At 56.0% G+C, this 161,768-nt stretch carries 153 protein-coding genes and 2 pseudogenes; 82 read left to right on the top strand and 73 right to left on the bottom strand.

All coding sequences use genetic code 11. From position 1 onward, the window contains the following. Window positions 1-100 precede the first annotated feature (100 nt). From Q6A51_RS20675 to Q6A51_RS20665, 3 genes are read left to right on the top strand one after another with little or no spacing between them, the layout of a single operon-like run. On the top strand, window positions 101-1,348 hold the full coding sequence (locus tag Q6A51_RS20675; protein ID WP_304575610.1) for a site-specific integrase: 1,248 nt from the start codon (window positions 101-103) through the stop codon (window positions 1,346-1,348). Then, on the top strand, window positions 1,341-3,410 hold the full coding sequence (locus Q6A51_RS20670) for an integrase (protein ID WP_304575609.1): 2,070 nt from the start codon (window positions 1,341-1,343) through the stop codon (window positions 3,408-3,410). Before Q6A51_RS20675 ends, Q6A51_RS20670 begins: the two co-directional genes overlap by 8 nt. Further along, a complete protein-coding gene (locus Q6A51_RS20665; RefSeq protein WP_221616946.1) occupies window positions 3,403-3,867 on the top strand; it encodes a hypothetical protein in 465 nt (154 codons plus the stop codon). Before Q6A51_RS20670 ends, Q6A51_RS20665 begins: the two co-directional genes overlap by 8 nt. Window position 3,868: 1 nt before the next feature. Here Q6A51_RS20665 and Q6A51_RS20660 read toward each other — a convergent pair whose 3' ends face one another. Next, on the bottom strand, window positions 3,869-4,144 hold the full coding sequence (locus Q6A51_RS20660; RefSeq protein ID WP_221616945.1) for a helix-turn-helix domain-containing protein: 276 nt from the start codon (window positions 4,142-4,144) through the stop codon (window positions 3,869-3,871). 86 nt (window positions 4,145-4,230) lie between these two features. Here Q6A51_RS20660 and Q6A51_RS20655 point away from each other — a divergent pair, with 86 nt between their 5' ends. The 4 genes from Q6A51_RS20655 (at window position 4,231) to Q6A51_RS20640 (ending at window position 8,459) form a co-directional block, all read left to right on the top strand. Further along, window positions 4,231-4,656, top strand: coding sequence for a hypothetical protein (locus Q6A51_RS20655; protein ID WP_304575608.1), 426 nt, complete (start codon window positions 4,231-4,233; stop codon window positions 4,654-4,656). An 882-nt stretch (window positions 4,657-5,538) separates the two neighbouring features. Beyond that, complete coding sequence (locus Q6A51_RS20650; RefSeq protein ID WP_122320565.1) at window positions 5,539-6,048, top strand: hypothetical protein; 510 nt, start codon at window positions 5,539-5,541, stop codon at window positions 6,046-6,048. Then, window positions 6,045-7,304, top strand: coding sequence for a DGQHR domain-containing protein (locus Q6A51_RS20645; RefSeq protein WP_183143745.1), 1,260 nt, complete (start codon window positions 6,045-6,047; stop codon window positions 7,302-7,304). Before Q6A51_RS20650 ends, Q6A51_RS20645 begins: the two co-directional genes overlap by 4 nt. Window positions 7,305-7,325: 21 nt before the next feature. Further along, window positions 7,326-8,459, top strand: a complete 1,134-nt coding sequence (locus tag Q6A51_RS20640) for a ParB N-terminal domain-containing protein (protein ID WP_122320563.1) — start codon at window positions 7,326-7,328, stop codon at window positions 8,457-8,459. Between the two features lie 10 nt (window positions 8,460-8,469). Here Q6A51_RS20640 and Q6A51_RS20635 read toward each other — a convergent pair whose 3' ends face one another. The 7 genes from Q6A51_RS20635 to dndB all read right to left on the bottom strand — a co-directional run bounded on the left by Q6A51_RS20635 (window position 8,470) and on the right by dndB (window position 16,540). Beyond that, a complete protein-coding gene (locus Q6A51_RS20635) occupies window positions 8,470-9,690 on the bottom strand; it encodes a DGQHR domain-containing protein (protein ID WP_183143744.1) in 1,221 nt (406 codons plus the stop codon). A 1-nt stretch (window position 9,691) separates the two neighbouring features. After that, the gene (locus Q6A51_RS20630) at window positions 9,692-10,213 is read right to left on the bottom strand and encodes a hypothetical protein (RefSeq protein WP_147471833.1); all 522 of its coding nucleotides are present in this window, start codon (window positions 10,211-10,213) and stop codon (window positions 9,692-9,694) included. A gap of 260 nt (window positions 10,214-10,473) precedes the next feature. Beyond that, window positions 10,474-11,640 carry a cysteine desulfurase family protein gene (locus Q6A51_RS20625; RefSeq protein ID WP_122320562.1) on the bottom strand — a complete coding sequence of 389 codons (1,167 nt, stop codon included), beginning with the start codon at window positions 11,638-11,640 and terminating at the stop codon, window positions 10,474-10,476. Continuing rightward, entirely contained in the window at window positions 11,633-12,010 is a 378-nt protein-coding gene (gene dndE, locus Q6A51_RS27595) for a DNA sulfur modification protein DndE (protein ID WP_122320561.1), read from the bottom strand. Before dndE ends, Q6A51_RS20625 begins: the two co-directional genes overlap by 8 nt. After that, window positions 12,000-13,988 (bottom strand): DNA sulfur modification protein DndD, encoded by a 1,989-nt coding sequence (gene dndD / locus Q6A51_RS20620; RefSeq protein WP_122320560.1) that lies wholly within the window; start codon window positions 13,986-13,988, stop codon window positions 12,000-12,002. Before dndD ends, dndE begins: the two co-directional genes overlap by 11 nt. Then, a complete protein-coding gene (gene dndC / locus Q6A51_RS20615) occupies window positions 13,989-15,434 on the bottom strand; it encodes a DNA phosphorothioation system sulfurtransferase DndC (RefSeq protein WP_122320559.1) in 1,446 nt (481 codons plus the stop codon). Continuing rightward, entirely contained in the window at window positions 15,434-16,540 is a 1,107-nt protein-coding gene (dndB, locus tag Q6A51_RS20610) for a DNA sulfur modification protein DndB (protein WP_122320558.1), read from the bottom strand. The genes dndC and dndB overlap by 1 nt, the downstream gene beginning before the upstream one ends. A 430-nt stretch (window positions 16,541-16,970) precedes the next feature. On the opposite strand from dndB, the gene Q6A51_RS20605 reads away from it, so the two are divergent. The 7 genes and pseudogenes from Q6A51_RS20605 to Q6A51_RS20575 all read left to right on the top strand — a co-directional run bounded on the left by Q6A51_RS20605 (window position 16,971) and on the right by Q6A51_RS20575 (window position 23,206). Then, a complete protein-coding gene (locus Q6A51_RS20605) occupies window positions 16,971-17,756 on the top strand; it encodes a hypothetical protein (protein ID WP_122320557.1) in 786 nt (261 codons plus the stop codon). A gap of 259 nt (window positions 17,757-18,015) precedes the next feature. Continuing rightward, window positions 18,016-18,480 carry an Abi family protein gene (locus Q6A51_RS20600; RefSeq protein WP_259645146.1) on the top strand — a complete coding sequence of 155 codons (465 nt, stop codon included), beginning with the start codon at window positions 18,016-18,018 and terminating at the stop codon, window positions 18,478-18,480. Between the two features lie 439 nt (window positions 18,481-18,919). Then, window positions 18,920-19,501: a PAAR domain-containing protein gene (locus tag Q6A51_RS20595; protein ID WP_304575607.1), complete on the top strand. Its 582-nt coding sequence runs from the start codon at window positions 18,920-18,922 to the stop codon at window positions 19,499-19,501. Continuing rightward, window positions 19,501-20,073, top strand: a complete 573-nt coding sequence (locus Q6A51_RS20590) for a type VI secretion system amidase effector protein Tae4 (protein ID WP_304575606.1) — start codon at window positions 19,501-19,503, stop codon at window positions 20,071-20,073. Before Q6A51_RS20595 ends, Q6A51_RS20590 begins: the two co-directional genes overlap by 1 nt. Then, entirely contained in the window at window positions 20,070-20,486 is a 417-nt protein-coding gene (locus tag Q6A51_RS20585; RefSeq protein WP_304575605.1) for a hypothetical protein, read from the top strand. Before Q6A51_RS20590 ends, Q6A51_RS20585 begins: the two co-directional genes overlap by 4 nt. 339 nt (window positions 20,487-20,825) lie before the next feature. Beyond that, the gene (locus Q6A51_RS20580; RefSeq protein ID WP_304575604.1) at window positions 20,826-21,878 is read left to right on the top strand and encodes a LacI family DNA-binding transcriptional regulator; all 1,053 of its coding nucleotides are present in this window, start codon (window positions 20,826-20,828) and stop codon (window positions 21,876-21,878) included. A 160-nt stretch (window positions 21,879-22,038) separates the two neighbouring features. After that, window positions 22,039-23,206, top strand: a pseudogene (locus tag Q6A51_RS20575) (L-talarate/galactarate dehydratase). 51 nt (window positions 23,207-23,257) lie between these two features. Here the strand turns inward: Q6A51_RS20575 and Q6A51_RS20570 are convergent. Both Q6A51_RS20570 and Q6A51_RS20565 read right to left on the bottom strand, forming a co-directional pair. Further along, window positions 23,258-25,045, bottom strand: a complete 1,788-nt coding sequence (locus Q6A51_RS20570) for an IlvD/Edd family dehydratase (protein WP_304575603.1) — start codon at window positions 25,043-25,045, stop codon at window positions 23,258-23,260. A 48-nt stretch (window positions 25,046-25,093) separates the two neighbouring features. After that, entirely contained in the window at window positions 25,094-26,275 is a 1,182-nt protein-coding gene (locus Q6A51_RS20565; protein ID WP_201018619.1) for a fumarylacetoacetate hydrolase family protein, read from the bottom strand. 115 nt (window positions 26,276-26,390) lie between these two features. On the opposite strand from Q6A51_RS20565, the gene Q6A51_RS20560 reads away from it, so the two are divergent. The 4 genes from Q6A51_RS20560 to Q6A51_RS20545 all read left to right on the top strand — a co-directional run bounded on the left by Q6A51_RS20560 (window position 26,391) and on the right by Q6A51_RS20545 (window position 30,538). Continuing rightward, window positions 26,391-27,341: a LysR family transcriptional regulator gene (locus Q6A51_RS20560; RefSeq protein WP_201007014.1), complete on the top strand. Its 951-nt coding sequence runs from the start codon at window positions 26,391-26,393 to the stop codon at window positions 27,339-27,341. A 184-nt stretch (window positions 27,342-27,525) separates the two neighbouring features. After that, complete coding sequence (locus tag Q6A51_RS20555) at window positions 27,526-28,917, top strand: MFS transporter (RefSeq protein ID WP_201007013.1); 1,392 nt, start codon at window positions 27,526-27,528, stop codon at window positions 28,915-28,917. Next, complete coding sequence (locus tag Q6A51_RS20550; RefSeq protein ID WP_201018801.1) at window positions 28,917-29,651, top strand: SDR family oxidoreductase; 735 nt, start codon at window positions 28,917-28,919, stop codon at window positions 29,649-29,651. The genes Q6A51_RS20555 and Q6A51_RS20550 overlap by 1 nt, the downstream gene beginning before the upstream one ends. A 38-nt stretch (window positions 29,652-29,689) precedes the next feature. Continuing rightward, window positions 29,690-30,538, top strand: coding sequence for an ureidoglycolate lyase (locus tag Q6A51_RS20545; protein WP_304575602.1), 849 nt, complete (start codon window positions 29,690-29,692; stop codon window positions 30,536-30,538). Between the two features lie 67 nt (window positions 30,539-30,605). On the opposite strand, the gene Q6A51_RS20540 is transcribed toward Q6A51_RS20545, so the two are convergent. Together Q6A51_RS20540 and Q6A51_RS20535 are read right to left on the bottom strand one after the other, a co-directional pair. After that, window positions 30,606-31,085, bottom strand: a complete 480-nt coding sequence (locus Q6A51_RS20540; protein WP_304575601.1) for a nuclear transport factor 2 family protein — start codon at window positions 31,083-31,085, stop codon at window positions 30,606-30,608. Between the two features lie 24 nt (window positions 31,086-31,109). After that, on the bottom strand, window positions 31,110-31,691 hold the full coding sequence (locus Q6A51_RS20535) for a TetR/AcrR family transcriptional regulator (protein ID WP_304575600.1): 582 nt from the start codon (window positions 31,689-31,691) through the stop codon (window positions 31,110-31,112). Between the two features lie 252 nt (window positions 31,692-31,943). Here Q6A51_RS20535 and Q6A51_RS20530 point away from each other — a divergent pair. The 4 genes and pseudogenes from Q6A51_RS20530 to Q6A51_RS20515 all read left to right on the top strand — a co-directional run. Further along, window positions 31,944-33,986 (top strand): annotated as a pseudogene (locus tag Q6A51_RS20530) (mechanosensitive ion channel domain-containing protein); the annotation flags it as partial. Window positions 33,987-34,146: 160 nt separating this feature from the next. Beyond that, window positions 34,147-35,031: a sugar nucleotide-binding protein gene (locus Q6A51_RS20525; protein WP_201006998.1), complete on the top strand. Its 885-nt coding sequence runs from the start codon at window positions 34,147-34,149 to the stop codon at window positions 35,029-35,031. Next, window positions 35,024-35,953 carry an NAD-dependent epimerase/dehydratase family protein gene (locus Q6A51_RS20520; protein ID WP_304575599.1) on the top strand — a complete coding sequence of 310 codons (930 nt, stop codon included), beginning with the start codon at window positions 35,024-35,026 and terminating at the stop codon, window positions 35,951-35,953. The genes Q6A51_RS20525 and Q6A51_RS20520 overlap by 8 nt, the downstream gene beginning before the upstream one ends. A gap of 210 nt (window positions 35,954-36,163) precedes the next feature. After that, on the top strand, window positions 36,164-36,640 hold the full coding sequence (locus tag Q6A51_RS20515; protein WP_304575598.1) for a hypothetical protein: 477 nt from the start codon (window positions 36,164-36,166) through the stop codon (window positions 36,638-36,640). Window positions 36,641-36,703: 63 nt separating this feature from the next. Here Q6A51_RS20515 and Q6A51_RS20510 read toward each other — a convergent pair whose 3' ends face one another. The 5 genes from Q6A51_RS20510 to Q6A51_RS20490 all read right to left on the bottom strand — a co-directional run bounded on the left by Q6A51_RS20510 (window position 36,704) and on the right by Q6A51_RS20490 (window position 40,663). Beyond that, complete coding sequence (locus Q6A51_RS20510) at window positions 36,704-37,390, bottom strand: OmpW/AlkL family protein (RefSeq protein ID WP_201006992.1); 687 nt, start codon at window positions 37,388-37,390, stop codon at window positions 36,704-36,706. Window positions 37,391-37,493: 103 nt separating this feature from the next. After that, window positions 37,494-38,015 carry a DUF3299 domain-containing protein gene (locus Q6A51_RS20505; protein ID WP_201006990.1) on the bottom strand — a complete coding sequence of 174 codons (522 nt, stop codon included), beginning with the start codon at window positions 38,013-38,015 and terminating at the stop codon, window positions 37,494-37,496. Window positions 38,016-38,026: 11 nt separating this feature from the next. After that, the gene (locus Q6A51_RS20500; RefSeq protein ID WP_304575597.1) at window positions 38,027-39,292 is read right to left on the bottom strand and encodes an ABC transporter permease; all 1,266 of its coding nucleotides are present in this window, start codon (window positions 39,290-39,292) and stop codon (window positions 38,027-38,029) included. Between the two features lies 1 nt (window position 39,293). Further along, entirely contained in the window at window positions 39,294-40,004 is a 711-nt protein-coding gene (locus Q6A51_RS20495) for an ABC transporter ATP-binding protein (RefSeq protein WP_304575596.1), read from the bottom strand. A gap of 80 nt (window positions 40,005-40,084) precedes the next feature. Beyond that, entirely contained in the window at window positions 40,085-40,663 is a 579-nt protein-coding gene (locus Q6A51_RS20490; protein ID WP_201018627.1) for a DUF2796 domain-containing protein, read from the bottom strand. A gap of 211 nt (window positions 40,664-40,874) precedes the next feature. On the opposite strand from Q6A51_RS20490, the gene Q6A51_RS20485 reads away from it, so the two are divergent. Genes Q6A51_RS20485 through Q6A51_RS20470 form a run of 4 tightly spaced genes read left to right on the top strand, consistent with a single transcriptional unit; the run spans window position 40,875 to window position 43,698 of the window. Further along, on the top strand, window positions 40,875-41,936 hold the full coding sequence (locus tag Q6A51_RS20485; protein ID WP_201018628.1) for a type III polyketide synthase: 1,062 nt from the start codon (window positions 40,875-40,877) through the stop codon (window positions 41,934-41,936). Next, entirely contained in the window at window positions 41,933-42,871 is a 939-nt protein-coding gene (locus tag Q6A51_RS20480; RefSeq protein ID WP_304575595.1) for an aldo/keto reductase, read from the top strand. The genes Q6A51_RS20485 and Q6A51_RS20480 overlap by 4 nt, the downstream gene beginning before the upstream one ends. Window positions 42,872-42,883: 12 nt before the next feature. After that, window positions 42,884-43,300, top strand: coding sequence for a nuclear transport factor 2 family protein (locus tag Q6A51_RS20475; protein ID WP_304575594.1), 417 nt, complete (start codon window positions 42,884-42,886; stop codon window positions 43,298-43,300). 41 nt (window positions 43,301-43,341) lie between these two features. Next, window positions 43,342-43,698 carry a hypothetical protein gene (locus Q6A51_RS20470; protein ID WP_201006984.1) on the top strand — a complete coding sequence of 119 codons (357 nt, stop codon included), beginning with the start codon at window positions 43,342-43,344 and terminating at the stop codon, window positions 43,696-43,698. Window positions 43,699-43,747: 49 nt separating this feature from the next. Here Q6A51_RS20470 and trxA read toward each other — a convergent pair whose 3' ends face one another. The 3 genes from trxA to Q6A51_RS20455 all read right to left on the bottom strand — a co-directional run bounded on the left by trxA (window position 43,748) and on the right by Q6A51_RS20455 (window position 45,814). Further along, window positions 43,748-44,620, bottom strand: coding sequence for a thioredoxin (trxA, locus tag Q6A51_RS20465; protein ID WP_304575593.1), 873 nt, complete (start codon window positions 44,618-44,620; stop codon window positions 43,748-43,750). A gap of 94 nt (window positions 44,621-44,714) precedes the next feature. Further along, a complete protein-coding gene (locus tag Q6A51_RS20460; RefSeq protein WP_304575592.1) occupies window positions 44,715-45,368 on the bottom strand; it encodes a class I SAM-dependent methyltransferase in 654 nt (217 codons plus the stop codon). Further along, on the bottom strand, window positions 45,365-45,814 hold the full coding sequence (locus Q6A51_RS20455) for a YbaY family lipoprotein (RefSeq protein WP_201018634.1): 450 nt from the start codon (window positions 45,812-45,814) through the stop codon (window positions 45,365-45,367). The genes Q6A51_RS20460 and Q6A51_RS20455 overlap by 4 nt, the downstream gene beginning before the upstream one ends. Before the next feature lie 204 nt (window positions 45,815-46,018). Between Q6A51_RS20455 and nrdR the strand changes: the two genes are divergently transcribed. The 10 genes from nrdR (at window position 46,019) to Q6A51_RS20405 (ending at window position 53,173) form a co-directional block, all read left to right on the top strand. Next, window positions 46,019-46,483 (top strand): transcriptional regulator NrdR, encoded by a 465-nt coding sequence (gene nrdR, locus Q6A51_RS20450; RefSeq protein ID WP_003317051.1) that lies wholly within the window; start codon window positions 46,019-46,021, stop codon window positions 46,481-46,483. Beyond that, on the top strand, window positions 46,480-47,625 hold the full coding sequence (ribD, locus tag Q6A51_RS20445; RefSeq protein WP_304575591.1) for a bifunctional diaminohydroxyphosphoribosylaminopyrimidine deaminase/5-amino-6-(5-phosphoribosylamino)uracil reductase RibD: 1,146 nt from the start codon (window positions 46,480-46,482) through the stop codon (window positions 47,623-47,625). The genes nrdR and ribD overlap by 4 nt, the downstream gene beginning before the upstream one ends. Window positions 47,626-47,672: 47 nt before the next feature. Next, on the top strand, window positions 47,673-48,335 hold the full coding sequence (locus tag Q6A51_RS20440) for a riboflavin synthase (protein WP_304575590.1): 663 nt from the start codon (window positions 47,673-47,675) through the stop codon (window positions 48,333-48,335). 17 nt (window positions 48,336-48,352) lie between these two features. Continuing rightward, on the top strand, window positions 48,353-49,444 hold the full coding sequence (gene ribBA, locus Q6A51_RS20435; RefSeq protein ID WP_201006977.1) for a bifunctional 3,4-dihydroxy-2-butanone-4-phosphate synthase/GTP cyclohydrolase II: 1,092 nt from the start codon (window positions 48,353-48,355) through the stop codon (window positions 49,442-49,444). Window positions 49,445-49,573: 129 nt separating this feature from the next. Further along, window positions 49,574-50,050, top strand: coding sequence for a 6,7-dimethyl-8-ribityllumazine synthase (gene ribH, locus Q6A51_RS20430; RefSeq protein WP_025262014.1), 477 nt, complete (start codon window positions 49,574-49,576; stop codon window positions 50,048-50,050). Then, the gene (gene nusB / locus Q6A51_RS20425; RefSeq protein WP_201006976.1) at window positions 50,047-50,544 is read left to right on the top strand and encodes a transcription antitermination factor NusB; all 498 of its coding nucleotides are present in this window, start codon (window positions 50,047-50,049) and stop codon (window positions 50,542-50,544) included. The genes ribH and nusB overlap by 4 nt, the downstream gene beginning before the upstream one ends. A gap of 18 nt (window positions 50,545-50,562) precedes the next feature. After that, on the top strand, window positions 50,563-51,528 hold the full coding sequence (gene thiL / locus Q6A51_RS20420) for a thiamine-phosphate kinase (RefSeq protein WP_304575589.1): 966 nt from the start codon (window positions 50,563-50,565) through the stop codon (window positions 51,526-51,528). After that, on the top strand, window positions 51,525-52,034 hold the full coding sequence (locus Q6A51_RS20415) for a phosphatidylglycerophosphatase A family protein (protein WP_201018637.1): 510 nt from the start codon (window positions 51,525-51,527) through the stop codon (window positions 52,032-52,034). Before thiL ends, Q6A51_RS20415 begins: the two co-directional genes overlap by 4 nt. Window positions 52,035-52,139: 105 nt before the next feature. Beyond that, on the top strand, window positions 52,140-52,757 hold the full coding sequence (ribA, locus tag Q6A51_RS20410) for a GTP cyclohydrolase II (RefSeq protein WP_201006973.1): 618 nt from the start codon (window positions 52,140-52,142) through the stop codon (window positions 52,755-52,757). After that, window positions 52,754-53,173: an MFS transporter gene (locus tag Q6A51_RS20405; protein WP_201006972.1), complete on the top strand. Its 420-nt coding sequence runs from the start codon at window positions 52,754-52,756 to the stop codon at window positions 53,171-53,173. The genes ribA and Q6A51_RS20405 overlap by 4 nt, the downstream gene beginning before the upstream one ends. Before the next feature lie 78 nt (window positions 53,174-53,251). On the opposite strand, the gene dxs is transcribed toward Q6A51_RS20405, so the two are convergent. The 4 genes from dxs to metC form a co-directional block, all read right to left on the bottom strand. After that, the gene (gene dxs, locus Q6A51_RS20400; RefSeq protein WP_201018639.1) at window positions 53,252-55,144 is read right to left on the bottom strand and encodes a 1-deoxy-D-xylulose-5-phosphate synthase; all 1,893 of its coding nucleotides are present in this window, start codon (window positions 55,142-55,144) and stop codon (window positions 53,252-53,254) included. 147 nt (window positions 55,145-55,291) lie between these two features. Then, a complete protein-coding gene (locus Q6A51_RS20395; RefSeq protein ID WP_304575588.1) occupies window positions 55,292-56,179 on the bottom strand; it encodes a polyprenyl synthetase family protein in 888 nt (295 codons plus the stop codon). Continuing rightward, on the bottom strand, window positions 56,176-56,418 hold the full coding sequence (locus Q6A51_RS20390) for an exodeoxyribonuclease VII small subunit (protein WP_201006967.1): 243 nt from the start codon (window positions 56,416-56,418) through the stop codon (window positions 56,176-56,178). The genes Q6A51_RS20395 and Q6A51_RS20390 overlap by 4 nt, the downstream gene beginning before the upstream one ends. 90 nt (window positions 56,419-56,508) lie before the next feature. Next, window positions 56,509-57,681, bottom strand: a complete 1,173-nt coding sequence (gene metC, locus Q6A51_RS20385) for a cystathionine beta-lyase (RefSeq protein WP_304575587.1) — start codon at window positions 57,679-57,681, stop codon at window positions 56,509-56,511. Window positions 57,682-57,824: 143 nt separating this feature from the next. Here metC and Q6A51_RS20380 point away from each other — a divergent pair, with 143 nt between their 5' ends. After that, window positions 57,825-58,871: a PDDEXK nuclease domain-containing protein gene (locus Q6A51_RS20380; RefSeq protein WP_304575586.1), complete on the top strand. Its 1,047-nt coding sequence runs from the start codon at window positions 57,825-57,827 to the stop codon at window positions 58,869-58,871. Window positions 58,872-58,992: 121 nt separating this feature from the next. On the opposite strand, the gene yghU is transcribed toward Q6A51_RS20380, so the two are convergent. Both yghU and Q6A51_RS20370 read right to left on the bottom strand, forming a co-directional pair. Next, window positions 58,993-59,826, bottom strand: a complete 834-nt coding sequence (gene yghU / locus Q6A51_RS20375) for a glutathione-dependent disulfide-bond oxidoreductase (protein WP_304575585.1) — start codon at window positions 59,824-59,826, stop codon at window positions 58,993-58,995. A gap of 70 nt (window positions 59,827-59,896) precedes the next feature. Beyond that, window positions 59,897-60,793, bottom strand: coding sequence for an EamA family transporter (locus Q6A51_RS20370; protein WP_304575584.1), 897 nt, complete (start codon window positions 60,791-60,793; stop codon window positions 59,897-59,899). 296 nt (window positions 60,794-61,089) lie between these two features. Here Q6A51_RS20370 and Q6A51_RS20365 point away from each other — a divergent pair, with 296 nt between their 5' ends. From Q6A51_RS20365 to Q6A51_RS20350, 4 genes are all read left to right on the top strand, one after another. Beyond that, complete coding sequence (locus Q6A51_RS20365) at window positions 61,090-61,467, top strand: hypothetical protein (protein WP_304575583.1); 378 nt, start codon at window positions 61,090-61,092, stop codon at window positions 61,465-61,467. Window positions 61,468-61,535: 68 nt separating this feature from the next. Next, on the top strand, window positions 61,536-62,036 hold the full coding sequence (locus Q6A51_RS20360) for a DUF5625 family protein (protein WP_304575582.1): 501 nt from the start codon (window positions 61,536-61,538) through the stop codon (window positions 62,034-62,036). A 90-nt stretch (window positions 62,037-62,126) separates the two neighbouring features. Then, window positions 62,127-62,621: a DUF5625 family protein gene (locus Q6A51_RS20355; RefSeq protein WP_200986276.1), complete on the top strand. Its 495-nt coding sequence runs from the start codon at window positions 62,127-62,129 to the stop codon at window positions 62,619-62,621. A gap of 625 nt (window positions 62,622-63,246) precedes the next feature. Next, a complete protein-coding gene (locus Q6A51_RS20350) occupies window positions 63,247-72,516 on the top strand; it encodes a calcium-binding protein (RefSeq protein ID WP_304575581.1) in 9,270 nt (3,089 codons plus the stop codon). Between the two features lie 228 nt (window positions 72,517-72,744). Here the strand turns inward: Q6A51_RS20350 and Q6A51_RS20345 are convergent, their stop codons facing one another. Further along, window positions 72,745-73,743, bottom strand: coding sequence for an Abi family protein (locus tag Q6A51_RS20345; protein WP_201006955.1), 999 nt, complete (start codon window positions 73,741-73,743; stop codon window positions 72,745-72,747). A gap of 869 nt (window positions 73,744-74,612) precedes the next feature. Between Q6A51_RS20345 and Q6A51_RS20335 the strand changes: the two genes are divergently transcribed. Further along, complete coding sequence (locus tag Q6A51_RS20335; RefSeq protein ID WP_236249418.1) at window positions 74,613-75,932, top strand: HipA domain-containing protein; 1,320 nt, start codon at window positions 74,613-74,615, stop codon at window positions 75,930-75,932. Continuing rightward, complete coding sequence (locus Q6A51_RS20330; RefSeq protein ID WP_236249419.1) at window positions 75,929-76,252, top strand: helix-turn-helix domain-containing protein; 324 nt, start codon at window positions 75,929-75,931, stop codon at window positions 76,250-76,252. The genes Q6A51_RS20335 and Q6A51_RS20330 overlap by 4 nt, the downstream gene beginning before the upstream one ends. Here the strand turns inward: Q6A51_RS20330 and Q6A51_RS20325 are convergent. Further along, window positions 76,209-76,493, bottom strand: a complete 285-nt coding sequence (locus tag Q6A51_RS20325) for a helix-turn-helix domain-containing protein (RefSeq protein ID WP_200986288.1) — start codon at window positions 76,491-76,493, stop codon at window positions 76,209-76,211. The two genes, Q6A51_RS20330 and Q6A51_RS20325, sit on opposite strands and share 44 nt — an antisense overlap. A gap of 123 nt (window positions 76,494-76,616) precedes the next feature. Between Q6A51_RS20325 and Q6A51_RS20320 the strand changes: the two genes are divergently transcribed. Then, window positions 76,617-76,919 (top strand): hypothetical protein, encoded by a 303-nt coding sequence (locus Q6A51_RS20320; protein WP_236249420.1) that lies wholly within the window; start codon window positions 76,617-76,619, stop codon window positions 76,917-76,919. A gap of 257 nt (window positions 76,920-77,176) precedes the next feature. Here the strand turns inward: Q6A51_RS20320 and Q6A51_RS20315 are convergent, their stop codons facing one another. The 8 genes from Q6A51_RS20315 to exaC all read right to left on the bottom strand — a co-directional run bounded on the left by Q6A51_RS20315 (window position 77,177) and on the right by exaC (window position 85,176). Next, complete coding sequence (locus tag Q6A51_RS20315; protein WP_200994476.1) at window positions 77,177-77,908, bottom strand: LexA family transcriptional regulator; 732 nt, start codon at window positions 77,906-77,908, stop codon at window positions 77,177-77,179. Window positions 77,909-78,252: 344 nt separating this feature from the next. Beyond that, complete coding sequence (gene ppa, locus Q6A51_RS20310) at window positions 78,253-78,780, bottom strand: inorganic diphosphatase (protein WP_201007062.1); 528 nt, start codon at window positions 78,778-78,780, stop codon at window positions 78,253-78,255. Window positions 78,781-78,884: 104 nt separating this feature from the next. After that, on the bottom strand, window positions 78,885-79,697 hold the full coding sequence (locus Q6A51_RS20305; RefSeq protein WP_304575580.1) for a M90 family metallopeptidase: 813 nt from the start codon (window positions 79,695-79,697) through the stop codon (window positions 78,885-78,887). 3 nt (window positions 79,698-79,700) lie between these two features. Then, window positions 79,701-80,348, bottom strand: a complete 648-nt coding sequence (locus Q6A51_RS20300; RefSeq protein ID WP_201018650.1) for a DedA family protein — start codon at window positions 80,346-80,348, stop codon at window positions 79,701-79,703. Window positions 80,349-80,613: 265 nt separating this feature from the next. Then, window positions 80,614-81,066 carry a GNAT family N-acetyltransferase gene (locus Q6A51_RS20295; protein ID WP_201007065.1) on the bottom strand — a complete coding sequence of 151 codons (453 nt, stop codon included), beginning with the start codon at window positions 81,064-81,066 and terminating at the stop codon, window positions 80,614-80,616. Window positions 81,067-81,150: 84 nt separating this feature from the next. Beyond that, on the bottom strand, window positions 81,151-81,990 hold the full coding sequence (eutC, locus tag Q6A51_RS20290; protein WP_304575579.1) for an ethanolamine ammonia-lyase subunit EutC: 840 nt from the start codon (window positions 81,988-81,990) through the stop codon (window positions 81,151-81,153). Continuing rightward, window positions 81,987-83,381 (bottom strand): ethanolamine ammonia-lyase subunit EutB, encoded by a 1,395-nt coding sequence (locus tag Q6A51_RS20285; protein WP_304575578.1) that lies wholly within the window; start codon window positions 83,379-83,381, stop codon window positions 81,987-81,989. Before Q6A51_RS20285 ends, eutC begins: the two co-directional genes overlap by 4 nt. Before the next feature lie 274 nt (window positions 83,382-83,655). Next, window positions 83,656-85,176, bottom strand: a complete 1,521-nt coding sequence (exaC, locus tag Q6A51_RS20280; protein WP_201007069.1) for an acetaldehyde dehydrogenase ExaC — start codon at window positions 85,174-85,176, stop codon at window positions 83,656-83,658. 192 nt (window positions 85,177-85,368) lie between these two features. On the opposite strand from exaC, the gene mpl reads away from it, so the two are divergent. Genes mpl through Q6A51_RS20265 form a run of 3 tightly spaced genes read left to right on the top strand, consistent with a single transcriptional unit; the run spans window position 85,369 to window position 87,621 of the window. Beyond that, window positions 85,369-86,718, top strand: a complete 1,350-nt coding sequence (gene mpl, locus Q6A51_RS20275; protein WP_201018653.1) for a UDP-N-acetylmuramate:L-alanyl-gamma-D-glutamyl-meso-diaminopimelate ligase — start codon at window positions 85,369-85,371, stop codon at window positions 86,716-86,718. Continuing rightward, window positions 86,715-87,344 (top strand): flavin prenyltransferase UbiX, encoded by a 630-nt coding sequence (gene ubiX, locus Q6A51_RS20270; protein ID WP_122369842.1) that lies wholly within the window; start codon window positions 86,715-86,717, stop codon window positions 87,342-87,344. Before mpl ends, ubiX begins: the two co-directional genes overlap by 4 nt. Further along, window positions 87,337-87,621, top strand: coding sequence for a YceK/YidQ family lipoprotein (locus Q6A51_RS20265; protein ID WP_304575577.1), 285 nt, complete (start codon window positions 87,337-87,339; stop codon window positions 87,619-87,621). The genes ubiX and Q6A51_RS20265 overlap by 8 nt, the downstream gene beginning before the upstream one ends. A 65-nt stretch (window positions 87,622-87,686) precedes the next feature. Here the strand turns inward: Q6A51_RS20265 and Q6A51_RS20260 are convergent, their stop codons facing one another. The 3 genes from Q6A51_RS20260 to Q6A51_RS20250 all read right to left on the bottom strand — a co-directional run bounded on the left by Q6A51_RS20260 (window position 87,687) and on the right by Q6A51_RS20250 (window position 90,664). Next, entirely contained in the window at window positions 87,687-88,328 is a 642-nt protein-coding gene (locus Q6A51_RS20260) for an oxidoreductase (protein ID WP_201007074.1), read from the bottom strand. 27 nt (window positions 88,329-88,355) lie between these two features. Beyond that, a complete protein-coding gene (locus Q6A51_RS20255; RefSeq protein ID WP_201018656.1) occupies window positions 88,356-90,080 on the bottom strand; it encodes a C13 family peptidase in 1,725 nt (574 codons plus the stop codon). Window positions 90,081-90,208: 128 nt separating this feature from the next. Further along, window positions 90,209-90,664 carry a MaoC family dehydratase gene (locus Q6A51_RS20250; RefSeq protein ID WP_201018657.1) on the bottom strand — a complete coding sequence of 152 codons (456 nt, stop codon included), beginning with the start codon at window positions 90,662-90,664 and terminating at the stop codon, window positions 90,209-90,211. A gap of 207 nt (window positions 90,665-90,871) precedes the next feature. Between Q6A51_RS20250 and Q6A51_RS20245 the strand changes: the two genes are divergently transcribed. Genes Q6A51_RS20245 through Q6A51_RS20235 form a run of 3 tightly spaced genes read left to right on the top strand, consistent with a single transcriptional unit; the run spans window position 90,872 to window position 92,550 of the window. Next, window positions 90,872-91,234, top strand: coding sequence for a CidA/LrgA family protein (locus Q6A51_RS20245; RefSeq protein WP_201018658.1), 363 nt, complete (start codon window positions 90,872-90,874; stop codon window positions 91,232-91,234). Window positions 91,235-91,236: 2 nt separating this feature from the next. Further along, window positions 91,237-91,947: an LrgB family protein gene (locus Q6A51_RS20240; protein WP_201018803.1), complete on the top strand. Its 711-nt coding sequence runs from the start codon at window positions 91,237-91,239 to the stop codon at window positions 91,945-91,947. Window positions 91,948-91,959: 12 nt separating this feature from the next. After that, window positions 91,960-92,550 carry an LON peptidase substrate-binding domain-containing protein gene (locus Q6A51_RS20235; protein WP_201018659.1) on the top strand — a complete coding sequence of 197 codons (591 nt, stop codon included), beginning with the start codon at window positions 91,960-91,962 and terminating at the stop codon, window positions 92,548-92,550. Between the two features lie 37 nt (window positions 92,551-92,587). Here Q6A51_RS20235 and Q6A51_RS20230 read toward each other — a convergent pair whose 3' ends face one another. Together Q6A51_RS20230 and Q6A51_RS20225 are read right to left on the bottom strand one after the other, a co-directional pair. Next, window positions 92,588-93,904: a bifunctional DedA family/phosphatase PAP2 family protein gene (locus tag Q6A51_RS20230; protein ID WP_201018660.1), complete on the bottom strand. Its 1,317-nt coding sequence runs from the start codon at window positions 93,902-93,904 to the stop codon at window positions 92,588-92,590. A 3-nt stretch (window positions 93,905-93,907) separates the two neighbouring features. Then, window positions 93,908-94,579, bottom strand: a complete 672-nt coding sequence (locus Q6A51_RS20225; protein ID WP_201018661.1) for a DNA-3-methyladenine glycosylase — start codon at window positions 94,577-94,579, stop codon at window positions 93,908-93,910. A 274-nt stretch (window positions 94,580-94,853) separates the two neighbouring features. Here Q6A51_RS20225 and Q6A51_RS20220 point away from each other — a divergent pair, with 274 nt between their 5' ends. The 12 genes from Q6A51_RS20220 to lipA all read left to right on the top strand — a co-directional run bounded on the left by Q6A51_RS20220 (window position 94,854) and on the right by lipA (window position 106,244). Continuing rightward, window positions 94,854-96,125, top strand: coding sequence for a glutamate-5-semialdehyde dehydrogenase (locus tag Q6A51_RS20220; RefSeq protein WP_201018662.1), 1,272 nt, complete (start codon window positions 94,854-94,856; stop codon window positions 96,123-96,125). A 22-nt stretch (window positions 96,126-96,147) separates the two neighbouring features. Continuing rightward, entirely contained in the window at window positions 96,148-96,807 is a 660-nt protein-coding gene (nadD, locus tag Q6A51_RS20215) for a nicotinate-nucleotide adenylyltransferase (RefSeq protein WP_201007140.1), read from the top strand. Between the two features lie 60 nt (window positions 96,808-96,867). Beyond that, window positions 96,868-97,254 (top strand): ribosome silencing factor, encoded by a 387-nt coding sequence (gene rsfS, locus Q6A51_RS20210; protein ID WP_201007093.1) that lies wholly within the window; start codon window positions 96,868-96,870, stop codon window positions 97,252-97,254. 9 nt (window positions 97,255-97,263) lie between these two features. Further along, a complete protein-coding gene (gene rlmH, locus Q6A51_RS20205; RefSeq protein WP_025261972.1) occupies window positions 97,264-97,731 on the top strand; it encodes a 23S rRNA (pseudouridine(1915)-N(3))-methyltransferase RlmH in 468 nt (155 codons plus the stop codon). A 28-nt stretch (window positions 97,732-97,759) separates the two neighbouring features. After that, entirely contained in the window at window positions 97,760-99,655 is a 1,896-nt protein-coding gene (mrdA, locus tag Q6A51_RS20200) for a penicillin-binding protein 2 (RefSeq protein WP_201007095.1), read from the top strand. 31 nt (window positions 99,656-99,686) lie between these two features. After that, the gene (rodA, locus tag Q6A51_RS20195) at window positions 99,687-100,790 is read left to right on the top strand and encodes a rod shape-determining protein RodA (protein ID WP_201018804.1); all 1,104 of its coding nucleotides are present in this window, start codon (window positions 99,687-99,689) and stop codon (window positions 100,788-100,790) included. A 5-nt stretch (window positions 100,791-100,795) separates the two neighbouring features. Beyond that, window positions 100,796-101,815 carry a lytic murein transglycosylase B gene (mltB, locus tag Q6A51_RS20190; RefSeq protein WP_374005052.1) on the top strand — a complete coding sequence of 340 codons (1,020 nt, stop codon included), beginning with the start codon at window positions 100,796-100,798 and terminating at the stop codon, window positions 101,813-101,815. Continuing rightward, on the top strand, window positions 101,815-102,828 hold the full coding sequence (locus Q6A51_RS20185; RefSeq protein ID WP_201007099.1) for a septal ring lytic transglycosylase RlpA family protein: 1,014 nt from the start codon (window positions 101,815-101,817) through the stop codon (window positions 102,826-102,828). Before mltB ends, Q6A51_RS20185 begins: the two co-directional genes overlap by 1 nt. Window positions 102,829-103,062: 234 nt before the next feature. Then, window positions 103,063-104,223, top strand: a complete 1,161-nt coding sequence (locus Q6A51_RS20180) for a D-alanyl-D-alanine carboxypeptidase family protein (protein ID WP_201007101.1) — start codon at window positions 103,063-103,065, stop codon at window positions 104,221-104,223. An 89-nt stretch (window positions 104,224-104,312) separates the two neighbouring features. Further along, window positions 104,313-104,588: a DUF493 domain-containing protein gene (locus Q6A51_RS20175; protein WP_025261966.1), complete on the top strand. Its 276-nt coding sequence runs from the start codon at window positions 104,313-104,315 to the stop codon at window positions 104,586-104,588. Further along, window positions 104,588-105,235: a lipoyl(octanoyl) transferase LipB gene (lipB, locus tag Q6A51_RS20170; protein ID WP_304575576.1), complete on the top strand. Its 648-nt coding sequence runs from the start codon at window positions 104,588-104,590 to the stop codon at window positions 105,233-105,235. The genes Q6A51_RS20175 and lipB overlap by 1 nt, the downstream gene beginning before the upstream one ends. Window position 105,236: 1 nt before the next feature. Further along, entirely contained in the window at window positions 105,237-106,244 is a 1,008-nt protein-coding gene (gene lipA, locus Q6A51_RS20165) for a lipoyl synthase (RefSeq protein ID WP_236124366.1), read from the top strand. A 69-nt stretch (window positions 106,245-106,313) separates the two neighbouring features. Here lipA and Q6A51_RS20160 read toward each other — a convergent pair whose 3' ends face one another. The 5 genes from Q6A51_RS20160 to leuS form a co-directional block, all read right to left on the bottom strand. Next, a complete protein-coding gene (locus Q6A51_RS20160; RefSeq protein WP_304575575.1) occupies window positions 106,314-107,633 on the bottom strand; it encodes a lytic murein transglycosylase in 1,320 nt (439 codons plus the stop codon). Between the two features lie 84 nt (window positions 107,634-107,717). Next, window positions 107,718-107,873 carry an alternative ribosome rescue factor ArfA gene (gene arfA / locus Q6A51_RS20155; RefSeq protein WP_198728013.1) on the bottom strand — a complete coding sequence of 52 codons (156 nt, stop codon included), beginning with the start codon at window positions 107,871-107,873 and terminating at the stop codon, window positions 107,718-107,720. 187 nt (window positions 107,874-108,060) lie between these two features. Next, window positions 108,061-109,098 (bottom strand): DNA polymerase III subunit delta, encoded by a 1,038-nt coding sequence (gene holA, locus Q6A51_RS20150; RefSeq protein WP_201018665.1) that lies wholly within the window; start codon window positions 109,096-109,098, stop codon window positions 108,061-108,063. Between the two features lie 41 nt (window positions 109,099-109,139). Then, complete coding sequence (locus Q6A51_RS20145; RefSeq protein WP_201007109.1) at window positions 109,140-109,745, bottom strand: LPS-assembly lipoprotein LptE; 606 nt, start codon at window positions 109,743-109,745, stop codon at window positions 109,140-109,142. Between the two features lie 89 nt (window positions 109,746-109,834). Next, entirely contained in the window at window positions 109,835-112,441 is a 2,607-nt protein-coding gene (gene leuS / locus Q6A51_RS20140; protein WP_304575574.1) for a leucine--tRNA ligase, read from the bottom strand. A gap of 314 nt (window positions 112,442-112,755) precedes the next feature. Here leuS and Q6A51_RS20135 point away from each other — a divergent pair, with 314 nt between their 5' ends. Both Q6A51_RS20135 and Q6A51_RS20130 read left to right on the top strand, forming a co-directional pair. Beyond that, window positions 112,756-113,127 carry a hypothetical protein gene (locus Q6A51_RS20135; RefSeq protein WP_201018667.1) on the top strand — a complete coding sequence of 124 codons (372 nt, stop codon included), beginning with the start codon at window positions 112,756-112,758 and terminating at the stop codon, window positions 113,125-113,127. Between the two features lie 84 nt (window positions 113,128-113,211). Beyond that, a complete protein-coding gene (locus tag Q6A51_RS20130) occupies window positions 113,212-113,970 on the top strand; it encodes a YdcF family protein (protein ID WP_304575573.1) in 759 nt (252 codons plus the stop codon). 101 nt (window positions 113,971-114,071) lie between these two features. On the opposite strand, the gene lnt is transcribed toward Q6A51_RS20130, so the two are convergent. The 5 genes from lnt to miaB form a co-directional block, all read right to left on the bottom strand. Then, on the bottom strand, window positions 114,072-115,592 hold the full coding sequence (gene lnt, locus Q6A51_RS20125; RefSeq protein WP_304575572.1) for an apolipoprotein N-acyltransferase: 1,521 nt from the start codon (window positions 115,590-115,592) through the stop codon (window positions 114,072-114,074). A 17-nt stretch (window positions 115,593-115,609) separates the two neighbouring features. Further along, on the bottom strand, window positions 115,610-116,452 hold the full coding sequence (locus Q6A51_RS20120) for an HlyC/CorC family transporter (protein WP_201007118.1): 843 nt from the start codon (window positions 116,450-116,452) through the stop codon (window positions 115,610-115,612). Window positions 116,453-116,457: 5 nt separating this feature from the next. Continuing rightward, complete coding sequence (ybeY, locus tag Q6A51_RS20115; protein ID WP_201018670.1) at window positions 116,458-116,958, bottom strand: rRNA maturation RNase YbeY; 501 nt, start codon at window positions 116,956-116,958, stop codon at window positions 116,458-116,460. Beyond that, entirely contained in the window at window positions 116,951-117,973 is a 1,023-nt protein-coding gene (locus Q6A51_RS20110; RefSeq protein WP_201007121.1) for a PhoH family protein, read from the bottom strand. Before Q6A51_RS20110 ends, ybeY begins: the two co-directional genes overlap by 8 nt. Before the next feature lie 141 nt (window positions 117,974-118,114). Continuing rightward, complete coding sequence (miaB, locus tag Q6A51_RS20105; protein WP_304575571.1) at window positions 118,115-119,446, bottom strand: tRNA (N6-isopentenyl adenosine(37)-C2)-methylthiotransferase MiaB; 1,332 nt, start codon at window positions 119,444-119,446, stop codon at window positions 118,115-118,117. Window positions 119,447-119,577: 131 nt separating this feature from the next. Here miaB and Q6A51_RS20100 point away from each other — a divergent pair, with 131 nt between their 5' ends. Next, window positions 119,578-119,904 carry a DUF1820 family protein gene (locus Q6A51_RS20100; protein ID WP_025261951.1) on the top strand — a complete coding sequence of 109 codons (327 nt, stop codon included), beginning with the start codon at window positions 119,578-119,580 and terminating at the stop codon, window positions 119,902-119,904. 32 nt (window positions 119,905-119,936) lie between these two features. Here Q6A51_RS20100 and Q6A51_RS20095 read toward each other — a convergent pair whose 3' ends face one another. Next, a complete protein-coding gene (locus tag Q6A51_RS20095) occupies window positions 119,937-120,485 on the bottom strand; it encodes a tetratricopeptide repeat protein (protein ID WP_201007132.1) in 549 nt (182 codons plus the stop codon). Between the two features lie 189 nt (window positions 120,486-120,674). Then, on the bottom strand, window positions 120,675-121,958 hold the full coding sequence (gene hemL / locus Q6A51_RS20090; RefSeq protein ID WP_201007134.1) for a glutamate-1-semialdehyde 2,1-aminomutase: 1,284 nt from the start codon (window positions 121,956-121,958) through the stop codon (window positions 120,675-120,677). A gap of 192 nt (window positions 121,959-122,150) precedes the next feature. Here hemL and Q6A51_RS20085 point away from each other — a divergent pair, with 192 nt between their 5' ends. After that, on the top strand, window positions 122,151-123,596 hold the full coding sequence (locus Q6A51_RS20085) for an AlkA N-terminal domain-containing protein (RefSeq protein ID WP_304575570.1): 1,446 nt from the start codon (window positions 122,151-122,153) through the stop codon (window positions 123,594-123,596). Further along, complete coding sequence (locus Q6A51_RS20080) at window positions 123,593-124,114, top strand: methylated-DNA--[protein]-cysteine S-methyltransferase (RefSeq protein ID WP_095067784.1); 522 nt, start codon at window positions 123,593-123,595, stop codon at window positions 124,112-124,114. The genes Q6A51_RS20085 and Q6A51_RS20080 overlap by 4 nt, the downstream gene beginning before the upstream one ends. Window positions 124,115-124,253: 139 nt before the next feature. On the opposite strand, the gene thiE is transcribed toward Q6A51_RS20080, so the two are convergent. Both thiE and Q6A51_RS20070 read right to left on the bottom strand, forming a co-directional pair. Further along, window positions 124,254-124,877 (bottom strand): thiamine phosphate synthase, encoded by a 624-nt coding sequence (thiE, locus tag Q6A51_RS20075; RefSeq protein ID WP_095067783.1) that lies wholly within the window; start codon window positions 124,875-124,877, stop codon window positions 124,254-124,256. A 22-nt stretch (window positions 124,878-124,899) separates the two neighbouring features. Next, window positions 124,900-125,697: a hydroxymethylpyrimidine/phosphomethylpyrimidine kinase gene (locus Q6A51_RS20070; RefSeq protein ID WP_095067782.1), complete on the bottom strand. Its 798-nt coding sequence runs from the start codon at window positions 125,695-125,697 to the stop codon at window positions 124,900-124,902. A gap of 366 nt (window positions 125,698-126,063) precedes the next feature. Here Q6A51_RS20070 and Q6A51_RS20065 point away from each other — a divergent pair, with 366 nt between their 5' ends. The 4 genes from Q6A51_RS20065 to Q6A51_RS20050 all read left to right on the top strand — a co-directional run bounded on the left by Q6A51_RS20065 (window position 126,064) and on the right by Q6A51_RS20050 (window position 132,039). Next, window positions 126,064-128,052, top strand: coding sequence for a sensor histidine kinase (locus Q6A51_RS20065; RefSeq protein WP_304575569.1), 1,989 nt, complete (start codon window positions 126,064-126,066; stop codon window positions 128,050-128,052). A 129-nt stretch (window positions 128,053-128,181) separates the two neighbouring features. Beyond that, the gene (locus Q6A51_RS20060) at window positions 128,182-129,831 is read left to right on the top strand and encodes an acyl-CoA dehydrogenase family protein (RefSeq protein ID WP_304575568.1); all 1,650 of its coding nucleotides are present in this window, start codon (window positions 128,182-128,184) and stop codon (window positions 129,829-129,831) included. Between the two features lie 52 nt (window positions 129,832-129,883). Next, complete coding sequence (amn, locus tag Q6A51_RS20055) at window positions 129,884-131,347, top strand: AMP nucleosidase (protein WP_201018676.1); 1,464 nt, start codon at window positions 129,884-129,886, stop codon at window positions 131,345-131,347. A gap of 65 nt (window positions 131,348-131,412) precedes the next feature. Then, window positions 131,413-132,039, top strand: a complete 627-nt coding sequence (locus Q6A51_RS20050) for an rRNA large subunit pseudouridine synthase E (RefSeq protein WP_236124325.1) — start codon at window positions 131,413-131,415, stop codon at window positions 132,037-132,039. Window positions 132,040-132,188: 149 nt separating this feature from the next. Here Q6A51_RS20050 and Q6A51_RS20045 read toward each other — a convergent pair whose 3' ends face one another. Both Q6A51_RS20045 and Q6A51_RS20040 read right to left on the bottom strand, forming a co-directional pair. Beyond that, a complete protein-coding gene (locus Q6A51_RS20045) occupies window positions 132,189-132,395 on the bottom strand; it encodes a DUF2788 domain-containing protein (RefSeq protein WP_095067777.1) in 207 nt (68 codons plus the stop codon). A gap of 12 nt (window positions 132,396-132,407) precedes the next feature. Then, entirely contained in the window at window positions 132,408-132,887 is a 480-nt protein-coding gene (locus Q6A51_RS20040) for an Lrp/AsnC family transcriptional regulator (RefSeq protein ID WP_122313638.1), read from the bottom strand. Window positions 132,888-133,609: 722 nt separating this feature from the next. Here Q6A51_RS20040 and Q6A51_RS20035 point away from each other — a divergent pair. Beyond that, entirely contained in the window at window positions 133,610-134,332 is a 723-nt protein-coding gene (locus Q6A51_RS20035) for a DUF6515 family protein (protein WP_177434646.1), read from the top strand. Here the strand turns inward: Q6A51_RS20035 and Q6A51_RS20030 are convergent. The 3 genes from Q6A51_RS20030 to Q6A51_RS20020 all read right to left on the bottom strand — a co-directional run bounded on the left by Q6A51_RS20030 (window position 134,329) and on the right by Q6A51_RS20020 (window position 135,968). Then, window positions 134,329-135,234, bottom strand: coding sequence for a cation diffusion facilitator family transporter (locus tag Q6A51_RS20030; RefSeq protein WP_304575566.1), 906 nt, complete (start codon window positions 135,232-135,234; stop codon window positions 134,329-134,331). The two genes, Q6A51_RS20035 and Q6A51_RS20030, sit on opposite strands and share 4 nt — an antisense overlap. A 37-nt stretch (window positions 135,235-135,271) precedes the next feature. Beyond that, entirely contained in the window at window positions 135,272-135,691 is a 420-nt protein-coding gene (locus Q6A51_RS20025) for a polyribonucleotide nucleotidyltransferase (protein ID WP_304575565.1), read from the bottom strand. Window positions 135,692-135,794: 103 nt separating this feature from the next. Then, window positions 135,795-135,968 (bottom strand): hypothetical protein, encoded by a 174-nt coding sequence (locus tag Q6A51_RS20020; protein WP_201018678.1) that lies wholly within the window; start codon window positions 135,966-135,968, stop codon window positions 135,795-135,797. Between Q6A51_RS20020 and Q6A51_RS20015 the strand changes: the two genes are divergently transcribed. Further along, window positions 135,952-136,410: a DEAD/DEAH box helicase gene (locus Q6A51_RS20015; RefSeq protein ID WP_405046166.1), complete on the top strand. Its 459-nt coding sequence runs from the start codon at window positions 135,952-135,954 to the stop codon at window positions 136,408-136,410. The genes Q6A51_RS20020 and Q6A51_RS20015 overlap by 17 nt on opposite strands. A 162-nt stretch (window positions 136,411-136,572) precedes the next feature. On the opposite strand, the gene Q6A51_RS20010 is transcribed toward Q6A51_RS20015, so the two are convergent. Beyond that, entirely contained in the window at window positions 136,573-136,827 is a 255-nt protein-coding gene (locus tag Q6A51_RS20010; protein ID WP_304575564.1) for a hypothetical protein, read from the bottom strand. Between the two features lie 101 nt (window positions 136,828-136,928). Between Q6A51_RS20010 and Q6A51_RS20005 the strand changes: the two genes are divergently transcribed. After that, a complete protein-coding gene (locus tag Q6A51_RS20005; RefSeq protein ID WP_304575563.1) occupies window positions 136,929-137,459 on the top strand; it encodes a hypothetical protein in 531 nt (176 codons plus the stop codon). A 1-nt stretch (window position 137,460) separates the two neighbouring features. Here Q6A51_RS20005 and Q6A51_RS20000 read toward each other — a convergent pair whose 3' ends face one another. Next, a complete protein-coding gene (locus tag Q6A51_RS20000) occupies window positions 137,461-138,357 on the bottom strand; it encodes a bacteriophage abortive infection AbiH family protein (RefSeq protein ID WP_304575562.1) in 897 nt (298 codons plus the stop codon). Window positions 138,358-138,706: 349 nt separating this feature from the next. On the opposite strand from Q6A51_RS20000, the gene Q6A51_RS19995 reads away from it, so the two are divergent. Beyond that, a complete protein-coding gene (locus Q6A51_RS19995) occupies window positions 138,707-139,753 on the top strand; it encodes a HamA C-terminal domain-containing protein (protein ID WP_304575561.1) in 1,047 nt (348 codons plus the stop codon). Continuing rightward, window positions 139,750-142,368, top strand: coding sequence for a DEAD/DEAH box helicase (locus Q6A51_RS19990; RefSeq protein WP_304575560.1), 2,619 nt, complete (start codon window positions 139,750-139,752; stop codon window positions 142,366-142,368). Before Q6A51_RS19995 ends, Q6A51_RS19990 begins: the two co-directional genes overlap by 4 nt. 285 nt (window positions 142,369-142,653) lie before the next feature. On the opposite strand, the gene Q6A51_RS19985 is transcribed toward Q6A51_RS19990, so the two are convergent. After that, a complete protein-coding gene (locus Q6A51_RS19985; protein WP_005734511.1) occupies window positions 142,654-142,875 on the bottom strand; it encodes a type II toxin-antitoxin system CcdA family antitoxin in 222 nt (73 codons plus the stop codon). A 222-nt stretch (window positions 142,876-143,097) separates the two neighbouring features. On the opposite strand from Q6A51_RS19985, the gene Q6A51_RS19980 reads away from it, so the two are divergent. Then, on the top strand, window positions 143,098-145,950 hold the full coding sequence (locus tag Q6A51_RS19980; RefSeq protein WP_304575559.1) for a UvrD-helicase domain-containing protein: 2,853 nt from the start codon (window positions 143,098-143,100) through the stop codon (window positions 145,948-145,950). A gap of 256 nt (window positions 145,951-146,206) precedes the next feature. Here the strand turns inward: Q6A51_RS19980 and Q6A51_RS19975 are convergent, their stop codons facing one another. Next, on the bottom strand, window positions 146,207-147,022 hold the full coding sequence (locus Q6A51_RS19975; protein WP_005734513.1) for a cytidine/deoxycytidylate deaminase family protein: 816 nt from the start codon (window positions 147,020-147,022) through the stop codon (window positions 146,207-146,209). 198 nt (window positions 147,023-147,220) lie between these two features. On the opposite strand from Q6A51_RS19975, the gene Q6A51_RS19970 reads away from it, so the two are divergent. Continuing rightward, window positions 147,221-147,601, top strand: a complete 381-nt coding sequence (locus Q6A51_RS19970) for a hypothetical protein (protein ID WP_304575558.1) — start codon at window positions 147,221-147,223, stop codon at window positions 147,599-147,601. A gap of 259 nt (window positions 147,602-147,860) precedes the next feature. Here the strand turns inward: Q6A51_RS19970 and Q6A51_RS19965 are convergent, their stop codons facing one another. Together Q6A51_RS19965 and Q6A51_RS19960 are read right to left on the bottom strand one after the other, a co-directional pair. Beyond that, complete coding sequence (locus Q6A51_RS19965; protein WP_304575557.1) at window positions 147,861-148,058, bottom strand: DUF7740 domain-containing protein; 198 nt, start codon at window positions 148,056-148,058, stop codon at window positions 147,861-147,863. Window positions 148,059-148,149: 91 nt separating this feature from the next. Continuing rightward, on the bottom strand, window positions 148,150-148,608 hold the full coding sequence (locus Q6A51_RS19960; protein ID WP_005734517.1) for a helix-turn-helix domain-containing protein: 459 nt from the start codon (window positions 148,606-148,608) through the stop codon (window positions 148,150-148,152). A gap of 618 nt (window positions 148,609-149,226) precedes the next feature. On the opposite strand from Q6A51_RS19960, the gene Q6A51_RS19955 reads away from it, so the two are divergent. From Q6A51_RS19955 to Q6A51_RS19945, 3 genes are all read left to right on the top strand, one after another. Further along, complete coding sequence (locus Q6A51_RS19955; RefSeq protein ID WP_005734520.1) at window positions 149,227-149,955, top strand: metallophosphoesterase; 729 nt, start codon at window positions 149,227-149,229, stop codon at window positions 149,953-149,955. A gap of 6 nt (window positions 149,956-149,961) precedes the next feature. After that, a complete protein-coding gene (locus tag Q6A51_RS19950; protein WP_304575611.1) occupies window positions 149,962-150,255 on the top strand; it encodes a hypothetical protein in 294 nt (97 codons plus the stop codon). A 64-nt stretch (window positions 150,256-150,319) separates the two neighbouring features. Beyond that, window positions 150,320-150,958 (top strand): HAD family hydrolase, encoded by a 639-nt coding sequence (locus Q6A51_RS19945; RefSeq protein ID WP_005734523.1) that lies wholly within the window; start codon window positions 150,320-150,322, stop codon window positions 150,956-150,958. A gap of 120 nt (window positions 150,959-151,078) precedes the next feature. Here the strand turns inward: Q6A51_RS19945 and Q6A51_RS19940 are convergent, their stop codons facing one another. Beyond that, a complete protein-coding gene (locus Q6A51_RS19940; protein WP_304575556.1) occupies window positions 151,079-151,480 on the bottom strand; it encodes a hypothetical protein in 402 nt (133 codons plus the stop codon). A gap of 476 nt (window positions 151,481-151,956) precedes the next feature. Beyond that, window positions 151,957-153,507 (bottom strand): TIGR04141 family sporadically distributed protein, encoded by a 1,551-nt coding sequence (locus Q6A51_RS19935; RefSeq protein ID WP_304575555.1) that lies wholly within the window; start codon window positions 153,505-153,507, stop codon window positions 151,957-151,959. A 390-nt stretch (window positions 153,508-153,897) separates the two neighbouring features. On the opposite strand from Q6A51_RS19935, the gene hrpB reads away from it, so the two are divergent. Continuing rightward, a complete protein-coding gene (gene hrpB, locus Q6A51_RS19930) occupies window positions 153,898-156,423 on the top strand; it encodes an ATP-dependent helicase HrpB (protein WP_304575553.1) in 2,526 nt (841 codons plus the stop codon). Between the two features lie 165 nt (window positions 156,424-156,588). Here the strand turns inward: hrpB and drt4 are convergent, their stop codons facing one another. The 5 genes from drt4 to Q6A51_RS19905 form a co-directional block, all read right to left on the bottom strand. Next, the gene (gene drt4, locus Q6A51_RS19925) at window positions 156,589-158,235 is read right to left on the bottom strand and encodes an antiviral reverse transcriptase Drt4 (RefSeq protein ID WP_304575552.1); all 1,647 of its coding nucleotides are present in this window, start codon (window positions 158,233-158,235) and stop codon (window positions 156,589-156,591) included. 633 nt (window positions 158,236-158,868) lie between these two features. After that, the gene (locus tag Q6A51_RS19920; protein ID WP_304575551.1) at window positions 158,869-160,314 is read right to left on the bottom strand and encodes a site-specific integrase; all 1,446 of its coding nucleotides are present in this window, start codon (window positions 160,312-160,314) and stop codon (window positions 158,869-158,871) included. Then, window positions 160,311-160,910: a hypothetical protein gene (locus tag Q6A51_RS19915; RefSeq protein WP_304575550.1), complete on the bottom strand. Its 600-nt coding sequence runs from the start codon at window positions 160,908-160,910 to the stop codon at window positions 160,311-160,313. Before Q6A51_RS19915 ends, Q6A51_RS19920 begins: the two co-directional genes overlap by 4 nt. Continuing rightward, the gene (locus Q6A51_RS19910; protein WP_304575549.1) at window positions 160,897-161,535 is read right to left on the bottom strand and encodes a hypothetical protein; all 639 of its coding nucleotides are present in this window, start codon (window positions 161,533-161,535) and stop codon (window positions 160,897-160,899) included. The genes Q6A51_RS19915 and Q6A51_RS19910 overlap by 14 nt, the downstream gene beginning before the upstream one ends. Beyond that, a partial coding sequence (locus Q6A51_RS19905; protein ID WP_304575548.1) for a hypothetical protein occupies window positions 161,522-161,768 on the bottom strand: 247 nt, incomplete at its 5' end. The genes Q6A51_RS19910 and Q6A51_RS19905, both read right to left, overlap by 14 nt.

The following is a 161,768-nucleotide window of genomic DNA, read 5'->3' as shown; positions in this document are numbered from 1 at the left end:
TCTTTTCGGTCACTTGATTGACCGCTTGGATTTTGAATTCTTCGGGATAACGTGGGTTGCTCATGGCACCTCCTGATTGGCCTCAGTTTAAGGCAAAGAGGTGTCTACGAAACCCAGGGCGATTCAAGCTTCCCTGACATCGGATACCGAGTGGAGGCTGGGGGCCTTAAGCGCCTTTATTAAAAAGTGGAATAGTTTGGGCGTGCCAGGCGTAACGAGCGCTGCCGTGCGCTTTCTCAAAAGTATTCGCCTCAAAGGGAACCTCAAGGGCGCAGCAGTCCTGACTATGGATCCGCTCAAGGGGCCGCTTACGGATATTGAACGCTCGGCTACGCAAGCGGCACTGAACGATGCTTTTGCCGCCAAGAAGATCGCTCTGGATGACTATCTTTTGACGTGGCTTTGTTTGCTCTTGGGGCAGAGAAACATCCAGTTTGCGATGTTGAAAGTGTGTGATGTCGAAGAAATTGTGAAGGCTGATGGTAACCACGAGTATGTGCTTCGAGTGCCCAGGGTAAAGCAAGGCGGGGGCGAGGCGCGACGGGAGCAATTTAAGGCGCGATTGATAACCCCCAGCATCGGAAAATTGCTTATAGGCTACGCGAGCAGTGTTCGCGAACGATTCGGGCTTGACGAAAAATTCTCCATTGCGCCGTCGCAAGCGCCTTTGTTTCCTCAAAGGAAGGCGACGAAAAGGATTCGTCCAGGATTTCACCATCACACATCGCCTGATGAGATTGGCAGCAGAATCAGTTCGGTATTTGAAGCTCTACAGGTTTATTCAGAGAGGACCGGCGAGCCCATCAAGGTTACCTCTAAAAGGCTGCGACATACGATGGCTACGTCCGCGGCCAGAGAGGGACACGGCGAGCTGATCATCGCTGAATTGCTAGATCACAGCGACACTCAAAATGTCGGAATCTATGTGAAGGCCACACCGGAAATCATTGAGCGGATCGATCGTGCTGTGGCGCTTCGAATGGCGCCGCTTGCTCATGCGTTTGCTGGTGTCGTCATTAGTGAGGAGTCGGCGGCGACCCGTGGCGGTGACCCAACGAGTCGGATTGTCGATCCTCGCTTTGACGAAACGATGAAGCCGATGGGGAACTGTGGTCGCGGCGGACCTTGTGGTTTTATGGCGCCTATCGCGTGCTACACCTGTAAAAACTTCCAAGCCTGGGTCGATGGTCCTCATGAAGCGGTGCTGGAATATCTGATGGTCGAGCGTGAACGTCTGATCGCAGTGGCAGATGCCCGCATCGCAGCAGTGAATGACCGAACGATTCTGGCCGTTGCCGAGGTGGTTGAGCTCATTCGTGAGAAGCGTGGGGAGACGAAGGATGCCTGACAGCCTCGTAGTGTTCACCCCCAGGGCAGAGCGGGATGCTGCAGAGAACTTGGGCGAGTTTATCGCGATGAGCCGGTCTCAACTGACCATTTTCGGTGCTGGTCTTAGTTTTAGCGATATGACATGGGATGTCACCGACACCACGCAGCTGAAGGCGCATGGTAAGAACCGGGTCCGCATCTGCTTCTCTACTCAAGAAACGGTAGACGCCATACTGCCAACTCAGATTGCTGAGCCGTTTGTGTCTTTTGCAAAAGCTTACGTCCGCTACATGCAGGGTATGCGGCCAACGAAGAATCCTGCTTTTCGAGTCACTGCGCTGCGCGCCCTTGATGCGGCTTTTAGGACGAGCGGTCATTTGATCCCGGTGATGATGGATGGCGACACGTTTAATCGAGCTGCGCGAATTATCGCTGAGCGCCTCTCAGGATCTACGGCCTATCGCGTAGGTTCTCAGCTCGAGTTGATTGCCTGGTTTATGTCAGAGCACCGTCTCACAGTGATTCCGCTATCGTGGCGTAGTCCTATCAATCGACCGCTCGATACGGTTCGTGTGGGGCAGGAGTTTGACAAGCGCCGGAACGAAAAGATGCCATCTCAAGCCGCATTGGAAGCGCTTCCCAAGACGTTCTACATGGCGTCCCAACCTAATGACGTTATGTTCTCGTCGATTGCCGCGATTCTCTGCTCTGCGCCTGATCGCATCAATGAGGTGTTACTGCTTACCGAGAGCTGTGAGGTTTATGACAAAACGTCAGGTGGTAAAGATGTCTACGGCCTGCGATGGCAGCCGGCAAAGGGGGCTGATCCAATGGTTAAATGGATCATTCCCTCAATGGCTCTCGTTGTCGCTGAGGCCGTTGCCAAAATCAGGCATTTGACGGAAGGCGCTCGACGTATTGCTCAATGGTACGAGTTGAACCCAGAAAAGCTTTATCTACCTCAGCATTTGGAGTACCTGAGAAGCCAAGAGCTTTTGACAATGGGTGAAGTTCAGCAAGTGATTTTGCTGGATGAGGGCGCGGCTTCATTTGCTCGACTTTGGTGCGCCGCAAATGATGTGTTGTTGATAAAAAACGGCCGCAGAGTTTGTGCGCGATTTGCTGATGTCGAAAGAGCCGCGATAGCTCTACTTCCAGCGGGATTCCCACTGCTAAACGCGGAGATGGGCCTTAAGTTTTCAGAGGCGCTCATAGTAGTGCGGCGTAATGAACTGCATTCTGCCAAAGGTACATTTGGCTGTGTCGTTGAACCGGTCACCATCAATCAGGTGAACACAGCACTCGGCACCAGAAGTGAACATGGCTTTGAGTCGATGTTTGGGCGCCTTGGTTTCACTGAGCCAGACGGCAGCCATATCCGAGTATCTACCCATCAGTTCCGTCACTACTTGAATACCTTGGCCCAGGCGGGGGGGATGAGTCAGTTAGACATTGCGAAGTGGTCGGGGCGCGTGGATATTCGGCAGAATGAGGTTTATGACCATGTAAGCGCAGATCAAATGGTGGCGAAGATTCGCGCGTCCATTGGCGACGAATCTCAAATGTTCGGTCCGCTGGCAAATCTGCCGAAGAATATCCCTATTTCACTTGATGATTTTGCACGACTTAAAATTCCTACAGCCCATACGACTGACTTTGGTTTTTGCGTCCATGACTACACGATGATGCCCTGTGACCGGCATGCCGACTGCATCAACTGCGGCGAGCACTTATGCGTGAAAGGCGATGAAGGCAAGACTATGAGGGTGAGGCGTCGGCTGGAAGATGCGAAGCAACTGCTCACACGTGCTGAGGAGGCAACGACACAGGGTTATTACGGCGCCGACCGCTGGATGGAACACCACAAGAAGACGGTTCTGCGACTAACCCAACTTACAGAGATTTTCGATCATCCCTCAGTCGCGATTGGCTCTGTTATTCAGCTAGCGGATGTTCCGATCATTTCTTCGACGGGAGTGGAGCAAGCGCTGGAGGATCGAGCCGCATTGGATGGTTATTCGACGCTGAAGCGCTTGGCGCCGACTAACGCTAGCCGAATGAAGCGGAGCAAGCATGGCTAAAAGGCGAGCAAGAAACCTCGATGATCAGGCCATCGAACGCATTGTCGGGGTGTTGGATGGGTGGTCAGGCAAGCTTTATTGGGATCTGCTCATTGAGGCGATTGAGAAGCGCCTGGGTGTTCGTTACACGCGTCAGGCACTCGACAAGCACGCCCGGATTAAATCGGCATACCAGGCTACTAAGACGCGTCTTAGCAAGGTGCCTGGTTCGGAGCCCCTTCAAAAATTATCTACTGTAGAGGTTGGAGCGCTTACAGAACGTCTTAAGCGATTGGAGGCCGAGAACGCTCGCCTAAAAGTGGAGAACGAAAGTCTGCTCGAGCAATTCGTCACGTGGGCCTATAACGCATATTTGAAAGGGATGACGAAAGAGTATCTGAGCACGCCCCTTCCTCGAGTGGATAGAGAACTGACTAAACTTGCCCGCACAAAGAGGTTCGCAGGCGATGAGGGTTAAGTCACATGCTTCCAAGCTCTTCCTGGACACGCTCGAACAGTTGTTCGATGGTCATTGATCTGTCGCGGAGTAAGTAACTGTGGACAAGGATCGACACGGGGTGAACCTCCATGACAGATGCAATTTCGTCGAGTTTGTCGATCGTTGGGCTCTTGAGGCCCCTTTCTAGCGTGCTGAGATAGGTTCGACTGCTTACGTTTGAAAAATCCTCCTGAGTCAATCCTTTGTGGGTTCTCATCTGCTTTAGAGCTTGGCCGAAGGCCTTTTTCAGTTCCATTTCGCCAATCTCGCAAAAGGAACGATAAGGCCTTGATGAGCTCTTTAGAGCTACAATCTATAGTGTTCATTGGCCGGAGCTAAGGCATGTTCAGAACACATTTACAGGCTGAGGTGAAGGGAGCCCTTGCGTTCGGTGATGGCCTGCAGGTCTGGCGCTATGTGGAGCAGGCTATCCAATGTCCTTGGCTTTATGTGTGCTGTGCAGAGGCGTATGGGGAGGAAACCCTTCATAGCATGCTGCTGATCGCAGACATCTCGTTGTTCGAAGGACTGCTGGCCCAGCAGACCGAGGGGCTGCGCGTAGAGCGCGTGCTGCTCGTTAGCCCAAGGCATCTAAATCGGAGCTCTGATTGGCTGATGGAGGGACTCATAGAACTATGTGAGGCAATTGGTTCCTCGGGCGAGCACGTGGCCTATGTTTATAAGTTGGAGAGCGGGAGCACCTATTGGGACGGATATGTTCAGAATCAGCACCATACAGCTCTTCGAGTAATTTATGCTCGGAGGTGATTTTGCGAGATGGCTATGAGTTTAAACCAGCAGAATGAGGCGTCGATCCTTCGGCTAATTGATGCCATTTGTTCGCAGTGCCCACGACAGATTTCTGAAAAGACGCTAGCAGACTTCGCAAAGCAGGTCTGGTATGGAGAGCTGGATCTGGCTCCTCTGTTTAGGAAGCGCCTGGTGCAGGCAGGCGTCGCAGATGAGTCAAGGCGCCGCCTACTCTACGTTGTAGATCGACTGACCTGCTACCCCTGCATGCTGCGTTCGAAGGCTGCTCAACTCAGGGAAGTTTTGACGGAATGGGCTAACCTGAAGCCTGCTCAACCAACTTCCTACGCTGTCGGGTTAGCTTCCCGGCACATGCTGGATAAGAAGGCTTTTGAATGGGGTCTAGAAGAGGACATAACATCGCAGATGAAATTTGTGCTGAAGTATCAGACTCGTCACTATGCGGCCTCCCTGGGGAGGTTAACTGGATATTCTGAGTCCTAATCTCTTCTAACGTTTTCCGATCGCCCGATAAGATGTTCTGATCTTGAAAGCCTTTGTGTGTGGTGCCTAATGAGTCTGTTCAGCTTGGCATCTGGATTCGATCGTCCCAGCTCATCGATGGGTGCCCCAGCTCAGCCCGATAAAAATTGAATGTCGTTTCCGGGATTAGCTGACTACCACACGGCGGTAATTAGGCAAAAAGCCTAGCTGAAATCAATGGCGCAGGTCGAGGTTGTCATTGGTCAGCAGCAACACCCGATAGTTTCCGGTGGTTGGCGTCAGACGGTGAGATGCGCGGGAAAATCACAGGTTTCCTGCCTTGACATCCTGCTAGACAGCGGCCAAATTGCCATCATGCAAAAACGGTGGGATCCGGAAAAACGGTAGGGTAGCCTCTTGGCAAAATATACTTTCGAAGATCTAATCAAAAACGTTGATCAGCACAAAGCTAATTTACATGAATTTTACCTGGATCTAAAAAGTTGGCGAAAATTCGAATCAAAGTTTAAGTTGAATTGGCAGCAAATAAAGTTTGATTCACAGAATCAAATAAATGTTCCTAAAGAACGAGGGATTTATACATTCACTGCTGCTCTTTCAAGTAGTGAGCTCCCCATACATGGTTATATAATGTATATGGGGATTGCCGGTGAAGAGTCTGGGGGCACGCTTAATTCGCGTTTTCAGAACTACTTAGGCGATCTTCGAAGGAAATCGGGGCGCCCCAAGGTTTATTACATGCTGGAAAAGTGGAAGGGGGATCTTTTTTTTAGTTTTGTTCCTGTTCCCGATCGCAGGGTAAGCCTGCGAAAGTTGGAAACTGAGTTTCTATCTGCTATACGGCCGCCAATAAATGTGCGGGATTTCGAAGCAAGTATTACACATGCAAGGAGCGCCGCATTTTGAATGCTAAAAGTAAGCTTCTACTTCCTGCTCTTAGAGGTCATATCGGAGATTGGATTTATTATACGTGCCTAATACCCGTTTCGGAGTTGGCGGCTCGCGTTAACTATGCCGAGGAAATTCACCAAGATAAAGCTCTGTCTAAATTAATTCAGCGCAGCCTAGAGGGAGAACGGGCAGTCCATATTAGCAATTATCTTCAGAAAACTAAGCAACGATTTTTTAACTCACTTGTTCTGGCGACTTATGATGGCAATCCAGAGTGGTTAGAAGTGGGGAATTTTGAAGCAACTTCACATCTGGCGGACATAGGAGATGTTGATCAGCAGGCCCTAGAGACTTTAGGTTTCCTCAGCCTGTCCGGAGCAGAAAAAATATTTGCTGTAGATGGACAGCACAGGCTCGCAGGGATTAAGCGTGCAGTTTCTGAAAAGATGGACTTCAACGGCGAGCGAATACCAGTAATATTCGTTTCCCATAAAGAAGCCGCCCGGGAGCGCACGCGGAGACTTTTCACAACACTTAACAAGACAGCTAAAGCTGTAAAAAAGCGAGACATCATTGCACTCGACGAAGACGATACGATGGCAATTATTGCCAGACGCTTAGTCGAAACAAATACGTGGTTTAAAGATCCAAAGATATCGGTAGTTTCAAGCGAAAGTCTGCCAGCTTCGAATAGAGTTAGCTTGATCACAATTGCTGGACTATATGATCTGTTGAAACAGATATTCAAGCATAAAATGAGTTTAAGGTCAGATACACAGCTTAGATTTTATCGTCCGACAGACAGAGAGCTCGATAATTATTATAGATATGCTGTCGAGTATTTTGAGGCTATTGCGGAGGCCTTTCCTCCAGTTGGGCAGATGTTTAACTCTGACGAGCCAGTCCATATCACCCAGCAGCAGCGAGGAGCGCATGGCGGGCACGTCTTATTTCGTCCTGTTGGCTTGAGCATATTCACGACGCTTGCAATTGAATATGCGAATTACAACGGTTTGTCTTTGTTGGAAGCGGTTGATCGCCTAAAGACTATTCCAACAGACCTTGCAGGGAAACCTTATAGAGATGTTATTTGGGATCCTGTTCGAGAAAAAATGATACTTCCAGGTAAAACGCTGGCTAAGGATGTCTTGCGGTATATGGCAGGATTGGAAGTGGATACGGACATTCTCCGTGCGTCTTATGCTAAGGCTCGAGGTATAGATGGTCGCGCTAATCTGCCTGGGCGCCTAAAAATAGCCGTATCAAACTAAAAAATTGAATGGAAGAATGTTATGTATATGGATCAACTAGCCGTCGAATATTTAGCTGTAGATGATATTTTTCTTGATCCTAACAACCCTAGGTTTTGGACTGAAACAACTCGCCCTATTGTCCAGGACGAAAAAATAGTCGACGCAATTCATCAAAATAAATCCAGAATTGAAATAGAGAAACATGGAGTAGATGAGTTATATAGCAGTATGCTCAGAAACGGGTTTCTTTTACTTGATCGAATTGTGGTCCGCCCGCTTAAAGGATTGAGCGGTAAGTATGTCGTTGTTGAGGGTAATCGTCGATTCCGCTCATTGACACGGCTGAGAGCGGATATTTTGGAGGACAATATTGCAGAAAGTGATGTTCCCCAAAGTGACCTTCAGCGTTTTTTGAAAGAAACGTCAAAAATTGAAGTTCTCGTTTATAGCGGAGATAATGGAGAGGATATTTCTTGGCTGCTTCAAGGGATTCGGCACATTGGAGGAATTAGGCAATGGGACCCTGCGCAACGAGCAAAACTAGTTTCAGATCAAATTGATCGTGAAGGAATGACCTATACAGCGGCGGGCCAACAGTTCGGACTAACCAGCGTTGCTGTAGGAAGGCTATATCGCACTTATAGGGCGCTCGCTCAAATGAGGTCAGATGAGGAATATAGTACGAAAGCCCGAAATGACTATTTTTCGATTTTTGAGGCTGCTTATAGTAATCATGCGATGAGAAGTTGGCTTGAGTGGAGTGAAAGTGACTGCAAGTTTACTAATATTGACAACCTCAAGCGGCTTTATTCTTGGATCTCCCCTGACGAAGAAAATAGCAAAAAACGAAGGATCCATGATCCAAAACAGATCAAAGAAGTAGCATATTTGATTGAAAATGGGCATAGCACATTGTTGGGGCAATTTGAAGATTTTGAGCTCAGTGTATCTGAAGCTCGAGCTCAGGCAACAGCGAATGACCCAAAGCCCAAAGACTGGAGGAAGTCTATAGCTATGGCGGTATCGTTACTTGGGGATCTGCCACAGTCCATCATATCTGATGACCCGGATGAGTTTCTTGAGGTTTTGAATACTCTCGCTAGCATTATTGCGGAGCGCCGGCAAATGGTTGAGGCAGTATTGGCTAGTCAAGCCGACCAAACATCGGCTTGACTAGTCAGGCTTAGGTTAGACCGGTAGTTTGTCTTAGCTGTCGAGCGATAAACGATCGGCCGGATCCCGACGCATTCCTGAATTCAGTCGCTGAGAAATCAATCGCTTTAGCAGGGTCTAATATAGCCAAGAATTTCTCTAAAGTTACATCCTTGTCTCGGTAAACAATAGCGGCAATGGGGCGTAAAACATCGAATAAAGCTTGGATTCCGACTGTTTTTAATATAAAAGAGCCCGTTGCCGCTTGCCTCCAGAAAACCACCTCGCAAGCTCGTAGGTAATTAGATACTATTTTATAGATGAGTGCGTCGTTACCTTGAAGATATAGTTCTCTAAGTGGGGACTTATCTCTCCGTAAATCCCTTATTTCAGCTCGCGTTTTACGACTGCCTGCTAACATATTGTTAGCATCTCGCTTGGGGTTAGACGAGAAGAGTTTCATGATTCCTTCGACAATTACAGCTGTTGAAACACTCCAGCTGCCGGTGGATGAAAGCTCTTCTAGGTAGGCGTCTTTCTTCGGGGAGATAAGGATTTTTCCCTTTAGGGGGGAGTCAGGTTCAGTGCTCAGTTTTCTTGTTAAAAACACGGCTAATTTATCAGGAGTCCAATGTTCCGGTTTTTCATCGCTGATGTTATAGCCAAACTGCTCATAAGTGAGGCTTTTGTCCACAGGTTTTTGCGTCGAGTTAATTGTTGCGAATAGCTGGGCTTGGAATGGCACAGGTAGATCAATAAAAACTGCACAAACTAAATCCATTTTCAAACGATCTGGATCTGCGTCTGCAAACCCAAAAAGTCGATGCTGGCCATCAATAATGGACGCTGTTTTAGCTGGTGACGGGATTGTTAGCTCGTATTGCCCGTTCTGTGTTTTAGTAACTGACCAATCAGTTGAATCATCACTTTGCCCATCAGATAGGGCTTCGTCGAAGTCTGGGGAGTCTTCATGATTCAAGCTATTCGCTGCGAGGATAATCGCATTTGGGAAGGAGGCGTCCGAACGGTTTATGTACTCCGTAATAGATTCCAGACGTTTCTCCTGACGTTGGCGTTGTGTCCCTTCAAGTCGATAAGTATTCGTTTCTGGCGAATAGATTGCTTTAAGGCGCTGGCTGTCTGCAACCTGTAGCACTAAACCAGCCGGCAATGATACAACGTAAAATATGCCCAGTGGTTGGGATACTCTTAGCGCAGGAACAGTGAGGGGGAATTTAATAGGGTTATTCATTTTAGTCGACCTTAAATCCATTTAAATCGCCTGGTAAAGGTGTATTTGTATCCACAGGCCCATATGCAGTTGCGTCATCGGCATCCAAATAATCAGGATTCTCTGCATTAGCGATCCACCAAGCCCAAAGTGCGAGGGCAGAAAGGGCAATTTCAACACACAGACCGATGGGAGTGTAGAGTTGTCTTAGCCCTATTAAGAGACATGCACCAATAAAGATAAAGCACAATAAACAACCAAATGCCTTAAGTGCCTTTGGGTAATTGCCAACTATAAACTGTAGCATGGAGGCGCAGCCCAGAGAGGGATAGAAAACATTTATCGCGAAGCACACACTTGTGAAGGTTGCTTCCTTCGACAAAAACACATTCAGTCGAAGTATTTCTACCCAAATGCCAATACCCCCAAACACTACAATCCCAAGAGCAAAAAACATTACAAACGTAGGATGCTTTGCGGGCTTGACAGTGCGCGAAAGGAGTGAGGCACGAAATTGATACCAGTGACTGACTTTACCGTCCATTGTTTGACTCTTCTAAAATGCCTTTGTTGGGCCAAATTTCCCACTGCTATCCAAGCAGCTCTAAGAGAAGAGATCAAGAGTTATAATGGGTTGAATACAGACTGTCCTCCTGAGGTTGCTCGAGAGTGCGTGATAGCCGTCAACTGGGACACGATACACCTTTTTGCGGGCGATCCGAGTGCATCTGCAACCAGGATTTGGCGTGAGCAGCGAGTAATCTGCTCGCTGCGACGCATGGGCGTTTGACTACAGCCTTCGTCTCAGTGCGAAAAGGTCCGCAATTGAGCGCATCCATTAATTATAGATTTCGAGGCGTGTAGGATCTCAGCCTCAGATGTGGTCTTGCTCGGTGATAATCGAAAGGCACGTCGTGCTCTAGGCGTGTCTCCAAACATCGCCATCAGGACATGAGACGTTTTTACTGTCTGTGTGGAGCATGCGCTTGATGCTGAAAATGCCACATCATTTCGAAGAAGGCGAATGAGTGCGAGTGGTTCAATTCCGGTCATAGACACTGAAAGATTCCCTGGAAGACGTTCAACGCTATGCCCATTGAACGAGACTTCGGTAAGCGAGCTCGATAACTCGGTCTTTAGCAGCTCTCTTCGCTGAGTAACTATAGAATTTGATTGTTCATACTCACTTGCCGCAATTTCCATCGCCACACCCATACCTACAATCAAAGGCACATTCAATGTTCCGTTGCGAAGGCCTCGCTCATGCCCTCCACCCCAGCTTAGTGGTAATAGTTTGATGCGGGGCCGCTGTCGCCTAACAAAAAGTATACCGACTCCCTTAGGTCCATTTATTTTGTGGCCAGAGAAGCTGGCAAGGTCGAGTCCAAGAGTATTAACACTAATTTTAAAATATGAGGGCATTTGTGCTAGGTCTGAGTGGAACAACGCTCCGTTATTTCTACACAGTATCGATATCTCGGACAGCGGCTGCAATGTACCTACTTCATTGTTGGCACCCATGATGGATACCAAAAAAACTCGCTCCCTTTTTAGCGTCGCTTCCAGTTCTTCTAGTCGAATTTTCCCACAGTCATCTACAGGCAGATATGTTACGCGATGACCTTCGCTTTCTAATTGACGAAAAGACTCTAGAACAGCGGGATGTTCAATCTTAGAGGTGATGATATGTTGTGGAGAGCCTGTAGCACGAACAGTTCCTATAATGGCGAGATTATCGGACTCAGTACACGATCCGGTAAAGAATATTTCTTCTGGAGCTGCACCTATTGCCAGCGCTACCTTGCAGCGAGCCTCTTCAACTGCGCTCGATGCAGTTACGCCGAAAATATGTTCAGCACTAGAGGGGTTTCCGAATTTATTTATGAAGTAAGGGATCATCGCTTCAAATACGCGGCGATCCATTTCGGTGGTTGCATTATTATCTAAATAAATAGGGTGGTCGTTATTCATTATTCGGCTCTCGCAATTCTAGCAGATCCGATGGGCCTTTCACGCGCACAGAAAGGTAACCGGTACCACGCTGGATATGGCACCTAAGGAGCTCTAGTGCTCGACTATCAGATATGACTAGGTCACCAACCGGATCCTCAACATGCAGGATGGCGGCAAAAAAAAGCTCATTTTGGTCTCCCGTCAGTGTGTAGGCATTAAACTCTTGACCGTCCTCATCAGGTAGTGGGGAGTTTCCGATGGCGCCCTCCTCAAGAGAAGATATGAGCGCATACCGGCAAAGTAGGTTTGGTGTAATGCCTGTCCGCTGCCTCAAAGTTCGAAGTTTGCTCGTCGCATCGGTTGATATGCGCAGTTTGCTAAAGTGCATTTGTTGATTCCTGCTGATCCGATTTTTTAAAATAACCATTCACCACTGCAGTGCGCCGCTCTCCAGGAATGTACTCAAGCGTCAGCTTTCGAGCGATGAATGGGCTCAGATCTTGCGCTGCGACATCATCGATTTCAGTGTCAGTTGAAAGCACAACGACTTGATGGCTTACCTCGGTAAAATAGCGCTGCAGTATTGCTGAGCGATGTTCGCTGTCCAGACGCGCAAGCGGCGTGTCGATAATAATAGGTAAAGATCGTCCGCTCGATTTCGCTAATGCCCACAGCATCGCAATTGCAAAAACCTGTTTCTCTCCTGCAGAAAGAATTGATCTCGGAATTACTTCTTTATTCTGATCAAGTAGAGTTGCCTGGAAGGTTTCTGCATCGATGCTAACTGACCGCACAAGGTCAGATTTTCGAGCTAGCCTGCTGAAACACTCAACAAAAGCCAATTCCAACGCGTTTATTTTTTGCGAAATTAGCGCCTTTTCATACGAGGCCATAACGGAGGAAACTTGGGAAGCCAAGGCTAGCTTTCGATCTTGCTTCTCTTCTTTAGTTTGCTCTTCTAAAAAACGCTCCCGCTCTCGTTCGAGAAGAGAAATTTTGTAATCGATATTTTTAATATCTTCCAACGTCGTCTTTAGCTGACCGTTCGTTTCTCCATATGTTTGTTGAGCGGATAGCAATTCGTCCAAATAGTAACTGGTTGTACCCTCATCTATTCGATTAAGCTCTTTGTCGATGTGTATCAACCGAAGTTCTACCATGCGAGCCTTCTCTGAAAAAACACGGGCCGGAGCCCGTTGTTCTCCTACACGGCGGATAAGATCGGCAGCATTAGCTTGTACAAATGCGGCGGCACGAGTTTTTGTAGCGCCGACTTGGAGCGTAGACTGCACTAACTCTTTCAACTCGAATTGATGGGAGGGGGACCACCGTTCTTTTACTGCGCTATCGCTTTTTTCGAGCCAGCTTTCAAACTCTTTTAGCAGTTTTTGACCGGCGTTCCCATGTCCAGTTTCTTTATCGTGAATCGCTGATTCCATGGTGCTTAATAACTTCGGCGCCAATAACCATGGCCATACCCGAGCGGATCCGTCTCGAAACTCAGAAATTAAGGTGTTCAGTTCGGATTTTAGCCGAGTTCGCTCGGTTTCCAGCTCCGTTCTATTCAGCGCAACTTCGCCGCCGACAGACGTGAATCGTTGTTGTGCACTATTAACAACTCGCTGTTGGCTTGCCAAAGTTGTAAGTAAGTCTGCCTGTCGCTCAATGTATTCTTTTCTTTGGTCACGCAAGGTATTTGCATCTTGCACGAGTTTGTCCAGTACGCCAGCGCGACCGTTCTCTGCTTTCGCGTTTCGCGCTATATAGAGCCCCAAATCGGTTCGCAGTCGACCAATAAGGTCGATGCCAAGCAATGAGCGAACTGCCGTGCTGAGGTGCTGCCCATTGGACGTGTCTTCAGCGATCTCAGTAATTTTTTCTCCGTCGAAAAAAAATAGCTGTGAAACACCAATCGGGAGCAAATCATACAAAAAGCTTTGCCATTCATCTCTAGGGATGTCGAGATCCGACCCACCATCTTTGCTTATATCTAAGGTCTCAGATACGGATTCGGAAGACGTTACCCATGAGCGAGAAACTTTATAAGTACTTATAGTACCGCTCTCTGCATATTCGAATACTAACTCTACGGACGCTTCTGTAGCCTGTAGCTGTGAAGGGCCAGTATGCACCCGTGAACGCAGGTAAGCTTCGTATGAAGATTGAGAAGAGCGCTCTCCGAGTGCAAGCTTTCCATATAGCGCAAGCCGTATCGCTTCTAGGAAGCTTGTTTTGCCTGCGCCATTTTTTCCACCGATGAGCACAATGGATTTCGTTTTTTGTTTTTTTGATACGGTGCTTACATCTATTGTTTGCCGGCCAGCATACAATCCAAAATTGTTTAGCATTAAACTGTTGATGTGCATTTAGTCTTCAATCTCGATGAGTTTTAATTCTGAATGAGCCTCACCGAAACTATTGAGTTCCGATCGTCGGTCTTTAAGTATTTCCTCTAGATTTCGCCAGTCTTCAGCCAAAATTTTCTCGAGCCTAGTATGTATCGCGTGACGCCGCTTCATGCCACGCGTTGAGCGCTCTACATCAAGCAGTCTGATTACAAGATCAATCGGGGTATTGGTCTCATCACATATTGATTTGAGAAGCAGGCCATCCTCATGCGTGTATGTGGCAGCGTCATCTGCTATCCAATCTAGATCGATACCCATTACAGACTTGACGATCTGTGGTACGGAGTCTTGCCAATCTCCTCGTTCTTGCCTCCAGATCTGTCTTATAGCATGTAGTTCGACTTCGTGAATTAGCTGAGTTGCCTCACCTGGTGGAGCCTCGTGCTGCACCTCTTTCTGTGCTTTGAGCAAGTTTTCTAGCAGGGTTTTACAAAAGTCTAGAGTATAAGGCCCAGGAATTATTTCATCCGAATCGGTCTTGAAGGAGATTTGGCCTGTGCGGCGTCTGAAATCCCGAACTTCACGTTTTTTCTCAGGAATTTGCGTGTCAGCAAGCATGTCTCGATATTCTAAAAGAGGTGTCATCCAGTCTTGACCTGAGTCAATCATAGCCTCCATTGCTTTATCTTTTGTCACGACGGTACAAACCCAGCAACCAAATCTTGAGTTGCCGCAGCTTGGTGTCGTTGTATCAACTACCAACGGACATTCTCCTGCTTGAGCATTTCTGTACATCGCGACCAAATCGCGATTGTCATTCCCCCAAGGGGAGTCGTTCTGCAGCAAGTATGACCAAACCTCATCCGTGGTAAATGATTCTATGGGCGAGTACACAAATGCATTAGTTAAAGTGGAATGACGAGATAGGCGTGAACCTTTAATTCGATGCAGTGACATAACTTGTGCGCGAGTAGCACTTTCAGCGGACCTAACTCCGAGCACAACAATAACTTCGCCAAATTCCGCTACGCGATCAAGAATAAATTCGTTTGCGGGCTCAATCTTCAAGCGTTCGGTGCACCACCTAAATCGCCTGGAAGGAGCGGGATAACCTCGGCCAATTAAATTAACCCAGAAGCTACGATCAATGCGGGGGCTAACTTTGTGTGTGCGGAATGGTAAGTTTTTTTCAATTGACACGTCATTAATTCGAGCAAGGGTTTCATCGATATAGTTTACTATTACTGGTGTTTCTACTAACGTGTCTGAGCTTATGACGTATACTGTTTTTTTGCGCTTTTCTGGAGGCAACGCAGCTATTGCAACCCACACAGCCTGAAGCGTGCAGGTGGAGTCCTTGCCTCCACTAAATCCTAGTACCCAAGGGCGTTCGTCCGCTAAGTAAAGTTCTCTAATTTCGTCATACAGCTCGACAATAGTGCCTGCGGCACGTGACTTTTCCATTACACGGCCTTCTCTTCTGCGGAGCTAAGTGAGTTATAATTACGCTGAGTTTCTTTCTTGTCGTCAGACGATTCTGTTAGTTTTTGGTACACGGTCTCTGCCACCAAATTTACACTCTGCGCAGACTTGTTTATTTTTCCGCCGATCAGGGCGCGACCTTCCCACAATGAAAGATTTGATCTTGACCAGTTTATGGTGCGTAGCGACGGAATTTTTTGCTTCCAAGTGTCGGCATATTCCTTTTGTAGCCGCGCTCCGGCTAAGGCAATTGCCTGCACTGCTATTCCGTGAGCATGAACGTAGTCTCGACGTAGCTCGTGAGCCAATACAGCTTTTGAAGCAACGTTTTGCCAGTCAGGCATGTTGTCAATAACCACGGACCAAAACTCAATTGATGAATCCAGTTCTCCGGAGTTAATTGGTGTGTTTTTAGATTTTGCCAAAAGAAGCATTGTTGCTTGGTGCAGAGAACTCAATGTAAATAACTTGAATGATCTATTGGATATACTTGTCTTTTCCAGGTCTGTGAACTCACGAAATAGCGGGACAGCCTGAATCACGTCTCTTACTAGTTTTGCGATTTCATCTCGATGGTCGTAGAGCAATCTAATAGATTTAGTGGGTCTGATGGCGTGTACATTCAGGTCCGCAAACATTTGTTGAGACCGTAGTAGTCCGCCATCGGCAAACAGCACAATGGAGATAGACTCATCACCGAGCTCTGGGCGTTCGACCAGCGCCTCTTCAATTGCCGCGCGCCGGTGTTGTCCGTCGTTGATCAGGATGGTAGCGCTCATACCAATTCGTAATGTGCCAACCGACCGCATGGGGCCTACGCGCTCAATGGGCTCAAACTCAAGCTCTCCGTCCACGGAAGCGCATAAAGATGAGAGGATGTACTCGTCTAGGTGTTCACAGATGTACCGTGCGATTTGTGGTATACGCGTCCGGTTAAGAACGCGCTGAGCCCTGAGTTCCGGCGGCAGCGCTTCATCATCAAATCGGAAAAGCTTTGGTACCAGCTTTAGGGGGCACATGAGCACGTAATATGCTCTTCCGGCCTGAATGCCGCGCATCGCGGTAAAATGATAGCTGTTAGGTTCCAATTTAATTTCCCGCTTGGAAGTCTGCTAATTTGTTTAGGAAGTCTGTAATTTGCATTATATGCGTTTCTACCTTTGGGCGCACGATGGTTTGCTGTCCTCTGTCGGCACATTTGCCAACAGCTTCGTTATGTTTATGGTTGAGAGCAGGGCTCTGGTCGTCGACCTCCCTACACTCAACCTTCGGGAGTGGAGGACGGTATCTGTAAAATCTACCCTTGACGGCGAGTCTTCCCGTCTGTAGATTTTTGCCGGTGCGGTCAATTTGCGCGCACGACGGGTGAAGAGATCGCCATTTTCAGCAGATTTTCTGCGTTGAGTTTGGTCATTTTCTGATGCGGCATCCGGGCCAAGGGCCAAAGGGCTATGTCCTCCATTTATAGATTTCACTTCTTTTTTCGAGAGGTGATTATTCGTATTTTTGGAGTTTTATATGTCCTTCTGTATCGATTACGACGAGCTTCAATCAGTTCGTATGCTGTTTCGCGCCTTCAAGATTTTCCCACAAGAAGTCGCGGATTCTCTAAGGTTTAAGTTTCCTCAGCTCAGTGTCTGGCGTCCGCTAACGCCTGCAGATTTCCTCGCTTCAGCGTACTTTGGGATAAATATCCTTCCTGGCAGTTACGATGGCTTCAAGCGGATAGTTGACAAGGCCTATAAGAATGCGATTGCAAGTGGGGAGGCCGCTAAAGCCTCTCAAAGCGAAATTTATCGGATTGCTGCCGAAGAGTATGGATTTACCAGCCTAAATGATTTCAAGGCAATTTACTCTGAGCTGGATCGGACCGCGGCGACTATGGGGGTGCCGGCCTATAAAAAGCTATCCGAGACAGCTGCTTACATCGACCTTCTTATTCGCACTGAGCCAGGACACGGATCTTCTCTGAAAGGTGCGAGGCAGGCGTATGTATCAACATTTTCGCGTTACGCTCCCTACCTCTGGGACATTTTTGTCTCTGTGAGAGGGGGCGCGTTTCCCTCGATCTGGCTGGACCATCTGAAAGGCGAGGTGGTGTATTTGCAGCGCATCAGCGACTGCGTTGAAGCGTACATTATCGGATGCCCAGGGTATCAGCGAGGTATCGAAAATGTTCTCTCGCCTCGGCGTGGTCTGTCCACTACTGACGATTTGGAGGTTGTCAGGCAAATGTCTTTGGATCGCTTCGGACCTCTTCCGGTTAAGTTCAGAGACATGGTTATGGTGGGGGGCGCTGTATGATCCCTTTTGCTCACATGCCGCGTCGTCAAGGGATGAAACCATGCAGCATCTGTCACGGTGGCACCTCAGAAATATCATGTCCCGATTGCGATGGTCTCGGTTATGGCTTAGATGTCGAAGGTAATTACGAGGACTGCGACCGTTGCTTTGGTCAGGGCGATTTGCCGCCTGATGAGTGCGATGAGTGTCTTGATGGTTTTACGGTAGATGATTTTTGAAATGACGGAGTACTGACGCTGTATTATAAGCGGGGTTCTGGATATCGAGGAGGGCCCCGCCGGCGTGGATCGTGCTCGAAGCAATGACCATTGGCCAGCTGTCCTGCTGGTTCAGTGATCTGCACCTCGATCATCGTAAAACCGTCGTGGCTAAATTTGGCTTCGATGAATCCGTGCTGATCACTTGGCTAAAAACTCTGACCCTCCTTCGCAATGTCTGTGCCCATCATGGCCGGTTGTGGCACGCTTCGATTACCGCTGATGCGCCGAAGTATGCCAATGCTATTAAGTCCGAGTTTCCCTCCCAAAATGACTGCGGTCGGATCTTTGCCCGGGCGGTGGTTGTCCGGGCTCTGCTCACAAAGATCGATCTTACTTCCGATTGGAAATCGCGTTTCAAGCACCTATTTACGACTCTACCTACGGCGGTGCTGGCCAAGGATGGCTTATCCACGGCAGAGCTGGGTCTGGTCCCGGGCTGGCAAGCCCGCCCTTTCTGGTCCTGACTCAGGCTGAAGTGCGCGCCGGGTTTCAGCACGGAAGAAAAGTGTAAACAACAGTGCATCAAATCCTGGTGATGTTTACAGTTTTTGGAAAGTTGCTACGTGCCTGATTTCCAACTTTTTGACTCAAAAGGAAAATCTGATTTGTTGACGGTCGTTTGGTGAATAGAACCGTTCTAACCTACATAAGACTTTCGTAAAGTTTAAGCTTGAGACCCCCGCACTGCGGGGGTTTCGCGTTTTAGGTCTATCAAAAATATCTTGGAGGTTTTAGATAGCCTCAAGTTGTTTCGTATAGATAAAAAAGCATGAGGGTAGTGAGTACGGCTTGAGGCGAGAATGTTACGAGTTGATACATTTTTAGCCATGCGCGCCGCACGGCTTCATGCATGAGATGCGTAAGATCGAGATCGTAATTATTTGACTCAGGAAGGACGTTTGCATGGGACGCAAAATGATTGGAGTTGGAGCTCCTACATCTACGGGTGGCGCTGTACTGGAAGGCAACGTGGGTATTAATATCGATAGTGCAGTCAATACATCATCGGTCGGGCATATGGCTAGTTGCCCCGTATGCAGTCCAGGCAAGGGGCCTATAGTTGCCGTAGGGCCAAGAACCATTATTTTGCCGGCAGGTCCGGTTGCGTTGGAGGGTGATTACGTCGCCTGTGGTTGTCCACCTGAATCCAATACTGTGATTTTTGGCCAGTCTACTGTCTTTGGTGGCGCTGAGCACACTAATGCCAGTTTTGTGTCTATTGCTGCTGTGGGGAAAGTAAAATCAATAAAAGAAATTTATTTTTCATATGGCAGTAGTCATGAGCCACTTGCCGATGTTTCTCGATTCTATGTGGATTTGAATGTGCATGTGAAAACATCGGGTTATGAGGTTGGCGAGGTTATTGATATTAAAGTTGGAGGTGGTATAGAGCGTGCTTTTTCGGCCACTGTAGGTGCCGGTGGGGTTGCTGTAGTTTCTGGTGTGCTTATGGATGATCGTATCGACATGGAAGGTGAAGTGTAATGACTAATCTGACGGTAAGTGCTGGTGGTGTTTCTACGGCAGTCAAGGTCAACAGACCTCGTTATAGTGATTTGTGGGAGGCCTATGCCGAAGTAGGCTCCATGGAATCTGCAGCCGTTTATGATTTGGTGGGTGGAGAGGCGGCCGAGTTACGGAGGCAAATTCCCGATAATTATGCGAACTCTTGTGCGCTAAGAATGAGCAGAGCTTTCAACTATGGTGGCTACAAGGTTCCACGGGGCACAATTATCAAGAATAAAAGTATTTACAGGGTGCGTGGCAGTGATGGACTCGCCTATATTTTGAGGGTCAATGATATGATTGACTTTCTGAAGTATAACTGGGGGAAACCTGATTTGGTTATGGCCCCAGGGGACGATGCCTTGATGGCTGGAAAGAAAGGTGTGATCGTCATTGAAGCTGACGGTTGGGAGGATGCAAGAGGGCATGTGGTTCTTTGGAATGGAGAAGTAACCAGCGACGGTTCTGACTATCATCGCCAGGACGGCGAAGATTGGATAGGCTCTACAGGGGTACTTGTGAAGATTAGCTACTGGGAGTTGAAAGGATGAAACAGTTTTTACTGGCTTTTCTTTTTCTTGCTACGTGCTTTGGAAGCGCTGCCTATGGCAGTGTTGATGTCGTAGCAGCCAGGCAGTCTTTAAAAGATTACGGCCTTTCTTATTGTATTGTTAATCAGTTTTCCGATGAGTCTGATATAAAAACGGATATCAAACTTGCCATAGGTGCTTATGGCTTTATGGGGAAAGGTATGCATGCTGTACTCCAAAATGAAGACACCTTGGAAACCTTGCATAACCCTTACAAAGCAACGATGGACTATATTTTTTCGGCCTATGACAAGGTTTCCGCAGGAAGCAAGTATAGTAAGAAAAAAATGGTGTTCTATGCATGCCTTAAAGTTTATAACTCTAAAGAATTTGATGCGTTTATCAAGTCTCAGGATGAGTACATTCAAAAATAGTCGCTATTGGCTTGGGTACGAGGCTGAATGAATTCGATATTTTTGATGTTGAGCCTGTTAGCCTCCCATGGCGCCCCAGGCTCACACTTCACGCTGAATCATCGCCGCCGACCCCAGCACCTGCTGTTGTGCGGAATCGGATGAGACTGTCGCAGGAGTGAGCAGAACAGTTGACGTCAGGATGAACTCTGGGCATTGAACATCTCCATGGAGCCTGACAATTGAGCCGAGCAAGAGTCCCTTCAGCGTAGGATTCTTTTTGAATTCTGCCGCTATAACCCCTCAGCTTTGATAAATTCCCACCCCACAAACCCTACCGCTCCAGACCCCGGAACCATCATGGCGAAAAAAGCAGGCAAGTCGTCCGAGGCAGCGGATTCATCGCTGTTCAAAAAGGCATCGAGCCTCACGCTGATTGACGTGGCGAAGGTGGCGGGTGTTTCGCCCATCACGGTTTCCCGGGCCTTGCATCGTCCTGATGTGGTCAGCAAGGAGGCGCGGGAGAAGGTGCTTGAGGCGGTGCGCAAGACGGGTTATGTGCCGAATATGCTGGCCGGTGGGCTCGCCAGTAACAAGAGCCGGCTGGTGGCGATTTTCCTGCCGACCATCGCCAACTCCATTTTTGCCGATACCGTCCAGGCGCTGATGGACCGTTTGGCCGAAGCCGGTTATCAGACGCTTCTGGGGCTCACCGGTTATTCGGCCGAGCAGGAAGAGAAACTGCTTGAGGCCGTATTGGGCCGGCGTCCTGATGGCATCGTGTTGACGGGGACTTTGCACACCGAGTCCAGTCGCCTGCGGCTGGCGCAGGCGGGGATTCCTGTCGTCGAGGCCTGGGACTTGAGTGATGACCCGCTCGATATGCTGGTGGGGTTTTCCCATGAGGGCGTCGGCCAGGCCACTGCCCGGCATCTGCTTGCCAAGGGTTACAAGCGTTTTGCTGTGGTGACCATCAGCGACCCTCGCGGCCTGCGTCGCAGTGACAGCCTGGTCGCCGAACTGAACCGGCACGGGATGAATAATGTGCCCATGCAGGTGTTGACGCCGCCCGCGACGCTGGAAACCGGGCGGGAAGGGCTGCGGCAGTTACTGGAAAGCTCTGAAACGCCGGATGTGGTGGTGTGCAGTTCCGATACCGTGGCTCAAGGTGTTCTGGCCGAAGCTGCCAGTCGAGGGCTGCGAGTGCCGGAGGACCTGGCGGTCATGGGCTTCGGGGATCTGACCAGTGCCGCTCAGGTTTATCCGGCGCTTTCGACGGTGCGGGTCGATGGCAAGCACATTGGCGATCAGGTCGCGCAGGCGTTGCTGGATCGTTTCAACTACCCGGCTTCAAGCGCTGATCCAGTGCGGATAGATACGGGATTCACCTTGGTCGATCGCCAAAGTACCTGAGTTCCTTTTCTCGTCAGTCACTGTACGAGTCGTTGAATGATTGCGCAATCAGTGTAGTATCGGCTTCACGGTCACCGGCTCAGTCCCGCGGTGGCTTTTTTTTGAGTGCGAATGATTGCGCAATCATTTTGCCGTCTGGACAGCCAAGGAGAAGAGCCTGATGCATGCACAACAACAAAACCTCAAGTCTTCCGATGATGACCGGATTGCCTATGTCAAGGTGTCCTCGGTATTCCTGCCGCTGGCCAACCCGATCAGCGATGCCAAGGTGCTGACCGGTCGGCAAAAGCCGATGACCGAAATCGCCATTCTGTTCGCCGAAATCGAAACGGTAGACGGCCATCGTGGCCTGGGCTTCAGCTATTCCAAGCGCGCCGGTGGGCCGGGGCAGTTTGCCCATGCGAAGGAAATTGCCCCGGCTTTGATTGGCGAAAATCCCAGTGACATTGCCAGGCTGTGGACAAAACTCTGCTGGGCTGGTGCTTCGGTCGGGCGCAGCGGCATATCGACCCAGGCCATCGGTGCTTTCGACGTCGCGCTCTGGGATCTCAAGGCCAAGCGCGCGAACTTGTCTCTGGCACGGCTGCTCGGCGCTCGGCGCTCAGCGTGATTCGGTGCGTTGCTACAACACCTCGGGCGGCTTTCTGCATACCCCGCTGGAGCAGTTGATGAAGAACACCGACTTGTCCCGCGAGAAAGGCATCGGCGGTATCAAGTTGAAAGTCGGACAGCCGGATTGCGCCCTCGATATTCATCGCGTCAGCACCGTGCGCAAGCACCTTGGGGATAACTTCCCGTTGATGGTCGATGCCAACCAGCAGTGGGATCGTCCGACCGCTCAACGCATGTGCCGTCGTTTCGATGAGTTCAACCTGATCTGGATCGAAGAGCCGCTGGATTGCTACGACGCCGAAGGCCATGCCGCGCTGGCGCAGCAGTTCGACACGCCGATTGCGACCGGGGAGATGCTCACCAGCGTTGCCGAGCACGCCGAGTTCATCAAGTTGCGCGGTGCTGATTTCCTTATGCCGGATGCGCCGCGAGTGGGTGGTATTACGCCTTACCTGAAAGTTGCAGCCATGGCCGAGCAGGCAGGTGTGATGCTGGCACCGCACTTCGCCATGGAGCTTCACGTCCATCTGGCCGCGACCTATCCGACAGAACCTTGGGTCGAGCACTTCGAGTGGCTGGAGCCGCTGTTCAACGAGCGTCTGGAAACCCGGGATGGTCGTATGCTGGTGCCAACCCGCCCAGGCCTTGGCCTGTCGTTGAGCGAGCAGGTCAAGCCGTGGACTGCGCAGGTCGCAGAAGTCGGCGCCCGCCCATAAACCTGTTTTGACTGCCCGGCATGCGGCGAATGCCAGGCGGTCTTTTTATCCTCAGTGTGAATGCCGCGGAGCGCCGCCGCTGCGTGCAATCACTTTCATATGCAGGGTGGCCGGTTCCAGACAGCCACCTGTGGATAACTGCCCGACCAGTTGCCGGTAAAGTTCCTGCCATGGCGTCTGTGACGGCGGGATGCTGGGTGTCCAGGCCTGTCGGCGCTGGGCGAGTTCTGTTTCATCCACCAGCAGATTGACCGAGCGAGCATTGAGGTCAACGCGCAGCAAGTCGTTGGTGCGCAGCAGCGCCAGGCCGCCACCTATAGCCGCTTCCGGCGACATATTGAGAATCGACGGGCTGGCCGAGGTCCCGCTCTGGCGACCGTCGCCCAGGCAGGGCAGTGACTCGATACCGCGTTTGATCAATTCGGCAGGCGGGTCCATGTTGACCACTTCGGCACTGCCGGGATAACCGACAGTGCCAGCGCCTCGAATTACCAGAATGCAGCGTTCATCGATGTCGAGCGCCGGGTCATTGATACGGGCGTGGTAATCCTCCGGTCCTTCAAAAACGATGGCCCGGGCTTCAAAACTGTTCTCGGCACCGGGTTCGGACAGATAGCTTTTGCGGAAGGCCTCGCCCACGACAGACATCTTCATGATGGCGCTGTCGAAAAAGTTGCCGCTGAGCACAATGAAGCCTGCCTTGTGTTTGAGGGGCGCTTCGTAGGGCAGGATCACATCGGTATTACTGGTGAGCGAGTGGCGGACAATTTCACCCACCGTCTTGCCGCTGACGGTGGCGCAGTCTTCATGCAGGCGTCCGGCTTTTTGTAGCTCGTGCATTACGGCCGGAACGCCACCGGCGCGGTGGAAGCCTTCGCCCAGGTATTTCCCGGCGGGCATGCAGTTGACCAGTAATGGCACATCGACGCCGATGCGCTGCCAGTCGTCCAGGCTCAAGTCGACGCCGATATGGCGAGCGATGGCGATCAGATGGGGCGGGCAATTGCTGGAGGCCCCCAGCGCCGAAGCCACGGCAATCGCATTCTCGAAAGCTTCGCGGGTCATGATCTGCGAGGGGCGCACGTCTTGCAGTACCAGTTCGCAGATACGTTTGCCGGTGGCATAAGCCATTTGCCCGCGCTCGCGATAAGGGGCCGGGATGCTGGCGCAGCCGGGCAGCGACATGCCCAGCGCTTCGGCCAGTGCATTCATGGAAAGCGCAGTGCCCATGGTGTTGCAGTGCCCGACAGAAGGCGACGCTGCCGTGGTCATTTCCATGAAGCCTTCGTAGTCGATCTCTTCGGCGGCCAGCAGTTTGCGGGCGTGCCAGAGCACGGTACCGGAACCGATCAACTCGCCTTTGTGGTGACCATCGAGCATGGGCCCGCCGGACAGGACGATGGCGGGCAAGTCGGTGGTGGCGGCAGCCATCAGACAGGCCGGGGTGGTCTTGTCACAGCCAGTGGTCAGCACCACGCCATCAAGGGGATAACCGTGCAGAATTTCCACCAGCCCCAGATAGGCCAGGTTGCGGTCCAGGGCCGCAGTTGGTCGACGACTCTGCTCGGCAATCGGGTGAACGGGAAACTCCATGGGAATGCCGCCTGCATCCCGAATGCCAGCCTTGACCCGCTGAGCGAGTTCAATGTGATGACGGTTACAGGGTGTCAGGTCGCTGCCGGTCTGGGCGATGCCGATGATCGGGCGGCCGGATTGCAGTTCATCCCGTGTCAGGCCGTAGTTCATGTAGCGTTCGACATAGAGAGCGGTCATGTCGGCGTGATCGGGGTCGTCGAACCATTGCTGGCTGCGTAGAGGGCGTTTCGGGGGCAGGCTCATATTCATTTGTTCTCTTGTTGTCGATTGAGTCTTGAGGGGCTGTCTGTTTCAGCGGGCCAGTAATCCTCGTGCCGAAAGGTTGCGTAGCAGGGCGCCGATACCGAAGGTCCAGGGCGAGGCGATGTCGCTATGAGTGACTTGATTGTGCAGGGCTCCGAGTAACGGGCTGCTGATGCGCACCAGGTCGCCCGTTTTGTGGGTGAACCCCGCACCTGGGTGATCGCGGTCTTCTGTCGGTGCGAACAGCGTCCCGAGGAACAGCATGAAACCATCCGGGTATTGATGGTGAGCGTTGAGTGTTTGCCCGACCAGCTCCAGCGGGTCACGGCTGATCTGATTCATGGAGCTGGAGCCGTGCAGTAAATAACCTTCCTCACCGCGTACTTGCAGGTCGATGACACAGTTGCGGATATCGTCGAGGCTGAATTGCTCATCGAAGAGCCGGATGAACGGGCCGATGGCGCAGGACGCATTGTTGTCCTTGGCCTTGCCCAGCAACAGCGCGCTGCGACCTTCCACATCCCGCAGGTTGACGTCGTTGCCCAGTGTCGCGCCGTGAACCTGACCATGGCTGTTCACCGCCAGCACCACCTCAGGTTCCGGGTTGTTCCATTGCGAACCGGGATGGATGCCGATCTGGCTGGCGCTACCCACGGCAGCCAGCACCGGGGCCTTGGTGAAAATCTCGGCATCCGGGCCGATACCGACCTCCAGATATTGCGACCACATGCCTTTTTCAATCAGCAGCGCTTTCAGGCGCATGGCCTGCTCGGAGCCGGGTTTGACCGCGCGCAGGTTGTCACCGATCACCTCCCGTACGGTGGCGCGAACCCCTTCGGCCAGGGCCGCGTCACCGCCTGCTTTTTCCTCGATGACTCGTTCGATCATGCTGGCAGCAAAGGTGACGCCCGCTGCCTTGATGACTTGCAGGTCCACCGGTGCCAGCAGGAAAGGCTTTGAGGTGTCGGCGTGAGCGCCTGTGTTTGCCAGCAGTTCTTCAACGCTGGCGATGAAGTCGCCTGGGGCGTGGGCAAGCGCTTGCAGGGGCGCGTCCTGCTCAAGCAGGTCACTGAGCGTCGCGAAATGACGGGACAGGTCAAAGACACCGTCAGCCCGCAGAACGATGGGTGAAGGCCCGGCCAAGGCGCCGGGAATCCAGGCGCGACCGATCAGGGTCGCGGACGGGCTGTCCAGTGGCAGGGTGTTTTCAGGCGTGAGGTTGATCGACATGGCGCAAGCTTCCTGGTCCATAAAAACTGCACGCTAGGTTGGCCTGTGGATAAACTCCAATGGCAAATTCTCACTTATCGATAACCTGGCGTTATTGCCTTGCAGAGGGAAACCCATGTCGGACCTGTCATTCTCCAACTTCTGCAGTTGGCTCAAATTCAGGCACCTTACGCTTATCGATACCTTGGGGCGCACGCAGAACATGCACCTGGCGGCCCAGCAGATGAATCTCAGCCAACCGGCCCTGAGCAAGATGCTCAAGGAACTCGAAAGCCTGTTCGGCTTTGCGATTTTCGAGCGCTTGCCACGCAGCATGGTGCCCACCGCCCTTGGCGTGCAGGTGGTTCGTTATGCTCAACTCGCACTGAACGACGCCAGAACCTTTGTCGAGCAGATCAACAACCTGAGCGCCGGTGGCCATGGTCATCTCAAGGTGGGCGGTATCTTTGCCGCAACGGCAGTGGTGTTGCCCGAAGCCATTGTGCAGATCAAGGAGCGCTGGCCGTTGCTGGCCATTGAGGTGGTCGAGCAGACCAGCGATCACTTGATGGAGATGCTGGAGGAGCGAACGCTGGATCTGGCCATCGGACGCTTTACCGATCAAGGGCAGCAACAGCGCTACGACTTTCAGGCGCTGGCGCCCGAGCCGTTCAGCATTGTGGTCAACAGCAGACACCCGTTGTGCGATGCCGGTCCCATGACCTTGCAGCAACTGGTGGATTGGCCGTGGATGCTTTATCCCAAGGGCACGCCGATTCGCGGTCGCATGGAAGAGGCGTTCGCCACTGCCGGGGTGCAGGTGCCGCGCAACACCATCGAAACCATCTCCATGCAGACCTTTCTGAAGGTGCTGCAGAGCGGCCCGATGATCGGCATGCTGCCTGATGCCATGGTTGCGCCGCATCTGGAAAGCGGGTTGCTCAAGACCCTTGAAACGCAAATGCACCTGACGCCGCAGTACTACGGCATCCTGACCCGCAAGGGCGATCAATTGACGGGGCCGGCTCTGGAGTTCGCCGGCATTCTGCTGGAAAACGCTCGTCTGGCTCAGGAAAAACAGACCTGAATCCTCTGCCATTCCGATAACCAACTGTTATCGCTTAATCCAAAAATGCCATTGGGACTGAATCGATCCCTGGCATAGATTACCCATCAGCTTCTGCACGTGATCGGGTAATCGCCTTCTCCTCCCGACAACGATCCCTTCAATAAAAACAATCAGGCATGTAAACGTGCCAAGGGTGACTCCCATGCAAACCCACGCTGATAGTCAGAGTGCCAGTGCGCACGTTCATGACTCCGCTTTCGAGGACCGGACCTATCGCAAGGTCATCCTGAGGATTCTGCCGGTCCTGCTGCTGTGTTACATGGCGGCCTATCTGGACCGGGTCAATATCGGCTTTGCCAAGCTGGATATGCTCAACGATCTACAGTTCAGCAACACTGTCTATGCCTTGGGCGCCAGCGTGTTCTTCTGGGGCTATTTCCTTTTTGAAGTCCCCAGCAACCTGTTGCTGCACCGGTTTGGCGCCCGTTTCTGGATTGCCCGGATCATGTTCAGTTGGGCCGTGGTTTCCATTGCCGTTGCCTTTACGGTGCCTTTGGCGCGAGTGTTCAGTATCGAGCCGAGCACCATGTTCTACGTGCTGCGCTTTCTGCTGGGTGTCTGCGAGGCCGGTTTCTTTCCCGGCGTCATCCTGTACCTCAATTACTGGTTCCCGACCCATCGGCAAAGCCGGGTCATGTCGGGGTTTCTGATGGCCTTGCCAGTCAGCCTGACATTGGGTGGCATGTTGTCGGGCTGGTTGATGAGCAGCATGAACGGCGTGCAGGGCATGGCCGGCTGGCAGTGGATGCTGATCATCGAAGGCATTCCCTCGATCGTCATGGCTTGTGTGGTGATTGCCTGTCTGTGCGACAACATCGATTCGGCCAAATGGCTCTCGGCGGCAGAAAAAACCTTGCTCAAGGCCAATCTGCAAAAGGACAGCCATGGCAAGGCCACGCGCATGAGTGAAGTCTTCTTCAACCCGCGAGTGTGGCTGCTGGTGCTGATCTTGCTGACCTTCAATACCGGCTTTTACGGCCTGGCGTTCTGGATGCCTTCGATCATCAAGAGCGCCGGTATCTCCAACACGCTGCATATCGGCTTGCTGACTGCCATTCCCTATGGTGTGGCGACCGTCGCAATGCTGCTCAATGCCCGGCACTCCAATCGCACGGGCGAACGCCGGATGCATGCGGCGATTCCGGCCTTCATTGGGGGTGTTGGCTTGATCCTCAGTGCCTACTTTTCTCAGGACCTGGTGCTTTCCGTGCTGTTTCTCACGGTGGCCGCTTCGGGGATTCTGAGCCTGATGCCGATCTTCTGGACCTTGCCGGGCACACTGCTGTCCGGTGTCGCCGCCGCAGCCGGGATTGGCATGATCAACGCCATCGGCAATCTGTCCGGTTTCACCGGTTCAATGATCACGGCAGTCGCCGAAACACTCACCGGCAACATCAATAACGGGACCTACGTACTGGCGCTCTGCTTGCTGGTCAGTGGCGGGCTGATTCTGGCGATTCCCGGCAGCATGCTTGGCAAGGCGACGGTCGCCAGGTCTGCGCTTCCCAATCATCTGGGCATGGAGAAAGCATGATGAAGAACAAGCGCGTTCTGATTACGGCAGGTGGCCAGGGGATTGGCCTGGCCAGCGCCATGGCTTTTGCCGAGGCAGGAGCTGAAGTGATTGCGACCGATATCGACATTCGCGGGTTGCAGGCGATTGAAGGCCTGCAAGCACTGACACTGGATGTCACTTCGGCCCGGGACATTCTGGCCATCCGCGAACAGGTCGGCCCGGTGGACGTATTGTTCAACTGCGCGGGCTACGTGCATGCGGGCAATATTTTCGAGTGCGATGAGGCCGCCTGGAGCCGCTCCATGGACCTTAATGTCACGGCCATGTACCGCATGATCCGGGCTTTCCTGCCCGGCATGCTTGAGCGCGGAGCAGGCTCGATCATCAACATGGCGTCGGTGGCTTCCAGCGTCAAAGGCGTGCCCAATCGTTTTGCCTACACCGCTAGCAAGGCAGCCGTGGTGGGGCTGACCAAGTCGGTCGCGGCAGACTTCATTGGGCAGGGCATTCGCTGCAATGCCATTTGTCCAGGCACCGTGGACTCGCCTTCGCTACGCGCACGCATTGCTGAACAGGCGTTGCAGCAAGGCCTTTCCGAAGAGCAGGTGTACCGGCAGTTTGTCGAGCGCCAGCCCATGGGGCGGCTCGGCACTGCGCAGGAAATCGCTCGACTGGCTCTTTATCTGGGCTCTGATGCCTCGTCCTACACTACAGGCACTTTGCATGTGATCGATGGCGGCATGAGTATCTGAATCCCGGTTTGTATCTTCGACAGAAACAGGAGAACCCAATGAAATTGCTACGTTACGGCGAAAAAGGTTCGGAAAGACCCGGCCTGCTGGATGCCGACAACCAGATCCGCGATCTTGGCGCTCATGTGGCGGATATTGCCGGTGATGCCTTGAGCCCGGCCGGCCTGGCGGCGTTGGCCGCAATTGATCCCGCCAGCCTGCCATTGGTGCCGGGCAAGCCGCGTATCGGTGCCTGTGTCGGGCGAGTAGGGAAGTTCATCTGCATCGGGCTGAACTACGCCGACCATGCTGCCGAATCCAATATGGAAGTGCCCAAGGAACCCATCATCTTCAACAAGTGGACCAGCGCCATCTGCGGGCCGAACGATGCGGTGGAAATTCCTCGCGGCTCGGTCAAGACCGACTGGGAAGTAGAGCTGGGAGTGGTGATCGGCAAAGGCGGGCGCTACATCGACGAAGCCAACGCCATGGAGCATGTGGCCGGGTACTGCGTGATCAACGATGTGTCCGAGCGTGAATGGCAACTGGAGCGCGGAGGCACCTGGGACAAGGGCAAGGGCTTCGATACCTTTGGCCCTATCGGGCCCTGGCTGGTGACCCGTGACGAAATTGCCGATCCGCATTCACTCGACCTGTGGCTGGAGGTCGATGGGCACCGCTACCAGCAGGGCAATACACGCACGTTGATATTCAATATCCCGCAACTGATTGCCTATCTGAGCCGCTGCATGAGCCTTCAGCCGGGGGATGTCATCTCCACCGGCACGCCGCCGGGTGTCGGCCTGGGCGTCAAGCCCGCGCCGGTCTTCCTGCGTCCGGGTCAGACCATGCGCCTTGGCATTGCGGGGCTTGGAGAACAGCAGCAGGTGACGGTTCAGGCTGATTGATGGCTTCGCGAATGAATTCGCCCCTACATCAACCCAGTAGGAGCGAATTCATTCGCGAACAACGGTATTACAACCCCAATTCCGAAAGCCCCGGATGGTCATCCGGTCTGCGCCCCAGCGGCCAGTGGAACTTGCGCTCCGACTCCTTGATCGGCAGGTCGTTGATGCAGGCAAAACGTCTGGCCATCAGCCCGTTTTCTTCAAACTCCCAGTTTTCGTTGCCATAGGAACGAAACCAATTGCCCGAATCGTCATGCCATTCGTAGGCATAGCGCACGGCGATGCGATTGTCGGTGAAGGCCCACAGTTCCTTGATCAGGCGATAGTCCAGCTCCTTGGCCCATTTGCGGGCAAGGAAATCCCTGGCTTGTTCACGATTGGTGACAAATTCGGCACGGTTCCGCCACTGGGTATCTTCGGTGTAGGCCAGAGAGACTTTTTCCGGGTCCCGACTGTTCCAGCCATCTTCAGCCAGGCGGACCTTTTGAATGGCGGTTTCGCGGTTGAAAGGTGGTAACGGCGGGCGTGGCTGAGCGGTTGTAGGCATGGCGGAACCTCGGGGCGGTGAGTGTCAGGGCGTTGAACGGCTGGCGGCCTTGAGCAGAAGTCGGGCCACCTCGCGGGCATCGTTGGCAGCAGCGTGATCGCCCATCACCAGAGCCTGGGTAATGGCCCCATCGATCAGGATCAGCAGTTGCCTGGCCAGCGCTTCAGGCGCTGACGCGGGAAGTTGTTCACACAGTTCGAGCACGTAATCGAGCAGCTTCTGTTTATGGTCCTTTGCGATCAGGCGCACAGGATCTTCAGGGTCGCCGATTTCGCCTGCGGTATTGATAAAGGCGCAGCCCCGAAAGCCTTCGGACTCGAACCAGCCGGTGAGCACTGTAAACATGCCGAGGATGCGCTCCTCGGGTGTTTCGGCCTTGTCGGCTTCGGTCCTGAACCACTGCATCCAGCGGATATCACGGGCACTCAATGCCTGTGCGGCAATCTCGTCCTTGGTCGCGAAGTAGCGATAGATACTCTTGCGGGCCACGCCTGAGGTCCGCACCAGCAAGTCCATGCCCATGGCGTGAATGCCGACGCGATAGATCAGCGTTTCGGCGGTTTGCAGAATCTTGTCTTGCACGTTGGATGGTGTTTGGGTCGTCATGGGTAAAGGGTAGAACGATCGTTCTCCATCGGTCAAGCACCCGTGCAGGCTGATTTTAAAATGCCATGCATTTGCGGGCATGATCGAACTTGCGAGCCGAACCGGAATCAGTTGCATGGAGTTTTGGCTCTGTCGGTCATTTCAAAGAGGAGAAACTGTCCGGTGTCTCAGTTAAGAACCTTGATCCTGTTGGGGCTCCTGTTTTGTGCAGGCAGTTTTCATGTTCAGGCCGCTGACGTGCCTGCTCTTCCTATGGCGGCAGCGGCTCCGGTCGACGACAAGGCCACTGAGAAAAAGGCAGACAAACCCGACGAGAAAGCTGCCGAAAAGCCCGCCGAAAAAACCGATGAAAAACCAGCAGAGGCCGAACCCGCTGCTGCGGAGATTCTGGTGCAAGGTGGTCTGCTCGGTGCGATCAGCACCAGCATCGATGACATCCAAAGGACACTCAACCTGGACGAAAGCCTGTGGGATGCCTGGCGCTTGCGGGCCGACCGTGCCGCTGACGAGATCGGTGATCTGGTCAATAAACGCACGGCACGCTCTCCGTGGAGCGTAGTGGGCGATTTCCTGATTCTGTCGGTGGTGTGGATCGGTGCGTTTGCGGTGCTGACGACATTGGGGCGTTTTCTGGCAATTCGACTGAATCGACGGTCGTTTCTCCAGGTGCGCGAGCGCAGTCAGGCCCTGCTGAAATATGTGCTGCCTTTTACATTGCCCGCCGTGATCTGCCTGCCGTTGACCCTGTATGTCAGCCATTTCATGCCGACTTCCGTCGGGCGTGCGCTGGCGCTGTGTTTTGCCTACGCGACCAGCAGCGGCATTGTTTCCACGTCGGTGCTGCTATGCGTCATCGTCATGTTCAACTCGGGGCACAAGCGCGCGGCCGTGCGCATGATTCGTCGCTACAGCCCGAGGCCGTTGTTCATCATCGGCTTCCTGGCGGCGCTGAGCGATGCGCTGACCAGCCCACAGATTGCCCGGCAACTGGGCAGCAACTTCACTACCAGCGTGTCGGTGTTCACCGGGCTTTTCGCTTCGGTCGTGTTCTGCATGCTGGTGATCAAGGTGCGTCGCCCGATCGCCCACCTGATCCGTAACCGCTCGCTGAACAGCCGCCTGCAGAGGCCCGCATTGCAGCGCTCCCTGAAAATCTTCTCCAACCTGTGGCACTTGCCTATTCTGCTGATGATCCTGGTTTCAGCCATCAACCTGATCGGGGCCGGCGAGGACAGTCAGGAAGCATTGCGGTGTGCGCTGTTCACCACCTTGTTGCTGATTAGCACGGTATTCCTGAGCACGGTATTCGAGCATCTGTTCAAGCCCGCTGAAGAAGTCGGACGTGGTGGGCATGTGTACAAGGCGCGCCTGCTCCGTCTGGTATATGCGCTGTTGCGGATTCTGCTGGCGGTAGCGTTCATCGAAATCCTGGGGCGGATCTGGGGGTTCTCGATGTTCGAGTTCGCCCAGCGCAATACACTCGGACGAGTCATCAGCGACTCGCTGAGCAGCATCGGCCTGATCTTTCTGGTCACCTGGCTGTTGTGGGTGGTGCTCGACACGGCCATTCAGGAAGCCCTCAAGCCTCCCGTCAACCATCGCAATGCACGTCAGCCCAGCACGCGGATCAAGACCATCCTGCCGTTGCTGCGTAATGCGGTGAAAATCATTCTGGTGGTGATTTGTGCAATCACCACCATGGCCAATCTGGGGATCAATGTTGCTCCATTGCTGGCTGGTGCCGGGGTCGTTGGTCTGGCCATTGGTTTCGGTTCGCAACAACTGGTACAGGATGTGATCACCGGCCTGTTCATCATCATCGAAGACACCTTTTCCGTCGGCGATTGGGTGGTGCTCAGTACCGGCCATTCCGGCTCGGTCGAAAGCCTGACGATTCGTACCGTGCGCCTGCGTGACGGCAAGGGGTTCGTTCATTCGGTGCCGTTCGGGCAGATCAAGGCGGTGACCAACCAGTCCCGGCAATTTGCCTATGCATTCTTCTCGGTGCAGTTCACCTATGACTCCGATATCGACGAAGCCATGGCGCTGATCCGCGAAACAGGGCAATCGATCACCGAAGACATTCTGCTCAAGAACAATCTGCAAGGGCCGCTGGAAGTTTTCGGTGTGGACCGCATGGATCTCAATGGCGTGGTCCTGACCGCACAGTTCCGTACCTCGTCGGGTGGGCAATACAGTGTGGGCCGGGCTTTCAACGAGCGTCTTAAACGGCTTGTGGATAAGCATCCGGACGTTCGTTTTGCCCAGACTTATCCACAGGTGGTGATGAATCCCGCTCCGGCACCTGCCGCTGAGTAAGCCGTACAAGCGAATTCATTCACGAATGAATTCGCTCCTTGGCTGCAACTGTTGGGGGTTAGCGGCCAACGTGATATGTTTGCAGGCGTTTTTCACCTGATTATTTGATGATTCTGATACCGAGCCTGCTGACTCTATGCGAATGCGCCTTATGCTATTGGGCGGCGGGAATGCCCTCGGGCAGGCGCTGATTCGTCTGGGTGCCGAGGAAGACATTGGTTTCCTCGCGCCGCGTCCACCGCAAGACGGTTGGGATGCGGCGAGCCTGACGCAACTGCTCGATGACACCCGTCCCGATGCCTTGATCAACCTTGCTTACTACTTCGACTGGTTTCAGGCGGAGACAGTGAGCGAAGCGCGTCTGACCCACCAGGAGCGCTCTGTCGAGCGCCTGTCCGAACTGTGTCAGCACCACAACATTGTGCTTCTTCAGCCGTCCAGCTATCGAGTGTTCGATGGCTCGCGTGCAACTGCCTATAGCGAAAAAGACGATCCCGTGCCTCTGGGGCTGCGGGGTCAGGCTTTGTGGCGTATCGAGCAGAGCGTGCGTGCGGCTTGCCCGCAACATGTGCTCTTGCGCTTTGGCTGGTTGCTGGATGACAGCGCCGATGGTGTGCTGGGCCGTTTCCTGACTCGGGCCGAGCAGCCGGAAGAATTGCTGCTGGCCGATGATCGCCGTGGAAATCCGACCCCTATCGACGATGCTGCCCGCGTGATCATCTCGGTACTCAAGCAACTCGATTGCGCAGCACCGCTGTGGGGGACTTACCACTACGCCGGTCATGAGGCCACGACGCCTCTGGCGCTGGGGCAGGCGGTTCTCAATGAGGCGCGCCTGCTGCATCCCCTGGCAATCGAGTCGCCTACTGCGCAGGCCCACGCCGCACGGCCCGATGCAGCACAAGAGCCGCAACATGGCGTGCTGGCCTGCAAGAAAATTCTCCATACTTTCGGCATCAAGCCGCGCGCCTGGCGTGCTGGCTTGCCAAGCCTGCTGGATCGGTACTATCGACATGTCTGACGCTCCAGTTCTGATCACCGGCGGTGCTGGCTTCATTGGCTCACATCTGGCTGATGCCCTGTTGGCTCAAGGGTACGCGGTGCGCATCCTCGATGACCTTTCAACCGGCAAGCGCAGCAACCTGCCGCTGGATAACCCTCGTATCGAGCTGATCGAAGGCGATGTCGCCGACAGTGCTCTGGTGACCCGCGCAGCCCGGGGATGTCAGGCAGTGGTGCATCTGGCGGCGGTTGCTTCGGTGCAGGCATCGGTAGAAGACCCGGTCAAAACCCATCAAAGCAACTTCATCGGCACGTTGAACGTCTGTGAAGCCATGCGCGAAGCGGGTATCAAGCGCGTCCTGTTCGCGTCCAGTGCTGCGGTGTACGGCAACAATGGTGAAGGTGAGTCGATCACCGAAGACACGACCAAAGCGCCGTTGACGCCTTATGCCTCGGACAAGCTGGCCAGCGAGCAGTATCTGGACTTCTATCGTCGTCAACACGGGCTGGAGCCGGTGGTGTTCCGCTTTTTCAACATCTTCGGGCCTCGCCAGGACCCGTCATCGCCTTATTCCGGTGTGATCAGTATTTTTGCCGAGCGTGTCGAGAAAGGGCTGCCGATCACGGTGTTTGGTGATGGCGAACAGACGCGGGACTTCTTCTACATCGGCGATCTGGCCAGGCTGCTGATCCAGGCTCTTGAGCAAAAGAACCCGGCCGAAGGCGCGATCAATGTCGGATTGAACAAGGCCACTTCGCTTAATCAGCTGTTGGCAGCGTTATCGGACGTCGTCGGGAGCTTGCCGCCAGTCAGCTATCAGGCGCCACGTTCTGGCGACATTCGCCACTCAAGGGCGGACAACCAGCGTCTGCTGGAGCGTTTCACGCTCGAAGAAACGACACCGCTGAGTGTAGGACTGGCACGTTTGCTTGAGCGTTGAATACCCGGGTTGCCCTGTTTGCAGGTGAGTTGTAAGTCTTGTGAACAGGGTATTCGGGTAGTAACTATTGCTGGTTGTTACTTATAAATGTGGCCGTTTTCCTAGATGGCTGTAGGGCATTTCTGTATCGTTTGTAGTTTGCCTTTTTGAAATTTTAAAACGTTTAAATAGCCTTTAGCATCCAACGCCCTTTTACACGGAGCGTATGGAATGAAGAGCGAAAACGAAGTCAGCCCCATTAAAAAAGTTGTAGTGGACACGTTGCCGTGTGAGCTGGTCGTGGCCGGTTTTGCCGAGGAATATGCACAGTATCTGGAGCACTATAAAAATACTGGGCAAAACCCGCTCTCCCTGCCTTTTCTGTTACTTGGCATCTCTGCCTGGCTGATGATTCTGGTTGGTTTCTTCACGATTGTGTTTGGTCCCGAAGTCATCAGTTATGACAGTCAGACCGGGCCGACCTTTGGGCAGATCATTCAGATCTATCCCGGCCCTATCGTTTCTGTCGGGGTTCTTCTACTCACCATCGGCAAGTTTTTTGACAGCGACAGCAGCGGTGCCCTATTAACGCCAGAGCTGTTTCTGCTGGCTTTCTATGAGTTGCAACTACCTGAAGGGCCGGAAAATCTGGCAGAGGTTTCTATCGCGCATGTCGACGGTGCCTTGTTTCAGATAAACCGTGCTTAGCCCAAAACGACAAAAGCACCCATCAGGGTGCCTTTGTGCGTTTATCGGGGTGTGTCATGGATATCAGAACTTGTAACCCACGCCCACCATGTAGACCCATGGGTCGATGTCTACATTGACTTTGGTCTTGCCGACGCTCAGGGCTGATGGGCCATCCACGGTGGCTTCGGTGTCGATATCGACATACCAGACCGAGGCGTTGAGCAGGACGTTGTCGGTGATCAGGTAATCAACGCCCAACTGGCCAGCCAGGCCAACCGAATCCTTGAGCTTGAGGTTGCTGAAGCCCTGATCCTTGCGGTTGCCGGTCAGGTCGGTGTCAAAGAAAGTGGTGTAGTTGATACCGATGCCTGCATAAGGCTGGAACTTCGACGAAGGTTCCATCGGGTAGTACTGCAGGGACAGGGTCGGTGGCAGGTGTTTGACATCGGCCAGTTTGCCGTCAAGCCCAGGGCCAAGGCCGCTGACTGAAACCGTGTGGCTGAAAGGGGTTGCTGCCAGCAGTTCGATACCGACATGAGAAGTCAGCATGTAGGCGAAGGTCAGGCCGAGTTGCGTATTGCCATCAAGGCTTGCCTTGGTGCCAGAGACTCTGGAGCCGTCGAGCTTCACCTCGCCGCTGTCTTCGTTAGGTTGGACATGCGCGGCGCCGGCACGGACGATGAAATCACCCGCCTCATAGGCCTGTGCGGCAGTAGGGGCGGCGATGGCGAGCGCTATGAGTGAAGCGCGAAGCAAGGACTTTTTCATGAGTGGCTCCAAGGGGTCAGTAAGTTTTATGGGCTAATGTTAAAGCGCTGTTTTTAGGCGACTTTGATACAGCTCAATGAAACTGTTGAGAGCCCCGGAAACTTCACGAATCCGGCAATTCGTAGACAAATATCTTGTCTGCCTGCATTTGATAACCCGCCTCGGCCAACTCGCTGGTCGATGATTTTGCCTGCATCGGTCCTTCAATCCAGTACGGTTGATACAGTTCATCGACCTTCACGCCCAGCTCACTGGTGACGTGCACGATCTGGTTGGCGGGCGGGGGCGGAACATGAATGCAGGCACCGAAATACGGCACCAGCAAAAACTCCGTCACCCGACCTTCCTCGCTGACCTCAAGTGGCACGATGTACCCCGGCAGACGTACCAGCTTGCCATCCAGTGCCTTGACGACAGGTGCATGGGGCGCCAGTTGTCTTGCTGCCGGTGCCGACTCCATGGCCAGTGCATCGGACAGCTTCGACATGTCATGCAGTGGCGCTGTAATCGGCGCCACGACAGGTGCATCGGGTGGAATCATGTCATTCCAGGTCAGCTCGCGCGGCTCGACGGCCCACACCGAAGTGCTGGCCGAGAGCAGCAGGGTTATCAGCAAGCGCCGCATTGTTGAGTTCCTCATAAGCGAATCGATAGCCCATCGGCCAGCGATTGCCTGTAGGCTCGCCATGCTGGCACGGTACCCATCAACAGCGCAGCAGCAAGGATGCCACCGAGCAATTTCCATTCATATTGGCCAGGTGGCATAGAGGACAGGTACAAACCGTAAGTGTCCTGCACGTAATCCTGCGCCAGAAAAATCCCGAGATAGAGCAGTACAAGGCCACTGACGACGCCCGCCAACGCCAGTGCGAAGGCTTCAAGAATCAGCAGGCTTGCGATGTGCCAGGGACGTGCGCCGACCGATCTGAGGATCGCCATTTCACGACGACGCTCGTTCAGGCTGGTCAAGATAGCCGTCAGCATACCAATAAGCCCCGTGAGCACCACGAACAATGAAATCACGAACAGGGCTTTTTCGGCGGTCCCCATCAGGCTCCACAACTCTTGCAAGGCCACACCGGGCAGAATCGCCAGCAGCGGTTCGCCGCGGAACTCATTGATCTCGCGTTGCAGGCTGAACGTCGCAATCTTGCTGTTCAGGCCCAGCATGACCGCAGTGATTGCCGTGGGCGTCAGGTCCATGTTGCGTGCCTGATCGGCAGAGATACGCTCATTGCCCCGTGCAGGCGCGCCGTTGTGCCAGTCAATGTGAATGGCCTCCATACCGCCCAGGCTGATATGCAGCGTGCGGTCGACCGGTGTGCCAGTCGGTTTCAGTATTCCCACCACCGTGAACGGCTTGTCGTCATGCTTGACCAGGCTGATTGCGGCCACGCCATGAGCCAGGACCAGCTTGTCGCCCAGCTTGTAGTGCAGGGCCCTGGCGACCTCCGAACCCAGGACCACTTCAAACGGATCGGTCTGGAAGGCACGACCATCAGCCAGTGTCAGATGTTGCTGGCGGCCGTACTGGTAGTTCTCGAAATAGGATTCGTTGGTGCCCATCACCCGATAGCCGCGATGGGAGTCGCCTAGGGAAATCGGGATCGCCCATTTCACCTGTTTGTGATTGGCCAGGTGCTCGAAACTGTCCCAGCGAATGTTGTTGGTGGCATTACCGATGCGAAAGACCGAGTAGAGCAGCAGGTTGATCGAGCCGGAACGTGCGCCGACGATCAGGTCCGTACCGCTGATGGTGCTGGCGAAGCTGGCGCGAGCCTCGGTACGTACTCGCTCGACGGCCAGTAACAGGCAGACCGACAGGGCAATGGCGAAAACGGTAAGGAATGCGGTGAAGCGGCGGTTGGCCAGACTGGCCATTGCCAGACGAAACAGATACATCTCAAATCTCCACGTCGACGGCAGCGCGATTGAGTTCGGACAACGAGAGGTTGCGGTCGAACAGGGGCGCCAGGCTCTGGTCATGGCTGACAAACAACAGGCTGGAACCGGCTTCACGGCATTCTGCAAACAACAGGCGAATGAAGGACTCCCGGGTATCGGCATCCAGTGCCGAGGTGGGTTCGTCGGCGATCACCAGCTCTGGCTGGCCGATCAAGGCACGAGCCGCCGCAACCCGTTGTTGCTGGCCGATGGACAGGGAACCGGCGCGTCGGGTCAGCAATGCCGGGTCTTTCAAGCCCAGGTGTGCGAGCAGGGTGCTGGTGGCTTGCTCGACACTGCCATGACGCTGTTTTGCCCGTTCGGCCCGGACTTTGGAGAAGTGGCAGGGCAGTTCGACGTTCTCCCGTACCGAGAGAAACGGCAGCAGGTTGAACTGCTGGAAGATGTAACCTGTGTGGTCAACCCGAAAGCGATCCCGCGCACCTGCCGACAATTGCGACAAGTCCTGGCCCAGCAGACGAATGCTGCCGCTCCCCGGTTTCTGTACGCCACCCAGCAGGCCCAGCAAGGTGGTCTTGCCACTGCCGCTCGGGCCTTTGAGGAACAGTGTTTCTCCCGGCTCCAGGCGAAAGGCCGGGATGTCCAGCAATTGCGGATGCCCGGGCCAGTTGAAGCTCAGGTCCGACAGCTCGATAAGTGCTTGGGTCATAGCCTGACTCGCGGTGTGTTGAGGTGTACATGAAAAGTAAAAGACCGGGCCAGGCCCGGTCGTTCTACAGCACGCGGTAATCAGAACTTGATCGACGGGTTCGCCGCAATCACTTCTGCGCCGGACTGGCCGCTTGGCGAGATCAACTGTACCTGGAGCTTCTTGGTATCGGGGAAGGTCAGGAAAATCTGGGTCAGATCCAGCTTTTTCAGAATGGCCGGAGCGTCGCAGACGAACTTGTAATGGCCTTTGATCTCACTGTGTTCGTGATGTTCGTCGCCGTCTTTGGCATGGTCATCATGATCGTCATCCTTGTCGCCGAACAGTGGGCTTTCAAGCTTCACCGAGGTAGCCGAACAGTTGGCGGCATCCGAGATGCTGAACAGGGCATTGGGCTTGAGCAGTTGCTCGCGAGCCTTGGCCAGTTTTGCCTTGTCCTCGGCAGACGTCGCTGCATGCTCGAAGCCCACAATGTTCATGGCCGGGCTCTCGAATTCCAGCTCCAGAGTCTTGCCCGACAGCACCACATCCAGACGACCCACGCCATGTTCATGCGCGCCCAGGCTGCCATGCTCGTGTTCGTGATCGTGTGGTTCGGCAGCATTGGCAACGGCCAGTGGCAGCAAGGCGAAGGGTAGAGCAAGAAGCAGACGACGCATGACGGACTCCGGACATGATTTGAAAAAATCTGTTATGTGATCTTATAACAATTGGCGGCGCGGGTGACCTGTTTTTTATGTGCGCCTTCGATTTGGCATACAACGCACTCAAGTTATGACGAAGCAATCTCATAGCGCCTGAAATTCCTCCTACCGTCAAATGAAGAAGGCATTCGATCGGTTCAGGACCGAGTCTCAGGGAGAGAGAAACATGCCAACGCTTTGTTGCCCGGCCGTTGCCGTGCCGGAGTTCACGATCAGTCTTGAGGAAACGCTGGCGCTCGTTTCCAGCCTGTATCCGCATCATCCTCAGTTGCCGCTTGTGCGGCGTCTGATCCGCAATACCAAGGTAAGCAAACGCCATTTGGTGCAATCGATAGAGCAGACTCTGGAACATCCGGGCTTCGAGATGCGTAACCGGACCTATGAGCGTGAAGCCAAGGCCCGCATTCCCGATGTCGTGAGCCGGGCGTTGAGTAATGCCCAACTGCTTCCCCGGCAGATTGACGCAATCATCTATGTGTCCTGCACCGGTTTCATGATGCCTTCGCTGACGGCCTGGATGATCAATGAGCTGGAGTTTCGCAGCGATACACGACAGATACCCATTGCCCAACTGGGGTGTGCGGCTGGCGGCTCGGCCATCAATCGCGCCCACGATTTCTGCCTGGCCTATCAGGAGGCCAACGTGCTGATTGTGGCCTGCGAGTTCTGTTCGCTGTGTTACCAGCCAACGGACATGACGGTCGGCAATCTGCTGTCCAATGGCCTGTTCGGCGATGCGCTGGCTGCTGCGGTGGTGCGAGGTCAGGGCGGTGAGGGCATCCAACTGGTGGGCAATGGCTCGCGTCTGGTGCTGGGCACCGAAGACTGGATCAGCTATGCCGTCAAAGCCACCGGTTTTCACTTCTGTCTTGACCGACGGGTACCGGGAACCATGGCGCAACTGGCGCCTGAGCTGCGCTCGGTGGCTGCGGATCATGGCTGGCAGGCCGACGATCTGGATTTCTACATCATCCACGCCGGTGGTCCGCGGATTCTCGATGACCTGTCGCATTACCTGGGCGTGGATTGCGCTCTGTTTGTCCACAGCCGTGCCACTTTGACCGAGTACGGCAACATCGCATCGGCGGTTGTGCTGGATGCATTGCGTCGGTTTTTCGAGACTGGCGGCGCTCATCGGGGGGCGCGGGGAATCATTGCCGGGTTCGGTCCCGGCATCACCGCTGAAATAACCTTGGGTACATGGAACAACAGGGAGGTTTCACCATGACTGTCACAGCATCTTCAGCGCCCGATACTTTTTTGCTGGGAGGTGACATGCCCGTCAAGCGCATGGGCTATGGCGCCATGCACCTGACCGGATATGGCATGTGGGGGCCTGCGGAAAATCCTGAGCAGGCCAAGGCCGTGCTGCGTCATGCCGTTCATGAGTTGGGCGTCACGTTCATCGACACGGCAGACTCTTACGGGCCGGGTGATAACGAAGCCATCATTCGCAGTGCGCTTCATCCATACCCTGAGGATCTGGTCATTTCCACCAAGGGCGGAATGCTGCGGTCTGGCCCCAATGACTGGATACATGGCGCGCCGGGTGCTCCGTATATCGAGCCCTTGGGGCGGCCCGAGTATTTGCGTCAGCAGGTGGAAATCAGCTTGCGTCGCCTTCAGGTCGAGCGCATCGACTTGTATCAATTGCACAGCATCGATCCTCAAGTACCGCTGGCTGATTCCCTGGGCGAGCTTGTCCGTTTGCGCGAGCAGGGCAAGATCCGCCATATCGGATTATCCAACCAGCCTGGCGTGACGCTTGAGCAGTTGGAGCAGGCCCATCGTGTGGCGAACATTGCTGCCGTCGAGAACCTTTACAACATTGCCGACCGCACTGATGAGCCCGTATTGCAGCGGGCGCAGGCACTGAATATCGCGTTCATTCCATGGTTCCCGCTCGGCCATGGCGCGCTTGTCGGGTCTGACAGTGCGTTGCAGCCGCTTGCCAGCCAATATGGCCTGACACCTTCGCAACTGGCTCTGGCGTGGTTGTTCAATCATGCCCCTGGCACAGTGCTGATTCCCGGAACCACGTCCATCGCCCATCTGGAGGAAAACGCCAAGGCCGTGAGCGTGCAACTGGATGAGGATCAACTGTCAGCCATTGCTCGGGAAGTCGATGGTCTTTCGCTGCCGACCTGGCGTCCCGAGCGCTGAGGAGGAAATGCCATGAGCACCTGCCAGCGGAATATCGTGACCCTGCGGGATATCTATGAGGATCTGACCCGTATTGCCGAGTTCGCGGACGATGACATCGTGTTGCACAAGGCCGATCAGAATGCCTGCCCGCCCACCGCCATTGGCAAGGAGGCGGTGCGCTGTCATGAAGTCGATCTCATCGCTCTGACGCACTATTCGCTGTACATGGATGTGCAGGAAATCATCGCCAATGAGTATTTCGGTACGGTTCTCGGAAACCTGCGGGCAACGTCCGCCGACAAGAGCATTTGCATGCCGTTCTGCGGGCTGTGGCGCTTTCGTGAAGGAAAGGTCATCGAGCACTGGGAAAACGCCTACGACGCAGGAGCCTTTGGCGGCTTTCTGATGGGGGATGATGCGCGGGCGGCTCGCTGGCTCTGTTTCTGAAGCTGTGGGAGCATGGGGCCTGCCAAGCGAGGAGACAGAGCATGTTGCGTATTCGTGGAACCATCGGCCAGTGGCCTGTGGATTTGACGTTGGAACTGGACGACGGTGACTGGGCGCAACTGGGTGCCCAGCTCAAGGCTGCCGCCCCCGAGGCGAGCAGTGTTGTGGAAAGCCGGCCTGTCAATCAGGACGACAGGATCTGGCAGACCGCCAAGGACCTGCTGCAAGAGGCCGGGCAACTCAGCGGGCCGGATCTGCTGGGGAAACTGGAAGGGCTGACCGGCAGCACCGCCGCAGGCAAGCGCCTGCTGGTGCGTCTGCGCCATAGCGCCAATGTGAAAGTCGAAAGCGGCGCTGATGCACCGCTGTATAGCTGGGTCGAAATCAGCTCACCGTAGGAGCGAATTCATTCGCGAAGAGCCCAGGTAAATCGCCAGGAAGGGCCGCTCAATACAACGCTGCAAACAACTTGCGACGGTAGGTGGTCACCAGCGGATGGTCATTGCCCAGCAGATCGAACACTTGCAGCAGGGTCTTGTGCGGCAGACCCTCGGCGTAATTGCGGTTGCGGATGAACAGCTTGAGCAGGCCTTCCAGCGCTGCTTCGTATTGCTGGCGGGACAATTGCTGGACGGCCAGTTGATGTGAAGCTTCGTCGTCCTGCGGATTTTGCGCCAGACGTGTTTTCAGCTCTGCGGTATCCGGCAGTGTGGCCGCCTCGGCCAGGAAGGTCAGTTGCGCCCTGGCACCTGCCAGCTCTGCCTTGTGGGCGTCGCTCTTGACCGCATCCAGCACGGTGCGGGCTTCGCCCAACTCGCCGCGCTCAGCCAGGCAGCGTGCATACAGGATCAGCGCCGCTGCATTGGTATTGTCTTCGCCCAGCAGAACCTTGAGCACCGCCTCGGCATCGGAGAAACGGCTTTCGGCAAACAGCGCTTGGGCCTGTTGCAGTGGATCAGCTGCTGGAGGAGGCGGCATGACCACATGCTGTTCGAGAATCTTGCGGATTTCCGACTCGGGCTGCGCCCCGGCAAAACCATCCACCGGCTGGCCGTCCTTGAACAGCACCACCGTCGGCAGGCTGCGGATGCCAAAGCGGGCGACGATTTCCTGTTCGATATCGCAATTGACCTTGGCCAGCAGCAATTCACCCTGATAGCTCGCGGTGATCTGCTCCAGCAACGGCATCAGCACTTTGCAAGGCGCACACCACTCGGCCCAGAAATCCACCAGCACGGGCTGATCGAATGACTTTTCGATCACCAACTGGTCGAAATTCGCTGCGGTTGTCTCGAAGATGTAAGAAGTGTCCTGGCTCATTGCGTGTCTCGCAAAATCTGAATGCCGCCAACTATAAAGGCCCCAAGGCATTGCTGAAAGCGGCGAGTATCAGGGCAAGACCTGCGGTGCGGCTTCAGCGTTGGGCGTGATACAGGCTGACGTCGCGAAACTCATGGGGCTCTGCCAGATCGGGAAGGGTGTGAGCATGCAACATCGCCAGGCGTTGATAGGCTGCATGTTTGAAGTCGCGGACCCGTGAATCTGCAACCAGTGCCTGGCGGCCCCGGCTGAGGAACTGATCCAGCAAAGGCAGGTTGGCACGGTCATACAAAACATCTGCGACCAGGATCAGGTCGAAACGATCGGCCTCGGCAAAGAAATCTGCCGAGTAATTCAGTTGCACGTCATTGAGTTCAGCATTGGCCTGACAGGCCGCCAGCGCCAGCGGGTCCAGGTCGCACGCGACCACTTCGGCGGCACCGGCCCTGACAGCGGCAATGCCTGCAACACCGGAGCCTGCCCCGAAATCCAGTACACGCTTGCCTGCGACCCAGTGCGGGTGCTCGGCCAGAAAGCGTGCCAACGCCAGGCCGCTGGCCCAGCAGAAACTCCAGTAAGGCGGCTCTTCCAGAATGCGGCGTGTCTCGTCAGGGCTGAAGGCACGATCCATGTTGTCGGCGTCGATCAGCCACAGTTTCAGCTCAGTGCCCGGTAGCGCAGTGGCGACCAGGCGGGCGTCGCCAAGCAACTGGCTCAGCGACTGCTGAAGTGCTGGCGGCGCAGTCATGGCGCGCTGACGAACTGCAACTGTCCCAATGCTTGAGTGGTGGGTTGCTCGATACGCAACGACGGCAGATGCAGGATCAGTTGCCCTGATTTACTGGCGCGCCCGCGCAACTCGACCCGCTGGCCAACCGGGAAGGCTTCCGGGTTAAAGCGCAACTGGAAGGGCAGCGACTGGCCGTTGCCTTGCAGCTTGGTGCTGGTCAGCAGTTTCTGCGGGCGGCCACGCTCGTCGATCACCAGCACTGCCAGTTCGACTTCTGCATTGGCAGGTACACCCAAGAGTTGCCCGCTCAGTTCCCGTTGATGAGGCAACAACGGGCCTGGGCCTGCTGGAACCTTGGGCGCTGTCACTGCGGGTTTGGCGGGAGCCGGTTGTGGGGCTTCAGTGCTGCTGCAAGCGCTCAGCAGGCCGATGAGCCCGAGCAAGGCAATGGGGCGTAACGTCATGAACGGCTCCAACAAAAACAAAATACAGAGGGCTGATAAAAAGGCCGTGATGCAGTATTACCGAATGCAGGCAGTTTCACATCGCCTTGATGCACTTTTATAAAGCATTAACGATGTGCAGCCCGTGTTCGTATGCTGCCGAAGTCTTGTCTTGCCAGCGAGATGCGCTACCATGGCGCTCCCCATTTTTTGTTGCCTGCCACCATGCACTGTCCCTTCTGCGGTGCCAATGACACCAAAGTCATCGACTCACGCCTTGTTGCCGAAGGCGAACAGGTTCGTCGCCGTCGCGAGTGCCTCGCTTGCGGTGAGCGTTTCACTACCTTTGAAACGGCCGAACTGGTCCTGCCTCGCCTGATCAAGCAGGACGGCAGTCGACAGCCTTTCGACGAAGAAAAACTGCGTGCCGGCATGCAGCGGGCTCTTGAAAAGCGGCCCGTGAGCGTCGAGCGCCTTGAGGCGGCCCTTGTGCATATCAAGCACAAGCTGCGCGCAACGGGTGAGCGGGAAGTCAAATCTCTGGTGGTGGGCGAACTGGTCATGACCGAGCTGCAAAAGCTCGATGAAGTGGCTTATATCCGTTTTGCTTCGGTCTACCGACGTTTTCAGGATCTCAACGAGTTTCGCGAGGAAATCGATCGTCTCGCTCGTGAGCCGGGTAAAGAATGAGTACAGCGTTGGTTGAGCAGGACGCTCTGGACGTCCATTACATGGCCCGCGCACTGGAACTGGCGCGCAAGGGCATCTATTCCGCACACCCCAACCCCCGCGTTGGCTGCGTGATCGTGCGCGACGGCAAGATTGTGGGCGAGGGCTGGCATGCGCGGGCAGGTGAGCCCCATGCCGAAGTGCACGCCTTGCGTCAGGCGGGCGACAAGGCCCGTGGCGCAACGGCCTATGTCACGTTGGAACCGTGCAGCCACCATGGCCGCACGCCGCCTTGTGCCGATGCGCTGATCAATATAGGTGTCGCCCGTGTCGTCGCAGCCATGCAGGACCCCAATCCTGAAGTTGCCGGGCGCGGGTTGTTGCGTTTGATGAACGCGGGCATCGCGGTCCAGTGCGGCGTACTTGAGCCTGAGGCCCGTGCGCTGAACAAGGGTTTCCTCAAGCGAATGGAAAAAGGCCTGCCCTATGTGCGGGTCAAACTGGCCATGAGTCTGGATGGCCGCACGGCCATGGCCAGCGGTGAAAGCCAGTGGATCACCGGCCCCGAGGCACGTTCTGCGGTACAGCGGCTGCGAGCGCAGTCGAGTGTTGTCCTGACCGGTGCCGATACGGTGCTGGCCGACAAGGCTCGCCTGACCGTGCGCCCCGATGAACTCGGCCTGAATGCGGAGCTGAGCGCCCTGGCCGCCACGCGCCCGCCCTTGCGGGTATTGATCGACAGCCGTTTGCGAGTGCCGCTGGATGCACCGTTCTTCAAGGCGGGCAGCGCGCTTGTCGCGACCCGTGCAGCGGCGTCGGCTCGTAGTCGTTATCACGATGAAGGCCACGAAATGCTGGCCTTGGCCAACAACGATGGTCATGTGGACTTGCGCAAGTTGCTGGTCGAACTGGCGGCGCGTGGCGTCAATGACGTGCTGGTCGAGGCGGGGCCACGTCTGGCCGGCGCTTTCACCCGCCTCGGGCTGGTTGACGAATATCAGATTTTCATCGCTGGCAAGTTCCTGGGCTCCACGGCCCGGCCGCTGCTTGACCTGCCTCTGGCACAAATGAGCGAAGCCCTGGAACTGAACATCGTAGAAATGCGCGCAGTCGGTAATGACTGGCGAGTCATTGCTCTCCCTGTTCCGGCTCACGGCGTATAATTCCCGGCTTTCGCTTAGCGCGCAGCCCTTGTTCTCCCGGAGGACCCATGTTTACCGGCATTATCGAATCCATCGGCAGCATCCGCGCCCTGACTCCAAAAGGCGGCGATGTCCGCGTTTACGTGGAAACCGGCAAGCTTGATCTGACTGACGTCAAACTGGGCGACAGCATCGCGGTCAATGGCGTCTGCCTGACTGCCGTCGAATTGCCCGGCGACGGTTTCTGGGCCGATGTCAGTCGTGAAACCCTGACCGTGACCGCTTTTGTCGACCTCAAGGTTGGCAGCCGGGTCAACCTGGAAAAGGCACTGACGCCGACCTCGCGTCTGGGCGGCCATCTGGTCAGCGGCCATGTCGATGGTGTGGGTGAAATTGTTTCCCGTGAAGATAACGCCCGTGCGATCCAGTTTCGCGTGCGCGCTCCCCGCGAACTGGCCAAGTACATCGCGCACAAAGGCTCGATCACAGTCGATGGCACCAGCCTGACCGTCAACTCGGTCAATGGCGCCGAGCTCGAGCTGACCATCGTGCCGCACACCCTGTCCGAAACCATCATGGCCGACTACCGTCCGGGCCGTAAGGTCAATCTGGAAGTGGATCTGCTGGCGCGCTACCTGGAGCGCCTGCTGCTGGGTGACAAGGCTGCCGAGCCAGGCCAGGGCGGGATCACCGAAAGCTTTCTGGCCGAGAACGGCTACCTCAAATCCTGAATTGAAGGGGGTGCCGAGTGGCGCTCAACACGATCGAAGAACTGGTTGAAGACATCCGCCAGGGCAAGATGGTCATCCTGATGGATGATGAAGACCGCGAGAACGAAGGCGACCTGATCATGGCCGCCGAATGCGTCAAAGCCGAACACATCAACTTCATGGCCAAGTACGCCCGTGGCCTGATCTGCATGCCCATGACCCGCGAGCGTTGCGAAACCCTCAAGCTGCCGCTGATGGCGCCACGCAACGGTTCCGGTTTCGGCACCAAGTTCACAGTCTCCATCGAAGCTGCCGAAGGCGTGACCACCGGTATTTCTGCCGCTGACCGTGCGCGCACCGTGCAGGCCGCTGCTGCAAAAGATGCAAAGGCTGAAGATATCGTCAGCCCCGGCCATATTTTCCCGTTGATGGCCCAGGCGGGCGGAACCCTGTCCCGCGCCGGTCATACCGAAGCGGCATGCGACCTGGCGCGCATGGCTGGTTTCGAGCCGAGCGGCGTGATCTGCGAAGTGATGAACGACGATGGCACCATGTCCCGTCGTGCCGAACTCGAAGCCTTTGCCCTCGAACACGACATCAAGATCGGCACCATTGCCGACCTGATTCACTATCGGATGATCCACGAACGTACCGTTCAGCGGATTGCCGAGCAGCCAATGGACAGCGAACTGGGTCATTTCAACCTGGTGACCTATCGCGATTCCGTCGAAGGTGATGTCCACCTGGCGCTGACCCTGGGCAATATCTGTGCAGAAGAACCTACCCTGGTTCGTGTGCATAACATGGACCCGCTGCGCGATCTATTGATGGTCAGGCAACCGGGTCGCTGGAGCCTGCGTGCCGCAATGTCCGCGGTTTCCGAGGCTGGCAGCGGTGTGGTTCTGTTGCTCGGTCACCCGCTGGATGGCGATGTTCTGCTGGCCCATATCCGGGAAACCGCCGGGCAGCAGGTCATCAAGACGCCGACGACTTACAGCACTGTAGGTGCCGGTTCGCAGATCCTGCGTGACCTTGGTGTGCGCAAGATGCGCCTGATGAGTTCACCAATGAAGTTCAATGCGATATCCGGTTTCGATCTGGAAGTTGTAGAATACGTGCCCTCCGAATAAATACCGGCAGGTCGGTCCGTGCTGACGCTCGCGTTTTGCATGTTCCGGCCTGGCAGTCCCGATTCGTGGCCTACAATCCCTGACAGTCCGCCCCAGGCGGGCTTGCTCTTTAATACGAGACTCACCCGAATGACCTTGAAGACCATCGAAGGTACCTTCATCGCCCCACAAGGCCGCTACGCCTTGGTGGTTGGCCGTTTCAACAGCTTCGTCGTGGAAAGTCTGGTGAGCGGCGCTGTCGATGCGCTGGTTCGCCATGGCGTGAGCGAAAGCGACATCACCATCATCCGTGCGCCGGGTGCTTTCGAGATCCCTCTGGTTGTGCAGAAAGTTGCCCAACGTAAAGAGTTCTCGGCCATCGTCGCCCTGGGCGCGGTGATCCGTGGTGGTACGCCTCACTTCGAATACGTGGCTGGCGAGTGCGTCAAAGGCCTGGCTCAGGTTTCCATGGACGCAGGCATTCCAGTCGCTTTCGGCGTACTGACTGTCGATTCCATCGAGCAAGCCATCGAGCGTTCCGGCACCAAGGCCGGTAACAAAGGTGCTGAAGCTGCACTGTCTGCCATTGAAATGGTCAGTCTGCTGTCGCAGTTGGAGGCCAAGTGATTTCCGACGATAGCGATCAGTTCAACCCGCGCGACGCCAAGTCTCCCGAGGCTGCCAAAGGCAAGAGCGCCAAACGTCGCGAAGCACGTCAGCTCGCGACCCAGGCGCTGTACCAGTGGCACATGGCAGGCCATTCGTTGAACGAAATCGAGGCGCAGTTTCGCGTCGATAACGATTTCAGCAACGTCGATGGCGCTTACTTCCGCGAGTTGCTGCATGGTGTCGCCACCAACAAGACCGAAATCGATGTTGCGCTCAAGCCTTGCCTTGACCTGACCATCGAAGAGCTGGACCCGGTCGAGCTTGCTGTTCTGCGCCTGTCCACCTTTGAACTGCTCAAGCGCATCGACGTGCCTTACCGCGTTGTGATCAACGAAGGCATCGAGCTGGCTAAAGTCTACGGCTCCACTGACGGCCACAAGTTCGTCAACGGTGTACTGGACAAGCTGGCACCTCGTCTGCGTGATGCTGAAGTGAAGGCTCACAAGCGCTGACCGGCGCCTGTAATTCTCATGGGTGAATTCGAGCTGATCCGCAATTACTTCGCTGTCGCGCCTTGTGCGCAGGGCGGCGAAGGGGTCGCGTTGGGGATCGGCGACGACTGCGCGCTGCTGGCGTTACCGCCCGGCGAGCAGTTGGCGATTTCCACCGATACGCTGGTTGCCGGGGTGCATTTCCCCGACATCTGCGACCCTTTTCTGCTGGGCCAGCGCGCTCTGGCGGTTTCTGCCAGCGATCTGGCTGCCATGGGCGCTCGCCCTGTTGCATTCACGCTTGCCCTGACGTTGCCTCAGGTCGAAGCCGCCTGGCTTCAGGCCTTTGCCGAAGGTATGAACCTGATGGCGCAGGGGTGTTCGTTGCGTCTGGTGGGTGGCGATACCACGCGCGGGCCATTGAGCCTGACGCTGACCGTATTCGGTGCTGTGCCTGCCGGTCAGGCTCTTACCCGCAGTGGTGCCCGCGAAGGCGATCTGCTGTGTGTCGGCGGAGCCTTGGGTGATGCCGCCGCGGCCTTGCCTCTGGTGTTGAATCAGCGCAGTGCGCAGCCTTCGATTGCCGAGCCCTTGCTGGCGCGTTACTGGTCACCACAGCCGCAGTTGGCGCTGGGGCAGGCGTTGCGAGGCAAGGCTACGGCTGCGCTGGACATTTCCGATGGCTTGCTCGCGGACTGTGGGCACATTGCCCGGTCGTCGGCCGTGCGCTTGCTGATCGAGCGCGACAAGCTGCCGATGTCTGAGCCCTTGCTACAGTTGTTTGATCTGCCCGCTGCGCAACAGGCTGCGCTCAGTGGTGGCGATGATTATTTGCTGGCTTTCACGCTACCGCCCGAACAACTGACCGGCTTGCTCGATACAGGTTGGCCGGTGCATGTGATCGGGCGGGTTGTTGAAGGGCAGGGCGTTGCGTTGCTCGATGCCAATGGGCAAGACGTCACGCCTGTCGCGCTGGGCTATCAGCATTTTCGGAGTGAAGCGTGAAAAACAACCCCGAACAGGTTCCAGCCGAGTTTGTACCTCCCTCGGTCTGGACCAACCCTTGGCATTTCCTGGCATTCGGTTTTGGTTCGGGTACGCTGCCCAAGGCTCCCGGAACCTGGGGATCGATAGTTGCCGTGCCGTTCATTCCCTTGTGGCAGATGTTGCCGGGCTGGGGCTACTGGCTCATGCTGGGCGTCACCATGCTGTTTGGCTTCTGGCTGTGCGGCAAGGTCGCGGACGATCTGGGCGTACACGATCACGAAGGGATCGTCTGGGACGAAATGGTCGGGATGTGGATAACCCTCTGGCTGGTACCTGAAGGCTGGGTGTGGTTGCTGGCGGGTTTTCTGGTGTTCCGCTTTTTCGACATCCTCAAGCCATGGCCCATCCGCTGGCTGGACCGACATGTCCATGGTGGCTTCGGGATCATGATCGACGATGTGCTGGCTGGTGTATTTGCCTGGTTTTCCATGCAGGGACTGGTCTGGGCCTGGGGATTGATCTAGCTTTTTGATATTAATGGGTAAGAATTCAGCCTAAGCGTCTCCAGGAACGTGCTGTTACAATCGGACCTTGCGAATTTCCAGTCTTCTACTACCTAGGAGCACACGGTGCCCGTCGTATTTGTCGCTGCTTCCAAGCTGCCTACCCCTTTTGCACAATTCACCATGAATGGTTTTCTTGAACAGGAAACCGGGCGCGAGCACGTCGTCCTGAGCCTGGGTGATATTGCCGATGGCGCTCCTGTTCTGGGCCGGGTGCATTCCGAATGCCTGACCGGCGATGCCTTGTTCAGCCAGCGTTGCGATTGCGGCTCCCAACTTGAAGCTGCCTTGCGCGCCATTGCCATCGAAGGCCGTGGTGTGCTGCTGTATCTGCGTCAGGAAGGTCGCGGTATTGGCCTGATGAACAAGATCCGCGCCTACGAATTGCAGGACGGCGGTGCCGATACGGTCGAGGCCAACGAGCGTCTGGGCTTTGCGGCCGACCAGCGTGATTACGCGATCTGCCTGCCGATGCTGCAACACCTGAAAGTCGACTCCCTGCGCCTGATGACCAATAACCCGCGCAAGGTCAAAGCCCTGACCGACATGGGCATCAAGGTTGCCGAACGTGTGCCGCTGCACACTGGCCACAACCCGCACAACAAACTGTACCTGGCGACCAAGGCCGGCAAGCTGGGCCACATGATGGGCAATGAGCACCAGAGTGAGGTCGACCCGGCGTGAATCGCAACAATGTGCGCAGACGGATGGCGCTGGCCTGGTGGCAGCAGCTAGGCCTGAGTCTTGCGCCATTGTTGGTGGTCTGTATTTTTCTGGATGCTGGTGAGGTCCTGATTCACGTGTTGGCGATGCCGTTGTTCATCGCCGGTGTCGCCTCGATGTTCCTCAGCCTCAAGCCTTTCGGTGCTTTCAAGCGTGCATTGATTGCCACCCAGGCGGCACTCGACACACCCGACGAAACTGCAGCCTGGCTCAAGCTGGCTGCGACTCGCCGTATTGCCTTTCTGTTCGCCGGGATTCCGGCATGGGTGGCGGCTGGGGCCTTGTTCATCGGGCTTGAGCCGGTGCCTGTGTTTCTGCTTGCTCTCTCTACTGTGGCGCTGTTTTACCTGTACCGCATTCCGCCGCAACTGGGATAACTCTCAGACACGTAGCACATGGGCCAGCTTCACTGGCCTTGTCGCCAGCAAGCTGCCTCCCACCGTTTCGTTTGTGCTTCAGCCAATCAACGCCAACCGTGCCTTGATCGCCGCTTCGATACCGTCTGCATCCAGACCACACTCGGCCAGCATCTGTGCTGGCTTGGCGTGTTCGACATAGATATCGGGCAAGCCGAGATGCAACACGGACTTGAGGATATTCTCCCGCGCCAGGAACTCGCTGACCGCCGCGCCCGCGCCACCCATGATGGCGTTTTCTTCGATGGTAACCAGCAAATCATGACTGGCTGCCGTTTCACGGATCAGGGCTTCGTCGAGTGGCTTGACGAAGCGCATGTCTATAACCGTGGCATCCAGTTTTTCTGCAACTTCCAGCGCATCGGCCAGTTGCACGCCGAACACCAGCATGGCAACACGCTTGCCTTGACGACGAACCACGCCCTTGCCGATTTCGACGGGTTGCAGGCCGTTGTCGATAACCGCATTCGGGCCGGTGCCACGCGGGTAGCGCACGGCGGCCGGGCCAACATACAGGTAACCGGTGTTGAGCATCTGACGCAGCTCGTTCTCATCACTCGGCGTCATTACCAGCATGCCGGGAATGCAGCGCAGGTACGACAGATCGAAGCTGCCGGCGTGAGTCGGGCCGTCTTCGCCTACCAGACCTGCACGGTCGATGGCGAACAGCACGTCGAGATTCTGCACCGCCACGTCATGCACCAGTTGGTCATAGCCGCGCTGCAGGAAGGTGGAGTAGATCGCCACCACCGGTTTGCTGCCTTCGCATGCCATACCGGCGGCAAGTGTCACCGCATGTTGCTCGGCAATGGCCACGTCGAAGTAGCGATTCGGGAAGCGTTCGCTGAACTCAACCAGATCGGAGCCTTCTTTCATGGCTGGGGTAATGCCTACCAACCGCGAATCGGCCTTGGCCATATCGCAGATCCACTGACCGAACACGCCGGAATACTTCGGCCCGCTGGCTTTTTTCGGTGCGGCAGGCGCATTCAGCGGTTCAAGCTTGGTGATGGCGTGATAGCCGATAGGATCGACTTCGGCCGGAGCGAAGCCTTTGCCTTTCTTGGTCACCACATGCAGGAACTGCGGCCCCTTGAGGTCTCGCATGTTACGCAGTGTGGCAATCAGGGTCGGCAGATCGTGGCCATCGATAGGGCCGATGTAGTTCCAGCCCAGTTCTTCAAACAGGGTGCCGGGCACCAGCATGCCCTTGGCGTACTCTTCAGTGCGACGAGCGATTTCCCAGGCGCCAGGCAGACGTGAAAGCACTTTTTTACTGCCTTCGCGCATGCTGGTGTAAGTGCGGCTGGAAAGAATCTTGGCCAGATAGTTCGACAGCCCGCCGACGTTGCGCGAGATCGACATGTCGTTGTCGTTGAGGATCACCAGCATGTCAGCAGCGACTTCCGGCGCGTGGTTCAGCGCCTCGAAAGCCATGCCGGCGGTCAGTGCGCCGTCGCCGATCACCGCGATGGACTTGCGGTCGCTGCCTTGCAGGCGGGCGGCAATCGCCATGCCCAGCGCGGCACTGATGGACGTGCTGGAATGCCCGACGCCAAAGGTGTCGTACTCGCTCTCGCTGCGACGCGGGAACGCGGCAATGCCGTCCTTCTGGCGCAGAGTGGTCATGCGCTGGCGGCGGCCGGTAAGGATCTTGTGCGGATAGGCCTGATGACCGACATCCCAGACCAGACGGTCATCCGGGGTATCGAACACATAATGCAGGGCGATGGTCAGTTCGATGACGCCAAGGCCTGCACCGAAATGCCCGCCGGTCTGACCAACGGAATAGAGCAACTCCTGGCGCAGTTCATCTGCCAGGGTTTCCAGCTCGGCTTCACCCAGGCGGCGCAGGCCGTCCGGTGTATCTGCACGGTCGAGCAGCGGCGTAACCGGGCGCTCGCGGGGAATCTCTTTGAACGTCGTGGGCATCAGGCGAATCGTTATAAGTAAAAGAGGCGGCAGTTTACCTTATGCATCGCAAGCTGCCCATGAAGTGCATCTGCAGATACGCAGGAGTAATGAATCAGACCTGATCGAGCGTCGTTGATTCATCAGGTCTGACGTTCGGCTGCTATGTCAGTTGCGGCGTTCGACGATGTAACGCGCCAGCTCCCGCAACGGCTCTGCGGCTGCGTCAAATGGTCGCAGCGCGTTCAACGCCTGATCGCGAAGTTCCAGCGCATAGGCCTTGGCCGGTTCCAGGCCAAGCAACGCGGGATAAGTCGGTTTGTCACGGGCAATATCGGCACCCTGGCGCTTGCCCAGAGTAGCGGTATCGCTTTCAACGTCGAGAATGTCGTCCTGTACCTGAAAGGCTAGACCAATAGCGCGAGCATAGACCTGCAGTGCGTCGAGTCGGGCTTGATCGGCATGACCGCTGGCCAGCGCGCCGAGCCTGACGCTGGCTTCGATCAGCGCACCGGTCTTGTGCCGATGCATGAACGCCAGTGCGGCTTGATCGAGCTTCAAGCCTACCGACCCCAGGTCAATGGCTTGCCCGCCCACCATGCCGGCCGGGCCAGCGGCCTGGGCCAGGGTGCTGACCATCAGCAAGCGGGTTTCGGCATCCTGTGACGTCAGGCGCGGGTCGAGCAGGGCGGTAAACGCCAGGCTTTGCAGCCCGTCGCCCGCCAGGATCGCACAGGCTTCATCAAAGGCTTTGTGGGTTGTAGGCTGGCCGCGACGCAGATCGTCGTCGTCCATGGCGGGCAAATCGTCATGCACCAGCGAATAGGCATGGATCAACTCGACCGCACAGGCCGCGCCATTGGCGTCTTCAGCGATACCGCCCAACGCTTCACAGGCCGCGTATGCCAGCAGCGGGCGTACCCGTTTGCCGCCGTTCATCACGCTATAGCGCATGGCAGCATAAAGACGGGTCAGCTCCGGGCCAGGTGCTTCAAACAGACCCTCGAGTGCCGCGTTGACGCGAGCCTGGCTTTGCGCCTGATAGCTCGCGATCATTCGGGTTGTTCCGCATCGAAAGGCTCTTCGGCCAGTTCGCCGTCGCGCTCCAGCAACACTTGCACCTTCTGCTCGGCCTGGGCCAGGGCATTCTGGCAGTCACGTGTCAGGCGCACGCCTTGCTCGAAAGCGGTCAATGAGTCTTCCAACGACAGCTCACCATTCTCCAGACGCTCAACCAGCGTTTGCAGATCGGTAAGGGATTGTTCGAAATCCAGTGCAGCTTTCTTGCGGGCCATGGCGGCATTCCCGGTGGAGATTAAACCGGCGCGACACTAGCAGAGCCGCAGCCGTGGGGCAAACGCTTGAGCGACCTGAGTCGCGGGTTGTCAGTTCAGAGCGGCTGCAAATCCGGCTTTCAGGTCCTCGATCAGATCATCGGGGTTTTCCAGGCCGATTTGCAGGCGCAGCATCGGCAGAGCTTGCTCGCGCGCGCCATAGTGATCCACCTCGGAGACGAGGCTTTCAAAACCGCCCCATGAATAACCGACACCAAACAGCTTCAAGGCACCGGTAAACCGGTCCAGAACCTGACGGTCGGCGGTCTTGAACTCAAAACTCAGCAAGCCGTTACAGCCATGGAAGTCCCGCTTCCAGATGGCATGCCCCGGATCTTCCGGCAACGCCAGGTGCAGGACGCGAGCGACTTGTTCATGGCCTTGCAGCCACTGCGCGACTTGAAGTGCATTGTGCTCGTGCATCTTCATGCGTGCCGCCAGGCTCCGGGCACCGCGCAAAACGAGGTAGGCATCGTCGGGGCTCACGGTATTGCCCACGGCAGTGTTCATGGTCTTGAGGGTTTTCCAGTGCTCTTCGGTGGTGCTGACGCTGCCCATCATGACGTCCGAGTGCCCGGCAATATATTTGGTCAACGCCATCAACGAGATGTCCGCTCCCAGCTCCAGCGGCTTGAAAAGCACCCCCGAACCCCAGGAGTTATCCACCGCCAGCAGCAGATTGCGTGCCTTGCACAGCCGCGACAAGGCGGGCAGGTCACAGATATCGAAAGTCAGCGAGCCAGGGACTTCGGCGTAGATCATGCGTGTATTGGGCTTGATCAGCGACTCCACATTGCTGCCGTCGGCGGTGTAGTAATCGAATTCGATATCGAAGGCCGTCAGCAACGTCCTGACCAATCGCCGAACCGGGCCGTATACCGCCTCGGTAATCAGCACATGCTGGCCGGGCCGCAGAAATGCCTGAAACATCTGCGCCGCCGCCGCGAGGCCGGTTGAGTACAGGCAAGTGCCATGCGCGCCTTCAAGCTTCGAGACCAGATCCTGCAACGCAAATGCCGTCGGGTTGCCGTTGGCCGCATAGGTCAGCGAACGATCCGGGCCCGCAGTCCGCGCTTCTGCTTCACGCAGGCTTTGCAGGCTGTCGAACAACACCGTGCTCATGCGTACCACCGGCGGGTTCACCGCAATGCCCGGCCCGCTGCTGGCACTACGGCCATCTTGGGACAACGCAGTCTGGGCGAGAGGGTCTTTGTCTTGGGGCATTGCAGGCTCCGAACTACTGGGTAAAAGAATTTCAGCTTGCTACGCAGGAGACACGAGATTCAGAAGCATCCTGCATACAGCCTGACGTCACGGGTGATTATCATGCGCTGCCTCTTGTATTTGAGCGATAGAAGAGGTGATTTGTGGGTAATAGTACGACGTCTGTTCAGCCTGAGGGCTATAGCGATTGGTTGAAGTCGCTCAAGGGTGACATCACGCGGGCGCGACAGCGTGCGGCTCTGGCGGTTAATAGTGAGCTGGTGATGCTTTATCATCGGATTGGTCTGGATATCAGGCAACGGCAAACGCAGCGTGGCTGGGGCGCGAAGATCATAGAGCGACTTGCATCTGACCTTTCAGATGCGTTTCCTGATGTTCGCGGCTTTTCAAACCGTAACCTCAAGTACATGGCGTTCTTCGCGCTTCATTGCCCTGATTGTCAATTTGGGCAGCAGCCTGCTGCCCAATTACCCTGGTTCCACATCGTCACCCTGCTGACCAAGCTGAATAACACCGCAGATCGAGAGTGGTACGCGGCACAAGCCGTCCAGCATGGCTGGTCACGCAGCACTCTGGAAGCCAATATCAAGAGCCGCTTGCACTTGCGTCAGGGTGGGGCCGTCTCCAACTTCGACATGCACCTGTCATCCGATGATTCCGCTCTTGCCCGGCAGGTGTTAAAGGATCCGTATCTGTTCGATTTTCTTGGCTTGGGCAATGACGCCCGGGAGCGAGAGATCGAGAATGGTCTGATTCAACACATCACCCGTTTCCTGATGGAATTGGGAGCCGGTTTTGCATTTGTAGGACGTCAGTTCCGGCTGGAGGTGGCGGGTGACGAGTTCTTCATCGACTTGCTGTTCTATCACACGCGACTCAAATGCTATGTGGTGGTAGAACTCAAGGCCACTTCATTCAAGCCTGAACACGCCGGGCAACTGAGCTTTTATCTGGCGGCTGTCGATGCGCAGATCAAGGCTGACGATGATAAGCCCACCATAGGGCTGTTGCTGTGTAGACAGCACAACCGCCTGGTAGCGGATTACGCTTTATCCGGCTTCGGCAAACCAATGGGCGTCGCGGAATATCAGTTACTGCGAGACTTGCCAGAGACATTGACACAAAGCCTGCCGAGTATTGCTCAGATCGAAGCGGCCTTGTCTGATGAGCTGGATACTCTGGAGTCATGATGCCGATCAGTTGATGCATAAACAAAACTGATCGGCATTGAAAATGTAGGAGCGGATTCATCCGCGATACGCCCAAAGAAAATCTATCGCTTCCACGGGCCTCTCGCGAATAAATTCACTCCTACAAATCAGACGCCTGATGCCGTTCTGGAACCTGATCCGCTTCATCACCCCATGTGCGATTGACCTTCTTGCCGCGTATAACGGCAGGGCGTGCGGCGATCTCTTCTGTCCAGCGAAGCAGGTTCGGATATTCATGCACGGACAAGAACTCCGCTGCGGAATAAACACTGTTCTGTACCAGCGCGCCATACCACGGCCAGACCGCTATGTCGGCGATGGTGTAAGTGTCACCGGCCAGATAACGGCTCTCGCCCAAGCGACGATCCAGCACATCAAGCTGACGCTTGGCCTCCATTGCGAAACGGTTGATGGCGTACTCGTTCTTCTCGGGAGCGTAGGCATAGAAATGCCCGAACCCGCCGCCCAGATACGGCGCAGCACCCATCTGCCAGAACAGCCAGTTCAGGGTTTCAGTGCGGCCTGCGTGATCGGAGGGCAGGAAGCTGGAAAATTTCTCCGCCAGATAAAGCAGGATCGACCCGGACTCGAACACCCGCACCGGCGTCTCCTGGCTGCGATCCAGCAGCGCTGGAATCTTGGAGTTGGGATTGACCTCGACAAAGCCGCTGGAGAACTGATCACCTTCCGAAATCTTGATCAGCCAGGCGTCATATTCGGCACCGCTGTGCCCAAGCGCCAGTAACTCCTCAAGCAGAATGGTGACTTTCACACCATTGGGCGTAGCCAGCGAATAAAGCTGCAACGGATGCTTGCCTACCGGCAGTTCCTTGTCATGGGTCGGGCCGGCAGTGGGGCGGTTGATATTGGCGAAGGCACCGCCGGATGAAGCAGGCTGCCATACCTTTGGCGGCGTGTAAGGGGTATTGCTCATGCGGGAACCTCGTAATGGTTGAGCGTGATTATTTCGACTGGTGGCGTTGCCTGTTGTTCATGGCCATCAATCAAGCCAGCGGACGATTGGAGCGAGCGAACAAGGCGTTACTGATACGTTGACCATACAGACCAACAGCCAGACCCGACACGATAAGCATCACGGCAAGGAGTTTTATAAGCGACAGGCTTTCATCAAAAATCACCACCGAGCCCAGAATCCCGAATATAGGCACCAGAAGCGACAGCGGGGCAACCGTGGAAACCGGGTATTGATTGAGCAATGAATTCCAGACCCAGTAACCGAACAAGGTGTTGGGATAAACCTGAAACAGAATCGACAGTACGGCGCGGTGGTCGAGTTGGTTGACCAGCGTGACATAGCCGCTGGTGCCATTGACGATGTAGTCCAGAAGGAACAGTGGAATCGGCGAAAAGGCGCTGGACCAGACCAGAAAGGCAAATACCTGCTTGGTCCCGGCCTTTTTATTGATGATGTTTGCAACACTCCAGGCCACCGCACCCAACAGCACCAGAATCAGCCCGGTCGCCGTGACCGAGCCATCCACGATAAAAATAATGCTCAACAGCCCGCACAGCGCGACGCCAATCCCGGCCAGTTGATAACGGGTGACCGTCTCCTTGAACACCCAGGCACCCAACAGAATCGTGAAAAACGCACTGAACTGCAAAACCAGCGAAGCGATCCCCGCCGACAGCCCGGACTTGATCCCCAGATTGACGAGACCCCACAGCCCAATCCCGAATATCAGCCCGTAACCGATGATGTAACGCCACGGTACATCAGGCTTTGGAATGAAAAAGATCGCCGGCAGCGCACAGAGCGCAAAACGCAGTCCTGCCAGAATGAACGGGTCTACCGAGGTCAGGCCCAGCTTGATGACCGAGAAGTTGAGGCCCCAGATTGCGGTGATCAGGATGGCGAGGAGGAGGTGGTGGAGTTTCATTCGGGGGACTTCCTGGTCGTGTGAGTCATCTACAGCGGCAGGTTAATGCACTCTGACCTGCCGGTCTTGTGGCAGTCAGAAAGATTTATGCCTGAAAAATGGTCTATTTGCCTGTTTTGTGAGCAAAAACTTGACTTGAAGTAATGTATCGGAATCTATACATTTGCTGGCTTAGTGCTTCTATAGTGGCAGTCAGCAAAGTAACGACCCTTTTCGACGATTACGGAGGAAGGCGCTAGTTGCTTTTTAGCGGCAACTAAAGGTCAGTGGCTGCACACCCAGGGAGCGGGATACCAATGGATGGGCTCAAGATTTTTCTCGCAGGCCTGGATGGATATATTTATCTGGGATTGCTGCTTTCAACGTTTATCGCCATAAAATTTAAGCCCGAACATGCGGCCTCTCTGTTTATCTGGGGCTGCAGTGTTCCGCTTTCTGCTTTTTGCTATCTGGTCTGGGTTCATGCAGTCGGTGGTGGCTGGAACTTTGTGATGTTTCTTGTAGAGGTCTTTGCGTTTTCGCAGGCCGGTTGGCTGGGAGGTGCTTTGGCTCTTGTCGGACGGTTGAGAAATATAAAATCTATCAAAAAGACCGGTCTGTGGGTATCTGTAGTTTCGGTTGTTTTTCATGGGCTGTTTCTGATGTTGATTCTTGTTTCTGGAGCAGGTTCTTAATGGGCGAGTTGCCGTCTCTTTTGAACTTTATTCTTAATAGTTAGTTTTTATAGGAAAAGGAGTTGGGTGTGTCGTTTTTAAAAGGTTTTCTGGTGATCTTGTTGTGCGGTTTTTTAACGGGGTGTTCAGAGAAGGTTTGGATAATAAAGCCTTTCGACGTTTCTTTGCCTAATCAATATTCTGCCGCGAAGTTTAGGGTTTCAGAGAGTGGTGGATACAGGGTTGCTCTGTTGTTCGTATGGGGTGAAAGTGAACTGGACGTGGTTAGGCAAAGAAAGTTGTGGGGGAGGGCTGGTCTTGAGGAAGAGGGGACTCTAGTTCCGGTTCGTTTGCGAGTTACAAAGGATAATGAATTGTTTTTTGATGAGATTTTATTAACGGGAGGTGTTGACTCTGGTCATGCTTTTGAATATGGCGGGGTTTATAAGTCTGCGCTTGCTAGAGAGGTGAAGAGCTTTGCTCTTTCTCCTGGGGAATATTCTTTTGAGATTTTTACTATGGATGGGGTTGAGGCGTTTCGTGGTGATGAGAGTTATGTGATTTTTTCTTATTATGGGCCCAAGGTTTAAAGGTTTTCTAAAGTTTGGGGTAAAGGGTTTGAGAATGGATGAGAGTTATGGTGTTGCCAGTAAAGTCACTGCAAAAGAGGAGATGTGTTTATGTCATATTTTAAGGTTTTTTTTGCTCTGATCTTATGTGTTTTTTTAACGGGTTGTTCAGAGAAAGTTTGGATAGTAAAGCCTATCGACGTTTCTTTGTCAAATCAATCTGCTGTCGCGAAGTTTAGGGTTTCAGAGAATGGTGGATATAGAGTTGCTCTTTTTTTTGTGTGGGGTAAAAGTAAAGCTGAAATGGATAGGCAAAAAATATTATGGGGCAGAGGTGATAAAAGAGGAACGCCTATTCCAATTCGCTTGCGAATTCTAAAGGACGGTAAACCATTTTTTGATGAGGTTTTGGTGACCAGTGGGATTAGTGCAGGTCAAGATTTTGAATACGAAGGCGTTTATAAGTCTACTCAGGTTAGAGATGTAAAAAGCTTTGCCCTCGCCCCAGGTGATTATGATTTTGAAGTTTTGACTGTAGAGGGGGTTAAGGTGTTTGAAGGTACTGAAGGGTATGTGGGATTTTCTTATTATGACCCCAAGGTTTAAGTGCTTTTTAAATTGAGAGAGAAAGGACTCGGAAATGGAAAAGACTTACAGTGTTACGTACAAGGTCGCTGAGATAGGGGCGGATTATGTTTATCAGCATGATAAGGGGGATCATAAGGCGGGGGACAAGGTCGATTCTGTCGGCGGGCATATGTGGTATAGCGTTAGTGATGGTGAAAATAGCGAGAGTTTCGGTTTTGCCTCGGCTCTTGGGCAGTTAAAGGGTGATGGTAACGTAGTCTATGATGATAATCAGGCATACCGGGAAACTGTTTATGAAGTAACTGTAAAGCTGACTGAGCAGCAGTATGAGTCATTAATGGCCTTTTCGGATAACCCCGCATCCGGTGGGTTTGATCCAAAAAATTATAATGTATTGACTAATAGTTGTGTGGATTTTGTATATGCCTCATTGAAGGCTATCGGATACAATCCAAAGGGGGAGCAAGGTGATCTTGTTCCGCAATTTAATGATGATAATATTAATGCGCTTCTTGGTGGGTTTGGGACTCAAATAATTATTGGAGATATGCATAAAAATGGATTTGTTTACGATGGTAGTGAAACCAGCTTGTGGCTAGATGCCAATGACCTAGCTGGTGGTATGGTAAACAATGATTTCTCATTGAGTACCGATCTTGCTTCTGGAATCAAATACAAAGAATCCGTGGATCACGATGCGGCAGCCGCTGAAGTTGCCCAGGGTTTGGTCGCCAGTGGTGGCGGTTGGAACCTGACTTACTATGCAGATAAACTCAATGCAAACCAGTATCAGGGCAATTGGATAAATAACACCTTTACCAATGCGGCCACGCAGATTCTGGCTGATGGTTATCGTCCGGGTAACGTCAACACCGTCAAGGATGTATTTGATTTCAGCCTGCGTAACTCGACCCAGGGCATGACGTATGGCAGCACACTGGCTGCACTTTTGAATTCGGGCGATGCACGTGCCCGTGTGACGTTGCCTACCGATCCGCTGGTATTGGACCTTAATGGTGATGGCGTAAGACTGACGGATTATCTTGGAGCACCGGTACTGTTCGATGCCGATAACGATGGCGGCAGTCTTGAGGAAACGGGCTGGGTCAGCCCGCAAGACGGCATCGTTGTGGTGGACTCCAATGCCAATGGCAAGATCGACAACATCAGCGAGACACTTTCCGAATATTTCGGTGGTGTGGCGGGCACAGGCGGTAATGCCGGAGAAAAACGCTTCTCGAACGGATTCACTGCCTTGGCGAGTCTGGACAGTAATGCTGACGGTGTTTTCGATAACCGCGACGATGCCTGGTCGAGTGTCAAAGTCTGGGTCGATGCCAACCACGACGGAAAGAGCTGGGATGATGCCAATGGTAATGGCTCGGTGGACGCCAATGAAAAGAGCGAACTGAAGTCATTGGCAGAGCTGGGCATTACCCGGATCAACTTGAACAGCGTGGCTCAAAGCGGCGAAGTGCGTGACGGTAACGAAGTGCTGGCACGAGGGACATTTGTTCAGAATGGCGTCAGTAAAGAAGCCATCGCCGCCAACTTCCTGGCCAACCCCAACGGTCACGTTTTTACGGCAAGTGGCACCGGTACTGTCATCTCAACGCAGGGGGGAGGAGAGGTTTCCCCTGTAAGCGGTTATGCCTCTTCATCCTCCACGGGTGAACATATCGATGTGGCATCGAAAGGCGTAAACAATGCGACTGGCGGCTCTGGCAATGATGTGTTGCAAGGCGACGCCCAGACCAACTGGCTGGCCGGTGGCCAGGGTAGCGATACGTTCTACGGTGGTGCCGGAGACGATGTTCTACTGATCGATGGCGACGACCTGTCCGAGAATATCCATGGAGGGGACGGTACCGATATCGTTCAGGTCCTGGGCGATAAAGGTGTTTATCTCAACCTGGCAGATGCCGGTGTGGAGATTGCCCAAGGCGGTCGTGGCAATGACACCTTCATCGGGGGCGGGTCCAGCACGGTTTATATGCGCGGCGGCGACGGCGATGATGTACTCATCGGTGGGTACGCCAATGATGCGTTGTCGGGTGAAGATGGTAACGACGTCATTCTGGGCGGAGCCGGCAACGATGTATTGCGCGGGCATCGTGGCAATGACCGGATTCAGGGTGGCTTGGGCAACGACCTCATCGATGGTGGTCAGGATGACGACAACCTCAACGGCGGTGCCGGTGACGATGTACTGATCGGTGGTGCGGGCGATGATGTGATTGATGGCGGTGACGGCCTGGACGTCATCGAACTGTCCGGCGACTTTGCCGACTATCGTCTGACACGAACGGCAGAAGGTGTCTGGATCAGCGACACCGTTGCAGGGCGCGACGGCACAGATTTCCTGCAGAACATCGAAAAGATCAACTTCAAGAACCTCAAGCTGGTCGAGATCCCGAGCGCGACCAGCGAAGGCATCGAGAACCCTCTGCTGGTCAAGGATGTCCTGAGCAACGACAAGGCCGGTGCGGCTTTCGAGCGTACCAGTGCGCATCTGATCGGCAAGGAACAACTGCTGCAGAACGACATCGACTGGCAGCATGATGCGCTGCACATCACCGGACTGTTCGATGTCGTGGGTGGTACGGCCAGCGTGACTCAGGCTGGCGATGTGCTGTTTACGCCGGATGCAACCTTTACCGGCATCATGGGCTTCAAGTACACCGTTGCCGACGCCAAGGGCAATGAGGCCGGTACGGTTATCAGCATGGGAACCGGTGAAAGCGCGACGATGCGCGCTGCGGTGTACCTCAAGACCTCGGATCTGCCTGACGATCCACTGGTGACCGATCAATGGTATCTGTCCCAGGCCAATATTCTCCCTGTCTGGAAGGATTACACCGGCAAGGGCGTCAGGATTGCCCAGATCGAAACCACCAGCCCTTTCGGCACGACCAAGGAAGTGCTCGACTACCGTCATGCCGACCTGAAAGACAACATCGACAAGAACTGGCTGGCCAATGCCACGCCGGGACAGATGGCGGGCGAAGGCAGCGGCGGCGTCTTCAGCGATCACGCCACTCTGGTGGCTGGAGTGATGGTCGCCTCCCGCAATGGCGAAGGCAGTGTGGGGGTGGCTTATGACGCCACGATTGCTGGTTACTGGGTCAACAAAGACGACTTCAGCACCATGTCCCACATGCATGAATATGACGTGGTGAACAACAGTTGGGGGAGTAGCATTCCCTTCGACCTGAAGTTTTCCCCGGCCGAACTGGGACTGCTGCCGACGCCACATCGTCAGGCCCTGCAAGAGGGGCGTGACGGGCTGGGGACCGTGATTGTCACAGGAGGCGGTAACGATCGGCAGAAAGGCGGGAACACCAACTACTCGAACGTCTCCAACAGCCGCAGCAGTATCATTGTCGGCGCGATCAATGCCACCACCGACCTGGGAGCTCTCCAGTTTGGCGGCAAGCCGTTTTCCAGCCCGGGCGCCAGCATTCTGGTCAGTGCGCCGGGCTCGAACGTGACCTCCACTTCGCGTCTGGTGCAGAACGACAATGGCTCCACGTTCGGTGCCGACACCAGCGTTTCGCAAGGCACCAGTTTTGCCGCGCCGATCGTCTCCGGCATCGTGGCACTGATGCTCGAAGCCAACCCTGAGCTGGGGTATCGCGACGTCCAGCAGATCCTGGCGCTTTCGGCTCGCAAGGTAGCTGACCCTGATACCTCGTGGCAGGAAAACGGAAGCGAGAACTGGAACGGCGGCGGCATGCACGTCAGCCACGACTATGGTTATGGCGAAGTCGATGCCCGCGCGGCGGTTCGTCTGGCCGAAACCTGGAATACCCAGCAGACCTTCGCTAATGAATTCAGCCTGAACCAGCCTCTGGACTCCGGCACCCTCAACCGTGCAATCACTGATGGACAGGGCGCAGGCATCAGCCATTCCCTGACCCTGGGTAACGCCGGTATTTCTGTCGAGCATGTTGAAGTCAAAGTCAGCCTGACGCATTCCCGACCCGGTGACCTGATCCTCAAGCTGATCTCGCCGTCCGGTACTGAATCCATTCTGATGAACCGTCCGGGCAAGGCGCCTGGCGGCGCGGCGAGCGAGCGTGGTGACGCCGACTTCGCTGGCAGTTCCACCCTGAATTACGTTTTCGACACGGCGCTTCTGCGGGGTGAAATGGCGCAGGGCAACTGGACGCTGCAAGTCATCGATACGGTCACCGGCGACACCGGCACACTCAATAGCTGGAGCATGAACGTTTATGGCAAGGGCGGTACGTCCGATGACCAGTATGTGTATACCAATGAATATGCACAGCTGGCCGCTGCGGGTGGGCGCAATGTGCTCAACGATACCGATGGTGGCGTAGACACGATCAATGCCGCGGCGATAGCCAGTGCCAGCGTCATCGATCTTTCCAAAGGCCAGGCGACCCTCGCCGGTGCCCAGTTGACGATTACCAATCCAGGCCAGATCGAAAACCTGATCGGCGGTGAGTTTGGCGACTCGCTGACCGGCAACGCTGCGGATAACCATCTTTCGGGTGGCCGTGGCGACGATCTGCTGTCGGGCGGCGCTGGCATCGACACGCTGATCGCAGGGCAGGGCAATGACACCCTGACCGGTGGTGCCGACACCGACTATTTTGTGATCGACAAGAATGCGGGTGACGTCGATACCCTGACCGACTTCGTCATCGGCACCGACCGAATCGTTCTGTCCGGTTTCGGCCCGGACGTGTATTCGACGATGGGCATCAGCCAGCAAGGTGCGGACACGCGGCTGACGCTGGATGACGGGCAAGTCCTGGTACTTAAAAATGTGCAGTCCCAGGGCCTGACGCTGAGCAGCTTCGTGCATGTACCGGAAGGTGTGAGCCTGAGCCGTCTGGAGCGTTACTCCGGCTTTGGTTTCGGGCTTGATGGCAGCGTGACCGAGCGGATTCTGCCGGACACGACCAATGGGGTTCTGTACTGGGCCAACGATGGCGGCGAGCGCGTATTCGGTGGCACGGGAGCCGATGTGATAACCGGTGGTCTGGGTGACGATGTCCTGGTCGGTGAAAGCTCCACGTCATCAAGTGTCGGCGGCAACGATACCCTGAACGGCGGCGAAGGCAATGATGTGGTGCGTGGCGGGGCAGGTGATGACGTGCTCTACGGCGGTGCCGGGCTGGATTATCTCGGAGGCGATGCCGGTAACGATGTCCTCTATCTTGAGGGCGATCAAGGTATCGCTGATTACGCAACCACCACGTTGCTGGCTCCGAACATTAACCTCGGTGGTGCGGCTACACACACCGGAGCCTCGGTGGCTGGCGGTGCCGGGAATGATCGTTTTGTCGTGGTCGAAGACCTCAAAGCGAGTGCTTCCCAAGGCATCATGGCCAACCTGATCGACGATTTCGAGGTGGCCAATCCAGCCGAAAAAATCGACCTGTCACAGATCCGTGCGGTACACAGCTTTGCCGAGCTGAACTTCAGTTCGGTGACAGTGGATGGCGAGCAATACCTGAGAGTCTGGCTGGGAGCGATGGCCAGTGGCACTCAGTACCTGACCCTCAAAGGCGTCACCGTCAATCAACTGTCCGCTGCCAACTTCATTTTTGGCCAGGCAGTTGCAGAGCCCAAAGTGCTGCTTAGCGGTACTGATGCCAACGATCTGCTGATCGGCGACGCCGGCGGCAATACCCTCGATGGCGGTGCCGGTGCGGACGTTCTCGAAGGACGGACAGGCGACGACACCTATATCGTCGACAACGTCGGTGACGTGATCAAGGAAGTGGTGGGCGGTGGCTATGACCTGGTCAAGTCCAGTGTCAGTCATACCTTGGCCAGTGAAGTCGAATCCCTGCAACTGTTGGGCAATGCGGCTATCAATGGCACCGGCAATGAACTGGCCAACCGCATTGTGGGCAACAGCGCCAACAACGTGCTGGACGGTGCCGGAGGTTCCGATGTGCTGATCGGCGGTCTGGGTGACGACACCTATGTGGTCGATGACGGTTCTGACCGGGTCGTCGAGTCGCAAGGTCAGGGCACGGACACGGTCAATGCCTCGGTTTCCTTCACGCTGGCCAGCAACCTGGAAAACCTGAACCTGACCGGCAGCGCCAGCATCAACGCCACGGGCAACAGCGTCGACAACATCCTGCGCGGCAATATCGGCGATAACCGTCTCGACGGCGCCCAGGGCGCAGACCTGATGATCGGTGGCCTGGGCAATGACACTTACTTTGTCGATCACATCGGCGATGTGGTCATGGAGGATGCCGACGCTGGTAATGACAAGGTCATTTCCACGGTCGACTACAGCCTGGCGGCGAATGTCGAGATCCTGACCTTGTCCGGTTCCGCCCTGAATGCCACGGGTAACGCGCAGGCCAACGAACTGTTCGGCAACGAGCACGACAACCGCCTGTACGGCGGTGCGGGCGATGACTTCCTGCAGGGTGGCAAGGGCAATGACCGCTACGTGTTCGGTGTCGGTCATGGCCAGGACTTGATCAATGAAGACCTGGATGCCAGTGGTGGCGTTGACACCATTGCGTTTGAAGCGGGCATCAACGCAAGCGACGTCGCTGTCGATCACACCGCGCAAGGTATGGTGCTGCGCCTGAACGATGGTCAGCAGATCATTTCCGGCTGGACCGCTGCCCGTGGTCACAGCATCGAGCGCATCGAGTTCGCCAATGGCACGGTCTGGAACACCGCCACGCTGGCGACCCAGGCCAACCGTTCACCGACCATCGCACAGGCGATTGCCGATCAGAACGTGGCAGAAGACAGCGGCTTTGTCCTGACACTGGCGAACAACGCCTTTGTCGATGCAGACAGCGGTGACGCCCTGAAGCTGAGTGCAACCCTGGCGGATGGCAAACCTCTGCCAGCCTGGCTGAGTTTCGATGCTGCCACCCGTACCTTCCGTGGCACGCCGGACAACAGCGCCGTGGGTAACCTGTCGATTCGCGTCACCGCGACCGACAAGGCCGGCCTGTCCGTCAGCGACAGCTTTGACGTGCGGATCAGCAATACCAACGATGCACCGGTCCTGGCCAAGGCCATTGTCGACCAGGCTGCAACCGCAGGCACACTCCTGAACTTTGCGCTACCGGCAGCGACGTTCACCGACGTGGATGCCGGGGACACATTGAGCATCACCGCGCAGTCTGCCGACGGTAAGTCGCTGCCTGCCTGGCTGACGTTCGATGCGGCTACTCGCACCTTCAGCGGCACGCCTGCAAGCCTGGGTACCGTCTCGGTCAAGGTTTCGGCCGTGGACCGTGCAGGTGCAGTGGTCAGTGATGTGTTCGACATCGTGGTCGGCGAGCAGACCGGCTTGATCACCGGCACCCAGAGCGGCGACTACCTCAATGGCGATGCGCTGGCCAACACGATCAACGGGCTGGGCGGCGACGATACCCTTTATGGCAACGCTGGCAATGACGTACTGAACGGCGGCGATGGTGCCGACTGGCTCTACGGCGGCGACGGTAACGACATTCTGGATGGCGGTGCCGGTAACGACAGGCTGTCGGGCGATTTCGGCAATGACACCTATCGTTTCTACCGCGGCATGGGGCAGGACACCATTACTGATTTCGACTGGACTGTGGGTAATGTCGACACCATCAAGGTCGCGGCCGATATCGCTCCGGCCGATGTGATTCTGAATCGTGACGGCAACTACCTGCATCTCTCGATCAAGGGAACGACAGATAAAATGTCGATCACCTTCTTCAACAGCATCAACTACCAGGTAGAGCGTGTCGAATTTGCCGATGGCACGGTCTGGGATATCGATGCCCTCAAAGCCATGACCCGGGGAGTGGCCAGTGATTCGGCCGATACCTTGTATGGCGACGTTGGAGCCGATGTACTGGATGGGCTCAATGGCGATGACAGGCTCTACGGTGATGCTGGCAACGACCAACTCAATGGTGGTGCCGGTAGAGACACGCTGTACGGCGAAAGCGGCAACGACACCCTCAATGGTGGAGCCGACAACGACTACCTCGATGGCGGCGACGGTAATGACACTCTCGATGGCGGTGCCGGCAACGACTCCCTGAGCGGATCTCGCGGCAATGACACTTACCTTTTCTATCGCGGCATGGGCCAGGACACGATCAACGAGTTCGACTCCACCACGGGCAATGTCGACACCATCAAAGTCGCGGCAGGCATCACCCCTGACGATATCATCGTCAAGCGTGACAGGTCGGATATCGTGCTCTCCATCAAGGGCACGACTGACTGGATGAAAATCTACGAATACACCGGCTCCAACTATCAGGTGGAGCGCGTCGAGTTCGCTGACGGGACCGTCTGGTCTGTCGCGGACCTCAAGCGCCTGTCGGTGGTCGTGGCCAGCGAAGCGGCCGATACGATCTACGGCGACGAGACGGGTGAGCAGATCGACGGGCTTGGCGGCAATGATCAGTTGTACGGCCAGGCCGGTAACGATGTGCTCATTGGCGGTGCTGGCGATGACATGCTCGATGGCGGATCGGGTGTCGATACGCTGGATGGCGGAGCAGGCAACGACTCGCTGTATGGCAGCTCGGGTAACGACATCTATCTGTTCCAGCGTGGCGGTGGCCAGGACCAGATCTCGGACCGTGACTGGACCTCCGGCAATATCGATGTGATCAAGCTGGCACAAGGCATCAGCCCGGGCGATATCAAGGCTTCGCGTGTGGGCGACAACCTCGAACTGGCAATTATCGGCACGTCGGACAAGATCACCGTTCGTGACTGGTTCTACTCCACCGACTCGCAGATCGAGCAAGTCCAGTTCGTGGACGGCACCGTCTGGGATGCGACTGCCCTTAAAGCCATGGTCAAAGGTGTGGCGAGCGAAGGCAACGATACCCTGCAAGGCGAAGAGTCCGTTGCCGATGTTCTCAACGGGCTGGGCGGGGACGACACCCTTTACGGCTTGTCAGGCAACGACACCCTCAACGGTGGCGCTGGCAAGGACAAGCTCTATGGTGGCGCCGGAGCGGACATCCTCGATGGCGGTGCCGGTGATGACAGCCTCTATGGCGATGCAGGCAACGACACCTACCTGTTCTATCGCGGTGCCGGGCAGGACTGGATAAGCGACTACGACAACACGGCCGGCAACCTGGACGTGATCAAGCTTGCGGAAGGCCTCAAACCTGCCGATATCCAGCTCACCCGTAGCCTGAACGACCTGTATGTCGGTATTGCCGGAACAACCGACAGGCTGACGGTTTCCGGATGGTTCTCCAATACCGCGAACCTGATCGAACAGATCCAGTTCGCCGACGGCACCACCTGGAATGCCAGCACCATCAAGACGATGAGCAACGGCACGTCCACCCAGGGCAATGACGCGCTTTATGGCGATGATGCTGTGGCCGATTCGCTCAGTGGCCTTGCAGGCAACGACAAGCTCTATGGTCTGGGCGGCAACGACGTACTGTCGGGCGGTGCCGGGGATGATGAACTGAACGGAGGCGCAGGCGCTGACACCCTGATCGGTGGCACGGGCAATGACCGACTGTATGGCGACCGTGGCAACGACCTCTACCAGTTCGAGCGCGGCGGCGGCCAGGACGTCATCGACGACTTTGACCCGGATGCCAACACTGACGTGCTGCAGTTTGGGAGCGGTATTGCTGCCGACCAACTGTGGTTCAGCAAGAATGGCTGGGATCTGGAAGTCGGCGTCATCGGCACGAGCGACAAGGTGACGGTATCCAAATGGTCGTTCTGGGGCGAAGGCACTTGGGAGGATGCCCAGCAGATCGAACAATTCCGCACGGCGGATGGCAAGGTCCTGATGGCCAGTCAGGTTGACCAACTGGTAGAAGCCATGGCGGCTTTCGCACCTCCTGCACCGGGAGAAGTGAAGCTGTCGGAAAACTACCAGGCCTCGTTGAATGCCGTGATTGCGGCTAACTGGCAGTAAGGCTGAAAGCAGCCGCGCCTTTGGGCGCGGTTGCTCTTGGTTACAGCGGCCCTGTCTGCGAAGCAGGATCGGCTTCAAATCTTCGACACATAATCACATCGAGTCTGTGTTTGGCATTCCGTATTTCACCTTCGCTGCCTTTCTGCAGTCGTGCTCGCAATGATTACCAAGTGCATCGCAGCGGGTGCAATACGCCGCAAAGGCCATAGGCTTTCTGGGCTATTAGGGTTAATCGAGCATTTGCCAAAACGGATCGTTCTGCCAGTCGGGTGGGAAGCCCATGGCTGATAGATTGATGTCGGCGAATTCATTCAATTGCTCATGCAAGCGTCTATCCCAACTGGTGTGTGGGCTGACTTGGCGCATCAGCAGGTTGAGAATGCATAGCACTGTGAACATTCGTGCATGTTGCCCTGGTTGTTGTAAATACGTTGGCCAAGGGAAATTGACTGTTTTGGGAAGCTCTGGACGGATGCCCAATTCTCGGTTCCATAGACGAGCATGATGTGCGCATATATTGCGAATGGTCGTCAGGGTATGCAGCCATGACTGCAGAAGTGGTCCTGGCAAGGCCATGCGTCGGGCGATGGCTTTTTTGTCGGCATCGCGTGCGAGACCTTTGAACAAGTATGAGAGCTCACCAAGGGTTATCTCTTCCATGGCGGCCCAGGCGGGCATCAGGTCTGGAGCGTTGTAAGTCAGTGTGTAATGTCGCGCATAACTTTCCTTGGTGCGCAGGCTTTTGAGTAGCGTTTTGCGAGCATCAGATGCTTGGGAGGCATCGATGCGCTGACATTCGCGCGAATGGTCCTGATGCGCTTTTTCCTGTTTACTACGAATGCTGTCGAGCAGTGCCTGATGGCGATAGGTGCGCTGGAAAAAATGAACCTCCAGATACCAGTGAGCCCCATATTTAGGTCCCATGTGGTTGCTGATGGCGGCCCGTGCTGCAACTTCAATGCGTTCAATCGCATCGATTACCAACAGTCGCAGGCGTCGGTCAAAATCGTATAGACGAGTAAGTTCTTTCAACTGCGTACCGGGCCTGAAACCATGCTCGGCATCTTCGGACACTTGAAACGGGCGCATGTAAGGCGTGAGGCGAAAGAAACTGACGGCCTCAAAAAAACAATGCGCCTTGCCTTCGTCCTGGATAGTAAGCCCACGCTTTTTGAGCAAATCCAACTGGGCAGGAATATCAATGGCTGGCTTGCTAAAGGGCTTCATGCCGAAAAACAGTCGGGCATAAAAAACCCGCTCAATTTGTGCGTAACTGCCGAAGCAGCCCTAGGCATGGCGGGTATGTTGCGGGAGAGGTTAGGCACAGCTACGTTGTTTTGCAAGGTCTTTGTCACTGCATTGATGAACGGGTAGACCGTCTTTTATGTTGGTTTGGCGTCAGCAAGCATAGTGTGTTGCAACCGTACGGCGAATGCTCTGGTGTAAGAGCATATGTCTTCTGTATCCAGATCCGCTCGGTCTCTCAAGGATAGGCGGCCTTTGCTTTCAGGTTACGAAGCAGCACATACGGATCCGCCCCTATTCCCCTGCACATGCCCATGAATTCAATGACGTCGAGATCTGTGATCTGCATTCTCGAAGGATTGTGGGCGATCGATTCTGGTGACCAGTCCCTCCTAGGCTTCAAGTTGCGAGGTCATCAACCGAAGGAAAAACCACCGAACGCATGCTGCAGAACAAGCGTGCGCTTGGGTTTGATTCTGTCGTGGGCTGCGAAGGGGAGGAGGACGCGCTTAATCACTTGGCGCGACTTTTTATGGAATATGCGGAGATTTCGTTTCGGCGGGCGTTGGTTGCGCGGCGCAGACGGCTTGGGGTGGATGACTTTTAGCCGACAAATAAAAGCTGGTTTGTGGTTAATGCCGGCTAGTACATATGCGGTGTCTGTTCATCAGTCGTCGCCAGCAAGCTGCCTCCCACAAGTGGCATGTGTCCCTTAACCTTATGGTGATCACTACCTCCGAATCTGCAATATAGTGCACTTTAGCGGTTGTGGTGGGCTGCATTTCTGCAATAAATTGCACATAAACGGCCCGTGCCCTATGATCATCTGCACTATATTGCAGGTGCGCGTTATGCAGCTCACAATCCAGATCCACGATGAGGGCCAGTGGCGTAATGCTTTTCATCTCACCTTTCGAGAGCCAGCGGAAGGTTTCCTTGGGCCGTGTTCTTATGCATATGACCGTGACTATATCGTTCGCCACATCAACGACGTCCTGGCACAGGATGAGTCGGCGGTCAGCTACAACTTCCCGGTAGGTTTTGACGACAACACACTCAAGATCGCGCCAGCATTTCTTCACGATATCTCGCCGGCGGGTGCAGCAAAGAGTTCTCTGATGCGGCGGATAGGTGGGGAAAAGCCTGAGGGCTTGGCCACGGACCTCTTCCTGCTAGGTCGCTGTACGCCAGCACCAATCGGAAACATGCGAATCAAAGAGTCAGCAGACCTGATTGACCAGTCCGCTCGCCTTGGATTTCCTCGTGAAGAGGTGATTGCTCTGAGCACTGAGTTCATCGACTACGCATACGATCAAGGGGCAGCCATTGGAGGTGCCAGTGGGGCAGGTGGTGCTGCGCCAAAGATTCTGATGACTGAAGACAAAACGGGTCTGCTTTACCCGGATGCATCGCTTCCGGATTCAGAGGCGGCTGAGCACTGGTTTATCAAATTTCCAAGAGGGCAGGCACTGAGCGAAGACGTCGCCATCCTGCGCGCGGAGTACCTGTACTACAAAGCGATTCACCAACTCGGGTTGAATACGGTTTCGCAGGATGGGCTAGCACTTAACGAAGGCCGCAAGCCCAGTCTCTGGATGAAGCGCTTTGATCGTGAAATATCACCTGAAGGCGTTAAACGTTTTGCGGTGGAGTCCATTTATTCATTGGCCGGTGTTTCAGAACCTTGGTTGCAGATGAGTCATCTTCAGGTCATCGATATGCTCGTAAGCATCTGGAGGTGCGCGGGCCAGGAAGATGAGATCCATGATCTGATTTCTGAATATCTGCGCCGCGACTTGCTCAACCGGGTATTAGGGAACACCGACAATCACGGTCGGAACACTTCAATAATCCGTGAGAAGGGGCGATTCAAACTGGCGCCTATTTATGACCTGGCTCCGATGTCCGTAGATCGCGAAGGGATTATCAGAACGACACGATGGCCAAAAGAGATCGAGCTGGCCAACAATATCAATTGGGAGGCCGCCTGTATGAGCCTGGGGACCTATGTACATCCCGCTCGCTTGTATGAGCGCTTGAGGGAGGACGCCAAACTGTTTCTTCACCTTCCTGAAATCCTTCAGCCAGATCTTCCGGTCGTAATCTGGAACCACCCCAGTATCCCGCTGGCCAACCTCAAAGACCGGATGCAAGCCTGGGGTGTTCTATGAATTCAAATGCCGCTATGAGTGACCAGAACTTCAGCGCAATGACAAGGGAAGAGCTCATTCGCTCCATTGAGAGCATGCTGGGGCATGGCGAAATTTCAATGGGCAAGGCTGTGGAGATGCTCCGGACAATGGTGGCAAGGCTGGATCAGCGCACCTTTGCAAAAATGTGCAAAATCTCGATTCGTACCTTGGCGCACATTGAGCATGAAGAAGGTAATCAGACCATCAAGTCGATGAACGCTGTATTCAAGCCGTTTGGTCTTGAGCTTTGTCCGGTTAGGGTGAAGCGGGGTCAGTATTTGGGGGGAGTGGGGCGTTAAGAGTGCTGATCGTAGTCTCCAACCCCCGAAGCACCTCATATGGATCCACCCCAATCCCCTTGCACACTTCCAAAAACTCAATCACATCCAGCCTGCGCTCGGCATTCTCGGTTTTCGAAACGAAGGATTGCGGGCGGTCGAGTCGGGTTGCCAGTTCTTTTTGAGTCAGACCGGCTGCTTCGCGTGCCTCTAACAAAAGCATGAGCAAGGCTTGATAGCGGGTGTTGTGGATGGTTTTCACGTAGGCGTGCCGTTTGATGGTCCGGCCACCTGAATAAACCTGATTTGGGATTATCCCAAAATGGGTTTTTGGTTTAAGCTTCTGCTTCCAGGGATATGCACGTATGGGTGCAAGGGAGTCAGTATGAAAAACAAGAAACCACAACTGTTGTCTCGCAAGCCTCGCAGGCTCAGATCCTCAACCCTTTCGGCGCGTCAGGTCATGACCAGGCAGCAAGTCGTCAGTGCCATGTATGCCTACCTGATGAACAGTTGGGAAGAGTTGCCTGAGCAGAACAAGCGTGCGCTGGGTTTTGATTTTGTCGTGGGTGGTGAAGGGGAAGAGGAAGCGCTGAATCACTTGGCGCGGTTGTTCATGGAGTATGCGGAGATTTCGTTTCGCCGAGCTTTGTCCGCCCGACGCAGGCGCCTGGGAATCATTGACTGACTTTTCACAAGCAAATAAAAAGCCGGCTTGTGGCCGGCTTCTCGGGGACGGTCTTGGTTTATTTTTGGTAAACCGCAATCGCCTTCAACAGGTGCATCCGCAAGGGATGCTAAAGAGGTAACAAGCCGAACGTGTCGTTCGCCTTGTGTGGCAAGGGCCGCGCTGGGCAGCCTGTGCCGAATGGTGGCCACAGGATACTGATGTTTTGCGCCAATGCCCAGTCTTGAAACACATTCTCACTGTGTAAATACGGATACTCAGCGCAGCAGCATGGCGTTTCGGCGGCTGTTGAGGGTGGACCACCAGAATATCCAGCCCAGGATGCGGATGTTTTCCCGCTCGATTTCTTCGGCGCTGAAGAGTTCGTCCGGGTATTCGCTGTTGTTGTGGCTGCGCAGGCGCAGGCCGCCGTTGGGCAGGCGGTAGAGGTATCTGACGCGCAGGATGCCGCCGTGTTCGAGGGCGTACATTTCGCCGTCGATGACCTGGGTCAGGTCGCGGTTGACGCCCAGCAGTGAGCCGTCCTGGATCTTGTCGGCCATGCTGTTGCCGATCATGGCGACGCACATGGTGTTCTTGGGGTCGATGTTCATGGTTTGCAGCACGTGCATGGGCAAACGTATTTTTTGTCCGGGCGCTTCGGCCAGTACGGTCTTGCCGATGCTGTTGGTGGATTCGATTTCCTTGTAGATCTGAATTTCCACATCGCCGCGCAGCAGGCTTCGTCCTTGGTGAAGCGTAATCGGGGTGTCGCCGCCATTGTTCTCGTTGGCGGAGTCTGTCGGGTGTTTGGGGCCTTCGCCGGTGCGCAGCCAGCGGGGGTTGACGGTCAGTAGTTCAGCCACCTCTTCCAGCCGCGCCATGGGTACGCCGCGTTTGAACCAGTTGTTCACGTGCTGGGGCGTGACTTTGCGGTTGGCTGCAAAGTCCGTCGCAGAAAGATGGCACTCCCGCAGGAGGATGCGTAGTCGATCACCTGATGTATTCATGAAGCCGAGTTTACGGCGCTCGCGAATCCGTTTAAATGAACGGGGTGTTCAAATACTGCTGTTCCCTTATTACTTACGGTTAGCGACCTACAGGTGCAACAGTTGTTATGTAGGCATGTTCCGCAATACGGTTATTTAAAATAAACACCGTGTTTTGCTCTAAACCGACTGTGCAGGGTTCACACTTTGTTTATGGCACTTTAAATGAGGGATGTATTTTTATACGTTTGTTTATTGTTGATGTTCTGGAGAGTGCGAGGCAGGAGGGGCGAGGAGGGCGAAGCGTTTTGCAGAAAGGTGTTCGGAACACCCGGTCAGGTGTTCCGAAACAGCGAACCGGGTGATCAGCCTTTGTAGGCTGCAACCGATTTCAGAATCTCGGCGCGGGCTGCGTCAGCATTGCCCCAACCTTCGATTTTCACCCATTTGCCTTTTTCGAGATCCTTGTAGTTCTCGAAGAAGTGCTTGATCTGTTCCAGCAGCAGGGCTGGCAGGTCGGTGTACTCTTTCACGTCGACGTACAGCTGGGACAGCTTGTCGTGTGGTACTGCGATAACCTTGGCATCGCCGCCGCCGTCGTCGGTCATGTTCAGGATACCGACCGGGCGAGCGCGGATGACCGAGCCTGGAGCGACCGGGTAAGGAGTCACGACCAGCACGTCGAGGGGGTCACCGTCGTCAGCCAGGGTGTTAGGGATGAAACCGTAGTTGGCCGGGTAGAACATCGGGGTGGCCATGAAACGGTCAACGAACAGGCAATCGGATTCTTTGTCGATTTCGTATTTGATCGGCGCGTGGTTGGCCGGGATTTCGATAGCGACGTAGATGTCGTTCGGCAGGTCTTTACCAGCCGGAATCTTGCTGTAGCTCATTGGGTTTTGCCCCCGTAGTTGACCAGACAGATATTGGCATTAACGCCAAAAAGTGGGCCGGATTATAGGCATATTCTGTTGATGTTGACACGCACCGCGTTGGATCAGTGCTGGCTTTGACTGGCCGTGTCGCCCTTTTGCAGGGCTTGCAGCCGGGCCAGGGTGTCCTGGCGGTAAAAGGCCTTCAGTTGCTCATAGACCTCGGGGTAGGTGCCGTGCAGCAGGTCGGGCGCGCTGAAAAAGTACTCGCTGGTCACCGCGAAGAATTCGGCAGGGTCTTCGGCGGCGTAAGGGTCGATGACCGTTTCGATGTCTGGATCGTTGTCCAGTTGCCGGTTGAGATCGTCGTAGGCGTTTTGCATGACTCTGGCCCACTCGCTGATGCGCATGTCTGCGTGCAGCGGCGGCAGGCCGTTGGCATCGCCATTGAGCATGTCGAGTTTGTGCGCCAGTTCGTGGATGACCAGGTTATAGGCATCCCAGTCGCCACTGGACAGCACGCCCGGCCAGGCCAGAATCACCGGGCCCTGTTGCCAGGCTTCTCCGCTGTGCTCGCCATCCCATTCATGTTCGATACCGCTGGCATCGCGGTGCCGTTGCGGGCTGATGAAGTCGCCGGGGTACAGGACGATTTCGTGAAAACCCTGATACCAGTTCAGATCCCCGAGGTTGAGCAGCGGCAACTGTGCCTGGGCCGCGAGGAACAACCGTTGCTCATCATCCAGTTCGACACCCGGCAACGCCGTCAGGTGCTTGGCTTGCAGGAACAGCACGCAGGCGTCGCGCAGGGCCTGGTGCTGCGCTTCACTTAGCCCGTCCAGAATCGGCAGCCGCTGGCATACCTGTTGCCACACTTCGAGGGCGACAGGGTTTTTAGCCAGCGTGCGCTGTCTGCGCCAGTTGCTGAACGACCACATGGCTCAGCGGGCGTCTGCCGAGCGGCCCATGCGGCTGCGTATCAGGCCGATGACCATGGGCAGCAGGGACATCAGAATGATCACCAGCACCAGCAATGTCAGGTTCTTTTTGATAAAGGGCACATTGCCGAAATAGACCCCAAGCGTTACCAGGCTGCCTACCCACAGGATCGAGCCCAGCACGCTGAAACTCAGGAAGCGCAGGTAGTTCATCCGGCCGACGCCCGCGACGAAAGGCGCGAACGTACGAATGATCGGCAGGAAGCGCGCCAGTGTGACTGTCTTGCCGCCATGGCGTGCATAGAATTCCTGGGTGCGGATCAGATAGTCGCGGCGGAAGATTTTCGAGTCTGGATTGCTGAACAGCTTCTCTCCGGCGGTTCGCCCGATGATGTAGTTGGTGCTGTCGCCCAATATGGCTGCCAGCATCAACAGCCCTCCCAACAGAACCGGGTCCATGCCGCCACCGGCAGCCACTGCGCCTGCGATGAACAGCAGCGAGTCGCCTGGCAGGAAGGGCATGATGACCAGCCCCGTCTCACAGAAAATCACCAGGAACAGGATGGCGTAGATCCAGGTGCCGTAGTTGGCTACCAGCAGGTCGAGATACACATCGAGGTGCAGGATGAGGTCGAGGGGGTTGAAATCCATTGGAATACCTGAGGCCAGACCCTTGGAACAGGGCACGTGCGGAAGAAACTACTGTGCAGTACGCGCGGCATTATAGAGGGATAAACATGGCAACAGGTTTTTCGCGACTGAAGTCGCTCCTACGGATTAATGCTAATCACTCAAGCCACAAACAAGACTTGTGGGAGGCAGCTTGCTGGCGACAAAGGCCTGAAAACCGGCAGATATTCTGCGTCTGTACGCTGAAGTCGCCAGCAAGCTGCCTCCCACAAAGTGATTTATGACCTTAGTTGATCGGTAATACGTAGTTCTTGAACTGGGTATCTTCCTTGAAACCAATGGACTCATAGACCTTGTGTGCCACTTCGTTGTCGCTGCTGGTGGACACGCGCATGCGTACGGCCTGGGTTTCCTTGGCCATCTGTTTGGCATGCTTCATCAGATGGTCCGCGACCAGCTGGCGACGGGAGTCTTCGGCCACATAGATGTCGTTGAGAATCCACACACGCTTGAGCGACAGCGACGAGAAGCTTGGGTAGAGCTGGCAGAAGCCCAGCACTTTGTTGTCGTCATCCTTGGCCAGTGCCAGGTAGATCACGGATTCATCGCGGCGCAAACGCTTTTCCAGAAAATCGCGGGATGAGTCCGGGAACGGCAACTCGCCATAAAACTCGCGATATTTGATGAACAGCGGGCAGAGCAGGTCCAGGTGTTCAAGAGTTGCTTTTATGATCCGCATGATTGGGCCTCAACTTCACTATGGGCGAATGCAGTGTGCTCGGGCGACGGTTCGATGCTGCCGACTGGCTTTAGAAAGCGCAATCTAAAGCGGCTCAACCGGGCCTGCGAGCAGGAAGTTACCCTTGTTATCGGCTGCGTTATCCGATTCCACAGTCTTCAATTCGGCTTCATCCTTGAGGTTCACCCCCGAAACCTGTCGCCGGCAGGCTTCACGCATCAGATAAAGCAAGCGATGAGCCGCCATTGCGTAACTCAGGCCTTCCAGTCTCACATTGGAGATGCAGTTGCGATGGGCGTCGTTCAGGCCAACCTTGGGCGCATAGGTGAAATATAGACCCAGACTGTCCGGGGAGCTGAGGCCCGGGCGTTCGCCGATCAGGATCACCACCATCTTTGCGCCAAGCAGTTCACCGATTTCGTCGGCGATGGCGACACGGCCTTGCTCCACCAGAACCACTGGAGACAGCGTCCAGCCTTCGGCGCAGGCCTGTTCTTCCATGCGCGCCAGAAACGGTACGGTATGGCGATGAACGGCCAGCGACGACAGACCATCGGCAACCACCACGGCCAGATCGACCCCACCGGGATGAGCAGCAGCGTAATCCTTTAATTGCAGAGCCGAGTCTTCGTTCAGGCGTCGTCCCAGGTCCGGGCGTTGCAAGTAACTGTGGCGGTCTGCGGCGGCGCTGTGTACCAGCAGCGTTTCACGGCCTTTTTCCGCCAGTTGTGCGCTTAGCCCTGCATGATCGAAGGGCAAATGCACGGCATCCCGTGCCTGAGCGTGGGCGAACTGAAAGTCCAGTTGTGCGTTGGTCGGCAGGCTGGTGCCGGTACGACCCAGTGCAATGCGCGCCGGGGTCAGGCGGCGCAATTCCAGCCATGGGTTGGGAAGTGTGTCGTCGGTCATGGAGAGCTCACTCATGCCAGGTGCGCCAGAGCCTGGCGAAAGGCCGGTGGCAGGCTGTCGCCAAAGCGCACATGGCCATCGGCCTGGGTGAAGATGCCCATTTTTTCCAGCCAGGCCTCGTATTCGGGGGCCGGGCGCAAGCCCAGGCTCTGCCGCGCATAGAGCGCGTCATGGAAAGAAGTGGTCTGGTAATTGAGCATGATGTCGTCCGAGCCGGGGATGCCCATGATGAAGTTGATCCCCGCCACGCCCAGCAGCGTCAGCAAGGTGTCCATGTCGTCCTGATCGGCTTCGGCGTGGTTGGTGTAGCAGATATCACAGCCCATGGGCACGCCCAGCAGCTTGCCGCAAAAGTGGTCTTCGAGCCCGGCGCGGATGATCTGTTTGCCGTTGTACAGGTATTCCGGGCCAATGAAGCCGACCACTGTGTTGACCAGAAACGGGTTGAAATGCCGGGCCACTGCGTAGGCGCGGGTTTCGCAGGTCTGTTGGTCCACGCCATGGTGAGCGTTGGCCGACAGCGCGCTGCCTTGTCCTGTCTCGAAATACATCAGGTTCTGCCCGAGTGTTCCGCGATTGAGGCTCAGGCCCGCTTCGTAGCCTTCCTGCAACAGTTTCAGGTTGATCCCGAAGCTGGCGTTGGCGGCCTCGGTGCCGGTGATGGATTGAAAAACCAGATCGACCGGTACGCCGCGGTTGATCACTTCAATGGAGGTGGTGACATGGGTCAGCACGCAGGACTGGGTCGGGATTTCATAACGCTGGATGATCGCATCCAGCATTTCCAGCAGCGCGACGATGGACGAGGTGCTGTCGGTGGCCGGATTGATGCCGATCATGGCATCGCCGTTGCCGTACAGCAGGCCGTCCAGCACGCTGGCCGCAATGCCCGATGGCTCGTCGGTCGGGTGGTTGGGCTGCAGCCGCGTCGACAGGCGTCCGCGCAGGCCTACGGTGTTGCGAAAGCGTGTCACGACGCGAATCTTTTGCGCGACCAGCACCAGATCCTGTACACGCATGATTTTCGAGACCGCTGCGGCCATCTCCGGCGTCAGGCCGGGAGCCAGAGCGCGCAGGCTGGTTTCGTCGGCCTTGTCGCTGAGCAGCCAGTCACGAAATCCACCCACGGTCAGGTGGCTGACCGGGGCAAAGGCCACCGTGTCATGGGTGTCGATGATAAGGCGGGTAACTTCGTCTTTTTCGTAAGGGATCAGCGCTTCTTCAAGGAAGTGCTTGAGAGGAATATTGGCCAGCGCCATTTGTGCGGCGACTCGCTCTCCATCGTTTTGCGCTGCAACCCCGGCCAGAAAATCGCCGGAGCGGGCAGGACTGGCTTTTGCCATGACGTCCTTGAGGCTGTCGAAACGGTACGTCAGCGCACCGATAGCCTGGGAAAAGCTTGCCATACAGATTCTCCATGACGTCCCGCCGTTGGCGTCGGACGTAGTCTTTCGGTCAAACCGGTGACGTTCCGGTTCAAGCGACTGTGGGAAGCGATGTAAGCAATTAATACTCCATAGTGAATGGAAGTGCGAATTTGCGGGGTGTGGCTGGAGGATTTTGCGGGTGTTGCTTCAAGGTGGAGCGCCGGGATTCGGGAGAATGCCCGGCGTTGGTGCGCTGTTCGCGGATGAGCCCCACACGGTCTGCGCAGGAGCGAATTCATTCGCGAACAACCAATCAGAAGAAGCCCAGCGGATTGGTGTCGTAGCTCACCAGCAGGTTCTTGGTCTGCTGATAATGCTCAAGCGCCACTTTATGGGTCTCGCGGCCTACGCCTGACTTCTTGTAACCACCGAATGCCGCATGCGCCGGATACAGGTGGTAGCAGTTGGTCCAGACGCGACCGGCCTTGATGGCGCGACCGACGCGGTAAGCGCGGTTGATGTCGCGGGTCCATACGCCGGCACCCAGGCCGAACTCGGTGTCGTTGGCAATGGCCAGGGCTTCGGCTTCGTCCTTGAAGGTCGTGACGCTGACCACCGGGCCGAAGATTTCTTCCTGGAAGACGCGCATCTTGTTGTTGCCTTTAAGCAGTGTCGGCTGGATGTAGTAACCGGTCGCCAGGTCGCCCTCCAGTTTTTCCACCTTGCCGCCGGTCAGCAGCTCCGCGCCTTCGGATTGAGCAATCTCCAGGTACGAGAGAATCTTGTCGAATTGCTGCTGCGAAGCCTGCGCGCCGACCATGGTGTCGGTATCCAGCGGGTCGCCGCGTTTGATCTTCAGGACTTTCTTCAACACCGCTTCCATGAACTGCGGGTAGATGGATTCCTGAACCAGCGCGCGGGAAGGGCAGGTGCAGACTTCGCCCTGGTTGAAGAACGCCAGCACTACGCCTTCTGCGGCCTTCTCGATGAACTCAGGCTCGGCGCTCATGATGTCTTCGAAGAAGATGTTCGGTGACTTGCCGCCCAGCTCCACGGTGGACGGAATGATGTTGTCCGCCGCCAGTTTCATGATGTGCGAGCCCACGGGGGTGGAACCGGTAAAGGCGATCTTGGCGATGCGCTTGCTGCTGGCCAGCGCTTCACCGGCTTCGCGGCCATAACCCTGGACGATGTTCAGCACGCCGGGTGGCAGCAGGTCGCCAATCAGTTCGACCAGTACGCTGATGCCCAGCGGCGTCTGTTCGGCGGGCTTGAGTACGACGCAGTTGCCGGCGGCCAGGGCTGGCGCGAGTTTCCAGGCAGCCATCAGGATCGGGAAGTTCCACGGAATGATCTGGCCGACTACGCCCAGCGGCTCGTGGATGTGATACGCAACGGTATTGCCGTCGATTTCTGCTGCGCTGCCTTCTTGCGCGCGCAGGACGCCCGCGAAGTAGCGGAAGTGGTCGACGGCCAGCGGGATGTCGGCGTTCAGGGTTTCACGAACTGCCTTGCCGTTGTCCCAGGTTTCGGTGATGGCCAGCTTTTCGAGGTTGGCTTCGATGCGATCTGCGATTTTCAGCAGAGTCAGCGAACGTTCCTGTACGGAGGTCGTGCCCCAGCCCGGCGCGGCAGCGTGGGCGGCGTCCAGCGCCTTGTCGATATCCTCGGCGGTGGAGCGGGGGAATTCAGCAATGGGTTTGCCGGTGATGGGCGAGGTGTTGGTGAAGTATTGGCCTTTGACCGGTGCGACAAATTCGCCGCCGATGTAGTTACCGTAGCGCTCCTTGAAGTTGATGAGCGCGCCTTCGGTACCTGGATGTGCGTAACGCATGGTGAAGTCTCCTGATTCTTGTTGTGGGGAGTTCAGCGTGGTCAAACCTGTGGCAGAGAGTAGCCAAGAGTAGGCCATTTAGCTCCGGTTCGGGAATGAACTTTAGCCGTAGGCTTTCGCTGTACCGGACAAAGACCGGGTGCCATTTGAGCGGTCCTGAGCTAACCTGCGCGGATGTTATAAGAGGTCATCATGCATATTCATATCCTTGGTATCTGCGGCACGTTCATGGGCTCGCTGGCGGTACTCGCCAAAGAGTTGGGGCATCGCGTAACAGGCTCCGACGCCAACGTCTACCCGCCGATGAGTACCCAGCTGGAAGCTCAGGGCATTGAGTTGACTCAGGGCTATGACCCGGCACAACTCGATCCGGCACCGGACCTGGTGGTGATCGGCAATGCGCTGTCGCGTGGTAACCCAGCGGTCGAGTATGTGCTGAATAAAGGTTTGCCTTATGTTTCCGGCCCTCAGTGGCTGGCGGATCACGTATTGCAAGGTCGCTGGGTGCTGGCAGTTGCCGGCACTCACGGCAAGACGACCACCAGCAGCATGCTGGCCTGGGTGCTGGAACACGCGGGCATGAGCCCCGGTTTCCTGATCGGCGGCATTCCGCAGAACTTCGCGGTGTCGGCGCGTCTGGGCGGTACGCCGTTCTTCGTGGTCGAAGCTGACGAATACGACAGCGCCTTCTTCGACAAGCGCTCCAAGTTCGTCCATTACCGCCCGCGTACCGCGATCCTCAATAACCTTGAGTTCGATCACGCCGATATCTTCCCGGATCTTCCGGCCATCGAGCGGCAGTTCCACCATCTGGTGCGCACCATCCCGAGCGAAGGTCTGGTGATTCACCCAACGACCGAGCCAGCCTTGCAGCGGGTCATTGAAATGGGCTGCTGGACGCCGGTGCAAACCACCGGGCAGGACGGCCAATGGCAGGCGCGTCTGTTGAGTGAAGACGGTTCGCGCTTTGAAGTGCTGTTCGATGGCCAGCCTCAAGGCGTGGTCGAGTGGGGAATGACCGGGCAGCACAACGTTGCCAATGCCTTGGCGACTCTGGCAGCGGCCCGGCATGTCGGTGTAGTGCCTGCGCAGGGTGTCGAGGCGTTGAGTGCATTCAAGAGCGTCAAGCGCCGCATGGAGAAAGTCGCGGAGGTACGCGGCATCACTATCTATGACGACTTCGCACATCATCCGACGGCTATCGCCACCACCCTTGATGGCCTGCGCAAGAAAGTCGGTGATGCTCCGGTTATCGCGATTATCGAACCTCGCTCCAACTCCATGAAGCTCGGCGCGCACCGCGATGGTTTGCCGGAAAGCGTACAGCAGGCCGATCAGGTGGTCTGGTATGCACCGGCCAATCTGGGCTGGGATCTGGCCGCGACCGCTGCACAATGTTCGGTGCCTTCGATCGTCAGCGATTCCCTCGAGGGGATCATCGAGCGAGTCAAAAGCCAGGCTCAGCCCGGCACTCATGTGGTCATCATGAGCAACGGCGGCTTTGGCGGCCTGCATGGCAAACTGGCCGAGGCCCTGAAATGAGCGGCCCCGAACGCATTACTCTGGCCATGACCGGAGCTTCGGGTGCCCAGTACGGTTTGCGCCTGCTGGATTGTCTGGTTCGTGAAGACCGGGAAGTCCACTTCCTGATCTCCAAGGCCGCGCAATTGGTGATGGCGACTGAAACCGACGTCAGGTTGCCGCCCAAGCCTGCGATGATGCAGGCCTTTCTGACCGAGTACACCGGCGCGACTGCCGGGCAGATTCGTGTCTATGGCCGCGATGACTGGATGTCGCCCGTGGCCTCGGGCTCGGGCTCGCCTAGCGCCATGGTGGTGGTGCCGTGTTCGACTGGCTCTCTGTCGGCCATTGCCAGCGGAGCCTGCAACAACCTGATCGAACGTGCGGCGGATGTCACCTTGAAGGAGCGCCGCCAGTTGATTCTGGTGCCGCGTGAGGCGCCATTTTCCAGCATTCATCTGGAGAACATGCTCAAACTGTCGAACATGGGCGCGGTGATTCTTCCAGCGTCTCCCGGTTTCTATCATCAGCCGCAGACCATCGACGATCTGGTGGATTTCGTGGTCGCACGAATTCTCAATCTGTTGAATATCCCGCAGGACATGCTGCCGCGCTGGGGTGAGCATCATGTGGGGAGCGATGAGTAAGATCCTGCTGATTGCACTGGCGCTGCTCATGACCGGCTGTGCCACGGTCAGGACTCTGGATGCGGCCCAGCCGGGCGCGCCTGTCGTGTATGCCGGTACGCGACTTGATCTGTATGCGATGCAGGGTGGTTGCTGCGAGAAGGACCGCTTCGGCGACGAAGCGCCCGAGTACCCGGCCCTGGATTTACCCGCCAGTGCGTTGCTCGACACCTTGTTGCTGCCGTTGTCGGTGCTGACAGCACTGGGAGTGGGTTATCAGGCTCATGGCGGGTTGTGATTTTTCGCGAATGAATTTGCTCCTTCACACCCCTTAGGAGCGAATTCATTCGCGAACACCTCAGTTTATTTCCCCAATTTACGCAACTCATCCGACTCCACAATCCGAACGCCATCCTGTTCTTCCAGCGCCAGCCGCCACATGGCGCGGGCCAGATTGCAGGCTTCGATAGCGCCGTATTTGCCGGGGAGTAATTTGGCAATCGGTGCCGCGAGCTGTTCGGCCCAGCGGGTTTCCGTACGATTGCCCACCAGCAGGGCCGGGCGTGCGATGGTCAGTTGTGGCCAGTCTTGCGCCCTCAGGGCTTCTTCCATTTCACCCTTGGTGCGGTTGTAGAACACACTGGACCGGGCATCGGCACCGATGGCGCTGATCACCAGAAAATGCCGCGCCCCCAGTTCGCGAGCGCGTTCGGCCACGGTCAGTACCAGATTCAGGTCGATGGCGCGGAAGGCCTCCTGCGAACCTGCCTGTTTGATGGTGGTGCCCAGGCAGCAGAAGGCAATGTCCACTTTGCCGCCGAGGGTGGGTAGAAGGCTGTCCAGTTCGCCCACCGGGTTTTCCAGGTGTGGGTGGGTGGCCAATGGGCGGCGTGTCGGGGCCAGCACACGGCTGACGGTGGGTTCATTGAGCAGGCGATCCAGCAAATGTTCGCCTGTGAGTCCGGTTGCCCCTGCAAGCAGGATGTGTTGCGGCGTCAAGTACATAGTGTTTCTCCCTTGATACTGAATAGCCTAGCGGCTAGTGGAGGTCTTCGCTTCCTTGCGGTTCAAGGTCGTATTCAGCGCTCGCTCTGCCTGATTCTTGCGTAACAGTTGCCAGCGGGCAATGACCCCCTTGGGTGCCCATATCTGTGGTTCCGAAGCCTCGAAATCATCTTCGATTTCACGTTGCGCGACATACGCTTTTGCATCGTTGAAAGCTTGTTGCAGGTCATCGGTTTCGACCAGTGCCCTGGCAAATAGTGCATCACCGAAATAGGTGAAGTCGGCTTCCTCCGAGCAACCGAACGATACGCGGTCAGCTCGTGAGGCAGTCATGACCAGCGTTCGTTCGTCCTTGAGGTCCGGGATGAATCCGCCCGAATAGCAGGCGGAAATCACGATGACCTTGTCCCGATTTTTCAGCGGTACCAGTGCGGCAGCCAATGCATCGGCTGGCAGATCGGCCAGCGACAGGCGCGGTTGGTCGAGCACCAGTTCGTGATCCTGAGTGCCATGGCTGGTCAGATAAATGAACACCAGGTCTTCCGGGCCACTGCGTTGTGCCAGTGTCTGGGCGGCACGGCTGATGGATTCCCGGGTTGCGAGGGGGCGGTCGTTCATGTGGTCGCGGTGATTGACCAGGCTGATTTGCCCGGATGCACCAAACCTTGAGGCCAGCAGGTTGCTGACGTAATCGGCCTCACGCATGAACACGCTTTGCTTGCCGTCACCGGCCACCACCAGGCTGTACAGTTCCAGGCTGGGCGTCGAGGCGGGCACGGCGGCCAGTGCTTTATCCAGTAACGGGCCTTGGGCGAGCAGACCGGCCTCCAGCGGATCGGGCAGCAACGTGCCTTGGGCGTCGCGTATCCGCTGGCCGTTGGCCCAGACACCGCGCAGCTTGACACCGTCGGCGGAGGTCAGCACACCCGGGCCTTGATAGGTGTCATTGGCGAAGTGGCCGACATAGCTGCTGCCATCGGCCAGTTGCAGATGACCTTCGCCGGAGAATTGCCAATTGTTGAACTGGCCTTGATAGCGGCTGCCGTCCGAGCCGATCAGTTCGCCTTTGCCGCTCAGCGCTCCTTCCTTGAACTGGCCGTTCCAGATATCGCCGTCACTGTTCTCGTAGCGACCCATGCCGTCCAGCTGGTTGTTGCGAAAGCCGCCGATATAGTGATCGCCATCGGTGCTTGTGAAGCTGCCGTTACCCTGAAGCTGGCCGTTGACGAATTTGCCGCTGAACTGGTTGCCGCTGGCGTCGGTGCGCACGCCTTCGCCATTGGGTTTGCCCTGAGCGAACTGGCCCTGGAACTGGCTGCCGTCTTCAAGCTCAAGGCGTCCGGGGCCGTCGTATTGACCTGCCTTGAAGTGGCCTCTGTAGAGCAGGCCTTTTTCCTGCCAGGTTCCTTCGCCATCCCGGCGCCCAAGTTTGAAGCCGCCGACGTAATTTCCTCCAGCGGTGATCAGCTTGCCCTGGCCATGGAACAGTCCGTGCTCGAACAGGCCTTTATAGACGTCGCCATTACTGGCATGCCATTCGCCTCGACCATGGCGCTGGCCATTCTCGAACTGGCCAGCGTACCAACTGCCATTGGGGTAATCGATGCGGCCCTCGCCCTGAAGCCGGCCATTGACCAGATCGCCACGATAGCGCCCGCCGTCGGGCAGCAGGCCATCGGGAGGCAACAGGGATTCGCTATCGCCGCAGCCAGCGATCAGGAGAGTCAGAGCCAGAGGAGCAAGCGCGCGCATTTAAGATCCCAAGAGAGTTATTCCGTGACTCTGCTTGAGCAGATGTTCTTGTCACACCGGTGGGAGTATGCCGCAGCGAGTAAGAGGGGTGAAACAGTCTGTTACGACTGTTTCATGTTTCATGGGTGCTACACAAAACACAGGGACAAAGGTTCAGCGATAAAGGCCGGTTTTTCCTGACCTTCGATTTCCAGGGTGGTCGTGGCCTTGAGCAGCCATTGCCCCGGTTTTTTCTCCGTGACTTCCGTCAGCTCGACTTTCAGTCGAACCCGTGAATCGACCTTCACCGGTTGAATGAAACGCACGCTGTCCAGGCCATAGTTGACCACCATTTTCAGGCCTTCGGGCATGACCAGCAGGTCGCCCATCAGTTTGGGAATCAACGAGAGCGAGAGCAGCCCGTGTGCGATGGTGCTGCCGAAAGGAGTCTGTGCTGCCTTGACGGGATCGACGTGGATGAACTGGAAATCGCCGGTGGCTTCCGCGAACAGGTTGATGCGTTCCTGGTCGATGGTCAGCCATTCGGAACGTCCCAGTTCCTTGCCGATGTAGTTCTTGAGCTCTGTAGCAGGTACAAAAGGCATATCACTCTCCTTGATCTTCGGTTTTGCTTGCAGCTTGCAGTCCATACCCGTGCGGGACATTGTCTGCGGGCGCGTGACAAGATCAGCAGAGGGTTGCCGGTTGGTCAAGTGACTCCTTGTGTGCGAATACCTGTCCATAGCCTTGAACGCAGCGTGTTTATAATGGCGCCGTGAGTTCACCGGGTTCATTTATCTTCTGGAGTTCCCATGCTGTTACGGGGTCTGACATGGCTGGTGCTGTTCCAATTGCTGGGGACGGCGCTCAATCATCTGTTCTTGTCGATACTGCCGGGGCCGATCATTGGTCTGGTTTTCATGATCGCGTACCTGATCTGGCGCGGTGAAGTAAGTGAGCCGATCAGTGTGGCTGCCAGCAGTCTGCTGCGTTATCTGCCTCTGCTGCTGGTGCCGCCCGCCGTTGGCGTGATGGTTTATGCCTCGGCCATTGCCGAGGACTTCTGGGCCATCTTTGGCACCCTGTCCGTGTCGCTGATCATTTCGCTGACCTTTGTCGGCTGGTTGATGCAGAAGCTTATCGAGCGTCAGGCACGCCGCCAGGAGCGCTCATGAGTCTGGATTGGCATGGGGCCTGGATGTCGGTGATTCATCACCCTCTGTTTGGCATCGCTATCACGTTGGGTGCTTATCAACTGGCGATGGCTGCTTATGAGAAAACCCGCTGGTTGTTCCTGCAACCTGTGCTTGTCTCGATGGTTGTAGTGATCGGCATCCTGTTCAGCTGTGGTCTGGATTACGCCGAATACCGTAAAAGCACAGAGATTCTGGGCATTCTTCTGGGGCCGGCCACGGTCGCCCTGGCGGTGCCGCTTTATCTGAATCTACGGCGGATTCGTCAGTTGTTATGGCCAACCTTAACTACGCTGGTGATTGGTGGTGTTTTTGCCACCGGCTTGTGCTTGTCGTTGGGCTGGTTGCTGGGTGCCGATCACATGATCCTGATGACCATGGCGCCCAAGTCGGTTACTTCTCCGATTGCCATGCTGGTGGCTGAGCAGATCGGTGGTGTCGCAGCGCTGGCGGCGGTGTTTGTCTTGATCACTGGCGTGTTCGGCGCCATTTTCGGTCCTGGCCTGTTGTCACTGGCTGGCGTTGATAATCACGCAGCACGTGGCATGGCGTTGGGGCTTACCGCTCATGCGGTGGGAACCTCACTGGCTCTGCAGGAAGGCGAGGAGGCAGGCGCCTTTGCTGCATTGGCAATGAGCCTGATGGGTGTTGCAACAGCATTGTTTCTGCCATTGGCCGTGTCTTTGGCTGTTTAAGGGTACTTATTTATGACGTTGCCGCTGTTTCCGCTTAATGCTGTGCTGTTTCCGGGATGCGTGCTCGATCTGCAATTGTTCGAGGCGCGTTATCTGGACATGGTTAGCCGTTGCATGAAGCAAGGCGAAGGGTTCGGTGTGGTGTGCATCACTCATGGCAGCGAGATCGGTGTGGCGCCCGAGGGCTATTCGTTGATCGGCTGTGAAGCGCAGGTCACGGACTTTCAGCAGCAGGACAACGGCCTGCTGGGGATTCGTGTCGTCGGCGGTCGGCGTTTCAGAGTCATCAATGCCACTGTGCAGCGGGACCAATTGTTGATAGCCGATGTCCAGTGGCTGGACGAGCAGCAGGAGCGGCCATTGCAGGAGGAAGATGCCGATCTGGTGGCCTTGCTCGAAGCGCTGGGCGAGCACCCGATGGTCGCGTCCCTTAACATGGGGCTTGAGGCCAGTGGTCAGCAATCGTTGGCCAATCAGCTGGCTTACCTGCTGCCCTTCACTGAGCAGGACAAGATCGAACTGCTGGAAATCGACGACCCCGAAGAGCGCCTGGATGCGATCCAGGAGCTGCTCGACGAGATGCAAGGCGATTTACAGGCCTGATGTTGTAGAAGCGAATTCATTCGCGAAAGCCACTACCTCAATACTGATATCGCAATGTCGCATGGGCCAATGCATTGACTGCAAACAGGCCCAGCAGGCCGGTTATGGCCGGTACGATCAGCCACCATACTTTTGCCGACATGGCTGGCAACGGCGTCTGATGCTGGATGAGGGTCAGGCTTGCGGCACAGATACAGAACGCCAGCATCATCCCGGCCAGGATATCCGTCGGCCAATGTACCCCCAGATAAACCCGTGACAAGGCAATGGCCAGCGCTGGAACCCCGCCCAGCAGCAGCCAGGTCAGGCGCAGCCTGATCGGTTGTCCACGTCCGGCCAGTACCGCCAGTGTCATGAACAGCGCAAACGCAGCCGAGCTATGTCCGCTGGGCATGCTGTAGGTGGTCAGAGGGTCGAGCAGTACGTCCGGACGGGCGCGGCCAAAAAACGTTTTGAGCGTGCCGTTCGCCACGGCTGTGCCCAGTGTTGTGGCGAGTGCGAAGGCGGCGTGGCGCCATTGCCGGGCTATCAGCAGAACAATGATCAGCAGTGCTGCAGCGAGCAGTTGGGCTTTGAAGTCGCCAATGCTGGTGACCAGCAGGACGATATTCTGGGCCGTCGCGCTGCGATGCTCCTGGACAAGCGTCATCAGGCCCTGGTCAAAATGGTTCAGGTACGGCCAGCCGATCAGCAGTCCGGCCAGCATCAGCACGCTCAACAAGGCAATCACCTTGGTCGCATGGCGCTGCTTGCGGATGCTGCTTTGAATGCTCAGCCCGAACAGAATGGCCAGGCCCGCGCCAATGAATGCGGCTTCGCTCCAGAAACCCTCAGGCAATGGCAGGCGAATGGCCGCGCCTGCTGCCCAGCCCGGCATCAGGTAAACGATCGACCAACCAGCGGCTGCGATGATGCTGACGATGGCAAAGCGCGGGAAGGGCATGTCGAACATGCCCGCAATCATGGGCAGCATCGGGCGCAACGGACCGATGAAGCGACCCACCAGCAGGCTGGCGATGCCGTAGCGATGGAAGTAGGTTTCTGCGCCCGTCAGCCATTCCGGGTGCTGACGCAGGCCGGGTAACTGGCGGATATTCTGATGGAAGTGCTTGCCGATGAAGTACGACACTGCATCGCCCAGCAGGCCCCCGAGAAAACCCAGCAGCAGCACTTCGCTCAACGACAGAATGCCGCTGCCCGCCAGTGCTGCGATGGCGAACATCAGAACAGTGCCTGGCACGACGATCCCGGCAATCGCGACACACTCGATGAATGCCACCACGAATATCGCTATCGCTACCCACGACGGGTTCGCGGTCAACCAGCCAGTAATGCCATCGAGCAGTTCGCCCATGGATCAGTTTCCTTGAGGGATTAGAAAATAGTCGCGGCCTTCGACCTGACCGCGACGTAGTGGGTTCCGCGTGCAGAAGCGGGCGTATTCGGCATCGACGAAGCGGTACATCAGGTGCTCGTCGCGGCCATGGGGAATTCCCAGGCGAGTGGTTTGAACGATGAGCTTCGGCGTCTGGCCAATGTCTTCGACAAGCAGCTTTTGCGGATCGAAGCGCCTGGCGTCCCAGACCGGCACTTTCAGGCCCATGGCCTTGCACAGCAGCGTCTGGCCTGCGCACAACCGCTCCGGTGCGCGAAAGGCGCCGCTGGCATCCGGGTTGTTCAATTGCATCTGTGCCAGGGCATTGGCATCACTGAGTTCATCGACCCAGGCAAAGCCAGACTTGATCAACACGGCATTGCCCGGCCCTTCGGCGCTGAAGTTCAGCGAGTCTCCGCCACGGGCGTAATACATGTAGATGTGCCCGCCATCCAGAAACAGCGCCTTGCGTTTTTCGGTGTAGCCCAGCGAGGCATGGCTGCCTTTTTCGGCACAGTAATAGGCTTCGGTTTCAATGATGCGCGCTGCCAGCCACAGCTCACCGACCTTGTGCCGGATGACCTTGCCCAGAAGATCGCGGGCCAGGACCTGGGCATCTCGATGGAAAAAGCTGTCGGCAAGAGCAACGGGCATAGGCGGACACATGAAGTGAGAGGGCGCAGATCATAACAAGCGCTGTCTTAAATGCAGCTGAATGTACCTTGAAGGCCAACTTTGTTGTTTCTGGAAATGACAAAAGTGCAGGTTTACTCGCAATCTTTCATCGTGAAGGGCCGTATGAGGGTGAAATAAGCCCGACATGGTCATTTTTTGCACTGTTATCGACCATCCGCCTGTCTGCGCTGTCGTTCGTGCGGCGTGACAGCTATAATCGGCCGCTTTCTTATCTGCCAAGACCTCTGAGACCATGAGTGAGTCCGTTCTTGACTACATGACCCGCCTGGGTCGCGCCGCCCGCGAAGCTTCGCGAGTGATCGGTCGTGCCAGCACTGCGCAGAAGAACCGCGCTCTGCAGGCCATTGCCGCCGCTCTGGACGAAGCCCGCGCCGAGTTGTCCGCCGCCAACGAGCTTGACCTGAACGCAGGTCGCGCCAATGGCCTGGCTCCCGCCATGCTCGAACGCCTGGCCCTGACCCCCGCACGTATCGACAGCATGATCGTCGGGTTGCGTCAGGTTGCCAGTCTGCCGGACCCGGTTGGTGCAATTCGCGACATGAGTTATCGGCCTTCGGGGATTCAGGTCGGCAAGATGCGTGTGCCGCTGGGCGTTGTCGGAATCATCTATGAGTCGCGCCCGAACGTGACCATCGATGCCGCGAGCCTGTGCCTCAAGTCCGGGAACGCGACCATCCTGCGCGGTGGCTCCGAGGCCATTCACTCCAACCGTGCGGTGGCTGCCTGCATCCAGCGCGGTCTGGCCGAGTCCGGTCTGCCTTCGGGTGTGGTGCAAGTTGTCGAAACGACAGACCGCGATGCCGTGGGCGCGCTGATCACCATGCCCGAGTATGTGGACGTCATCGTGCCTCGTGGCGGCAAGGGGCTGGTGGAGCGTGTCAGCCGTGACGCCCGTGTGCCGGTCATCAAGCATCTGGACGGCATCTGCCATGTGTATGTCAGTGCCTATGCTGATTTGCCAAAGGCTCAGAACATCGCCTTCAATGCCAAGACCTATCGTTATGGCATCTGCGGCTCGATGGAAACCCTGCTGGTGGATCAGGCCGTGGCTGCCGAGTTCCTGCCTGCAATGGCTGCCCGCTTCCATGAAAAGGGCGTCGAGTTGCGTGGCTGTGAGCGCACCCGCGAACTGATCGATGCGATTCCTGCGACCGAAGAAGACTGGCACACCGAATATCTGGCGGCGATTCTGTCGATTCGTGTGGTAACCGGTCTGGACGAAGCCATCGAGCATATCAACCACTATGGTTCGCATCACAGCGATGCCATCGTTTCCGAGCAGCAGGGCCAGATTCGCCGTTTCATGGCGGAAGTCGACTCCAGCTCGGTGATGATCAATGCCCCGACCTGTTTCGCGGATGGCTTCGAGTACGGTCTGGGTGCAGAGATCGGCATTTCTACTGATAAGCTGCATGCCCGTGGCCCTGTCGGCCTGGAAGGCCTGACCTGCGAGAAATACATCGTGATCGGTGACGGTCAATTGCGTGGCCAGGAGCCTGCCTGACTTGAGCGAGCCCGTAGCAGCCTTGCCCAGACGTATCGGCATGCTGGGGGGAACGTTCGACCCGGTACATATAGGTCATTTGCGCGGCGCACTGGAAGTGGCCGAGCTGCTTGAACTCGATGAGTTGCGCCTGACGCCCAGCGCCAGGCCGCCACATCGCGACATGCCGAGTGTGACTGCACAGGATCGTCTTGCGATGGTCCGGTGTGCGGTGGCCGGTGTGTCACCCTTGACGGTGGATGACCGTGAGCTGAAACGGGATAAACCGTCGTACACCATCGACACTCTGGAATCGATGCGGGCCGAACTGGCCGCAGAGGACCAGCTGTTTCTGTTGTTGGGCTGGGATGCCTTTTGCGGGCTGCCCACCTGGTATCGGTGGGAAGAACTGCTGGAGCACTGCCATATCGTGGTGCTGCAACGCCCGGACGCGGACAGCGAGTCGCCTGATGCCATGCGCAACCTGCTGGCGGCACGCGCAGTCAGCGATCCGAAGGCCCTGAAAGGGCCGGGTGGACACATTACATTCGTCTGGCAGACGCCGTTGTCGGTGTCTGCCACCCAGATCCGTCAACTGCTGGCCAGCGGTAAGTCGGTACGTTTTCTGGTGCCAGACGCGGTACTGGCCTATATCGATGTGCACAGGCTTTACTGTGCGCCGAACACTGATGGGACGCTCTGAAACTGCTTTTATAGATAAGCGTTTGGGCGTTTCCACACATATGAGCTGAATGAGTTTTTTATGACAAAGCAAAAACTGAGTAGTGAAGAAGTCGTAGCACTGGCAACGGCTGCACTGGAAGACGTCAAAGGGTCGGACATTCTGGCACTCGACGTGCGCGACAAGACCAGCATCGCTGATTACATGCTGATCTGCACCGGTACTTCCAACCGCCAGCTCAACGCGCTGGTTGATAACGTGCGCGAGAAGGTCAAGGCTGCCGGCCTGATGCCGCTGAGCGAAGAAGGCAAGGGCGACAGCGACTGGGTTCTGCTGGATCTGGGTGATGTCGTCGTTCACGTGATGACCGCTGCTGCACGCCAGTTCTATGACCTGGAGCGTCTGTGGCAAGGTGCCGAGCAGAGCCGTGCAGCCAGCGCTGCGCACCACACTCCGGGCCACGAATAAGGCATCGCTGTGCGTCTGCGCCTGATCGCTGTTGGTTCGCGTATGCCCAAGTGGGTGGAAGAGGGTTGGCATGAGTACGCCAAGCGTCTTCCTTCCGAACTTGCGCTTGAACTCGTGGAAATTCCGCTCAATACCCGTGGCAAGAACGCCGACGTGGCACGCCTGATCCGTCAGGAAGGTGAAGCCATGCTGGCCAAGGTGCAACCGGGTGAGAGGATCGTCACGCTTGAAGTGCAGGGCAAACCCTGGAGCACCGAACAGCTGGCGAGCGAGCTTGACCGCTGGCGTCTGGATTCGCGCACGGTAAACCTCATGGTCGGAGGGCCGGAAGGTCTTGCTCCAGAGGTTTGCGCACGCAGCGAGCAGCGTTGGTCGCTGTCACCACTGACCTTGCCGCACCCGCTGGTGCGTATCCTGATCGGTGAGCAGATATATCGCGCCTGGACAGTTCTGTCCGGGCACCCTTATCACAAGTAGCATTGCCTTTACTGTGAACGCGCCCTAGATGCCTCAGCCGATCCGCCTAAAAGACCATGAAAAAGACGCACGTCTGGTGCGCAGCAGGGTCGTGTTCGGGGCAGTGGCCATCATGTTGCTGGTGTGCGTCCTGATTGCACGCCTGTATTTCCTTCAGGTCATTCAGTACGACTACCACTCGACACTTTCGGAAAACAACCGCGTTCACGTCCAGCCGATTCCTCCGAGTCGCGGCCTGATCTTCGACCGCAACGGGGTTGTGGTTGCCGATAACCGGCCAAGTTTCAGTCTGAGCATGACCCGCGAGCGTGCCGGCGAGTGGTCCAAGGTGCTCGACACCATTGTCGAAGTGCTGCAACTCACGCCCGATGACCGCATCATCTTTGAAAAGCGCATGAAGCAGGGGCGTCGGCCATTCGAGCCTGTGCCCATCCTGTTCGAGCTGACCGAAGAGCAGATTGCCCTTATTGCCGTGAACCAGTTCCGCCTGCCCGGCGTCGAGGTGGTGGCGCAACTGGTCCGGCACTATCCCCAAGGGCCGCACTTTGCGCATTCGGTCGGTTACATGGGCCGGATCAACGAGAAAGAACTCAAGGGCCTCGATCCCGTCAACTACAGTGGCACGCACCATATAGGCAAGACCGGTATCGAACGTTTCTACGAAGACGAACTGCATGGTCAGGTCGGTTACGAAGAGGTCGAGACCAACGCCCGTGGTCGTGTCTTGCGTGTTCTCAAGCGCACCGATCCGATTCCCGGCAAGGACATTGTCCTGAGCCTGGATATCAATCTGCAGGAAGCGGCCGAAGCTGCGCTGGGTGGTCGTCGTGGTGCCGTGGTGGCGCTGGACCCCAATACCGGCGAGGTTCTGGCGATGGTCAGCGCCCCGAGTTTCGATCCGAACCTGTTCGTCACCGGCATCAGCTTCAAGGCTTACGCCGAGCTGCGCGACTCCATCGACCGACCGCTGTTCAACCGTATCCTGCGTGGTCTTTATCCACCGGGCTCGACCATCAAGCCTGCGGTCGCGATTGCCGGGCTGGATGCTGGTGTCGTGACGCCGGGCTCTCGTGTATTCGACCCCGGTTATTACCAATTGCCGAACTATGACCACAAATACCGCAACTGGAACCGCACCGGTGATGGCTGGGTTGATCTGGATGTGGCGATCATGCGTTCGAATGACACCTACTTCTATGATCTTGCGCACAAACTCGGCATTGACCGGCTGTCCAGCTACATGAACAAGTTCGGGCTCGGGCAGAAAGTGTCCCTGGACATGTTCGAGGAGTCTCCAGGCTTGATGCCGTCCCGGGACTGGAAGCGGGCGACCCGGCGTCAGGCGTGGTTCCCTGGCGAGACGCTGATTCTCGGGATCGGGCAGGGCTACATGCAGGCCACCCCGCTGCAACTGGCCCAGGCGACTGCGCTGGTTGCCAACAAGGGCAAGTGGAACCGGCCGCATCTGGCCAAGAGCATCGAAGGCAAGGCGCCGGTGGATGATAACCCTATGCCGGACATCATCCTGCGCGATCCGGCCAACTGGGCCAGGGTCAACCACGGCATGCAGGAAGTGATGCACGGTGCGCGGGGTACGGCGCGCAAGGCTTCCATTGGTGCGCAATACCGGATCGCCGGTAAAAGCGGTACCGCTCAGGTTGTCGCGATCAAGCAGGGTGAAAAGTATGACCGCACCAAGGTTCAGGAGCGTCATCGCGACCACGCCTTGTTCGTGGGCTTCGCGCCAGCCGACAACCCCAAGATCGTCGTGGCTGTGATGGTGGAGAACGGTGAGTCCGGCTCTGGCGTCGCGGCTCCTGTGGTCCGTCAGGTGATGGATGCCTGGCTGCTCGACCAGAATGGCGCACTCAAGCCTGAGTACGCCGGCTCCCTGAATCCGGAGGCTGCGGCCCGTGAAGAGTAATTTCGACCGCATCCTTTCCAGCGAAGATGTGATGCGTCGCCGTGCGACCTTTCTGCAGCGTATTCATATCGATGGCCCGTTGCTGGTCATCCTGCTGACTCTGGCGGCGGGCAGCCTGTTCGTCCTGTATTCGGCCAGTGGCAAGAACTGGGACCTGCTGATCAAACAGGCCAGTTCATTCGGTATCGGGTTGACCGCAATGCTGGTCATCGCCCAGTTCGAGCCGCGTTTCATGGCGCGCTGGGTGCCCGTTCTGTATGTCATGGGCGTGCTGTTGCTGGTGGTGGTGGATGTGATGGGGCACAACGCCATGGGCGCTACCCGCTGGATCAACATTCCAGGGGTGATCCGTTTCCAGCCATCGGAGTTCCTGAAAATCATCATGCCGGCGACCATCGCCTGGTATCTGTCCAAGCGGACCTTGCCGCCGCAGCTCAAGCATGTCGCGGTAAGCCTGGGGCTGATCGGGGTTCCTTTTGTGCTGATCGTGCGCCAGCCTGACCTGGGCACCTCCTTGCTGATCCTGGCTTCCGGTGCTTTTGTGCTGTTCATGGCCGGGCTGCGCTGGCGCTGGATCATCAGCGTGCTGGCCGCTGCCGTGCCAGCGGCTGTCGCCATGTGGTTCTTCTTCATGCACGACTACCAGAAGCAGCGGGTACTGACCTTTCTCGACCCGGAAAGCGACCCGCTGGGCACGGGCTGGAACATCATCCAGTCCAAGGCGGCCATTGGCTCCGGCGGTGTATTCGGCAAGGGCTGGCTGCTGGGCACCCAGTCGCACCTGGACTTCCTGCCTGAAAGCCACACGGACTTCATCATTGCGGTGCTGGGCGAAGAATTCGGGCTGGTGGGAATCTGTGCGCTGCTGGTCATCTACCTGCTGTTGATCGGGCGTGGTCTGGTCATCACTGCGCAAGCCCAGACCCTGTTCGGCAAGTTGCTGGCCGGGGCGCTGACAATGACATTTTTTGTTTATGTATTCGTCAACATCGGTATGGTCAGTGGCCTGCTGCCGGTTGTAGGTGTACCGCTGCCTTTCATTAGCTATGGCGGAACTTCGCTCGTGACGCTGCTGTCAGCGTTTGGGGTTTTGATGTCGATCCATACACATCGTAAATGGATCGCTCAGGTTTGATTAAGGTGAAGAATTCAATGCAGGTAGTTCGCAACTGGGCTCGATATGCTCCGGTGGTCGGTCTGGTGAGCGTTCTTGGAACCGTACAAGAGGCTATCGCTGGCGACTACGAGGGTTCTCCTCAGGTAGCCGAATTTGTCGGTGAGATGACTCGCGAGTACGGTTTTGCCGGCGAACAGTTGATGAGCGTGTTTCGCGAGGTCGAGCGCAAACAGCCTATTCTCGATGCCATTTCCCGCCCGGCCGAACGGGTCAAGCAATGGAAAGAATATCGTCCGATGTTCATTACCGATGCCCGTATCGCGCGTGGCGTCGATTTCTGGCGTCAGCATGAGGCTGCTCTGGCCCGTGCCGAGCAGGAATATGGTGTGCCTGCGCAGATCATCGTGTCGATCATTGGCGTCGAGACCTTCTTTGGCCGCAACACCGGCAACTATCGGGTAATCGATGCACTGTCCACGCTGGGCTTCGACTATCCGCCCCGCGCCCCGTTTTTCCGCAAGGAACTGCGCGAGTTCCTGCTGCTGGCGCGTGAACAGCAGGTCGATCCTCTGACCCTCAAGGGTTCCTACGCCGGTGCGATGGGGCTGCCGCAGTTCATGCCGAGCAGCTTTCGTGCTTATGCCGTGGATTTCGACGGTGACGGGCATATCAATATCTGGACCGATCCGGACGATGCCATCGGCAGCGTTGCCAGCTACTTCAAGCGCCATGGCTGGGTGGCCGGGCAGCGTGTCGTCAGTCGTGCTTCGGCACGTGGCAGTCGGGTCGATGAGGGGCTGAGCCCTGGCCTGGACCCGATCATGTCGGTCGGGGAGTTGCGAGGTCTGGGCTGGGCGAGTCATGATGCGCTGCGCGATGACCTGCCTGTCACGGCATTTCGCCTTGAAGGCGAGCAAGGCCCCGAATACTGGATGGGGCTGAACAATTTTTATGTAATCACCCGTTATAACCGCAGTGTGATGTACGCCATGGCCGTGTATCAGCTGTCTGAATCGTTGGTTCAAGCTCGAGGCGTGAAGTAATGCGGCCATTGCCGATTCGTACACCTTTGAAATTGCTGGCTTATGCGGGGCTGGCATTGCTTATGGCAAGTTGCTCGTCCACTTCGCGTTCGCCACAGCAGAGCGGCACAGCCGTGCGTTCTGCACCAGGGCTGGATATCAACCGCGCGCACAAGGACGGGGCTCCCTGGTGGGATGTCGATGTCTCGCGTATCCCCGATGCCACGCCAACTGTCCACACCGGTGCCTACAAGGCCAACCCTTACACGGTACTGGGCAAGACCTATTTCCCGATGAGCGAATCCAAACGCTATGTCGCCTCGGGTACGGCTTCCTGGTATGGCACCAAGTTTCATGGCCAGAACACCGCCAATGGCGAGGTCTATGACCTGTATGGCATGAGCGCCGCTCACAAGACCCTGCCGCTGCCCAGTTATGTCCGGGTGACCAACCTGGACAACAACCGCACGGTGATTCTGCGTGTCAACGACCGTGGGCCGTTCTACTCCGACCGGATCATCGACCTGTCCTACGCGGCCGCCAAGAAGCTCGGTTATGCCGAAAGCGGTACTGCGCGGGTCAAGGTCGAAGGTATCGATCCACAGGAATGGTGGGCGCAACGTGGTCGTCCGGCGCCCCTGGCGCTTGATCAGCCACAAGTCGTGGCTCAGGCCGCTACGCCAGCGTTTACAGCCTCTACCGGGACTGTCGAGCAATACACACCGCCGCCCCAGCAACACGCTGCGCCAGCCGTGCCTTTGCAGGCTGACGCAAAAAAAAACGCTTCCGGACAAGCCTCTGGGCTATTTCTCCAGGTGGGAGCCTTCGCGAATCCAGACGCTGCCGAGCTCCTGAGGTCGAAACTGAGCGGGATGGTTCGGGCACCGGTTTTCGTGAGTTCGATAGCCCGCAATCAACAGACGCTTTATCGGGTCCGGATGGGGCCGATAGGCACGCAGGGTGAAGCCCAGCAATTGCAGGATAGTGTCAGATCGGCCAACCTTGGTCAGCCGAGCCTTGTAACACTGGATTGAATGAACAGTCGTTCTTGGCGGTATGAAGAGCGATTTGCAGTGGCCCGCAATGCGGACTTGCCGTCAGAGCAAGTGTTGCAGGCACTGCCCGCAGGATCGTGTGTCGAACAGGCGATCTTGTCAGCCAGGGCTTTAGCCTGGCGCCACGGGCCGCAGTGAAGTGCATGCGCTTCGCCGGCCTGTTCCGCTTTGCCCGTGAGGGCATGTTTGCCCATTAGCAATTTCGAGAGACGGATGAACATCACCACCTTTGCAAAACGTTTGTGCCTGCTTGTGCCACTGATTATCGCCCCGGCTGCCTGGGCCGCAGAACAGATGACGCCTGCTGCGCCGCAACTGGCCGCCAAGTCCTACGTGCTGATGGATGCCTCCAGCGGCAACGTTCTGGTTGAAAACAATGGTGATCAGCGCCTGGCTCCTGCGAGCCTGACCAAGCTGATGACTGCCTATATCGCGACCCTGGAAATCCGTCGCGGCCAGATCGGCGAGAACGATCCGGTGACCGTCAGTGAAAACGCCTGGCGTACAGGCGGTTCCCGGATGTTCATCAAGGTTGGTAGCCAGGTGACGGTCAGCGACCTGCTGCACGGCATTATCATCCAGTCGGGTAACGACGCCAGCGTTGCAGTTGCCGAGCACATTGCCGGCAGCGAAGACGCTTTCGCCGACATGATGAACAAGACTGCTGGCGATCTGGGCATGACCAACAGCCACTTCATGAATCCGACCGGCCTGCCGAACCCTGAGCACTATTCGTCTGCTCATGACATGGCAACGCTGGCGCGCGCCATCATCCACGAAGACCCGGCTCACTACGCGATCTACTCGCAGAAAGAGTTCTTCTGGAACGGCATCAAGCAGCCTAACCGCAACCTGCTGCTGTGGCGCGACAAGACCGTCGACGGCCTGAAAACCGGTCACACCGAAGAAGCCGGCTACTGCATGGTGTCCTCGGCAGTGCGTGACGGCATGCGTCTGATCGCCGTGGTGTTCGGCACCAACAGCGAGCAGGCTCGTGCGGCTGAAACCCAGAAGCTGCTGACCTACGGTTTCCGTTTCTTCGAAACCCAGAACTTCTACCAGAAGGGCACCGAGCTGGCCCAGGCGTCCGTCTGGAAAGGCACCACCCGTCAGGTCAAGGCCGGTCTGGCAGAAGACCTGAGCATGACCATGCCCAAAGGCGACATGAAGAAACTCAGCGCCAGCATGACCATGAACCCGCAACTGGTTGCGCCAATTGCCAAGGGTGACGTGATCGGCAAGGTTGAAGTGAAGAAGGAAGACAAGGTTGTGCATACTGCCAACCTCATCGCACTGGAAGCTGTCGAGGAAGGTGGTATTTTCCGCCGCGTGTGGGATAGCATTCGCCTGTTCTTCTACGGCTTGTTCAACTGACCTTCTAGTAATCAATGCCGACCTTCTCGCGACCTGCTTTCTGAGCGGGTCGCGTGTCCGTCGTCACGGCTTGTGAGACCTTTACTGCCATGACCGATACCGACGTCAAGTCGCACAAAATCGAATTCCCCTGCGATGACTACCCGATCAAGGTGATCGGCGACACCAGCGTGGGTTTTACTGCTGCGGTGATCGAGATTCTCGGCAAGCACGCGAAGATCGACGTCTCCACGCTCGCCGAGCGTCAGAGCAGCAACGGCAAGTACACCACCGTACAACTGCATATCGTCGCCACCGGCGAAGACCAGTTGCGCGATATCAATAGTGCTCTTCGCGCTACGGGTGTCGTGCATATGGTGCTCTGATGGGCGAAATCCTGGGCTTTCGTGATCTTGGGCTGATCGATTACGAAAGCGCCTGGCATGCCATGCAGCGCTTCACCGATGGGCGTGACCGGAACACCGCCGATGAAATCTGGCTGGTGCAGCATTCACCGGTCTTTACCCAGGGACAGTCCGGCAAGGCGGAGCATTTGCTGTTGCCGGGTAATATTCCTGTCGTACAGGTCGATCGTGGCGGCCAAGTGACCTATCATGGCCCCGGCCAGCTGGTTGCCTATCTGTTACTCGATGTCAGGCGCCTTGGATTTGGGGTTCGTGATCTGGTCACCCGGATCGAAAACACCCTTATCGCCTTGCTGGACAGTTATGGGGTGACGGCGGCGGCCAAGGCCGATGCCCCAGGCGTATATGTCGACGGCGCGAAAATCGCGTCTCTCGGCCTGCGTATTCGTAACGGTTGCTCATTTCATGGACTGGCGTTGAACGTCGACATGGACCTGGAGCCGTTCCGCCGCATCAACCCCTGTGGATATGCCGGGCTGGCAATGACCCAGTTGCGCGATCACGCAGGGAAGATGGAATTTTCCGAGGTAAGTGCCCGGCTGCGTGCGCAGCTCGTCAAACACCTCGACTATGCTGAGCAGGCGACCCTTACGGGCGGAATAGAATGATATGACTGACACCGTGCAAACCCTGATCCCGACGCTGGATGTTTCCGAGCGCGCCCCCCGTCCGAAAGTCGAAGCGGGCGTGAAGCTGCGCGGTGCTGAAAAAGTCGCACGCATCCCGGTCAAGATCATCCCGACAGTTGAACTGCCCAAGAAGCCTGACTGGATTCGCGTCCGGATCCCGGTTTCCCCGGAGGTCGACCGTATCAAGCAATTGCTGCGCAAACACAAGCTGCACAGCGTTTGCGAAGAGGCATCCTGCCCGAACCTGGGCGAGTGCTTCTCTGGCGGCACCGCGACCTTCATGATCATGGGTGACATCTGCACCCGTCGCTGCCCGTTCTGCGACGTCGGCCATGGCCGTCCGAAGCCTCTGGACACCGACGAGCCGAAGAACCTGGCGGTGGCGATTGCCGATCTGCGCCTCAAGTACGTGGTTATCACCTCGGTGGACCGCGACGACCTGCGCGACGGCGGTGCGCAGCACTTTGCTGACTGTATCCGTGAAATCCGTGCCCTGTCGCCGAATGTCCAGCTCGAAACCCTGGTCCCGGACTACCGTGGCCGCATGGACGTAGCGCTGGAAATCACCGCCGCCGAGCCGCCGGATGTGTTCAACCACAACCTGGAAACCGTGCCGCGCCTGTACAAGGCTGCGCGTCCGGGTTCGGATTACCAGTGGTCATTGACCCTGCTGCAACGTTTCAAGCAGATGGTGCCGCACGTGCCGACCAAATCCGGGCTGATGCTGGGTCTGGGTGAAACCGACGACGAAGTCATCGAAGTCATGCAGCGCATGCGTGAACACGATATCGACATGCTGACCCTTGGTCAGTACTTGCAGCCTTCGCGCAGCCACTTGCCGGTCCAGCGTTTCGTGCATCCGGACACCTTCGCCTGGTTCGCCGAGGAAGGTTACAAGATGGGCTTCAAGAACGTGGCTTCCGGGCCGCTGGTGCGTTCGTCGTATCATGCAGACGAACAGGCCAAGATTGCCAAGACACTGCTCTGACGGGCATTTGACAGGCAATGAAAAACGGGCCGGATAGTGATATCCGGCCCGTTTTTTTATGGTGGCACGTCAGGGTTTGCGCAGGTTGTTCAGCAACTCGTGAGTCGGATAACCATCGGCAGGCCAGCCAAAGGATTGCTGGGCGCTGCGAATCGCCTTGCGGGTATTGGCGCCGATAATCCCGTCTGGAGCGCCTGCGTCGTATTTGCGGGCCGACAGCAGGGTTTGCAGCTCGATGCGCTCAGAACGGCTCAGCGGCAGGTCTGTGCGAGGCCAATTGCCTACAACGTAACCGCCACCCTTGAAACGGTCGGACAACAGGCTGATCGCCATGGCGTATGACGTCGAATTGTTGTATCTGAGAATGGCGCGGAAGTTGTCCAGCACCAGAAAGGCCGGGCCCCGATAGCCGGCAGGCAGCAGCAGTGCCGCTTGTTGCTGGCTGGCAGCGAGAGGCAACGCCGAGCCATCGGGAAGCTTCAGGCCGAGTTTTTGCCATTCCGGCAGGCTCTTGCGGGTCGATGCGTCAGCCAAGGCATAGTCGAAGTCCGAACTCAGCACCACTTCAAAGCCCCACGGCTGGCCACGCTGCCAGCCGGAGCTTTGCAGGTAGTGAGCGGTGGAGGCCAGGGCATCGGCAGGCGTGTTCCAGATATCGCGGCGGCCATCACCGTCGAAGTCCACTGCATGAGTGTTGTAGGTGGTCGGTATGAACTGCGTTTGCCCCATGGCGCCAGCCCAGGAGCCGATCATCTTGTCTGGTGTGATATCGCCGTGCTGGAGGATTTCCAGTGCCGCCAGCAACTGGCTTTGGGCGAAGTCTGGGCGGCGGCCTTCGTAGGCCAGCGTGGCCAGTGAGCGGATCACCGATTGCGAACCCTGGAATTGCCCGAAGTTACTCTCCATGCCCCATACCGCGACCAATGCCTGACGATCAACGCCATAGCGCTGTTCGATGTTTTGCAGGTCGGTGCTGTACTGGGAAAGCAGGGCCTGGCCCTTGCGTACCCGTGCAGCAGAAATTGCGCCGTCCAGATATTCCCACACCGGGCGGCTGAACTCCGGCTGGCTACGGTCTGCCTTGACCACGCTCATGTCCGGTGTCACGCCGCTGAATGCGCGGTCGAATATGTCTGCGCGGATGCCTGCTCTGAGTGCCTGATTACGAAAGCCTGCCTGCCATTCCGAGAAACTGATGACGGGTTGGATCGTGAGGTTCTCATCGACAACCAGCGTCGGTGTTGGCACCGCAACCGCCTGGGGCTTGCTGGCTTGAAGCGGAGTGGCATCGGCAGCAGTGGGTTTTTCTGCGCAAGCTACCAGAGCGATAAGGCTGGAGGCGGCGATGAGTTGGCGCAACTGCCAGGGATGGGTAAAACAAGAAGGCATGCTTGGGTCCAAAGGGATTACCGACAGATGCAGACCTTAACACGGCTGGGCGGTTGAAAGCGCCTGGAGGGTTGTTGCTCTTTATCACGCAGCCAGAAAGCAAGAAGCCTCCCAGCTTTTAGACTGGAAGGCTTCGCGGCGGTAGCTGCCTTTGCCCTTGGCTGGTCGTTCCTGACGACTGCGGAACAATGGCTGGGCAATGATGGACTTGGCCTTGTTCGGCCGCTTCGGTTTGCTCATGGCGGGGTACTCTCGGGTGGGGGTGAACGGTGCGCATGATCAGGCAGGGCGGGGCGTCTGTCTAATAGTTGTGTGCTATGGATTCGCAGTCTGCTGCTCCGGGCTTGCTCCCAACGTCGCGCGTAGGAGCGAATTCATTCGCGAGACGGCATTTCGCGAATGAATTCGCTCCTGCGCAGTCTGTTCGCTATTCGGCGGGCAGAGGGAGACGTTGACCTGCCATCAACAGGGCCAACCGACTCAGGCTGCTCCAGGGCGAACCGGCGGCCTGGCCTTTGATTTGTGCGTCGATACGTTGTGCATCCATCAGCAACTGTCCCCAGCGCTTGGCCGAGTAGCGTTGCAAGGCTTTGCTCATCAGGGGTTTGCGCTTGTCCCAGATCGGCGGTCGGGCCGAGCTGAAGACTTTATCCAGCGGTATGCCCTGGCTGTATTGCAATGACATGTTGGCCAGTACCCGAAGCTCGCGGGTCAGTGCCCAGAGAATCACTGGCGTCTCGACACCCTCGCCGCGCAGACCTTCAAGAATGCGCAAGGCATGGGCTGCTTCGCCATTGAGTACCGCATCGGTCAGGCCGAAAACATCGAAGCGAGCGCTGTCAGCCACCGCTGCTTGCACGGTGTCGACGGTGATCTGTCCTTCTTCGGCCATCAGTTTGAGCTTTTCGACTTCCTGCGCTGCGGCCAGCAGGTTGCCTTCGACACGCGCAGCAATCAGCTCGACGGCATCCTGAGTGGCGGACAACCCGGCCTGGGAAAGGCGCTGGCGAATCCACTGCGGTAACTGGCCGATATCAACCGGCCAGATCTGCAGGAATTGGGTCTGTGCGCCTTCGATCAGCGCCTTGCCCCACTTGGTCTTCTGAGCGCTGCCGTCCAGCTTGGGCAGGCTGATCAGCAGCAGCGTGTCTTCGGCAGGGTTGGCGCAGTATTCCATCAGCGCGGCAGCGCCTTTGTCGCCGGGTTTCCCCGAAGGCAGGCGCAGCTCCAGCAGGCGGCGTTCAGCAAACAGCGACATGCTGGCGCCCGCCTGCAGCAGCGTGCCCCAGTCAAAGCTGGCGTCGGCGCTGAATACTTGGCGTTCGTCAAAACCTTGCTGGCGTGCTGCCGTGCGGATGGCGTCGGCGGCTTCCTGGCAGAGTAGCGGGTCATCGCCGCTGATCACGTACACAGGCGCAAGTGCGCCTTGCAGGTGCTTGTTGAGTTGGGCGGGAGCGAGTTTCATGATTCAGATAATGTCAGGGCCAGCAAGCTGGCCCCGGACACTTACTTGCCTGGAATTTCGAGAGGCGACTGTTGAGGCGTCTCGTCACGCACTCGTTGAGCGGCTTCCAGAGCATCGGCCTGAGCCTTGGCGATGTCGTTGGCCTTTTGCTGCAATTGCGCCAGACGTTCCGGCGTCAGTTGTTGCAGGCGAGCCATCATCTTTTGAACCAGTTCGCTACGCATTTCATTGCGCACCTGTTGGGCTTCGTTATCGGAGCCGGTCAGGTTGTTGCCATCGTGGGAATAGATCTTGTCCACGCTGACTTTATCGCCCAGCAGGACGAGGTCTTTCTCGCCACGCATTTCATAGTTGAGCGTAGAGGTCAGCTGGATCTCGGCCGAGCGACCGGAGCCCGAGTAGCTGGCGGTGCGCTGGGTTTCGGCCTCGTTGGTCAGGATCAGCTTGTATGGCGCGCCGGTGTAGATCTTGACGCCCGAGTTGGTCAGCGTGCGATTGAGCTGGGTGACCGTCTCGCCGTACTGGTTGCGTGCGCTGAGATCCAGTTCCTTGATCGCCAGCTCGTTGGTGCCGGTACCACGCAGCTGGAAGCCACAGGCACTCAACAACACTGCGAGGCCCATTACCAGCAAATTGCGTTTGATCATCTTGATGCTCCCCTTGAATCCGTTTGGGCCGACCTTGCAGCCCCTGGAAATATGTCTGGTGCCCGACCTCTGCCAGGCGCCCGATCCAATCAGCTTGCGACGATATTGACCAGCTTGCCAGGCACTACGATCACTTTGCGGATCGTCAGGCCATCGATGAAGCGCAGTACGTTTTCATTGACCCGTGCAGCCGCTTCGATTTCTTCGCGGCTGGCGCTGGCTGGCATTTCGATCTGGCCACGCAGTTTGCCGTTGACCTGAATCACCAGTTGCAGGCTGTCCTGTACCAGTGCGCTTTCATCCAGCTTCGGCCAGCCCGCATCGATGACTGCATTCTCATGCCCCAGCTGTTTCCACAGCTCATGGCTGATGTGCGGCGTGATCGGAGCCAGCAGCAGCGCAACGGTTTCCAGACCTTCCTGAAGCAATGCACGATCCTGGGCAGTGGCCTGAGGGGCTTTTTCCAGCACGTTCATCAAGGTCATCACCTGGGCGACGGCCGTGTTGAATTTCTGGTTCTGACCAATATCCTGGCTCGCCTGCCTGATTGCCTGATGGATGGAGCGGCGAATGGCTTTCTGGTCGTCGCTCAGGATCGTCAGATCAAGGCTGCCCGGCAGGCCCTGGCCAACATGGGCCTGAGCCAGACGCCATACGCGGCGCAGGAAGCGGTGCGAACCTTCGACGCCGGAGTCGGACCATTCCAGGCTCATGTCAGGTGGTGAGGCGAACATCATGAACAGGCGGCAGGTATCTGCACCGTACTGATCGATCATGGTTTGCGGGTCGATGCCGTTTTTCTTCGACTTCGACATCTTTTCGGTGCCGCCGATTTCCACCGGCAGGCCGTCGCTGGTCAATACCGCGCTGATGACCTTGGCCTTGGCGTCGCGCTCCAGGGTTACGTCGGCAGGATTGATCCAGGTCTTCTTGCCGTTGGCTTCCATGCGGAAGTAGGTTTCGGCGTTGACCATGCCCTGGGTCAGCAGGTTCTTGAACGGCTCGTTGGACGTTACCAGGCCTTCGTCGCGCATCAGCTTGTGGAAGAAGCGCGCATACAGCAGGTGCAGGATCGCGTGTTCGATACCGCCGATGTACTGATCCACCGGCAGCCAGTGGTTGGCTGCGTTCGGCTCGACCAGACCGCCCTCGTAGTGCGGCGAAGCGTAGCGTGCGTAGTACCAGGAGGACTCGACGAAGGTGTCCATGGTGTCGGTTTCACGCTTGGCCGGTGCGCCGCATTTCGGGCAGCTGCACTCGTAGAACTCGGGCATGCGCGCCAGTGGCGAGCCAGCACCGTCGGGTACGACGTCTTCAGGCAGTACGACCGGCAGTTGATCTTGTGGCACGGGCACGTCGCCGCAGGTGTTGCAATGCACGATCGGGATCGGGCAGCCCCAGTAGCGCTGACGGCTGATGCCCCAGTCGCGCAGGCGGAACTGGGTACGCGACTGGCCCAGGTTCTTCTTGAGCAGTGCGGCTTCGATGGCGTCGAAAGCGTCCTGGAAGTTCAGGCCGTTGAATTCGCCGGAATTGATCAGCTCGCCATGCTCTCCGTAAGCTTCCTGCCATGGAGCCGGGGTTTCGTCGCCCGCGCTGGTACGGACCACGGCCTTGATCGGCAGGTTGTACTTGGTGGCGAACTCGAAATCGCGCTCGTCGTGAGCCGGTACGGCCATGACCGCGCCGTCGCCGTAGTGCATCAGCACGTAGTTGGCGACCCACACCGGCAGTTTTTCACCGGTCAGTGGATGTTCGACGAACAGAGAGGTCGGCAGACCTTTCTTTTCCTGAGTGGCGACGTCGGCTTCGGCGACGCTGCCGCTCTTGCATTCATCGATGAAGGCTTGCAGTTCGGCATTGCCTTGCGCCGCCAGGGTCGCCAGCGGGTGCTCGGCGGCCACGGCCACGTAGGTGGCGCCCATCAGGGTGTCGGGGCGGGTGGTGAATACTTTCAGCGCGCCGGCTTCGCCAATCGAGGCTTGATGGTAAGGGAACTGGACTTCCATGCCACGGGACTTGCCGATCCAGTTGCGCTGCATGGTCTTGACCTGTTCAGGCCAGCCCGGCAACTCGTCGAGGCTTTGCAGCAGCTCATCGGCGTAGGCCGTGATCTTGAAGTAGTACATCGGGATTTCGCGCTTCTCGATCAGCGCGCCCGAACGCCAGCCACGGCCGTCGATGACCTGCTCGTTGGCCAGTACGGTCTGGTCGATAGGGTCCCAGTTGACGGTGCCGTTCTTGCGGTAGATCACACCTTTCTCGAACAGGCGAGTGAACAGCCATTGTTCCCAGCGGTAGTAATCGGGCTTGCAGGTGGTCACTTCACGGGACCAGTCGATGGCCAGCCCCAGGCTCTTGAGCTGGGCCTTCATGTAAGCGATGTTTTCGTAAGTCCACTTGGCCGGCGCGACGTTGTTGTCGATCGCGGCGTTTTCCGCAGGCATGCCGAACGCATCCCAGCCCAGTGGCTGAAGGACATTCTTGCCTTGCATGCGCTGGTAGCGAGAGATCACGTCGCCAATGGTGTAGTTGCGCACATGACCCATGTGCAGCTTGCCGCTCGGGTAAGGAAACATCGACAGGCAGTAGTAGGTTTCCTTGCCTGGCTGCTCACTGACTTCAAAAGACTTTTGCTCTTCCCAAAAGGCTTGGGCGGCGGCTTCGATTTCGCGGGGCTGATAGAGTTCGTGCATGGCTACTTTTTACTAAAGATTGGTGACCCTTGACCTCTTCATTGCTTCGCCGAGTCAGCTTGGCACCCTTTGCCGGACAATCGTGACTGTCTTTGCGGTGCGTACAGGCTCATGGAGAGCGGAAGTGGAATTACAGGAAGCGCCGTAGCATACATGAGCGCTGTCTACCGAGGGAAACGCTGATTGTTGCACCGCTCCTCCAAAAACCGTTCAGACGGCTCTATCTGGCCGTTGGTCGCAGTATCACGCCTGTTTTTACAGCAGCGCTAAGCTCAATAGCGAGGGTATGTTCTTATCTTCAAAGAGGTGAGCGGATGACAGAGTTGCAGCACACAGTAAGCACTCCTGAGCTGTATGAACGTTTGATCCATCGTCTGGGGCTTGCTCTGGAAACGGCCAACACTGCGGTTCGACTCCGTAACGAGTCGCCCGTCGAGCTTGAACTTGAAGGTTTAAGCAATGCCGAGCTGGAGTTTATCGAGGCCTACCTTGAGAAAGGGACGATGGAGGCGAGCGGGGCTGTTAAGGGTAAGTCAGAGGGCAGTTTTATTGTTTCGCCGGAGCAGGCTCAGTCGATAGCGTCGCCCAAAGAGTCCGCCAGAATCATCTGGCTGAAGGACAAGAGGCGGGCAAGGGCGTCGACGGGGTCAGGCCGTTACACTTCAAATACCACGTTCAAGCTTTAACCATCGCGGGCTGCGGGTCCGCTTTATAAGCATTGCTGCTTAGTTATAAAAAACATAGGCTTCGGGCATCTCTGGAGATGCTCGATGCCTATACGCTACATACTCAAATCCCTTCTTTTACCACCGGGTATTTTCTTTCTGTTGCTGGCCAGTGCCTGGTGGTTGCGCCGCTCCCGCCCGCGTATCGCGGCTGTCTGTTTCACGCTTGGCCTGGGCGGCCTCTGGGTGATGACTCTTCCTGTGGCGGTTGAGTGGGCTGCGCGAGGTCTGGAAAACGAGCAGCCCTTGTCGCGCCAGCAGTGGGCGACGCTGGCGCAGCAGGCTGATGCCATTGTGGTTCTGGGCGCCGGGCGCGAGCGCAATGATCCGGCCTGGGGGGCCGATACGCCCACGGGTGTCGGGCTGGAGCGGTTGCGTTTTGCTGCGCAGTTGTCGAAGGCATCCGGTTTACCGATTCTGACCACGGGCGGCTTGCATTTCGGTGAGCCTCCGAGCGAAGCAGCGATCATGGCGCAATCGCTTCAAGATGACTTTGGTGTTGCGGTGCGCTGGCAGGAAGGGCTTAGCCGCACCACCTGGGAAAACGCGACGATGACAGCCGACATATTGCAGCCGTTGGGTATCAAGCGGGTCGTGGTAGTGACTCAGGCCTGGCACATGGCGCGCTCACGGTGGAGCTTCGAGGAGGCGGGCTTCACCGTTGTGGCCGCTCCCGTCGGATTCCTGAGCGGCGCCAATGACCAGCCACTGGGCGGCTGGATGCCGGAAGCCAAGGCGTTCATGCAGAGCTTGTGGTTGATCAATGAAGCGCTGGGGCAATTGTTTTATAGAGCAATGTATTGAGCCGCAAGCTTTAAGCTTCAAGCTTCAAGTCAAAAGCTTGTAGCTTGTAGCTTGTAGCTTGTAGCTTGTAGCTTGTAGCTTGTAGCTTGTAGCTCCCTTCCCTATACCGTCTTTGCAATACGCGCCGCCAGCAAGGCCCAGCCAAACAGCAGCCCGCAGACGATGATCAGCGGCCATGAACGCCAGTGCAGGTAGGGTGTCAGTTCCTGCATCGGGACTACTTCGCCATACAGCACGCCGCGCTCGAATTGCGGTATCTGTGCCGTGATCTTGCCGAACGGGTCGATCAGGCCGGTGACGCCGTTGTTGGTGGAGCGGATCATCCAGCGACCGGCTTCCAGGGCGCGCATCTGCGCCATCTGCAGGTGTTGCAGCGGCCCAATGGAGGTGCCGAACCAGGTGTCGTTGCTGATGGTCAGCAGCACGTCGCTTTGTGCCGCAAGGCCAGCCGCGAATTCCGGGTAGACCACTTCATAGCAAATGAACGGCGCAATCTGATAACCCTTGGCCTGCAGCATGCTCTGGTCGCTCGGGCCGCGGGCGAAGTCTGACATCGGCAGGTCGAAGAAGGCGATCAGCCCGCGCAGAATGTCCTGTAGCGGCACGTATTCGCCAAACGGAACGAGCTTCTGCTTCAGGTAGGTACCATCTCCTTCGCCGGTTACCGTGATGCCGTTGTAATAACGGGACTCGCCGCGCTCGGTCACTTCACGCACCGGCACGCCGGTAATGAGGGCCGAGCCACGTTGCGCGGCAAACTTGCCCATCATCGTCAGATAACCTTCCGCCGACTCCTTGAGCACCGGTACGGCTGTTTCCGGCCAGACAATCAGGTCGGCCTGCTGCGAGTTGAACGTCATGTCGCGGTAAAGCGCCAGTTGAGCGTTCAACTGCTTGGGGTCCCACTTCATGCTTTGTTCGATGTTGCCTTGTATCGCGGCGACTTTCAGCGGTGCGCCCGCAGGCGAGGTCCAGGCATGGCCTTTGAGTGCGATGCCGGTAATCCAGGGGGCCAGCAATAGCACCACGCCTGCTGCGAGGAAGGACTTGCGTGCCCGTAAACGATGCAGATTGCTCAGCAAGGCAACGGTAAGAGCCAGGACGAAGGAGATGAGCCAGATACCGCCGACAGGTGCCAGACCGGCCAGCGGGCCATGAAGCTGGCTGTAACCCGAATACAGCCACGGGAATCCGGTCAGGAACCAGCCGCGAAAGGCTTCCTGTGCTGTCCACAGTGCCGCGAAGGCCAGAGCGTCGGCCAGTGGTGCTTCGTTGCGGCGAATCCAGCGCGCCCAAAGCCAGGCCGGCAGGGCAAAGAACAGGGCGATCAGGCTGATGAACAACAGCATCAACAAGCCGGCCAGTAGTGGCGAGGCACCACCGTAGGTGTTGATGCTGACGTAGATCCAGCTGGTTCCTGCGCCGAACAGGCCGAAGCCGTAGCTCCAGCCCCGGACGAATGCCTGGCGCGGGCTCAGCTCGCGCAGGCCCAGATAGAAGAACGCCACCGCCACCAGAGCCAGAGGCCAGATGTCGAAGGGCGCCAGGGCCAGGGTCGTAAGTCCGCCAGCCGCCACGGCCAGCAGGTTACCGGGCCAGCCGGGGCGGGTTATCCAGCGCATGTCTATTCCTTGAAACGTTACGGGCGAGAGATAGGGCTCAGGCGTAGTAAGTGAATGCGACGGCTGTCAGCGCTCAGGATGCGGAAACGATAGGCACCGATTTCGGTGATTTCGTTGCGCTTGGGCAAATGACCGAAGGCATTCATGACCAGCCCGCCGACCGTATCGAATTCGTCATCGGAAAACTCGCTGTCGAAGAACTCGTTGAAGCTCTCGATAGGCGTCAGGGCCTTGACCAGGAAGTCGCCGCTGGGCAGCGGTTTGATGTAGCTGTCCTCTTCGACGTCATGCTCGTCTTCGATGTCGCCGACGATCTGCTCCAGCACGTCCTCGATGGTTACCAACCCTGCCACACCGCCGTATTCGTCAATGACGATGGCCATGTGGTTGTGGTTGGCGCGGAACTCGCGCAGCAGCACATTGAGGCGTTTTGACTCGGGGACGAATGTCGCCGGGCGCAGCAGGCTTTTGATGTCGTCGCTGTCGCCGTTGGGCTTGAGAATCAGCGGCAGCAGATCCTTGGCCAGCAACACGCCGAGTACATCGTCGTGGCTCTCGCCGATCACCGGGTAGCGCGAGTGCGCGGCATCGATGACGGCAGGCAAAAACTCGCGGGGTGTCTGGGTCGCCTTGATGCTGATCATCTGCGAGCGCGGCACCATGATGTCGCGTACTTGCAGGTCAGCCACTTGAATGGCGCCTTCGACAATGGCCAGCGCTTCGCTGTCCAGCAGCTTGTTCTGTTGGGCTTCGCGCAGCAGCTCAAGCAGCTCCTGGCGGTTTTTCGGCTCGTGGACAAAAGCCTGGGTCAGTTTCCCCAGCCATGACTTTTGTCCGTTGCTCGATCGATCTTCGCTCATAGCCCTTACTCGTGATCCTTGCTTGTTGTTTCTGAATGTTGATGTTCGGCGCTTTCGTCGTCTGCATAAGGATCCGGATAGCCCAGCTCCTCAAGCAACGTTCGTTCCAGTGCTTCCATTTCCTCGGCTTCTTCATCGTCGATATGGTCGTAACCAAGCAGATGAAGGCAGCCGTGAATGACCATGTGCGCCCAATGCGCATCAACGGTCTTGCCTTGTTCCCGGGCTTCGCGATTGACCACTGCAACGCAGATGACCAGATCGCCCAGCAGCGGAATGTCCAACAGGTCGTCAGGCACGTCCGCAGGAAAGGAAAGCACGTTGGTGGCGTAATCCTTGTGTCGCCAGGTGTGATTCAGTTCGCGCCCTTCGGGTTCATCGACCAGACGGATGGTCAGTTCCGAATCGGCGCTGCGCTGACGCAAGCCCATCTCGCACCAAAGGCGGAACTGGGCTTCGCTGGGGGCTTTTTCTTCACTTGCCAGTTGCAGATCCAGCTCAAGCATCGCGGCGGCTATCCCGTGAGGAATTGAAGCTGCTGGTCTGCGTGTCGCTGAAGCGGTCATCGAAGCGCTCATAGGCTTCGACGATGCGCTGCACCAGCGGATGGCGAACCACGTCCTTGGGTTTGAAGTGGGTGAAGCTGATGCCTGGCACGTCCTTCAGGACATCGATGACATGTGTCAGGCCCGACTTCGTGCCTTTGGGCAGGTCGACCTGGGTAATGTCGCCGGTTATGACGGCGGTAGAGCCGAAGCCAATACGGGTCAGGAACATTTTCATCTGCTCGACGGTGGTGTTCTGACTCTCGTCGAGAATGATGAAGCTGTTATTAAGGGTGCGCCCGCGCATGTAAGCCAGCGGTGCAACTTCAATGACCTGCTTCTCGATCAGCTTGGCGACATACTCGAAGCCCAGCATTTCATAGAGTGCGTCGTAGAGCGGGCGCAGGTAAGGGTCGATCTTCTGTGCCAGATCACCGGGCAGGAAACCGAGCTTTTCACCGGCTTCAACGGCCGGACGCACCAACAGGATGCGGCGGATCTGCTCGCGCTCCAGTGCATCCACCGCGCAGGCGACGGCCAGATAGGTCTTGCCGGTACCCGCAGGGCCGATACCGAAGTTGATATCGTTGCCGAGGATTTCCTTGACGTAGCGCTGCTGATTCAAGCCGCGAGGGCGAATCATGCCTTTTTTGGTGCGCAGTGCCACGCCGACTTCGGCGGCCGGATGGTTGTCCAGCCCTTCGACGCCTGATTCCTGCAGGAACAGGTGAACCATGTCCGGCGTCAGGTCTGTACCTTTGGTTTCACGGTACAGGCGGCGCAGGAGGTTTTCAGCCGAAGTGGTTTGTCGGGATTCGCCAATGAGCTCGAATTGATTTCCGCGATTGCGGATCTCGATGTTCAGGCGCTGTTCGATCAAGCGCAGATGCTCGTCGAGTTGCCCGCACAAGTTGGCGAAACGATGGGCCTCGAAAGGTTCGAGGATAAAGCGATGAGGTTCTGTGGGAGCGTTCAAGGTCGTTTTTAGCCGCCCGACGGCAATTGAGATGAATTGAAGAATACCCCTAGAGAACCTTGGGCGAAAGGTCTGAAGTCGTTCGCGAATGAATTCGCACCCACCGGGCCATCCGTAGGAGCGAATTCATTCGCGAAGAAATCATTGCTGCAACAGCGAACCCCGCAGCGAATGCGGCTGTGCGTCATCAATGTACACATCGGCAAACTGCCCGATCAGCTTGGGGTTATCGCAGCGAAAGTTGACGATCCGGTTGTTCTCGGTGCGCCCTTGCAGCTCGCCGGGATCCTTTTTCGAGTAATCGGTCACCAGGATGCGCTGGATGCTACCGACCATTTGTCGGCTGATCTCGAAACCTTGCTGGTTCAGGCGATGTTGCAGGGCCGCCAGACGCTCTTTCTTGAGTGCTTCCGGGGTGTCGTCTTTCAGATCGGCGGCTGGCGTACCAGGGCGCGGGCTGTAGATGAACGAGAACGAGAAGTCGAAACCCACGTCCTGAATCAGCTTCATGGTGTTCTCGAAGTCTTTCTCGGTTTCGCCCGGGAAGCCGACGATGAAGTCCGAACTGATGCTGATACCCGGCACGGCAGCCTTGAGCTTGCGCAGCTTGTACTTGTATTCCAGCGTGGTGTGGTTGCGCTTCATGGCCGCCAGGACACGGTCGGAGCCTGATTGCACCGGCAGATGCAGGTGTTTGACCAGCTCCGGCACTTCGGCGTGGGCCAGGATCAGGCTGTCGGAAAACTCCAGAGGGTGCGACGTGGTGTAGCGGATGCGGTCGATGCCGTCGACTGCCGCCACCACGCGGATCAGGTCCGCCAGATCGGCGACACGGCCATCATGGGTGGTGCCGCGATAGCCGTTGACGTTCTGGCCCAGCAGCGTGATTTCGCGTACGCCGTTTTCAGCCAGGTGAATCACTTCAGCCAATACGTCATCGAACGGACGGCTGACTTCTTCGCCGCGGGTATAAGGCACGACGCAGAATGTGCAGTACTTGCTGCAACCTTCCATCACCGACACGTAGGCACTCGGGCCATCAATGCGCGGCTCGGGCAGGTGGTCGAACTTTTCGATTTCCGGGAACGACACATCGACCTGAGGCAGGCGGGTGATGCGTGCGGTATCGATCATTTCCGGCAGGCGGTGCAGGGTCTGCGGGCCGAAGACCACGTCCACGTAAGGGGCGCGATCGCGGATTGCCGCGCCTTCCTGGCTGGCGACGCAACCGCCGACCGCGATGACCATCTCGGGATTGGCCAGTTTCAGTTCGCGCCAGCGACCCAGCTGGGAATAGACCCGATCCTGGGCGCGCTCGCGAATCGAGCAGGTATTGAGCAGGATCACGTCGGCATCTTCCGCGCGAGCGGTGACTTCCAGGGCCTGATGTTCGCCCAGCAGATCGACCATGCGCGAGCTGTCGTACTCGTTCATCTGGCAACCGTGGGTTTCGATATAAAGCTTCTTGGCCATGCGTGATCATCAGCGGATTCAAAGAACCGCGCATTATAGGGACGATGCTCACGGGTTCCTAGCGTTGGCTGTCTGATGGGCATGCTATAATTCGTGCCCTTTTTTCCATCCCCGATTGTTATCCGGCTTTTATGACCAAACGCGAAGCTCCAATCTACAAGGTGATTTTCCTCAACCAGGGCCAGGTGTTCGAGATGTACGCCAAGCAGATCTATCAAAGCGATCTGTGGGGCTTTCTGGAAGTGGAGGAGTTCGTCTTCGGCGAGCGTACGACTGTCGTGGTTGACCCCAGCGAAGAAAAGCTGAAGGCACAGTTCGAGGGCGTGGTGCGCAGTTTTGTGCCGATGCATTCGATCGTGCGGATCGATGAGGTCGAGCGCATGGGCACGCCAAAGATCAGCGAGGCACGTGGCGGTGGCAATGTGATGCCGTTTCCTATGCCGATGCCTGAAAAGTAGAAGTGAAGAAAGCCTGCCCTGACGCTATTCGATCAGGGCAGTGGAGAGAATGGAGAGCGTCCTTCGGCGGTTTGCAGCTCCATCAGGTACTTGCGGAAAATCTGGCCCAGCACCTGGGTCGCGACTTCCAGTTCATCGCGCTTCATCTTTGCCGACACTTCGTCAGCAGCATCCAGCGCTTCTTCCGAACCGTTGACCGCAGCCATCTTCAGCACGATATACGCCTGAATGTTATTGGCCTGCACGCCTTCGCCGCGAGCAAACATCAAACCCAGTTGATACTGCGCCTGCGCATGGCCCAGCAACGACGCCTGCTCGAAATAGTTGAGTGCCTGAGGCAGGTCGCGAGGGGTGTTCTGGCCCTCGTAATAGAACTCGCCCAGTTCGTATTGTGCTTGCGCATCCCCGGATTGTGCAGCTTGCTGGCATGCCGAAAGCGCAGCCGGAAGATTCTCGGGCTGAGTATTGAGGGTGCAACGACCCACCGCTGGGATTAACAACGAGTTGCCGCCTGCATTGGTCAGCAGGGGATAGACAAGCAACAGGCAGCCCAATGCAAGGGTGCGGCCGGTGCGGTTCATGGGAGTCGACTTACCTCTGAAAAAGGTGCGGGCGTACCCGTCCAGCGAAACGTGCTGGCTGGCCATTATGAAATAAGCAGGGCCAACCTTACAAAGTCTTTACGGATTTTCTGCTGCACGGCCCCGATTTATCTGGTTTAAACCCGTGGGAGCGAATTCATTCGCGAATGAATTCGCTCCTACATTAGCTTATTTCAGGGCGGCGAACGCTTTTTCGGCAGCATCGAGGGTCAGTTTCAGCTCCGCTTCGCCATGGGCGATGGAAGTGAAGCCTGCTTCAAATGCACTTGGCGCAAGGTACACGCCGCCCTCCAGCATCAGGTGGAAGAAGCGTTTGAAGCGGTCGGCATCGCTGGTCATGACGTCCTGGAAGGTCACGATTTCCTTGGCGTCACTGAAATACAGGCCAAACATGCCGCCCGCCTGAGTGGTCACGAACGGGATGCCCGCTGCATCGGCACGCTGTTGCAGGCCTTCGAGCAGGCGGCGAGTGTAGTCGCTCAGCTCATCGTGGAAGCCTTCGCGGCTGATCAGGCGCAACGTGGTCAGACCTGCGGCCATGGCCAGCGGGTTGCCCGACAGCGTGCCAGCCTGATAGACCGGCCCCAGCGGGGCGATGTGCGACATGATTTCGCGTTTGCCGCCAAAGCAGCCCACGGGCATGCCGCCGCCAATGATCTTGCCGAAGGTGCTCAGGTCTGGTGTAACGCCGTAGTAAGCCTGGGCGCCGCCGAGTGCCACGCGAAAGCCGGTCATTACTTCGTCGAAGATCAGCACCACGCCATGCTCGTCGCACAGGTCACGCAGGCCTTGCAGGTAGCCCGGTGCAGGCGGAACGCAGTTCATGTTGCCTGCGACCGGCTCGACGATGATGCATGCCACTTCCTGACCGACATCGGCCAGCAGTTGGCGGACCGCTTCCAGATCATTGAACGGCACGGTCAGGGTGTGCCTGGCGAACGCTGCCGGAACGCCTGGCGAGCTTGGCACGCCCAGCGTCAGTGCGCCGGAGCCAGCTTTTACCAGCAGGCTGTCGGAGTGACCGTGGTAGCAGCCCTCGAACTTGATGATGCTGTCGCGACCGGTGTAGCCACGGGCCAGACGAATCGCGCTCATGGTCGCTTCGGTGCCGGAGCTGACCATGCGCACCATTTCCATGGACGGCACGAGTGAGCAGACCAGATCGGCCATTTCGGTTTCCATGGCGGTCGGTGCGCCATAGGACAGGCCGTGTTCCAGTTGGCTGCGCACGGCGTCGAGCACTTGCGGATGGCTGTGACCCAGAATCATCGGTCCCCAGGAACCGACATAATCGACATAACGCTTGTCGTCTTCGTCAGTCACGTAAGCACCGGCAGCATGCTTGAAGAACAGTGGCGTGCCGCCAACGCTCTTGAAAGCGCGAACGGGCGAGTTGACACCGCCGGGAATGTGTTTCTGGGCGTTGGCGAAGAGTGTTTCGGAACGGGACATGATCGGGTCTCTGCTTTTGAACCGGGAAGTCGTTTCTACGCTGAGTGTGCAGCTCTGTGCATGGCTGCTTCGGTGACGTCACGAGGCCTGGAGGCGTAGGGAGTCGCACTATAGCAAATGCCACATGGCTGCCGGATGCACATGTCCGAATTCAGCCAGACTTTTTCCCGGCGCTGGAGTAGGGTCAGCCACATGAAAACTCTTGATCCTGATGTGTGTTATGCGGCCTTTATCGCCCGGGACCGCCGTTTCGACGGCTGGTTTTTCATGGGCGTAGCGACGACCGGGATTTATTGTCGGCCGATGTGTCCTGTGCGTGCGCCACTGGCGAAGAATTGCAGCTTCTATGCAACGGCGGCGGCTGCCGAGCAAGCGGGGTTTCGTCCTTGCTTGCGCTGCCGCCCGGAACTGGCGCCGGGTCACGGGCTGTTGGATGTCTCGGGTCGGTTGGCCCAGGCCGCCGCGCGACTGATTGAAGAAGGCTTCTTGAGCGGCAGAAGCCTCGATGCACTGGCTGAACGGGTGGGCGTGACCTCACGGCATCTGCGGCGGATCTTTGAGGCCGAGTTTGGTGTGTCAATGATCGACTTTGCCCAGACCCAGCGCCTGCTGATCGCCAAGCGTTTATTAACCGATACGGGGATGTCCATGGCCGAAGTGGCGCTGGCTTCCGGGTTCGGCAGCGTCAGGCGTTTCAATGATGTGTTTCAGGCGCGCTATGGTCTTAACCCGCTGCGCTTGAGAAAGGCCACGCACCGCTCCGGTGAGGCCAGCATGCGTTTCGAGTTGTCGTACCGACCGCCTTTTTCATGGGATGGTGTGCTGGAGTTTCTGGCCCATCGCTGTATTGCAGGGGTTGAGCATGTCGCTGAAGACGCCTACACCCGGGTGCTCACCATCGAGCATGCGGGGCGTCGTCTGGCCGGTTGGGTGACCGTGAGCCATGCGCCGTTGCGTCATGCCTTGGTGGTGAGTGTATCGGCGTCTCTTCAGTCGGGTATTGCCCAGGTGTTGGGACGAGTGCGGCGGGTTTTCGACACCGGCTGCCGGCCCGATCTGGTGGATGCGCACCTTGGAGCACTGGTTGCCGAGTTGCCGGGCATGCGTGTACCGGGTGCGTTTGACGGTTTCGAGATTGCGGTCCGGGCGGTGGTCGGCCAGCAGATATCGGTGACTCAGGCCCGGTTGATTCTTGGCCGTATTGCCGAGCGTTTCGGTACGGCGGTGGATGAGGCACCTTTCGGGCTGCATCATGCGTTCCCGACGGCCGAAGTGATGGCTTGCCTGAGTCCGGAAGAGCTTATTGCAACGGGTATTATCCGTATTCGCGCCGAGGCCATCATCGCGGTAGCCCAGGAGGTGGCAGCAGGACGCATCATGCTTGAGCCCTTGGTGCCACTGGATGAAACCCTGTCGGCCTTGCGGCATATTCGGGGGATCGGTGAGTGGACCGTGCAATATATCGCCATGCGCGCCTTGGGCTGGCCCAATGCATTTCCGGAGGGCGATGCGGTACTTAAAAAACATCTAGGCTGTGCAACGGTCGCCCAGCTCAATGAATACGCAAGCCAGTGGGCACCCTGGCGCGCTTATGCGACGGTGCATGTCTGGCGTCAACGTGAGGAGGCCAAAAAATGATTCATGGCTATCTGCTTTCCAGCCCGCTGGGCGATGTTGCCTTGCGAGCCGAGGACGATGCGCTGACGGGCGTGTACTTCGTCGGCCAGAAATACTTTCCGCAACTGATATTGCTGCCCAACGATCATGCTGTCCCCAAGGTGATTCGCCAGGCTCAGGAGCAACTGACCGAGTTCTTCAATGGCCAGCGCCGGGTATTCGAGGTGCCGCTACGTTTTCGTGGCACTTCCTTTCAGGAGCAGGTCTGGCGCGAACTGGCGCGCATTCCCTATGGCGAGGTGCTGTCCTACGGTGCCATGGCCCGGAAAATGGGCCTCAGCCCAGGGCATTCCCGAGCGGTCGGCACGGCCAATGGCAAGAACCCGATTTCGATCATTGTGCCTTGCCATCGGGTCATCGGTTCAGGCGGGGATTTGACAGGCTATGCCGGTGGCGTTGATCGCAAGCGAGCGTTACTGGCGCTGGAGAATGCCAACGGGATGCCTGATTTCGAGCTGAAGGTTATTGGAGTCGTGTAGCGGCTTTCGCGAATGAATTCACTCTCATCAAACATAAACACAACATCATGAATTAAAACGTTTTTCTGTAGGAGCGCGCTTGCCCTGGGCGGCGGGTGATCTCCTACAGTGGGAGCGAATTCATTCGCGAAAAGGTATTTCACTCACGAAAAAGATCATTGAACGCCTTCGCCCGTCGCGTCACTTCCTGCGGATTCTCTGCCCCGAACAACCCGTGTACCACTGCCAGCAGATCAGCTCCGCGGGCCAGTAGTTGCGGTGCGTTTTCCAGAGTGATGCCGCCAATCACGGCAATCGGCAAAGACACTTTGGCGCGTACCTGATCCAGCAGATCGAAAGGCACGGCAGGCGCATCGGGTTTGGTCTGGGAGTTGAAGAACCGCCCGAACGCCACGTAGGTGGCACCGTCGGCACGCGCTTTTTCCGCCAGCTCAAGCTTGCCGTGGCAAGTCGCACCGACAATCGCCTTATGACCCAGCAGTGCCCTGGCATCCGGCAGCGAGCCATCGGTTTGTCCCAGGTGAACACCGACGCCCAGACGGGCTGCCAGTTCGGCGTCGTCGTTGATGATCAGCCGGGTCTTGTATTGCTCGCACAGCTTGAGCAGTTCAGTGGCTTCGCGCAGGCGGCGCGATTCGTCGTTGGTCTTGTCCCGGTATTGCAGCAAGGTCACGCCGCCATCGAGTGCGGCCTTGACGTAGGGCAGGAATTTACCGGCCAACAGTGCGCTGTCGGTAATGGCATACAGGCCACGTAGTTTCATCGAATGGGCCTCATGTCAGGCGTTACGAACAAAAGTCCAGGGGGAGACGGCGAGGAACGAATTGTCCCTTGCCCAACTGCTCAGCGTCCCGCAACGTTCGCCAAGTGTAGTCGAGCGCTGTCTGCACAGCGCTGATCAGTGCTTCTCCCTGAGCCAGTCGTCCGGCGAGGGCGCTGGCCAGTGTGCAGCCCGAACCGTGATAACTGCCAGGCAGGCGCTGGCAGATAAAGGTATGGGACTGGCCGCCACGGATGTACAGGCGGTTATGGACTTCCTGTTCATCGCCATGACCGCCGGTGATCAGCAGGTTTTCACAGAACGGCAGCAGCTTTTGCGCACATTCGTCTGCCGTGCCTTCAGGCAATTCGGCCAGAATACGGGCTTCCGGCAGATTGGGGGTGGCAATGGTCGACAGTGGCAACAGCCGTTCACGCATCGCGTAGCCGACCTCATCCTTGCCCAGCCGGCCACCGCCGCCAGCGCGCAGAACCGGGTCGCAGACCACTGGCAGGCCGGGATGCGCCATCAGCAATTGCGCTACGGTATCGACCATTTCCAATGAACCCAACATACCCAGCTTGACTGCTGCTACGCTCGAATCATTGAAGACAGCATTGGCTTGAGCCAGGACCCATTCACGGTCCAGCACGCGAAAGTCGCTGACATTGACGGTGTCCTGCACGGTCAGGGCCGTTACGGCCGGTGCGGCATGACAGCCTTGGGCAAGCAGGGCTTCGATATCAGCCTGCAGACCGGCACCACCGCTGGGGTCGTGGCCGCTGAGGCAGAGGACTACGGGACGGGAGCTATAAATATTCATGGTGCGCGAGCTTATCACTAAACCTTTCCCGAGCCGCCGGTCGTTCCGGGTTTTTCTGGGGGGCGCTGAAAAATCAACGACCCTTGCAAGGGTAAAAAATTTTCAGTTTGCCCGGTGATGGCCGAGATAGAGCCATTGCTTAAATTTTAAAGTGGTAGTGACTAAAAGCCATTAACCGCTATGCTTGGTTATTCCTGAAGCCTTTTTACCGCTGGTGATTTTTATTGCCACGAGTCAGGCATATCAGCGTAAGCAAGGTCCACACTGACATATCTGTTTTTGAACTATTGCCTGTTTCAAGGAAAGAAATTGCGGGGCGTCGTCATCAACGGATGAAATGACAGCGACGTTCTACCTTGGGGCTTTATGCGCTATTTGCTGATAATGCTGGTTGTCTGGGTTCCATTGCTGGCCCATGCCGTCGAGTTTGATGAAACCACTCGCAGCTTGCCGCTGGGGCGCGAGCTTCAGGTTTTTGAAGACGTGAGTGGCAAGGCGAACATCGAGAGCATCTCATCCGAGGCAACGGCTTTTCGTGTGCCCGATAGTGAAACATTCAATGCAGGTTATTCTCATTCGGCGTTCTGGCTGAAGGTCGATCTGTTGTACAAGCCCAACCCTCGGGCAAAGCATTCCGACTGGCTGCTGGAGTTGGCCTATCCGCCGATGGACCATGTCGATGTCTATTTGCCGGACGGAAACGGACGCTATCAACTGGCCTGGAAAACCGGCGACATGCTGCCGTTTTCAAGCCGTGATGTTAAGCAGGGCAACTTTGTGTTCGGCCTGGATTTGCAGCCGGGCAAACCCATCACGGTCTATCTGCGTGTTTCCAGCAAGGGGCCGATCCAGGCGCCGATCAATCTCTGGTCCAGCCATGCCTACATGGAAGAGCAGCCCGCAAAGGTCTACATCCTGGGGCTGATCTATGGCGTGTTGACGGGCATGCTGGTCTACAACCTGTTCATCTATATCAGCGTGCGTGACCCCAGCTATCTGTATTACATCCTGTACATTGCCTCGTTCGGCTTGTATCAGTTGTCGATCAATGGCGTTGCCGTCGAATACCTCTGGCCGGACAGCCCCACTTGGGCCAATACCGCGACGCCTTTCCTGATGGCGATATCCGTATTGTTCGTCAGCCAGTTTTCACGCAGTTTTCTGCAGACCAGAGCCCTGGCGCGCTGGCTGGATGGTCTGTTGATCACAGTGATGGCGGGTGCCGTCGTAGCAATGCTGCTTGCCTTGTTTGCCAATTACGGGGTGGCGCTGCGAACGGTGACGATGCTGGTGCTGACGTGTTTCCTGGTGATGCTGGCAACGGGTATCACGGCCGTACTCAAAGGCGTACGAATCGCTCGCTACTTCCTGGTCGCATGGGTTGTGTTTTTGATGGGCGGGCTGGTCAATGCCGTGATGCTGTTCGGTTATATCCCCAATACCTTCCTTAACTTGTATGCCAGCCAGATCAGCTCGGTGCTGGAGATGGCGCTGCTGTCTCTGGCACTGGCTGACCGTGTCAACCATATCCGCGAGCAACAGGCTCAGACATTGCTGGAAGCCGGCAAGGATATGGAACGCCTCAATCGGCAACTGGCCACGAGCAACCGGCTCAAGGACGAGTTTCTGGCCACGCTCACCCACGAACTGCGGACTCCGATGAATGGCGTCATCGGTTCGCTGGAACTGATGCAGACGGTGAAGATGGACGGCGAGCTGGAGATGTATCAGCAGACGGCCGCCGCCTCGGCTCAGGACATGATGAGCATGATCAACGGCATCCTGACCCTGACCGAGCTTCAGGCCGGTGTGCTGTATGCCGAAAGCGATGCCTTTGACACGTGCGGCCTGTTTGAGCAGTTGCGTGATCGCTTTCGCAGTGCAGCACAGGCCAAGGGTCTGGAGTTGAGGTTCGAGCTGGACGGGCAGTTGCCGGAAAGTGTCCGTGGCGATGTCCACAAGCTGTACCAGTGCCTTGAATGCCTGCTGGACAATGCGATCAAGTTCACCAAGCGAGGCGCGGTCAAGGTTCGGGCCATGGCGCAACAGCATGACAACGACGTCTTGCTGCTGCGAGTCGAGGTGATGGACACCGGTATCGGTTTCAGCCAGCTCGATGAGGCGACGCTGTATCAGCGGTTCTTCCAGGTCGATGGCTCCATGACGCGCGAATATGGCGGGCTGGGTATTGGCCTGGCGATTTGTCGGCAATTGGTCGAGTTGCAGGGTGGTAGCCTGAGTCATCGTTCCGAGCCGGGCAGGGGCAGTTGCTTCACCCTGAGCCTGCCTTTGCTGATGGCCATACCGGGCGCTGTGCGCAAGGCTCCGGCAGCCAAGGCCCAGTGGGGGATCTGAAGGCAGGAAAAAAGCCCCGCTCATTCGTCATGAACGGCACTGTTTAAAGCTGTGTCTGCATGGTTCACTGCTGCGCATCAGGCTGTGTTAAATGGCTCGCATGCGCGCCCGCAGACAAGGAGGCTACTCATGAACCTGCATCCACTCGCTGAAACCCACGAAGTGACCAATCAGCCGCCTTCACTGGATGGCGCCAATCTCTACCGTATCGATCTGCCGCTGCAAGCGTGGGTAAAGCGCTTTGATGCAGGCTGGGCCGAGCCCCGGATCGATGCTTATGGCGCTTTGGCGGGCGGACCTCTCATGGAGGCCGGTTTCCTCGCCAATCAGAACAAGCCGACCTTTGCCAGCCATGACCGATACGGCCACCGCATCGATCTGATCGAGTTTCACCCGGCTTATCACCAGTTGATGAGTGCTGCCATCGAGCATGGCATTCCTTCCTTGCCCTGGACCGATCCGCAACCCGGCGCCCATGTGGCGCGGGCCGCGATGAGCTATCTGCATACCCAGGCCGAGCCTGGCAGTGGTTGCCCGCTGACCATGACCTTTGCCAGCGTACCGGCGCTCAGGTTGCAGCCTGAACTGGCGCAGATATGGTTGCCGAAAATCCTCTCCACTCGCTACGACCCGCGCAATATCGGCATCGCCCATAAAACCGGTGCAACCATCGGCATGGCAATGACCGAGAAGCAAGGTGGCACCGACGTGCGCGCCAACACCACACGGGCTTATCCGGTGGGCGCGAGCGGGCCGGGGCAGGCTTATGAACTGGTCGGCCACAAATGGTTCTGCTCTGCTCCCATGTGTGATGCATTCCTGACTCTGGCACAGACCGACAAGGGCCTGAGCTGCTTCCTGTTACCGCGCCATCGACCGGATGACACCCGTAACGAGTTCTATATCCAGCGTCTGAAAAACAAGCTGGGCAACTGGTCCAACGCTTCCAGCGAGATCGAACTGCGCGGCGCGCTGGCCTGGATGATCGGTGAAGAAGGGCGTGGTGTGCCGACCATCATTGAAATGGTCGCAATGACCCGTTTCGACTGCATGATCGGCTCCAGCGCCCTGATGCGTCAGGCCGTGACCCAGGCGACGCACCACTGCGCCCATCGCAAGGTCAGCGGGCGATTGCTCAGCGAACAACCGTTGATGCAGAACGTGCTGGCCGACCTGGCGCTGGAAAGCGAAGCCGCACTGGCGCTGACCCTGCGCATGGGGCGCGCGCTTGACCATCTCGATGACGATCATGAGGCGCGCTTTGTGCGGCTGGTCACGGCGGTGGGCAAGTACTGGATCTGCAAGCGTGCGCCGGCCATGATCAACGAAGCCGCCGAATGCATGGGCGGCGCCGGTTATGTCGAAGACAGCATTCTGCCGCGTCTGTATCGCGAAGCGCCGGTCAACTCGATCTGGGAAGGTTCCGGCAATGTGCAGTGCCTGGACGTGTTGCGAGCGCTGTCCAAGGAGCCCGGCGTGCTTGATGCCCTGTTCCATGAACTGGGCGACGGGCATGGTGATCGGCATCTGAAAGCGCATATCGAAAAACTGAAAGCCGCATTCAAGGACACCCGCGATATCCAGTATCGTGCCCGGCAGTTGACTGAAGATATCGCGGTCGGCTTGCAGGCCAGGCTGTTGCTCGAAGGGGGCAATGCTGCCGTCAGCGACGGTTTCATTGCTGGCCGATTGTTGTCGTCTGGGCGCGTTTATGGCGCTTTGCCGGTAGGTGTCGATGCAGAAACTTTACTGGCTCGCTCTTCGCCGCAGGTGGCATAAGCACGGGAACCCGTTAGGATGCAGGTCTGCAAGATCAGACAGGACCTAAACCGTGACGCAAGCCTTTGTTGTTGTAGAAAACGCCGAGCAAGCTGTGGAGCGGCTCGCAGAACTGCATGAACGTGCAACCAGCGCGCTGAGCCAGGCGCTCAAGCGCTACCTGAAAGACCGTGTCGAGCCCGACGCCGAGCAACGAGCGCTGTTCCGCTACCCGGAGTTGCGCCTGACCTACGCCTACCAGGGCGATGTGCCGCTGACGACTCGTGCCTACGCCAAGGTGCAGTTGCCCGGCACCTATAGTGTCACCGTGACCCACCCCAAGGCATTCCGCAAATACCTGCTTGAGCAATTGCGGCCGTTGATGAGCGACTTCACTGTCACGATCGAAGTGGGCGTCAGCGAGCAGAACATTCCTTATCCGTACGTGGTCGAGCAGGGCGATGAACTGGCCGGTTCCGGTGTGACAGCCGCCGCGCTGGCACGGGTTTTCCCAAGTACCGACCTGTCTGCTGCGACCGACGGCATTGCTGACGGCCTGTATGACTGGGCCAATACCGATCCGCTGCCTCTGGCACTGTTCGACGCGGCACGGGTGGATTTCTCGCTGCGACGGCTGGTGCATTACACCGGCAGCGACTGGCGGCATGTACAGCCGTGGATTCTGCTGACCAACTATCACCGTTATGTTGACCAGTTCATCCTGCATGGTCTGGAAAAACTGCGCGACGACCCGCGTTTCGTACGCATGGTGTTGCCGGGCAACGTTGTGGTCGACAAGAGCATGGGAACCGAAGAGGCACAGGCCATCGTTGCCAGCGTGGTCTGGCACCGTTACCAGATGCCGGCCTATCACCTGATCGCCGAAGATGGCCACGGTGTCACGCTGGTCAACATCGGTGTCGGCCCGTCCAATGCCAAGAACATCACCGATCACCTGGCTGTGCTGCGTCCTCATTGCTGGCTGATGATCGGCCACTGCGGCGGCCTGCGTCAGTCCCAGACCATTGGCGATTATGTGCTGGCTCACGCTTACATGCGCCGTGACGGCATTCTGGATCGCGTGCTGCCTCCGCATATCCCGATCCCGGCCCTGGCCGAAGTGCAACTGGCGTTGCAGGAATCGGCGGCGCAGATCACCGGCGAGCGTGGCGAAGGGCTTAAAAAGCGACTGCGCACCGGCACCGTCCTGACCTACGATGACCGGAACTGGGAGCTGCGCTGGGCACAGGAGCGACCGCTCATCAATCTGTCTCGTGCGGTGGCCGTGGATATGGAAAGCGGCACCATTGCGGCTCAAGGCTATCGTCTGCGCGTGCCTTACGGCACCTTGCTCTGCGTATCGGACAAGCCTCTGCACAGTGAAATCAAATTGCCGGGTTCGGCCAACGCTTTCTACGAGCGTGCCGTCAGCCAGCATTTGAAGATCGGCATTGCGGCCCTGGACTTGCTGCGTACCGAACTCAATTCGCTGCATTCGCGCAAACTGCGCAGCTTCGATGAGCCGCCTTTCCGTTAAGTGATTGGTATTTATGTAAAGGGCCACTAAAGTGGCCCTTTCTGTTTTCAAGTCTCTAAGCTCCCATGTCCCGCACTCAACGTCCTGTGTCTCGTCGTCCAGCCCCCAAGAATGCCAGCGCTGCCCGGCGTGTCGCCAAAGCGCCTCCGGCCGAGCCAAAGCTCATTCTGTTCAACAAACCTTTTGATGTGCTGACGCAATTCAGCGATGGCGAAGGTCGGGCAACGCTCAAGGACTTTATCGACATCCCCGGCGTCTATCCGGCCGGGCGTCTGGACCGCGACAGTGAAGGTTTACTGCTACTGACCAACGACGGCCAGCTTCAGGCCCGTATTGCCGACCCCAGGCACAAACTGCCCAAGACGTATTGGGTGCAGGTCGAAGGTGAGCCGACCGAAGAGCAACTGCAGCAGTTGCGTAACGGGGTGGAACTCAACGACGGCCCGACCTTGCCCGCCGAGGCTCGCCAACTGGAAGAGCCGCAACTCTGGCCACGCAATCCCCCGGTGCGTTTTCGCAAAAGCGTACCGACCAGTTGGCTGGAACTGATTATCAAGGAAGGCCGTAATCGGCAGGTGCGACGCATGACTGCCGCTGTGGGCCTGCCAACCCTGCGGCTGGTGCGGGTCAGGATCGGCGACTGGACACTGGAGGGGCTGGATCAGGGGCAGTATCGAGAGATCAAGCCCTGACCGAATCCGTTAAGGTCATAAATCACTTTGTGGGAGGCAGCTTGCTGGCGACTTCTCGTGCAGACTCAGAATATCTGCCGGTTTTGAGGCCTTTTTCGCCAGCAAGATGCCTCCTGCAGTTTGTGTGTGCCTTAATTGATCGGGGTGGCTCATGAGCCATTCTCGATATAGGCAATCACCAGGCTTTTGATCACGAATGCCATGATGCCCAGGCCCAGCACGAAGAACAGGATGAAGGTGCCGAATTTGCCCGCTTTGGATTTCTTCGCCAGATCCCAGACGATAAAGCCCATGAAACAGATCAGGATGGTGACCAGAATGGTCATCATCCACTCTTCAAAAAGCACGGGGTCCATCGTTTACTCCGTCTAGCTACGCAGATGAGTCAAGGGCAACTCAGTGCTGGCAAGCACCTGATTGAGCACGAAGCTCGACTTGACGCTGGTGACGCCTTCGATGCGGGTAAGATGGCCCAGCAGCAGTTTCTGGTAGTGATCCATGTCAGGAACCACCACCTTCAGTTGATAATCGGCGTCCATGCCGGTCACCAGGCTGCATTCCAGCACTTGAGGCAAGTTACGGATCTGTTGCTCGAAATGCTCGAATCGCTCCGGCGTATGTCGATCCATCCCGATCAGTACATAGGCGGTCAGGTTCAGACTGAGCTTCTTGCGATCCAGCAAGGCAACCTGGCGCACGATATAGCCGTCGTCTTCCAGTTGTTTGACGCGGCGCGAGCAGGGCGATGGCGATAGCCCGATACGCTCTGCCAGTTCCTGGTTGGAAATGCGTGCGTCGCGTTGCAGTTCAGCCAAAATGCTCAGGTCATATCTGTCGAGCTTGCTCACGATGTTCCCCTTTGTGAGTTTAATTGCGCTGAATTATTGATATGAAGTAAAAAATTGCGCAAGTAATGTTTTTGTAAGTGATCTTCGCAATCTTTTGTCGGTCCGGCAGGCCTATTCTTTTCAACAGAATCACTGCCCGGACATAGCGTCCAGCGCGGCTCGCCCAATCAGGCCGCCGCGGCCTCCCACCCGACAGGGTCGGCCAGGCCCCCGGGCTACATACAGTCCAGAAGACGTATGAGGTGAGCCGACGTCATAAGCGTCGCGCCAGGACGAAGTATCCCAAGGGGGCCAGACAGGTCCCCTTTTCTTTGCGTCCTGATAAAGTGCGCAGAACGGCGCGCCACTATTACAGTCTTAACTACGTCTATCCGCGCCCTAGTGAGGAAAGCATGAAATCTGGCATCTGGAAGCTGACAGGGTTAAGTCTGCTGTGTTTGAGCATCAGCGCCCATGCATTGGCTGAGGATGACTCCTTCAAGGATCAGTATCGCGGCAGTTCCGGCGACAATGGACAGCAGCAGCGCAGAATCCAGCAACAGCAGCAGAACCAGCAGTTTCAGGGCGAACGTCAGCAACAGCAGCAGATTCAGCAACAACAGAATCAGCAGCGTCAGGTCGAGCGCCATCAGCAACAGCAGATATACCAGCAACAGCAGATATACCAGCAACAACAGAATCAGCAGCGCCAGATCCAGGACCAGCAAAATCAGCAACGGCAGATCGAACGTCAGCAGTTCCAGCAGCACCAGAACAATCTGCCGATCCAGACCGCACCTCGGGAATCCTGGCAAACCCAGCAGCCGCGTCAGGGTTATTACCAGGACAACCCGCGTGGCAATCGCAACTGGTCGGCCGGTAATGGCCGTCCCAATGATCGCTGGGAAGGTCGACCCGACGGGCGTGGCAATGGCTGGGGACCAGGCCCGCAGTATCGACCCGGTTATACGATAGACCGAGTCCCCGGTGGCTACGCGCGTGTTCCGTATCGCGGACAGGATTACTTCTATTCACAAGGCTATTGGTATCGCCCGCAAGGCCCGCGCTATGTGGTGGTGACGCCGCCTTATGGCTTGCGCGTGCGCAGCCTGCCGTCTTACTCGCAGGAAATCTGGATCGGCAGTTCGTTGCTGTTCCTGGCCGCCGGTACTTACTACGCCTATCAGGCCGACAGTCAGGAGTATGTGGTGGTCAACCCGCCACAGAATCAGCCGACCTACAGCCAGGTGCCAGCGCAGAATGCTTATGACCCGGTTTCCTACCCACTCAATGGCCAAAGCCCTGAGCAGGTCGAGCTGGATCGTTACCAATGCTACCGCTGGGCCGTAGAGCAAAGCGGCTTTGATCCGGCGAACATTACTTCCCAGCCGCAGGCCGAGGTGGTGGATCTTTATCGTCGCTCGATGGGCGCCTGCCTTGCGGGGCGAGGCTACAGCGTCAACTAGGTTGTTGATGTTGCCTGAGCCTGTTTCACCACTTCCTGTGGATCGGCATGCACCAGCACTTCCGCTTTTGGATACTGCTGGTATATGGCGTTTTCCACCTGATCGCACAGCCCGTGGGCGACGCTGAGCGTCAGACTCCCCGGTAACTCCAGATGCAACTGCACGAACCAGCGATTGCCGGAAATCCTCGTACGCAGGTCATGTGCGCCCAGAACCCCCGGCACGCCGCACGCGAGCTCCAGCATGTGCTGGCTGAGATCGGCTGGTAACTCTTCGTCCATCAGCACCGATACCGTCTCGCGAGCAATTTGAAACGCACTCCAAAGAATGTAGACGGCAATTCCCAGTCCGAAGTAGGCATCCAGCTGTTGCCAGCCGAATAACGTCAGCGTCAGAGCCAGCAGAATGCTGAAATTGAGCAGTAGATCGGAGCGATAGTGCAGCGAGTCGGCGCGGATGGCCGCCGAGCCGGTTTCCTTGATGACCCTGTGTTGCAGCCAGAGCAGGGCCATGGTCAGGATCAGTGACAGCACCATCACCGCGATCCCGAGTCCCGCCGCGCCCAAGGGCTCGGGATACTGGATACGTTTGATGGCCTGAAAGGCGATCAGCCCGGCACTGACGGCAATGAACAGCGCCTGAGCCATGCCCGACAGCGCTTCAGCCTTGCCGTGGCCATAACGATGATCCTCATCTGCCGGGCGCAGCGCGTAATGCACCGCCAGCAGATTGAGGAACGAGGCCGCGCCATCCAGCAGCGAATCGGTCAGCCCGGCCAGCAGGCTCACCGAACCGCTGAACCACCATGCCACGCCCTTGGCGATGATCAGGGTGCTGGCAACCAGCAACGATGCCCGCGTTGCAAGCCGCAGCAGGCGGGCATGTTCGGTGCTGGTGTTCATGGCGCTTCCTTTCTGTGGGCATCAAGCTCTATGGGCATCAAGCCGCCGGGTGACGGCCCAGTGTTGCCAGTTGCTCGACGCTGCCCTTGTACTGGATCAGGCGAGGGTCGTTGAGCGGCAGGGATTGGCCCAGCTCGCTTTCCAGAATGGCTTGCAGCTTGCTGTTGTCGACACTGCCGTCAGCATTGATCGCCGGTTGCAGCTTCTGCGGATCGACCTGCGCATGCCCGGTCGGCGTGTAGTAGATCGCGCCCGTGGTGAAATCCACAGCCAGGGCAATGACGCCCGGAATCACATAAAACAACAGGCCAACGGCATCCAGAGCAAGAATGGCCGGGTCGATCTTGCCTTCGATCTGTCCGCGACGATCAGGATAGAAAATGCTGCCGCACGCAGAAATCTGAGTCAAAAGCGTGGCGACCAGAACGCCGCCGATAAAACGGGATGGAATGCGCATGGAGAACTCCTGAAGTGAGGTGGCAACTATACAAGGCAAAGGCTACGTCGCTAAGACTATTGCGTGTTCTGCAGGTTCTTCGAGTAAACATATATTCATCACGTTAGCTTGCGCCGCGAAAATGGGGCGATTGCTGTGTGGGAGCGGATTCATCCGCGAAGAAGCCGGAACAAACAACGCTTCCCTGGATAAATCCGCTGCTGCTGACCTTCTGCAAACGCCTGTGCAGCTTATAATCGGTCGCCTGTTCTGGAGCCGCCATGATTTCCTTGCCCATCGATGCTGTCCTGCCGGCCTTGCGCCAGGCACTGACCTCCCGCCACGAAGCCATCCTCGAAGCACCGCCGGGGGCGGGCAAGACCACACGAGTGCCGTTGGCGATGCTCGATGAGCCGTGGCTGGCCGGGCAGACGATCCTCATGCTGGAGCCTCGCCGTCTGGCCGCCAGGGCCGCGGCCGAGCGGCTGGCCAGTGAGCTGGGGGAGAAGGTCGGGGAAACCGTTGGCTACCGGATCCGGCTGGACAGCAAGGTCGGCCCGAACACCCGTATCGAAGTGGTCACCGAAGGGATTCTGACTCGTCGCTTGCAGGATGATCCGGCGCTGGAAGGCGTGGGGTTGCTGATTTTCGATGAATTTCATGTTTTCCCACAATCCCTGAATCCACATATTTCTTGTCAAACTACGTGGCTTCAGTCAACGCCTTTGCCTTGGCTTTGAAGTCAAAGCCCACAAGGCTTTGATGCTCCTGCTCCTGCTCCTGCTCCTGCTCTTGCTCCTGCCAGGAAGAGCCTCAGCCGTGAATCTGATGGGGAGTGGAGGGAGACAGGTCTATCTGAAACCACGCGACTGATGACCTTCCCCTTGTACCTATCCAGCGTGCTAATCGACAAACCGAGGTGACAGATATTGCTTACCAACAAGGATGTAATTACAGCTCTGATTGGGGACTTCAAGTCGATGCATCATTACGATCTCCAGCCTGATGTGGTTTGCGATTTCGACGGTGATTCCGCCCTGCTTGCCCGAGTCGTAACTATCGGCGGCAGGCCAACCTTGCAGTTCTCCTATCGCTTCACCGACAGCGATGTGAACGATCACAGTGACTTGTTTTACTGCCTGATCATTGCTGGCCATGAGCTCGCTCACTGGGCGAACGCCCATACCAAGCATGTGGATAAAGACGATCTCGACAGCAAAGCCATGAGATGTGGGCCGACTTTTTCGGGACTAGGCTCGTGTTCACTGCTGTGGCACGCTGCACCAATCTTAAGGGAATGATTGCTGGTCGGCTGCGTACTCCCGCTTTTGACGCAGCCGGGCCGGATGCTCTGCTGCCCCAGTACGGAAAGGCACTACGTCGTGTATATGACACTGTATTCGCGCCTGCAGGTATATCGCCCAAATATCCGTCGCCGAGGGAGCGAGCTCAGATTTGTGCTGCCGGCGTTGCATCCCTCTTCTACAGACACTTGGGTCAGATGCACCAGGGCAGAACCATTGTTGCGTTGAGGAGCGTTCTTCTGGAGCCGTTCAAGGATGTCTTAGACTTGTTCCAGCATGACGTCACCACGGACGATAGTGACGAGCTTGCCTATCGGAGTATCGATATCCATTTGGGACTTAAGCAGGGTCGGCAGTTGATCACTCCTGGCGTTCTCCCTGAGTTCAACCAATTGGTTGGCACCCATTACCTTGGACATGATGAGAATAATGCCCACCGCAAGCAGCTACGAGATACGGTTCGAGCTTGGGGCGTTGATGTCTAGTTTAGGGCAGGTAGCTTCCTGTTCTCTCATAGCCTTCGAGATGTTCGTAGGACGGGGCTTCGTGGAGCTCGCTCCACGGCCTGTAGCGGACGTGCCCTGAGGGGACGCCGATAGCATTCAAGAGAGCCGTTTTTTCTCGGAGGTCGTCATTCTCCAGCGTGGCGACCGTCCAGTACACCAGTCTGTGCTTCAACGCATGAACTACGGCTGAAAGATAAGGAGCATCCATTGGACTGAGTGAGTGCCCCAGCACCACCACCTGATCGACCTCTGCCAGACCTGCAAAAAAATCAGCATTGCGCTCGATGATTTCATTGGAAGGCTTGAAGGTGTTCGAGAAATAGTCGTCCAAGGACTGCATGGCTTCGATGAGGCGATGATCAGAGTCCTCATGGTTGACGGCGTCGAACAGCGATGTCCGTTGCAGAATATTTTCAGAGGGCACCTGGTACACACGGGTGAGCGTGCTGGTGTAATTGAAGGTTAAATAGGTGGCGTTGGTGTCCAACTCGGCAAGACGATTTTGAGCGTTCTGGGCGTCAGGAATCTGAATAGTGTTTACCCACGCAGCGAACAGCCTGTTAAGCGTTCCTCCCAGTCCGCCGGCTACTCGGTCGACCTCATACTGAAAATAATGATGGCCAGATTCGCTCCAGTCATCGTCAGCGTAAGATCCCATCAGGTATTCAAGACTGCTGACGATGTGGTCGGTGTCGAGTTCTGTGAAGGCCATCTCCAGATCCGCCCAGCTTTCGCCCGCAGGCAGATACTCGTCCACCCAGTCGTATACCTCGCGATCGTGGTCTCTGACGTAGGCCTTGAAGTGCCCGTAGCCGGTTGGCAATCCGTGGTTCAAATCAAAGCCGTTACCGATGATGTAGAGGATGTTGGTTAGCATCGGTATGACTGCTGTAGTGCCAAGTTTTAGTTTCACTCTAGCGCTGCAGTCTGACCAGTGCAGTAGGTTGTGAGCGTCCGATGCGGACATTCAGGTCTTCGTGCTTCAGCATATGCATCCCATCCCGATCTGATAGAGGAGAGTGCTTTCACTCGATCCTCGTCCGCCGTGCACCTGGGTAATGCCCACTCCTCGTATCTGAAGCCATGTACCCTGTCAGGTCAGTACGGCACGGATCACTCAGGTGATGGCCATTTGGCCTTTTTCGCGTCATGATCTGATCGTGTGTGCGTAGAAGCGCACTGAACAGTGCCAGCCTATGCCGTAGGCCAAACCAGGGATCGGATCAGTGTCATCATCTGCAGGTAGTCCACCGTCGCTTAGTAGTGTTATCCAGAAGCTACTGGATAAATCACCTCTGGATCGTTTTGTTAAGTGCTCGGTGGACTTGGCAACCGTGCCGCCCCATAAGGCTCCCCGGATCGCGCTTTTGCATGTCCGCTTCAAGGAAGATCTCCCCAGTGTCCAGGCGTTCGCCAATTTCCTTGGCAACCAGGCGGCGAACTATGCGTTGAGCCGTCGACGACGAGATGAGTATCAGGCCCGGATAGCTTCAGCGGAAAACGGGGATGTGTCAGCTGCACAAGAGCTCAGTCGTGCGGTTAGGAATGCATTCATTGAGTTCCGCAAAGCCCACCCATCAAGGGCTAGTGAAGTGGGGGAGGTGCTGGCCTACTGCGTGGCCGTTCACCATCTACAGGCCGCACAACTGATCGCCAAGATGGCCTTGAAAACCAGCACGAATATGCCGGTCTACGGGCTCGACGGTATTCATGCTTCGGTGACCGACGGTGAGTTGAATGTGTTTTTCCTCGAATCCAAACTTGCAGGTAACGCAGCCAGTGGAACAGCCGACTACGCCGATTCTGTTTCGGGCTTTCTCAAAAACGAGGGGCAATATGAGCAGGAGTACGGACTAGTTACGAGCCTGGGAAACCTCGACGCGCTCGATCCTGCCGATAAAGCCCTGATGATGGACTATCTGGATGTGTTCGGAAATCCAAATGCGCCCAAGCGTGAGCGATCAGTAGGGGTAGTGTGCTATTCGGAGGTCAAACACTTCGCGAACAAGCTTGAGGTCGATGATGGCCCACTATCAAAACATGAGGATCATTTCGGTGAGCTTTATAGGGGGGATCTCAACAGGCACCATACCAACCTAACTAATCAGCTAGACGTAAAGAAGGTCGATGCGAATAAATGCATGGTTTATTTGGTTGCCGTGCCTAATGTCGATGAGTTAAGAGAGCTATTTTATGATTCTATAGGTCTGGCGGGGTTAGAATCTGACGTTCCTCTCACGCCCCCTTCGGTAATTGAGGAGGGCGCCCCGTGAGCACTTTCGCAACTGAGCTTGCCTCAAGGTTTGTCCAGAATCAGGAATTCAGAGATGCGCTAGGTCACCTCCAGGCATGCGGCGCTGCCAGCGCACTCCCAGGCTCGGTCAAACAGCCGCTCGGAACTCCCGATCACAATGCGATCGGGAAGATGCTGTATTGCGCATCAGTATTCGCGCAGTCAGGGGTAGAATCGCATGTAAGTCTGGCTCAGACCATTGCATTCAATGCCATGCTGATCTCGCAAGAGTCGACCGTACTGGAGCGGTGCGCAACGATATTGACAGAGATCGGAAATTTTCCGAGTTTAAGTTATGCCGAGAAACGCAACTCTACAAAGCCTTCAACGTTGCTCGGAATGATTCAAAGAAATATTGTTGAGCAGTTAAATACTGTCGAGGTGGCTGGTTCTGCTATTACTTTGACGGACTATCAGCGGAAGGTATGGGACTCCCTCCAAGAGGGGCGCTCCTTGGCCATCTCCGCTCCAACTTCTGCCGGTAAGTCGTTCTTGGTGATCGAACACCTTTGTAGGGATGCGTTGGCGCTTCCTCAATTTGTTTTCGTTTACATCGCTCCAACGCGAGCCCTGCTGTCTGAAGTTCATTTGAAAATCAAGGAGCGCCTTGCAAGTGATGTGAATATCCGAGTCACCGATATTCCAACTTTTGAGAACGTGCCTCGGCAAATTTTTGTGCTCACTCAGGAGCGTTTTAAAGTTCTTCTTTCGATAACCTCATCCCCGGTAAATTTTTTGGTCGTCGACGAGGCTCAGAACCTATCAGATGGCGCACGAGGAATGATCCTGCAGGATTGCATCGAGCAGTGCTATGTCCGTGACCGTAAAACCCATGTCGTTTTGCTCGCGCCGGGCGCTCAAGGGTTTACGGATGCACTCGAAAGCCTAGGCATACCTGGAATTCCTGAAGTCAGTACCACTGTCTCTCCTGTCCTGCAGAACCGGATCGTGGTATCGAAGACTCCGTCTCTCAATCAACTGGACTTCAAGCTGCTCAGCGCTCATGGGTACTCGCACATAGGCACTATGTCATGTAAAACTGGCCTTAACTTGGTTGAAAGCAAGCTAGCAGCTGTTGCGTTGGAATTGGGCAGTGGCGGTGGATCTCTGGTTTATGCCAAAACACCTACCGAGGCGGCAAGCATCGCCGGATCAATTGCTTTAGGTTTGGATGATGTAGAAGATGCTGGCGCCAGTGACCTGGCAGAGTTTATTAAAGATCATATACACCGTGACTATCACTTGATTGGAATGGTGAAGAAGGGCGTCGCCTTTCACTATGGGCAAATGCCTGCTTTGCTTCGTGAGGCCATTGAATCCGCGTTTCGGGCTGGTACTATCAAGTTTTTGGTATGTACAACAACCTTATTCCAAGGTATCAATCTGCCTGCCCGAAACGTATTTATAAATACGCCGGCCAGGGGGCGCGGCGAAAAGGTAATGTTGGATCCTGCCCTGCTGTGGAATTTTGCAGGTCGAGCGGGGCGCATGGCAAAAGACATCGTTGGGAACGTGTTTCTCATCGACTACGATGACTGGAATAGCCAGCCAATGGACACTTTTTATAAGTTTACCATTCGATCTGCGCTTTCTGAATTTGTTACTGATAACGCTCCGGACGTTCTAGCGGTGCTAAAGGAGGGAAAACTCGATTCCAAGCTAGGTGATGAGCGCACCCGCAACGCCACTGCCTCAGCTGGCATGCTTGTAAGTAAGGCTCGCCAGGGCGCGGTTGGAGATTACCTGATTCGGGTTGCTCCATCGTTGGATTACCTTCATATTTTAGATCTTAAAAAGGCAGCAGAGAAAGCTTCCGAAGAGCTTCTCCTTCCTCAAAAAATAATCGAAGGGAACTGGACGCTAGATTTGTTTGCTCTAGACAGATTGATGGCGTATCTTGTCGAGCGAATAAATGATGGCACATTGGATGGCGTGGTGCCCAAGAGTCCAGCAGATCTTGGTAAGGCGGCTTTTGGTCATTACAAAGATATTTTCAATATATTGTTCAAATACATAAAGGGTTTTGATAAAAACTTTGGGAGCTATGTTTCTCGTATTGCAGTTAGGTGGATGGAGGGTAAGCCCTATCCATTCATTTTAAACCACGAAATCGCATCTGAAAAACGCCTTGTCACTAAAAAGCAAAATTTGGAAAAACTCAATCTGAGCGCTGATAGCAGTTACAAGGTTAAAAAAATTGCTGACGCTAACCCTAGTAAGGTTATAAAAAAGGCTTTTGATACCATCGAAGATGTCGTTCGTTTTCAGTTGGTGCAGATGGGTAAGGCTTATAATGATATATTGATTCATGTGTTTAATGATAATGGTCTCGCTCACCGGGTCTCCGAGATTTTTGACTTTGCGCTGGCCTTGGAGCTTGGTGTAAGCACAAATACCGGACGTGCTTTTTTGGAGTTGGGTCTTTCTCGGATTGCTGCTTCCGAACTTCAAAAGGTATTTCCTAATAGTGATCTTAATATTTCTAGCGCAAGGGAGAAACTATTAGAGTTTGATCCGTCGCCGCACAAGCTGAGTCCAGTCATTTTGACGGAGATAGACAAAGTAAAAGCTGCTATTGCAACTATTGAGGCCTGAGTTTGGGGCGCGCCATGCGCACGTAGCTGCTGGCAGCCATGGCTGACAGTTTCCGTCTGGAAGTTTGCCTAAGCAATGCCTACTCCACAGAGGTATTCGGTGTATTCAACCAGCGATTGCTCTTTCACTTCGTGATTAAGGTAGTCGACGAGGAAAAGCACTGGAAAGGCCTTGTGAGGTTTAGGTACATCCACGGCCAAGGGCATGCCGAACGAGATAGCTACCGCTAGGCAACAGTTGAGAAACCTTTGTTCGCACCTATGACCGTATCAGAGGGCGATCAGGCTAGAAGCAACGCACACCATCGCTGAATGCCCCATGCTCCTGTACACGCTCGTTGTACCGCTTCATGGCCTGGCGGTTTTCCTGCCGCCACTGCTCGGGTGTCTGCCCCGCACCATCAAGCTCTTGCGGATCAACCTTCAAGGGCAGGGCGTCCGGACAGTCCTTGGCATGGCTGGAGCCCCGATCGTCATCATCCCCTCCAACCCGCCTCGACACAGCCATCATCCCGTTCCTTTGAAGTCAAAAGCTCAGTCTACCTGCCAGTTCGCAACCTGCGTCGTGGAAGGCGACGACTTCATATTTCTCAATGGGCACCTGGCTCAGTTAGATCGGGAGCGCTTTCTTGGCCGTTGGGATTGTTCTCTGTTTAGGGTATGAATACCTACCTTGGAAGGTAGTGGGCAGCTTTTAGTCCACGCGTCGTCATCGTCGGGGAGGTCGTTTTTGGCAAAGGAATATGTATGGAGGCCATCGTTTTTTGGTCGCCTGTTCACCGGATCGCCGCCGTGGTCGTTGCGTTTGATAAACGGGCGTTTCGAATTGCACGTGAACGATCAGAGGGTTGAGATCGATCTCGATCGAGGTGACCGCATCAGTGTACGCCGGGGTGTTCTCTGGGGCCGCCTGTTTTTCCTGGACGGTATTTTGAGGGGCCTGCCTAATACGTCTGTGGCGAGCCTCAACGAAGAAATCACGTGCGTGATGGATTATCACCAGCGTCTTGTAGCAGAGCGGCTGGCGGAGGCCGAGCGGCTCAGGCTCGCGCGAGTCGAGCGCTTCAGGGCTGCTTATGCGCTCGTCACGACGTGGTTGGCCAAGGTAGATCGCCTGCTGACTGATTCCAGAGCCCAGAGACGTTGGGTCACCCATGAACAGCAAATGGCACTGCAGGCCGTCAGGCCTGAGCTCCCGATGCCTGAGAAGGAGCTAGACACCCTGCTGGAAGACGAATACCTGAGAAAGTCTTTGGATCTACAGCACGTGGATGTAAAGAGTTCATTGGATGCCTTTCGAAAGGACTGGACAGCTCACTGGGTAACGGAGAACAAAGCGCATACCGAGAGAGAGCGGGTCGCCTCCAGCAAGTTGCTCTCGAACGTGGAAAAGCGCGCGTTGAACGACGAGCAGGCCGAGGCGGTTATTTGCTTCGATAACCGTGTTCAGGTGGCGGCTTCCGCAGGGTCTGGCAAGACTTCCACCATGGTTGCGAAGGCTGCTTACGCCATTGACCGTGGCTTTTTTCAACCCAAAGAAATCGTGATGTTGGCGTTCAACAAGGACGCAGCAAAAGAGCTGGCCGAGCGAGCGGAGCAATCGTTCGAGCGCCTCGGAATGGACGGAGTCAAGGTTCGTGCGAAGACCTTCCATAGGCTGGGCCTTGCCATCATTGGCTACGCGACCGGAAAGAAACCACGTGTTCCCGATTGGGTGGTCAAGGAAAAGCTGGCATTTGAGAAGCTGAGAGAGCTTGTTGATGGATTGAAGGACAGCTCTATTGCATTCCGCAGTCAGTGGGATCTGTTTCGGCTCGTGTTCGGTCGGGATCTTCCAACCTTCAAGGCGATGAAAGTGCCCCCAAAGACCGGCGCCAAGTCTGGCCGCCTCGTCCCTCTGCTGGGCGACCCGGTCAAAAGCCTGGAAGAGTGCATGATTGCCAACTGGCTGCACTACAACGGAGTTGAGTATGTCTACGAACGCCCGTACGAACATGAGACCGCCACCGCAACCCACAGCCAGTACCACCCGGACTTCTATTACCCAGCAATTGGGTTGTACCACGAACATTTTGCCTTGGATGGCAATGGTAAGCCCCCAGAGCACTTTGAGGGGTATCTGGAAGATGCGGTTTGGAAGCGAAAACTGCATCGTCAACATGGCACGCGCCTGATTGAGACCACCTCCCACCAGATCCGTGAGAACACGTGGATTGAGCACCTGACACGTGAGCTTACGAGCCGAGGGATCAAGCTCGATCCAAACCCTGATCGCCCGATACCTCCAGACCGTCAGCCGCCGCTGTCGGAGACGAAGTTGATTGGGCTGATCCGTACCTTCATCGCTCACGTGAAAAGCAATTGCCTGACCCAGGAAGATTTGCGGGCGCGTGTTGGCGGCCTGTCGTCAGGGCTCTTCACGCATCGCTACAACATGTTCCTGGATATCCTCTGGCCCGTGATGGACGCCTGGAACGTAGCCCTGAAAGGCGCTGGTGGACTGGACTTCGAGGACATGCTCGTGCAGGCCGCTGAGCACGTTGAGCAGGGGCGCTGCAAGCCTAAGTTCCGGCTGGTCATGGCTGATGAGTTCCAGGACGCATCCAGGGCGCGAGCGCGGCTGTGTAGAGCATTGGTAGGTGAGCCAGGACGCCATTTCTTTGCAGTTGGCGATGATTGGCAATCGATCAACAGGTTCGCGGGGTCTGATGTCTCGATGATGACGGACTTCAAGAGGTTTTTTGGTTCCGGGCAGTTGCTGAAGCTGCAGCAGACCTTCAGATGCCCTCAAGACCTGTGCGACGTCTCCAGCCGGTTTGTCAGCAAAAATCCTGTGCAGCTCACCAAAACTGTTGTCTCTGCAACACCTGCGGTGGGCCCGGTACTTCGGGCCGTGATGGTGCAGGCTAAAAAAGAGATCGGGCCTGCCATCGTCACATTCCTTGATAGTCTGCTTGCAGGCCTGAAGGATGGTTCGATCCCGAAAGCGAGCGATCGCTTGATTAAGGTATGCATCCTCGGGCGTTACAACGACGAGATGGGCTACGTTCCTGAGAACTGGCAGGCGAAATGCCGAGGCCTTGTTGAACTCTCGTTCTTGAGCGTTCATCGATCCAAGGGTACCGAAGCCGACTACGTGATTTTACCCGCCATGGTGAGTATGAAGCGTGGTCGGAGCTTCCCAAGCACGATGACAGATGACCCTGTCCTGAGCCTGGTGATGCCGGCGGGAGATTCATACCTGTTCGCAGAAGAGCGGCGTCTCTTCTATGTCGCCCTTACGCGTGCGAGGCGGACGGTGGTGATGTACACAGTGGACAAGCAGGTGTCGGTGTTCTTGAAGGAGCTGGTGCAGGAAGGCGCTCTTGAGGTCGAGGATATCCACGGGGCTGCTGTCAAACTCTATCCCTGCCCCAGCTGTAAAGTGGGTGACCTCGTCATCAAGGACGGAAAGCATGGGAAATTCGTTACCTGCAACAACTTCCCAGAGTGCGATTTCAAGCCACCGAAGCCTACGAAGAAACCAGCCAAAAAGGCCTATTTCTCGGGCCGTCGATTCTCTAAACGCAGGTATAGCGTGTAGGCTAGACAAATTGTGTGTGCTGATTACATACGCCTTGAATAATCGTCACCACTGTGGAGCTTTCTGGCCAAGACCGTTCGATATAGTGCTCTCTGTGCAAAGAGCGCAGGTTGAGTGTGACAAGGGGATGAAAAACTCCAGTTTTTGATTTGGGTTTGAATCGCTGTCTGGGGTAGTGTGCTATTGGCCCGGTTTATATGTTTGGTTGAACTCGGTATCGGCTTGTAAGTCTAGTTGGTTGTGCAATTTTAAGCGCCTAGGGGTGTTTGGGAGGATTCCTTGTCTGCCATTGAAAAGTAATGTCAAATTCTGTTACTTCTAAAAGTTTTATTAAGGTGATGAACCGGACATTTGGATGGTATAGCACGGCTATATCACCCGGTTTCATTCGTGCATAATGAGCTGGTTCTCTGAAGACAAGAGGGTCTGATATGTCCTCGAATTTTTCAGCGCCTATTGCGCATGTGACTGAGTCGTTTTGTGAAATTAGGTCAACAATTCCATGTGTGTACTGAAGCGTGCTCCACCGAAAAGATACGGAGTCTAGGCTTTTTTCTGAGGCGTGAATTTTAAATTTTTTTCCGCTGCCAACCACTGCAACTCGTCTTTTTCCAGTTGGGCCATATCCAATATTGCAGTCGAACTTAAATGTGCTCGATTCAACTTGGTTTCTGAGCTCTGGAGTGAAGAATGTTACCTTCACACCTGCCTTTATAAGTTCCTCATAGCCTTGGCAATAAATCCTACCATTGGGGTCAAGAACACCTATTACCACGTGTTCTACGTTTAAGTCCTTGAGTAGCCCTGCGCAAGATTTATGAGGCTGAAGCCCATGCATCTCGACGCAAGGCTCAAGCGTTGTGTATATGGTCGATCCAGTAAGGTCAGGGTTGGGGAGCTTCTCTATTGCAACTCGCTCCGCGTGTTTCCCACTTACCTCTCCCCTATAGCCTGTGGATATCACTTCTCCGTTTTTAACTATAACCGCTCCTACCTTGGGGTAGGATGTGCATTTTTTTAGCTGTTCTATAGCGGCGTTCATCGCCTGTCCGCCAAAAGCACCTTCATACATTCGGAGAGCCTTTTTTAGGTGTGCAGGATTATTTTGTGCTATGATTTGAAGGCATAAGTTACCGGGCAGGATTTGTTTTGTCCAGCCTGTCAATGGTTGCGGATTGGTTTATTTTGATTTTATTTTTACGGCTGCGTATAATTATTTCAAGCAATAAGGTTGGGATGGGGTTTTCAGTTATTTTTCTAGGGGGTGTTCATGAGCTCTAATAGCGATCGCGCAGCACAAGCAGCCGTGGATCAAGTTGTTACTGCGATGCAAAACGATGTGCGCTCCATAATGAAGTCCCGAAGTGAGCTAAGGCTATTTTCAAAGAAATATCCCAAGGTTGAAATCTATTATGAGAGGGGGGCGGTTTACGTTGAGTTTGATGATATGAGTAATGTAGGTGATGACTACCCGAAGCTAATTCTCGCACGTATTGGTCTTAATTTGGAGCTTAAGCTGTTTGTCGGGGATTTTCAAAATATACCCGCTCTTAGGCTCGTGGGTGAGTTCGGGCTCTATTCGGAACAAGCCGTAAAGCGAGCTGTGGAAAAATATGTTCTGGATGTTTGCAATATTATCGAAGTGCTTTAGTTTCTAGGCTTGGGGGTGGGCTAGGCGCATATTAGTGCTTCAGATTTCGTATGTGTCGCTATTTTGAGGATGGATCCGTGGCTTAACTTTATGCTCAACTTGTTATTTTTTTAGATAGGAAGTCTAATCAGTGCATGTGCTCTCTGTCGTGCCATTTTCTTAATTCTTAAGATTTTACGAATCACCCTTGAATACGCCTATCGCTAAGACCAGCGCATATTGCTATGTGAGCGGAAGCATCAGAGTGGCGTACTTGTGCTCAGTAATCATTGAGGTTCGCCGCGATGTGCTGAATCAGCTGGCGCGGGCTTTTCGTATCCACAATCTGGAAAATGATGTCGCGCTTGCTCTTTGGGAGCTTTTTGATCACGTTCTTGGCCGCACGCCGAATGGCCGCATCAGACCCATGGATGCGGTCGGCTAAAAGCAATACCAGGATGGCGTCAGAAAGGGTCATGATCAGCTTGATCGCAAACTTGAGTTGAGTCGTTTGGTGCCGGGCAAACGCGAGAGCAGGCCAGTGCCATTCGCCCCTCTGCCAAGTATTTTCACTGATTCCAAAAATCAGCCACCGTCGATTTAGGCAGCTGCAATTTCTCAGCAGTCTGACGCTGAGTCATGCCGGCAGCCTTGCATTCCTGGACACTGGCGCGTCGAGACTCGCGCTGCTCCACACGTACTTGAGCCGGCCCCAGATTGACCTGATCAGCGAGGCTTTCCAGCCCGCCAGCGTGACGAAATGCAGCGAGTTCTTCTTCGATCCGCAGTATCACCGATGACAGGGGCTGATCTCTATCAACAGACGCGCTGAGTACCAGCAGCGTTAGTGGATCAATGTCTAGAACCTTCCCAATCGACTCCAACTTCCCGAGCGTGACATCAGATCGTCCCTGTTCGAGAAGCTGAACGTACGACCGTCCAGCAGCACCGCCCAGGTCGGTTTGAGTCAAGGCATGAGTTGACCTGATTGCTCTGAGAGCCACCCCCAGGCCATCGCGCAGAGCCATGTCGTTTCCCCAAAACTGAGGATAAAGCCACGTTGTTATGCCCGGATCGACAGTATATATTGTTCCTGCTCGGGCATTTGGTTTTGTCGGCTGCAGCCTTTGAGCGCATGACTGCCTGCTCAAGTGCTGCAGCGTCACTGGCAAGCGAGCCGTTTTGGCTGGATTTCAATATAGGCCTAATTCGTGTTTCGGGTGCTCCCCAGGGTCGCCAGATCCTCGCGCCTCAGTTGCTCGCGGTGTCGACGTCAGCCCTGCTGACTGGCATGAGATCTACAGGCGAGAGCACAAAGCAGCGCTAAACGGCTGGAAAATTTAATCGGAAAGGTGAGGGGTTATGAGGGAGCCGCGACAGGTCTTGGCAGCTCAGGCGCTGGACTTCGGTATCACGATTACAGGCTATCTGTGTGCTGCTCGTTTCTATCCGCCAGTGCTAGTGGGGACTGTTTTTGGAGATGCAAAGGCGCGATTCAGAGACGGCGCGATGATCCGGACGTCAGCGATATTGATGGCCTGTGAGTCACGAGGTTTTCTGTTGTGTCGGACGTTCACTGGCAGCGTGTACGTCGTATGTGATTGGGCCAGCAGCGATCAGGTATTCAACGTAGATAGGGTCGTCCATTGAAGATCCGTGTCCTGTCAGACCTCCATCTTGAGTTTGAACCATACGCCCCCGTCGACGTTGAAGCTGACTTGGTAGTGCTCGCTGGAGACATCCACACGAAAAATCGCGGTGTCGAGTGGGCAAACCAAATGTTCAACTGTCCTGTCATTCACATCCTCGGAAATCACGAGCTCTACGCGGGGCACCTCGATCGTACCCTTGAGAAAATGAGGCTCCAGGCGGCGCCCCATGTGCACATTCTTGAATGTGAAACCTTCATCGCCAATGGCGTCCGTTTTCTCTGCGCAACAGCTTGGACTGATTTCACTTCGACTGGAAATCTTGCGGTGGCTTCATCCGTAGCCAAGCACGAGATGAACGACTTCCGAATGATCCGCTGTGGACAGGGGTATAGACGCATCAGGCCAGACGACTTGATCGCCAAGAATCGCGCGACACGAGCTTGGCTTGATGATGAGCTCAACAGGCCGTTCGGTGGGAAAACGATCGTTGTTACCCACCATGCCCCTATACCTCAGGTCATCGGTTACAAACACGACGGGCATTTGAACGCAGCCTATGCAAATGCTTGGCATGAATTGGTGCCTCTGGCGGATGCGTGGATCTTCGGACACACGCATCTAGCAGTCGATGTCGTGATGGGCGGCTGCCGCCTGGTATCAAACCCAAAAGGCTACCCTCAAGAAGACACTGGATTTGACCCTTGGAAGCTGATTGAGATTTGAGTGAATATGCTGCGAGAAAATGTAATACGTGCCAATTCAGAAGGTGAGTTGCCTTGGGTCGTGATCAAAGCCCGTGAACTCGACTGGGGCGTGTTAATCGACGCGTTTCTAGTCAACGCTGCCAAGGTCGGTGACAGATATGCGGCGCAGGTATTTGATGATCGATCTGGGCGGGCTGAGAACGGCTCCACTGTGGTTACACCACCCCTGAAGCTGGCCTGCTCGCAGGGCATGTTCAAGATGTTCAGAAGCATCTGTGGCAATGACCACTACGTAGTCGCGTCGGAGTATCGAGACTGAGGTGCTACCTGGGGGGCCAAGCGCACTGCCCGTGTGTCGATGAATCCATCATGTGGGGCCTACCATGCTTCCGTCTGCGGTGATTTTTGACGCGTTCGGCACGCTGCTCGACATCAAGCATCGAACGCATCCCTATCGAATGCTTTTACGTGATGGTGCCCACCAAGGGCGTGCTCCTCGCGCTGAAGACCTTCGCTCCCTGATGACCTGGAACTGCTCGATCGGTGAGGCTGCTGACCAGTTGGGTATATGTATCTCAGCTGAGCGTATGAAGGTGATCCAGGCGGCACTCGTCGATGAGCTTGAATCACTGGTGCCCTTCGCTGACGGACTCGAAGCCGTTGAGATGCTCCGTGATGCCGGTGTTCGTGTCGGCATCTGCTCGAACCTTTCGGCGGCCTACGGCGCAGGTGCGAAACAGCTTCTCTCTGCTGCGGACGCTTTCGCGTTGAGCTATGAGGTCGGCGCCATCAAGCCTGAACCGTTGATCTACCAAGCCATGTGCGACTCGTTGGGTGTTCAGGCCCATCGGTACGTACTGCCAGGGCCACCATCGATACTGATGATTGGTGACTCGCCCCGCTGCGATAGGGATGGGCCGCGCACGCTTGGCATTTCCGGACATCTCCTGGCTAGGGGAAGGGGAGCGATCGAGAACCTTGTTCAGTTCGCAGAGCTGGTTCTGCAGCCCACCGGCCACTGAGCGATATCGGTCAGTATCGTTCCACTGCACGACCCTCGAACTGCACAGGGTGCTAGCGAAAAGCCCCAGACTCCGAACATGGTCATCACGTTTTGTGGGACTATCTCCACTCGCGGAAGGTCAGAACGAAAAGTCAGGTTTCTTCTGCACTGAGAACTGCTCTGGTGCCTTTCCTCGCTCAAAGGCGATCAGGTAGGTAATCTGAGCTTTCATGGGTTCCAACCCTGGCTGTTCGCCTCGTGTTCTCAAGTAAACTTCACGAGTGGCGTAAAGCACAGCTACCTGGTGCTCGTGCAAGTCGTCGACCATTTCCTGCAGTTCGTCGTAGATCGCGAGCTTGTCGCGTGCTGAATAGTCGCTCGCACAGTCGCGGTACTCGTGGAAATAGTCCGTGAGCGCGGCGAAGATTTCATGAGCATCTCGGCTAATTTCGAAGCCAGGCTGGATTACGTCCAGTGTGGAGGCCTCGGCCAATTGGGCAAGCTTATACCCCGTTGTAATGGGATGGGCAGGTACAGTCACGTAGTCGCGCTCAATACGTTCCTTCTCGGCCTGGATCTCTTCAGCGGTCGGGATGGCAAATGGCTTATTGAAGGCGTCGATGTCCTCGAACTCGAAAGCACGGGCGAGCGCGCGGCGAGTATCAAAGCTCGCCGATTTGGCATTTTCGACGCGCTGTATCGTTCGCGGATGAATGCCGGCCAGCTCAGCTACCGGCCCTGCGCGAGCGGTGAAGAACGTTTAAAAGCAGGGCCGAGGGGGTCAGATTTCAGTTGGTGAATAATGCAGTAAAGGGGTCAGTTTTGGGTTGGCGTTGACATCTATAGCCGTTTCTCACCACCAAGATGTGAACAATTCGCACGGTTTTAGTGCTGCCACGAAGGCATTGAATGCGACCCTTGAGAGCTTTGTTGGCGCCGAGAGATCATGGTGATAACGCCCGCTTAAACAGCATTGGTGTCCTGATGTCCAGCGGGCGGGGCGACCTTCGCAGGTTCTCAGTTCGCGATCTTGCATACCTCTACCTGGTAGCCCATCGCACCTAGCCTCTGGGCAAATTGCCTGAAATTGACCTTGGAGAAGAACGGCATGTGCAGCACGTCGTTTGGCTGCATGATGGCAAAGACTATCTTGTTCCGTGGCTGGGTAGCAGGGTCGAAGACGAACTGGAAATCGCCGAGATCCGCAAGGTAAGCATTCACCTGAGCGGTGACATCAGGGGTGTTAATCAGCGCCTCAGCGGACACGTACGCTTGCGAAAAGAGATGGCTGAGCGTGCTTGATGAGGAGTATTTTTTTACATGGATGATGTGATGCTCTGGCGTTAACAGATCACAAAATTCAAATTTGTTGGAGGCGTTGTTCAGCCTCACCAGCTTCTGGTCGAGAAGGTAAAAATTCTCATTGTCAGCAATGCGCCTCAGGTAATGCCCTTCATTGTCGGCGTTGTACGGAGGGAATTGGAGGTCGCAGCGAGTCGCAGCCTCAAAGAAACGGTTGACCTGTTCGGTGTAGTCTCGGTCAATCTGATACCAATCACCCTCGCTCAGCAGGTAGATCTTTTCTTCATGTTCAATCTCGGCTTCCAGGCAGTTGTAAAGCGACCACATGGCTATGCGCTGCTCTTCGGCGCCGTAGAGATAAATGCGCTCTGATAGGAGCAAGGGGTGGGTGACCGTGCCTAGGATGTGTTTGGCCAGCAGGGCTTGGCGCAGATCAAGGTCAAACGCCAGTGCTGGGCCATGGCGCGATCGAGCACCGTGCTTCACATAGCCAAAGCCGCTGATGTCATTGCCGAGTAGCTCAGGAGATGCCGTACGGACTCGGTCATACTGCTCGGCGTTGATGGCCTCAACAAGGAGTCCGTCCAACTCTCCGATGAGCGCTGAGTCGCGTACCGGCACGATGTAATCCATCCACGGATACTTCTCCTTGCAGCGCTCATCCTCGTAGGCCGTCAACAGTCGTAGCGCGATCTCCGGGAATTCCTCCAACCGCACATCCGAATGCAAAGCCAACGAATCCGATCCGCTGACGTACTCACTATCGTCCTGGTCGTTTTCGACGATCCCGGTCAGCGATTTCAGAATCTCCGAGTCGAACTTGAAATCAAACTCCGCAATCGACAGATACTTGGATGACTGGGACTTTGAGCGAAGGGGAATGCGGTCGATGTTTGACTTCTCGACAGACTTGATCAGCAGGGGATCTGTCAGGCTGAGGGCAGTACGCAGGCCGAAATAGCGCTCTATCGCCAGCGAGTCAATCAGGTGCCGGGCATGGCCAAAGGTGAAGCAGAACACACGGCCCTTTACAGCCATGACGAGTAGCGCCTTGAGCGATCTGCCAGTCAGATCGAGAGCGACGACTTCCTCAACATCTCTGAAGAGCTGAGTCCATTTGGGGTGGGACGGGTTCGTCTGATGATAGAACAGGCAGTCGACGCCATTGAGCTCAAACGCGATCGGCTGCAGATTGACCTCGTCAGAGAGAGCGTCCTGGACTGCCCGGCCTTCCTTGAGCAAGAACACGTTGATAGTGATCTTCACGCGTCACTCCTTGACGATCGATTTGATGTTAAATTGACATCCTCCATCAAGCCCGTCAAGGCGCCGACTGCTCGAAAGTATATGCGGGGGGGGGCGTGGGGGGGCGGTATTGCATTGATTAAGGTGGCGCAGCCGTTCCCTTGACCACTCTTCCGGAAAACGAAGCATGGAGAGGGCCTAGTCATTTTGCGAATTTTTTAGAGCCGGGATCTGAGGTCAGGTATTCCAACGCCATTTCAGTCAAGCCCGTCCAAGTTTAGGGGGCATTGCCGATTACACGAAAATCATCACTTTCTTGTCAAAAATCCCATCCTTCCCGTTATGGCCTTTGAACGGAATCACCTCTCCGCAGAGCCCGTCGTATACTGCCTCCCTGATTTGGGAGCCTCAATGATTTCTCTACCTATTGACCTCGTATTACCAGACTTACGAGAGGCGTTGGCCAATCGCAACGAAGTGATCCTTGAAGCGCCACCAGGTGCGGGTAAGACCACTCGGGTGCCGTCGGCGCTGCTGAATGAGCCCTGGCTTGGTGACCAAAAGATTTTGATGCTTGAACCTAGACGGCTGGCTGCTCGGGCGGCTGCTGAGCGTTTGGCGAGTGAGCTGGGTGAGAAAGTTGGTGAGACAGTCGGCTACCGCATTCGCCTTGAAAGCAAAGTAGGCCCGCGAACCCAGATCGAAGTGGTCACCGAAGGTATCCTGGCTCGCCGGCTCCAAGATGATCCTGCGCTCGATGGCGTGGGTGTGGTTATCTTCGATGAATACCACCTTCGAAATCTCGACTCTGACCTTGCACTGGCACTGTGCCTGAGTGGCCGTGAACTACTGCGTGATGAGCCTCCCCTGAAGCTGCTCCTGATGTCCGCAACGCTGGAAGGTGCTCGCCTTTCAAAGGTGCTGAATGATGCGCCAGTGATCACCAGTGAAGGGCGGATGTATCCGGTCTCGACGGTTTGGGGTAGCCCCTATCAGCCGGGTGAGCGAATCGATGCGCGAGTCACAGACACCTGCTTGACCGCCATCAACGAACAGTCGGGAAGCGTTCTGGTTTTCCTTCCTGGGCAGGCGGAGATTCGGCGGGTGGCAGAAGACCTCAAGGAGCAACTTAGCAGCCGGCTAGATGTGATCGTATGCCCGCTGTACGGTGACCTCGACCTGAACGCACAGCGTGCTGCGATAGACCCGGCACCTAAGGGCTCCCGGAAGATCGTTCTGGCCACTAACATCGCCGAGACCAGCTTGACCATCGAAGGCGTCAGGGTGGTAGTGGACAGCGGTCTCGAACGAGTGCCGAAGTTTGATCCTCGCAGTGGCATGACCCGACTCGACACGCAGCGAATCTCGAAGGCCAGCGCTACCCAGCGTGCGGGGCGAGCAGGGCGCTTGGAGCCAGGCGTCTGCTATCGCCTGTGGTCGGAGTCGCAGCACGGGCAAATGGCCAGCTACAGCACTCCAGAGATCCTGCAGGCAGATCTCGCAGCTCTGGCACTCCAGTTGGCCCGGTGGGGAATGAAGCCGGAAGAGATGACGTGGCTCGACCAACCTCCATTAGCTCCTTTTGGCCAAGCCAGAGACCTGCTGAAGCGTCTGGGCGCACTCGACGATGCTGGACAGCTCACACCGCACGGATCTTCCATGAGCGAGCTTCCAGCGCATCCAAGGATCGCTCACATGCTCATCAAAGGCAACGTGATGGGACTGGATGACCTGGCGTGCAACATTGCGGCGCTCTTGGGTGAGAAGGACATCCTACGTGGAGCAGGTGCCGACCTTCACGCCAGGCTGAGTGCCTTGTCAGGCGAGCAACATTCACGTCGTAGTGGTGGTGGTTCCTTCCAGCGGGTGAAGCAGTCTGCTCGGCAGTACCGATCCCTGCTGCGTGGGAAGGCCTCGTGCACTGTCAGCGAGCCTGATCACCAACGGTGGGTAGGATGCCTGCTGGCGTTCGCCTACCCTGACCGAATTGGCCTTCAGAGGCGTGCAAGTGCCTCTGAGTACCGTCTCTCCAACGGTAGGGCTGCCGTGTTCTCAGAGCCTGATGCTCTCACCAAGCACGAGTGGCTGGTGATAGCCGACCTTGGTAGTCGGCTAGGACAGCGTGAGGAGCGGATCTACCTGGCGAGTGACCTCAATCCGGCACTGTTCGATGATGAGTTGGCTGACCTAGTGAGGTCTGTCGACGAGGTCGAATGGGACGAAAGGGAGGGAGTGCTTAAGGCTGAACGGCAGCTCAAGGTAGGGCAGCTCATACTGTCTACTGCCGCCCTGCCGAGTCTTGATGAGCAAGCCCGTTCGCTGGCCTTGGTCAATTTGGTGAGGCGCAAGGGCATCGAACTCCTGCCCTGGAACCCTGAGCTGCGGCAGTGGCAGGCGCGGGTTGACCTATTGCGTCAGCTGGATATCCAGAATGGCCAGGCTGAAAGCAAGTGGCCTGATCTCAGCGATGCCAACCTCCTCGACACGCTGGAAGAGTGGCTCACGCCGTACTTGGGTAAAGTCACGAGGCTCAGCCACTTCAGCCAGTTGGATTTGTCGTCGATAGTCAGAAACCTGCTGCCTTGGCCGCTTCCGCAAGAATTAGAGACCCAGGCGCCTCAGTCGATCCAGGTGCCGTCCGGATCGAATATCCGTATCGACTACTCGCAGCATCCGCCAATTCTCGCTGTGCGGCTGCAGGAGCTGTTTGGGTTGGCAGAAACCCCTAGTATAGCCCAGGGCAAGCAGCCGCTGGTTCTGCATCTCTTGTCGCCGGCCCGTAGGCCAGTACAGGTCACCCAGGATCTCGCAAATTTCTGGCGTAGCACCTACTTGGAAGTGAAGAAGGATCTTAAGGGCCGGTACCCAAAACACCATTGGCCTGAAGATCCATTGGTTGCTGAAGCGACTGCGAGAGCGAAGCCTAGAAAGTCTTGAGGATAGGGCGTGCCTGCCGGACGGCTGTCGTGAACCAAGCCGTCCTCGCGTCTTTGCCCTGTCGGACTTCCATCCTCACGCTCACATCAGGCAGGATTTTAGGGTAATGGGCTCTTCAGGCCAGAAGGGGCACCACAGGTGTACCCCGCCTGGGCAAGCGGCTGGTCAATACTTCCCGTCTAGGTAATCCTGGAACCCTACCGGCGATTCATTTTCTTCTCTAAATGGGTTCGAATAGTAGAAGCAGTAGTCTTCAGCCTTGGAGGCTTTCTTAGGTGGGTTGATGAACTGAACGTCATGCTTTTTCAGGATTTCGAATGTAGGATCGTCCACGTAAGGGTTCTCAATCTTTTCCTGTAAGAAAAGCTGATAGAGAAGAATCCAATTTTGATCAAGCTCGTACATGGTGCAGTTTTCAATCACCTGGCGGGCATGCGCAACAACAGCATCTGTAGCGCGGTTGAAGATGCTAAGCAGAGCAATCGATGTTGCATCACTCGTCTGAATAACCAATTCAACGTTTTCATCGGTTGGGTAAGAGCTTAGCTGATTCAGGTAATATAGCGCCCAGCACATACCGTCCGAACGGCGGTGGATAGCATTGGTCTTAAGGATTTCATTGAGTTTTGCAATGATGGCCTCTTTTTCGTAGTAATCCGAAGTGGCGTCAATCTTTTCAAGAAGAGGCAGGAGTATTGGATAGTGCCAGCTTAGGCTGAGAATGTATTGAAATACTGTGGCGGCTGTATCGCCCTGAGCTCTGTGACAAATTAAGCCTGCCGCTAGCTTCAATACGCTGCCATCAGGCACCTCCCTGTTCAAATATACGGCATAGTCAAGGAAGTTGATTGCCTCATGAGTGAAGAGGATCAAGGCGCCACTGGAGTCTGTTCTCCACGGGATGGCGTTAGCTAATTTGGTAACCCAAGAGTCCGCCAGTGGTTCCGGTAGCTCGGTTATTTTTGTTTTGCTGAGATTTAGTGTTAAACGATATCGAGATAGGGCGATACTCAAAGCACGAATGAATTCTTGAGCCTGAATGTGCGTCTCGCAATAGGCCGTATAATCGTCTATGTAACGCACAAAGCGAAATTTTCCTGCAAGCTCCCTGTCTACCGCAGCCAGAACTATTTCCACCGCAATGCTTGAGGAGCTAGGGCCTACAGGTAGGCCGGAAGTCTCGTTGCGCTTAGCGTTGCGCAGCGTTATGTCGAGGGACGAACTCCAGTGCTTTTCTCCACGTTCTTGCAGCCGCTCTTTGGCTTTTTCATAACCTTGAACAGCCCATTCTAGAGAATGCGTGTAGATGGAGCCAAAGCAATTGGCCACGTCAGCATGAGCTCGAAAGCTCGCACCAAAACTAATTTCCAAGGCGTTTTTGGTTTTGGTTTCATAGTCTTCATAATTCATGATGAACATGCGACCATCATTGTGCTGTTCGGCAGTGATGATGCTGTTATCATCTTTCATAGATTTGAGTATTTCTACTCTATTTTTTTTCAGGTTTGAATATACTCTGGCGTACGCGAGGGGGTGTACTAGGCTGAGCACCCGAGGAACATTGTTGAATCGCGTGGCCTTGTATTCCACAAGGTCGAACCAATATTTTTTGCGTTCTTGACTTAGGTTTATGGTTGCTAGTTCATCAGCGATTTCTGGCGTGTATCTACTTGTTGAGAAACATGGGGGTAATTCGGTTGCGGAGTCCTTTTGGTTTGGAAAGTAATTCCAGCGCGTCAGGGCTTCTAGGAAATGTCTTTCCTCATCGTGAAATACGGCAATGTTTGATACCGGATTAGTGAATTCTTTCAAGGAATTATGACTCCTAGGATGCATGCTCGGCAAGTAGTGCGAAGGGTGCGCCAAGACTTAGTAATTGGCAGAAAATTAAAAAACAACCGTGCGCAGCGTTGAGATGGTCGCTCAAGCTTGCCGAGTTGTCGACCTGTACTCCGATAGGGTGTTGCTGAGGAAGTCCATCGCAGAGGTGCCATCGCAGGCGATTGATCCGTTTGATGAAGCGGTCATACGGTTGGTGTCAGGCAGCCACACAGTGGCTCACGAGTTTCAACACTTTTCGTCCCAGTTAAGCCTCTATGCTGTTAGACAGGACACCGAGGCGGACGCTGCCCATGCTAGGGCGCTCCTGATCCACGGCGCGCAGCAGCAGGCAGCCATCATGCAAGGGCGATTCGACCGGGTGGTCGAGGCTAATGTAGCCATTCGGGCAAAGTGGCCGAACGCTAAGATAGGCGCGCGTTTTTGACGTGCTGAAAACCATGCTGATATGACCACGCTCCGAGGCGCTTACCATGCCATTCAGGTCGCCGCAGAAGGTTCTGTTCAGGCAGCTTCTGACCTTAGGAAGGCCCTCTTAAGAAAGGCCCCCATATGCTTTTAGGCTGGGTGAGGGCGTGAGTTCAATGGGGATGGTGGGGCACGCTACTACTCTGGGAATAGCGTGCCGGAGGTGCCATCTCTGAACCGGATCTCCAGTTGTTCGGCGCCCTCGTAGTCGGAGTCGCGTGCGGATCTGAGCTTAGCCAATGCGCTGTAGAAATTTTCTTTCGACATTCGACCATCGGTGTAGTCTGAGAGCAGGCGATCAAAATAATCATCGAATTGTTGATGGATTCTCAACAGATCAGCAGCAGATACGGATGCGGTGTAGTTATTGACACGTGCGAAGGCTATATTAATATAGGTATCTAATGCCGCGAGAGTCTTTTGCCCCGTCAATTGAAGGATTTGATGTTTGAAGAACGTGTCGCTGATGAATTGGTTCTTGAAACTACCCTCATCTTTGAAACGGTGCCTCTCGATCATTAGCACAAATAGATTTGTAATGAAGGCGTGTCTGAACAGGTGAGCAGTGGCCGGCTCGCTTATATTGGCCTTTTTCCTAAGTAAACGAATTTCATTGGTGATGCTATCCGGGCTGTAGGGCTGTCCAGTGGTCTCGGCAACCAGAAGAAAGCCGTGATCTTTCCCCTTTAGACACCTGTCAATGATCTCTATCCTATACAGCTCAATATAGTTATATACTTCATTCAAGAGCATGCGAGTGACGGGCACTGTTCTGACATGCGGCTTTCCTCGCTTGAGTGTGATCATTTTCAAGCTGGGAAATTTCATTGCCATGGCTTCTAGAACGCTTTCTACTAATACTTCCGCTAATTCAGTTCTACGGCACCCTAGGTTCTCAAGCATCGACAGTATAAGTTGCGTTCGCGCGGCAATATGGTCGGATGTTGGAAGTTTGTTTGCTGTTTCACGTAAATCTTTTACTGTGCGCTGATCTATAGGTTTACGTTTCTCACCTGCCTCGCCAGAACTGAAAGAATGATGTCTCCAGACAAATGTGTCGTACCCTGCGGGATTTTTCACTTTTTCTTGGTAGGCTTTGATAATCCCATTTTTTGCGACGAATCTGTCATTTTCAAATAGGGAGCCTATAAATTCAAGAAAATAGAGGCACGCGCTGCCTATGTCGTGAAGAGTGTTTTCGTTTCTGGCGAGTTCAGAGGTATATCTTTTGCTTTTTTCCAATCTAAGATCTTCTATGAAGTCGCTAAACAGACCGTCATTCAAATCAGTCAGATCAATTCCCAGATCAAAAGCAAATTTCAGTAATCTATTTATTTTGTGTGCATATCCACCTATCGTGCCGCCTCCTTTACCTCGCCGTGCCAGTCCACTTCTGCGGCCCATGCTGACGCGATTTCGTAGCGAAATCATGTATAGATTAGCGAGATGACAGGGCCTACCGTTGGGCCAGTAGAGAAATGTGAGATTATCAGCTTCCTTGACGGCAAGACGGTTCAGGGAGTAATGGCTGAAGAGCGTAACGTTTTTGACAACTCTTCGAGTCTTAATCAGGTCTGCGCTCACTTCTTTGCCTTCCCTTTCCCGATTGGGGTCACGTTAGTGTCTGATACGGGGGAGTTAAAAGGTGGCTTGTTTATGCTGAGTGCTGCTTTCAATGTTGCACTCGTATCAAGAATTATCTTTTCTCGTTGTTGCCCATCCCGTTCTGTTCGAACAGATTCGAGAGCACTCATGGCTATTGAGATGCACTGCAAAAGGACAAAGTTTGAATTTATCAGCGATTCAACTTCACATTCAAGGGTTGTTTTTTGTCTCTTCAAACCCTCTTTGGTCAATTTCTTTGCAGGAGCGGCAGCCCAGGCTGACAGTGTTGAAAGGGCTTCAGCTCGAAGCTTTTCAAGCGTTACAAAGCCCTGAGGTAGACAAGTAGATGCATGTTTTTTAGCAGTGTTGAGTGACATTGGAACGAGCTTGATCGATCCCTTTTCAGTGTCGATCTGGTCATTGAGCGACACCATGCCCCCTTGGCTCCCAAGGGCCTTAACAAGGTCTGCACGGGCGTTGAATTCGCCCGGATTGGAAATAACGTAATACAAGAATTCCCTGAGTGAATTGATTGCGGCCTGGCCCTCGGCCCTGTATTTCTCAGTCCTGTTCATGAATATTTCTCCGGACTGTCGTCACGATTCTCAATTTGGTGCCACCTGGTTGCAAAATGAACTCAGGTTCAGCATCGACCAAGCCGTTGTTCACCAACTGCTCGATGCGCTCTTCCAGCTTCGCCGCATCACCTTTGACATAGGTCTGCGTGCCGTAGGTTTCATTGATGAGATCCATGAGGTCTGTGTAACCCTCTTCGCCTTTTGTATAGATCTGGTGTGCGAGGTGGTGCGCCTTGGCGCCGGCCATAATCGTGCCATCAATATTTTCGTTGATGTAGTGCCACAGGTGCTCCAGGTCAACGTGCCCCAGCATCCATCGGATTGTCGACTCATCGCCATCCTGGGCGCAGTGAAAGAACAACATGGCGAAGAACCGACGGAGTTGGTGTTGGCGCAGGTAGTAGCGTTTGCCGTCACAGAGGGCCGTCTCAAAGTAGTCGCAGAACAGATCAAGATTTCTCAGGTAGACGGACACTCCGGAGCTGATCGTGCCCTTTGCAGTCAACGTGGGAGACGAAAACAGCGGCAGGTCTTCATCGGTGAAACCAGTCTCAAGAAGCGTCTGATGATACGCTTCGAGATTGCCAATCATCTCTGCAGCCACAGGCTCAATGGGGCGCATGATGCTTTTGCGCCGCCCCATCATTCCTCGACTGCTTTTGCGCAGCCAAAACTTCAACCATTGCCGACTTTTGTCCAAGCTCCCTTTGGCTGGGAGATCGGTCAACTGTTGGCGCTGATTGAAAACTGACCCACCCTGCCGATTGAAAATTGACCCAGGACGGATTGCTGATTTCTGTCCCAGCAATTGTGGATAAGCTTAGCAGCAGTGTTCCGATTAAAGACGCATCAAGC

It is taken from the genome of Pseudomonas serbiensis (assembly GCF_030580745.1).
GTDB classification, from domain to species: Bacteria; Pseudomonadota; Gammaproteobacteria; order Pseudomonadales; family Pseudomonadaceae; genus Aquipseudomonas; species Aquipseudomonas serbiensis.
Note: the sequence above shows the minus strand (reverse complement) of the source record. Positions and strands in the feature narration are given on the sequence as shown.

What these genes read in the sequence shown, in the direction of transcription:
- Q6A51_RS20060 (WP_304575568.1), top strand. Translation starts at nt 128,182, where the DNA reads ATGAACCTGCATCCACTCGCTGAAACCCACGAAGTGACCAATCAGCCG.
- dndC (WP_122320559.1), bottom strand. Translation starts at nt 15,434, where the DNA reads ATGGAAAAGTCACGTGCCGCAGGCACTATTGTCGAGCTGTATGACGAA.
- lipA (WP_236124366.1), top strand. Translation starts at nt 105,237, where the DNA reads ATGACTGACACCGTGCAAACCCTGATCCCGACGCTGGATGTTTCCGAG.
- Q6A51_RS20025 (WP_304575565.1), bottom strand. Translation starts at nt 135,691, where the DNA reads ATGCGCATTCCATCCCGTTTTATCGGCGGCGTTCTGGTCGCCACGCTT.
- lipB (WP_304575576.1), top strand. Translation starts at nt 104,588, where the DNA reads ATGGGCGAAATCCTGGGCTTTCGTGATCTTGGGCTGATCGATTACGAA.
- Q6A51_RS20395 (WP_304575588.1), bottom strand. Translation starts at nt 56,179, where the DNA reads ATGATCGCGAGCTATCAGGCGCAAAGCCAGGCTCGCGTCAACGCGGCA.
- Q6A51_RS20560 (WP_201007014.1), top strand. Translation starts at nt 26,391, where the DNA reads ATGTCGGACCTGTCATTCTCCAACTTCTGCAGTTGGCTCAAATTCAGG.
- Q6A51_RS20305 (WP_304575580.1), bottom strand. Translation starts at nt 79,697, where the DNA reads ATGTGGTCGTTCAGCAACTGGCGCAGACAGCGCACGCTGGCTAAAAAC.
- hrpB (WP_304575553.1), top strand. Translation starts at nt 153,898, where the DNA reads ATGATTTCTCTACCTATTGACCTCGTATTACCAGACTTACGAGAGGCG.
- trxA (WP_304575593.1), bottom strand. Translation starts at nt 44,620, where the DNA reads ATGAGCCAGGACACTTCTTACATCTTCGAGACAACCGCAGCGAATTTC.
- Q6A51_RS20500 (WP_304575597.1), bottom strand. Translation starts at nt 39,292, where the DNA reads ATGTATCTGTTTCGTCTGGCAATGGCCAGTCTGGCCAACCGCCGCTTC.
- exaC (WP_201007069.1), bottom strand. Translation starts at nt 85,176, where the DNA reads ATGCGTTACGCACATCCAGGTACCGAAGGCGCGCTCATCAACTTCAAG.
- rodA (WP_201018804.1), top strand. Translation starts at nt 99,687, where the DNA reads ATGCGTCGCCGTGCGACCTTTCTGCAGCGTATTCATATCGATGGCCCG.
- arfA (WP_198728013.1), bottom strand. Translation starts at nt 107,873, where the DNA reads ATGAGCAAACCGAAGCGGCCGAACAAGGCCAAGTCCATCATTGCCCAG.
- Q6A51_RS20235 (WP_201018659.1), top strand. Translation starts at nt 91,960, where the DNA reads ATGACGTTGCCGCTGTTTCCGCTTAATGCTGTGCTGTTTCCGGGATGC.
- dndD (WP_122320560.1), bottom strand. Translation starts at nt 13,988, where the DNA reads ATGCACATCAACAGTTTAATGCTAAACAATTTTGGATTGTATGCTGGC.
- Q6A51_RS20300 (WP_201018650.1), bottom strand. Translation starts at nt 80,348, where the DNA reads ATGGATTTCAACCCCCTCGACCTCATCCTGCACCTCGATGTGTATCTC.
- Q6A51_RS20670 (WP_304575609.1), top strand. Translation starts at nt 1,341, where the DNA reads ATGCCTGACAGCCTCGTAGTGTTCACCCCCAGGGCAGAGCGGGATGCT.
- mpl (WP_201018653.1), top strand. Translation starts at nt 85,369, where the DNA reads ATGCATATTCATATCCTTGGTATCTGCGGCACGTTCATGGGCTCGCTG.
- Q6A51_RS20145 (WP_201007109.1), bottom strand. Translation starts at nt 109,745, where the DNA reads ATGATCAAACGCAATTTGCTGGTAATGGGCCTCGCAGTGTTGTTGAGT.
- Q6A51_RS20245 (WP_201018658.1), top strand. Translation starts at nt 90,872, where the DNA reads ATGCTGTTACGGGGTCTGACATGGCTGGTGCTGTTCCAATTGCTGGGG.
- Q6A51_RS20640 (WP_122320563.1), top strand. Translation starts at nt 7,326, where the DNA reads ATGTATATGGATCAACTAGCCGTCGAATATTTAGCTGTAGATGATATT.
- hemL (WP_201007134.1), bottom strand. Translation starts at nt 121,958, where the DNA reads ATGTCCCGTTCCGAAACACTCTTCGCCAACGCCCAGAAACACATTCCC.
- Q6A51_RS20540 (WP_304575601.1), bottom strand. Translation starts at nt 31,085, where the DNA reads ATGCCTACAACCGCTCAGCCACGCCCGCCGTTACCACCTTTCAACCGC.
- Q6A51_RS20320 (WP_236249420.1), top strand. Translation starts at nt 76,617, where the DNA reads ATGAAAAACAAGAAACCACAACTGTTGTCTCGCAAGCCTCGCAGGCTC.
- Q6A51_RS20100 (WP_025261951.1), top strand. Translation starts at nt 119,578, where the DNA reads ATGACCAAACGCGAAGCTCCAATCTACAAGGTGATTTTCCTCAACCAG.
- Q6A51_RS20550 (WP_201018801.1), top strand. Translation starts at nt 28,917, where the DNA reads ATGAAGAACAAGCGCGTTCTGATTACGGCAGGTGGCCAGGGGATTGGC.
- Q6A51_RS20565 (WP_201018619.1), bottom strand. Translation starts at nt 26,275, where the DNA reads ATGTCGATCAACCTCACGCCTGAAAACACCCTGCCACTGGACAGCCCG.
- Q6A51_RS19985 (WP_005734511.1), bottom strand. Translation starts at nt 142,875, where the DNA reads ATGGCTGTGTCGAGGCGGGTTGGAGGGGATGATGACGATCGGGGCTCC.
- metC (WP_304575587.1), bottom strand. Translation starts at nt 57,681, where the DNA reads ATGCCCCAAGACAAAGACCCTCTCGCCCAGACTGCGTTGTCCCAAGAT.
- yghU (WP_304575585.1), bottom strand. Translation starts at nt 59,826, where the DNA reads ATGAGCAATACCCCTTACACGCCGCCAAAGGTATGGCAGCCTGCTTCA.
- Q6A51_RS20120 (WP_201007118.1), bottom strand. Translation starts at nt 116,452, where the DNA reads ATGAGCGAAGATCGATCGAGCAACGGACAAAAGTCATGGCTGGGGAAA.
- Q6A51_RS19975 (WP_005734513.1), bottom strand. Translation starts at nt 147,022, where the DNA reads ATGTATGAAGGTGCTTTTGGCGGACAGGCGATGAACGCCGCTATAGAA.
- Q6A51_RS20510 (WP_201006992.1), bottom strand. Translation starts at nt 37,390, where the DNA reads ATGAAAAAGTCCTTGCTTCGCGCTTCACTCATAGCGCTCGCCATCGCC.
- Q6A51_RS20180 (WP_201007101.1), top strand. Translation starts at nt 103,063, where the DNA reads ATGAACATCACCACCTTTGCAAAACGTTTGTGCCTGCTTGTGCCACTG.
- Q6A51_RS20655 (WP_304575608.1), top strand. Translation starts at nt 4,231, where the DNA reads ATGTTCAGAACACATTTACAGGCTGAGGTGAAGGGAGCCCTTGCGTTC.
- Q6A51_RS20085 (WP_304575570.1), top strand. Translation starts at nt 122,151, where the DNA reads ATGAAAACTCTTGATCCTGATGTGTGTTATGCGGCCTTTATCGCCCGG.
- Q6A51_RS19945 (WP_005734523.1), top strand. Translation starts at nt 150,320, where the DNA reads ATGCTTCCGTCTGCGGTGATTTTTGACGCGTTCGGCACGCTGCTCGAC.
- Q6A51_RS20665 (WP_221616946.1), top strand. Translation starts at nt 3,403, where the DNA reads ATGGCTAAAAGGCGAGCAAGAAACCTCGATGATCAGGCCATCGAACGC.
- Q6A51_RS20330 (WP_236249419.1), top strand. Translation starts at nt 75,929, where the DNA reads ATGAATTCAAATGCCGCTATGAGTGACCAGAACTTCAGCGCAATGACA.
- dxs (WP_201018639.1), bottom strand. Translation starts at nt 55,144, where the DNA reads ATGCCCACGACGTTCAAAGAGATTCCCCGCGAGCGCCCGGTTACGCCG.
- Q6A51_RS20515 (WP_304575598.1), top strand. Translation starts at nt 36,164, where the DNA reads ATGAAGAGCGAAAACGAAGTCAGCCCCATTAAAAAAGTTGTAGTGGAC.
- Q6A51_RS20175 (WP_025261966.1), top strand. Translation starts at nt 104,313, where the DNA reads ATGACCGATACCGACGTCAAGTCGCACAAAATCGAATTCCCCTGCGAT.
- Q6A51_RS20605 (WP_122320557.1), top strand. Translation starts at nt 16,971, where the DNA reads ATGTCCTTCTGTATCGATTACGACGAGCTTCAATCAGTTCGTATGCTG.
- Q6A51_RS20250 (WP_201018657.1), bottom strand. Translation starts at nt 90,664, where the DNA reads ATGCCTTTTGTACCTGCTACAGAGCTCAAGAACTACATCGGCAAGGAA.
- Q6A51_RS20225 (WP_201018661.1), bottom strand. Translation starts at nt 94,579, where the DNA reads ATGCCCGTTGCTCTTGCCGACAGCTTTTTCCATCGAGATGCCCAGGTC.
- Q6A51_RS20545 (WP_304575602.1), top strand. Translation starts at nt 29,690, where the DNA reads ATGAAATTGCTACGTTACGGCGAAAAAGGTTCGGAAAGACCCGGCCTG.
- miaB (WP_304575571.1), bottom strand. Translation starts at nt 119,446, where the DNA reads ATGGCCAAGAAGCTTTATATCGAAACCCACGGTTGCCAGATGAACGAG.
- Q6A51_RS20050 (WP_236124325.1), top strand. Translation starts at nt 131,413, where the DNA reads ATGTCCCGCACTCAACGTCCTGTGTCTCGTCGTCCAGCCCCCAAGAAT.
- Q6A51_RS20585 (WP_304575605.1), top strand. Translation starts at nt 20,070, where the DNA reads ATGAAACAGTTTTTACTGGCTTTTCTTTTTCTTGCTACGTGCTTTGGA.
- Q6A51_RS20520 (WP_304575599.1), top strand. Translation starts at nt 35,024, where the DNA reads ATGTCTGACGCTCCAGTTCTGATCACCGGCGGTGCTGGCTTCATTGGC.
- Q6A51_RS20625 (WP_122320562.1), bottom strand. Translation starts at nt 11,640, where the DNA reads ATGAATAACGACCACCCTATTTATTTAGATAATAATGCAACCACCGAA.
- Q6A51_RS20295 (WP_201007065.1), bottom strand. Translation starts at nt 81,066, where the DNA reads ATGCGGATCATAAAAGCAACTCTTGAACACCTGGACCTGCTCTGCCCG.
- Q6A51_RS20010 (WP_304575564.1), bottom strand. Translation starts at nt 136,827, where the DNA reads ATGGCCAGCAATGATCAGGCAGTAAAACAAGTCACTGTGATCGTTCAC.
- Q6A51_RS20460 (WP_304575592.1), bottom strand. Translation starts at nt 45,368, where the DNA reads ATGACTGCGCCGCCAGCACTTCAGCAGTCGCTGAGCCAGTTGCTTGGC.
- Q6A51_RS20525 (WP_201006998.1), top strand. Translation starts at nt 34,147, where the DNA reads ATGCGAATGCGCCTTATGCTATTGGGCGGCGGGAATGCCCTCGGGCAG.
- leuS (WP_304575574.1), bottom strand. Translation starts at nt 112,441, where the DNA reads ATGCACGAACTCTATCAGCCCCGCGAAATCGAAGCCGCCGCCCAAGCC.
- Q6A51_RS20260 (WP_201007074.1), bottom strand. Translation starts at nt 88,328, where the DNA reads ATGTACTTGACGCCGCAACACATCCTGCTTGCAGGGGCAACCGGACTC.
- Q6A51_RS20255 (WP_201018656.1), bottom strand. Translation starts at nt 90,080, where the DNA reads ATGCGCGCGCTTGCTCCTCTGGCTCTGACTCTCCTGATCGCTGGCTGC.
- Q6A51_RS20485 (WP_201018628.1), top strand. Translation starts at nt 40,875, where the DNA reads ATGCCAACGCTTTGTTGCCCGGCCGTTGCCGTGCCGGAGTTCACGATC.
- nrdR (WP_003317051.1), top strand. Translation starts at nt 46,019, where the DNA reads ATGCACTGTCCCTTCTGCGGTGCCAATGACACCAAAGTCATCGACTCA.
- Q6A51_RS20555 (WP_201007013.1), top strand. Translation starts at nt 27,526, where the DNA reads ATGCAAACCCACGCTGATAGTCAGAGTGCCAGTGCGCACGTTCATGAC.
- Q6A51_RS20070 (WP_095067782.1), bottom strand. Translation starts at nt 125,697, where the DNA reads ATGAATATTTATAGCTCCCGTCCCGTAGTCCTCTGCCTCAGCGGCCAC.
- Q6A51_RS20370 (WP_304575584.1), bottom strand. Translation starts at nt 60,793, where the DNA reads ATGAAACTCCACCACCTCCTCCTCGCCATCCTGATCACCGCAATCTGG.
- Q6A51_RS20335 (WP_236249418.1), top strand. Translation starts at nt 74,613, where the DNA reads ATGCAGCTCACAATCCAGATCCACGATGAGGGCCAGTGGCGTAATGCT.
- ybeY (WP_201018670.1), bottom strand. Translation starts at nt 116,958, where the DNA reads ATGCTTGAGCTGGATCTGCAACTGGCAAGTGAAGAAAAAGCCCCCAGC.
- eutC (WP_304575579.1), bottom strand. Translation starts at nt 81,990, where the DNA reads ATGAGTGAGCTCTCCATGACCGACGACACACTTCCCAACCCATGGCTG.
- Q6A51_RS20315 (WP_200994476.1), bottom strand. Translation starts at nt 77,908, where the DNA reads ATGAATACATCAGGTGATCGACTACGCATCCTCCTGCGGGAGTGCCAT.
- Q6A51_RS20390 (WP_201006967.1), bottom strand. Translation starts at nt 56,418, where the DNA reads ATGGCCCGCAAGAAAGCTGCACTGGATTTCGAACAATCCCTTACCGAT.
- Q6A51_RS20440 (WP_304575590.1), top strand. Translation starts at nt 47,673, where the DNA reads ATGTTTACCGGCATTATCGAATCCATCGGCAGCATCCGCGCCCTGACT.
- Q6A51_RS20505 (WP_201006990.1), bottom strand. Translation starts at nt 38,015, where the DNA reads ATGCGGCGCTTGCTGATAACCCTGCTGCTCTCGGCCAGCACTTCGGTG.
- ribH (WP_025262014.1), top strand. Translation starts at nt 49,574, where the DNA reads ATGACCTTGAAGACCATCGAAGGTACCTTCATCGCCCCACAAGGCCGC.
- Q6A51_RS20045 (WP_095067777.1), bottom strand. Translation starts at nt 132,395, where the DNA reads ATGGACCCCGTGCTTTTTGAAGAGTGGATGATGACCATTCTGGTCACC.
- Q6A51_RS19965 (WP_304575557.1), bottom strand. Translation starts at nt 148,058, where the DNA reads ATGACCCTTTCTGACGCCATCCTGGTATTGCTTTTAGCCGACCGCATC.
- Q6A51_RS20230 (WP_201018660.1), bottom strand. Translation starts at nt 93,904, where the DNA reads ATGGGCGAACTGCTCGATGGCATTACTGGCTGGTTGACCGCGAACCCG.
- Q6A51_RS20595 (WP_304575607.1), top strand. Translation starts at nt 18,920, where the DNA reads ATGGGACGCAAAATGATTGGAGTTGGAGCTCCTACATCTACGGGTGGC.
- Q6A51_RS20160 (WP_304575575.1), bottom strand. Translation starts at nt 107,633, where the DNA reads ATGCCTTCTTGTTTTACCCATCCCTGGCAGTTGCGCCAACTCATCGCC.
- Q6A51_RS20185 (WP_201007099.1), top strand. Translation starts at nt 101,815, where the DNA reads ATGCGGCCATTGCCGATTCGTACACCTTTGAAATTGCTGGCTTATGCG.
- thiL (WP_304575589.1), top strand. Translation starts at nt 50,563, where the DNA reads ATGGGTGAATTCGAGCTGATCCGCAATTACTTCGCTGTCGCGCCTTGT.
- Q6A51_RS20475 (WP_304575594.1), top strand. Translation starts at nt 42,884, where the DNA reads ATGAGCACCTGCCAGCGGAATATCGTGACCCTGCGGGATATCTATGAG.
- Q6A51_RS20580 (WP_304575604.1), top strand. Translation starts at nt 20,826, where the DNA reads ATGGCGAAAAAAGCAGGCAAGTCGTCCGAGGCAGCGGATTCATCGCTG.
- ppa (WP_201007062.1), bottom strand. Translation starts at nt 78,780, where the DNA reads ATGAGCTACAGCAAGATTCCGGCTGGTAAAGACCTGCCGAACGACATC.
- Q6A51_RS20365 (WP_304575583.1), top strand. Translation starts at nt 61,090, where the DNA reads ATGGATGGGCTCAAGATTTTTCTCGCAGGCCTGGATGGATATATTTAT.
- Q6A51_RS20470 (WP_201006984.1), top strand. Translation starts at nt 43,342, where the DNA reads ATGTTGCGTATTCGTGGAACCATCGGCCAGTGGCCTGTGGATTTGACG.
- Q6A51_RS20635 (WP_183143744.1), bottom strand. Translation starts at nt 9,690, where the DNA reads ATGAATAACCCTATTAAATTCCCCCTCACTGTTCCTGCGCTAAGAGTA.
- Q6A51_RS20030 (WP_304575566.1), bottom strand. Translation starts at nt 135,234, where the DNA reads ATGAACACCAGCACCGAACATGCCCGCCTGCTGCGGCTTGCAACGCGG.
- Q6A51_RS20535 (WP_304575600.1), bottom strand. Translation starts at nt 31,691, where the DNA reads ATGACGACCCAAACACCATCCAACGTGCAAGACAAGATTCTGCAAACC.
- Q6A51_RS20285 (WP_304575578.1), bottom strand. Translation starts at nt 83,381, where the DNA reads ATGGCAAGCTTTTCCCAGGCTATCGGTGCGCTGACGTACCGTTTCGAC.
- dndE (WP_122320561.1), bottom strand. Translation starts at nt 12,010, where the DNA reads ATGCACTTTAGCAAACTGCGCATATCAACCGATGCGACGAGCAAACTT.
- lnt (WP_304575572.1), bottom strand. Translation starts at nt 115,592, where the DNA reads ATGCGCTGGATAACCCGCCCCGGCTGGCCCGGTAACCTGCTGGCCGTG.
- Q6A51_RS20590 (WP_304575606.1), top strand. Translation starts at nt 19,501, where the DNA reads ATGACTAATCTGACGGTAAGTGCTGGTGGTGTTTCTACGGCAGTCAAG.
- Q6A51_RS20265 (WP_304575577.1), top strand. Translation starts at nt 87,337, where the DNA reads ATGAGTAAGATCCTGCTGATTGCACTGGCGCTGCTCATGACCGGCTGT.
- thiE (WP_095067783.1), bottom strand. Translation starts at nt 124,877, where the DNA reads ATGAAACTACGTGGCCTGTATGCCATTACCGACAGCGCACTGTTGGCC.
- ubiX (WP_122369842.1), top strand. Translation starts at nt 86,715, where the DNA reads ATGAGCGGCCCCGAACGCATTACTCTGGCCATGACCGGAGCTTCGGGT.
- Q6A51_RS20455 (WP_201018634.1), bottom strand. Translation starts at nt 45,814, where the DNA reads ATGACGTTACGCCCCATTGCCTTGCTCGGGCTCATCGGCCTGCTGAGC.
- rsfS (WP_201007093.1), top strand. Translation starts at nt 96,868, where the DNA reads ATGACAAAGCAAAAACTGAGTAGTGAAGAAGTCGTAGCACTGGCAACG.
- Q6A51_RS20570 (WP_304575603.1), bottom strand. Translation starts at nt 25,045, where the DNA reads ATGAGCCTGCCCCCGAAACGCCCTCTACGCAGCCAGCAATGGTTCGAC.
- Q6A51_RS20345 (WP_201006955.1), bottom strand. Translation starts at nt 73,743, where the DNA reads ATGAAGCCCTTTAGCAAGCCAGCCATTGATATTCCTGCCCAGTTGGAT.
- Q6A51_RS19950 (WP_304575611.1), top strand. Translation starts at nt 149,962, where the DNA reads ATGCTGCGAGAAAATGTAATACGTGCCAATTCAGAAGGTGAGTTGCCT.
- holA (WP_201018665.1), bottom strand. Translation starts at nt 109,098, where the DNA reads ATGAAACTCGCTCCCGCCCAACTCAACAAGCACCTGCAAGGCGCACTT.
- Q6A51_RS20220 (WP_201018662.1), top strand. Translation starts at nt 94,854, where the DNA reads ATGAGTGAGTCCGTTCTTGACTACATGACCCGCCTGGGTCGCGCCGCC.
- Q6A51_RS20355 (WP_200986276.1), top strand. Translation starts at nt 62,127, where the DNA reads ATGTCATATTTTAAGGTTTTTTTTGCTCTGATCTTATGTGTTTTTTTA.
- Q6A51_RS20490 (WP_201018627.1), bottom strand. Translation starts at nt 40,663, where the DNA reads ATGCGTCGTCTGCTTCTTGCTCTACCCTTCGCCTTGCTGCCACTGGCC.
- Q6A51_RS19910 (WP_304575549.1), bottom strand. Translation starts at nt 161,535, where the DNA reads ATGCGCCCCATTGAGCCTGTGGCTGCAGAGATGATTGGCAATCTCGAA.
- Q6A51_RS20015 (WP_405046166.1), top strand. Translation starts at nt 135,952, where the DNA reads ATGATTTCCTTGCCCATCGATGCTGTCCTGCCGGCCTTGCGCCAGGCA.
- Q6A51_RS20065 (WP_304575569.1), top strand. Translation starts at nt 126,064, where the DNA reads ATGCGCTATTTGCTGATAATGCTGGTTGTCTGGGTTCCATTGCTGGCC.
- ribD (WP_304575591.1), top strand. Translation starts at nt 46,480, where the DNA reads ATGAGTACAGCGTTGGTTGAGCAGGACGCTCTGGACGTCCATTACATG.
- Q6A51_RS19960 (WP_005734517.1), bottom strand. Translation starts at nt 148,608, where the DNA reads ATGGCTCTGCGCGATGGCCTGGGGGTGGCTCTCAGAGCAATCAGGTCA.
- Q6A51_RS20495 (WP_304575596.1), bottom strand. Translation starts at nt 40,004, where the DNA reads ATGACCCAAGCACTTATCGAGCTGTCGGACCTGAGCTTCAACTGGCCC.
- Q6A51_RS19915 (WP_304575550.1), bottom strand. Translation starts at nt 160,910, where the DNA reads ATGAACAGGACTGAGAAATACAGGGCCGAGGGCCAGGCCGCAATCAAT.
- mrdA (WP_201007095.1), top strand. Translation starts at nt 97,760, where the DNA reads ATGCCTCAGCCGATCCGCCTAAAAGACCATGAAAAAGACGCACGTCTG.
- Q6A51_RS20130 (WP_304575573.1), top strand. Translation starts at nt 113,212, where the DNA reads ATGCCTATACGCTACATACTCAAATCCCTTCTTTTACCACCGGGTATT.
- Q6A51_RS20080 (WP_095067784.1), top strand. Translation starts at nt 123,593, where the DNA reads ATGATTCATGGCTATCTGCTTTCCAGCCCGCTGGGCGATGTTGCCTTG.
- Q6A51_RS20095 (WP_201007132.1), bottom strand. Translation starts at nt 120,485, where the DNA reads ATGAACCGCACCGGCCGCACCCTTGCATTGGGCTGCCTGTTGCTTGTC.
- Q6A51_RS19970 (WP_304575558.1), top strand. Translation starts at nt 147,221, where the DNA reads ATGAGCTCTAATAGCGATCGCGCAGCACAAGCAGCCGTGGATCAAGTT.
- Q6A51_RS20135 (WP_201018667.1), top strand. Translation starts at nt 112,756, where the DNA reads ATGACAGAGTTGCAGCACACAGTAAGCACTCCTGAGCTGTATGAACGT.
- Q6A51_RS20630 (WP_147471833.1), bottom strand. Translation starts at nt 10,213, where the DNA reads ATGGACGGTAAAGTCAGTCACTGGTATCAATTTCGTGCCTCACTCCTT.
- Q6A51_RS20480 (WP_304575595.1), top strand. Translation starts at nt 41,933, where the DNA reads ATGACTGTCACAGCATCTTCAGCGCCCGATACTTTTTTGCTGGGAGGT.
- Q6A51_RS20660 (WP_221616945.1), bottom strand. Translation starts at nt 4,144, where the DNA reads ATGGAACTGAAAAAGGCCTTCGGCCAAGCTCTAAAGCAGATGAGAACC.
- Q6A51_RS20020 (WP_201018678.1), bottom strand. Translation starts at nt 135,968, where the DNA reads ATGGGCAAGGAAATCATGGCGGCTCCAGAACAGGCGACCGATTATAAG.
- Q6A51_RS20000 (WP_304575562.1), bottom strand. Translation starts at nt 138,357, where the DNA reads ATGCTAACCAACATCCTCTACATCATCGGTAACGGCTTTGATTTGAAC.